The sequence below is a fragment of the Collimonas sp. OK607 genome, assembly GCF_900111995.1.
Lineage (GTDB): Bacteria > Pseudomonadota > Gammaproteobacteria > Burkholderiales > Burkholderiaceae_D > Collimonas.
Genome location: NZ_FOKF01000004.1, coordinates 1 through 210125, shown reverse-complemented (window position 1 = coordinate 210125; position 210125 = coordinate 1). Strand labels below are relative to the sequence as shown.

Genomic DNA, 210125 nt, shown 5'->3' with positions numbered 1-210125 from the left:
CTTCTGCCGATTGCCTGTTTTTTTAGAGGCGCGACCCAATTCAAACCACAAAAAATAAAACCCACCAAAAAATGGTGGGTTCGTCAGCAACCTGACGCCCGGTATAACCGGGCGTTTTTTATTGGGGGAATGGAATGAATGGTGCTTATTGATGAACCGTCACCTCAACCCGGCGCGCATCGGCATCGTTGCCACCCAGAGAGACTTGTGGTTTATCAAAAATCACACGTGCCTCTTCCACGCCGGCAGCAACCAGCACCGCACGCACCGCTTTAGCCCGCTCTTTCGACACTTCGGCGTTCACATCCGCGTTGCCGCTGGCATCGTGATAGCCGGAGACGGCAACCGTGGCAGCCTGGTTGGCTTTCAGGTAAACCACAATCGCCGCGACATCAGTAGCGGCACTGGCGGGCGCTTCCGATTTACCTGTTTCAAAGAAAATCTTCACAACGGCTGGCACGGCTGCAGTTGAGGTGTCAGCAGAAGCGGCGGCAGGAGCTGCGGCAACTTGCCCCGCTCCGGCAGCTGGCGCCGACACGGTGCCAGTTGCCGTATTGCCACCCTTGCCCGCAGTGATCCCGAAATAGCTTGCTACCAGCAATACTGACACCACTACCGCACCAACGATGGCCCATACAATTCCCAATGCTGCCTTTTGTTCGCTATCGTTATTATCCATATGACTGCTCCTGTTGTTGAATTGCAATTAATCGATTGTATCTGAATATGCAAAACCCCAAAATGCACCATAAGCAACGGTACAGCCTCAAATCGGGGCCTAATTCACAGCAATCGTATGAATAAGGTGCATCGAATGTAAAAGTATTGTATTATCTTGTGCTGCGTTGCAATAACGAGCGCAGACAGTGGATTTCGGGATACCGATTGATTTTTGATCATATCGATTTTCGCCTACGCTGTAAAAACAATAAGTAGCTGCGCAAGCCTAAGCGTGTCCTGATCTCTGCGGGACATTGCATTGTAAAAGCCCTCCCGCCTTGTGTGTCGATCCTGACACCGTCCCGGCGCAAAGCTTTTGTGCCGAAATTTCTTTGTATTTGTTTCTTAGTCATTTCGTTGGTTGGCGTTGCTTTTTTGCGTTCGCTGCATTCGTCGCATTCATCGTTATCGATTGTTTGTACGATTTTTTGTGGCTCATGACGCTGCACTTTACGAAAGAAAAAAATGACTTTTGAATCACTAGGCCTCCACACGTCCGTTATCAAAGCACTGACCGAAGCTGGCTACACAAAACCAACAAGCGTTCAAGAACAAGCTGTCCCTGCCGCTATCGAAGGCCGTGACCTGCTGGTTTCCTCGCAAACCGGCTCCGGCAAGACTGCAGCATTCATGCTGCCGGCACTCCACAAATTCGCTTCGGAGCAACAAGCTGCTCCGGATGCAGCTGGCAAGACCCCTAATCAAGAAATGCAAGCCTCCCGTGCACGCGGCGAGCGTCCACGTTTCAAGCCGGCACAACCAAAGATGCTGGTATTGACACCGACCCGCGAACTGGCTTTGCAAGTGACTACCGCTACCGACAAGTACGGTTCGCACATGAAGCGCATCAAGGCGATCTCGATCCTGGGCGGCATGCCTTATCCAAAGCAAATGCAATTGCTGGCCAAGAATCCTGAGATTCTGGTCGCGACTCCCGGCCGTTTGATCGACCATATGGAATCGGGCAAGATCGATTTCTCGCAACTGCAAATCCTGGTGCTGGACGAAGCTGACCGCATGCTCGACATGGGTTTCATCGACGACATCGAAAAAATCGTTGACGCTACTCCTGAGTCGCGTCAAACCATGTTGTTCTCGGCTACGCTGGATGGCGTTGTCGGTAACATGGCAAAACGCATCACCAAGAACCCGATGATCATCCAGATCGCCGGTTCGGCCACCAAGCACGAAAACATTCAACAGAAGGTTCACTTCGTCGACGATCTGTCGCACAAGAATCGCCTGCTGGATCACCTGCTGCGCGACGTCACCATGGACCAAGCGGTTGTATTTACCGCCACCAAGCGTGACGCCGACACTATCGCCGACCGTCTGAACATCGCCGGTTTCGCTGCTGCCGCTTTGCATGGCGACATGCATCAAGGCGCGCGTAACCGTACCCTGGACAGCCTGCGTCGCGGTCAAGTGCGTGTTCTGGTTGCTACCGACGTTGCCGCTCGCGGTATCGACGTACCAGCCATCACCCACGTATTCAACTACGATCTGCCGAAATTCCCGGAAGATTACGTCCATCGTATCGGCCGTACCGGTCGCGCTGGCCGTAACGGTGTTGCAGTATCGCTGGTGAACCACGCTGAAGGCGTCAACGTCAAGCGTATCGAACGTTTCACCAAGCAATTGATCCCGGTCGATGTGGTTGAAGGTTTCGAACCAAAGCGTACTGCTTCCGCTCCACGCTCGAACCACAAACCAGGCGGCTGGAAACCAGGCGACAACCGCGGCGGCCCGGCTAAACCAGGCGGCCGTACTTTCAGCAAGCCAGGCGCACCGCGTAAAGAAGGCGGCGCTGGCGGCGGCTACAAAGGCAATCGTTCGAACGACAGCGGTGCACGTCGCTCGTTTGGCGACCGCTAAGTAAACCGGGCGATCTTGATGATCGCCTCGCAATGCTTGCATTAAATAAAAAGGCTGCTGGAAATTTCCAGCAGCCTTTTTTGTTGGGCGCGTCGTAAGCAATACTTCGGAAGTGTCGTAGGGTGGGCACGCCTTTGTGCCCACGCGCGAACTCACACCACGTATGCACCTATTGAAGCACCGCATGGGCCCGCTCTCCGGATATCACGGTAACGTGTGGGCACAAAGGCGTGCCCACACCCTACACATACCGGTTAAATTGAAGGCATTAATGCTTCAAGTCGACCATCCCAGCATCACCGCGCCCAACGCAATCACCGCGCACGACAATAGTCTGCGCACAGTCAGCGCCTCCCCCAGGAACATGCGGGCGATCAATGCCGCAAACAATACCGAAGTCTCGCGCAAAGCCGAAACCGGCCCCATCGGCGCCAGTGTAATCGCCCAAATCACAATGCCGTAAGCCAGCAGCGACATTGCGCCGCCGCCCAGGGCATTCCAGGTTGCGCGATCACGCAATCCGATTTGCAGACGGCCGTGCATCGACAGGTAAATCACCAGTAGCGGTATGCCGTCCAGCAAAAACATCCAGCCGGCATAGGATGCGGCACTACCGGCCAGGCGTGAACCGAGTCCGTCGACGATGGTATAACCTGCAATGAAAAGGCCGGTGGTAAACGCCGACAACGGCGCATCCCACTGCCGGCTGCCGGCCACGCTGTTCCCTCGTTTGAATTTGATCTGCGCCAGACTGACGATACCGACCGAAATCAAGGCCACGCCAACCAACGTCAAGGTTCCCAGCTGCTCACCGGCAAAAAAGGCCGCGCCAAGCGACACCAGCAACGGCGAAGAGCCGCGTGCAATCGGATAAGACTGGCCGAAATCTCCAACCCGGTAAGCGCGGACTAAAAAAAGGTTGTAGCCGGCATGCAGCGCCACCGACATCAGAATGTACGGCCAACTGGCCGGTGCCGGCATTGGCGCCCAGAGAACAATGGGAACAGCCGCTACCGCTGAACCTATGGTCATCAAGGTGATGGCCCATAAACGATCGCCGCTGCTTTTCAGCATAGCGTTCCAGGAGGCATGCAGCAGTGCCGCGCACAATACCAAAGCAATCACGCCAGCCGTCATGCGCTAGCTCCGGGGGAACACCTTGAATACCTGATCATAGATTTTGAACGACGGCGCCAGAATGATGATGCCTAGTGGCAAAGCCGTACATTGTAAATGGTATGTCAGGTCTTCGCCTGCCGGTCACACGTGGGCGCCCGTGGGCACCCATTGGCACGAACTGGAAATTACATGCCCACCCTGCTCCGCGTGCGGCCGGAACTGAGATAGTCGGCGATCGAATCCTGGGTAACTTCGCCCAGATAGCTATTGTCCTGGTCGATCACCGGCATCCAGCTGGTGCTGTGCTTGTACATCTTGGACAGCACCACGCGCAGATTTTCATCCGGCGCAGCACTGACGGTAAACGGCTTCATTTTGTCGATGCAGGCACCCTGCGCGCCACGCGCATCGCGCCTTGCCACATAACCTAATGCATGATTGTCGGCGTTGGTGACTGTCACATAACGGTAATCGTGTTCATCCATCACGCCGTATGCGGTCGCCATGCTGGCGTCTTCTCGCACCGTCGCAGAGTTGGCGGCGGCATCGCCGGCGCGTACCAGCAACAGGCGCTTCAAGGTAGCATCCTGGCCGACGAAAGAGCCGACGAACTCATCCTTGGGACGTGCCAGCAACGTATCCGGATGATCTACCTGCACCAGTTTGCCGGCGCGGAAAATCGCGATCTTGTCGCCCAGCTTGATCGCCTCGTCAATATCGTGGCTGACCATGATGACGGTCTTGTTGAGCTGGCGTTGCATCTGAAAAAACTCATTCTGGATCGATTCACGATTAATCGGATCTACCGCGCCGAATGGTTCATCCATCAACAGCACCGGCGGATCTGCCGCCAGCGCCCGGATCACGCCGATGCGCTGCTGCTGGCCGCCCGACATTTCACGTGGATAGCGCGTCAGGAAACGCTTGGGATCGAGCGCCACCATCGCCATCAATTCGGTCGCGCGCTCATGACAACGTTTCTTGTCCCAGCCAAGCAGGCGCGGCACCACGGTAATATTTTCTTCAATGGTCATGTTGGGAAACAAACCCACTTGCTGGATTACATAGCCGATTTTGCGGCGCAAGCTGACTTCATCGAGGTCGCTGGTATCTTCGCCATCCAGCTGCACACGCCCGGAAGTCGGTGCAATCAAGCGGTTGATCATTTTCAGCGTGGTGGTTTTACCGCAGCCTGAAGGCCCCAGGAATACACAGATTTCGCCTTCGGCAACCGTCAGGTTAACCTCATCCACGGCTTTGACTTTGCTGCCGTCTTTTTGTGTGAATACTTTACTTAGCTGGTCGAGTTGGATCATGATTTTTGCATTCCTTTCGGTGTAAGCAGCCGCTGCAGGACTTGCAGCAGCAGGTCGGCGACAATCGCCAGCAAGCTGATCAGCACCGCGCCGACTACCAGTTTTTGCATATTGCTTTGGCTGATGGCATGCAGGATCAAGACGCCCAAGCCGCCTGCGCCGATAATCGCTGCCACGGCCATCACGCCTATATTCATTACCACGGCGGTACGGACGCCGCCGAGGATGACCGGTACCGACAAAGGCAAATCGACCAGCCGCAGCCGCTGCCAGAAGGTCATGCCGATGCCGATGCCGGCTTCCTTGATGCCGTGGTCGATGCCATCCAGCGCCAGGTAGGTGTTACGCATGATCGGCAGCAAGGAGTACAGGAACACCGCCGTAATCGCAGGCAGCGGCCCGAGTCCCTGGCCGAAGCGGGAAAAGAACGGGATCATCAAACCGAACAAGGCGATCGACGGCAGCGTCAGGATCACGGTAGCCAGGCCCATCATCGGACTGGCCAGCCAGCGATGGCGGATCATCACAATCCCCAGCGGTACGCCGATCAAAATGGCCAGGCCGACGGCAACCCCCACCAGCATCAGATGCTGGATGGTGAGATGGAGGATTTCAGGCCAGGCGCTGAGCAGATAATTAAAGAATGTCATGCGGCTTCCTTATATCAAGCCTTCGGCGCGCAGGAAATCTGCGGCAACCTGGGCTATCGGCAACTGATCGATATCGACCTTTTTATTCATCTCTGTCATCTTGGCGGTATCGATCCTGGCTGACAGCGCGTTCAGCTGTTCGGCGAGCTGCGGGTTGGCGTCCAGGATTTCCTTGCGCACTATCGGCACCGCACTGTAAAAGGGGAAGAAGCCTTTGTTATCCTGCAGCAGCTTCAGATTAAAGCCCTGGACCCGGCCGTCTGACGAATAGGTCAGGCCGACATTCAACTGGTCGTTATTCAAGGCGGTATACACCAGGCCCGCATCCATCTGCTTGACCTCGCTTCGGTCCAGGTTGAAGCCATACAGCGCTTGCAGCGGCGCCAGGCCGTCGGGGCGCGAAGCAAACTCGAAATCGACGCCCATCAGATATTTTTTATCGGGATCTTGTTGCTGCGCCTGATTGATTTTGTTCGCCAGGTCTTCGATGGTATTCAAACCCTCTTCATCGGCGCGCTTCTGTGGTACCGCCAACGCGTAGGTATTGTTCAATGCAGACGGATTGAGCCAGACCAGGTTCCTGGGTGCGTCCAATGCCTTGACGCGTTGATAGGATTGGTCCTGGTCCAGCTTTTCATCTATCTTGTTGTACACGATCAAGGCAGTGCCGGTGTAGTCCCAGACGATATCGATCTGTCCGCTTTCCAGCGCCTGCCGCATGATGGTGGTGCCGAGGCCGTTCTTCAGATCGGCCGTGTAACCCTTGGCGTTCAGATATTGCTGCGTCATGGACGACAGAATCAGTTGCTCGGTAAAGTTCTTGCCGCCAACCACCAGATTGGCCGCGCTCGCTTGCGCCATGCCGAACAGGCCAAGCGCAAAAACCAGCAACGCATTTATACGTAGATTACTCATGTATGTTCCCTTTTCAGAATAGGCAGGCATCAGCGCAACAGCCCGCGTTTGCTCAGGTAGGCATTGCTGCCCAGCGAGACGATCGCATCCAGCATCAACGCCAGCACTGCGGTGGCGGTGGCGCCCAGCAGCAATTGCCCGTGGTTGTTCAGATAGATACCTGGAAAAATCAGGCCGCCCAGGCTTTCGCCGCCAATCAGGATCGACAACGGCGCGGTGCCGACAATGATCGCCAATGCGGTACGCACGCCGCCGACGATGATCGGCAGCGCATTCGGCAGTTCGACCCGGAACAATACCTGCAGCGGCTTCATGCCGATGCCCTTGGCCGCCTCCTTCATGGATGGCGATACCTGCTTCAAGCCTTCATAGGTATTGCGTACGATAGGCAGCAGCGCTGCCAGCCACAAGGCGATGATGGCCGGCTTGTCGCCGATGCCAAACAAGGCCAGCGCCAGCGCCAGCACGGCCATGGAGGGGATGGTGTTGCCGATATTGAAGATTTGCATCCACTTCTCGGCGTGCCGCGCGAAATATGGCCGGCTCAGCAGGATGCCGGCAGGAATGCCGCACAGCAGCGACAGCGTCAGCGACCATCCAACCAACACCAGATGACGGCCGGTGTAATAAATCAAGTCTCCCTGATACTGATGAATGACCGCAGGGCCGATCGACCAGCCAATGGCAGCCACGACCAAAATAGTGATGGCTGCGCCAACCATGGCGTTGCGATAGCGATTCGTCATGTTTACTCCCTTGCATATGCAGCGGCGGCACGGAACCGCATAGGCATAGCCGGAACCTGTCAGCGCGACATACAACTTCAATTTTTTATGATCTCGTCCGGTCTTCCCGCGGGGAGGACATTGAACAAGCCGACTGCCGCATGGGGCGGCAAAGAATGCGAGAACTTTCTCGACTTTGATGAAACTCCGGCGTTGCCGAAGCGTGAGACAACCCGCTGACGCGAGTCACGAAACCCAAAAATGTGCCGTTGAGGCAGCACCATGTTGTTGAGAGTTTGCCATTATAGCAAATTCCCTTGATGACGTCCAGTAATGGGATTGGCGAAAGCTATTACCGGAATGTCTTAAGATCCGGATAACGCAGGATTTATCCAATAAACGCTGGGAAAATATGATTTTTATAGCAATAAAAACTTGGGGAGATGGGAAGCGAATACAACTTGTCGAGAACCTCGCCATGGTTGACTAACCATGGCGAGGTTCTCGGGAGGGAGATACTTAGAGCGCCTTGCGCAACTTGCTGGCAGCCGCGGCCAGTGCGGTAATGCGCGCCCAGTCGCCAGACTTCAACAGTTCCTTCGGCGTCAGCCAGGAACCACCGACGCACGCAACGTTTTTGCAGGCCAGGAAATCCGGCGCGCTATCCAGCGAAATGCCGCCAGTCGGGCAAAAGGTGACGTCGCCCAAAGGACCGGCAATCGCATTCAACATGCCGATACCGCCCGCCGGCACTGCCGGGAACAGCTTCAACTGGCGAAAACCGGCTTCACGCGCAGCCATTACTTCGGATGGCGTCATCACGCCTGGCAGCAAAGGCAGGCCGCTTGATTTGGCGGCGGCGATCAAAGCTGGCGTCAAACCTGGCGAAACGCCGAACACCGCACCCGCATCGCGGGCCGCCACGAACTCATCCGCCTGGGTCAAGGTGCCGACGCCGACAATCGCACCCGGCACTTGCTCGGCGATGGCCCGGATTGCCGGCAAACCATGTACCGTGCGCAAAGTCACTTCAAGTACGCGAATCCCGCCGGCAACCAAGGCTTTGGCCAGAGGTACCGCATGCTCGATGTCGTCAATCGCAATCACCGGAATCACCGGCGATGCACGCATGATGTCTAACAGTTCGTTGCCGTAAAGGAGATTTGTGGATGTCATATCGTTGCTTTCTGTGGTTGTTCAGAATGATCGGCGGATTCGGTGCTATGCAAAACAGGCGGCAAGCCAAAGCTGGTGGCGCCCTCTTCAGCCGCGCTGACTGTGTTGCGGAACATCGCAAACAGTTCGCGGCCCATGCCAACGTGATTGGCTGACAAGTCGGTCGCCAGTGGCTGGCGCTGCGCCCACTCTTCGGCAGGTACCAAGGCTTCCAGTATACCCTGCTCGGCATCCATGCGGATCATGTCGCCGGTCCGCACCAGGCCCAGCGGACCGCCGGCCAGGACTTCCGGCGTCACGTGGATTGCCGCCGGCACCTTGCCAGAGGCGCCCGACATGCGGCCATCCGTGACCAGGGCCACATGGCGGCCGGCATCCTGCAAAATACCCAGCGCTGGCGTCAGTGCGTGCAATTCCGGCATGCCGTTGGCACGCGGGCCTTGATGACTCAGCACCGCGATAAAATCGCGATCCAGTTCGCCGGCTCGGAACGCCTTCATGAATGCTTCTTGCGAATGGAACACAACCGCCGGCGCCTGCACTACCCAATGCTCTTTCTTCACTGCGGAAATCTTGATGACTGAACGCCCCAGGTTACCGGTCAGCAGGCGCAAGCCGCCGTCGGCAGAAAATGGCGCGGTTGCAGTCCGCAATACCGAGTCATCGCCGCTCAATGCCGGCGCCGGCTTGAACACGACTGACTCACCTTCAAGGAATGGCTCGGCGCAATGCGCGCGCAGGCTGTCGCCGAGGATGGTTTTGACATCTTCATGCATCAGGCCCGCATCCAGCAATTCACGAATTACGAAACCGGTGCCGCCGGCAGCGTGGAAATGATTGACGTCGGCATCGCCATTCGGATAAATCCGGGTAACCAGCGGTACAACAGCGGACAGCGCGTCGAAATCGTTCCAGTCGATGACAATTCCGGCAGCCTTGGCAATCGCCACCAGATGCAGGGTGTGGTTGGTGGAACCGCCGGTCGCCAGCAACGTGACGATGGCGTTGACGATACTCTTCTCGCTGACCACATGGCCAACCGGCAGGTACTGATTGCCGCGGTCGGTGATCTTCAAAGCCTGGCGCGCCGCCTCGGCAGTCAGGGCATCGCGCAGCGGTGTATTCGGGGTGATGAATGCAGAGCCCGGCAGATGCAAGCCGAGCGCCTCCATCAGCATCTGATTGCTGTTGGCCGTGCCGTAGAAAGTGCAGGTGCCGGCGCTGTGATAGGACTGCGATTCGGCTTCCAGCAATTCAGCGCGGCCGATTTTTCCTTCAGCGTAGAGCTGGCGAATCTTCACCTTCTCTTTATTGCTCATGCCGCTGGTCATCGGTCCGCCGGGGATGAACACCGCCGGCAAATGGCCGAAATGCAAGGCGCCGATCAACAGGCCCGGCACGATCTTGTCGCAGATGCCGAGATACACCGCAGCGTCGAACATGTTGTGCGACAGTGCAATCGCCGTCGCCATCGCAATCGCATCGCGCGAGAACAAGGACAACTCCATCCCCGGCTGACCTTGCGTTACACCGTCGCACATCGCTGGCGTACCGCCTGCAAACTGGGCGACACCGCCGGCAGCGTGGACTGCATCCTTGATAATTTGCGGAAAGCGCTCGAACGGTTGATGTGCCGACAACATGTCGTTATACGACGATACGATCGCAATCGATGAACTTTTATCCTGTTTCAGTCTCAACTTGTCATTGGTTGGAAACGCGGCAAAGCCGTGTGCAAGATTGGTACATGACAGCGCTCCACGCTGCACATCCTGACGGCGCGCGTGTTCCAGGCGCGCCAGATAGGCGCTGCGATAGGGCTGGCTGCGGGCAACGATACGTTCGGTGACTTTGGCGACGCTGGCTTGAACAGACATGATTTGATCCTTGAAACAGTAGAGATTTGAAATTTTACTACAAAATAATGCAGCAACGCTAACCCATCGTCCTTTTTATCATCATTACCTGCTCATAACTGTATTTTTGAAGCAGGCAAGCCCTACCCGGGCCATTGCACTATTAGCCATACGACAAATTCTCACGATTGTCTGGAGAAAACGGCCGGCCACGTGGCTGCGAGAAAGTGCCAAACAACTCCAGACAGGTATATTACAAAATAATTTGTAGTGAAATTACCAGCAACGTTGTATAGTCGTATAAATTCCCGACCTACAATAAAGACTCCGGATATGCCACAACCAGCGCTTAATACTACCGCCAGCTTCCAAGCCTTGCATGCACATTACGCAGCAGTCAAAGATTTATCGTTGCGCGAACTGTTTGCCGCTCCGTCTGCCCCACCCGCCTCGTCGCGCTTTGAACAGTTCTCGCTCAAGGCGGCTGGCTTATTCCTGGATTATGCAAAAAACAATGTAACGTCGGAGACCATGGCGCATTTGTTTGCCCTTGCCCGCGAACGCAAAGTCGAAACGCAACGCCAGGCGATGTTTGCCGGCGCAAAAATCAATACCACCGAACACCGTGCCGTACTGCACACAGCCCTGCGGGCGCCACGCCTGCCTGCGCTGGAACTTGACGGCCAAGACATCAGCGCCGACGTCCATGCTGTCCTGCAGAGAATTCAGACATTCACCACCGCACTACGTTCCGGAGCATGGCTCGGCTACAGCGGCAAGCCGATCACGGATATCGTTAATATCGGCATCGGCGGCTCCGATCTCGGCCCCAAGATGGTATGCCAGGCGCTACGTCCCTATCAACGAGCCGACCTGCGTCTGCATTTCGTCTCCAACGTCGACGGCGACGATCTTGATGCCGTGCTGCAGCAAGTCGATCCGCAAACCACGTTATTCGTAATTGCCTCGAAAACCTTCACAACAGCAGAAACCATGATGAACGCGCACTCCGCGCGCAACTGGTTTTTGCAGAATGCGACCGGCGCGCAAGAGTCCGATCTACGCAAGCACTTCGTTGCGGTCTCCACCAATGTCGAGGGTGTCACAGCGTTCGGCATCGATGCCGCCAATATGTTCCCGTTCTGGGATTGGGTCGGCGGCCGTTATTCAGTGTGGTCGTCAATCGGCTTGTCGGTAGCACTGGCGGTCGGCTTCGACCAGTTCAGCGAATTCCTGGCCGGCGCACATGCCATGGACCAGCACTTCCAAAGCGCGCCGCTGGAACAGAACATGCCCGTTATCCTGGCATTGCTGGGCGTCTGGTACCGCAATTTCTTCGATTACCGCTCCGTCTCGATAGCGCCTTACCATCAGGATCTGGGAAATTTCCCGTCCTATCTGCAGCAACTGGAAATGGAAAGCAACGGCAAGCGCGTCACCCTCGACGGCCGTGCGGTTGATGCTGCCACCTGCCCGATTATCTGGGGCAATGTCGGCACTAACGGCCAGCACGCTTACTTTCAATTACTGCATCAGGGCACCGACATTACGCCGGTCGATTTCATTGCAACGTTGAACGCCAGCCATAATTTACCCGGCCATCAAGCCGCACTACTGGCTAACTGCTTCGCCCAGTCGGAAGCGCTGATGCGTGGCAAGCATGCGGACGAAGTACAAGCTGAAATGCAAGCCAAAGGCATGCCGCCGGAACAGATCGCCGCCTTGCTGCCGCATCGCACCTTCCCTGGCAATCGTCCCAGCAACACCATCTTGATGGATGCACTGACTCCCGCCAACCTCGGCGCGTTGATCGCCTTGTACGAGCATAAGGTATTCGTCCAGGGCGTTATCTGGGACGTCAACAGTTTCGATCAATGGGGTGTCGAACTGGGCAAGGTTTTGGCAAGCAATATCTTGAACGAACTAACCGCTGCTCCTGCCCCCCAAGGTCACGACAGTTCGACTAACGGCTTGATTGCGATGGCGCGTACAGCATTATCCTGATCAGGTTATATTTTCCTGGCTGGATGAAAATGTGCGATGCACGTCCATCCGGCCTCTGTCTCTCATCTCACTAGCGGTAGTAATTTATAGGTCTCACTTATCATGGCTCTTGCAGAATTTGATTTGGCAATCTTTGGCGGCACCGGCGACCTGGCAATGCGTAAGCTGCTGCCGGCAATGTATGCGCGCGACCGCGCTAACGATCTTCCTCCGGATGCACGCATCCTGTGCATCGGACGGCATGACAGCAGCGACGAAGATTTCATCAAGCACGTAGAGCGGGATGCCAAGCCGCACGTCAGCAAGGAGAGCTTCGATACCACCGTCTGGCAGCGTTTTTGCAAGCGCATCAAGTACGTTGGCATGGACGCCACCGATGCGGCCTCCTACCAAGCCCTGGTCGAAGCCATGCGGCCTGACCACGCGGTTACCAATGTGTTTTACCTGGCGACGCCGCCTAGCCTGTTCTCGAAAATCTGCAAGAACCTGGCTGCCAGCGGCCTCGCCACTTCCAACTCACGCGTGGTATTGGAAAAACCTTTAGGCCGTGACCTCGCCAGCGCCAAGCAGATCAATGCCGAAGTCGGCCAGGTCTTTGCCGAATCGCAGATTTTCCGTATCGATCACTATCTCGGTAAAGAGACCGTGCAAAACCTGCTGGCGCTACGCTTCGGCAATGTGTTGTTCGAGCCGCTGTGGCGCCGGGAATGGATTTCCGATGTACAGATCACCATCGCCGAACAACTCGGCGTCGGTAACCGCATGGGCTACTACGAAACTTCTGGCGCTTTGCGTGACATGCTGCAAAATCACCTGTTGCAACTGTTATGTATCGTCGCCATGGAGCCGCCGGTATCGATTACTCCGGATGCCGTACGTGATGAAAAGCTCAAAGTACTGCGTTCGCTAAAGCGCTTCACGCCGACTACGCTGGCGCACAACGTGGTGCGTGGACAGTATCGCTCCGGCCATGTTGAAGGCGTCGCCGTACCTGGTTATCGCAAAGAGGCTGACGCTAATCCGCAGTCGCGCACTGAAACCTTTGTGGCACTGAAGGCTGAAGTCGACACCTGGCGCTGGGCCGGCGTACCGTTTTACCTGCGTACCGGCAAACGCATGGCCGATTCGCTGGCGGAAATCGTGATTCGCTTCAAGACTATTCCGCATTCGATTTTTGCCCAACCGAACAGCAGCTTCGAGCCGAACTGCCTGGTCATCCGCTTGCAACCGGATGAAGGCCTGACCCTGAACCTGATGGCCAAGACCCCCGGTGACGGCATGCGTTTGAAACCGGTTGAGCTGGAACTGAATTTCCGCGAGAGCTTCAAATCGCCGCGCATGGAAGCCTACGAACGATTGCTGCTGGACGTCTTGCGCGGCCAGTTGACACTATTCATGCGCAGCGACGAACTGGAAGCGGCATGGGAATGGGTAGAACCGATCCTGGAATTCTGGGATCAGGAAGAAGACGATCCGATTCCTTACACTGCCGGCACCTGGGGCCCGGCAGCGGCCAGCGCCCTGATTGCACGCGACGGCTTGCAATGGCGTGAAGAATCGCTACCAGAACTGTAACCGGGTCAGGATCTCGAATGACGATGCTACTGGATGCGATCAAGACTCAGATCGACTTGCTGTCGAAGTCGGAGAAAAAAGTCGCGTTGACCATTCTCGACAATCCGCAACTGGCGCTGGCGGAAAACATCACCGCCCTGGCAAAGAACGCGCAAGTATCGGAACCGACAGTTGTGCGTTTTTGCCGTGCCATCGGTTACGAGGGCTGGCATGATTTCAAGCTGAAGCTGGCGCAAAGCCTGGCTGTGGCCCTGCCAGGCGCCAACGAAATGCTGGCGCAAGACGATATCGCCGCCGATCTGGTCAACAAGATTTGCAGCCGCTCGATTAACACCCTGCTCGATCTGCGCAACCATTTAAGCGCCGATGCGATCCAGCGAGCGCTCGACGTCTTGCTCAAGGCGAACAAGATCGAGTTCTATGGCCAAGGCACTTCGGGTATCGTCGCCGCGGACGCACAGCACAAGTTTTTCCGCTCCGGTGTCCCTACCGTCGCCTACTCCGATCCGCACATCCACAGCATCGCAGCTTCGTTGTTGCAGCCGGGCGACGCAGTGGTCGCCATCTCGCAGCGCGGCGGCAATGCGGCCTTGTTGCGCAGCGTCCAGCTGGCGAGAAAAGGCGGCGCGGATATCATCGTGCTTGGCCCCAGCGGTACCCCGCTGGCAGAACTGGCCACGGTGCTGGTGCCGATCGACCTGAGTTTCAATACCGATCCCTACACGCCCATCTCGGCGCGCCTGGCGCACCTGGTGGTGATCGATATCCTGGCAGTCGGGCTGGCGCTCAAGCGCGGCCCTGAATTCCGCAAGAAAATGCAGAACGCGCAGAAAGCCTTGCAGCAGTTCGACATGCAGTTCGATTCATTTTTCCGTTGACGTAGTGACATAGCCTCCCTCATTTTTCCTTGGCCGGCACAGACATACCTATAAAAAATACCGACATGAGACCAACTTCTTCCCTCACCAACTATCGTGATCCTGAATTCCTGCGCGACAGGATGCGACGCGACATCGCCTTCTTCCATCCGCGCGCGATTGATCCCACAGGCGGATTTTTCCATTACCTGAGCGACGACGGCAGCGTCTACGATGGCGCCAGCCGGCATCTGGTCAACAGCAGCCGGATGGTGTTTTGCTACGCCCTGGCCTGGCGCCTCGACGGCAAGGAAGAATATCGCGCAGCGGCGCGGCATGGCTTGCGCTTTTTACAGGAACGGCATTGGCAGCCATCTTACGGCGGCTATGCCTGGGTGCTGGAAAACCATGTCGCCGTCGATCGCACCCAGCATTGCTATGGCCTGGCATTCGTACTGCTGGCGCATGCCCACGCGCTGCGCATCGGCATCGACGAAGCAGCCGCCGGTATCGGCGCTACCTTTGAATTGATGGAAAAGCTGTTCTGGTCGGAAGCCGACGGTTTGTACGCCGACGAAGCTACGCCCGATGGCGTTGTATCGTCTTACCGTGGACAGAACGCCAACATGCACAGCTGCGAGGCGCTGATCGCTGCATTTGAAGCAACTGGCGAAAAACGCTATTTGCATCGCGCTGAACTGCTGGCCCACAACATCACAGAGCGCCAGGCGGCGCTGGCCGATGGCTGGATCTGGGAACATTACCACGCCGACTGGAGTGTCGACTGGGAATACAACCGCCACGACAGCAGCAACATGTTCCGCCCGTGGGGCTTCCAGCCCGGCCACATGACCGAGTGGTCGAAGTTGCTATTGCTGCTGGAACGTCATCGCACCCATTTGCAGGGCGGCGCCGACTGGTTGCTGCCGCGCGCCCGGGCACTGTTCGATGTCACCATGCCGGCCGCCTGGGATCAGCAATCCGGTGGGCTGGTGTATGGGCTGGCGCCAGATGGCACGGTCTGTGACGGCGACAAGTATTTCTGGGTACAGGCAGAATCGTTAGCCACCGCAGCGCTGCTGGCAGCATGCAGCGGCGACCAGGCTTATTGGGACAGCTACAACAAATTGTGGGAATACAGCAGCACCCATTTGATCGATCAGGAACGCGGCGGCTGGTATCGCATCCTGCGGCAAGACAACCGACGCTACGGCCCCGAAAAACCGCCGCACGGCAAAACCGATTTCTACCACCCTATGGGCGCGTATCTGGAATCGCTGACGGCTGTCGGCAGCCCGCTTGAATAAGTTACGCTTGAACAAGTCAGGTTTAAATAAGCTACCTTCACATTAAACGTATCAAACACATTGCCTGGATGCTGTCATGTCTGAAACAACCCGATCTGCCCACCCTGTCCGACCGTTCCCTCAATTCATCAGCGCTGGCGAAGCACTCACCGATTTGATACGGGTCGGCGCCGACCAATGGCTGAGCAAGACCGGAGGCTCGACCTGGAATGTGGCCCGCGCCGCTGCCAGCCTGGGCGTTTCCTCGGCTTTCGCGGGGGCTATCAGCCAGGACTGGTTCGGCGATGAGTTGTACGCAGCCAGCCAGGCCGCCGATCTCGATCTGCGCTTCCTGCAGCGCTCCGCGCGCTCACCCCTGCTGGCCGTGGTTTATGAAACCACACCGCCACAATACAATTTCATCGGCGACAACAGTGCCGACCTCTCCTTCGATCCCGCTGCGCTGCCTGGCGGCTGGCAGCAGGCAGCGTCATGGGTGCACTTCGGCGGTATCAGCCTGACCCGTTCGCCGCTGGCGGAACGTCTGATCGAACTGGCCGAGGATCTGCATGGCCGCGGCGTAAAAATCAGCTACGACCCGAATTTCCGCAACGTGATGGACCAGCGTTACGATTCTGTGCTGAAAAAAATGGCGCAGCTGGCGGACGTTATCAAAGTCTCGGATGAAGACCTGGCCGGCCTGTTCCGCACCGACGACACCGAGGCCGCCCTGGCGACGCTACGTGGCTTCAATCCTGATGCCACCGTGTTGCTGACCTTAGGCTCGCAAGGCGCGGCGATCCATGCCGGCGATCAGTATTGGCAAGTGGCGCCGCCGCCAATCACCGTGGTGGACACGGTAGGCGCCGGCGACGCCGGTATCGCCGGCCTGATCTTCTCGCTAATACAAGAGACCGCCTCCGCTGCAACGTCAGCCTCATCCAGCCAGCCTGCGACGCCGGACTGGCTGCAGCATCTGCGATTCTCCGTCGCCTGCGGCTCTGCCGCCTGTCTGAATGCCGGCGCCAAACCACCGCAACTGGCACAAGTACGTGCATTGCTGGAAAAAAACTAGAATTGCGGCATATCCCCTAGGGAGCCATCCTGATTGCAGTCAAATGTATCAAAATTACTTGTAGTAAAAATACAGATTAAAAAATTTCCACAAGAAAACAAATACAAAAAACTGCAATTAGGGACATTCTTAATAGACCTGTCAGCTGCCACAACTATGCGTTACGCGCATGAAAATTCTGCTAGTGCTGTAAATTAGCAACAGAAATATAGTAAAACTACACAAATAAAACAAAAATTTCATAAATCGGTTTACCATCCTTAACAACAAAGCAGTCGGCATTAATTGAACGCAAAGTACTGAACGCTGGTACCCGCAATAACCAAAGTCCGATTCAAGAATTTCGAGCTACAGAAGACTCGGAAAGCAGTGGTCAACGCCACATTTTTACTTAGGAGATGAAATGAGAAAATCCGTTCTGAAAGCCAAGCCACTCGCGATCGCCGCACTTCTGGCTTGCGCATTCGCTGGCCAGGCACAAGCGCAAACCAATGTAATCATCTATGGTCGCGTCGATGCTGGCATCAACTACCAAAGCAATCAAGTGGGCAAAGATGCAAATGGCAATACCGTCCGTGGCGGCCAATGGGGCGTCGGCGGTAATGAATGGGGTACCAGCATGATCGGTTTCAAGGGCACCGAAGATCTGGGTGGCGGCCTGAAAGCGATGTTCACGTTAGAAAGCGGCTTCCAAGCCGACACCGGCCGCTTCAACGGCACCGGCCTGTTTAATCGTCGTTCGACAGTTGGCTTGAACGGTGGCTTCGGTACCGTGAAAATCGGTCGCGATCTGGCTCTGCCAAGCGACAAGGTATGGAGCATCGATCCTACCGGACAACAGAACATGAGTACTTCGACCTTGTTCAAAGGTCGTAACTGGCCACAAACCAGCAACCAGATTCAGTACATCACGCCAGACATGGGCGGTCTCTACGTGCACCTGATGTACGGCGCCGGCGAAGCTGCAGGCTCGACCACACGTGGACCAGCTGGTTCAGGAATCGGTAACAGCACCGGTATCGCAGTTGGTTTTGTACAGCCTACTTACGAATTGCTGGCAATGTACGATACGGCACATGACGAAAACGGCACTTACGACAGCTTGTTCTCGCGTTCCAAGGAAATCACTGTCGGCGGCAACGTAACCTTCGGTGCTGCAAAACTGTACGCCGGCTGGCAAAACCTGTCGGCTCCAGCGCAGGTTCTGACAACTAGCGGCATTGGCGCAGCTAACAAAGCCAATCAGTTCTGGCTCGGCGCCAACTACCAGCTGACCCCTGCTCTGACACTGATCGGCGCGGCTTATCACGTCAAGCTTAACCACGACGTCGGTAGCGCAAATCTGTTCATGCTGGGCACCAACTACAGCCTGTCCAAACGGACTCTGCTGTACGCGAGCATCGGTACTATCCGCAATGGTTCGAACACCGACTTCCAAGTTCAAACCGGCGACAGCACCGGCTTGACTGGACAGAACCAAAACACGTTCTACACTGGTATCAGCCACTCGTTCTAAGACAGCAAGCATCGATGGGCGCGCCGCTTGAGCTCGGCGCGTCGATTGACCTTGCTAGTACTACTGTGGTGCTTGCCGCGTGAGCGGCATTAGTGAAAGACGTCCCTGGGTAACTCCCAGATTTTGCCCATTCGCGTGCGAATGGGCATTTTTTATGGGCGCGGCATTTGCAACACTATTTACAAGCCAGCAACCTGAAGCAGCATTGTTTTTACGCCGCCCCTATGACAGAATCGCCAGACCAGAACCCACCCAAGCAAAAAGCCAATGCAACCACTCTCTCCCCAAGAACGATATTCACGGCCGGCCATCCTGCTGCACTGGGCTATTTTCGTATTGGTGGCCCTGGCCTATCTGGCGATCGAAATACGCGGCCCCAAAGGTAGCGCCTCACGCATTTTCTGGACCGCCACCCACTTCTGGGCTGGCTTTAGCGTGCTGATGCTTTCTATCGTCCGGGTTGCCTGGCGCAGCTATCGCTCGCCACCCCCACATGAGGCAGATCTGCCCATCTTGCAATTGCTGTTAAAAGCATCGCATCTGGTGTTATACATATTCATCATCGCCCAACCCATACTCGGCATCCTGACCGTCAACCTCGGCGGCCATCCGGTCAACCTGCCCGGACTGGGCTCGCTTACGGTGATCGGCCCAGACCATGATCTGGCCAAGACAGTGAAAGACATCCACGAAACCCTAGGCAACGTCTTTTATTGGGTAATCGGTTTGCACGCCCTGGCCGCACTGTGGCATCACTTCGTAAAGCGCGACAATACCTTGCGACGGATTATCTAGAAGGGGAAAGATGCAGTGGCGTTGATGCGTTGCGCTGCTTATTTTTTGAGAAAAAATAAGCAGCTGTGCAAGTAGAAATGCAAGTACAAGTTACTACTTAATTACTTAATTACTTAATTACTTAATTACTTAATTACTTAATTACTTAATTACTTAATTACTTAATTACTTGATTACTTGATATGTGAAATCACATTCGGCGACAAGGTCACCTCCTGATCGGTACGCGCCGATTGTACCGGCTTGCCATCACCCTCGGCAGTCATCTTGTCGCTGGCCGATTCGCCCAACGAAGCGATATGCGTCAGGATGCCGCGCTTGGCTTGCCGCTGCAATTCAGCAAACGGACTGGAACGATTGAGCGATACTCCCACGGCCAGCACGTCGATCAATAACAACAGCAAAATCCGCGAAACCATCGGAATATGCATCATGCTGCTTTCGTCGTGCTCGACCGCCAGAGTGTAATGCGCGCGCTTGGCCAATTGCGAATTGCTTGGGGCCAGGGCGATGATGGTGGCGCCGGAATGCACTGCAACCTCGACTGCCGGCGCCAGATGGCGCAAACGTCCGGAATTGGAAATCACCACTACGACGTCGCTGCTTTTCAGCATGGCGGCAGAAACTTCCTGCAACTGCGGATCGGTATAGGCCGAGGATGGAATCCCCAGGCGGAAGAATTTTTGCTGTGCGTCTTCCGCTACCAGGCCACAGCTGCCGAAGCCGTAGAATTCGATACGGCTGGCCTGGCTCAAGGCTTCGATCACCCGCGACAGGGTATCGGCGTTGAGGTTGTCGCGCACTTCCATCATCGCTGAAATTGTGTTATCGACCACCTTGACGCCGACATCCAGCGACGAATCGCCGACGTGAACCTGACTGTGCGCAACCGGTACCGTGCCAGTGACACCCGAGGCCAGCTTCAGCTTGAAATCAGCCAGGCCCTGGCAACCCATGGTGCGGCAAAAGCGAATCACCGTCGGCTGGCTGACATCGGCACGCCGGGCGATTTCTGAAATCGGTTCGCTCATTACGGCGCGTGGATGGGCCAGGATCAGGCTCGCAACCTTTTGCTCGGCGGGTGAAAACTGATCGCGCGCTTTACGGATTTTTTCCAGGATAGGTACGGCGTTGCCGCCACCGAGATGCTCGGAAAGGATAGCTGCAACCCCAACGAAGGCTGGATAAGGCGCAGTAATGACAAAGGTCGGGACTTTGGCCAGGTAACTACTGAAGCGCCCTTTGCTTTCGAAACGCGCGCGAAACGGTGAACGTGCGAAATAATCGCCCAAGCGCGGCACCACGCCGCCGCCGATATACAAGCCGCCCAGCGTACCCAAAGTCACTGCGACGTCGCCCGCTACCGTGCCCAGCATCGCACAAAAACATTCCACTACTTCCATGCACAAGGGATCCCCGCCTTGCAGTGCGCGCTCGACGATCTGCGCGGTATGCAAGGGCTCAGCCTTGACGATTCCTTGCAAGTCGGCCAAGGCATGGTAAATCATCTCGATACCGGGGCCGGAAACCAGGCGCTCGGCAGAAACGTGCGAATAAGTACGCCAGCAATAGGCCAGCACAGCCGCCTCGCGCGCATCGCCGGGGGCGAATGTGACATGGCCGCCTTCGCTGCCCAATGCAATCCAGCGTCCTTCCGTAGGAATCAAACCGCCTACGCCCAGTCCGGTACCGGCGCCAACCAGGCCGATCACACCGCCACTCAACGCCCGGCCACCGCCAACCTGAATGCAATGCGATTGCTCCAGATGCGGCAACGACATCGACAGCGCGGTGAAATCATTGACCACCAGCAGCGTATCCAGATTCAGGCGGCGGCGCGTATTTTCAATCGAAAATTCCCAATGATGATTGGTCATCTTGATGTCGTCGCCCTGCACCGGGTTGGCTATCGCGATCGCCGCATGCCGCACTTGCAAACGTGCGCTGACAGGCACGTTTGCAGCCAGGTACGCCTCGACCGCCAGCGCAAATTCGGCGTAGTCAGCACAGCGCAAGGTCTGAATCGTATCGATCTGGCCCGGCGCACGCTCTAACCCGAAGCGCGCATTGGTGCCGCCGACATCTGCCAGCAGGCGGGGACCATCCAGATAGCTAGTTGCCGAATTCTCGCTAGCGCTCATGATCGTGGATGAAGACATGGTGTAAAACTTTCACTTAAATGCTAATACTGTTAGTAGGATGTGCGGTAGCGATTTTTTACACGCTTTGTCACGCTTTTCCGCACGTCTCAAATTTTTCAATCAGGCAACTCAACGATCTTCCGGCCACTGGGCCCCTGCACGCGCCATCATCGCAAACGACGCTGTCGGTCCCCAACTGCCTGCCATATAAGGTTTAGGCTGGGATGAACTGCTTTGCCAGTGATGCAGCAGCGGCTCGACCCAGCGCCAGGCTGCCTCTTGTTCGTCGCGCCGCACGAACAAAGACAAATTTCCACGAATTGCATCCAGCAACAAGCGCTCATACGCTTCCGCCCGGCGCTGCTTGAACGCCTGGTCGAACGCCAGGTCAAGCGCTACCGGCTGTACCGTCATGCCATCGCCAGGCTGTTTCGCCAGGCAATGCAGTTGAATCGATTCGTCCGGCTGCAGGCGGATCACCAGGCGGTTGCTGCTGCCCCCGGCCTGCCCGCCTGGCATCGGCAAAATGGCGTGCGGGATAGGCCGGAAGGTGATCACGATTTCTGCCGTGCGCTGCGCCAGACGTTTGCCAGTGCGCAAGAAGAACGGCACCCCGGCCCAACGCCAGTTATTGATCTCTGCATGCAGCGCGACGAAGGTTTCCGTATGCGATTGGGCGGCGACCCCTGGTTCCTGCTGATAACCAGCAACCGATTGTCCGTCGACTGCGCCCGACACATACTGGCCGCGCACCGCTTTAAGCTCCATGTCTTCCTGCGAAAACGGCTTCAATGCGCGCAATACCCGTAATTTTTCATCACGCACTGCATCCGCATCCAGCGACGTCGGCGGCTCCATCGCCACCATGCACAATAATTGCAGTAAATGGTTTTGCACCATGTCGCGCATGGCGCCGGTAGCGTCATAGAACTCACCGCGGCCCTCAACGCCCAACTGCTCGGCAATCGTCAGTTGCACGTGCGCTACCGACTCGCGTCGCCACAGCGGTTCAAACAAAGAGTTAGCAAAACGCAAAGCCAACAGGTTTTGCACCGCCTCCTTGCCCAGGTAATGATCTATACGATAAATCTGGTCTTCGGCAAACACGCGGGCTACCGCATCGTTGATCGCCCGCGAGGACAGCAAATCATGGCCAAGCGGCTTCTCCAGCACCAGCCGCGCCTGCGACAGATCGATATCGCTGGCGGCAAGATTGGCGCAGATCGGCTCGAACAACGACGGCGAAGTCGCCAGATAAAACACCGACACCGCTTTGCTGGCTGCCAGCGTCTTTGCCAGCAACTGATAACCGGCGCGGTCCAGCAGATCCAGCGGCAGATAAGTGATGCGCGCCAGAAAACTCTGCCAGTGCGCCTCGTCCTGCACACCTGCCAGCCCGCTTTTCACATAGGGGATAGCGCTCTTGCTGACCCAGGCCAGGTAATCCTCCTGGCTGAAATCCTGCTTGGCGACACAGATGATGCGGCCGTCTTGATGCAACTTCCCTTCCCGATGGGCAACAAACAACGCGGGAAGAATCTTCCGCATGGATAAGTCGCCGGTCGCTCCGAAAAGCGTAAAAGTAAAAGGAATATGTGGTTGCATCAAAATTTTTGTAATAAATAAAAAACTTATATTGCAATATTAATGTAGCATTACTACAATTACAAGCGACGAAAAGAGTAATTCAGGTATATTTGCAGGAAAATTCAAGATCGCATGTAGTTTTACTAGTTTTTGACATGATACACATGGGCAGCGAATTGCGCAGGATTCAGATGATGTGCAAGGATAGTGTCCTGCAGCAATGAATCGCCAATGTGTGTGTAGAGGTTTGAAGTGAGAGTAAGAAAGTAGTGCCTTTAGTACCATTCAGGTAATTAAGTATTCATCGTAAGCATTCATCGCAAACACAACTGAACCAGGAGACAAGAATGAAACTGAGTCAAATAATAAAATCGGTATTCGCAACTACAGCGCTGCTGTCCAGCGCCGCCGCAGTTCACGCGGCAGAAGTGGAAGTACTTCATTACTGGACTTCAGGCGGCGAAGCCAAATCGGTCGCCGAATTGAAAAAAATCATGGAAGCCAAGGGTGTGACCTGGAAGGATTTTGCGGTTGCCGGCGGCGCTGGTGAAAACGCAACTACCGCACTGAAAGCTCGCGTCATCGCCGGCAGCCCTCCGACAGCGGCGCAGATCAAAGGCCCGTCGATCCAGGAATGGGGTCAAGAAGGCGTGCTGGCCAATATCGATGCTGCAGCTACTGCAGGCAAATGGGATTCGCTGTTGCCTAAGGTCGTCTCCAACACCATGAAGTACCAAGGCCACTATGTAGCAGCACCGGTCAACGTGCATCGCGTCAACTGGCTCTGGATCAATCCTGAAGTCCTGAAAAAAGCCGGCGCCAAAACACCAACTACCTGGCCTGAATTCTTCGATGCCGCAGACAAGATCCAGAAAGCCGGCTTCGTCGCTGTCGCCCACGGCGGCCAGCCTTGGCAAGATGCGACCGTATTTGAAACCGTTGCGCTGGGCGTAGGCGGTGCCGATTTCTATAACAAGGCACTGGTCAAGCTGGATCCGGCAACCCTGACCGGCCCAACCATGATCAAGACCTTCGATACCCTGGGCAAGATCAAGGGCTATATCGACAAGAACGCAGCAGGCCGCGACTGGAACCTGGCGACCGCGATGGTCATCAACGGCAAGGCCGGCATGCAATTCATGGGAGACTGGGCTAAAGGCGAATTCACCGCTGCCGGCAAAGTACCAGGCAAGGATTTCCTGTGCGTAGCGGCACCTGGCACCGACAAGTCGTACACCTACAACATCGATTCGATCGCCATGTTCAAGGTCAAGAATCCTGATTCGCAAAAAGCTCAGCTGACACTGGCAACTGCCATCATGAGTCCTGAGTTCCAGGAAGTCTTCAATTTGAACAAGGGTTCGATCCCTGTGCGTCCTGATGTCCCGCGCACAAAATTCGACAGCTGCGCCATCAAGTCGATGGACGACATGGCTGCGTCCAGCAAAGCCGGCACGCTGGAGCCAAGCATGGCGCATGGCATGGCAGTCAATTCAGCGGTGCAAGGTGCTATTCTTGACGTAGTTTCCAAGTTCATGAATTCGAATATGACCTCGCAAGCTGCGGTACAGGCCCTGGCAAAAGCGGCAAAGACGCAATAAGTGTAATTGCTTGATAGTTGTTGATATATGTTGCTCAAATATCATCTACATATCATTTGTTCAATAGCGTAATAAGAGCAGGGGCCGAAGCGAGTAAGATCGTCTTCGGCGCCCGCCGCGCAGGAAGACATGGCAGCGCCACTGCTGCTATGCCTTGCTTCTCGCGCCGGCTCTGATCCTGCTTCAGGAGACTTGCATGTCCGATCACACCCTCCCCTATACAGCTGCCGCTGTCGGGAGTTCAAGCAACACGCCCAAGCAGCAAGGGCGCATTGCGGCAATCGCCGATGCCTGGTTACCGCGCATCGTATTGTCGCCCACCATCATCCTGTCACTGGTCTTTGTCTATGGCTTCATTGGCGTCACCGCCTGGCTGTCGTTTACCAATTCACGGATGCTGCCGAACTACGAAATTTCCGGCTTCAATCAATATGTCACGCTGTTCGGCCTGGATCGCTGGTGGGTTGCTGCCGCCAACCTGGGCATTTTCGGCGGTTTATTCATTCTGTTCTGCCTGGCCATCGGCCTCATCATGGCGATCTTCCTGGACCAGCAAATCCGCGGCGAAGGTGCATTGCGCGCGATCTACCTGTATCCGATGGCGCTCTCGTTCATCGTTACCGGCGCCGCCTGGAAGTGGATTTTGAATCCGGGCCTGGGCCTGGAAAAAATGATGCACGACTGGGGCTTCGCCAATTTCCATTTCGACTGGCTGGTGAATTCCGATTTTTCGATCTATACGGTAGTGATCGCGGGTGTCTGGCAATCATCCGGATTCGTGATGGCCTTGTTCCTGGCCGGTCTGCGCGGCATCGACGACAGCATCATCAAAGCGGCCATGGTCGACGGCGCCAGCTTGCCGACCATCTATCGGCGCATCGTGATTCCGGCGCTGCGGCCGGTGTTCTTCAGCGTGTTGCTGGTGCTGGCCCATATCGCGATCAAGAGCTTCGACTTGGTCATGGCGCTGACCGCAGGCGGCCCTGGAACCTCTTCCGACCTGCCGGCAATTTTCATGTATCAATTCTCCTTCTCACGCGGTCAGCTTGGCGTAGGTGCAGCCTCGGCCATGATGATGCTGGCAACCGTACTCGCAGTGCTGGTGCCCATGATGTACCTGGAAACCAAAGGAGCGCGCAATGGCCGCTAACAGCACTAGCAACACTATCTATAACGAAAACAGCAAGCTCAGCGCCGGCCGCGTAGTGATTTACGCCCTGCTGGTTTTGGTTGCACTGTACTATCTGGCGCCGCTGTATGTGATGTTGAGTACGTCGGTGAAAACCCTGGACGAAATCCGTTCCGGTAATTTGCTGTCGTTGCCGATGGCGCCGACCGGCGCTGCCTGGAGCAAAGCATGGAGCACCGCGTGTACCGGTGTCGACTGTAACGGCCTGGAGCCGTTCTTCTGGAACTCGATCAAGATATCGGTCCCGGCCGTCTTGATATCGACCCTGCTCGGTTCGCTTAACGGCTACGTGCTGGCGCACTGGCGCTTCCGCGGTTCGGAAATCCTGTTCACGGCCTTGATGGTGGGCTGCTTCATTCCATTCCAGGTAGTGATCCTGCCGATGGCGCGCCTGCTGGGCACCGTCAACCTGGCAAACACCACAACCGGCCTGGTATTTGTCCATATCGTCTACGGTATCGCCTTTACCACCCTGTTCTTCCGCAATTACTACGTGACGGTGCCGGAAGAGCTGGTCAAGGCGGCAAGAATCGATGGTGCGGGCTTCTTCATGACCTATCGCAAAATCATTTTCCCGTTGTCGCTGCCGATTTTCATGGTCTGCTTCATCTGGCAATTCACGCAAATCTGGAACGACTTCCTGTTCGGCGTGGTGTTCGGCGGCTCCGATGCAAAACCGGTCACGGTGGCGTTGAACAACCTGGTGAATACCTCTACCGGCGTCACCGAATACAACGTCAACATGGCGGCGGCAATCATTGCCGCGCTGCCGACCTTGGTGGTGTATCTGCTGGCTGGCAAATACTTTGTGCGCGGCCTGACTGCTGGTGCGGTCAAGGGTTGAGAATAAAATTTAAGGAATGATTTAATAATGGCAAGCTTATCAATTCGCAATGTGCGCAAGGTTTACCCGAACGGTAATGAAGTCCTCAAGGGCATCGACCTGGAAATCGAAGACGGCCAGTTTCTGATCCTGGTCGGCGGCTCCGGCTGCGGCAAATCAACCCTGCTGAACATGATTGCCGGACTGGAAACGGTGTCCGAGGGACAGATCATGATCGGCGACCGCTGCGTCAACGATGTACCGCCGAAAGAGCGCGACATCGCCATGGTGTTCCAGTCCTACGCCCTGTATCCGACCATGACCGTGCGTGAGAACATTTCGTTTGGCCTGGGCATCCGCAAGGTACCGAAAGCAGAACAAAAGCAGATCGTCGACCGCGTCGCCACTACGCTGCAAATCACGCATCTGCTGGATCGCAAGCCGGCGCTGTTGTCCGGTGGACAACGCCAGCGGGTCGCCATGGGCCGTGCGATCGCACGCGATCCATCGCTGTTCCTGTTCGATGAACCACTGTCCAACCTGGATGCCAAGCTGCGGGTCGAGATGCGCGCGGAAATCAAGCTGATGCATCAGCGCCTGGGCAGCACCATCGTGTATGTCACGCATGACCAGATTGAAGCGATGACCCTGGGCGACCGTATCGCCGTGATGAAAGACGGCGTGGTGCAGCAGTTCGGTAGCCCGCAAGAGATCTATGACAACCCTAGCAACCTGTTCGTGGCTGGTTTCATCGGCTCACCGTCGATGAATTTCATGCGCGGCAACCTGGTGGCGAATGGCCATGGTCCGGCATTCGAACTCGAGCATGCAGGGCAAAAAACCCTGTTGCCGCTGGCGCCGGCGCAAGCGCAAGATCCGAAAATCGCTTCCTGGATCGGCCGCGAAATCATCCTCGGCATCCGTCCGGAACACGTCACCGACGCGCAAAGCGCACGCGGCTCGGAATCCCATGACAGCAACGGCAACTATCATCCGACGGAAGTCGGCTGCACGGTTGAGCTGACTGAACCTACCGGCCCGGATACGCTGGTGTTTACCAACTTCAATAACGCCCGCGTAACTTGCCGTACGCATCCACGTGCTGCGGCTAAGCCTAAGGATAAGATGCAGCTGGCGTTCGACCTGTCGAAGGCGGTTCTGTTTGATGCCGAGACTGAGGACCGGATTCGCTGAAGGTGACATAGGCCGGTGACGCAGACCGGCCAGATCAGAATATAAGGTATTGCTGATCTGGCACCTGTTCATCGGTCCATTTGTGTTGTGCAAGCATAAATTGCGTAGAATGGCTGGGAAGTATCCCGCTGTCGTTCCGACTAACAGTTCTGTTTTTCTACGCTGCCATGAACCAACTCGAACAACTCAAGCAATTCACCACCATCGTTGCCGATACCGGCGACTTTCAGTCCATCCAGGCGTTTGCGCCGCGCGACGCCACCACCAATCCGTCGCTGATCCTGAAAGCGGTGCAGAAGCCGGAATACCAGCCGCTGCTGAGCCAGACCGTGAAGGCGCACAGCCAGCAATCGACTACCGACATCATCGATCATTTGCTGATCACATTCGGCAAGGAGATCCTGAAAATCATCCCGGGCCGGGTTTCAACCGAAACCGATGCGCGCCTGTCGTTCAATACCCAAGGTACCATCGACAAAGGGCACGCCCTGATCAAGCTGTACGAAGCCGCCGGCATAGACCGTGAACGCGTGCTGATCAAGGTCGCCTCTACCTGGGAAGGCATACGCGCTGCCGAAGTACTGCAAAAGGCCGGCATCCATTGCAACCTGACCTTGCTGTTTTCATTGCCACAGGCGATTGCCTGTGCCGAAGCTGGCGTGCAGCTGATCTCGCCATTCGTCGGCCGTATCTACGACTGGTACAAGAAATCCAGCGGCCAGGATTACACCGGCGCCGACGATCCAGGCGTGCAGTCGGTCAAACAGATCTACAGCTATTTCCGCAAATACGGCTACGCCACCGAAGTCATGGGCGCCAGCTTCCGCAATACGTCCCAAATCGTCGAACTGGCCGGTTGCGACCTGCTCACCATCAGTCCCGACTTGCTGCAGAAACTGGCGGAAAGAGACGCTCCGGTCAGCCGCAAGCTGAGCCCGGAAGCTGCGCAACTGAGCACTCAGGAAAAAATCGACATGGACGAAATCACTTTCCGCACCATGTTGAACGACGATGCAATGGCGACCGAAAAGCTGGCGGAAGGAATACGCCAGTTCAGCGCCGACGCAGTCAAGCTGGAAAAACTGGTAGACGCTTTGCGTTGATGATCGCCTGCGCAAGCCCGCGCATCGCTCCATTGTCATAAAAAAATGGCCCCAATGTGAATTGGGACCATTTTTTCTTGCATGCTTACTTATTTGCTTACTTATTTGTTTACTTGAACACCACCGTCTTGTGCCCGTTGAGCAAAATCCTGTGTTCGATAAACCACTTCACCGCCCTCGCCAGCACCACGCATTCAACGTCGCGCCCGATGGCGGTCAAGGTCTCAGGCTCCATCGCGTGGTCAACCCGTGCCACGTCCTGTTCGATGATCGGACCTTCATCCAGATCGCCGGTGACGAAATGGGCTGTGGCGCCGATCAGCTTCACGCCGCGATCATGTGCCTGGTAGTAAGGTTTGGCGCCTTTGAAACTAGGTAGGAAGGAATGATGGATATTGATTGCCCGCCCCGTCAGCGCACTGCACATGGCAGGCGACAGGATTTGCATATAACGCGCCAACACCACCAGATCGATATTATTGGCCTCGACGATCTCCATCACACGCGCTTCCTGCGCCTGCTTGGCTGCAGCTGAAGCGCCCGCGGCCAACGGCAGATGGTGGAACGGAATGTTATAGCTGGCGGCCAGTTGATAAAAATCGGTGTGATTCGAAACGATCGCCGAAATTTCTACCGGCAGCAAGCCGCTTTTGTAGCGGAACAGCAGATCATTCAGGCAATGGCCGATTTTCGACACCATCAGCATCATGCGCGGCTTCTTGTGCGCATCATGCAATTGCCAATGCATTTGCATGGTATCGCCGAGAGTGGAAAATTCTGCCCTCAGGCGCTCATCGGTAATCGTTGCATCCTCGGAGGAGAAATGCACACGCATGAAAAACAGTGCGGACTGGGCATCGCCAAACTGGGCTGAATCGATGATATTGCAACCGTGGTCCGCCAGGAAGCCGGAGACGCGATGGACGATTCCGCGCTGATCGAGGCAGGACAAGGTGAGTATGTATTCTGGATAGCTCATGATTTTGTGTGAGGCGGGAAGCGCTGTAGCGGTGAGCCAAAAGCGCTATTGTCGCATGCCTGCCTGCACATGACAAAAAAACCAGGGCGGCTTTGACGCCACTCTGGTTAATTGGGGACAAACAGCTAGGTATAAGCACGCCACGCGCGCCCAGATAGCCCCGGCGGCTATCCACGGCCGGACTGGTTGTTCGCCTTGCGCTGTATAGCCAAGGCCAGCCGGCCCGGAGGCCGACCCGACGCTAACTCGAAGTGAACCTTATGCTACGGCAGTAACCGCAGCTGGCTTGACGCTGGCTGGGCTGCTGGTGCCGACTTGCACTTCACCTGTCAGTTGGCCGCCTTCTTCGATGACAACTTTGCCATAACGAATTTTGCCGGAAACCTTGCCGGTCGAATAAATCACCAGCTTTTCACGAACAGTCAGGTCGCCATCGAATTCGCCGTAGATTTCGGCCAGGTCGATTTCAGCCGAACCCTTGAATGCGCCTTTTTCTGCGATATGGATGACGCGCGAATTCATTGTCGCTTCAACCCGGCCTTCTACCACCAAGGTGTCGCAATCGGTAATTTCAACGCCCTTGAGTTTTATGTTCGGGCCGACGATCAGTTTGCTGCCAACTTCATTGGTGCTCGATGACGAGTGATTGACTGGAGTGCTCACAGGATTGCTAGCCTTTGGAATGTTGGAGGTACCGCCGGAAGTCAGGTTGCTGCTGGCACTGAATGGTGAATTAGGTGTTGGTGTTTCGCGCTTGCCGCCGAAAAATGTATCTGATTTAAGCATGGGATCTCCTGAATGGTGTTGCGTGCACTAATGGGCCAGCGCTGTCACATAAAAATGAAAATAAGATAAGCAAATACCTGGATTAGACAAAGGTATAAGACTGAGGTCTCCAGCTTTCGAGAAGATCGTCCGCAAAAAGTTCATGCTTAAAATCATTAATTTGTAACCGTCGCTCAGATGCTGCAACTGGAAAAATCGATTCCATTAGCTTTTGATTATCAATCATTTATCTTCTTCGCGTACGATAAATAATCACAAGACAAGCATAAGCACACGCTTGATATTTCTATGACAATGCCGGCATGCGCTCAACCGGCAAACCTGTGGCGGCAATGCGTTACAATCTTGGAATCCGTTTCCGTTATCAAGAAAAAAATGCGCCAATACCTAGATCTCATGCGTCATGTGCAACAACATGGCACCGTCAAGACCGACCGCACCGGCACCGGCACCCGCTCGGTATTCGGCTACCAGATGCGTTTCAATCTGCAAGACGGCTTTCCCTTGCTTACCACTAAAAAACTGCATCTGCGATCGATCATCCATGAGCTGATCTGGTTTCTGGCCGGCTCTACCAACATCCAGTATCTAAAAGACAATGATGTAAAAATCTGGGACGAATGGGCCGATGCCGACGGCAACTTGGGGCCGATCTATGGTTATCAATGGCGCTCCTGGCCAACCCCGGGTGGCGAGCATATCGACCAGATCAAGCAAGTGGTTGAGCAAATCAAGAGCAATCCGGATTCGCGGAGGCTGATCGTCTCGGCCTGGAATGTGGCCGATATCCCGCAGATGAAACTGCCGCCCTGCCATGCCTTCTTTCAGTTTTACGTGGCCGACGGCAAGCTGTCTTGCCAGTTGTACCAGCGTAGCGCCGATATTTTCCTTGGGGTGCCGTTTAACATCGCTTCCTATGCTTTGCTGACACATATGATGGCGCAGCAATGCGGGCTTGAAGTGGGAGATTTTATCTGGACCGGCGGCGATTGCCATTTGTATTCCAACCACACAGCGCAAGTCGAAGAGCAGTTGTCACGCACACCCGGCCCGCTGCCGTGTTTGGAAATCAAGCGCCATCCGGAGTCGATTTTCGATTATCGTTTTGAGGATTTTGATATCGTCGATTATCACCCGCAGGCGCACATCAAGGCGCCGGTGGCAGTGTAGGCTTCCGAGATCAGGGGCGCCATTCGGTTGCGAATCGTCGACTTAGTGATCTGGGGTCGGAGTCAACTTTCGCAGGCTTTATCGCGAAACTTGACTCCGACCTCACATCACGGCTACGGAGTAAGGTAGTTCACTTATCGCCGGTTTGGTTCTTTCCGTTTTTACTGCTTCTGCTCCGTGGTCCACTAAGCGGGGTCAGAGTGAAGTTTCGGCGGTAAGGCATGCGAAAGTTCACTCTGACCCCGGTTAGTTCGGGCTGCTTGTCGCGTGGACCGTAAAGCCCCATTCATAAAGCGGACATTTCTATTTTGCTTTTACGCACCCAGCGTATTAGCTGCCTCGCGTTGGCTCGGCAGCAGGTTTGGCGGAAGGCGTATCTTGCCAGCCTCCACCCAAGGCTTTGTATAGCGACACGGTGGCTTTCAGGCGCTTCAGCTTAATCTGGCCGAGTTCGTTCTGTACTTCCGACAACGAGCGCTGGGTATCCAGTACCGTCATCAAATCCTCCGCGCCGACGCGATAGCGAATTTCGGATAGGTCGAAAGCAAAGCGCGCCTGCTCCATTTCCGTGATTTTCAACTGGCGTTGTTCATCCAGGCTGCGGATCTGTCCCAACGCCGTGTCGACTTCTGACAGCGCGGCAATCACGGTCGAACGATAGATCTGCACCAACTCCTGCTTCTGCGCGATCGCCAGGTCACGCTGGCTGTTGAGACGGCCGGCGTCGAAAATAGGTGCGACCAGTCCCGCACCCAGGTTGGCTAGCATATTGGGGCCGTTAAACAGCGACAGCAAAGCATTACTTTGGCCGCCAGCCGAGCCGGTCAGACGGATACTGGGAAACAAGGCGGCGCGCGCCGCAGCAACGTTGGCGTTGGCTGCCGCCAGCTCTGCTTCGGCATGACGGATATCCGGGCGGCGAGAGAGCAATTCCGACGGCAGACCCGGGGTCACCTGCGGCAGCAGAATCTTTGCGAGGCCAGGTTCGTTGACGGTAAACGTCTGGGGCGGCCGCCCCAGCAAAATCGCCAGCGCAGTCTGCGCTTCACGTTCCTGTTGCTTCAGATCGGGAATCACGGCCTTCTGCCCGGCCACCGCCGAGCGCTGCCGCGCCAGATCCAGCGGCGATGCCGAGCCGGCGCGGCTTTGCGCCGCCACCAGTTTCAGCACGCGCTCTGCATTGTCGACGTTTTTCTGGGCAATTTCGATGCGGTCGCGCAGCGACAACACCTGCAGATATGTCGATACGATGCCGCTGGTGACGGTCAGCGCCACCGTTTCCCGGTCATAACGATTCGCTTGCAAAGACGCTTCGGCGGCTGCCAGCCCTGCTCTGTTTTTACCCCAGAAATCAACTTCGTAGCCAATTTCAACCAAACCGCTGGTTGAAGTAACAGCACTGCCGCTGGAGGCCAGCGGCAGTGCGCGATTAACGCTGGTTGAAAAATCTGCGTTCGGCAACAACGGTGCGCCGGCAATCCGCGCTTGCGCCTCGGCCTGCCGCACACGCGATATGGCAGCGGCAATTTCCAGATTGCTGGCCTGCCCTTGTGTCACCAGCAGGCTCAACTCGTCGCTGCCAAACAGCTTCCACCAACTACTGTCGGGCCAGTCCTGCTCACCGTTGTTGGCGGACAGATCCCAGCTCTGGGGAACTTCGACGCTGGGAGTCGCCTCCCGGATCTCAATCTGGCTGGCACATGCTGTCAGCAACAGCAATGCGCTTGCACAAGCGGCAGCGGCGGGCCAGCGGCGACGAGAGAAATAATTCATTTGCAGTTCCCTCAATGCGCTTTAGGTGCCGATGCAGCCGGTGGCGGTGCGGCATTTTTCATCGTCGGCGCGGGCATCGGGGCCGTTGCAGGGATCGGCGCCGCTGCAATCACTGCGGTCGCCGCAGGGACGACCACCTGCTCACCAGGCTCCAGTCCCGTCAAAATTTGCGCTACCTGGTCATTGCGAATACCGATTTTTATCTTGCGCGGACTAGCTTGCGGGTTAGCTTTCGGATTGGCGCCAGCTACATTCACCATGTAGCTGCCATCGACTTCCGGCTTATCCAACAATTTCACCGGCAATATCACGGCATCGTGCGCCTGCGCCAGCACGAAGCGCACTTGCGTGCTCATGCCGCTCATCAGTTCCTCTTGCGGATTATCGACTTCGAACAAGACATTATAAAAAGTCTGCTTGCCTTGTTCGCCTGAGACATCAGCAGGTACCGGGATCACCTGCCGCAATTTGCCCGACCAGCGTTTGCCAGGGTAGCCGGGCGTTGTGAAATACGCCGTCATCCCTTTGCGTAACAGCGGCACGTCGATTTCCGCCACACGGGCCTGCACCGTCAACCGGCTCAAATCAGCAATCCGCATCAGCGGTACATTTGTCTGGCCCGGATTGATCATCTGGCCGGTGCGCGCTGCTACCGACACCACGGTGCCGCTAATCGGCGCCAGCACCTGGGTGTGGCTGCGGGTCTCTTCGTCGTCTTTCAAGGTTGCCTCGATCTGGCGAATCTGGGCATTGATCGCCTCAACCCGGGCCGATGCGGAATACATGCTCATTCGGCTGGATTCGTAGGATTCCTCACGCGTGGCGTTCTCCGCTTTCAACTGTGTCTGGCGTTTGTACTGTAGTTCGGCAAAATCCAGCTGTGCCCGCTGGTCTGCCAGCTCCGCCTGCAATCTGGCCAGTTGGGCGCGATTGCTTTCCAGCCGCGCCGACGGCAAGGTCGGTGTGATCTCGACCACCATCTTGCCGGCTTTGACGTCGTCGCCCACCATCACCAGCACATCCTTGATCTGGCCCGACACCTGGGCCACGACATCGCTGTATTTATGCAATTGCAATTTACCGTTGGCAAACACCGCTTGCTCGATATCACCGCGCCGTACCACCTCAGTCTGCAAAGGGACCGGCACCGGCTTGGGCGCCGGCGGCGGTTTGTGCCAGAACGCTCTCCATACCAGGAATCCCGCTCCCAGTGCAATCAGAAGCGCCAGGATTGCGGTCAGCCAGCGCCGGCCGGAGTGGCCGAGAGTGGATGGCAAAGCAGATTTATCGGTCGGTTCAACAGTCATTGGAGCAAACTCAAAGTACAAACTCAGGATTCATCAAATTTCAGTGGCAACGTACAATTTCTTGTTCGTCTTAAGCTAACACAGCCTGAGTCTCGCCCGGCAACTCATCTTCATCTATCTCTTCCCCCAGGAAGCCGCCGCTCTGGTGCGCCCACAAGCGTGCGTACAGGCCGCCGCGTTCCAGCAAGCTGCGGTGATCGCCCTCTTCCACGATACGGCCCTTGTCGAGCACGACCAGGCGGTCCATGGCGGCAATGGTCGACAGCCGGTGGGCAATCGCCACCACTGTCTTGCCTTCCATCAGCCGGTACAGGCTAGCCTGAATCGCCGCTTCGACTTCCGAATCGAGCGCACTGGTCGCTTCATCCAGCAGCAGGATGGGCGCATCTTTCAACATCACGCGCGCGATCGCAATCCGCTGCCGCTGACCGCCGGACAGCTTGACGCCGCGCTCGCCGACATGGGCATCGTAACCGGTGCGGCCTTTGGGGTCGGTCAGGGTCAGGATAAATTCATGCGCCTCCGCCCGTTGCGCCGCCACCAGCATGTCCGCGTCGGTGGCGTCAGGGCGGCCGTATAGCAGGTTGTCGCGTACCGAACGATGCAGCAGCGAAGTATCCTGCGTCACCATGCCAACCTGCGCCCGCAAGGTGTCTTGCGTGACGTGGGCAATGTCCTGGCCGTCGATCAGTATGCGGCCTTGTTCAACGTCGTAGAAACGCAGCAGCAAGTTGACGATGGTCGATTTGCCGGCGCCGGAACGGCCGACCAGGCCAATTTTTTCGCCGGGACGGATATGCAGGGACAACTGATCGATCACCGGCCGCTGGCCGCCGTAGGCAAAACTGACGCGCTCAAAATCCACCGTACCTTGCTTCACGTGCAGCGGCTTTGCATCGGCTTGATCCTGTACCGCATGCGGGCGCGACAAAGTATTGATACCGTCCTGTACCGTACCGACCTGTTCAAACAACGAGGCAAACTCCCACATGACCCAATGCGAAATCCCGTTCAGGCGCAATGCCATCGCCGTCGCCGCAGCTACCGCGCCGATACCTACCTGGCCCTGGGTCCATAACCAGAGCGCAGCACCGGCAGTGCTCAGGATCAGCAACATGCTCAAGACGTGGTTGACGATTTCAAAACCGGTCACCAGCCGCATCTGGCCGTGCACTGTCTGCAAGAATTCCTGCATCGCCGAACGCGCATAACCGGCTTCGCGGCCTGCATGCGAGAACAGCTTGACGGTAGCGATGTTGGTGTAAGCATCGGTAATCCGGCCGGTCATCAGGGAGCGCGCATCCGCCTGGGCCTTGGCAACCTTGCTCAGGCGAGGCACAAAGTGACGCAAGGCCAGGCCATACAACACCAGCCAGCTCAGGAACGGCACCAGCATCCAGCCGTTAAAGCTGCCTACCACCGCCACCATGGTGAAAAAGTAAATCACAACGAATACCAGGATGTCGCACAGGATCATGCAGACATCGCGCACCGCCAGCGAGGTTTGCATGACTTTGGTCGCAACCCGGCCGGCGAACTCGTCCTGATAAAAATTCATGCTTTGATTCAGCATCAGGCGATGGAATTTCCAGCGCAACAACATCGGGAAGTTACCTGCCAGCGCTTGCTGCTTGAACATGCTTTGCAAGGCGACAACGATCGGACTTGCCAGCAATATCCCGGCCAGCAACAGCAGATTACCACTCTCATGGGCCCACAAAGTCGACGGCTCGACGTGGCCCAGCCAGTCGACAATCCGCCCCATCATGGCGAACAACAAGGCCTCGAACGCACCGGTAACGGCGGTCAGCAAGGTCATGGCAATAATGTAAGGGCGCAAACCCTTGGTGCAGGCCCAGACAAACGCAAAAAAACCGCGCGGCGGCGGTGTCATGACGGCATCCGGATATGGATGCAACAGTCTTTCGAACCATCCAAACATGGAAATACTCCAAAATAGGCAGGGCAAAAAAATGCCCAAGCCCAACAGTATATTGTAAATCTGTCAGGCGCTCGCAGGGTGGGCACGTGTGCCCACGCGTGAACTCACTTCACGCACATACCTATTTCCGTGCAGCGCAAGCCTGCACTCCGGTTATCGCGCAGGGTGGGCGCAAAGACCTGCCCACCCTGCGCGAGGCCTGCTTTAGTATGTACGCTTGGCGGGCGCCGGCGGCGTCCATTGATACAACCAGGTTTCGCTCAGCGGCTGGCCGTCTGCAGCCAGATAGAGCCGTATATCAATCGGTTCGACACTGTCATCGGTCGGCTTCAAATCGAACATGGCGCGATAACCATGAATGGCATCGAGCGGGCGCGCCGAGCTGATTTCCACCTTGCCGCGCGAGGCGACGATCTTCGCCGTCACCTTGGCATCCTTGCCCAGTAAAGCCAGGTCGCCGCCAGAAAAATCGATAGCAAAACGCCGTGAGTAATAAGCACGCTTCTGGCCGATCACGCCACCCATGCCGGTGCGGGTCGCCACAACTTGCGCCAGCGGCGGCGAGAACGGCATCTTGCTGCCCCAATGCAGGCGATATGCGAACAATCGTTCCTGGCCGGCTTGCGGCTTCTCGGCGGGATTCCAGAATGCGACGATGTTGTCGAAGGTTTCATCCGCGGTAGGGATTTCCACCAATTGGATCGCGCCCTTGCCCCAGCCCGATTTCGGCTCTACCCACAAACTTGGGCGGCGATCGTAGAACACGCCGTCATCCTGGTAGTGATCGAAATTACGGTCCCGCTGCAACAAGCCGAAACCGCGCGGACTCTCATCCTGATAAGCGTTGAAACGCAGATGCTCGGGATTGGTCAGCGGCCGCCAGATCCATTCGCCATTGCCACGCTGCATGGCCAAGCCGTCGGAGTCGTGGATTTCCGGACGCCAGTCGTCGCTGGCGCCGATGCGGCGGTCGTTCTCACCGTACTGGAACATGCTGGTCAGCGGCGCCACGCCCATGCGTTCGATGGTCTTGCGCGGATAGAGCGCCACGTCCACATCCATCACCATGGTGGCCGACGGCTGGATTTCGAAGCGATAGGCGCCGGATACGCTAGGCGAATCGAGCAGTGCGTAGACCACCAGCTTGTTGGAATCCTTGGCAGGACGCTCCAGCCAAAAGCTGGTGAAGATTGGAAATTCTTCCGGCTTTTCCATGCCGCAATCGATGGCCAGGCCACGTGCCGACAGGCCGTACTGCCATTCGGCGCCGACCGCGCGGAAATAACTGGCGCCCAGAAACGCCGTGATATCGCGTTCCAGGTCGGTATGGAAATTCACCCGGAACCCGGCAAAGCCGAGGTCTTTCGGCATGTGACCGGCTTTCAGGCCGCTCTTGCCGTAATTGAACATCGCCGGATCGTAAGCCAGTTCTTGCGCCTGGCCGTTCTTCACTTCGTAGATCTGCACCGGGCTTTTGAAGAACAGGCCGAGATGGAAAAACTTGGCCTGGAACCGCAGTTTCTCGTCGCCCCATAAAGCATGGCCGTCACGATAGCTGATCGACTGGTATTGATCCCAGTCGAGCGCCTTGACCTCAGGCGGAATATGGTTTTCCGGTGTTTTATATGGCCGGCCGGCGAGTTGCCTCGCCTGGCCTTTAAGCCAGGCGTAATCGAAGGCTTGCGGCTGCCCCAGAAATTTCAATTGCTCTGGCGCTGTTGCGGCGGCCAGTAGCGAACTTGCCGGGAAGCCGGCGGCAGCGAGTGCCGCCGACGCTTTTAGAAAATCACGTCGTAACATGGTGCTCCTAGATTGATTGAAACGATAGCTTGCTCAAGGTGCGGCAACAACCGGCAGCGATTGCCAGCGCCGGTTAGCCTGCTCCGAATTCCAGATATCGAAATGCAGCTGGGACAGTGTCAAAGGGTCATCCAGCAAAGCATTTTTCTGACGCGGCGACAAACCATCCGGGCCGCCCTTCAATGCTGCCTGAAGCAGTGCTGCACGCGCCGCCAGGGTGGCTGCCGGCACCGCCGGGCGTGCGGTCACCGCCGCACACACCAGGGCATTCATGACCGGATCGATCACTGCGTCATTAAATTTCGCCAATACTTTGCCGTTGTCGTTATAGACCGTCGTGGCTGCCAGTTCGGACGGTAAATCGACCTCTTCCGGAATCACGAACAAACGCGCACGGCGGAAGCTACGGCCGAGCGTGACCCGGCTGGAAAATACCGAAAGTGGAATCGACAGCATCAGCGAGCCGACGATAGGCAGCAACCACCACAGGAATCCCGGTTCCAGCCAATACACGGCGCCGCCCCACACCAGCCCCAGCAGCGTATGGCCGCCATGGCGTCGAACCGCTTCACCCCAACTGGTTTCGGCATCCTCGCGCGGTGGCGATTTCCAGCTGATTGCCCAGCCAAGGAATGCAGCAATCACAAAGCGCGTGTGAAACAGCATGCGCACCGGCGCCAGCAGCATCGAGAACAACAGTTCCATGATCATGCTGGCAGTCAGGCGCAAGGCGCCACCGAATTCGCGCGCTCCCTTGACCCAGATCAGCACCACGCTCAACACTTTAGGCAGGAACAGCAAGGTGGCGGTAGCCGTGAACAAGGCCAAGGCGCGTTCCGGATGCCACTCGGGCCACACCGGGAACAACTGCCCGGGACTCACGAAATATTCCGGCGCCACCAGCGTATGCACCGCCAGCAATACCGTCGACAACATCAGCGACAAGAACCACAGCGGCGCCGACAGATAGGCCATGACGCCGGTCACGAACACCGCGCGATGCACGGCATGCATGCCGCGCGCCAGGAACAAGCGGAAATTCATCAGGTTGCCCTGGCACCAGCGGCGGTCGCGCTTCAGTTCGTCGAGCAGGTTGGGCGGCATTTCCTCATAGCTGCCGGCCAGGTCGTAGGCGATCCAGACCCCCCAGCCGGCACGACGCATCAACGCTGCTTCGACGAAATCGTGCGACAGGATTTCGCCTGCCAACGCACCCTCGCCCGGCAGCGGCGCCAGCGCGCAATGTTCCATGAACGGTTGCAGGCGAATGATGGCGTTGTGCCCCCAGTAGTGCGATTCGCCTAGCTGCCAGTAGTGCAGGCCGGCGGTAAACAAGGGGCCGTATACACGCGTCGAAAACTGTTGAATCCGCGCGTACAAGGTATCGCGGCCGGCGGCGCGCGGCGCGGTCTGGACAATCCCGGCGGTGGGATTGGCTTCCATCAAACGCACCAGCGTAGTCAGGCAGCTGCCGCTCATGACGCTGTCCGCATCAAGCACGATCATGTAGCTGTAGTTGCCGCCCCAACGGCGGCAAAAATCGTCGATATTGCCGCTCTTGCGTTTGACACGACGGCGCCGATGCCGGTAAAAGATCCGGCCAAATCCGCCTAAGGTCTGGCACAGGCTGGCCCAGGCGTCCAGTTCGGCAGTGCAGATATCGCTATCGCCGCTATCGCTCAACACGAAGAAATCGAAACGATCCAGTTCTCCGCTGGCGGCAACCGACTCGTAGGTAGCGCGCAAGCCGGCGAATACCCTGGTCACATCCTCGTTACAGATCGGCATCACGATCGCGGTCCTGGCGCTGGCCGGAATCGGTCCTGGCGCCGCATCTTCGCGTGAAATCACGTAACGATCGGTGCCGCGCATCAGCACCAGGAAGCCTGCCATGGCGGTCCAGAAGCCCGCTGACACCCAGCAAAACAACAAGGCAAACAAACCCAGCGTTACCATTTCCAGCGGCTTGTCGCCGTGATACGGCAACACCGCGCTCATGAAATATGTCGCCAATGCAGTCTGCGCCAACATCAACAGCAACAACACGATGCGTCGCAGATTGCCGCGCGACGTGCTGCGATGCTGATCCTGGCTATCGGCCTCAACCACCGGCAACGGTTCCGGCTTTGGCAATTCGGCCGAACGCGCTGCCTGGGCTGGTTTATGACGCCGCTGTTTGGTGCGCGGACGCAGGTCGAATTTCCTGTTCGCGGTTTCGATCCAGCGCACCAATGGATTCAAGGTTCCCCATGGATGGGCGACGATCGGAGTCCGCTGTAACGGTGGTGCGATGGCGACGCGCGTGCGGCCGTCGGCATCGGTACTAATCTGCGGCGCTTGATGCAATTCGACTGCGCCCGCTTGCCCTGCGGTTTGCGCAAAAGCCAGTTGCAGCCGGGCTGCAACCGATCCGTAAGCCGGATTGACGCTAGCCAACTCAAGTAACGCCTTTGCATCGTGATTTGCATCGCTGGCCAAAACCTGATGCAACGCAGCCATCGACGTCGCCCCATTCACGGCCAGCTGTTCAGACAAATTTGCCCGGCGCTCAGCCGACAACGGCAAGCGATCGAGATAGCGATCATAGATATCCGGCAGGCCCGTCACGGGCGACTGCTCGCGGTCTAGTTGGGCGGTAATATGTAACTCCAGGTTTCAGATAAGGTTGTGCTGCCACCGCGCAGGAATCCCCGCAGTTCGACCGGCTTGTTGTCTTCGTTACGGCGCACGCGCACCGTCATGCGCCAGCCGCCGGTGACGTCGTTGCGGACCACCTTGGTCTCCAGCACCTTGCCATTGTCGTCGGCGCTGACCACGCCTTCAGGCTGCACCTTGTCAGACAATTTCTTGAATACCGGACCGTCAAAATCGACCACCAGGCCGATGCTGTTGTCGTCGTTCTTCTTTTGGAAACCGAAGCCGCGCCGGGTTTGCGTCACCCATGACAAAGGAGGCCGTTTATCAGCGTCCTTCTGCCATGACAAAGTGTATTCCAGATTGAACGGCTGGCCGACCTTGGGCGCATTTTCCGGCACCCAGAACGCCACCACGTTGTCATTGGTTTCATCCGGCGTCGGGAGCTGCACCAGCTCTACCCTGCCGCTGCCCCAGTTACCCTTGGGCTGGACCCAGGCGCTAGGCCGCTTTTCATATCTGGCGTCCAGATCCTGATAATCCGCAAAATTGCGGTCGCGTTGCATCAGACCGAAGCCGGCCGGGTTGCTCAGCGCATAAGAAGTCACCAACAGCCGCTTCGGATTGACGAGTGGCCGCCAGATCCACTCGCCCGTACCGGAGGCCACCGACAAACCGTCGGAGTCGTGCACTTCAGGCCGGTAATCCTCGCCTTGCGGGCGTTGGTTATCGCCGTGCAGATACATGCTGGTCAATGGCGCCAGCCCTAGCTTGCTGACATTTTCGCGCAGATACAACTGGGCTTTGACATCGACCACCGTATCTACGCCCGGCTTAAGCACAAAACGATAAGCGCCAGTGACCCGGCGCGAGTTGAGCAAGGCGTAAATGGTCAGTTCCTTGTCGCTAGCTTTCGGCCGCTCGATCCAGAACTCCGTGAAACGAGGAAATTCTTCGCCCGAACTCAATCCGGTATCGATCGCCAGGCCTCTCGCCGACAATCCGTAGCCTTGATCCTTGCCCAAGGCGCGGAAATAACTGGCGCCAAGAAACGACAGCGCTTCATCTTTATATTTAGGCGTATTCAGCGGGTAATGCACCCGGAATCCGGCAAAACCCAGCGCACGCAGCTTGTTCGTATCGAGTTTGTTGCCGCCGTAATCGAAGTCATCCGGATCGAAACGGATTTCACGCACGCTCTGGCCGTTGATCTCATTGATCTTCACCGGCTGATCGAAAGAGTATCCCTCGTGAAAGAACGCCAGTTCAAACGGCAGTTTCTGGTTGCGCCAGGCAAATTTTTCCGGACGAAAACGAATGTCCTTATATTGCTCATAATCGAGATTGCTGATTTCTTTTGGCAGATTGCTCTCTGGCTTGCTATACGACTTTGCCGCGAGAGCTTTTGCCTGTTTTGCAACGGAATTGAAATCGAAGGCGAATGCGTTACCGCCAACCAGGGGCAGCAGCAAAGCAACCGGCAGCGCAACTGGCAAGAACGCCATGCGTAACCGCGCCTGAACGGATACGGCCGTACGCGATCGCGTCCGCTGAAACAAATTTAAATGCATTGGATTCCCATCTGACACTGCTGAATTGACCTGCTCGTGCGCATCTGTGCTGGCAGCATCGAGAGTAGGCGATAGTTTATCAGTGTTCTATAATTTTTTATGTCCATCGAGAAACTAATTGGCAACACCTTTTGCTCCCGCACGAAAACCATGCAAGGCTTGTGCCATTGCATGGCAGAAATTACCAAACAGGCAAATCAGCAGCAGAACGGCAGCACAAAGTGAAAATGAAGAAAACCCCTGACTTGGTTAACCCGAGCTAATCATAACGAGCTAATCATAAGTTAACTGTCCCAGACATTTAAGAGCAATGACAGGCGTACAAAGTTCCATCTAAGACTTTATAGTAATATCACCCTTTTTTACCCAAGCCTGCGAATGAGCAGGCTCACGCACCAGCGCCCATGACTTCTCGCCTCACCATTATTGTCGCTACCGACGCCCACAACGGCATCGGCATCCGCAACACCCTGCCCTGGCATTTGCCGGAGGATCTGGCGCACTTCAAACGCACTACCTCGGGCCACCCTATCATCATGGGCCGTAAAACCTTTGAATCGATAGGCCGACCCTTGCCGCAACGACGCAATATCGTCATCACCCGCAATCCCGAATGGCGTCACGACGGCGTCGAAAGCGCGCCCTCGCTGGCGGCGGCAGCGGTCATGGTTGGCGATGCCGAAGCCTTCATCATCGGCGGCGCCGAAATCTATGCCGCGGCACAGGAATTGACGCAACGCCTGATCGTTACCGAAATCAAGCAGAGCTTCGATTGCGACGCTTTTTTCCCGGCGCGCGACCCGCAGCAATGGCAGGAAATTTCGCGTGAGACCCATCATTCCGCCACCAACGGTTTCGACTATGCTTTTGTGGTGTATGAGCGCCACGCGCCTGGCCTTAGCGGGCCCAATAGCTAACCCGGCATGATGACGGAATGATATCTGTTGTTTTCTGCAGGAATTCCGTCATCTTTACCCCCTAATTCGCACATATCTGCGAAAATTCGACTTTCTTTTTTTGAGCTTTGCCTCCATCTTTGGCAATGCCTAGAGCAGCAGGCTGCATGCCCTACCCAGGCAATATCCCGGAGCGGTTTTTAACACCGACCGGAACAACGACTTTTTAAGCGCCATCTCGATTGGCAGCCTTGTTATCAACCACCGTCTCTTGGAGACCTTGATGAAATTCCGCTTCCCTATCGTCATTATTGACGAAGACTTCCGTTCCGAAAACACTTCCGGCCTCGGCATCCGCGCACTCGCCGATGCCATGGAGACAGAAGGCATGGAGGTATTGGGTGTAACCAGTTACGGCGACCTGTCGCAGTTCGCCCAGCAGCAATCGCGGGCATCGGCCTTTATCCTGTCGATCGACGACGAAGAATTCGGCGCCGGTTCGTTTGAAGAAACCGACCATGCGCTGAAGTCGTTGCGCGCATTCGTCGAAGAAATTCGCCACAAGAACGCTGACATCCCGATCTACCTGTACGGCGAAACCCGCACTTCGCGCCATATTCCAAACGACATCCTGCGCGAACTGCACGGCTTCATCCACATGTTTGAAGACACGCCGGAATTCGTTGCGCGCCACATCATCCGCGAAGCGAAATCGTATCTGGACGGCCTGTCGCCGCCATTCTTCCGCGCGCTGGTGCATTACGCGCAAGACGGTTCCTACTCCTGGCATTGTCCTGGACATTCGGGCGGCGTCGCCTTCCTGAAATCGCCTATCGGCCAGATGTTCCACCAGTTCTTCGGTGAAAACATGCTGCGCGCCGACGTCTGCAACGCGGTTGAAGAACTCGGCCAGCTGCTCGACCACACCGGCCCGGTAGCCGCTTCAGAGCGCAATGCAGCGCGCATCTTCAACGCAGACCATTGCTATTTCGTCACCAACGGCACCAGCACCAGTAACAAGATGGTGTGGCACTCGACTGTAGCGCCGGGCGATATCGTGGTGGTTGACCGCAACTGCCACAAATCGATCCTGCATTCGATCATCATGACCGGCGCCATCCCGGTGTTCCTGATGCCGACCCGCAACCACCTCGGCATCATCGGCCCGATCCCGCTGGAAGAATTCACGCTGGAAAGCATCCGCAGGAAAATCGAAGCCAATCCGTTTGCACGCGAAGCTGTCAACAAGAAGCCGCGCATCCTGACCATTACGCAGTCGACTTACGACGGCGTGATCTATAACGTCGAAACCCTGAAGAACATGCTCGACGGCGAGATCGACACCTTGCATTTCGACGAAGCCTGGCTGCCGCATGCGACTTTCCATGATTTCTACAAAGACATGCACGCGATCGGCAAGGATCGCCCGCGCGCCAAGAAATCGATGATCTTCTCGACCCAGTCGACCCACAAGTTGCTGGCCGGCCTGTCGCAGGCGTCGCAAATCCTGGTGCGCGAATCCGAGAGCGTGCAACTGGATCAGGATGCATTCAACGAAGCCTACCTGATGCACACCTCGACATCGCCGCAATACTCGATCATCGCCTCTTGCGATGTTGCCGCGGCCATGATGGAAGCGCCTGGCGGCACGGCGCTGGTTGAAGAAAGCATTCTGGAAGCGCTGGATTTCCGCCGCGCCATGAAGAAAATCGACGAAGAATGGGGCAAGGACTGGTGGTTCCAGGTCTGGGGACCGAACAGCTTTTCGGAAGATGGCATCGGCAGCCGTGAAGACTGGGTGATCCGCGCTGAAGACGACTGGCACGGTTTCGGCAACCTGGCGCCGAATTTCAACATGCTCGATCCGATCAAAGCCACCATTGTCACGCCTGGCCTGTCGCTGGAAGGCAAGTTCGGCGAGAGCGGGATTCCGGCCTCCATCGTGACCAAGTATCTGGCCGAGCACGGCGTTATCGTCGAGAAATGCGGCCTGTATTCGTTCTTCATCATGTTCACCATCGGTATCACCAAGGGCCGCTGGAACACGCTGCTGACCGCGCTGCAACAGTTCAAGGACGATTACGACAAGAACCAGCCGATCTGGCGCATCTTGCCAGAATTCGCAGCCGGCAATAGCGGCAAGAATGCGCGCTACGAGCGGCTCGGCTTGCGCGACCTGTGCCAGCAGATCCATGAGACCTACAAGTCCTACGACGTGGCGCGCCTGACCACCGAGATGTATCTGTCCGACATGCAGCCTGCCATGAAGCCATCCGATGCATTTGCAAAAATGGCCCACCGCGAAATCGACCGCGTGCCGATCGACCAGCTCGAGGGCCGTGTCACCTCGATCTTGCTGACGCCTTACCCGCCGGGCATTCCGCTGTTGATTCCGGGCGAACGCTTCAACAAGACCATCGTCGATTACCTGAAGTTTGCGCGGGATTTCAACGAGAAATTCCCCGGCTTCGAGACCGATGTGCATGGTCTGGTGAAGCGTGAAGTGAATGGCAAGCGGGATTATTTTGTGGACTGCGTGCGGCAGTAAATTTTGACTGTTTCTGCTCCGTGGTCCACTAAGCGGGGTCAGAGTGAAGTTTCGGCGATGAACCATACCGAAAGTTCACTCTGACCCCGGTTAGTTCGGGCTGCTGGTCGCATATGCCGTAAAAGCTTTGATATTGCGGTTACAACGGCGCGAAACGCCTTGCGCCATTCTCTAGCAAGCCGTTGAACAGCTCCGCAGGCCGCACCCACAGGCCCGGCGCATGCGGCCACAGGTGTTCGTAGACAACCATGGCTTCTTCGGTTTCCGAATGCCTGGCGACACCGATGTAGCGGTACAGGCCGCCTTTGTAATGCCGGTGGGTGGCAATTTTCTGTGCGTCTTCTTCAGTCACTCAATTCTCCAAAATAGTCAGGGCGCCGCGTAGGGCTGCACTTCGGACGGCTGGCCGTCGGCTTCAAACCGCATTGCGACCGCCAGCGATGTGACACCGATGGTGCGCAGCGCGTCGTAGGTATCGTCGACTTCCACCTGCAGGTCGGCGCCGGCACTCAACGGCTTTTCCGAGGAGGCCAGCAAGGCGCCGTCCTTGCCGTACAAATTCACCCGCAAGACCATTTCGCCGCGCACATCGGCCGGACCGACGACGGCGTTGGCGTCGAAAGAGGCAACGCCGTGCTGATCGAGGCCATGGTTCAACTCAGACATCATCTGCAGCGTAAAGTACTCGGCAATGCCGCGCTCCTTGCCACTGTGGAACAGGTCCTGGTAGAGGAAATGCAGGTCGATCTCGCTACCATCGGTGACCAGGCAACGCTTGAGCAGGGGCGCGACTTGCTCGGTCCAGCCATGAAAACGTTCTTCCCGCGCGCTGAAGTAAGCGTCGGCGCCGGCTTCGTCATCCGGCACCGTATAAAACGCATCGTCGCTCGCCTTGAGGGAAAAGCCCAGCAGGAAACGCAACTCGACCGCGTCGTCGTCCGCCGCGAACTGGTTTTCCGGCCAGCCGCTGATGCTGCGTTCGATGGCATCCGTCGCTCCCAGCTTCTTGTCCGCCATGGCGCCGAATGCATCGCGGTTCATTTCAAACAGATGGCTGTAACGGATGCTGTCGATTTCGTCGAGGTGGTAGGCGTGGCTGACCAGCACTACGGTCGCATCCGGTCCTTCCAGCCGGGCCTGCTTGAAGCTCGCGGACAGCGCATCGAATGCGTCCTGGTCCTGGAAGCACTGCTCACGCTTGAGGCCACCGCCCACGTGCGCGAAGAATGGCACCACGAACGCATTCAGCTCCAGCACCTTGCCTTCGTCGCGCCGCACCAGCAAAATCTCCGAAGCTTCTTCGACCTGCCCTTTCAGGAATTGCCAGGCATCGAGATCGGCGTACTTGGCGCGCTCGATCGCGTCATACAGGATGTCATCCTTTTTTTGCTGCAGGCTCTTCTTGATGATCTTGTGAAAATCAATACCAGCCTGCAGCAAAACGGCGCCGGCAGCAACGCCTTCGGCTTCGTCGTCATCCTGCTCGGCCAGATCGATCGCCAGGTCGCACAACTGCTGCGTGACAGCTTCGTCTTTATCTTCAGGGGAAAGGCTGGATTTCCGTGGCGCGGGGCGCTTGTTCTTTGGCATGTCAGGTCTTTGGCAGAGTCACGCCCTGCTGTCCTTGATATTTGCCGCCGCGGTCCTTGTAGGAGGTCTCGCAGATTTCATCGCTTTCGAAGAACAGCACCTGGGCGCAGCCCTCACCAGCGTATATCTTGGCTGGCAGCGGCGTAGTGTTGGAAAACTCCAGCGTCACATAACCTTCCCACTCTGGTTCGAACGGGGTGACGTTGACGATGATGCCGCAACGCGCGTAGGTCGATTTACCGAGGCAGATGGTGAGTACGCTACGCGGAATACGGAAATATTCCATGGTGCGCGCCAACGCAAAGGAATTAGGCGGGATGATGCAGACATCGCCGCTGAAATCGACGAACGATTTCTCGTCGAAATTCTTGGGATCGACGATGGTGGAATTAATATTCGTGAAAATCTTGAATTCATTGGCGCAGCGGATATCGTAACCGTACGACGAGGTGCCGTAAGAGACGATCTTGTGGCCGTTAGCCTCGCGCACCTGACCAGGCTCGAACGGCTCGATCATGCCGGTTTCCTGCGCCATGCGGCGTATCCATTTATCGGATTTGATGCTCATAGCGTATTTCCTCTTCTGCCTGCAATTGTGTGTAATGAATTTGTAACCTGCATTTGGCGCAATTTTACGCGAAAACCCTTTTAAAACAGCGATTTCACGCTCTACAGGGTGTCTACTGATACTTACTGACGCTAACGTTGCATGGTTTCCCATACTTTCTGCAAACGCTTGACCGAAACCGGCATCGGCGTGCGCAACTCTTGCGCAAACAGCGACACCCGCAGCTCTTCCAGCAACCAGCGGAATTCCGCCTGCTTCGGATCTGTCTTGCCGCTCCGGTCCTTTTGCGCCCGTTGCCACGGCGTCGCCACTTGCGCCCATTCCGCCATCAGTTTGGCATCGCGGCTCGGATCGGCGCGTAATTTCTCCAGCCGTACATTCACCGCCTTGAGATAACGCGGGAAATGGGTCAGGTTGGCGTAGTCGTTATCGGCAATGAATCGCTTGCCGACCAGCGATTGCATTTGCGCCTGGATATCGGCAACCGCCTGCGGATGCCCCTTGGCACCTTGCAGGCGTTTCGGCAAGCCGTGATATTCGCCCAGGATCAGCGCCGCCAGCCGGGCAATTTCATTGCACAGCAAACCCAGCCGCGATTTGCCCTCATCCTTGCGTTGCGTGAATTCTGCGGCAGTCCGTGGGAGTGGCAGTTGCAGGCAGGCACGTTCAAGCCCCGCATGAATAATCTGGTCGCGCAGTTCTTCCTGCGAACCCAACGCCAGGAATTGCATGCCCATTTGCTGCAGGCCAGGGATATTCTTCTCAAGGAATTTCAATTGTTCCTTGAGTTGCAAGGCAAACAACCGGCGCAAGCCCAAATGATGGACCCGTGCCGCCTCGTTCGGATCATCGAATACCTCCAGATCGCAATGCGTCGCCCGGTCCACCAGCGCCGGAAAGCCGATCAAGGTTTGCTTGCCCTGCTGGATTTCCAGCAGTTCGGGCAGTTCGCCAAAGGTCCAGCTGGTCAGATTGCTGAATTGCGCATTCGTACCGTCACCGGTCTTTGCAGCCGGCTGAACGGCAACCCGGGTTGCCGTCGGCGCTGCTGACTTACTTGCTGAATTAGCTGTTTGCGACGGTGCCGCTGCGGCCGGACTGTCGTCGGCGACCGTGACACTTGCCAGCTTCTGGAAACTTTCACGCGCCTGCCCGCCAAACTCGGCTTGCAGTGCGGCCAGGTTGCGCCCCATGTCGAGCTGCCGGCCATGCTCGTCCACCACCTTGAAGTTCATCGAGTGATGGGCAGGCAAGGTTTCCTGCTTGAAATCGGTGCTGCGCGTGGCGACGCTGGTTTCGGTGCGGATATCCGCCATCAAGGCATCCAGCAGATTGCCGTGACCGAACACATGACGTGCCTGTATCCGCTCGCAGAATCCAGCGGCGTAGTCTGGCAGCGGCACGCAATTGCGGCGTATTTTTTGCGGCAGGGATTTCAGCAGCAGATGAATTTTTTCCTTCAGCATGCCGGCCACCAGCCAGTCGCAACGGTCGACGTACACTTGATTCAACGCGTACAACGGCACCGTCAGCGTCACGCCATCGCGCGGCGTACCCGGTTCGAAATGATAGGACAAAGCCATTTCGATGCCGGCCACCCGCATCACTTTTGGGAACAGTTCGGTGGTGATGCCGGCGGCTTCATGCCGCATCAGATCGTCACGGTTCAGGAACAGCAGCTTGGGCGTCTGGACGCTGACATCCTTATGCCATTTTTCAAACGTGATGCCATTACAGATATCCGACGGAATCAGCTTGTCGTAAAACGCTGCGATCAATTCATCGTCGACCAGCACGTCGAGCCGGCGCGACTTGTGCTCCAGATTCTCGATCTCGCGGATCAACTTCTGGTTGTGCGCAAAGAATGGCGCACGGGTATCGAATTCACCGCCTACCAACGCGTCGCGGATGAATATCTCGCGCGCTTCCTGCGGGTTGATCAAACCGAAATTGATGCGGCGCTGGCTATACACCACCAGCCCGTACAAAGTGGCGCGCTCAGATGCGGAGACCTGGGCCGTACGTTTTTCCCAGCGCGGCTCGCCATACGATTTTTTCAACAAGTGGGCGCCGACCCGCTCCAGCCATTCCGGCTGGATCTGCGCGATGCAACGCGCGTACAGGCGGCTAGTATCGACCAGCTCGGCCGCCATCACCCACTTGCCAGCCTTCTTCGACAAATGTGAACCTGGCCACAGATGGAATTTGATCGCGCGTGCGCCGAGATAATGCGAGTCTTCGTCGGCCTTGAAACCGACGTTGCCAAGCAAGCCCGTCAGCAAAGCGCAATGCAGTTGCTCATAAGTAGCCGGCGCTTCGTTCAAACGCCAGCCTTGTTCGCGGACAATCGTCAGCAGCTGCGAATGCACATCGCGCCATTCGCGCAATCTCAATTGCGACAGGAAATTGGCGCGGCAGTTATCCATCAGCTGGCGATTGGTTTTCTTGTGTTCAATCGCGTCTTCAAACCATTTCCAGATTTTCAGGTAACTCAGGAATTCCGATTTTTCATCGGCGAATTTTTTATGCGCCTGATCCGCCGCACCTTGCGCTTCCAATGGCCGGTCACGCGGATCCTGCACTGACAAGGCGGCGGCGATGATCAGCATTTCCGTCAGGCAGACATTGTCCAACGCCGCCAGAATCATGCGGCCGACACGTGGATCGAGCGGCAGCTTGGCCAGCTGGCGACCGGTTTTGGTGAGTTCGTTATTGTCGTCAACCGCGCCCAGTTCCTGCAGCAGTTGATAACCGTCTGCGATAGCGCGGCCCGGCGGCGGCTCGATGAACGGGAAAGTTTCGACATCGGTCAGATGCAGCGACTTCATCCGCAAGATGACGGAAGCCAGCGACGAGCGCAGGATTTCCGGTTCGGTGAATTTCGGCCGCTGCAGATAATCCTGCTCTTCGTACAGCCGGATACAGACACCTGCAGCGACCCGGCCGCAACGGCCGGCGCGCTGGTTGGCAGCCGACTGCGCAATCGGCTCGATCTGCAGCTGTTCGACCTTGTTGCGATAGCTGTAGCGTTTTACCCGCGCCAGGCCGGCATCCACCACATAACGGATACCAGGCACGGTCAGCGAGGTTTCGGCGACGTTGGTCGCCAGCACGATGCGCCGCGCATTGGACGACTTGAACACGCGCTCTTGCTCCTGCGCCGACAGACGGGCAAACAAGGGCAGGATTTCAACATGAGGCGGATGGTGCTTGCGCAGTGCCTCGGCCGTGTCGCGGATTTCGCGCTCGCCCGGCAAGAACACCAGCACGTCGCCGGAGCCGATACGGGCCAGCTCATCGACGGCATCCACCACCGCATCCATAAGATCGCGTTGCTCGCGGTCGCGCTGGGCGGCGCTTTGCGGCGCGTTCGGCTTGGCTGCTGCAGCGGCGGGATTGACGCCGCTGCGGTCGGCATTGTCGACCGGCCGGTAACGCACTTCAACTGCATACAGCCGCCCGGAAACCTCGATCACCGGCGCGGGCTTCTCGTTCGTGCCGAAATGGCGGGCGAAACGATCGGCATCGATCGTCGCCGAGGTGATGATGATTTTCAGGTCCGGACGCTTCGGCAGCAACTGCTTCAGATAGCCCAGCAGGAAGTCGATGTTCAAGCTGCGTTCATGCGCCTCATCGATGATGATGGTGTCGTACTGGCGCAGCAAGGGATCGGTCTGGGTTTCGGCCAGCAGGATACCGTCCGTCATCAGCTTGATCCAGGCGCCCTTGGTCAGGGTGTCGTTGAAACGCACTTTGTAACCGACATGCTCGCCCAGCGGCGAGTTGAGTTCCTGGGCTATGCGTTTGGCAGTCGAGGAAGCAGCAATCCGGCGCGGCTGGGTATGGCCGATCATGCCGGTTTGGCCGCGCCCCAGTTCCAGGCAGATCTTCGGCAACTGGGTGGTTTTACCCGAGCCGGTTTCACCGCAAACGATGATGACCTGGTTTGCTGCCAGCGCCGCCGAAATTTCAGCGCGCTTGCCGGAAACCGGCAACTCCTCGGGAAACACGATAGGTGGCAGCGGATTGCGCTCAGGCGCCGGCCGTGCCGACTCTGGACGCGATGAAGCCGGGCGCGGCTGGGATGGACGGCCAGCAGCACGCTGGGAACTTGGGCGATCTGTTGACCGCGGAGGTTTGTTGGATTCTGATACTGACATGAGGATGGAATTATACAGACCGCCATAGCGGAAGCCGCTGCATATCTCTAACTGTTTTGCCCGTCACTAAATTGCAATAATGGCAATTTCGATGAAATAAGCTCGTGGCGGGTTAATGCCATGATTGCTTTGACAACACTGATTCGCGACATGACATACGTTATAATCGAGGGTTATCGAAACTGCCTATGCCAACATATGGTCAGCCACAACGACTGGCAGGCAGGTTTTCCTTTTTTTCCGCATTCATTATTCTCAAGGCAGGCGGCCGAGATCGCCTGAACCACGCATCATGCAAGAACCGATCTCCGGGCAACCAGACCTGAATGACACGACTGCCGCAACAAACGCTGCCGATGCAGCCGATGCCGCCGAAGTCCTCGCCCACAATGTTTCCGTCGAACAAATCGCCAGCGAAGTGGGGCGCCGCCGCACCTTCGGCATCATTTCCCATCCGGATGCTGGTAAAACCACGCTGACAGAAAAATTGCTGCTGTTTTCGGGCGCGATTCAGCTGGCTGGCACGGTCAAGGGCCGCAAGAGCGGCCGCCATGCGACGTCAGACTGGATGGACATCGAAAAGCAGCGCGGCATTTCCGTCGCCAGCTCGGTCATGCAGTTCGAATACCGCGACCACGTGGTCAACCTGCTCGACACCCCGGGTCACCAGGATTTCTCGGAAGATACCTACCGGGTACTGACAGCGGTCGACTCGGCGCTGATGGTGATCGATGCCGCCAAGGGTGTTGAAACCCAGACCATCAAGCTGCTCAACGTTTGCCGCATGCGCAATACGCCGATCATCACGCTGATGAACAAGATGGACCGCGAAACCCGCGATCCGCTGGAATTGCTGGATGAACTGGAATCGGTGTTGAAGATCCAGTGCGCGCCGGTGACCTGGCCAATCGGCATGGGCAAGACTTTCCGCGGCGTGTATCACCTGCTGCGCGACGAAATCCTGCTATTCGCTGCCGGCAGCGACAAGGCCGACCAGACCTTTGAAGTGATCAAGGGCATCGACAATCCGCGCCTGGACGAAATGTTCCCGCGTGAAATCGAGCAACTGCGAATGGAAGTCGAACTGGTGCACGGCGCTTCGCATCCTTTCGACCAGGAAGCTTTCCTGGCCGGTGTGCAAACCCCGGTATTCTTCGGTTCCGCCATTAACAATTTCGGTATCCGCGAAATCCTGAATGCACTGATCGACTGGGCGCAACCGCCTGGCTCGCGCGATGCCACTGTGCGCACCGTCGAGCCGAAGGAAGCGAGCTTCTCTGGCTTCGTGTTCAAGATTCAGGCCAATATGGACCCGGCGCACCGCGACCGGATTGCTTTCCTGCGCGTCTGCTCCGGCCATTTCCAGCGCGGCATGAAGATCAAGCATCTGCGCCTGAACCGCGAGATCAAGGTATCGAATGTGGTGACCTTCATGGCATCCAGCCGCGAACAGGTCGAAGAAGCTTACGCCGGCGATATCATCGGCCTGCCGAACCACGGCAACATGCAGATCGGCGACAGTTTTTCCGAAGGCGAGCTGTTGCAGTTCACCGGCATCCCCTACTTCGCCCCGGATTTTTTCCGTTCGGTGCGGATTCGCAATCCGCTCAAGATCAAGCAGTTGCATAAAGGTTTGCAGCAGCTAGGTGAAGAAGGCGCGATCCAGGTTTTCAAGCCGGTCACCAGCAGCGATCTGGTATTGGGCGGGGTCGGCGTGCTGCAATTTGAAGTGGTCGCCAGCCGCTTGCTCAACGAGTATGGCGTCGACGCCGTATTCGAAGGCACCAGCATCAGCAGCGCACGCTGGATCACCTGCGACGACAAGAAAATCCTGGCCGACTTTGAGAAATCATCGGCCGGCCATAACGTCGCTTACGATGCGGCCGGCAACATGGCCTATCTGGCGACCTCGGGCGTGAACCTGCGCCTGACGCAGGAGCGTTGGCCGCAAGTGGTGTTCCATGAAACGCGAGAGCATGCAGTCAAGCTGAACTAACGTAATTTTTTATCAAAAGGCCCCGCCCATACCCAGGCGGGGCTTTTTTTTGATTCTTCGCGAATCAACTTGAAAATATGTCGCGGAATATTTCCAGTTTGCATTTCGGAAATCGCGAGAGTAAGCTATACACAGCCTGAATACCACGATTCGCAATTCTAATTCTTATAAGAAAGCGTACATCATGCTACTTCAACGTTCACGTCTGTTCCCTGCCCTGCCTGCTTTCCTGTTATCCACCCTATCCGCCGCCGTTCTGACCTGCGCTCCGGCCGGAGCCGCGCTGGCTCAGGATGTCTTGCTGGGCGCTTCGGTGCAACTGACCGGTCCGGTCGCCAACACCGGACGCTATTATCGCGATGCCTATCAACTCGCGATCGACAAAATCAATGCCGCGGGCGGCGTGAAAATCGGTGGCCAGCAGCATAAACTGGCGCTCCGACTCTACGACAATCAATCTGACGTCAATCTAAGCGTGCGCCAATACACGCGCCTGGTGACAGAGGACAAGGTCAACTTGCTGCTGGGGCCGTTCGCCAGCAATTTTGCACTGGCCGATTCGGCCGTGTCGGAAAAATACAAGATCCCGATGGTCGAGGGCGGTGGCGCTTCGGACCAGATTTTCGCGCGTAAATTCAACTACATTTTCGGCACGCTGGCGCCTGCCAGCAATTACTTTGGCAGCACCGTCGAGATGCTCAAGTCGCTCAAACCGGAGCCGAAATCGGTGGCTCTGCTGTACGCCGATGACGCCTTCGATGTATCGGTGGCGGAAGGTACGCGGCCTAAACTGAAGCAAGCAGGATTGAATGTCGTCATGGATGAGCGCTACAGCACTAACGCCACCGACTTCAACTCGCTGCTATCCCAGATCAAGAGCAAGAACGTCGATGTAGTGCTGGTGGCTGGCCACGAAACCGAGATCTTGAATTTCGTACGGCAGGCCAAAAGCCTGGCAGTGGCGCCGAAGCTGTATTCGTTTACGGTGGGCGTGCCGAGCGAAGACTTCCGCAAAGCCTTGGGTAAGGATGCCGACTACGCGTTTGGCATGACAGCCTGGTTGCCGAGCACCTCCTTGAAAGACCGCTGGTTTGGCGATGCGCAGCAGTTTGCCAAGGAATACAAGGCCAAATTCGGCTATGATCCGGACTATCATGCCGCTTCAGGCGCCGCCGACGTAGAAGCGCTGGTGCAGGCGATGGAAGACGCTGACAGCATCGACCCGCAAAAGGTGCGCGACGCATTGGCGAAGATCAAGTTTGATAGCCTGTATGGTCCGATTGCGTTCAACGCGCAGGGACAAATCAACCTGCCGCAAGTTGTAATCCAGGTACAAGGCAATCAACTGGCGGAAATCTACGGCGCCAAGGGCTTCGTTAAACAACCGAAGTACCCGATGCCCGCCTGGTCCGCACGCTAAACCGGTAGGCCATCGGGATTTCAGGTGGAACTGCTCGCACAGATCCTCGTCAACGGCATTCTGCTCGGCGGGCTGTACGCTGTCATGGCGCTTGGCCTGGCCCTGGTCTGGGGCGTGCTCAATATCGTCAACCTGGCGCATGGCGCCTTCATCATGCTGGGCGCCTACGCGTCGTGGTACCTCTACACCTACGCGCATATTGATCCGTTCCTCGGATTACCCATCACCGCTGCCGTAATGTTCGCCCTCGGCTATGCGCTGCAGCGTGGCTTGCTCAACCTGGTGATCAGGGCGCCGATGTTCAACACGCTGCTGATCACTTTCGGACTGGAAGTGGTGCTGACTTATCTGGCCCAACTGGTATTTTCTGCAGACTTTCGCACCATCAACCCACCTTACGCCGGCAACAGCCTGGCATGGGGGCCGGTGGTATTTCCGGTGGCTCGGCTGGGTGCGTTCGGTGTCGCCATTGTCCTGACAGTCGGCATGTGGCTGTTTTTACTGCACACCCGGCTCGGACGGGCGATTCGCGCCACCGCCCAGAACCTGACTGCCGCCCGCCTCTACGGCGTCGAACCACGTCACCTGTATGCCATGACCTTCGCCTTGGGCATTGCGCTGGCGGGATCAGCCGGCACGCTGTATGGCACGGTGTCGCAAATCAATCCGTACATCGGCGCCACGCTCACCGCCAAATCCTTCGCCATTGCGATTATCGGCGGCCTCGACAATCCGCTGGGCGTCATCGTCGGCGGGCTGTTCCTGGGGATCGTCGAGTCGCTGACCGCCTTGTATATCGGCCAGACCTTCGCCGATGTCGCCAGCTTCGGCATCCTGGTGCTGGTGCTGATCGTGCGTCCCAGCGGCTTACTTGGAAAGACCACATGAGCAACAAGAAGATGTGGCGCACAGGCCTGGTAGTGCTCGCCCTGTTACTGCTGGCCGGCGTTCCCTGGTACGGATCCGACGTGCTGATCCAGTTCGGCATCAACGCGTTGCTGCTGGCGGTGTTGGCGCAAGGCTGGAACATCATCGGCGGCTATACCGGCTATGCTTCGTTCGGCAATTCGGTGTTTTACGGACTGGGCGGCTACGGCGTGGCCATCGCCATGGTGCAGTGGCAATTGCCGTTCGGTGTCGGCCTGGTTTTCGGCGTGCTGCTGGCGATAGTCTTTGCGGTTCTGCTGGGCTTGCCGGTGCTGCGTCTCAAAGGCCACTACTTCGCGATTGCGACGCTGGCCTTGTCGCAGGTCATGACCGCGATCGTCTCCAACGTCGGGCTGGCTGGTCAAAACATCGGCCTGGTGCTGCCGCCGTTAAATAACGACCGGCTGTTCTATGAACTGGCGCTGGGCCTGTTGGTGATCGCTACCCTGACGATCTTCTGGCTGACGCGCAGCCGCTTCGGTTTCGGACTCATCGCGATTCGAGAAAACGAGGAAGCCGCTGCCGTCATGGGTGTCAACACTACTCTGTACAAGGTTCTTGCGTTTACACTTTCAGGCATCTTCAGCGCCCTGGCCGGCGGTATTCATGCTTACTGGATTACCTTCCTCGATCCGGAAAGCGCCTTCGATATCAGCCTTAACGTCAAGATGATCATCATGGCTGTCTTCGGTGGCCCCGGCACCGTGCTGGGGCCCATCGTCGGCGCGCTCTCGCTGTCTGCCGTTTCCGAATTCCTGTCGAGTGAAGTGACCAGCGTCGCCGGCCTGTTTTTTGGTGTCGTCATCGTCGCTGCGGTGGTCATGATGCCCCTCGGCCTGGCCGACATGCTGCGGCGTTTCCGCAAAACCGGCTGGCGTTATTTCATTGAAAACATCCGGATCCACAGGCTATGACTGCCCTGCTCGAAGTCCGTCATGCCACCCGGCGTTTCGCCGGGCTGATCGCGGTTAACGATGTCAGCCTGACGCTGGCGCAGGGCGAAATCCTGGGTCTGATCGGCCCCAACGGCGCGGGCAAGACAACATTGATCAGTCTGATTAGCGGAACCCTGGCGCCGACCGAGGGCGAGTTGCTGTTCCAGGGCGAGTCCATCAACCGCCTGCCCGCATTTCGCCGCGCAAGGCTCGGGATTGGCCGCACGTTCCAGATCATGCGTCCGTTTCCGGGACTGACAGTATTGGATAACGTCGCCGTCGGCGCTCTGTTCGGGCGCGACGGCGGCCAGTCGCGCCTGGCGCAGGCGCGCGAACAGGCGCGTGCCTGCCTTGAATTCGTGGGACTGGATAAACACATCGATCAACGCGCCGATGAACTCGGTGGCCCGGGCCGCAAACGGCTGGAGCTGGCAAAGGCGCTGGCGATGCAGCCCAAGCTGTTACTGTGCGACGAGATCATGGCCGGCCTGAACCATGTCGAGATCGATGAGGTTATCGACCTGCTGCGCAAAGTGCGCGATCAAGGCATCAGCATTCTCGTCATCGAGCACGTGATCAAGGCCATCAAAAGCCTGTCGGATCGCTTGCTGGTGCTACACCATGGAGAAAAGATCGCCGATGGCACGCCCGAGGCGGTGCTGTCGGATCCGGTCGTAGTGCAGGCTTATCTGGGAAAGAAGCGGCCATGAGCGCTCCGGCAGATACGACTCCCCTGCTTAAAGTAAGCAATCTGGGTGCCGGCTACGGTGAATTGCCGGTGTTGCACGGCGTCGACCTGGAAATCTATCCCGCCGAAATGGTGGCGCTGGTCGGCAGCAACGGTGCTGGCAAGACGACTTTGCTGCGGGCTTTATCAGGCATGTTGTCTTGCAGCGGCAGCATTGTCATGAACGGCCGCGAACTGGTTGGGGTAACGCCCGATCGAATCTTCGGCCTGGGCCTGGTGCAGGTGCCCGAAGGACGTCAGTTGTTCGACCGCATGACCGTGCAAGACAACCTGTTGATGGGCAGTTACCGCCGTCACAACGATAAGGCCGCCATCGAGCGCGACCTGGACAAGATGTACGCCATCTTCCCGCGCATGGCAGAGCGGCGGCGCCAGCTGGCCGGCAGCATGTCGGGTGGCGAACAGCAGATGTGCGCCATCGCGCGCGCCTTGATGGCGGCGCCGGTACTGATGATGATCGATGAAATGAGCCTGGGCCTGGCGCCGGTCGTGACGCAGGAGCTGATGGAAGTAATGGCCGCGATCCAGCGGGATGGCGTGACCGTATTGCTGGTCGAGCAGGATGTGCAGCTGGCTTTGTCCGGCGCAGACCGTGCCTACGTGATGGAAACCGGCCGCATCGTGCATAGCGGACTTGCAAAAAACCTGATCAACGATCCGGCCGTTCAGCAAGCCTATCTGGGAATCTAGTATTACTACTGTGCTCTATGCACCGATATTTACCAGATTGGAAGGGTTCATTAAAGTGAACCGATAAGTGCGCGTGCGGCAGAATGCATGTCGTCCAGAATACTTCGCATGGCATCAGCGTCCGAGTTGGTAACCGGAGGGACGGGTTTCCGGTATGTGACGCGATTGCGAGCATCATGGAGACGGATAAGCGCGCTCTGCTTCGCCGGAGCCAAGCCAAGGTCTGCTGCAACGCGACCAATTGCTGTGGACCTGTGGCCGCCGGCATCGCCCGGGCGAACCTCATGGAACTCCAATACCGCCATGACGACATTGAACATGCCTTCGTAGGCAAGCAAAAACTGCGGAGAGGCGCCAAGGCCGACCTTCGAGGCTGCCAGTAGCTCTTGCGCATTCTGCATGAACTGTTTGACGGATTCCTTGCTCGAAGCAGCTTCCTTAAAAGAGCCTACCTTCAGCAGATTCTCATACTCAGATGGTCGTGCCACGTAGCTCCCCCATTAAATCGATGCGAGGGCCAGCCTTAATGGATTGAAGCACCGGGTCGTCGCCAGATGACCATTCGTCCTCGTTGTAGACATTCACATGAATTGGCCGCCCTAGCTCTTGCTCCACTGAGTCCAACAAGGGAGACACGGTAAACAGATCCACGTCGCCAACGACGACCATGTCAATATCGCTGTCATTGGTGTCCTTGCCGGCCGCGACAGAACCGAAGACAAACGCTTCGCGTAGTCGCTCCGAAATGGGGGCAAGGGCGCACGCCAAGGGCTCAGCCAGGCTCACCGTCTTCAAGGCCATTTTCCGCAGTTCGGGGTAGAGGATGAAATCGGGATTGGCGGCCAGGCGGCGCTGATTGCCAACTCTGCGTTCTTTCAGCAATCCTGACTCTACCCATCGCTTTAGCACTACGCTACCCGCACTTCTGCTACTACCCATTTTGCTCAATAGCTCAAGGGTTCCGAAGTCCCGCTCCGGGTGAGTCAGCACCGTCGCGATGAGTCGCTGCTCCGGCGGCGAGAAAAGGATATCAAGAGGTCGCATAATCCAATATTCCTAAATTAGGGATAATTGTACCAGATATAGGAATATAGATTGGATTTACATTTCCAAGATAGCATTTTTCAGCTCTTCTTTAGTCGATTTTGGCCAGCTGCCTATTAACACCTTCCGCAAAAGAGAAACCCGCGAGAGCAGAGCGCCACGCGGGTTCCGAATGAGTTACAGCACGATTTCCAATACGACAACTTAAGCCTGGTGCATAGCAACCGTTTTTTTTCAATGCAGGGGAATCCCCCCGCAGGCAAACTTAGGAATGACTGCGCTGGTCAGCCTCCGCCAGCGCCGCTTCGCGTGCCGCCAGTTCCTGCTCGGAATCGATCGCTTTGCCATCCAGCTGGCGATGCAACTGCTCTTCATCCAGCTCGCCGGTCCATTTCGCCACGACGATAGTCGCCACGCCATTACCGATGGTGTTGGTCAAGGCGCGTGCTTCCGACATGAAACGGTCGATACCCAGGATCAACGCCAGGCCTGCAACCGGCACATGGCCGACCGCCGACAAGGTCGCCGCAAGAACGATGAAGCCGCTGCCGGTAACGCCCGCGGCGCCTTTGGAAGTCAGCAGCAGGACTGCCAGCAAGGTCAGTTGCTGCACCAGCGTCATCGGCGTATCGGTCGCCTGGGCGATAAATACTGCAGCCATGGTCAGGTAGATCGACGTGCCGTCCAGGTTGAACGAGTAGCCGGTTGGAATCACCAGGCCGACCACCGATTTCTTGGCGCCCAGGTTTTCCATCTTGCCCATCAGGCGCGGCAGCACCGATTCCGACGACGAAGTACCGAGTACGATCAGTAATTCTTCCTTGATGTATTTGACGAATTTCCAGACGCTGAAACCGTGCACCCTGGCGACTACTCCCAGTACGCCGAAAATGAACAACAGGCAGGTCAGGTAAAACGCGCCCATCAGCTGGCCCAGCGACAGCAACGAGCCGAGGCCGTATTTACCGATAGTGAAAGCCATCGCGCCAAAAGCGCCGATAGGTGCGACTTTCATGATCAGGCCGACCATGCCGAACAGCACATGCGAGAATTTTTCGACAAAATCAAACACCAGCGTGCCGCGACCGCCGAACTTATGCAGCGCAAAACCGAACAGTATCGCGATCAGCAATACTTGCAGGATCTCGTTCTTGGCAAAAGCATCGACAAAACTGCTTGGAATGATGTGGAACAGGAAGTCGCTGGCTGACTCCATCTTGCCCGGACCGGTATAGGCAGCAATGCTCTTAGTGTCGAGCGCACTCAGGTCGACGTGCATGCCGGTGCCCGGATGCCAGACGTTGACCACCACCAGGCCGAGAATCAAAGCCACGGTACTCATGATTTCAAAATACAGCAAAGCCAGGCCGCCGGTCTTGCCGACTTTCTTCATGTCTTCCATGCCGGCGATGCCGATTACCACGGTGCAGAAAATCACCGGCGCAATGATCATCTTGATCAATTTGATGAAGCCGTCGCCGAGCGGTTTCATTGCCGCCCCGGTTTCCGGGTACAGATGTCCAAGCACGACGCCGATCACGATGGCGGTCAATACCTGTACATAGAGTGATTTGTAAAGCGCTGGTTTTGCCATATGTTCTCTCCGATTAGATTACGCTTTTTTTAGAATATCGCTGCTGGCCGCCTGCAAACATGACACTGCACGGCCTGCGCTGATCCTACTGCTTCCTTTTCCCTACCCATCGATCCGGTAAACCTCCCTGAATACCGAAACAGGAAAAACTGAAAAAAGTGCGCCACTTTAGCTGATAACGCTACCACCACTCAAGTTATTTACATTCACCGACATAAAATTGCATTTTATGCAATCATCATCAAGAAGCATCTGCCGCAATCTTTTGAATTGGCAGATTTGCATACGAATACATTCTGTTCTGTATTTCGCCGCAAGTAAATTCCCGCATGAGATATTTACCCTGCAAGATTTCCTGAGATGCGCTTGTCATAATGCTTGCGTATTCTGAATGGCGTTTCCCAATTTTTTACATTGCTTTATTTGCAATTACACATCTTGTCCGAGAGGCTAAACAACCGTTTTACACAAAACATCGGAAAGCAATGGCAACCTTTCCCCTGTTGTGTTTGTCTCAAACAGGCCAGGCCACCAGCAAGTCTTTTCATAACAAGGAAGATCCATGACTGAAAACGATGTCCGCAACAACGCCTTTGCGATGCCTATCCACAATCCCGCTTTTCCGCCGGGCCCTTATCGTTTCATCAATCGCGAATTCCTGATCATCACCTACCGTACCGATCCGGAAGCGCTCAAGAAAATCATTCCTGCGCCGCTGCAATTCGTCGAGCCGATCGTCAAGTTTGAATTTATCAAAATGCCGGATTCCACCGGCTTTGGGCATTACTGCGAATCGGGGCAAGTCATTCCGGTGACGCTCGATGGCGTGGCTGGCGGTTATGTCCACAGCATGTTTCTGAATGACCATCCGCCGATTGCCGGCGGCCGCGAACTATGGGGTTTTCCGAAAAAACTCGGCAACCCGGAGTTGCGCGTGCATACCGATACCCTGATGGGCACGCTAGATTACAGCGACTTCCGGGTCGCCACCGGCACCATGGGATACAAGCACAAGACGCTCGATAATGCAGCGATCAAGAAATCGCTGGAAACGCCGGCTTTCTTGCTCAAAATCATTCCGCATGTCGACGGCACACCGCGCATCTGCGAACTGGTACAGTACAGCTTGACCGACATCACCGTCAAAGGCGCCTGGAGCGGCCCTGGCGCACTTGACCTGCACGCGCATGCGTTAGCGCCCGTCGCCGATCTGCCGGTGCTGGAAGTATTATCTGCAGTACACATTTTGTCTGACCTGACCTTGCCCCTGGGCACGGTCGCCTATGATTATCTGGCCAAGTAACCCTAAGCCAACCAACGTCACGTAAATCATCACGCAAATAAAGGAATGCCATGTCACTCAAAGATAAAGTTGCACTGATTACCGGTTCCGCCAGCGGCATCGGCAAGGAAATCGCCATCGAATACGCACGCGCCGGCGCCAAGGTCGTGATCGCTGACCTGCAACTCGACGCCGCCACTGCCACCGCCAACGAGATCACCCAGTCCGGCGGCATCGCGATGGCGGTCGCCATGAACGTCACCGACGAAGCCCAGGTCGACAAAGGCATCGCCGATACTGTCGCCGCCTATGGCAGCATCGACGTCCTGATCAGCAACGCCGGGATCCAGATCATCGCCCCGATCGTCGACTCGACCCTGGACAACTGGAAAAAAATGCTGGCGATCCATCTCGATGGCGCTTACCTGACTACCCGTGCAGCGATGCGCGAAATGATCAAGAAAGGCAACGGCGGCTCGATCATTTACATGGGATCGGTACACTCGCATGAAGCCTCGCCGCTGAAAGCGCCGTACGTCACCGCCAAGCACGGCTTGATCGGCCTGGCCAAGGTGGTCGCCAAAGAAGGCGCGAAAAACAAGATTCGCGCCAACGTCATCTGCCCTGGTTTCGTCCGCACTCCGCTGGTGGAAAAGCAGATTCCGGAACAAGCCAAGGAACTCGGCATTACCGAAGACGAAGTAGTCAAGAACGTGATGTTGAAAGACACCGTGGACGGCGAGTTCACCACCACCCACGATGTGGCGCAAACCGCAATTTTCCTCGGCGGCTTCGAATCCAACGCGCTGACCGGGCAATCGATAGTGGTCAGCCATGGTTGGTTCATGCAGTAAGTTCGTGCAATAAGTTAATACAATGAGTTCATGCAGTAAGAGATCGCGGCTGCCGTCCTGTCGACCGCAGCCGCACTCAATTCGAGAAGCCATTTTGAGTACAATTTATTATCCGTCACAGCCAGCCCGGCGTCGTCCGCGTCGATTTCTGCATAGCTTGTCATGCGCGTTACTGCTGTTAGGCAGCGCCAATTTGCTCGCAAAAACCGCGCCGCCCAAACCTGTCGCGGCTGAGGAATCGTCAGCGTTTGCCAGCCGCCAGGCAGCGTTATCCGCTTTGCCGCCGCTGATGCTGTGGGTAGGAGAACGGCCCGACGACGTTCGCACCTGGATCGACGGCAGCGCCAGGCAAGGCAAAGGCGCAGCAGACAGTCCGGCGCCCTCAATCCAGGATCAGCGGATGGGGGTCGCGGTGCTCGACACCACGGTCCTGCTGCGCGATGGCAGCGCCAGCGTCCGGCGCCGTCAGCAATCGTTGAAACTACCGCCGGCGTGGTACGCCCAAAACCGTTTGCAGCAAAAAGCGCCGGTTGTCACTATCGTCCATATCGAGATGGCTCGCGGCGCGCATAAACCGACCCTGAACGAAAGGCAAAAACGGACTATCGTCAACGCCGTGGTCGCCGCAGCGACACGCAGCCCGAGCCAGGTAGTGCAACTTGATTTCGAAGTCATGCATAGCCAGAAGCCGTTCCTGGCCGATGTAGTCAAACGCAGCCGCGACGCCCTGCCCGCCAACGTGGCGTTGTCGATCACAGCGTTAGCGTCATGGTGCGTGGGGGATGCCTGGCTTGCGGATCTGCCGGTCGATGAAGTAGTGCCGACAGCGTTTCACATGGACGGCGAGGCCAAACGCATGCGGGACGTCCTGGATCACGACGGCCGCTTCCCGCGTCCGGAATGCCAGCCCAGCCTGGGCTTGTCGCTCGACGAACAACCGTGGCCGAGCAAGTTGCGCAGCCAGCGGCTCTACCTGTTTAACCGTAATGTCTGGTCCGGCACGCCGATGGCAAGCTGGTCAGTGCGGTTGGGGGCGATTTTCCCTTAAAGTCGGCTGCTAACGGCGGCGTGTATACCAATAGCCGTCGCCAGCAACTACCGGTGTCGCGTCTATTCGGTATCGGCCGCGCGTTGCGCCGGATACACCTTGACCAGCACAATCCGCGGCCCGTTCATTTTCTTGACCACGATATCGAACCCGTCGAATTCGATTTTCTGCCCTTCATGCGGCAGATCGCCGAGCTTGGCCATGATCAGGCCGCCAACCGAGTCGACATCTTCATCGCCGTCAATCACAACGTCGATGCCGAGTATCCGTTCCAGGCTGAAGATGGGCAGGCTACCCTTGCCCAGCAGGGTGCCATCATCCAGGCGACTCCACTCATTGTCGTTGCGCCGGAATTCATCGCGGATCTCCCCCACCATCGCGCCCAGTAAATTATCGAGCGTGATAAACCCCTCCGGCATGCTACCCTTTTTGCCGATGATGGCAAAATGCGGCGCGCCGGTGCGGAAGCGGCGGAACAGTTCCAATGCCGCCATGCGCGGCGAGACATATTCCACCGGTCGTAAATAAGCACTCAGGCTCTCGATCGACTTGCCTTCCTGTTGGGCGATAAACAAATCCTTGAGATGGATCACGCCCAGTACATTGATGCCGCTCTGGTCAAAGTAGGGATAGCGGCTAAAGCGGTGGCGGTAGATGGTTTCCAGGTTTTCCTTCAGGCTGCGCGACTGATGCAAGGCGGTGATCTCATTGATGGGCCGCATCAGGTCGGATACCTCGAGTTCGCTGAAATCGAGTGACTGCGCCAGCACTTTCCATTCTTCACGGTTGAATTTTTCACCGGCGTGACTACCGCGCAAAATCAACTTCAGTTCGTCTGCCGAATACTGCGCATCATGGCCGTGAACGCCACCCAGCCCTGCCATGCGCAAGATCCAGTTGGCGCTGGCGTTGAGCACCCAGATGGCCGGATACATGGCCCAGTAAAAACCGTACAAGGGCAAGGCGCACCACAGCCCTATTACTTCGGGATTGCGTATCGCGACGGTCTTGGGCGCGAGTTCGCCTATCACGATGTGCAGGAATGAAATCAGGAAGAAAGCGAAGAAAAACGAAATACCGTGGATCAGTTCCGGTGAACTGATGCCGACCCAGCCGAACACCGGCTGCAGCAAGCTGGCAAATGCCGGTTCACCGATCCAGCCCAGTCCCAGCGAGGCGAGCGTAATACCGAGTTGGCAGGCGGACAGATAGGCGTCCAGCTGATGGTGCACTGTCGCCAGAATGCGGCCGCGCAGGCCTTGCGTCTTGGCGATGGCGCGAATACGGGTCTGGCGTAATTTGACTAGACCGAATTCGGCAGCAACAAAAAAACCGTTGAGTGCTACCAGAAATAATGCTGCGAAAACCAATAACAGGTTGTTCAATGAATCTCTTTCATGGGTAACGACGGATGACAAGTATAGGGGACGATTGCGTTTTCGACAAAATCACGACGAATCGACCGTCTTCCGGGGTTGCGGAAAACAACACCGTGCAAAAAAAACGGGGCAGAGCTTTACGCCATGAAATTGCGTAAAACTCTGCCCCGTTTCAGGGATTCAGACCGCAACAGCGGAATTTATCGCCTACAGCGCGGTCGCCAGCGCACACTGGCGATAGTGCTCTGCTGCCAATGCTTGCTGGTCAATCGCCTCATGTAATTGCCCCAGTTTCAGATGCGCTTCACGCACCGTGGCTGGCGCCACCGAGTCCGACAAGGCCTGCTCCAGATGACGCTGGGCTTTGCCCCATAATTTTTGCTTGAAGCAGAAGCTGCCCAGGGTCAATGCCAGCTCGGCATCGTTCGGCGCCTTGATTGCCCAACGTTCGCAATGCTCGATTTGCGACAGCAACGCAGGCGTAGCTTCAGCCGCGGCAGCATCGCGGTAGACCGGCAACAAACGCTGGTCCCACTCTGTTGCCAGGGATTTCTCGACGATGGCGCGGGCTTCGGCATGCAAACCGCATTTGTTGAATGCGTTGGCGGCACGCATGGCGATGAACGGCTTGATCCGGTCTTCGCTCGGCACCGTAGCCCACAAGCGGGTAATCGATTCAGCATCGTGGGCATCGTCCGACAGCAAACCGTCGTAAGACAGTTCACGCAAGCGCGTCGACAAGGCTGGATGCAAGGCGTCGTGCTTGTCCAGGTTGCGTACCAGACGCAACACTTCCGGCCAGTTCTTGGCTTGCTGGTTGGCTTTCAAGGCCAGCCGCAAGGCGTGGATATGGCGCGTGCCGCGGGCGTTCAGTTCATTGACGGTTTGCAGCGCCGCCTGCGACTTGTGTTCATCCACCAGCAGATCCAGCGTCGTAATCAGCCGCGCCGTTTTCAGCGGCTCGTCCTCTTCGATGCTGGCCAGCCAGATATCGCGCCGCTCGGGTTGCCCCATGCGATGCGCAGCACGGGCGCCGATCAAAGCTGCCACGCCCAGGTTGTCGGGCAGTTCGGCGGCGCGGGTGGCGGCTTTTTCGGCCTGGCCGAAACGGCCCTCGAACAAGGACTTGAGAGAATCGCGCAAGGCGTTGTTGGCGGTGGTTTCACGTTTATTGCGGCGATAACCGATCACGCGCGCAGGCAATTTCTGGGTGACCCGGATCGCCCGGATCATCACGTATAAGATGATGAATAGAATCGCCAGCGCTACGACGAAAAAATTCAGTGACAGGTCAATCCGGTATGGCGGGAAAAACAGCACCACATTACCGGGGTTGTAACGCGCCACCACAGCCAGGCCGATGGCGACCGCAAACAGAGCAACAAGCCGGAGAAAGAATCGCATAGGACTATGGCTTGCCTTTGTAAGTACGGATCGCCGCTGGACTATCCAGCGCCGGCATGGTGATCGAGAGATTGCTGCTTTGGACTTGCTTCAGCAGCGTCTGTACGGTCTGGGTCTGCTTGGCGCGCGTGTCGAAATACTTGGTGATGGTTTCCTGAGCGGCAATCAGGTCGCTGCGGAATGCCGATTCGTTACGCGACAGCAGGCCAAGGCGGGCGTTAAGCAAACGCAGCTTCAGGTTCTCCCGGGCGTAGTAAGCCTGGGTTGGCGACAACAGCAAGGCCTCAGGCGTATCGACAGTACGGACCCTGATCAGCTGGCTGATTTCAGTCCACATCTCGCTGCTCCAGCTTTGCCATTTATCCTTCAAGCTGTTCTTCCAGTCAGTCACCGCGGCATCGGCCGCAGCTTGCGACTTGGCGACATTGCCGGCATTGCCAACACCGGCGGCTTTTGGCTTGCTGCTGACGACAGCCGGGTTGACAGCCTGATTATTCGGCTTGCTGACGCCGACGATCGGCTTTTCATCGGACAACAGCGGCATGCTGTCGATCTGGCCGATGATGCTGTCAAGCCGTACCGCGATGCCGGTGACATCCAGCGTCGGCAAGGCTTTCAGTTTTTCGATATCGCTGGCGATGGCGCGGCGCACGATGATGAATTGCGGCTTGTCGGAGCGCGACAGATTTTTGTCGGCGTTCTGCAGCGCGATCAGCGCACCCTGGACGTTGCCGGCCAGTTGCAATTGCTGGCTGGCAGTCGACAGCACGTCTTCTACCTGGGCCAGGGTCCAATCGTCGCTATTGCGGGACAAATCCTTGTATAACTGCTCGAGCGCCAGTTGCTGGCTTTGCGCTTCGACTTGCTTGCTTTCCAGCACGCTGACCTTGCCCTGCAATTCCTTCGACTCATCCTGCACCGACTTGACCAGCACCTTGGTCTCGGTATTGGTGCTGTCGCCGACTTGCAGGCGGCGCGCTATTTCCTGGCGCAGCTTGTTGTTCTCGGTGTGCATCACCCACCATTGCGCTGCCAACGCCAAGGCCAGCAACAGCAATATGCCGTAGACCAGGCCAAGGCCCCGCTTTGAGCTCTTGCCCTTGTCGATAACATAAGGTTGCAGCACAGGTTGCGCGGCTGACGATGGCGACGTCGCACTGACGGCAGGACCAGCAGGCTGGTTCGATTCTGGAGTGGGTATCGATTCGTTCATAGCGGGAATTGTAACGCGTCGAGTAGCCGTTCGTCGCCTGAGCCGGTGAGAGTCACATCGGTAAATCCAAGCGCATGTGCTGTTTCGGCAATGCGGGCATGCGGGACAAGGAGTTTCTGCTGTTGGATTTTTGCAACACCGGTGCTGCTTTCAAGCGCTTGCACCAGGTCCATCAGGTGCCTGAGTGCTTCCGAACTGGTCAGTATCCAGTCATTTTCAGTATCCAGCAGTTGTTGCAGACGTGCTTTCAAGGCTTCATCGAGGACTGGCGCCTGGCGCCGATATGCCGCTACGGCCTGCACTTTGATACCAGCCGCAAGCAAGTTGTCGGCAAAGAATTCGCGGCCGCTTTCGCCGCGCACCAGTAACACTTGGCGGCCGCGCAAGGCGTTCAGGTCGAGCGCCAGCAACAATCCCTCGGAATCGGTCTTGGCCGGATCGGGCGGGCTGAAAATGGTGGTGTTATGCGCCGTCAGGCCATGCCGCGCCAACGCCGCCCGGCTACCCTCGCCGACAATCCCGATGGGAACCTGCAGCGGCCAGCTGGCAATATGCTGGAACGCGGCGTCGATCGCATTCGGGCTGACAAACACCACCAATGCGTAGGTATCGAGTTTGCTCAGGACGGCTTGCAAAGGCGCACTGTCGCTCAGCGGCAGGATTTCCAGCAAGGGGAAAATCAGGGGCTGCCGGCCGCGTGCCGCGATCTGCTGCGCCAGCGCCCCGGCTTGCGCCGCCGGCCTGGTGATGACAATCGGATGCAGAAGTGAGGGTGGGCTAGGTTGCATGACAACCATCTACCTGTCGGCAAAAGGAAAAATCGGCAAAATCGCTTCGCTGTAACCGCTGTAACAATAACACTGGCACTAGGCGTCCTTGCACAACGCCAGAATGGCCCCTGCGTCTTGCGCTTCCAGCGCTGCCGCGATCTGTTCTCCCAGCACCTCAGGCGCATCGGCCGCACCGCTGGCGTCGGCAATCGCCACCCGCAGGCCGTCCGGCGTAGCGATCATCGCCCGCAAACGCATCTGGTCGCCGCTGATGGTGGCAAACGCCGCCAGTGGAATCTGGCAACTGCCGCCGAAGGCCCGCGACAAGGTACGCTCTGCAGTCACCGCCAGCTCTGTCGGCAAATGATTCAAGGGTGCGAGTATTTCGTGCAGATCGGCACGGTCGGCGCGGATCTCGATCGCCATTGCGCCCTGCCCTGGCGCCGGCAAACTCTGCTCCGGCTCGATCAGGGCTTTGATGCGCGCTGCCAGGCCGAGCCGCTTGAGGCCGGCGGCGGCCAGGATGATGGCGGCATATTCGCCACGATCCAGCTTGCCCAGGCGGGTATCGAGATTGCCGCGCAAAGGCTTGATCTGCAATAAGGGAAAGCGCGCCGCGATCAAGGCCTGGCGCCGCAGGCTGCTGGTGCCGACGATGGCGCCCGCAGGCAATTGCTCCAGGCTGGCGTAGTCGTTTGAAACGAAAGCGTCGCGCGGATCTTCACGCTCCAGGACAGCGCTTAGCGCAAAGCCGGGCGGCAGTTCCATCGGCATGTCCTTGAGCGAATGCACCGCGAGGTCGGCGCGGCCTTCCTCCATCGCTACTTCCAATTCCTTGACGAACAAGCCCTTGCCACCAACCTTGGATAAGGTCCGATCAAGAATTTGATCGCCGCGGGTGGTCATTCCGAGGATTTCTATATTACATTCTGGATATAATGCAGATAACCGCGCGCGCACGTGTTCCGCTTGCCACATGGCCAGCCGGCTTTCACGCGATGCAATCACTAACTTGGATGGGGAGGATATTTTAGCCACAGGTTCTTTCAAATTTTAGCTATATAGAGCAGATAGCAAATGCAGCAACGCAGTCAGAATAGAGCAGAGTTATCTAATCGCCAATCATTAGCCGCTAGCGCGTGTTATCAAAAACGCGTAACACACGTAATTTTTGCGCCGGATTTTAGCATGCGCTCCCTGCTGTCTCAGTTGTACTCTCTATATCGAATTATATATAGAGCGCGTTTAACCAGTTACAAGCCCTTCGTTCCCACCCCAGAAAAGCTGATTGCACTCGTCCATTATGGCAAAACAATTGAATTCTGCTGTCCAGGTAAAAAAAACCGCCCCCAACAAAGATGCTCCACTCAAAGAAGATATTCGTCTGCTGGGCCGCTTGCTGGGCGATGTGCTGCGCGAACAAGAGGGCGATTCGGTATTTGAAGTAGTAGAAACCATCCGCCAAACCGCGGTGCGCTTCCGCCGCGAATCGGATCCGCAAGCCGGCGCCGATCTCGACAAGCTGCTCAAGAAACTGACGCGCGACCAGACCAATTCGGTGGTGCGCGCGTTTTCTTATTTTTCGCACCTGGCCAATATCGCTGAAGACCAGCATCACAATCGCCGCCGCCGCGCCCATCTGCTGGCCGGATCGGCTGCGCAGCCTGGCAGCGTTGCCCATGCGCTGAGCAAACTGGATGACGCCGGTGTATCGGGCGCTACCGTGCGTAGTTTCTTGAAAGACGCCTTGATTTCGCCGGTCCTGACTGCCCATCCGACCGAAGTGCAACGCAAGAGTATCCTGGATGCAGAGCGTGAGATTGCCCGCCTGCTGGCTGACCGCGACCGTCCGCTGACCGCCAAGGAACTGCGCGACAACACTGAACTGCTGCGCGGCCGTATCGCTACCTTGTGGCAAACCCGCATGCTGCGCTATACCAAACTGACTGTCGCTGATGAAATCGAAAACGCGCTGTCGTACTACCGCATCACCTTCCTGCGCGAGCTGCCGGCGCTGTACGACGACATCGAAGGCGAAATCGCCACCCAGTTCCCGACTCGCGGCCGCCAGAGCAGCGCCGGCGCCAGCGCCGAACTGGCGCCATTCGTGCAGATGGGCAGCTGGATCGGCGGCGACCGCGACGGCAATCCCAACGTCAACGCCAGCACCATGCAGCGCGCGCTGACACGGCAATCGACCACGATTTTCGATTTCTACCTGGAAGAAGTACACGCCTTGGGCGCGGAGTTGTCGGTATCGACCTTGATGGTCAGCGTTAACCAGGAACTGCTGGTTCTGGCGGAAAACTCGCCTGACACCTCGGACCATCGCTCTGACGAGCCTTATCGCCGCGCCCTGATCGGGATCTACGCACGGCTGGCATCGACCGCACGCGAACTGGGCGCCACCAACATCTTGCGCCAGGAAGTCGGCGCCGCTGCCCACTATGCGGCTCCGCAGGAATTTACCCGGGAATTGCAGATCGTCGAAGATTCACTGCGCGCCCATCACGGCAGCGCCTTGATCAAACCGCGTCTGGCAACGCTCAAGCGCGCCTCCGAGATTTTCGGCTTTCACCTGGCCTCGCTCGACATGCGTCAGAGTTCCGATGTCCATGAGCGGGTGCTGACCGAGCTGTTTGCCCAAGCCCAGGTAGAAGGTGCTTACGACAAACTGAGCGAAGAACAGAAGATCGAACTGCTGCTGGCCGAACTGGCTAAACCGCGCCTGCTGTATTCGCCGTATATCGCGTACTCCGACGAGACCGTGTCGGAACTGTCGATCCTGCGCGCCGCCGGCGAAATGCGGCAACGCTACGGCACACGGTCGATCCGCAATTACATCATTTCGCACACGGAGACCGTGTCCGACCTGCTGGAAGTCTTGTTGCTGCAACAGGAAACCGGCCTGCTGCGCCCTGATAGCGGAAAGGGTAAAGCCACCGTATCTGAGGCGCCGGAAGTGATGGTGATTCCGCTGTTCGAAACCATTCCCGACCTGCGCCGCGCTGCCGCGATCATGGAGCAATTCATGGCATTGCCGCCGGTGGCGCGCCTGATCGCCAAACAAGGCCAGCTGCAGGAAGTCATGCTGGGTTATTCCGATTCCAACAAAGATGGCGGCTTCCTGACTTCCAACTGGGAACTGTACAAGGCCGAGATCCAGCTGGTACGCGTGTTCGATCGCGCCAGCGTCAAGCTGCGCCTGTTCCATGGCCGCGGCGGCACCGTCGGCCGTGGCGGCGGTCCGAGCTACCAGGCGATCCTGGCGCAACCGCCGGGCACCGTCAACGGCCAGATCCGCCTGACCGAGCAAGGCGAGATCATCGCCTCCAAGTTTTCCAATCCGGAAATCGGCCGCCGCAATCTGGAGTTGCTGGTAGCAGCAACGCTGGAAGCCAGCCTGATGCCGAATAATGCCGACAGCAAGCAAGCTAAAAAGCTGGGTGAATTCGAGCAATTGATGGATGGCTTGTCCGAGCGCGCTTACCAGTCGTATCGCAACCTGGTTTATGAAACACCCGGTTTCACCGACTACTTCTTTGCAGCGACGCCGATTGCCGAGATCGCCGAACTGAACATCGGTTCGCGCCCTGCCTCACGCAAAGCGACCCGCCGCATCGAAGATTTGCGCGCGATCCCGTGGGGCTTTTCCTGGGGCCAGTGCCGCCTGCTGTTACCGGGCTGGTATGGCTTCGGCAGCGCGATCGAAAGCTGGCTGGAAGAAGGCAAGGACAGCAAGCTCAAAACCCAGAAACTGGCGACGCTGCGCGCCATGTACAAGGAATGGCCGTTCTTCGCTACCCTGCTGTCGAACATGGACATGGTGCTGTCGAAAACCGACCTAGCGGTGGCTTCGCGCTATGCCGGGCTGGTCACCGACCGCAAGCTGCGCAACAGCATCTTCAAGCGCATCGTCGATGAACATGAGCGTACCAGCAGCATCTTGTCGGCGATTACCGGCGCCAAGGACCGCTTGTCTGGCAATCCTCTTCTGGCACGGTCGATCAAGAACCGCTTCGCCTACCTGGACCCGCTGAATCACTTGCAGGTAGAACTGATCAAGCGCCACCGCAGCGTGACCGCGGCGGGGCGGACTACCGAGGAACGGGTGAAACGCGGGATCCATTTGAGTATCAACGGGATTGCTGCGGGTCTGCGCAATACCGGCTGATAGTGATCTGGGGTAAGTCAACTTTCGCAGGCTTTATCGCGAAACTTGACTCTGACCCCACATCACGGCTTCGGAGAGAGGTAATTTACTTATCGCAGGTTTATTTCTTTTTGTTTTACTGCTCTTGCTCCGTGGTCCACTAGGTGGGGTCAGAGTGAAGTTTCGGCGGTAAGGCCTGCCGAAAGTTCACTCTGACCCCAGTTAGTTCGCTTTGCTTGTGGCGTAGAGTGTAAAAAGCCCTTACAGCTTCTTCTGCAACAACATCGCCTTGCCCATTGCCGGATCCAGTTCATAGCCGGCAAACCCGGTTGATTTGTACAGAGCCTTGGCGCGCTGGTTACCTTCCAGCACCTCCAGTGTAATCTTGCAGCAGCCCAGCCCAAGCGCTACCTGTTCAACCTGCGCGATCAATTTCTTCGAGATGCCCTGCCCGCGAAACTTCTCGGCAACCGCCAGATCATGGATATTCAGCAGCGGCTGACAGGCAAAAGTCGAAAATCCTTCGATGCAGATCGCTACGCCTGCGGGCGCATCATCCACAAAAGCCAGCACCACATGGACATCGTTTCTTTTGCTCAGCGCCGCGATCAAATTGCTTTTGACAAAATCGGCGAGCTGCTGCCCACCGCCCATGGCATCCATCGCATAGCCATTCAAGAGTTCCACAATCGCACTGGCATGGCGCGCGTTGGACAAGTCGGCGTTCACTATCTGAGTCATGTTCCTGATCCTGGCTTAAATTGGCGGAGATTGGTTGATGCATCTCCCGCATCGATTTTATATCAACCTCACGTAAAGTTTCCCGCCTGCAAAAAAAGATCAGACACTCCCCTTTTTAGGGACTTTAGTGACAATTCTTGGCAGCACTCGCCAATTTGGTGAACTGATACATCAATCTTGTATATCAGATTGGTGCATCAGCCCGGAATATCACCTGATATCGGCTGGCATGCGACTTGCAGATACCAACGCATGACTGCTACCGCCAAATCGTCAACCCAGATCGCCGAACGGATTACCGAGGCAATGCTGGCGCGTAAACTCGCGCCCGGCACCCGCTTGGGCGAACAGCAACTGGCAGAATTGTTTGGCGTCAGCCGGACCCAGATTCGCGAGGCGCTAACCCGCCTGGTGACGCGCGGCATTGTCACCGTCAGCGCCCGCCGCGGCTGGTACGTGATTGAACCCACGCCGGAGGATGCGCGCGACGCCTTCGAGGCGCGCCGGGTTCTGGAACTGGGACTGCTACGGCATGCGCGGCCGATTGGCGCGGATGCCATCCGCAAGCTGCGCCAGCACGTCGAGCGTGAACAAGCCTCGCTGGAAGGCGAAGATGTCGCCAACCGCAGCTTCCTGCTAGGCGATTTCCATGTCTGCCTGTGTGAATCGTTTGGCAACATTTTGCTGGCCGACACCTTGCGCGATCTCACTACCCGCACCACCCTGACCGCCATGCAGTACCAGTCGTCACACCATGCCCGGCAATCCTGTGCCGAACACGTCGGCATCGTCGCGGCGCTGGAAAGCGGCGACCTGGAGCAGGCAGAACAACTGATGCACACCCATTTATGCAACGTCGAAGCGGGCCTGGATCAATCGCTGCGCAGCGATCCGCTGTCACCGCTACGGCAAGCACTAGCGCCACTTAGAGATAATCTCGACAAGCCGTCATTTGCAATATCACCTCAGCTAAAGGAGTTTTAAGATGAAATTTCCAAAGATTTTGTTTGCCATGGTTGCCGCCACTGCCCTCTTCAGCAGCACCGCACGGGCCGATGCGCTCGACGATATTGTCAAGAGCGGTGTACTGAAAGTCGCCGTGCCGCAAGACTTCCCGCCGTTCGGCTCGGTCACCAGCGATCTCAAGCCGCAGGGCCTGGATATCGATGTCGCTACCTTGATTGCTAAAAAACTAGGCGTCAAGATCGAACTGGTCCCGGTTACCAGCGCCAATCGCGTGCCTTACCTGCAAACCAAGAAAGTCGACCTGATCATTTCCAGCCTCGGCAAAAATCCGGAACGCGAAAAAGTCATCGCCTTCAGCGACGCCTACGCGCCTTTCTATAACGGCGTATTCGGCGGCGCCGATCAAAAGGTCGGCAGTGCAGCCGATTTGGCCGGCAAAACCGTGGGCGTGACCCGTGGCGCCGTGGAAGACCTGGAACTGTCCAAGATCGCTCCTGCCAGCACCACCATCAAACGCTACGAAGACAATAACGGCACCATCAGCGCGTTCTTGTCGGGCCAGGTGCAACTGGTCGCAACCGGCAACGTAGTGGCCGCCGCGATCATCGCCAAGAATCCGCCGAAGAAACCGGAAACAAAATTCCTGATCAAGAACTCGCCTTGCTCGATCGGCCTCAACAAGGACGAACCGAAATTGCTGGCCAAGGTCAATGAGATCCTGGCGCAAACCAAGAAGGATGGCGAATTGAATGCGGTAAGCGTGAAGTGGCTGGGCCTGCCTTTGCCGGCCAATCTGTAAGCGCAACTTGCCACCGTCACCAGCCTTAGGCAAGACATGAGTTATCACTTCGATTTTCTGGCGCCGTTCGACTATCCAGCCGTCCTCATCAAGGGCGTGCTGGTGACAATCGAGCTGATCGCGATCGGCGGCGTGCTCGGAATAGCGGTCGGCATCTTCGGCGCCTGGGCCCGTACCCAGGGGCCGCGCTGGTTGCGGCCGCTGGTCAGTGCCTACGTGGAATTAATCCGCAACACGCCGTTCCTGATCCAGCTGTTTTTCATTTTCTTCGGTTTGCCGGGGATAGGCTTGCAAATCAGCGAGATGGAGGCGGCAATACTGGCCATGGTGATTAATCTGGGCGCCTACAGCTGCGAAATCATCCGCGCCGGCATCGCCGCCGTTGCCCGCGGCCAGATCGAAGCCGGATTGAGCCTGGCAATGACCAGGATGCAGATATTCCGCCATATCATCTTACCGCCGGCCTTGCAAAAAATCTGGCCGGCCCTGTCTAGCCAGGTGGTGATTGTGATGCTGGGTTCGGCCGTGTGTTCGCAAATTGCGGTGGAAGAACTGGCGTATGCGGCCAACTTCATCCAGGGCCGTAACTTCCGTTCGTTTGAATCATATCTGCTGTCGACTGCCATCTATCTGGTACTGGCGATCGGCTTGCGGCAATTGCTGCGATTGATTGGTGACCGGTTGTTTGGCCGGCCTGTAGCCAGGGAGGCCGCATGATTTCCTTTTCGACCTGGGACATCGTCCGCAACCTGTTGCTGGCAATGCGCTGGACCGTATTGCTGTCGCTGGCGTCGTTTGCCTTGGGCGGGCTGCTGGGACTGGTCATCTTGTTCTTGCGAAGCTCGAAGCAGGCCTGGCTGCGCCGTCTCACCAAAATGTATATCGAACTGTTCCAAGGCACACCCTTGCTAATGCAATTGTTCCTCGCCTTTTTCGGCCTGGCTTTGTTTGGCCTGGAAGTGCCCGCCTGGCTTGCCGCCGGCCTGGCGCTGACTTGCTGGAGCAGCGCCTATCTGGCCGAAATCTGGCGCGGCTGCGTTGACGCCGTTCCGCGCGGCCAATGGGAAGCATCGTCTTGCCTGGCCATGAGCTACATGCAGCAAATGCGTCATGTGATTCTGCCCCAGGCCTTGCGTATCGCGATTCCGCCTACCGTTGGTTTCAGCGTACAAATCGTCAAAGGTACAGCGGTCACCTCCATCATCGGCTTCGTTGAACTGTCGAAAGCCGGCACCATGATCACCAACGCTACGTTTCAGCCGTTCACCGTGTATGCCCTGGTGGCGCTGATGTATTTTGCGTTGTGCTGGCCATTGTCCAAATACAGTCAGTCTCTGGAAAGGAAATTCAATGCCACTCATCGCCATTGATAACGTAAAGAAAAGTTTCGGCGATAACCAGGTGCTGAAAGGCATCCGGCTCGATGTCGAAGCCGGTGAAGTGATTGCCATCATCGGCAAAAGCGGCTCCGGCAAGAGTACCCTGCTGCGCTGTATCAACGGCCTGGAAAGTATCGACGAGGGCAATATCAGCGTCGCCGGATCGCATCTGGGCAAGACCGAGCTGGAATTGCGGGCGCTGCGCCTCAAGGTCGGCATGATCTTCCAGCAATTCAATCTGTTTCCGCACCTGACTGTGGGCCGCAATGTGATGCTGTCGCCGATGATCGTCAAGGGAACGTCGGAGAGCGAGGCTCGCAAATCGGCGCAGGAAAATCTGGCGCGGGTCGGCCTTGCTGAAAAATTCGACGCTTATCCCGATCAGTTGTCCGGCGGCCAGCAGCAGCGGGTGGCGATTGCACGTGCGCTGACGATGCAGCCGCAGGCCTTGCTGTGCGATGAGATTACTTCTGCACTTGATCCTGAACTGGTAAACGAAGTATTGGCGGTGGTGCGCGGGCTGGCGGAGGAAGGCATGACGCTGCTGATGGTGACACACGAAATGCGCTTTGCGCGTGAGGTCTGCGATCGCGTAGTCTTCATGCATCAGGGAAAGGTGCATGAAATCGGCGCGCCGGAGGAGATTTTTGCGAACCCGAAAACGGTCGAACTGCAACAGTTCCTGGGCGCCTCGCACTAAGCTTCAATCAACGCTGAAACTGGCAAACCGGGTGAGCTGATCCGCAATTCTGTAAAATTGCGGATTAGCTCCTGATTTGCTACTGTTAACTGTGGAAGTACACATGAATTCAATCAGCACTACCCCGCCACTCGCTGCCGATCTGATCTCCTTCATCGAAGGCTTGCCGAAGGCGGAATTGCACCTGCATATTGAAGGCACGCTGGAACCTGAACTGCTGTTCTCGCTGGCCCAACGCAACAATGTCAAACTGCCGTACGCCTCGGTCGAAGAACTGCGCGCCGCTTACGCCTTCACCGATCTGCAATCGTTTCTCGACCTGTACTATGCTGGCGCTGCCGTATTGCAGACCGAACAGGACTTTTACGATATGACGATGGCATACATCGTCCGTTCGCGCGCCGACAACGTGCGCCATTCGGAAATTTTCTTCGATCCGCAAACCCATACCGAACGCGGTATCGGCATCGATGTAGTATTTGCAGGGATCGCCCGCGCCTTGCGTGAAGCGCGCGATAAGTACGGCTTTAGCAGCGCCATGATCATGTCGTTCCTGCGCCATTTATCGGAAGAAGATGCCTTCGCGACCTTGGACGAAGCTCTGCCCTTGCGTGCGCAATATCGTGACCTGTGGATCGGCATAGGCCTGGATTCCGCAGAACGCGGCAATCCCCCGGAAAAATTTGCACGGGTCTTCGCGCGTTGCCGCGAACTCGGTTTTCACCTGGTTGCCCACGCCGGCGAAGAAGGCCCGCCGCAATACGTTGAGGCCGCACTCGATGTGCTGCATGTGGAACGTATCGATCATGGCGTGCGCAGCGAAGAAGATCCGGCCTTGATGAAACGACTGGCGCAGCAACGCATTCCGCTGACTGTTTGTCCGCTGTCCAACCTCAAGTTATGCGTGGTCGATGACATGCGCAACCACAACCTGGCGCGCATGCTGCATGCCGGCCTGGCGGTTACCGTGAATTCTGACGATCCGGCCTACTTCGGCGGCTACATGAACGCCAATTTCCTGGCAGTGGCGGCCGCGCTGCGCCTGAGCCGCACCGAATTGGTGATGCTGGCGCGGAATGCTTTTGAGGCGACATTTTTGCCTGCTGCAGCAAAGCAGCAACTGTTGCTGGAGCTGGATGGCTACTGCATGGCGCACTAGCCTTACGGCCCATTTCAGCACTGCCCGCAAGCCGCCGCACCACACAGGTCCGGCGGTTTTTTACGCCTGAAACCCGGCAGACAAAAAAAAACCCGCAGACCTTGCGGTTGCGGGCTGAATCCAAACCTAGGAGGTGTTGGAGGAGACAGGCGTAACTATAGCGATGCGACTTCTACTTGTATGCTTTAGAGTTCGAATACCTGATATTCGGCAGGCATATAACGAATCTCACCAAACGCCCTAAAAGCTGTAATGTCCTTGCCAGCCGGACAGTTTCCGTGCAACATGGATAAGCAGCCAGATAGCCTGCCCTATCGATCCCGTCTGACTCTGCGCAACCGTATTATCGTGGAGACCATGATGGACAACGTACTTGCTGCACCTCGCCTGACCAACGCCGGCATTCTGTTTTCGGTGACGGTCGAATTTCAACAGTATCAGTGCCTGGTGCCAGCAACCACACTCTCAGATCTGTCGCATTCGAAAGACCCTAAACTCGACTTGCTCGTCACTTATCGGGCATTCCAGACAAAAATCGAAGGCGTTGCGCGGCGCTTGATCGGCGCCGGCATTATCGGCAAACCGCTGGTTATCGGCAGCGGTTATTTCCAATAATTCCTGGACTGACCTGATTTCACTAATGCATCGTATGCGGCCTGCGCATGCGATGCATTATCACGTGTCGGCAAACGCACGCTTCTTCAACAACGCTGCGCGCAGCTTGTCGTATGCCAGGTTGAAGACGAAGGTGTAAGGCAGGAAAAAGAGCAGCAAACCGATGTCGAGAATCAGTGCATCGAGCAAGCTCATGTTCAGCCACCATGCCACCAGCGGCACGACGATTGCTACCAGGCCGGCTTCAAATGCGGTGGCGTGCACGACTCGCATGGCCATGGTGCGGACCAGTCGCCAATGGCGCTCGATGCGGTCGAACAGGCTGTTGAAAATCATGTTCCAGATCATCGCCACTAGCGAAATCATCAGCGTCAGCAAACCCGCGTGCGCCATCGGTACCTTCAATACCCAGGCTAATACCGGTGCAGTCATTGAGACTGCCAACACTTCAAAAATCAGTGCGTGAGTAGCGCGCTCGGTCCAGGTTTTTTGCGTATTCATATTGCCTCCCATTACTTCAAAATTGGTTGATGAAGTCGATGAGGTTATTTTCTTCGATTTTCCTGATACTATAAAAGTAATAATCATCGGATAAACCGATTGTTTGAGACATACACAGGAACCAGCACGCATGCGCCACTCCCTGGAAACGCTATTCATGTTTGTCGAAGCCGCTACGCAAGGCTCGTTTTCGGCGGCAGCACGCAAACTCGGCAAACAGCAATCCACCGTCAGCGAAGCGATTGCCAACCTGGAAATCGATCTCGGACTGCCCCTGTTCGATCGCAGCACCCGCCGCCCGACGCTGACCGAACAAGGCCGGGCGATGCTCGTACATGCGCAACAGGTGATGGAGGCCACCGACCGGCTTGAACGATCGGCCCACCGGTTGGCCGGCGGACTGGAACCGCAATTGACTTTGGTGTTATCGGATACTTACCAGTCGGACCGCTTCGAGCATATCCTCACCAGTTTCGAACAGCGCTATCCCGAACTGGAGCTGGAATGCATGATTGCGGAGCACAACGATGTGGTCTCTCTGGTGCAGGAAGGACGCGCCAATCTCGGGCTGGTGGCGGCACAGCCGGACTACGCGCCGGATATCGGTTTTGAATCGGTCCCGGATCGTTCGGCAATCGGTTTGTACGTCGGCAAACAGCATCCGCTGGCGCGGGCAAAACATATCTCCACCGAGATGCTGCATGGCGCGCGCGAGCTGCGCCTGAGTACCTACGCCGACGATGTCGTGCAACGCCGGCGCGGCAAATGCTGGACTGCGTCCAGTTATCTGCTGTTGTTGGAAATGACGGAACTGGGCTTCGGCTGGGCCGAGTTGCCACACTGGATGGCCAAGCGCTTTGCCGCCAACAGCTTGCTCGAGTTGAAGGTGCGCGGCTGGCCGAAAAGCATACAGGTCGATGCGGTCTGGTCGCGGCAGCGTGGATTGGGACCGGCCGGCAGCTGGCTGCTGGATACCTTGATGGCGCGATGAGCGGGTGATTTGCAGCGTATGCACGGCATATCGACCACAACAGCGATATCTGGCGCGAATTTTGCTGTTATCCGATATCACTCAAAAAACAGACAAAAAATGTTAATCCTCCTCGCCTCCGTCACCTTTGCCGCTTTGCTTGCTTTTTTCCTGCTGCGTAAAGAGTTTAAAACACGCGGTTTTCTGTCGAGCTATAACCGCAACGCCCGCTCCGATGCCCGATTACAGCGCAGCCGGACGATCAAACCACATCAGTAAATCGGTTGACGGCATAGTAGTCTCGTAGGGTGGGCACATCGTGCCCACGCAGTGCCGCGATATCCGGAGTGCGTGCTCTCGCGACACGAGAGCACGCATCTACGCGTTGTAAATTCACGCGTGGGCACGTTGTGCCCACCCTACGAAGCTGCGCGACCACATGGTTGCCCTCTTTGCCCTCTTTGCCCTCTTCCCACCAGACAAAAAAAAGCCCGCTGGGCCTTGCGGCGCGGGCTGAATCCAAACCGTAGAGGTTTTGGAGGAGACGAATTCACTATAAGATGAAATATGCGGCACTGCAATATAGTAAAAATACGGTATCAAATGCAAAAAAACCTGCGGCCATGAGGCAAGCAGGTTTTTTTAATTCTTCAATACAGGAGAAGATTCCCGAAACCCAGTCCTATCTGGAAAGTGGCTCCGACGTGTAACGAATCTACTCTTGTATTGGCCCGGATCACGTTTTAAGACGCTGTACGCGACAGGCAATTTTCGAATTATACACAGATTTTGCAGTTAATGCAAGAAAAGTGACAAAACTGGGTATTTACCACAAACCTCGCAGATAAAAAAAAGCCCGCTAGACCTTTCGGTGCGGGCTTGAATCCAAACCTTGTGAGGTGTTGGAGGAGACAGCTACAACTATATAGACCCGCCCTCGGCACCGCCAATTTATTTAACGCATATCAGTTATTCATAGGGTTGATAGCGCTACCATCTTTCTGCCATATAGGGTAGGCGCCGACCCTCGTCAGCGCTCCGGCGCGCCAGTTCGAGAATTTCCGCCACACTGACCGCAGCATCGGCCGCAACCGGAAATGGCGCACCATCATGAACCGCAGCCGCCAGCGCGCGATAAAATTCCTCGTAAGCACCATCCAGCGTAGCCAGTTCCCCGCGCAGATCAAGCTCGCCCTCCACTTCCCTGATCAAGCCGGGCGGGTTTTTAGCCCAACCGGGCTGTCCGGGACGCAAACCAGCCTTGAGCTGATCTTCCTGGGTGTCGACCCCTGATTTAAGATAGCTGCCGCGGCGGCCATGCACCGCAAAGCGTGGCGCCTCCAATGCGCTCAGGGCGCTGGCGTGCAACACCACCTGCTTATCCGGATAGCCCAGCTGCAAGTGGACATAGTCGTCGGCCTGGGCATTCTCGCGATAGGTGCCGATGGTCGCATTGACACTCTGCGGAGCGCCAAACAATGTCAGTGCCTGGTCGATCAAATGCGGCCCAAGGTCATACAGCAAACCCCCTCCGGTTAACGCATTCTCGCGCCAGCGCTGCCGCACCTGGGGGCGGAAACGGTCGAAATGCGATTCAAAATGCGTGATATGGCCAAGCCGGCCGCTGGCGATCAGCGATTGCAAAGTACGGAAATCTCCATCCCAGCGCCGATTATGGAACGGCGCCAGCAACAGCTTGCGATCTGCGGCCATACGCGCCAGGACGCGCGCCTCGGCCGCGCTCAGCGTGACCGGTTTATCGACCACCACATGCTTGCCTCCGGTCAATACACGACGGGCAAATTCAAAATGTGTGTCGTTGGGCGTTGCGATCACGATGCATTCGATCGCCGAATCCGCCAGCAAACCATCGAGATCGGCAACAATCCGCGCCTGCGGCCACGCTTTAGCGGCAGCCTCGGTTTGACTGCTGGCAATCGCGCTAACCTCGGTGCGACCCGAGTATCCGATGAGTGGCGCATGAAAAGTGGCGCCGGCAAAACCGTAGCCTAACAGGCCTACTTTCAAGGTGGACATGGTTCTCCTTCAACATTACGGGATAGATTCGGGTGGATTCAGATAAGTCCGGATGGATTCAGCCAAAGCAAATGATGATTGAAAGTTACCCACAGAAATTGTGGACAGTCCTGTGGATAACTATCACTAATTTCAATCAAGCCTTTGATTTATATGATTTTTTACCGAACGCACAAGGTTAGTACTTCGGGCCGGACTTGCAACAACTTGCGCTACGGCTTGATTGCCCCCAAAGGCGACAGCGTAAATAACTGCTTCGGCGGCAACTCCAGCGCGATTCAGGGAGCCGAAGAATCGATATCGGCCAGGGATTCACGCCCTTTTTCGGTGATGTCGTAACCGTCGCCGGCAGACCTGGCGATGACATGTCCCTTTTTCCCCAGGAACAGCGCGACATCAGCCGCAAGCTTGGCGCCAGGATCGCTCGCCACGGCGCGCAAACCATCTATGCAATTCCTGATGAACAAGGTCTGCTGGCCTTTTTCGGTCAAGGACAGGCCACCGTTTTTTTCATACGCAATGTACTTCAGTCCGGCCAGGCGCTTGGTATTTCGTGCCACGCAAGCGCTCACCCTGCCGTGCGCACCCTTGCCGATCTGGCCCAGCGCGTCGTATTCATCTCTTGTCAAACTGTCGTTCATTACTGCTTCCTCTGTAAGTATTTGCCGTGCTGCGACCCTCATGGTACGCGCCGCGATGGATAGCAGCAAGGCATCGAATTTACACTGCTATGTCCGCTCATCGATTGCGACCGTCGATGACGGCCATTGATTACTACAACTGTGAAATAAAATCTGGTATCGTTACCGCAGGTATTCCAACCTCATGCACAAGGAGACATTTATGGATTTAATAGAAAAATTCGACGCCAAAGGCAAAGAAACCGGGGACGCCTATCATGTAGAGTGTTATGAAAACACGATTGAAAGAGCCACCGCAAACGGCGTAATCAGTAGCCTGCCAGTATCGAAAACCTACCAGCTGGCAGATGGGCGTGCGCTGAACCCGTATTCGGAAGGGAAATTTGTGATTGTGCAGACTGGCGAGAAAATCTACCGGATTTAATCTACGTTTCGACCACCCACATGCCAGCCTGCGACCACTAAGGACGCAGGCTTTTTTATTCGGGAAAGAGGATTGTATTGCTGCAGCACCCGCCCTACGCCCGGCCACCCTCGCGCAAAGTCCTGATCAACAGATCTGCCATGATGGTTCCATCGAATTCCCGGAAACCACGCTGATAAACCAACGCCCCCACCGCAATCAGCCGATATAACTCTTCGTCAGTGAGCTTGTATGACAATTTTGCAATCTCGTTGGCAAACATCTGCACGATATCGTCGTCACTGGTGTGCGGTACCTGATGACTCGCCCTGCTCCACATCTCGATGATCTTCGCTGCCTTCATATAAGCCTCCAGGAGACTTTTTATTATAGATGCCGCTCCGCAAATATCCAGTCGTCAAAGCAGGCATAGCGTCGCAACATTATTTGAGAAATAACTATATCGGACACAATACAGGCTGCCTTTCACGCATGACGGCGACAATGTTGTCACCAGCCTTAGCGTGAGGCAGGATTGTTGTTCTTGCAGCTCGCACACCTCGGCATCCAGAAAATCGAAATAGCGTCCGACAAAAGGATAAAGCGCTTTGAACAAGCTTTCCTTAGCCGAGAAAACCAGGCTCAGCCAACGTGCAAGGGGCTGGCCGGCAGCATTGCCGACGGCCAGCTCTGCCGCTGTCATCAAGTGCTCAACCAGCGGTTCTGCTGCTGCATTGGTGAGGATCCGTTCAATATCGATTCCCAACCCGCGCCATGCCTTGGCGGTAGTCACAACGGCAATCGCCAGTCCGTCGCCGTGGCTGATCGAGCCCAGGTAGCCGGCGGGCCAGAGCGGCGCCCGATGCTGGCCGATCGCAAGCGTCGCCCGGCTCTCGCAGCCCAGCTGTTGCAGCGCTTCGCGCGCGCAAAACCTGCCCGCGGCGAATTCGACTTGCCGTTTTAACACCGCATTTTCCAGGCTCTCAGGCAAAACAATGCCGCCGGCTTCCAGGCCAGCCAGTTGTCCCGCATCGACCGTATAACGCAAGGTGGCCTGGCGGATAGACTCGGGCATTTCCGGAAAAATGATTCCGGTCATGTCATTTTCTGGCATTGGCATGTGTTTTTTAGGACTGAACAGTTTTGTACGGATGACAAAACATTATAACGATCAGCGATGGCACTGATGCGCCCGGGCCAAGAAACAAAAATATACAAAAACGCAAAAAAACAAAACCCGCGCACCTTACGGCAGCGGGTTGACTGGAATACAACAAGATACAACGAAACTGGTGCCGGTGATCGAGGCTACCGGCCAACCTGCTGATGGCAAAACACCCTTCGAAAAGCCCCTGCCCGATTGATTGAGTTGGTCTTTATGAGTGAGCACTAAATCAACATGTCGAATCCTACCGGGCTAACATGACAGCGGTATGACGTAAGCATGGCAATGCTCGTCCCTGTCGTCATTCTTGCCACCGGTTTTTGTCTATGGCGGACAGGCAAAAAAAGCCCGTGATACCTTGCGGTCACGGGCAGGATCCACACTCGGGGAGAGTTGAGGAGACGGCTTATTGTAGCTTTACTACGAGATCGGCGCAGCTGTCAGTAATGACAGGGGTGCAAAGCGTCGATAGCTGCCGTAGCGCGGATTCAATCCGGGTTCAATATCCGGCGTAAGGCTTCGAAAAAAAGCGTCGACTGCAAGCGTTCCCCCTGCAATTGTTGCGCAACGCGCTCTGCCAATTCCGCGCGTACTGGCCGCAAAGCGCTGCCGGTAGAGCTAGCCAGGACTTGCGCGGTGCAAGCTCGCTCCAGATAATACAAATCGTCGTAAGCGTAGTCGATCCGCTCGCCGCAGACCACCACGCCATGATTGCCAAGAAAAACGACGTCGGCGCCAGACATTGCATTGGCGATACGCTCGCCTTCGGATCCATCCAGCGCCAATCCATTGTACTGGTCATCGATGGCGATCCGGCCGTGATAACGCATCGCATTCTGCGACAACGTCGTGTCCAGGCCGCGGGCCTCTGTCAGCGTCAGAGCCGTTGCATAAGGCATATGAGTGTGAAGCACGCAATTTTTGCGGGCGATACGGTGAATCGCTGCATGAATGAACATTGCGGTGGGCTCAACTTCGTGCCGGCCGGCGAGTTTGCGGCCGGTCGCGTCAATCATCACGATATCGCCGGCTTGTATCTCGCCCCACATCAGGCCACGCGGATTGAGGAGGAACAGATCGCTGCGATCCGGCAATGCCACGCTGAAATGATTACAAACTCCCTCTCCTAATCCGTGATGCGCTGCAGCACGCAGAGCCAACGCCAGATCGGCTCGCAATGCCGCCACAACGGGTGAGTTGAAAACTGCTTCGATGTCAGAGGAGATCGCGTTCATGAGAGCCTTTAGAAATGTTTTGGACGATAGTATCGAGAAACACAAAACTTCAGTTCGTGGATTCTCCCACTTAATCCTGGATATCTAAAGCCGTCCGCCACTTCCGGCATGTAAGTTTCTGGTAAGTTTCAAGCAAGTCCCGCGTAAGGTTTAGCCTGCACACTCCAGATTAGCTGTACCAAATATAAATAATCAAGGAGACCGGCATGGCCACATTACAACCTACCGCAGGTGGGCTTAAACCTGCTACACGGGGTATTACACCGGAGGAGCGCAAAGTCATTTTTGCATCTTCCCTGGGCACCGTATTCGAATGGTACGACTTCTACCTGTACGGCTCGCTGGCGGCAATCATCGCCAAGCAGTTTTTCTCCGGCACAGATGCCAATACCGGCTTCATTTTTGCATTGCTGGCGTTTGCCGCGGGCTTTATCGTGCGCCCGTTCGGCGCGCTGGTGTTTGGCCGCCTGGGCGACATGATCGGCCGTAAATTCACCTTCCTGGTGACGATCCTGATCATGGGTGCATCGACCTTCATCGTCGGCATCCTGCCGAATTACGCCACCATCGGCATTGCAGCGCCTATCATCCTGATTACCCTGCGCATCTTGCAAGGCCTGGCACTGGGCGGCGAGTATGGCGGTGCCGCTACCTATGTCGCCGAACATGCACCGGACGACAAACGCGGCGCGTTCACTTCCTGGATTCAAACTACCGCGACACTGGGCCTGTTCCTGTCGCTGCTGGTGATCCTGGGTGTACGTAGCGCCGTCGGCGAAGAAGCGTTTTCGGCCTGGGGCTGGCGCATTCCTTTCCTGCTCTCAGTCGTGCTGCTGGCGGTGTCAGTCTGGATCCGTCTGTCGATGAATGAATCGCCGGCCTTTGCCAAGATGAAGGCAGAAGGCAAGACTTCCAAAGCACCTTTGACAGAAGCTTTCGGCCAATGGAAAAACCTGAAACTGGTGATCCTGGCGCTGATCGGCCTGACCGCCGGCCAGGCAGTGGTCTGGTACACAGGTCAGTTCTACGCCCTGTTCTTCCTGACCCAGTCGCTGAAGGTGGACATGTCGACCGCCAACATCCTGATTGCGCTCGCCTTGTTGCTGGGCACGCCGTTCTTCGTGATCTTCGGTACGCTGTCCGACAAGATCGGCCGCAAACCCATCATCATGGCCGGCTGCCTGATTGCAGCGCTGACCTACTTCCCGATCTTTTCCGGCCTGACGCACTATGCAAATCCGGCGCTGGAAGCGGCACTGAAGAATGCACCGGTGATCGTCACTGCCGATCCAGCCACTTGCCAGTTCCAGTTCAACCCTACCGGCACCAAGAAGTTCACATCGTCTTGCGATATTGCCAAAGCCAAGCTGTCGGCCGCTTCGGTGAACTATGAGAACGTCGTCGGTGCTCCGGGTTCGGTTGCCACGATCAAGATCGGCGAAAAGATCCTGACTTCGTATGACGCCAACGGCTTGTCGAAAGAAGATGCTGCCGCCAAGGACAAGGCGTTCTCGGCAGAACTGGCCGGCGACATCAAAGGCGCAGGCTATCCAAGCAAGGCCGATCCGGATCAGATGAACAAGCCGATGGTGCTGTTGCTGCTATTCATCCTGGTGATCTACGTGACCATGGTTTACGGGCCGATCGCAGCAATGCTGGTGGAAATGTTCCCGACCCGCATCCGCTATACCTCGATGTCGATGCCTTACCATATCGGCAACGGCTGGTTCGGCGGTTTGCTGCCAACAACCGCCTTTGCACTGGTGGCGTTCAAGGGCGATATCTACTATGGTTTGTGGTATCCGATCATCATCGCGGCAGCCACGTTTGTCATCGGCATGCTGTTTGTCAAGGAAACCAAAGACTACGATATTTACCAGGCCGAGCGCTAATCAACGATATGGCATATCCTTACGGCTATGCCTGAGCAGCGTAAAAAGAGCCGCCAGATGATTCTGGCGGCTTTTTTCATTCTGCCAACTGTCCATGCGCCTCGATATTTGGTATTGTCGGGCGTTGGCCAACGATAATGCTTAACCTTGCCTAGTTTAGTTAGCGGCCGGACTCTAAAAATACACGCCCTCTTATTTACGAACTGCCATCATCTACTTCACCCATCAACGATTAAACGGCGCGTCATGCGCCGCAGCTCCTTTCCAAAATGAAGACACCAAACAGAATCGGTACCCCGCTCTCCCCTTCCGCCACCAAAGTCATGTTGCTGGGCTCCGGCGAACTCGGCAAAGAAGTCATCATCTCGCTGCAACGACTGGGTGTTGAAGTGATTGCCGTCGACCGCTATCCGAACGCCCCCGGCCATCAGGTCGCGCATCGCTCGCATGTCATCAACATGGCCGACGGCGCGGCGCTGGAAGCGCTGATTGCGCAAGAGAAGCCTGATCTGGTGGTGCCGGAAATCGAAGCGATTGCCACCGAAACGCTGGTCGCGCTGGAAGCGGCCGGAAAGGTCACCGTGATCCCGACGGCGCGTGCCGCCTGGCTGACCATGAACCGCGAAGGCATCCGCCGCCTGGCCGGCGAGACGCTGGGGCTGGCAACTTCGCCTTACCGCTTCGCCAATAACCTGGATGAATTGAAAGCCGCCTGCTCGGCTATCGGTTTTCCGTGCGTGATCAAGCCGGTCATGTCGTCCTCCGGCAAAGGCCAGTCGAAACTCGACAGCGCCAGCGAAATAGAAGCTGCCTGGGCCTATGCCGCAGCCGGCGGCCGGGTTGATTCCGGACGCGTCATCGTTGAAGGTTTTATCGATTTCGATTATGAAATTACGCTGTTGACTGTCAGAGCGCTACAACAGGATGGCAGCATCGCCACCCATTTCTGCGAGCCGATCGGCCACGTCCAGGTGCAAGGCGATTACGTCGAATCCTGGCAGCCGCATCCAATGCATCCCGAAGCGCTGCTCAAGGCGCGCGATATCGCCAAGAAAGTCACCGACAACCTCGGCGGCCTGGGCTTGTTCGGCGTCGAGCTGTTCGTCAAGAACGAGATGGTCTGGTTCTCCGAAGTCAGCCCGCGCCCGCACGACACCGGCATGGTTACCATGGCCAGCCAGCAGCAAAATGAATTCGAGTTGCATGCCAAGGCCATCCTCGGCTTGCCGGTCAACGTTGCCCTGCGCAGTCCGGCGGCTTCGGCGGTTATCTACGGCCAGCACGACGCCAAGGGCATTGCCTTTGAAGGCGTGGCAGACGCGTTGCGGGTTCCAGGCGTGGATATTCGCCTGTTCGGCAAACCGGAGTCGTTCCAGCGCCGTCGCATGGGCGTCGCGCTGGCTACCGGCGACGACGTCGAGACCGCGCGCATACGCGCCAAGCAGGCTGCGGCCAAGGTCAAGCCGGTGATCGTCGATTAATCAGATACAAAGCAGCTGGCAACACAGCGGTACCGCAACAGAAGGTAGTAGAGACATCGCTCCGGACTCCGGTTCGGGGCGATCCAGATTAAAAGAACAAATAACCACACATTCACCATGAAATTCGATGTCGCCATTATCGGTAGCGGGCTGGCAGGCCTGTCGGTCGCGCTGCACCTCGCTGAAACCAACAAAGTTGCAGTCATCTCCAAACGCGCGCTGCTCGACGGCGCCAGCAACTGGGCCCAGGGCGGCATCGCCGCTGTGCTCGATTCCGGCGACAGCCACGAACAGCATATCAACGACACCCTGGTTGCAGGCGCCGGTTTATGCGACGAAAGCGCAACCCGCTTCATTGTTGAAAACGGCCGCGCCGCAATTGAATGGCTGATCGAACAAGGCGTACCCTTCACGCCTGACGCCAGCGCGGAACTGGGCTTTCACCTGACCCGCGAAGGCGGCCACAGCCAGCGGCGCATCATCCATGCCGCCGACGCCACCGGCCATGCGGTGCAAGCCACGTTGGAACAAAAGGTGCGCGCCCATCCCAACATCACGCTGCTGGAAGATCATTACGCAATCGACTTGATCACGTCGAAAAAGGTTGCCACTGGCGATAGCGCTCCCCGCTGCCTCGGCCTGTACGCAAAAAACGTCAAGACCGGCAAAGTGCTGACCCTGGCTGCCAACCATACGGTGCTGGCAACCGGCGGCGCCGGCAAGGTCTACCTGTACACCACCAATCCCGACAGCGCCACCGGCGACGGCATCGCCATGGCCTGGCGCGCCGGTTGCCGGGTAGCGAACATGGAATTCATCCAGTTCCATCCGACCTGCCTGTACCATCCCTATGCCAAGTCGTTCCTGATCACCGAAGCGATACGCGGCGAAGGTGGCGTACTCAAATTGCCGGATACAGAAGGTGCCGATGCCGGCCTGCGCTTCATGCCGGCACACGATGAACGGGCCGAACTCGCGCCGCGCGACGTGGTGGCGCGGGCGATCGACTTCGAGATGAAGAAACGCGGCCTCGACCATGTCGACCTCGACATCACGCACAAGTCGCCGGAATTCCTGAAAGAGCATTTCCCGACCATCTATGCCCGTTGCATGGAACTCGGCATCGACATCACCAAACAGGCGATTCCGGTGGTGCCTGCAGTCCATTTCACTTGTGGCGGCATCGTTACCGACCTCAACGGCCGCACCGACTTGCCTGGTTTGTACGCAGTCGGCGAAACCGCCTATACGGGTCTGCATGGCGCCAACCGCCTTGCCAGCAATTCGCTGCTGGAATGCGTTGTAGTCGGCCGTGCCACCGCTAAATTCATCGCGCAGCAAGAGAAGCCGAAAGCGATACCGCTGCCAGCCTGGGACGAAAGCCGCGTGACCGACGCCGACGAGGAAGTCGTGATTTCCCATAACTGGGATGAATTGCGGCGCTTCATGTGGAATTATGTTGGCATCGTGCGCACCAATAAACGCCTGGAGCGGGCTCAGCATCGGATCCGTTTGCTGAAAGAAGAGATCGACGAGTACTACGCCCACTTCCGCATCAGCCGCGATTTGCTGGAGTTACGCAACCTGGTGCAGGTGGCCTCGCTGATCGTAGAAAGCGCGCTGTCTCGCCATGAAAGTCGCGGGCTCCACTACAGCCAGGATTATCCAGAGACGCTGGCCAAGGCTTTGCCGAGCGTGCTGACACCGCCACAACGGCGTTAGGCGTCAGATGCGTTCACCGGCGCGCACGCGAATTGCGCGCCAAGAAACGGAGTGTTTGCTGCCGGCACCGGCACTACACTCCGTTTTCCAAGAAAAATAAAGAAATTTCATGACTTCAAAACTTTCCCCCGTCCTTCCTCGCTCCCTGGTAGCGCTCACATGGTCTAACCTGGCTGCACAATCGGCTGAGCAATTGAGCCTGGCGGCCGCACCGATCATGGCCGTACTGATGCTAGGCGCAGGGCCTGGCGAAATCGGCATGCTGGCGGCGGTGCAATCGTTGCCGTTTCTTCTGTTGTCGATTCCTTTCGGCTTGCTGGCTGACCGTACCTCGCGCCGCCGCCTGATGGTGGCCGCCGAAGCGCTACGCATGTTGGCCTTGCTTGGCGTGCTGGCCGCGATTCTCCTGAACCATCTGTCGATCGAATTGCTGGCGGTGCTAGGCTTCATCGGCGCCGTCGGCACGGTAGGTTTCAGTGTCGCCGCGCCTGCCCTGGTACCGGCGCTGGTAGAGCGCGAGAACCTTGCGAAAGCCAACGGCCGGCTGGAACTTGCACGCAGCGCCGCTTTTGCCGCCGGTCCGGCATTGGGTGGCGCGCTGACTTCCTGGGCCGGCGCCTCGGCCGCATTCGTGTTGGCTGCCATGCTCTCCGGATCGGCAGTGGTGTTGCTGCTGCAACTGCGTGAACCACAGCGCACGCCAGCGCCAGCCCGTCATCCCTTGCTCGAGTTACGCGATGGTGCACACCTGGTCTGGCGCGATAATTTGCTGCGGCCGATCCTGTTGACCGCCGTGGCCTGGAACATTTCCTGGTTTGTATTGCAGGCTGCCTATGTGCCTTACGCGGTGCGAAAGCTCGGACTCACTGCCGGCGAGGTCGGCATGACGCTTGGGGCATATGGCGTAGGCATGATGGTGGGCGCGCTGCTAACCTCGCACGTAGTAGCGCGGCTGCCGTTTGGGCGCGCGATCCAGCTCGGCCCGGTGATCTCGGTACTGGCTGCGCTCACGACGGTGGCGACACTCGCATTTCCGAGCGGCGTGTTGGCGGCCGTGGCTTTCTTTCTGTTCGGTGTCGGCCCGATTATCTGGGTTATCACCTCAACCACGTTGCGCCAGACGGTTACGCCCGGCGCCATGCTGGGACGGGTATCGGCGATTTTCCTCACCGTGAATACAGGAGCGCGTCCGATTGGCGCAGCGCTTGGCGGCCTGGTCGGCGCACGCTGGGGTGAATCGGCCTGCCTGGTGCTGGCGCTGGCAGGTTTCGTAGTGCAAGCGTGGATCATATTCGACTCCGAGGTGCGCGTGCTGCAACGCCTGCCGGCACCGCTCGCCTGAATGATAAAGATGGACGATAAAGATGGATGACAGACGCATGAGGTAGTGTCGCAATTCACACATCTCGGCTATGCTTGGAAATCAAAACCATAACGAGGAGACAAGATGAGTGCAGCGTCGCAGCAAGTCACATCCATCCCAACCCCGGCACAAAATAGCGCCAGGAAAGTAATCTTCGCCAGCTTCATCGGCACCGCTATTGAATTCTACGATTTCTATGTCTACGCGACTGCGGCGGCGCTGGTCATCGGCCCGATATTTTTCCCGCACGATTCACCGACCGCCCAGGCGCTGTCGGCATTTGTCACCTTTGGCATCGCGTTTATCGCACGGCCGATCGGGGCTTTTCTGTTCGGCCATTTCGGCGACCGGATCGGGCGTAAATCGACGCTGGTGATTTCATTGCTGGTGATGGGTATCTCCACCATGCTGATCGGCTTCTTGCCGGGGTACGACCGCATCGGCACACTGGCCCCTGTCCTGCTGTGCGTACTGCGCTTCGCCCAGGGTATCGGCCTTGGCGGCGAATGGGGTGGCGCGGCGTTACTCGCAACCGAATACGCACCTGCAGGAAAACGCGGCAGGTACGGCATGTTTCCGCAACTCGGCCCCTCGGTCGGTTTCCTGATGGCAAACGGCCTGTTCCTGGCGTTGGCGCTGAGCCTTTCGGATGAACAGTTCAAGAGCTGGGGCTGGCGCGTGCCGTTTATTTTCAGTGCAGCGCTGGTAGTGCTGGGACTGTATGTCCGGATGAAAATCGCAGAAACGCCGGTGTTTGCCGCGGCGCTGGAAAAGCGCGAGCCCGTCAAAGTGCCAGCTATCACCTTGTTCAAACATCACTGGCGGCCTGTAATGCTGGGTGCGGTCGCGATGATCGTCTGCTACACGCTGTTCTATATTGCCACCGTGTTTTCGCTGTCGTATGGCGTCACCACCTTGCATATCCCGCGGCAGGAATTCCTGGCGTTATTGTGCCTGGCAGTGGTGTTCATGGCGCTGGCGACACCGTTGTCGGCCATCGCCAGCGACCGCTTCGGCCGCCGGCCGGTACTGATAGCCGGCACCCTGGCGGCGATCGCGGCGGGCTTTACCATGCAACCGCTGTTTGGCAGCGGCAGTACGGTAGCGATTGCCTTGTTCCTGATCATTTTCCTGTTCTTGATGGGCGTCACATTCGCGCCGATGGGGGCGTTGCTGCCAGAGCTGTTTCCCACCAGCGTGCGCTATACCGGCGCCGGCGTCGCCTATAACATCGGCGGCATCCTCGGCGCATCGGTGGCGCCGTACATCGCACAATTGCTGGCACAACGCGGCGGCCTGGCTTATGTCGGCGCGTATGTATCGGTTGCCGCGACGCTGAGTCTGATTGCGGTGCTATGCATGCGCGAGACACGTCACGCCTATCTTCAGCAGGTGTAGCAGCAAATCCAACAACAGCACGACACATTTTTTAATTTGTATAACGGAGACAAAAATCGATGCAAACATCCATTTCCTTGAAAAAAAGCTTGCTCAATAGCCTGATTTTTCCGGCACTGGCATTGAGTGCCGGCCTGGCGCTGGCGGCGCCGGTGGCGCCGGTATATGAGCTGGCGCAAAAGGAAAAACCGGCAATGATGGATACCATGCGCGATCTGGTGAATATCGAATCGGGCAGCAAGGATCTTGAAGGCCTGGCAAAGATCGCCAGCCTGATTCGCGATCGCCTGACGCAACTGGGCGGCCAGGCTGAGTTGCTGGATGCCCCGGAAATTTATCGGATGGGCGACACACCGGAAAAGATCGGGCAAATCGTCCATGCGGTGTTCAAGGGTACTGGTAAGCGCAAGATCATGCTGATCGCCCACATGGATACGGTGTACCTGCGCGGCATGCTGAAGGATCAGCAATACCGGGTTGATGGCGATAAAGCCTACGGCCTCGGCATTGCCGACGACAAGCAAGGCGTCGCCACAATCTTGCATACCATCGCCATCCTGCAAAAAATCGGCTTCAAGGATTACGACACGTTGACCGTGTTGATTAACGGCGACGAAGAAATAAGCTCACCGGGTGGCCGCAGCTTGCATACCAAATTGGGCGCGGAGCAGGATGCCGTGTTTTCCTATGAAGGCGGTGGCGCCAAAGGCGAGTTGCGCTTGGCGACCAGCGGTATCGCGGCCGCCTATCTGACGGTTGACGGTAAATCTTCACACGCCGGAGCCGCGCCTGAAAAAGGCATCAACGCCTTGTATGAACTGTCGCATCAACTGTTACAGCTGAACTCCTTGTCACAACCTGAACGCGGCCTGAAATTGAACTGGACCGTGGCGCAAGCCGGCACCAACCGCAATGTGATTCCCGCCAGCGCCAGTGCGCAAGCCGATGCCCGCGCCTTGAAGATGAGCGACTTCGAGCAACTGCAAACCCAGTTGCAAGAGCGCATCAAGAATCAACTGATTCCGGATGCCAAAGTCCATCTGAAATTTGAAATGCGCCGGCCACCGCTGGAAACCAATGCTGCGTCGCGCGCGGTGTCGGCCCATGGCAAGGTGATATATCAGGAACTCGGTTTGCCGATGACGATAGTAGACGTGGCTAGCGGAGGCGGTACCGATGCCGCGTTCGCTGCGTTGAAATCGAAAGGTGCTGTGATCGAAGGAATGGGATTGACCGGTTATGGCGCGCATTCGAATGATGCGGAATATGTCCTGCTGAATACCATTGTTCCGCGCCTGTATTTATCGACACGGCTAATTATGGATTTTGCCCAGGGTAAAGCCCGGTAAAACAACGGATGCCCAGAGTCTGCTGCCGAATGACCTGGGCGTCCGAAAGTCTGGTAGGCGTTGCGTACCCAGCCGCAACAATCACGTACAACGCCCGCAACCGCATGCGGTAAATACCTAAATCGATACAAACCACGGACCGGAAACTTGATTCAGGCGCAGACCACGGCTACCATCGGAACATGGAAACCAGAATCACAAAACTTGAAGAATTTGCTGCCGAGGCGCGTGGTCGTATGACGCGAATCGAAACACGCCTGGATCATATGGCCACCAAAGAAGATGTGTCCAAACTTGAGTCCACTCTTCTAAGATGGTTTATCGTCACAGCCGTCTCCCTGACAGCCCTGGCGTTCACCGCAGCAAAACTTATTCACTGAGCTTGTCACTGGACGCATGCACAATCACCGGCATTGCGCACACGTCGAAGTACAACCAAATACAACCAGATACAACCGAGTAAATTTACTCAATAATCCGCAGTGAATAATCGGTGGCCCGGATATCCTTGGTCAGGCTGCCGATAGAAATCCGGTCGACGCCGGTTTCAGCAATCGCCCGCACCGTCTCCATGTTGATGCCACCGGAAGCTTCCAGCAGCGCCCTGCCGGCGGTCAGGTTGACTGCATCACGCATCGCATCGAGGCTGAAGTTATCCAGCAGAATCGATTTCGCGCCTGCGCGCAAAGCTTCATCCAGCTGCACCAGGCTTTCCACTTCAATCTGCACCGTAACGCCTGCATCCAGCTTGTCCGCTGCCTGCATGGCTGCTGCAATGCCGCCGGCCGCCGCGATATGATTTTCCTTGATCAGGATGCCATCGTACAAGGCCAGGCGCTGGTTATGTCCGCCGCCTACCCGTACCGCGTATTTTTGCGCCAGACGCAAGCCAGGCAAGGTTTTGCGCGTATCGAGAATATGTGCCTTGGTGTCGGCGATGGCGTTGACATAAATACGCGTTGCACTGGCCACGCCGGACAACAGCTGCAGGAAATTCAAGGCGCCGCGCTCAGCGGTCAGCAGCGCCCGGGCCGGTGCAGTTATCAGGCAAACCTGGCTGTCGGCGCTCATCAGGTCGCCTTCTGCATAAGACCAGTCGATATGAATGCGTGCATCGAGCTGCCGCATCACGGCTTCGAACCATGGCGCACCGCACAGCACTGCCTGTTCGCGCACGATCACGCGCGCCTTGACCATTTGTTGCTCGGGGACCAGCTTGCCGGTCAGGTCACCGCTACCGACATCTTCGGCAATCGCGGTGCGGATATTGTTATCGAACGCCGTTTGCAGCGCAGCATCAAACGGCGCAAAACGATTCTCTAAAGTGCTGGTGGAAGTACTCATGCGGGACCGATTCCTGAAAACAGTTTTTGTTCTTGCGCCAGATCGCTGGACGGGCGCACATTGGCTTTGCGTTGCGCTGCGAAATCCAGCATGCGATCGATGCAGACCACTGCCTTGCGGCCGATTTCAGCATCGACATGGATTTCATTGCTGCCGGATTCCAGCACGTCGGCCAGATTCTGCAAGCCGTTCATCGCCATCCACGGGCAATGCGCGCAGCTCTTGCAGGTGGCGCTGTTGCCGGCAGTCGGTGCGTCGATAAAGCGTTTGCCCGGAGCCGCCATTCTCATCTTGTGCAAAATGCCGTTGTCGGTGGCGACGATGAATTCGTCGGCGTCCAGGTTCTGGGCGGCGGCGATCAACTGCGTGGTGGAGCCGACTACGTCAGCTTGCGCCACCACCGCTTCCGGCGATTCCGGATGCACCAGGATCTTGGCGTTCGGATGCTGCTGGCGCAGCAATTCCAGCTCAACGCCCTTGAACTCGTCATGCACCAGACAGGAACCCTGCCACAACAACATGTCGGCGCCGGTCTGTTTCTGTATATAGCCGCCCAGATGCTTATCCGGCGCCCACAGGATTTTTTTACCCTGGGCATGCAAATGCGCCACGATGTCGAGCCCGATGGAGGACGTGACCATCCAGTCGGCACGCGCTTTGACGGCGGCGCTGGTATTGGCGTACACCACCACGGTGCGATCAGGATGGGCATCGCAAAAAGCGGAGAACTCATCAGCCGGGCAACCGAGGTCGAGCGAACAGGTCGCATCCAGGTCAGGCATCAGCACGCGCTTGTGCGGGCTCAGGATTTTTGAGGTTTCCCCCATGAACTTGACGCCGGCGACCACCAGTGTCTTAGCCGGATGATCGCGGCCAAAGCGCGCCATTTCCAGCGAATCGGAGACGCAGCCGCCGGTTTCTTCTGCCAGGTCCTGCAAATCGCCATCTACATAATAGTGGGCGACCAGTACCGCCTGCTGTTCTTTCAGCAAGCGTTTTATACGCTCCTTGAGCGCGATTTTCTGGTCTGGCGTGGGGGTATCGGGAACGCGGGCCCAGGCGTGGGCAGTACAGCTGGTACCTGAACTGGAACCTAAGCTGCTGCCTGGGTCCATTTGCGGCCGCTCGAATTCAACGGTTTTGATGGCGTGGGTTTGCATGGCGATGATAGGTAAATGCGTGGGTGAATACGTGGGTGAATGCGTGAGTCAGTGCGGCAATAGCGCAATCATACGACAGAAGGCGCAACAGCATATTTCGCCACAGTATCCGCGGACAGGAATTCTACCGCTATCTGTCAGGCCGCGCCTTAACATTACCGTATTGCAAGCTGGAATGAACTCCCGTACTATGATTTCACAATTATCACAAAAAACTGTGACTGAAAATCTGCCGGATCAAATCCTCACGCATTTTTTTGGATGCAATAAAAGAATACAGGGAGATCATGATTATTTTCGACAAAACCGAGCGCGGCCGTACAGAAATAGCAACACGCGGCCAAACCGTGGCGCCACGTCTGCGTACGCTGTTATTACTGGTCGACGGCAAGACCGGCAATGATGAATTATTAAGGAAAGTAGCGGGTCTGGGGCTGGGCCAGGAACATCTGGACGAGCTGCTGCAAGCCGGTCTGATCCAGGCTAGCGCTGATACCGCCAGCACCAACACCGCCACTGCCAGCAGTCCCGTCGTCAATAACATCGCTGCAGCCGAAGCGCCGGCGTCGAATAACATCCCGCCGCCCGCTATCGCACCCATGTCCGCTGAGCAAGTACTGCCGCCAGGACAAACCCAGTTTGAAGCGATTTATCATTTTTACAACGACACCATCAAGAGCATGATCGGTCTGCGCGGTTACGGCTTGCAGCTGAAAGTCGAACGCGCCGGCAGCGTCCAGGATTTCCGCGAATTGCGGCAGGTCTACCTGGAAGCAGTGCTGAAAGCCAAGGGCGAGGAAATTGCCCGTAGCCTGCGTGGCCGGCTGGATCAGTTGCTGTATCTGGGCGAACGGCAGTAACCATAGACAACGTAATGATTGGATATAAAAAAAGCGTGCCAGATAAATTCTGCCACGCTTTTTTTGGTTCTTCACGGATTCACGGCGCAGCAGTTTCTGCGCGCAACTCCAGCGATTTACTCGATACCCTGACTAGTCAGGTAATCCTCGTAAGAGCCCTGGAAGTCGACTATTTCGTTTTCCTTGACTTCCAAAATCCGGGTCGCCAGCGATGACACGAACTCCCGGTCATGCGACACGAAAATCAGGGTGCCGGCGTATTTCTCCAGCGCGATATTAAGCGATTCGATCGACTCCATGTCCATATGGTTGGTCGGCTCGTCCAGCAGCAGCACGTTATGGCGGCCCAGCATCAGCTTGCCGTACATCATGCGGCCCTTCTCGCCACCGGACAACACCTTGACCGATTTCTTGACGTCGTCGCCGCTGAACAGCAAACGGCCAAGGCTGGAACGCACGGCCTGGTCGTCGTCGCCTTCCTGGGTCCATCGTCCCATCCAGTCGGTGAGTGTCAGGTCGGTCGCGAAATCTTCGGTCGGATCTTGCGGCATGTAGCCGACATTAGCATTTTCCGCCCATTTCACCAGGCCGCTGTCTGCTGCCAGGCCGGCGATCTCGGTGCCGCCAATGCTGCGTAACAGCGTGGTTTTACCCGCGCCGTTGGCGCCGATGATGGCGATTTTCTCGCCAGCTTCAACCATAATGCTGAAATTCTTGAAGATCGGCCGGTCGTAAGTCTTGCTGATGCCCTGCACTTCGACTGCCAGCCGATGCAGCTTCTTCTCGCCGTCGAAACGCACGAACGGATTGGCGCGGCTGGATGGCTTGACATCCTCGACCTTGATTTTTTCAATTTGCTTGGCGCGCGAGGTAGCCTGGCGTGCCTTCGATTTGTTGGCGGCAAAGCGGCGCACGAAATCCTGCAACTCGGCGACCTTGTCCTTGGCCTTCGCATTCACCGACAACTGCTGCGCTCGTGCCTGCGACGATGCCAGCATGTAGTCGTCGTAATTGCCTGGATAAACCTTCAATGTGCCGTAGTCCATATCGGCCATGTGGGTACATACCTGGTTCAGGAAATGGCGATCATGGGAAATGATGATCATGGTTGAATTGCGCTGGTTCAGCACATCTTCCAGCCAGCGGATGGTGTTGATATCGAGGTTATTGGTCGGCTCGTCGAGCAACAGGATATCCGGATTCGAAAACAGTGCCTGCGCCAGCAAGACGCGCAGCTTCCAGCCTGGCGCGACGTTGCTCATCGGGCCTTGATGCTGATCGATCGAGACGCCCACGCCCAACAGCAGTTCGCCAGCGCGCGCTTCGGCGGTGTAGCCATCGTATTCGGCGAACCTGGCTTCCAGGTCGGCGGCCTTCATGTAGTCATCGTCGGTGGCTTCCGGATTGGCATAGATCGCATCGCGCTCGGCCATCGCTGCCCACATTTCAGTGTGGCCCATCATCACCACGTCGAGTACCCGCATTTCTTCAAACGCAAACTGATCCTGACGCAATTTACCCAGGCGCTCGTGCTGATCCAGCATCACGTTGCCGGCCGAAGACTCCAGATCGCCGCCCAGGATCTTCATGAACGTCGACTTGCCGCAGCCGTTCGCGCCGATCAGGCCGTAACGGTTGCCGTCGCCGAATTTGACGGAAATGTTTTCAAACAGCGGCTTAGGGCCGAACTGCATCGTGATATTTGCGGTGGAAAGCATCTTAAACTGGTTCTTTTCTTAATTGAATCATAGGGTTAGACAATGAGGCGGCATTATACAGTATCCGCAATTGTGCACTGTGGACCACCGTAAAAACAACGACTTACCGCTCTGTTTCCCATGAATCCGACACCATACAGGGCCAGGATGATGCGATTTCCAACGTCTGTCAGCACACGCCAATGCCCGTGCGAATTAATTATAGACTTTAGTTCAATATTAAATTAATCTAGACTCAAGTCTATAATTTTAAAACCCTGCACGCGTCATCCGCGCTGCCCGTCCTGCTACGGCACATTTCTTGGTCTACTTGTATCCGGCATGAAACAACAAGCATTATCAAACCAATAAGTCTCTATCTGCATGAGCACTACGGTCGAGGCTTTATCACAATGAAAAGCGCGCAATGGACAATTTCGATTACATCGTGATCGGCGCCGGCTCGGCTGGCTGTGTGTTGGCAGGCCGGTTATCAGAAAACAGCAAGATCAACGTCTTGCTCCTGGAAGCTGGCGCTCGCGACAACAACATACTGATCGACATGCCCGCCGGCTGGGGCAAAACCCAGGAACCCGAACATCCGTTCAACTGGTCATACAACACGCAGGCAGAACCCGGCCTGGGCGGCAGGCACATTGCGCTGCCGCGTGGCAGAGTATTGGGTGGCAGCTCGGCGATCAACGGCTTGCTGTACCTGCGTGGCCAGCGCGAGGATTACGACGACTGGGCAGCTGGCGGCGCAAATGGCTGGGGTTGGGATGAAGTCGAACCTTATTTCCTGCGCGCCGAAAACAACGCGAATATCAGGAATGACTTGCATGGCAGCGACGGTCCGCTCGCGGTATCCAACCTGGTCGACCCGACGCCGCTCAGCAAAATATTGATTACCGCTGCGGAACAGGCGGGCATCCCCCGCAATCCAGACTTCAACGGTACCCGGCAAGAAGGCGTCGGTTTGTATCAGGCCACGCTGTCAGGCGCCAAACGCTGCTCGTCCGCGCACGCCTATCTGAAACCGGCACTGTCGCGCCCCAACCTTTGTATCCGGACCGATTCCAGCGTCTCCCGCATCCTGTTCGAGGGCAGGCGCGCCGTCGGCGTTGAATACTTCGTCGCAGGACAGCCCAAGACCGTACGGGCCGGCACCGAAGTGCTTTTGACGGCTGGCGCGATCGGCAGCCCGCATCTGCTGATGCTGTCCGGCATAGGTCCGGCAGACGAACTGGCGGCGCATGGCATCGCGCCTCTCTGTGATGCGCACGAAGTGGGACGCAACCTGCAAGACCATCTGGTGATACCGCTGATGTGGCAACTAAAAGCCGGGCAAAGTTCGATGAACCAGCGTTTAAGCGGCTTGCGGGCAATCAAGGAAGTGTTTTCCTACCTCGTCAACAAACGCGGCGCGATGACCATGCCGGCGGCCGAAGTCGGCATTTTCTGCAAAAGCAACCCTGCGCTTGCGCGCCCGGACTTGCAGTTCCACGTCTTGCCCTTGTCCGGCGAGCTGGACAGCAAGAAAAAAGCACTGCATCGATTTCCCGGCTTTACGCTGGCGCCCAACGTCTGCCGCCCGACTTCGCGCGGCAGGCTCATGCTCGCCTCCGGTGATCCACGAGACAAGATAAAGATATCTTTCAATTACCTTACCAGCGATTACGACATCGACACCACGCTGAGCGGCATCGCATGGGCACGGCGCATTGCCGCCGCGCCAGCGCTGGCTGCGATTACCGAACGCGAGCTCTATCCCGGCCCCGGCGTTAACCAGCGCGATGAACTCATCTCCTTTGCGCGCCAGGTCGGCACCACCGGGCACCATCCGGTATCCACCTGTCGCATGGGATCAGATGCGCGATCGGTTGTGGATTGCGAACTCCGGGTACGCGGCGTGGAAGGTTTGCGCGTCATCGATGCATCAGTGATGCCATCTTTAATCTCTGCCAATACGAACGCCGCCGCCGTCATGATCGGCGAGCGCGCCGTGGATTTCATCCGCAAAGCAAGAAAATCCGGCATGCCGTCAGTCAGTCTTGCGAACAGTAACGCTTACCAAACATCTTAATAGAGGAAAAAGCTATCGTGGACGCACAAAATATTTCCTCTCGTCTCGCAGCCTGGATCGAGCACCGCTATCCAGGGAGTGACCCGAAACTCATCAACGTAAAGCCACCGTCACAAGGTTATTCCAACGAAACCTGGCTGCTCGATCTGCAGTGGATCAAGCAGGGGCGCGCGGAAACCGTTCCGCTGGTGCTGCGCATCGCGCCGGAAAACAGCGCCATTTTCCAGCACTACGACCTGTCGTTGCAATACCGCGTGATGGACGCATTAGCGAATTCGGACGTGCCGGTGCCGGCATTATTCGGTTACGAGGACGACATCTCAGTGATCGGCAGGCCTTTTTTTCTGATGCTCCGCATTGACGGCCGGGTCCCTGACGAGGACCCGCTTTACCATATGAGCGGCTGGCTGCACGACCTGCATGGAGAGGAGCAAGCGGCACACTGGTTGCGCGGAGTGGAGATGACGGCAACCATCGCAAAACTTGACTGGCGTGCGTCTGAACTGGATTTCCTTGCGCCGCCGGTAGGCACGGCATTGGACGCAAACCTTGCAGAGCTGGCCGATTTTCTTGCATGGACCGAGTCGCTGGCCCGCCCCTATCCACTGCTGCACAGGGCGCTTGAATATCTGCAAACCCATCGCCCCCCGGTGTACGCTGAAGTGCTGGTGTGGGGTGATGCGAAACTCGGAAACTGCTTGTATGCTGCAGGCGACATCGTTGCAGTACTCGACTGGGAATGCGCCCACATCGGTCATCCACTGGAAGATCTGGCATGGTGGATCGTGCTCGACCGCTCGTTGTGCGATGGCTACAACGTAGCACGCCTGGCGAATCTGCCGTCACGCGAGGCCAGCATCGCCCGCTGGCAAGCCGTCAGCGGCATGCCTGTTACCGATTTACCCTATTTTGAGCTGATGGCGGCCTTACGCCTGGCGATTATCATGGCACGGGTGGGCAAACTGTTTACCGAACGCGGCCGGGTTACGGCAGATGCAGAAATGGATATCAACAACGGCGGCGCAGCGATACTTGCATTATTAATGAACGAACAAGACATCACCTGTAACGCTGCATGTTGACACATGCCGGCGACCATCCGATGCCGGCACCCGTCTCACTTTTCATGGTCGCTATTGCTGCGGACTGCCGCGTGGCGTCAAACGGCGAAACAACTCGATCAGCGCCGACCAGAATACTATGCCAACGATCAACGCCAACAGGTGCGCACCGAAGCGTTGCTCCGACTGCACCGCCGGAATACAGCCGATGGTCAGGAACAGGAAGGCCACTTCATTGATGAACGTGCCGAAGCGTCCCATCACCTGCAACAGCACAACCACGAAGATCAATGCCAGAAATACGGAAAAACCGACCATGTTGCCCAGCATCGCCGGCAACCAGATCAGCAGCCCGCTCAGCGCAAAGCCGAACAGCGTTCCGCACACAGTGGGTAGCCAGCTTTCCGGACGGGCTTGTTTGACGGATGCGTAGTACCAGAGAAACAGAAAACAGATCCAGCTGTCGCTGATACCGAATAGCGCCAGGAATAACAGAAACAGACACACCACCGCGAGCAATCCCACGTTAATCAACAGCGCTTTACCTAGTCCCGGGCTTACAGTTTGTTCCATGCGGATTCCTCCTTGTTATATGCCAGACTGTACGCAGCCCTGGCAAGATCTCAATCGTCCAAGCGGACTATTTGCAGGCCATAGCGAGGTTTCGCAGAAAATGGCACAAAACAGCGCAAATAGCGTCCTTTTCCTCCGATGATGTGCCGTGGCAGGCAAGGCCTCTACCAGATCGACGGAAAACTGGTTTACCATTACAACCGGCTCCCCGGATAATGTCGTATATGGACGGCATAGACATCGGCAAGGACACCGAAACACCCCTTGGCGGCGATTATCGTGTACCGTTCGCCTTTACTGGAATGTTTCAAAATTTCAAGGTAATACGTTATGTCAATGGTGCTACATGCATGAAGATCCTCCGGTAATTTCCCGCCGAGAGCGTAACAAGATCAATACCACTACGCGGTTGCTCGATGCCGCGCGTACACTCTTTGCAGAAAAAGGCGTTGCCGGCACCACGATAGAGGACATCGCGGAAACTGCCGACGTCGCACGCGCCACGTTCTTTAATTATTTTCAAAACAAAAGTGCGGTTCTTCAGGCCCTCTGGGCAGACCAGATGGCGCGCTTCAACCTCGTGATCGATCAGCAACTGAGCCAGGACACACCGACAATCGAACGACTCCGGAATATATTCCACGCTTTCGTGCTTGGAACCATACGGCAGCCGAACTATCTCCGGAACGTGATTGGAGAGCTGGAACAGGACTGGGGCACACCTGAGATCAGCAAAGGCCGGCTGGATGCGCTTCACGCGGCGCTGGCCCGGCTGATTGAGGCGGGCGTCGCCCAAGGCGATGTCCGCACGGACTATTCATCAGACTTTCTTGCCCAGATGATTTCTGCCGCCTACCTTTCCGTCCAGCGTAACTGGCGCCTGGATCTAACCTACGATCTGGCAACGAGCTGCGACGAGGCGACGCGATTCCTGGCCGCTGCCATCGCACCGCAAAAACCGACTCGCGCGCCTGCTGCCGCAAAGGCGACGCCAGCGTCGCCAGCAAAAAAGCCGGTAAAAAAACAGTAGGAAAATAGTGGAACACCATAGAAAGCAGGTAGCAGGGGTAACTCACGTTTTACCATTACGCGTATTTACCACGGCCAGCTCCGGCCACTCGCCATGCACCCAGGTTTGGCAATTGCCCCAACCGGTGGCCTCCGTCGCACTATCCTGCACTACGATCATGCAATCGCGGAACTGATTCAGGCGTGTCGTACTTTCAGGAGTGCGGCAATCGGCGAAATATTCACCGTCCAGATGCTGCCTGCCGCACCATTGCCCAACGTATTGGCCGTCAAAGCCGTGATAGAGGCCGCCTCCGAGGTGAAAGCCTGTATCCGAAATGGCGCGCGCCGTGAGAATCCGGCTGCTGCCATCTTCCAGCGTCAGATGAAATTCGCCATGCAGCATGCGCCGGTTGCCGGGATCAAAGACCAGTCGCGGCGAGTTGGATCGCACCGCCTCCCGGCGTCCGTCCTGATATTCGAAATGGCCCTGCATCAGTTCATGGCTGAACCCCGGCCCGGCATAGCGCAGCAGATACTGGTGGAACGCATAACTGCTGCCATCCTTCGCCTGGAACAAAAGTGGATTCCATACTGCGAGCACCCTCATACCCTCGCTGTCCATCAATTCCGGCGCCATGTCCGATAACGGCGCACCGACTCCGGGACGCACTCCCCACGAATGATCCCGCGTCATCACCCAGTCCTGGTGATTAACCTCCCGGCGCTCTCCGTTGACCTCTATCCAGCCGCTGGCGACGCCGATCTGGTGATAGCGGATCTGATCGGCGGTGCGACGGAAGCCATTGTTGCTGCGGCGGTCTTCGCGCGCTTCCGTAAAACATGGCACGACACCCTCTAGCAGAAGATCAAATGCAATCGGTTGCACCGCATTTTTCTCCAGCCTTACGCGGACCTTTTTCAGCGGCGCAATGATCTCGTAGCGAATCGGCCCGGTGCTGACACCTTCCAGGTCGATGTCGAGTGCACGACTGGCCCGTACATTCCATTGCTCGCAACCACGCGATACGCCGGCGTAGGCGTCAACCACATTGCGGTTCACATATTTACCGAAGCCGAATCCGATTTGCAGGGAACCGTCGCGCGCGCCTACCATTCCGCATACTTTTTCCGCCCATGACGGATCGGTATGCAAAACCGATGCGTGTGTTTCGACAATCTGGTGGTTGAAATGCTCGTCTGCGCCAACGAGGGGTCCGATGCTTCCGCCTTGCATATGAATCCTTTCCATTTTAATTACAACATTTACCAAAGCACGCTGTGCGAGTAATGCATACGCGTGTCGGCTATCCCGCATCTCCGATACGATAGCGGATCGGTAACGATTTGTACCCGCCGGTGAAATTCGATTCGATCGGTCTCGCCTCGCCAGCCAGTTCAATGGATTCCAACCGTGGCAACAGCTTGGCAAAAAAAGTGCGGATCTCCGCAAGTGCGATCTGGCGGCCAAGGCACGCGTGCCCTCCCCAACCGAAGCCGACATGCGCCTGGGCTGCGCGCTCGATGTCAAACCGGTAGGCGTCGGCGAACGCCACGTCGTCGCGATTGGCGGATGGAAAGAGCATGGCCAGCGAGTCGCCCGCCTTGATCTCAACACCGCCCAGCACACAGTCCTGCGTTGCCGTACGCATGAAATGCCGGATCGGCGACACCCAGCGCACGATCTCGTCGGCACCGGTCCGCAGCACTCCCGGGCTGCGTTTCACTTTCTCCAGCTCCGCCGGATTTTGAATGAATGCCAGTAAGCCACCAGCAATCGAAGCCGCCGTAGTTTCGTGCCCGGCCGTCGAGATCAGCAAGTAGTAAGAGATCGCCTCAAGCGCACCGATCGCCTCGTCATGCACCATGGCGTTGGCAATCACACTGGTGAGATCCTCACGGGGTGCTGCACGACGCTCCGCCAGAATTCTGCCAAAGTAGGCCGCAACATCAGCCATCACATCCACACCGCCCTGGTCCGAACGCGCCAATTCCGGATCGCCCGTCGACAAAAGTTCCTGTGTCATTTTCAGAATGAACGGAGCATCCTCGTCAGGCATTCCCAGAATCGATAGAATCACCGTCAACGGCAATTGCGAGGCGATTCTGGTCGAAAAATCGATCTCGCCACCGGCATCGATCATTTCCTGGATATAGCGATCTGCCAGCACATCTATGCGCTTTTGCAACTGGATCACGCCCGGCCCCATGAACCAGCGCTGCGTAATACTCCGGTAAGTCTTGTGCTCCGGGCCATCCATATCGAGCAAGATACGCACCGCGTAGCGCCGACCGCCATACTGCTTTTCGGTCAGGGCTTCGATATTTTTTGGCACCATCGTCAAACGCGGCTCGTTGATGAAGAGTTCGTTCTGCTGCATCACCTCTTTAATGTCCGCTATCCGCGTCACCGCCCAAAATGGGCGATAGGGCTCGCGATCGACCCACGATACAGGTGCGTTGACTCGCAAATACCTCAAGTCGTCGTGGACTTGCGCTTCGTTGCGCCATGCCTTGTGGCTTGTGACGTCGATATGGCCCGGCATTACTATGCGCGTCATTCTTTTCTCCTAAACAGGTTGTCGATCAGGCGCTACAGTCTGGCGTTGCGGGTCTCGGCGTCCTTTGTACTCAAAGTTGACCGTAACAGCCACGCACCAGCTTGCCAGGAAGCGCCTCGGTAGGAACGCCATCGCGATAGGTCAGTTGCCCGGACACCAGCGTCGCACGATAGCCCTGTGCGCCCTGCAGGAAGCGCCGCCCTCCCGCCGGCAAGTCGTACGCCATATAGGGACGGTCGATCGCCAGCGCATCGAAATCGATCAAATTCAGATCCGCCTTCATGCCCGGCGCCACCGTCCCGCGATCGGAAAAAGCGTAAAGCGCAGCAGGTCGCTGAGTCAGCATCTGTATCCCCTGCTCCACGGTAAATACTTTGCGTCGACGCACCCATTCCGTCAGTAAAAAGGTGGTGGCGCTGCCATCGCAAATGGTGCTGACATGCGCGCCGCCATCACCCAGAGCGGGTACTGTCCAGCTGTTTTTCAACATGGATTCAATCGCTTCGGCGTTGCCATCGCTATAGTTGGCCAGCGGCAGATAGACGAGGGACGAACCACGATTCTCCAGGAAGAAGTCATATAGCCATGTGAGTGGATCGCATCCCGCTGTCATTGCCATTGCGGCGACAGATGACGACGCATCCGGCAAATAATTCGGTTGATCCGCCACCGGGAACATGCGATTGAACGCATTGCCGTAGTACTGCATGAACAGGTTCGGCCTATAGTCGGCTTGCCCCAGAATCGCGGCACGCACCTCGGGTCGCGCCAGTTCGGCGATACGCTGCGCCAGCGGCAGCGCGGCCACGGCCGCATACGCCGAACGGCTGGAAAATGGATTCATGGAGGTATCAAAACCCAGCAGCACGCCGACCGGCCGGCAAATCACCTGGCCGGTAATGCGCTCACCGGCGGCATTGGCCTCGGCAATCATCTCCAGCAATTCCTCATGGAAACGTGGCTTGTGATCGTGCTGAAGGACCGTCACCGTCCCCGCCTGCCCCGAATCCCGGCAAACTTTGCGAAGAATGTCAAACTCGGCACGCGCATCGTCAAAATCGGAAATCATCTGAAACACGGCCCCTGTCGCCCCTTTCAAGGTGTGGCCGAGTCCGGTCAACTCTGCTGCGGCAGCCTCGAACATCGGGGTATATTCACCGCTTGTGTCGCGATGCGCCAGGGTGCGCGATGTCGACAAGCCGACCGCTCCTGCTCTCAGGCCATTGCGCACGAGAATCTGCATTTGCGCCAGATCGCTCGCATTGGCAGCCTCGCGCCGCACGGCGCGCTGGCCCATGACATACACCCGTAGCGGCCCGTGCGGCAGCAATGCGGCAATATCGATGTCGCGCCGACGTCGTTCCAGCGCATCAAGATATTGAGGAAAACTCTCCCAATCCCAACGCAGGCCTTCGTGCAGCGCGGCGCCCGGAATATCTTCCACTCCTTCCATCAAGCTGATGAGCGTATCGCGATCGGATGGACGGCAGGGCGCGAAACCGACGCCGCAATTGCCTATCACCGCCGTCGTAACCCCTTGCTGGGAAGTCGGCCACATGCGCTCATCCCATGTAGCCTGGCCATCGAAATGGGTATGAACATCAACAAATCCGGGCGTGACGAGCAGGCCGCGCGCATCGATTTCTTCCTTACCGCGGCCCAGATTTTTTTCTACCGCGACAATGCGCGTCCCTTCAATCGCCACGTCGGCCTCGCGCATGGCTTGTCCAGTACCATCAACCACTGTTCCACCGCGAATAACCAGATCATATTTTGGAGACATCATCGTCCTCATTTGCAAGTAGCGGTGCGCAACCATTGCGCATACCGATATTCAAGGAATCGCTGCACCGGTCCGACTGTCAGGTTGCAGCGCAAGGATCGGGGTACATCCCACGCATGCTGCGCGCCCGGCACCTCCGCATATAGAACCTCTTGTGCACTCACTTTGCGCAGCTTTTGGACAAACCAGCGCACTTCCTCAACCGGAATCAAACTATCGTGTGACCCATGCAGCACCATGAATGGCGGAGCATCGGCGTTTATCTGACTGGCCGGGTCCATCGTTTGCCACTGATCAGGCGCGGATTCTCTTGTGGCTTGCATGACTTTGTCCGCAAGAAAGCGGGCGAAAGTCAAATCGGTTGCAGTCTGTCCCATCAGGTCGTACTTGCCATAAAACGGCACAGCGACTTGCACCTGCGTATCCGCCGACTCAAAGCCAGGCTGCCAGTCTGGATTGTTCGGTGTGAGTGCCGCCAAGGCGCAGAGATGGCCGCCAGCCGATCCTCCTGTGATGGCGATGAATCCAGGTTCTCCACCGTATTCCGCAGCATGCTCGCGGGCCCAGGCGATAACGCGCTTGGTATCAATCAAATGTTCGGGCATCCGCACATCAGGACTGAGACGATAATTCGCATCGATCACCAGCCAGCCATTTTGTGCAAGGTGCATTAGCAGCGGCATGCCTTGCGTGCCTTTATCACCGAATATCCAGGCCCCGCCGTGAAAATTGATGAGTATCGGCATCGGTTTGGCCGGCATGGCAACTGGTTTAAGTACGTCTAATTTCTGCAATGCGTGACCATCTTTGACGTAGGCCAGGTTGCGTAACCACTGCACCTCAGGCAAGGCGTAGTGAAATGGCCGCAGCCAGCCCGAGGTGGCAGGTATTGCCCGCAACAGCGCTTTGCGTTCGGCCGCGATGTGCGATGCGTAGTCTGATCCCAAACCTTGCATTAATACTTTTTCAAGTAGCTCACCGGTTCCGCGGGCGCGCCACAGCGCCAGCAGCAGTCCCATTGAAGCAAGCAAATGCAAGCCCAAACCAAACCGCCCAATCATATGGCGGTTCGCGCCAAGTAGCGCCGCGCCAGATGCCAATGCCAGTGCACCGAGAAAAAGCCATGGCGCCAACTCGCTTCCCATCGCAGAAAAGCCGGTATACCACGCAGACCGCCGATCCAGGCTACCGCGCCGCGCGAAGATGGAACAGCAAGCAAAGCACATCCCCAACAGGCCAAAAAGCAGGCTTATCCATGCAACGATCAGATCCATCGACTTGCCTTTCAGTATTTCCCGAGCTTCATTTACTCGACATAAAACCCTAGCTATCCATGGGTGCCAGAGCAGCACGGCCAAGGACCAAATCCGCGCCTTTATCGCCAATCACAACGGTGGTTGCATTGGTATTACCGGAAATAATATTCGGCATCACCGATGCATCAATCACGCGTAGACGTTCGACTCCGCGCACACGCAAATCAGGTGTGACCACGGCGAACGGATCGTCCAAGCGTCCCATGCGGCAGGTGCCCACGGCGTGATGTCCGGTGGTGATCGTGGGCGCTAGCCATTCCAGCAATTCTGCGTCAGTGTGAAGCGCCGGTCCGGGCCGCGTCTCTGCCGCCACCAACTTTGCCAGCGCCGGTTGCTCCACCATGCGACGCAGGAAACGCAGGCTATATAAAAGTGCCTTGCGGTCGCGTTCGTCGTCCAGATAGTTCATGCGCAGCGCAGGATGCACTCTTGCATCAGAAGCTTTAAGCTGAATCGAACCGCGTGACCAGGGACGTATTTGATTTGGCGCCAGGGTAAAGCCTGGGATCGACTCCGGTTTTGGAGATTGCCCCAGGTTCACGGTTTGTTCGGTGGCGCCAGTCACTGGCAGACCGAAGACCTGAATATCGTTGTAATTCAATGCCGGGTCGCTACGAAAGTAACAACCGAACTCCGATGCTGCACTCGTCATCGCCCCGCCACGTGTGAACAGGTAACGCAGCATCGAGCCGGCCAGGCCAATCCCGCGGAACGCCGCGTTCATGCCGGGCACTTCCGGCCGCAGGCGCCAGGTCATGGGAGCAATGACATGGTCTTGCAGGTTTTGCCCGACCCCGGGCAGATCCGCCGCCACCGCAATACCGTGCTCTTGCAGATGTGCCGCCGGTCCGATACCAGACAACATCAATAATTGCGGAGAATGGATGGCGCCGGCACACAGCAATACTTCACGTCGCGCTTTTGCCAGTTGTTCGCTGCCATCCGGCAGGCGGTATTTGACACCGGTTGCCGTGCGTCCGGATAAAGTAATGCACTGCACCGTGGCCTGGGTCAGGACCGTCAGGTTTGTCCGTGACATCGCAGGGTCGATGGCATTGCGGGCGATGGATGAGCGCCGTCCGTCGAGCACGTTAACCTGGTAGATTCCGGCACCTCCGGCATTGCCGTCGTTGAAGTCATCCACCCGCTCCAGCCCTGCCTGCACGGCAGCTTCTATCATGGCATCCGTAATCGGATCGGTGTTTTTCTGATTGGCCGCAATCAACGGGCCGCCGCGGCCATGCAAGTTGTTATCGAGATGTTGCTGGCCCTCGGTGCGAATAAAGTGCGGCAGCAATTCCGGCCAACTCCAGCCGGCGGCGCCGGCACTGACCCAGTCGGCGTAATCCTGGCGGTGGCCGCGCACATACAGCAAACCGTTGATTGAGGACGAGCCACCCAGCATTTTTCCGCGTGGGATCTTCATGCGACGGCCGCCAGCCCAGCGTTCAGGTTCTGTTTCATGCCCCCAGGAATAGCGCTTATCGAAGGCCATCCGTCCCCAGCCGGCAGGCATGTCGACTAACAATTGACGATGAGAGCCACCAGCCTCTATTAACAGTACCGTGTGCTCGCCGCTCGCGCTGAGGCGCGCCGCCAAGGTTCCACCTGCCGATCCGGAGCCAATGACGATGTAATCAAATTCCTGGTTCAAAAGAATATCTCTTTCATTTTTATGTCATTCGTCTGGAGCGGGCTGAACATGAAAAGGCCGCCGTCGCGCTTCTATTGATATTCGACTTGAACCTACCGGAGTCGGCCCTTCACGCTGCCGCCTTGGCACGCACCATACCGCGATCCAGTTCTTCATAAAGGTGGTAACTGTATTCATCACAGTCGATCTGAATGGTATGGCTCTCCGAAGCTATGAACTGTGCCTTGAGCGTTTCCTGGTCGGCCTTCAGTTCGGCTTCCATCCGCGCAACCGATGGCAGTTGGTAGCGCCCGGTGATGTACTGCGCCAGATAGTGCGACTGTAATTCGGCAATCGGCATCATCGAGCACTTTGGTTGAACCAAAGCAAGGAACATCAGATTCCTGTAGCGCGGGTCGAAGATCCGCCGCCATAGCGCAATGTTGTTGCCCGGCGCGCTGATCAGCTTTGTATCCAGGAACGGGAAGCTGATGCGGTAGCCCGAACAATGCACGATCGCATCGACAGCTTCGATGCTGCCGTCTTCAAACCGGACCCGATCACCCATCATCTCGACGATGTTGCCCTTCGGCGTGATATCGCCATGAATCAGGCGCGCGTGAATGTCTTGCGACACCGTGCCATGACGCGCAACGAAACGATCCTTCGGCGGCTTCAGCCCAACGCGCCGCGGATCTCCGGCCACCGAACGCACTATATATTCGGACAAGACGTTAGAGAGCGAAAGGCGCCAGGCACGTGGAATCCAGCGCCTCCGGAAACGCTCCCAGCCGCCGGGGCGCTTCATCGGATGACGGATGAATTTATCCTGGGGCATATTGCCGAGCACTTTCGGGGTAATCCACACCCCCGAGCGCTGCGACAGGAATACCTTGACCGGTCCACTACTGGCGCGGGCTGCCTGGCCCAGTTCACAGGCGATATCCATGGCCGAGTTACCGGAACCAACGACGACCACCCGTTTCCCTCGGAAATCATAGGGCGATGTGGAATCTACATAGTGATGCGCATGCAACTGCGCACCATCGAACTGACCCGGGAACTTGGCCATGCGCACATCCCAGTGGTGCCCGTTCGCCACCACCAGCCAACGATAGTTGCGCTTCTCCTCTCCCGCAGGACCACGCAGATGTATATCCCAACTGCCATCTGCGCAACGCTCGACCTGCAATACCTCGGTATTGAACCGGATATGCGGCCGCACATCGAAGTGATCTGCGTAATCGTCGAAATACCGGACAATCTCGCTGTGGCTAGGAAATTCGGCCATGTGCTCCGGCATCGGATAGTCGGACAATTCCATGACCCGTTTCGAGGTATTGATATGAAGTGAGCGATAGCAACCGCCAACCTCATTATCGTTTTCAAAACGCCATAGCCCACCCAGGCCGCTGCCTTTTTCAAAGCAGTCCACCGCAATCCCTTGCTGCCGGAATACTTTGGTGCAGACAACGCCGCTGGTGCCGGCGCCGATGATCGCGACGCCCTCAGATCGAATCGAATTTTTCATGATGACAAGTCCTGTTCAGGCATGTTGTTTTCCTCCTCGGTGGTCCCTGGAAATCGAAAAGCGGTGAAATAAGCTCAGTCCCTACGCCGGAACGACCGGCCGCCGCAGCATCACTACGTTATTGAAAAAGCTCAGCACAACCTGGTCATGCTGGTTGCGCAATTCGAAGCGCGTAACTATTACACCTCGTTCGGGACGGTGGTCTTCCTTACGCTCCAGATGCGTGACTTGCGCACGCAGAATGTCGCCGACCACGGCAGGACGATGAAAACGGACTTGATCCCAGCCACGCGCGGCAATCGATGAAGTTTCTTCGTGCGGGATGGTATGGCTAAGCCGGATGATGATCGACAGCAGGTGGACGCCGGCGGCAAACAACTGCCCGATGGGAGTGCGGGCGGCAACGGCTTCGTCGATATGCGGCGGAAAAGGATCCCATTGACCCGCGAATTCCTTGATCGCCTGCGCCGTCAACGTGAATGTTTCGGCAGATTCTTCCATCTTGCCGAGTTCCATGTCTTCCCAATATCGGATACTTGTTGTCATGAGCCCTCCTCAGGCACGGGGTAATCGCTATGGCGCGCAACATTACGTCGCCCGGTTGCTGCTTTCAATCTTTCCTACGTCAGCGCGGCAACTGATTGAACGGCACACCTTTATCCATGCGCGGTTCCGACGGCAGACCCAGCACGCGTTCGCCAACGTTATTCTTGACGATTTCATCGGTGCCGCCGGCAATCCGCATGCCCGCCGCACCGAACCACAACTTCTCCACCAACTGCCACGTGTCACCGACTTCTTCGGCCGCGAGTACGCCGCGCTCCCCCTGCAGATCCATCGCAAAATAAGCGAAGTCCTGCAAGGTACGGGCGCCGACGATCTTGGCGATCGACAATTCGGGGCCGGGCTCCTTGCCCTTGCCGAGTGCGGTCAAGCCGCGACACTGCAACAGCCAAAGGCCATGGGCGTTCAGGTACAGATCGGCTAACCGTTCGCGCATGCGGCCGTCGGCCATGGCGCTGCCGCCGTTGAATTCTGCCGAACGCATTATTTGCGCCGCCGTGCGCCACAAATCGGGAGGCATCACGCCGCCGATCGACAGTCTTTCATTCATCAGCGCGGTCAGCGTAACCTTCCAGCCGGCGCCGGCCGCTCCCACGCGCTGGCTATCCGGAATGAAGACGTCATTGAAAAACACTTCGTTGAACTCGGATTCGCCATTGGCTTGCCGTATCGGGCGCACTTCCACACCAGGCGCTTTCATGTCGATGAAGAAACTGGTCAAGCCCTCGAACTTGGGCACAGTCGGATCGGTGCGCGCCAGCACCATGCCGAATTCAGCAAATTGCGCCAGCGTGGTCCAGACTTTTTGTCCATTCAAGATCCAGCCGTCGCGGCCGTCGCTGCAGCACTCGGCGCGCGTGCGCACCATGCCGAGATCGGAGCCGGCGCCCGGTTCGGATAGCAATTGGCACCACAGTTCCTTGCCGTGCAGTGCCGGCCCCAGGTAGCGGGCGCGCACTTCTTCACTGGCATGAGCGAATAGCGAGGGAAGCACCATGCCGAGGCTCACGGCGAAATAGTTCGGCGGCACATTGAAGCGCCCCTCTTCCTGACGGTAAATGACTTCCTGCATCGGCGTGCCGCCGCGCCCGCCGAAGGCAACCGGCCAGGTAATCGCGCCGAAGCCGGCGGCGGCCCGCCGTCCCTGCCATTCGCGGGACGCCTGCAACAATTGTGCGGATGTCAGCCCTTGGCCGGATATTTCGTCAGAACGTTGCTTTTGCGGTGCATTATCCTGTAACCATTGGCGGCATTCCTGGCGGAAGCTGATTTCTTCGGGGGAGTCCTGGAAGTCCATTACGTTCTGTTCCTCGATTTTCCGCTAACGCCGGGCGTTGGCGGTTGTTGGGTAAATTTCCTCGGCTGGCCGTATCAGTCAGGCCGACTCAGGCGACAAGTTGACGTTCAAGGTTTTGCACCAGTTGTTCGCGCCAAACATGCGAACTGCCGAGCATCACCGCGAGCTGTCGCGCACGCCGATAAAACATGTGGCAGTCAAGTTCCCATGTGTAACCCATGCCGCCGTGGGTCTGGATGTTTTCCTGCGCCGCGTATGAAAAGGCTGCGCTGGCAGATGTGCGTGCGCCAGCGGCAGCGAGCGGCAGCTCGGGCGCATCGCTGAGTAAGGCCCAGGCGCCGTAATAACAATGGCTGCGCGCCATCTGATTGCCGGTATAGATATCGGCAAGTTTGTGCTTGATGCCCTGATAGGAGCCGATGGCACGGCCGAAGGCTTTGCGTTCACGGGCATAACCGCAAGCCATCTCGAGCGCGGCATCCGCACCGCCGAGTTGTTCGAACGCCAAAAGGATGGCGGCGCGATTGCGTACCTGTGCCAATACCGCGATGGCGTCGGTGCAGGCGTCTAGCGCTTCGGCCGGGGTGGCTTCGAAACGTAACTCCGCAAACGGACGGGATTTGTCCAGCGTTGCCAGGCGTCGGCGCGCAACGCTGGCGTCGAGATCAGCCACAACCAGCAGCGGCCGATGCGCTTCATCTTGCGCTAACACCACCGCAAAGGCAGCGGCTTCGCCATCCGATACCAGCGGCGCCAAACCGTGCAATGCACGGCCATCGAAGCGCGGCAGCACCATGCCTTGCGCCGCGTCCAGTGGCGCGGCAAGCGTCGCGATGGCGCCGTCCGCAATCCGTGGCAGCCAGCGTTGCTGTTGCGCTTCGCTTGCGCCCAGAAGCAAGGCTTGCAAAGCCAGATACAACGTGGAAGCCAGCGGCACCGGCGCCAACTGTCTGCCGATTTCTTCTGCGACGACGCACAATTCGAGCGCGCCCAGACCGTGGCCACCGCACGATACCGGCAACATCAGCGAAGTCACACCGAGACCGGTGAGGCCACGCCAGACCGGCTGACTATACAATTGCTCTTGTTCCATCACTTGCCGCGCTTCAATCAGCGGCGATTCATTGATCAGGAACTTGCGCACCTCGTCGCGCAACATATTCTGGTCGTCGGAAAAATCGAAATTCATCGTTATCTTCTTTCAAAGTGACATGTCTCAAACACGCGCAGACCATTTCAAATCCGCGCCGGTCACGCTATACCCTGGCGTTACGGCCGTAGAAGGTCTGCCCTTTTTCCGCCATGTCGCGCAACAGCTGCGGCGGCCGCAGATGCTGGCCGAACAGCCCCGCCAGGCGATCCGACTCGGCCACGAATGCGCTCAAGCCGATACCGTCGATGAAACAGAACGGACCGCCGGTATAGGCCGGGTAGCCGACCCCGAGGATGGCGCCGACATCGCCGTCGGCGGGGGCAATCAGTACGCCTTCGGCCATGCAGCGCGCCGCTTCCAGCGCCTGCACATACAGGATGCGTTGTTTGATGTCATGCGGATCGGGCTGTCGCGCCAAGCGCGGGTAGAGTTCGGTCAAGCCAGGCCAGATTTGTTTGCCGCTCTCGTTGTAGTCGTAGAAGCCCTTGCCGACTTTTTTTCCAAGCCGGCCGAGTTCATACAGCTTGGTCAAAATCGCCACGGAACGGCCAGCTTTGTATTCGTCCGGAAATTCCCGCGCTTGCGCCTGACCGGCATGCACCGATAATTCAATCGACAATTCATCGGTGATGGCCAACGGCCCGACGGCCATGCCAGCGTGCTTTGCGCAGTTTTCTATCAGCGCCGGGCTGATCCCTTCCGCCACCATGCCGATCGCATCGTCGATGAAGGCGCCGATGAAGCGGCTGGTGAAAAAACCGCGACTGTCGTTGACCAGGATCGGCGTCTTCTTCAATTGCGCGACGAAGTCCAGTGCCTGCGCCAGTGTGGCGTCGGAAGTTTGCTTGCCGCGTATCACTTCAACCAGCGGCATGCGTTCCGCCGGGGAAAAGAAGTGCAGGCCGATAAACCGTTCCGGACGGCGGCTGGCCGCTGCCAGCACGGTGATCGGCAGTGCCGACGTGTTACTGGCCAGCACACAGTGATCAGGCAGCACGGCGTCGAGTTTTTTGGTTACCTCGGCTTTCAGCGCACGGTCTTCGAACACGGCTTCGACCACCATGTCGGCATCGTGCAAGAGTTCGTAATCGGTCGATGGGGTAATCCGCGCCAGGATCGCATCAGCCTTATCCTGCGTCATGCGGCCTTTGGCAATCAGCCGCCCCAGCGATTTGACCGCATAGGCTTTGCCGCGTTCGGCGCCGGCTTCGTCGCGATCGATTAGCACCACGCTGATGCCACGCTGCGCTGCATTCAGCGCAATCCCGGCGCCCATCATACCCGCCCCTATCACGCCGAGCTTGCTGCATTTGAACGGCGCGAATCCCGCCGGCCGATGCATCAGCTTTTCCGCTTTGGATTTATTCACGAACAAGGTGCGTATCATGCCGCGCGATACCGGACTTAACGTCAGCTGTGCCAGGTATTTACTTTCAACGGCCAACGCTTTGTCCATCGGCAACTGGCCACCCTCAAACAGGCAACTCTGAATCGCGAGCGGAGCCGGCAGATTATGATAAGTATTCGCCTGCAACATGGTGTTGCCGACGACAAAACTCGGCGCCACGCGTGGGTCGAGCGGTCCGCCACCCGGAATCTTATAGCCTTTGACATCCCAAGGCTGCACCGCGTTCGGGGTATCCAGCAACCAGCGCTTGGCCGCCGCCAGCAGTTCGATTTTTGGTACGACAGCGTGAATCATGCCGGTTTCCAGGGCTTTGGCGGCATTCGCTTGCCGGCCTTCCATCAGATAAGGCATCGCACCCAGAATACCCAGCAGCCGCATCATGCGCTGCGTACCACCGGCGCCGGGCAGCAATCCGACCTGCACTTCCGGCAAGCCGACAACCAGGCTGGCGACGTCTGCCGCCACCCGGTAGTGGCAAGCCAGGCCAATTTCAAATCCTCCGCCCAGCGCCACGCCATTGATCGCCGCCGCGAACGGCTTGCCGCAGGTTTCCATGCGGCGTAACAGCCTGGACAGCGACGCGCATTTCTCGAACAGCAATTCGATTGCGTAGCCGGCCATGCTGTCGATCGTTTTCTCCATCTCTATCAGGTCGGCGCCAGCCACGAAGGCCTCTTTGCCGGAGATAACAATCGCGCCCTTGACGTTGGCATCCGCAACCACCCGGTCGATACAGTACGACAGGCTATCCATGAACACCTGATCGATCACGTTCATGGTTTTGTTCGGATAGTCGATAGTCAGCGTGGCAATGCCATCGCTGTCGACGGTGTAGTGAATGACATCTTGCATTTCGAATTCCTGAGAAAAATATCTGACGGAGGATAGGATTAGGAGGGCAGGATCAGATGCGCTCGATGATCATGGCCGATGCCATCCCGGCTGCAACGCACACGGAAATCAACGCCGTGCTGCGGCCGTTTCGCTCGAGTTCATCCAGCACGGTGCCGACGATCATGGCGCCGGTGGCGCCGAGCGGATGGCCCATGGCGATCGCACCGCCGTTGACATTGATGCGGTCATGCGGAATCGACAATGCTTCCATGAAGCACAACACCACGGATGAGAATGCTTCATTGAGTTCCCATAAATCGATATCCGAAGGCGTCATGCCGGCGCGTGCCAGCGCCTTGCGCGCGGCATGGCTAGGACCGTCGAGCATGATCGTCGGTTCGGATCCGACGGCGGCAAACGCGCGTATGCGCGCCCTCGGCTTCCTGCCCAGGCGAACACCCATCTCGGCGTTCCCGACCAGCACCGCCGCGGCGCCGTCGACGATGCCGGAGCTATTGCCGGCATGATGGATGTGATGAATCCGCTCGACTTGCGGATAGCGTTGCATCGCAACGCTATCGTAGCCGTATTTTTCCCCCATCTCGGTAAACGCCGGTTTGAGCGCAGAGAGCGATTCGGCAGATGTTTCGGGACGAATCGTTTCGTCACGGGCAAGCAAGGTCAGCCCGAGAAAGTCCTTGACCGGCACCACCGAATTCGCAAAACGTCCTTCGGCCCAGGCCAGGGCCGCACGGCGATGACTTTCAGCGGCGTAGCTATCGAGGTCGTTGCGGCTATGGCCATGCAAGCTGGCCAGCAGATCGGCAGAGATGCCTTGCATGACAAAGTACGTCTTGAACGCCATTTGCGGGTCTTGTGCCCAGGCCCCGCCATCGGCCCCCATGGCGACGCGCGACATCGACTCGACGCCGCCACCGATGGCCAGATCCGCCTGACCGGCCGACACCTTGGCTGCGGCCATTGCAATCGCTTCCAGTCCGGAACCGCAGTAACGGTTGATCTGGACCGCGGGGACGCTCTGATCGTAATCGGCGTTGAGTACCGCCATGCGCGCAATATTTCCGCCCTGTTCACCCACCGGAACGACACATCCCATGATCACATCGTCGACTAAGCTGGTTTCCAGCTGATTGCGCTCACGCAGCGCCACCAGCGGCCGGCTGGCAAGCCATACGGGCGTTATTTCGTGCAGGCTGCCATCGGGTTTACCTTTGCCGCGCGGAGTGCGGACATGATCGTAAATATAGGCTTCCATGTGTCTGAATGATCCCTTAAAGCAAATCGAGCAAGTTGGGACAGCTCTTGCGCAAGCGAGAGTTGCCATGCTGTTATAGATTGAGATGAACGGAGATTTCTGTACCGTTGGATCTTGATGAAGCAGCTTAAATTAATTTTATACTTAAGTCTAATATTAATATAGACCAAAGTATATATTTTTTCTGTATCAAGCATCGAGTACCAAGGCCGATCGCGTGCCACCGACACACGTCACCCGAAGTCGCCCGACGCGAAACGTTATTCATGATATGCAGCATGCATACGATGTAGTCAAGAATCCGGCCACCCTTGAGCTACCTTTTCGACTTTCTATCCGGGTAGGCGTTTAGTGTTCCCGATGCCGTGCATGTAGGATCTGAGCGCTTCGCGATCATCGGTGCCGACAACAGCGGCGTAATCTGTACCAAGGTATTCCGACAACAAGGGATTGAGATGGAGTGCTTTGAAAAAGGAAGTGGCTTGGGCGGGCTAAGGTGCTTTGAAAACGATAATGACGTTGGCGGTTGCTACCGCTCACTACATATCAATACCTCGAAACGGGTCATGGAATTGTCCGACTATCCAATACCCTCCGGCACACCCGTTAATGAGGATCATCATGTACCCCTCGCCTTCACTGGAACGCCCCATAAAGTGAACGTAACACTTAAAAAATATAGTCGGAAACCTGAGAAAGTCTTCCGCAAGCACAAGCGTCGGTTCCAGCAAAAACCTAACGCCCATTGAATCGCGCTGGCCGTTTCGCCGCCCATGCCGCGGTGCCCTCGCGCAAATCCTCTGAGAATAGGGAGCGCTCAATATCGACACGCAGCTCCGCGATATCGAGTGTGCCGTTCGCGATCCGGTTCAAATGCTTTTTCATGCCGCACAACGCAATCGGCGCCATGCCGGAAAGCGTCTGCGTCAGACTCTCGGCAGTCGTTCTGAACACGTCCGATTCGACCAGATGCGTCAAGAACCCGCATGTTTTCATCTCCGCGGCATCTATCGTTTCAGCCATGAGGAACAACCGCTTGGCAGTATTCAGCCCCAAACGGCTTACATACCGCTCCAGCCCACGCTGATAGAAATGCAGTCCCAGCCGTGCAGCCGGCATAAACATGTTGGCATGTGGCACGCCGAGACGGAAGTCGCATGCAAGCGCAAGATCAGTGGCTCCCCCATAGACGCCGCCCTGAATAAGCGCAATTGTTATGGGCCGCGCATCTTCGAGTGCGTTCACGACTTGATCGAACGCTACGGCCTGCGAGGTTCCGATACGCAATATGTCATAGCCGCTACAAAAATACTTGCCATTCGCCTGCAGGCGCAGCACCAGGACGTCCTCCGCCTTGTTAGCGACGTCAATGTGCTCAATTAATGCAGATAAATCCTCCGAATCGAGCCGGTTTGCCGTTTCCGGCCGTCGCAAAGTAATTGTCGCGACACGTCCACATATGGTGAGTTCAGGGATCATGCGACAGCTCCTTCGTTTTTCAGATCTTGAATTGCGTTCTCGTCATAGCCGAATTCCCGCAGCAGCGCATCCGTGTGTTCGCCGACGTTGGGACCTGCACGCTCAAAACGCTCGGGATGCGGAAAGCCTGACAAATTGATTGGCGAGCGCACAAGTTCAATATCGCCGAGCGTCGGGTGTGGTGCAGGTCGTGTCATGCGAAGGTGGCGGGTCTGGATATCCTCGAATGCCTGGCCAATGTTGTAGATCGGCCCACACGGTACACCTACCGCATTGAGTCGCTCAATTAGTTGAGATGCAGTGAATTGTCTTGTGACAGCATTGATATCTGCGTCAAGCTGGGTTCTGCTGGCCGCACGTCCGGACCGGTCCTTATATGCCTGATTTTGGAACAAAGCATTCGCGCCGAGCGCATCGCAAAGATTGGCCCACATTTTGTCTGTGGTCGCACATATGTTGACCAGTGCATCGCTGGACTCATACGTTCCGATCGGTATCAAAGTCGGATGGGAGTTACCATGCTGCGTCGCGATCTCGTTGTTCATCGTATAGCGTGCTCCTTGAAAATCGAGCTTGCTTAACATCGACTCAATCAAAGAGGTATGCACCCACTGCCCCTCCCCGGTGCGCTCTCGGTGCAAAAGCGCAAGCAATATGCCCTGCCCAAGAAACATTCCAGCAGTCGTGTCCGATATCGCTATTCCGGTACGCATTGGCCCTTGACCTGGCTCACCGGTGATCGACATGAGGCCGCTCATGCCTTGGACGATTTGGTCTACACCCGGGCGATCCCGATATGGCCCGTCTTGTCCGAAGCCGGAAATGCTGGCCAGGATAATTCGGGGATTGACATCCCGCAACTGCTCATATTCCATTCCTAGTCGCCGTTTCACGCTCGATCGGAAGTTCTCGACGACAACGTCGGCCTTTGCCACCAGCTCACGCATGAGTGCTGCGCCTTTCGGATGCTTTAAATCAATGCATAAACTCCGCTTATTTCGATGGAGATTTTGCTCATCTGCGTTTCGACGCACGCCGGTAACGGAAGCGCCATCAGCGCGTGCAGACGGCGCCTCGATGCGAATGATATTCGCGCCCCAATCGGCAAGGAGACGAACCGCGGTCGGTCCGGCCCGAGCAATTGTCAAGTCGATAACCATGAAATTCGATAATGGTAATTTATTCATGATTGCCCTTATGACGTCGTTTGTTGAGTAGCTTCAAAATTGACTATTTAGACACCAAGACCGGCACCGCTCACAGTCACCACAACATCAGCACGTATTGTTCCGGCTTATCCTTAATAGGCTCATCACACGCTTTTAGTATCCGTGCATCGCATAAAGCGGGACCTGCCTGACGTCAGGTTCAGGCATGCCAACGGCGCAGGGATACGATGCGACAGTATCAGGACCTTAAAACCAGACCAGCTACGGGGAGCGGAAAGCCCAAGAACGCTCGCGCTCTAATTGTCCTGCAAGCTGGAACAACAAACCGTCACCCCGACACGGGCAGTAAACATCATGCCGATCGGCAGCCCCGTGTCACTCCAGCCTAAAGAAACCGACATTGACGGCTGTCCTCCTACATTGGCCACCACGGTGGGTTTTAAATCACGCTGCCGTGCTGTGTCACATACTCTTTGGCCCACCGATAATCGGCCTTGCCTGCCGGGCTGCGCATCACCTTATCCGTCAGGAACACTGCGCGCGGCACTTTATAGCCCGACAGATATTGGCGACAGACATACTGGAAGTCGGTGGCTGAAAATTCGGCACCAGGCATCACCTCCACGATGGCGGCCACTTTCTGTCCCCAGCGCTCATCGGCAATGCCGATCACCAGCACATCCTGTACCGTCGGACACCGCCGTGCCGCTTCCTCGACCTCTTCCGTGAATATTTTCTCGCCACCGGAGTTGATGCACTGCGAACCACGCCCGAGCATGACGATCCTGCCCTCTTCGTCGATGCGGGCCCGGTCACCACTGAGTACCCACAGGCGCTCATTGACCGTTACGAACACCTCGGCACTTTTCTCAGGATCGCGGTAGTAGCTGATCGGCGTATAACCGGTGCGGGCCAGAACGCCTTGCGACCCAGGCGCGGTGACGATGCACATCTGCTCATCGATCACCGCCAGTACCTCGCTTGGCTGCAGCACCATGTAACCCTCACCATGTGCCGGCCTGTTGCCGCCGCCGACCACGCCCATCTCGGACGAGCCCATGTTGTTGTTAAACATGATGTGCGGCACCGCCGCCTTCATGCGTTCCTGCAGGTGACCTGACAACACCGCGCCGCCATTGCCGAACAACATCAGAGCGTTCAGATCCCAACGCTGCGGGTGGGCTTCGAGTGCCTGTATCAGCGGCGTCGCCATTGCATCACCGACAACCGACATGCTGTTGACGCCGTCGCGCACCACGACATCCCAGGCGTGTTCAGCATCGAAATTGGTTTGATCGTTGACCACCACGGTGTGGCCGGAGTACAAGCTGATCAACGATGCCCACATGGCCGCTCCATGCATCATCGGCGCACTCGCAAAAAAAACCAGTGGCGACGCTTGCGGCACCAGGCGCTCCAGATCTTCGGGCCGGCCGATTGGCGGGCAGCGCAGGTAAAAGCCACCGCCTCCCAGTGCTCCCATGAACAAGGACTTGTGCGGCCATACGACGCCTTTCGGCATGCCGGTCGTGCCGCCGGTGCATAGCATGTAAAGATCGTTATCGGAACGCTCCGGGTCGTCGAGCGTCGCTTCACCGGTAGTCAGTACCGACTCGTAATTCTCGACACCAGCGACACCCGCTCCCACTTCCACTTCCGCTCCTACGCGTATGGCATTCTTCAATGTAGCCACACGCGGCAGCACCTTACCCACCTCGACGTCAAACTGGGCGCCATAAACCAGCAGCTTCAAATCAAGAGAAGTGAACAGATACGTTAATTCATCGGCTACATAACGGTAATTGACATTGACTGGCGCCGCCCCGATCTTGCAGCAGGCCAGAAAGGTTTCAAGGTATTCGGCCGAGTTATACAGTTGAATCCCGACGTTATCGAGGCGCCCGATGCCGCGTGCGCGCAGTCCGCACGCCAGGCGCGTGGCCCGTTCATCCAGCTGGCGAAAGCTAAGGCGGTGCGCGCCGCAGATAAAGGCTATGCGTTCCGGGACGACGCCGGCCACCACTTCGAACAGGTCGGCCAGGTTAAATGTTCTTGCCATTGATTCATCTCCATTTGATTTTTTACTTTTATCAATTACTAGCAATTCATTAGAAATTACGCGGCCATTGCAAGCGGCGGGGATTCCGCGTGCTGCGCCGCCAGCGCCCGCTTGTAGGGACGCATTGCCGAGACAAACGCAAGTACGGCAAAAAAATAGATACCCACCGCTCCGACCAGCGACCAACGCAACGCTTCAACACCTGCAACGCCGGTCAAGGCATCGCTGAGCACCCCCACCGCGAACGGACCCGATCCGCCCCCGAATATAGAAACGACAAGAGCGTAGACAGCCAATACGGTAGCGCGACGGTCCGAACGGGTAATCGCCGTCAACGCCGCGTAACTGGGCGCGGCCCACCATACCGAAAAGAAAGAAAACATCGCACTGACAATCATCGCCTTGGGCACCATGATGGAACCGATCAGCCAGGGGTTTCCAGCCGGGTACAAGAAATAAACAACTCCCAATGGCAACGCAATCGTCGTGCCCAGAATCGGCACCCCAAGCTGCCAGCGTGGATCGCGCGCAGAGAGCCGGTCGCAAAGCCAGCCGCTGAACAGTCCGCCGGCGACAGCGGTAACGCCGCCGATGACGCCGACGATAATACCCGCATCTTTCAGGTTCAATCCGTGCGAACGAACCAGGAACGTGGTGCTCCATATGCCAATGCCGTAGCCGGAAAATCCCAGCAGAAACCCTGCCAGCGAAATGCGCTTGAATTCCTTGGACTGCCATAAGTCACGCATCACTTTCCCGAACGACTCGGTTCTTCCTGTCGGCCGTCTGGCTGGCACATCCCAGCTACCGCGTATCGGTTCCACAGCGGTAAAGCGCAGCAGCAAAGCCGCAATGACGCCTGGCACGGACATCCATAGAAATGCGCTGCGCCAGCCGTGGTGGTAGGCAATCCAGCCCCCCAGGCTAAGGCCCAGCAATGTGCCCAGACTCGGCCCCAGCATGAACACGCTCATGGCGCGCGCCCGGTGCTGTGGTGGATAATGGTCTGCGATCATCGATATCGACGGCGCCGAGGCGCCAGCCTCGCCCACCGCCACGCCCCCGCGCGCCAACGCCAACTGCATATAGCTGGTTCCCATGCCGCACAATGCCGTCATCAAGCTCCATGCGCCACAACACAAAGCAATAAAATTGCGCCGGTTCGTGCGATCCGCATAACGGCCGAACGGCACCGCTACTACGCTAAAAAACAATGCGAATGTGAGACCGGTCAGCAAACCCATTTCGGTATCTGAAACCCCGAATTCCTTTTTTATCGGCTCGATCAACACCGCCATGATTTGCCGGTCGACCATGCTCATGGCATACACGAACAACAGGATAAGCAAGGTGTAGTGACTGCGGCGATTGGGATTGTCGGGGGCGGTCATTTTCTCTCCGGGATTTCTTATGTTGTAGCAGAACGCTGCCTCGCGTCATGCCAGTAAAAATCGGCTTTTGTCACGACTCTTCTCACGGCTTCAGCTCGCCGGTCAATGCGACTCAACATCACATATTTATATACTAAAGGTTATTTTTATATTTTGGTATACATTTAGGTGTTGCAACACATAAAATTAAATTGCGTTAAATGGCGTGAAATTGCTTTGAGTGGCTTTAAGCGGTTTTACATGCAGTCGGCAATGGCGGTCGTTTGGGCGCTACGGCAAGCGACACTAAGATCAATCTGATTTTCAATCACTCTCTTACTACAAATGAACACTACATCCGCTTCGCCCTCCAGCCACGGCCCTTTGACGGGCATTCGCGTGATCGAATTTGCCGGCATCGGCCCGGGACCGTTTGCCGGCATGATGCTGGCCGACATGGGCGCGGAGGTGATCGTGATCGAGCGCTGCAGCGACATTCGCCCCAACAGTCCCCGGGTGGCGATGAATCGCGGCAAACGCTCGATCGCACTCGATCTGAAGACGGATAGTGGCCGTGATGCGGCCTGGCGTCTGCTTGCAACAGCTGACGTGCTGATAGAAGGCTTTCGCCCCGGCGTCATGGAACGCCTCGGATTTGGCCCCGACGCTGTTCATGCGCGCAATGCCAAGCTTATCTACGGGCGTATGACAGGCTGGGGGCAGACCGGGCCGCTGGCGCAAGCGGCTGGTCATGACATCAATTATGTTGCGTTGACTGGCGTTCTCGATATCTCGGCGCGCCCGGGACAGTTACCGGTTATACCGCCTTCCATCGTCGGCGACATGGGTGGCGGCGCGATGTTTCTCGCCTTCGGCATTGTCTGCGCACTGCTGGAAACGCGGCAATCGGGCAAAGGTCAGGTGATTGATGCTTCGATTGTCGACGGCGTGGCCGCTTTGAGCGCCTTGGTGCATACACTGCGTGGCGTAGAATTCTGGCGGGATGATCCCGAACACAATTTCTTTTTGAATACCTCGCCGTTTTATGAAGTATTTGAATGCGCGGACGGCCTGGCGATCACGCTGGGCGCGATCGAGCCGCAATTTTATGCCGAACTGTTGCAGCGCCTTGGTTTAAGCGACGTTGATCCCATTCATCAATACGACAGTCGCCAATGGCCGCTGCTCAAAGCGCGCGTGGCGGCCCTGATCAAGACCCGCAGCCGGGACGAATGGTGTGCCCTGCTAGAGGGTAGCGATGTATGTTTCGCGCCGGTACTCAGCCTGGAACAAGCGCCGCGACACCCGCACAATGCAGAACGCGGCGTATTCGTCGAAGTCAATGGCAAACAACAGCCGGCTCCGGCGCCACGCTTCTCACGCACGCCGGCCAGGCCACCCGGCGCCGGAACCCACGCTGGCGAAGACACCGATGCCATACTGGCCGAACTGGGTTACGACGCAGAGCACATCGTGCGCCTTCGCAATATGCAATATGCAAGCTTGTAAGTGAAATCAGATCCGGTACACCACCATGCCCTCAGTGCAAGCACCGTCCCCATACCCTCACCTGCTGGCGCCGCTCGACCTCGGATTCATCGTGCTGAAAAACCGGGTGCTGATGGGCTCGATGCACACCGGCCTGGAAGAACTGCCGGATAGTTTCGAACGCATGGCTGTCTTTTATGCAGCACGTGCCCGGGGCGGAGTCGGCTTGATCGTAACCGGTGGTATCGGCATTAACGACAGCGCGCTCGGCGCCGGTCATACAGCTGCGGCATCCACGCTGCAAACACCGCAACAGGCACTGCGTCATCGCATCATCACCGATGCGGTGCACGCTGCCGGCGGCGCCATCCTGCTACAGGCGCTGCACATCGGTCGCTATGACCATGCGGATGGCGGTGTGGCGCCATCACCGCTACGTTCGCCTATCGGCACGAAAGCGCCACGCGAACTGACGGATGCTGAGATAAGGGGCCTGATCGACGACTATGAAAATTGCGTCGGACTGGCGCAATCGGCGGGATATGACGGCGTCGAGATCATGGGTTCAGAAGGCTATCTGATTAACCAGTTCATCGCTTCACGCACCAACCAGCGCCAGGATGACTGGGGCGGCTCATTCAGCAGGCGCATCCGGTTTGCGCTTGAAGTAGTGCGCCGCGTGCGTGCCAGGGCCGGCCCCCGTTTCATCATCATGTTCCGGCTGTCCATGCTCGACCTGGTGGACGGCGGCAGCACCTGGGATGAAGTCGTGGCACTCGCACAAGCGCTGGAAGCCGCGGGCGCGACCATCCTGAACACCGGAATCGGCTGGCACGAGGCGCGCATTCCGACCGTGGCGACCCTGGTGCCGCGCGGCACGTTCTCCTGGGTGACGCGACGCCTCAAAGGCCTGGTCACATTGCCATTGGTGACCAGTAACCGCATCAATACGCCTGAACTGGCCGAGGCGGTGCTGCAACGCGGCGATGCCGACATGGTATCGATGGCGCGCCCGTTCCTGGCTGATGCCGATTTCGTGCTGAAAGCGGCGCAAAACCGCAGCGACGAAATCAACACCTGTATCGCCTGTAATCAAGCGTGTCTCGACCATGTTTTCGAACAGCGCCGGGTAAGCTGCCTGGTCAACCCTTACGCTTGCTACGAAACCGAGCTATCGCTGGCGGCGACCGCCATGCCGCGACAGATTGCGGTGGTGGGCGCAGGCCCGGCCGGCCTGGCTTGCGCAGTAACAGCAGCCCAGCGCGGCCACAACGTCACTTTGTTCGAGGCTGCCGACCGGATTGGCGGCCAGTTCAATCTGGCCCGACGCATCCCTGGCAAGGAGGAATTTGGTGAGACACTGCGCTATTTCAAACGCCAATTGACATTGCATGGTGTACAGGTCCGGCTCGAACAGCGTGCCGATAGCGCCGCCCTGACGAACTTCGACCATGTTGTGTTGGCGACTGGCATCGCAGCAAGACTGCCGGCCATCCCCGGTACCGGACACCCTAAGGTGATGGATTATGCAGACGCCATCATGGGCCGCAGAACGGTGGGCCAACGCGTCGCCATCATCGGCGCCGGCGGCATCGGTTTCGACGTTGCCGAATTGCTCAGCCATGATGAAAGCCCTGAGCTGGATGCCATCGACAGTTTCCGCAACGAGTGGGGTATCGACCCGACCGGCCAGGCATCCGGCGGGTTGAAACCGCCCCGGGCCCGAACTGGTTCGCGCGAGATATGGCTATTGCAACGCAAGCCTGGTAATCCGGGCCAAAATCTGGCCCGATCCACCGGTTGGATCCGTCGCACATTATTGAAACGGCGCGGCGTCCACATGTTCGGCGGCGTCGAATATCTACGCATCGACGACCAGGGCCTGCATGTGCGATTCAACGGACACACGCAATGCCTGCCGGTGGACAACGTCGTCGTATGTGCCGGTCAGGAACCGGAACGCGGATTGCACGCATCCCTGGTGGCGCACGGAAAGCCTGTCACGCTCATCGGCGGCGCCGACGTCGCCAACGAACTGGACGCCAAGCGCGCGATTAGCCAAGGCGTCCGGCTCGCCCTTAATTTATGATATTTACCTGCAACCATTCCTCACCGTGAGAAATCATCCCATGCTTACCACAGCAGATACAATCCGTTCCCGCCGCTCGATTCGAGGTTTCCTGCCTGCAGAAGTACCCGCGGCAACCTTATCCGAAATATTCTCGCTGGCGCAATATGCGCCGTCGAACTGCAACACCCAGCCATGGATAACCCATGTTGCCTCCGCCGCATCCCGCGACAGGCTGCAGCAACATCTAAGCCAGGCAACGCTCGACCCGGCCAGATATGCGCCGGACTTCCCGTATGACGGTAAATACGATGGCATCTACCGTGAGCGTCAGTACGATGCCGCAATTCGACTCTATGGCGCGATGGGAATTGCGCGCGACGACAAGGCTGGACGCGCGCGCAGTTTTCAACGCAACTTTGAATTTTTCGGCGCGCCGCACGTGGCGTTCGTATTTCTGCCTGAGCCCTTCGGTATGCGCGAAGCGGCCGATTGCGGCATGTACACACAAACCCTGATGCTGGCGATGGCTGCGCACGGCATCGCCTCCTGTCCGCAAACATCGCTTAGTTTTCACCCGCAGGTGGTGCGTGAAGTGCTGGATGTCGCTCCTTCGTTCCGACTGTTGTTCGGTATTTCGTTCGGTTACGAAGACACCACGATCGATGCCAACACCTGCCGTACCGATCGCGCGGAGTTAGCCTGCGCAGTACATTTCCACCGTTAAGAAGAATTGGCGCAGCGCCTGTTTTTTCAGGTTGGCGTGCCCGCCTTGGCCACGGGTCGAATCACCTCGGACAAGAAGCGCGTCGTCTCGGTGATACGGGCTGGCAAATCGTCATCCGGATACAGCCGCCAATAGCGCACCACCGACAAATACGCGGAACCGATCATCTGGATCAGAAAATCCGCCGCATAGTCGGTGCGCATGTCGCCCTGGACAATCCCGGCTTCGATAAGCGGGGCCAGCGCAGCATGAAAACGTTCCAGGCGATAGCGGCCGGTGGCTTGCGTATTCCATTCGCGTTCGAGTTCGCCGGTCACGGCTTTCAGATAATCAGGCCACTTCGCCGTCCCCGCTTCGAACGCACGAAACAGATTTTCGATGCGCTTACCAGTCGATAAGCGCAAGGCGAGCTGCTCGTCGACCGTCACGCTGAAATTCGACACTTGCTCGATCCAGAGCGCCTGCAGGACAGCGTCCTTGCTCTGAAAATAATTGAAGAAGGTAGCCCGCCCGACATCGGCGCGATCCGTGATGTCGTCGATGGTAGTTCCGGTGACGCCTTTTTCGGCAAAGAGTTGCCGCGCGGCGTCCAGCAGACGCGCCAGCGTATTCGATTTGTTGCGCTCTCTGCGCGACTGTAGCATGCTATTTTCTTCCATATAGACTGGTTGATGCTATATCTATTTCAGCGTTACCGTGACGGTGTGCAGCGTCCCTGTAAAGGCGAAAGGCACACGATAATCTTCGCTGACCGGAGTACCGGTATCCAACCCGACATTGAGTCCTTCCACGTAAGACATGACCCAAGGCACCGTCTTTTCGATGCGTCCTTCTCCGCCAGGCCTGCCATCGATCAGTAGCGTGACGTTGCCACCCTTGCCGAAACCACCGCCATCCGCCTTGAAATCAATCCCGAGGACGTGCCGCCCGGCAGGCATCTTGTCGGCGGAGACAATCGAAAAGCGCGCCTTGCCGAGCAGGTTGTAATGGTAGACAAGAACGCCATCGAGCAGATACAAAGCATGTCCGCCAAAGCGCCCGCCTTGGCTAAAAAGCATGCCGTTGACGGCGCTGGAAGGCAAGTCGACGTCAGCCGCGACGAGAAACGATCGGTTGGTCAAATTGGGCGAGCTGCCCGGCGGCACCCTGCGCGTGCCGGGATAGTAGACAAACCCGGTGCGGCCGCGCACGGTGCTCGGCTTGGCCGGCCCCGGCATGTTGGCGGTGCCGCGCATGATCGGCAGCACATGGTTGCGCGCCGCTTCGATCCAGAACAGATCCTGCATCTGACGCAATTTTTCCGGCTCCCGATCTGCCAGGTCGATAGCTTCGCTGTAATCGTTGGCGACGTGATACAGCTCCCACTTGATGTCGTCGATCGATTTGATGTCCATCGAAAAGGCCCACGGCATTTCGACCGGGCCGGCAGCCGCAACCCAGCCATCGTGATAGATGGCGCGATTGCCTACCAGTTCGAAATACTGCGTTTTGCGCGCCGAGGGCGCTTTGGGGTCATCGAACGTGTAAGCCATGCTGACCCCGGCCATCGGTTTTTGCGGAACGCCGTTGACGATCGCAGGCGCGCCCAGGCCGAGAATATCCAGGATCGTAGGCGCAATGTCGATCACGTGATGAAACTGTGAGCGGACTTCACCCTGGTTCCGGATCCGCTCCGGCCACGCCATCACCATACCGTTACGGGTGCCGCCAAAATGCGAGGCTACTTGCTTGAACCACTGAAATGGCGTGTCCATCGCGTGCGCCCAGCCCACCGGATAATGGTTGTACGCCATCGGCCCGCCGAATTCGTCGAGATGTTCGAGCAGTACCGAGATATCTTCCGACATGCCGTTCATGAACAGGGTTTCATTCAGCTCACCGTGCGGACCACCTTCGGCACTGGCACCGTTATCGCCCTGGATAAAAACTACCAGGGTATTGTCGAGCTGGCCCATATCGCGCAGAGCGTCGATCACCCGCCCCACCTGATGATCGGAGTACGCCACCGTAGCCGCATAGACTTCGATCATCCGGGCGTAGATTTTTTTTTCGTCGTCGGACAACGAATCCCAGGGTGCGATTTCGTCTGGACGCTCGGTCAACAACGTATTCTCGGGTACCACGCCACAAGCCTTCTGGCGCGCAAGCGTTGCCTCGCGGATGCCGTCCCATCCCTGGTCAAATTGCCCTTTGAATTTTGCAATCCAGTCTTTAGGCGCGTGGTGCGGCGAATGCCCCGAAGCGGTAGCGTAATGCATGAAGAATGGTTTGTCCGGCGCCGCGGACTTTTGCCGCTGAATCCAGGTGATGGCCTGGTCGGCCAGATCGCGTTCGAGAATGTAGGTCGGATCGTCGTGCGGCGGTTCGATCGGTTGCGTGCCCTGAAACAGGCCGGGCGCCCACTGATTCGTGCCGCCGCCCAGGAAACCATAGAAATGCTGAAAACCCATCGAGGTCGGCCAATGGTCGAACGGCCCCGCCGGCCCGCTCTCCCAGTCCGGCACATTATGGTACTTGCCGATCAGCGCGGTGGAATAGCCATGCAGGCGTAGCAACTCCGCAATCGTCGCAGCGCTTTTGGGGATGATGCTGGTGTAACCGTCGTAGGCGGTCGCCGACTCGGTCACACGACCGGCGCCGACTTCATGGTGATTACGCCCGGTCAGCAATGCGGCGCGGGTCGGCGAACACATCGCGGTAGTATGGAATTCGGTATAACGCAGCCCGATCCTGGCGAGCGCATCCAGCGTCGGCGTCGGAATCGGGCCGCCGAAGGTACTACTGGCGCCATAGCCGATATCGTCGGTCAGGATCACCAGGACATTCGGTGCGCCAGCAGGTGGCTGCGGCGCATCCGGCCATTGCGGCAGATCGGATTCTGCGGGAGTGCGGCCAAAGGTGCCGCCGGATGTTTGCTCGGGTCTTGGCAGCACGTCTTGCTGCTGCGCGGTCGCTCTGTTTTCCATCGTTACCCCTGTTGACTACGTGACGCCTCGTGGGCTGGGCACGCCGACGGACCAACCCTCGGCGTCAAATGCAGTCGCAACGCGGGCGCCCTGCTGCCCGCCATGACGGCTATTAGCACTGTAGTCGATTCAGATATATTTGTATACTTTAATATAAAAATACACTCTAGAGTATATTTACATTCAACCAATGTTCGGAGACGAAGTCTCGACAAGGCTGTTACAAAAATCTTCTAAGAGTCAGGGTTGATGCAGGAGAATCTTTGCAGCCAGTGTTGCGGTAATAACGCACTGGATTTGACATACTCGCGGGGGCCGGTTTGAGATAGGACGCCCCCCTCCTTTACTGCCAATTGGACTTTAGCCGATCGTCAACGATTGCTCGTCCTTGACCGCGGCTGCCGACGCCGACTTCTTCTGCTTGCGGTGCACGCCGACATTCAGGCAGCATGCCAGCGCAGGCAACAAGAACACGGCCCCGAGCAGATTAACCAGAAACATGAAGGCCAGCAACATCCCCATGTCGGCCTGGAATTTCAACGAAGAGAAGGCCCAGGTTCCGACCCCGATCGACATTGTGACCGCGGTGAAAACAGCCGCCGTACCGCGCTGCCGCATCGCCTGGTAAAACGCCTCGCGCAGGCTGGCGCCTTCGGCCAATTCGTGCTGCAGCCGCTCGTACAGGTAAATACCGTAATCCACGCCTACTCCCACACCGAGCGCAATCACCGGCAATGTCGACACTTTCAATCCCACATGCAGTATCGCCATGAGTGCATTGCACAGGATGGACACCAGCATCAATGGGATGACGATGCATAAAATGGCTTTCCACGAACGGAAGGCCAGCCAGCACAACAGTGTGATGGCGCCAAAAATAGCGGCCAGCATCTGGACTTCCGCATGTTCGACGGCATCGTTGGTGGCCGCCGCCACGCCGGCATTGCCGCCGGCGAGACGGAATTGAACGTCCGGCGTCTTTTCGGCATCGATGAATTTACGCACTTCGCCGACCACGTGTTTTAACGTCGCCCCTTGATGATCCCTGAGATAAATCGTCAAATTGACGATCTGGCAGCCGTCGGTATTCATGCCGAGTGCAGGGTCGGCGGCGCGGGCGCCGGAGCGCAGGCCGGACTCGCTACGCTGCAACGCTGCCCAGCGGGGATTGCCTTCGTTGCGGCTGGCAGCAGCCAGTTTTGCCAGGGAGGCGACGGTACTGATCGAACGCACGCCGTCGACGCCACGCATCGCCGAATCGAAGCGTTCGAGCGCATTCATCATTGGCCAGTTCAGGCACGCTTCACTCATATTCTTGGTTTCAACGTAAACAGACAGAATATCCATGCCGATCGAATAGTCAGCCACAATCTTGCGATTGTCGGTGTTATAGCGCGAGTCCGCCCTCAACTCCGGCACGCCAGCGCCGATATCGCCAGTTTGCAGATGACGCGAATACGTCGCCCCCACTCCCAGCAGCACCAGGGCGACCGCCAACGCAGCCAGCGCGTAGCCAGGTTGAGTGAAAGCGGAAATCGCCCACCAGCGCCCTTCTCGCTTATTGCTATCTGCCGCCTCATGCAATTTCATACGGTCGGTATGCAGGTGCGACAGTACGATTGGCAACAGCATCTTGTTGGTCGCGATCATCAACAATACGCCGAGGCAGGCAGTGATTCCGAGCTCGTGCACCATCGGTATGTCGATCAGCATGATGACCATGAAACCAAGTGCATTGGTGAGCAGCGCAACGGTGCCAGGCACGGCCAGTTTGCAGAAGGCGCGTTCCGCTGCTTGCGAGGCATCGGCCCCGACCAGCACTTCGTGCTTCCACGCGTTAGTCATTTGCACGGCATGCGACACACCAATGGAAAATACCAGGAAAGGCACCAGGATCGACATCGGATCGATGCCAAGCCCCAGCAGCGGCAAGATGCCAAGCAACCAGACTACAGGGAGCAGCGCCACCAGCAGCGCCAGCAGCGTCAGGCTGGCGGAACGCGAGTACAGCCATAACAGGAAAGCGGTGATGACAAAGGCGATACCAAAAAACGTGACGACGGTCAGTAATCCGTCCACCACATCGCCGATCACCTTGGCAAAGCCGACGATATTGATTTCCACGTCGTCACTGTTAAAGCGGGCGCGAATCTGTTCCAGCTTCTGCGCTACCTGCCCGTAGTCGAGCTTTTTACCTGTCTGCGGATCGGTTTCGAGCAGATCCGCCTGCACCAGCGCCGACTTCAGGTTGTTCGAGACGAGATGCCCGACCTGGCCCGACCTGGCCACATTCGACCGCACTTCAGCCAGCCCGGCCGCATCTGCGACAAAGCGGGACGGTACCACCTCCTCACCGACAAAACCGTCTTCCGTGACCTCGATATACCTGACGTTAGGCGTGAAGATGGACATCACTTGCCCGCGGTTGACGCCTGGCGTGAAAAATACTTCATCGGTCACTGCGTGCAAGGTCTTCAGGAACTCTGCATTGTAGATATCCCCCTTGCCTTTCCAGTGCACGTTGACCAAAATCCGGTTGCTGCCTGAAAAAATCGACCCGTACTTCAGAAACGCCGCCATGTATTCATTTTTTTGCGGTATGAGCTTGTTGAATCCGGGATCGAGATGCGTGCGTAAAGCAGATGCGCCAAGGCCCACGGTCAGCATGAAAAAGACCACCGACAGCCAGCGCCTGTTACTGATCAGTTTTTTGGCGAGCTGCGCTACAACCACGGTGATGCGGGATGGATTAGCTTTCATTTCTTTACTCCGTTGTTGGGCGTGGTCGCCGCGCTGGCAGTGATGCCGGCGATGTTCGCTACAGGCGCTGGCAAGCGCTTCAATCCAAAAGTACTACCCAGCAGCAAGCTGCCATCAGGCATCGGCTCCATGGTAATTACCGCAGCACGCCCGCCAATCTGCAGAGTCTGGAACGACTCGCCATCATTGCTGACCATCACCAGGCCGCCTTCGCCAGACAACAGCAAGCGGCCGTCAGGCAGATGCGCAGCGCCAAACACCGAAACCATGACCGGCAGCCTGGATGCTGTCCAGTTACTGTCGCCGTCGTTGCGGAAGTACACATGGCCACGCATGCCATAAATCACCCAGCGCTTACCGTCGACACCGCCGACTCCGCTGACACGGGCAGCGCCATAAAACGAACCATTGTAAAAAGCCGGAATCAGGTTCCATTGCTGGCCGCCGTCGTGCGATTCCAGCAACAGGCCGCGCTCCCCCAGAATCAGCCAGTCGCTGCCGTCGGCAGAGCCGACGATATTGTTCAAATGCTTGTCATCGACGCCCGGCAATGTCTCCGAACGCCAGGTTTTACCGTCGTCATCGGATTGCAACATGCGGCCGAACGCGCCAACCGCGATCCAGCGACCGGAAGGAAGGCGCGCGGCGCTCATCAGCGGCTCGCCGTCTTTATCGTCGAAATGTTGTTCCTGCCAGGATTGCCCGTCGTCGGTGCTGCGCAAAATCCACCCTTCGTGTCCCACCGCGATGCCGGTCCCGTTACCGGCAAAGACCATTTGCGTAATCAAGGCCTGGCGCTGCGTCGCCATGTGCGCCGGTAGCCAGCTGCGACCGTCGTCGTGCGACAGGAAAATTTTTCCCAGCTCGCCGCCCGCTATCAGGCCGGCCTTGGTGCGGACGATGGCATTGACCTGCATGCGGCTGGCATCATTGACGGTTACCTGGCTGGCGGCAGTCTCCCGTGGGGAATAGGAATACGCTGTCGCAAGCATGACGATTGCCGCGAAAGCGATGCCAATAGAGGTTCGCATAAGAATTTGTCTCCGTCCGATTTGTGCATTGATTGTTATCTATTTATGCAACTGTCACTTTTCCGCATCGGGATTACATCGTCCAAAAGGGGTAGAAATGGAAAAACCCTGGAAAAACCCCTTCAGGTGCGGAGTCGGCCGTGATCGCAATAAGTTGCCAAATTGAAATATTTTAAGATTGTCGCACACGCAATCTCAACATCGTCTGTTCGGACGATGACTGCAAAGGCCAACACTGATCAGATCGCCATAAGGCCACTGCAATGTACAGCGGCCACCCCGGTTATCAATGTGACGGATGATGGAGACTGACATGAAGACAACGACATTGCAAAACAGCAACAGTGGCACAACCCCGAATACCGGCAGCAATTCCGGCGCGACGCCGCCGCACACCAGGCTGTCACCGGCAAAAGCCGGCAAAATGCTATCGGCCATGATCGTTCTCGCGGTGCTGGGTTCGGTGGCCTACGGCGCGTTGAACGGAACCGACTACCTCGGCTCTTTGCAAACGCATCAGCCGACGCAGGTGGCTTACGCGTCCAATTTGAATTTCTGGACCATGATGGCGTCGCAGGGCAAGTAACTTACCACCGGCCTGGGTGCCGCCGCCGTCATGTGACGGCGTCTCCCGGTAACGGTTCCTGATATCCGGCTCCCGATAGCGGCGCCCGGCGCCATCGAACCAGTCAAAAACGGTACTCCGCCACCTCCCCGTTCGGCACACCCGGAAAGTAGTCTCATCAGACGATGGTGCCCCTGCCAATTTTATGCAAAATACGTCCATACTTGGTAATCTGCATCGTGGATTTCCAGCTCGGAAGTACCAACATAAAGACAAAGCAAGCGAGGAGACTATGGGATTGAAAGGACAGGCAGTTGTTGTCGGTGCCGCGCAGTACAAACCGGAAAAATATGCCACCGCACCGCGCATGTTCCACCTGGAGCAAGTCGCCGATCTCGCGCGGCAGGCATTGGATGACGCCGGCATGCACCTGCAAGACGTCGACGGCCTGGTGGTAACGGGTCCGCAATTTCATGAAGCCGGCATGTTCGTGCCGGCGATGGTCGGCGAATATCTCGGCATACCGCTCAACTTCGCCGAAGTCATCGACCTCGGCGGCGCCTGCTCGGTCGGCATGGTGTGGCGCGCTGCCGCCGCCATCGAACTCGGACTGTGCAATACCGTGCTGTGCGTCATTCCGGCGCGCATGGCACCGCTCGGCAGCAATGACGACCACGCCGCAGAAGTCATGAAGGCATCCCGCTTTGGCGGACACAGCACCCGCTTTGGCGCGCCCGAAGCAGAAATGGATCTGCCTTACGGCCACATGGCGCAAAACACCGGTTACGCCATGATTGCCCAGCGCTACGCCGCCGTACACGGCTACGACGCCGCAGCACTCGCGCGCATCGCAGTCGACCAGCGTTTCAATGCGTGCAGCAATCCGCAAGCGATGTTTTACCAGCAGCCGATCAGCATCGACGACGTACTCAATTCGCGCATGGTGGCGGAGCCGCTGCGCATGCTGGAAATTGTCATGCCGGTAGCCGGCGGAAGTGCCGTGATCGTAACCCGCGACGATATAGCACGCGACTGCAAGCACCGCGGCGTGCGTATCATCGGTTGCGGCGAACACGTACAGTCGAAATCGCCGACCTACGCGCGCGACATGCTGAGCACGCCGATCGGCCCGGCCTCACGCAAGGCGTTTGCAATGGCTGGCTTGCAGCCATCCGACATGCATATGGCGCAAATCTACGATTGCTACACCATCACCGTGATGCTGACCCTGGAAGATGCCGGCTTTTGCGAAAAAGGCCAAGGCATGCGTTTCCTGCGCGAACACGATTTCACCTACAAAGGCAATTTCCCAATGAATACGCACGGCGGCCAACTGAGTTTCGGGCAAACCGGCAGCGCCGGCGGCATGACGCAAGTGATTGAAGCGGTACAGCAGATTCAAGGACGCGCCGGCCAACGGCAATTGCAACGCCACGACCTTGCCTACGTCTCAGGCACCGGCGGCGTGATGAGCGAACAAGGCGCACTGATACTGCAGGGAGTATGAATATGATCTGGAATAAACCACTGCCGCAACCGACCACGATTTCAGCGCCGTTCTGGGAAGCACTCAAGGCACAACAGGTAAAAATACAGCAGTGCGACTCCTGCCAGCACTGGATTTTCTTTCCGCGCGCGCACTGTCCGCAATGCGCGTCCGCGGCACTGAGCTGGCGCGATGTGTCCGGCGAAGGAACGCTGTACACCTATACGATAGCCCGGGTGCCGACTCTGCCTGAGTTTTCTGATGAAATGCCGCAACTGCTGGCCGTAGTCGAACTTGATCAGGGGCCGCATCTCAACACCACGTTGGTCGGCATCAATGAAAACGACATCAAGGTCGGCATGCGAGTGCGCCCGGTATTTGACCAGCGCCCCGGCGATACCACGCTGCTGCGCTACACTGCCGTCGACTCTACGCAAGCTGCAGTGATTCCGGCGGAGACCGTCCAGCGAGAATCGCCACCGGCGGCGCCTCCCAAGAACGATGCCGCCACGCCAGTACGCCGCCAGATCGCGGTAACCGACATGCCCGCATTGCAGGCGCTCGTCTCGGAAACATTTTCCGGCTGGTCCAACGCATTCCACGTTACCCAGGAAATCGTCAATCAATTCGCTGCGCTGTCAGGCGACGACTACTGGATCCATACCGATCCGGAAAAGGCGCGTGCGGAAAGCCCGTTCGGCACCACCATCGCCCACGGAGCGCTGGTACAGGTATTGATCAGCCGGCTGCAACTGCCGCTCGACTATGAAGTCGTAGGCTTCAACAACATGGTCAATTACGGTTCGGACCGCCTGCGCTTTGCCGCACCGGTGCCGGTCGGCTGCAAAATCCACGCCCGCTGCCGCGTTAAATCTGTGGATAAAGTCAAGAGCGGGGTGCAGCTGACGATGGAAATCAATATTCATGTGGTCGGCCACGACCGCCCTTCTGTCATCAACGACCTGGTGATCTTGTACATGTAATTGCATTTCCATGATGTCGTCGCGCCGGTGCGGCGTGGACGCCGCCACGTTACTACGCCACTCAACACACCGAACGGACACGCTTCATGCAACCAACTGAACGACATAAGGCCTTGCTTCACCTGATGCTGGCGGCCAGCATCGCATCTACCATCGGCGGCTTACCCTTCAATGCACTGCCGGTCCTGCTTGGCAGCATGGCCGATTCCTTTGCGCTAGGTCCCAAGGCTGTCGGCCTGCTTGGTTCGACCTGCTTTGCCGGCTACCTGGCCGGCACGCTCAGTGCGCCATTCTGGATGAACCGTCTTGACTGGCGCATGCTCACCGTGATCGGCGCCGCCGGCGCCGCAGCCTCGCTGTGCGCCAGCGCCTTCGTCACACGCATCGAATTCCTGTATGCCATCTGGGCCGTGATCGGTTTCTTTTCTTCGACCATGACGTGCCTCGGCATGCGTATCCTGTCCGATTTGCCTAACAAGGTACGCGCGTTCGGCGTGCGGCAAGGTGTCGAGCTTTCGATTACCGCCGCCGTACTGTTCGCGCTGCCACCGCTGCTGATTGCGACCTGGAAGTATCCGGGCGCCGCAGTCGGGCTTGCCGTGCTGGTGGCGGTACTCGGGCTGTCGGCATTTGGCGTTCCGCGCGGCCCGAGCGCCGGCAGCGCCGCGCTTTTGGCAACCAGGACGGCGCTGCCACCGGCAGCCTGGCTTACCCTCTCCACATTTTTGATTTTCCTGACCGGTAATATCGCGCTGTGGGCCTTTCTGGAACGCATCGGTTCGGCGCTTGAAATTGCATCGACCCAAATGGGGCTGGTGTTCGCGGTGCTGAAGCTGCTGGGCGGCGTGGCTGCGTTCTCGGTCGCCGCTTCGGGCGAACGTTTCGATCAGCGGCCGCCCTACCTTTTGATCATCGGCGGCATTTGCCTCGGGTTGTTTCTGCTGGCCGGCGGCAAGACGTTCATTCCATTCGCCAGCGGTGCGTGGATCTGGGAATTCTTTTTTACCTGCGGCTGCGTATTCCAGACCGCCGCCATCGCGCGCAGCGATCCTAGCGGACGCGCCGTGGTGCTGGTCCCGGCGGTGTTTGCATTGGCTTCCATGATCGGTCCCGGCCTCGGAGGGCAGTTGTTCGCCCAGGCCGGACCGGGCGCGTTGCTGGGCCTGGCGCTTTGCTCTTCCCTGGTGCCGCTTATCGTCTACACCGTGTGGAAACCAGTAATCAAAGAAGCACGCGCGACCTAGGGCGCCTGAGATATTATTAATCAACAGCATTATGATCAATCACATTCCCGTCAATCGCCGTTGGCTTCCATTGCAAGCGTGCTGTGGATTGTCGTCGCGAAGGCATTTTTCCCATGCAGGACTTACACCCAAATTAGAAAATCATGATCAATGACTCTACATTCCCGATAGCTGCATCGTCATCCGACTCATCGGATTCAGCCGAATCATATGAAAGCGGCATGCCATCGCACATGCCGCGCCGCCGTTTCCTGAAAGCCGGCGCGGCAGTTGCCGGCGCCAGCTTGCTCGGTCCAATCGCACAATTCGCCCATGCCGCGCCGGCCGGCAGTATCAGCGCCGATGAGTATGCGGCGCTGGATGCTACCGCCATGGCCGATGCCGTGCGGCGCGGCAGCATCAGTGCCGACGCCTTGCTAGCCGGCGCAATCGCCAGATGCGATGCCGTCAACGGCAAAGTCAACGCCGTGGTCATGCGTCACGACGACCATGCCCGTGCGTTGCTGGCCGAGCTTAAAGGACGTGCCCAGGCAAAAGGCGGCGCACTGGCCGGCGTGCCGATGCTGGTCAAGGATTTGAATACTTACATTGCCGGCACTATCACCACCAACAGCTGCCGCCTCTTCAAAGACGGCCCCGCCGCCACTCGCACCAGCACATTGATCGAGCGATACGAAAACGCCGGCGCAATGACATTCGGCAAAACCGCCGCACCCGAATTCGGCCTGACCACCACCACCGAATCGCGCCAATGGGGCATCACCCGCAACCCATGGAATCTGGCAATGAGCGCTGGCGGTTCTTCTGGCGGTGCAGCCGCGGCGGTAGCCGCCGGCATCATACCTGCAGCCCATGCCACCGACGGCGGCGGCTCGATCCGCATTCCCGCCTCCTACTGCGGCGTGTTCGGACTCAAGCCAAGCCGCTATCGGACGCCCAGCGGTCCGGATCATTTCGAGGGATGGTTCGGCGCCAGCGTCGCCCATGTGGTTTCGCGCAGTGTCCGGGATTCGGCATTGCTGCTTGATGTCGGCCAGGGCCATGAAAAGGGCAGCCCATACTGGTGCGGCCCGATGGAACGCCCCTTCGTCGCCGAATTGGGTATCTCACCGGGCAAGCTGCGCGTGGCGCTGGTTGCCGACTCGCTGACCGGCGTCCCGCTTGATCCTGCAGTTCGGAAAACGCTGGATGATACCGTGCGCCTGTTGCTGTCGCTCGGCCATGAAGTCGAGGCTACCCGCTTGCCTGTCGATGCCGGTCAATTGTTCGGCGCACACGGCGCAATCGTCGGCAACGCGATATTGACAGCAGTGCATGACCGCGAAAAATTCCTTGGCCGCAAGGCCACGGACGACGAACTCGCACCAGTGACCCGCCACGTCATGAGCACTGCCGCCGCCACCAGCGGCGAGGCGCTCTACCGCGCGCGCCAGACGTTCGAAACGATTGGCATGTCGATGGACAACATGTTCGACAAGTACGACATCATCCTGTCTCCGGTAACGGCGACAGTCACACCGCTGCTGGGCAAGCTGAGCATGGAACAAGACTTCGCCGACTACGGCCGCGCCGCGATGGGCAGCGCCGCCTTTACCGTGGTCGCCAACGTATCCGGCCAGCCGGCAATGTCGGTGCCGCTGGGCGTGTCCGAGACCGGTATGCCGATCGGCATGATGTTCACCGCCCGCATCCACAACGAAGCGCTGCTGTTCCGCGTGGCCGCGCAATTGGAGCGTGAGCGTCCATGGGCGCAACGCCGTGCAAAGATCGTCTGACCCATCCGCAGCAGGGTAACCCTGCAAAGCTGCAATGCCCTCCATGTCGCAAGATATGGAGGGCATTTTTACGTCTGCGCACAAAAAAATTTCACCATCGGTAATCCGTGAAGAACAAAAAATGGCCCGCACGACAGATATCGTGCGGGCCATTTCAGCTACGACAGAAGAATAACGCTACGCCATCAGAACGAGTACTTCATGTCCACCGATACTTGATTGCGGTCAGTCAGCGCACGATAGTGGACCAGATCCAGGCTAGGCGAACCCAAGTAGGCCAGGTAAGTAAAGGTAATCGCCAGATTGTTGTTGCGGATAAACGAAGCACCGAAGCTGGCGCGCTTGTCCCCCTGGCCGCCGACACCGCCGGTCAGCGTACGCCCCTTCAACTGCTGCGCATAGCTGATCGGCACCGTCAGATCCCAATTTGGCGTAATGCCTGGATATCCGAGAACGATCTGTCCCTGCGCAGCTATGCCGCGATTCGTGAACGTCAATTTATCGCTGCTCGGAAACGCCGCTGCGGCGGCGCCCAATGCATCAACGCCCGGGGCCTGGATCGCCTGTACATGATTGACGCCGATAGCTGAAATTTCACCTAGCAACAGGACAGAGTCCGCTATCGGGCTGCGGCCGAGATTGGCGAACGCATTCAGATTCACCTGCGTGATGTCAGCGCGCGTCGGGTTAGGCACAGTTGCATTGGTAGCTGGATTGACCACCGTGTTGACCAGTACCGGCGCTCCCATCTTGTACGACAACTCGCCGGCAAGGGTCACCGCACCAAAAGTGGTGCTGAAGGTCGAGCCGAGCAATTTCACGTCGTTAAAATAACGTACCTGATAAGAGCCGTTACCGATCTGATTACCCGCAATGTTGAAGAATGCAGGTGTCTTCGTACCGGGCGTAAATGAATTGATCACCGGCAGCGGCGTACGGTCATTGTAATTCAGGAAATACAGGCCGATTTCAGTCTCGCTGGTGACCCGGTAACGGGTACCGATGCCCCATTGACCGAATCTACCCGGCTTGATGTCGTTGCCGCGCACACCGAACGAACACCCGCTGAAACCCTTGAAGAGACCCGGAACCGCTGGAATGGTAACGTCAGGCCCCAGGCAAGTGCCGCCAGGACCGACGCCGTCAGAGGTATTCAGATACGAACCGGAGGAAGGAGCCAGCGTTTCGTGGAAATTGTATTGCAGCTGGGTCAGCAACGACCATTTCGGCGTGACCTGGATCACACTGGAAAGCTGATCTTCCGGCAACAGGACATCCCTGGTTACGGTGCCTGGAATACCTATTTTCGTGCCATCCGCCGGACCTTGCGCGAGCGATATGCTTGGGAAGAACAACCCTTCGCCCCAGGACACTACGTGGCGTCCAAGGCGCACCGTGGCGCGGCTGCTGTCACCGAAATTAAATGACGTGTAGCCGTAGGCATCCAGCAAGCGCGTATAACCGCCTTGATACCGCTGGGTCTGATCTGGAAACTGATTGACCGGCCCCGGGTTATTGATCGGGCCGGGATTATCGTTGTGGCCGTGATACGCCGCGTCGTAAAAAGTACTGCCCGACATGACCAGTCCCGAATCTCCCTTGGATAGCTTGGAGGTAAACAGTGCCCCGATGCGATTGGCGGTAAACGTACCTTTTTTGAAATTATTGTCACCGTCATTGCCGCCGGCGTTGGTAGGGCCGGCCAGCAATGAATTAGGATTGTGCACACGCGAAGCCAGCGTGTAGAAAGTATCCAGGCCCCAATCCAGTGTCATCCCGTTGTCAAACGGAATCGCTGTCCCCGCATGCGCTGCTCCGGCTTCCGATACGGCCAGTAAAGCGATGGCCATCCGGCTAAGTTTCTTATTCATTTTCACAGAGTGTTCTCCCCGATTTTAGTTGTAATTAGTTGCCAATGGCGCGCGCGGCGTCCGGAGTAAACATCGCCGGCGTGATCCCTGCGCGGTTCAGGATCGGTCCGTCCTTCATTTGCTGGGTCATGTTGTAGGCAATGTAACCGCCTGAATTCAAGTCGTAATAGAAACTTGAGCCGGCTTCCCAGGCTTTCATGTCGAACGCGTAATATTGGTGGATCTCTGCGTACTGCCACAATTTTCCACGGGTGTCGTAGTAATCGGACATGACTGCCTGCCAGTTGTCCTCGTCAAGCGCCAGCACGCGTTTGCCGTAGACATGGCGATAACCGTCTTTCAAGGTCGCTTCCAGTATCCACACGCGACGCAACTCGTAACGGGCGTAGTCAGGATTGATATGACCTGGCTTGAGCAGGTCGGCATACTTCACCTGGCCGCCGTTGAGACGATATGTGTCGGCAGGAATATAGAGTTCGCGCTTGCCCAGCAATTTGAAGGTATAGCGTTCCGGCGAGCCGTTGAACAGGCGATCCTGGTCGATGGTCATTTTGCCGCTAGTGCCGCCTAACGGCTGATCGAAACCGAATTCCGGCAATTGACGCACGCGCCGTGTGCCCGGATCGTAACTCCATGCCAGGCGTTTTCCTTTGGCGAAATCGACCGGTTCTGCAGTCACGCTAACCGATCCTTTGTCGCGTTCCGGGAACAATGTCAGACTGCGGTTGTAGGCCTGTACGGGTCCGTACGGTTTCCCCATCAGAGAGGGATCGCCGGTCATGTTCAGGCTGAGGTTATTGGCGCGGCCCCATGAAATGCTGCCGTCCGGTTTTACGTTGCCGATTTCACGGGTGATTTCCTCGGTCCATGCGCGATGCGGGTAGGTCAGATTCATCAATGCTTCATCGCCATTCTTTGGAATCGGGAATGGAATCGCGCCTGCCAGCGCCTTTATGCCCATGCCGTTATCAGTCAATTCGGCGTCGCGTGCATTCTTTTCTGCGATCTGGCACACCTGGTCGTCGTAACGGAAATCACGGTGTCCCGGATACACAGGCATGCGATAGGTTTTCGGATACTTGGCAAACATTGCCTTCTGACCGTCTGACAAATTGGCGGCGTACTTCGCCATGTTTTCGGCAGTGATGGTGAACAAGGGCTTTTCATTAGCATACGGATCGACAGGGTGCTCGCCGACGTTCGGTTTGTAGCTGACGCCCGGCGGCGTGCCCAGCCATTTTCCCGTGTACTCTGGAATCGTGCCGTCCTTGTTGCCGGCTTTCTCTGCGCCGATACAAGTCAGTTCCTTGCCAAGCTTGTCCGCGTCGGCCGTAGCTACCTTGGCCGATGCTTCTGCCGCAAACAACAAAGTCACAGCCGCGACAGCTACTGGGGTCCAGGATATTATCTTTTTCATCATTGTCTCCTTCTTAACCTACAAAATGGGTCGGTAAAAACATGAAGCCGTTCAAACGTCGTAGCGCATACAAACCGTGTAAGCGAAAACCAATATCGACGCTTCTATTTTTGGTTGACATCGATCTTCTCTCATCGTCTGATTGAACTATCCGACACACAATGCTTAAAAATATTAATCTTATTTTCCCCGTACCTAACGCTGCGTCAATACAAGATTGCACGCACGCAAGAACGCCGGGACAACGGATTCCTGTCGTGGTAAAGCAACATCTGCTTCAAGGCCCGGTTTCTTCGACCGGTTCAGGTATCCAGCCTGGGTCAAGTACTTCAGGTTTCGGCTGGTAGACCCGCGCCATCAGGTAAAAATTATTGTTCTCCGGACTCGGCAGCCAATTCGCACGCTTTTCCGGGCCGGGATCGTTCGGCTGTATCCAGATATCAAGGCTGCCGTCGCTATTGTGCCGGAGGTCACCAGTGCGATCGCCGATCGAATAGCGATTAATCGGGTTACGCACCAGATATTGACCACCTGGCACAAATTCGTACAGGCTGATCGACCAGAAAGCTTTTGCCGGCAGCCCGCCCTGCGGCAGGCGAAGCCGGTAGTGCTGCCCGTTCCCCAGCGCCTTCCCGGCGCCATCGACATTCGCGGCAAAATAAGTTGCTTCGGCGGCTTCAACACCGAGGACTCCTCCAGACATCGCTGCAGATGAGGCACGAATGCGGTAGTCGTCACCGAAACTGTGGGGCAAGCGAAAGCTCATCCAACCATTCCTGCGCGGTATCGTATGCTTATCGGCATTCAGCGCCGACTTAAGCTGCGCGACCAGGCCCGGCATCAACTCACGCCAGCGCGCCTGCACCTGCGGCGTCAGCTTCTCCCAGGAACAGTCCGCGCCGCACACGCCGACCGCTTTGAAGCGTTCGATCAACCTGGCATCCCCGGATGACGGCGGGTCGCGCTGCAAGGCCTCGTTGACGACATCAACAAAGCTTGCGGCGTCGCCGTCCGTGGGGACCATTTTCGTTTCACCGACTGCTACCGCCGAGTTCACCGGACGAATGTGAAATCCATCTTGTACGGCATGCGCATGCGCAAGGTCGTCAGGACCATCGACCAGCACCCGCATATTCAGATAAACGTCGGGGCTGTTCGCCCGAATCACCTGGTCTGCCGGCGGAATCTGAGCATGCCAGTCGGGGGCGACGACGGCAACCGTGCGCGCCTTGGTACCGGTCTTGCGTCGGCCAAGATACTCGAAAGTATTCAGGTCGGCGCCAATCAGCGCAATGACGTAATAGCGATCCGCCGTATCGGGTAACGACAGGACCACCGGCGACCTGCGCACATCGAGCCACGCGGTGGAATACAGGGTGTCGGTGATCGGACCGTTGGCCCAGTGGTCATCCGGAGTTGCAAGCTGACGTGCATGCCGGAAAGCATTCAACGTCGTGTAGGTCGGCGCAGTACTGTCATGCATTGCGATGTATCGCAACCTCATGAACTCGTGATACGGATAGGAATACAAAAATGCGGCACGAATCTCTGCATCCAGGCCGTCATTGCTGGCCGGCACCGCCTGCGCACCCGCCAGGCTGGACCAAGTCATGAGCAAGGCCGGTGCGGCGCGGTGGCAAGATATCGTCTTCAACCGCGCCAACGCCATCATCACGACATGGTTCAACTGCCTCCATCGAAACAAAATACAAGAACCCATTTCTATTCCTCGATAATGGTTTGGAAAGAACGCTGTAACAGCGCACCAGAGCGTGCTTTCATTTCAAGTCGATAGCAACTTTGTCGATCTTCCCGTTGAACGTATAGTCCCGCGGATAGTCGCCAACGGGTGACTTGGTATCGGTACCCACGTCGAACGTCTCATTAAAGGAAAAAGTATTGGGAACGGTCCTGTCGATCCGCGCCTCGCCAACCGCCTGGCCGTCAACCAAAAGCTTGCCGGCGCCGCCCTTGCCGCGCCCTCCGCCGTCGTAACTGAATTCGAAACGAATCGCCCCTTTGCCCGCCTGCAGGCGTTGAGGCCCGGTAATGGTGGTGCGCTTATTGTCGAACACGTAGGTGTATGCCGGCGCGCCATCCTTATTCACATACAACGACCACCCGGTGGTTGCACTGCCTTCAGCTACCAGCACACCTTCCGCGCCCGCCTTGGGAATGTCGACATTCACGGTAATGGCATACGAACGATTCTTTATGTTCGGCGCATTAACTTCATTAATCGAAACCGCCCCCTGGTAATAAGCAAAGCTGCTGCGGCCGGCAGTCAGACTCGGACGCACGGACTGGCCGGCGTCATTGGTCAGCGACAGGCGTTCGATAAAACGGTCATCCAGCGGCAAGACTTTATTTTTTTCAGCCTCGGTCCAAAACAGATTCTGCAGTTCCTGCAGTTTTTCGGGATTCTGCGTTGCCAGATCATGCGCCTGGGTGAAATCCTTATCTACGTGATAGAGCTCCCATTTCTCCTTGCCCAGTGCGCTAGGGCCCCATCCCAGGATGTTCCATGGCATCCGGCTTGGCGTGGTCGAAGCCATCCAGCCATCGCGATACATGCCGCGATTGCCGAGCATCTCGAAATACTGGACCCGGTCCCGGCTGGCGGCCTTGCTGTCATTCAGGCTGTACAGCAAGCTGTGGCCGTCGACCGGCTGCTGGACGACGCCGTTCACCATCGCTGGCGCCGGTATATGGGCGGCCTCTAGAATCGTCGGCATCAGGTCGCTGATATTCGAAAACTGCGACCGCAATCCACCTGGCTCGCGTATGTACTTCGGCCAGGTGACGACCATCGGGTTGCGGGTACCGCCAAAATGCGACGCCACCTGCTTCATCCACTGGAACGGCGTATCCATGGCCCAGGCCCAGCCTGCAGGATAGTGAGAGTACGAGCCGGGGCCGCCGATTTCATCCAATCGCTTGACGATCGCTGCAGGATCTTCCGGCACGCCGTTGAAGCCGTCAGTTTCGTTGAAGTGCCCGTGCAAGCCGCCCTCGCCGCTTGCGCCGTTATCGCCCACCACATAAATGAACAAGGTGTTATCGAATTGCCTCATCTGCTGCAATGTCTCGACCAGGCGTCCGACCTGGGCATCGGTATGCGCAAGGAATCCGGCATAGGTTTCCATCAGCCGCGCCGAGATTTTCTTTTGATCCGCAGTCTGGCTATCCCACGCCGGCAATTCCTTGGGACGCGGCGTCAGGACTGCATCGGCAGGAATCACGCCCAGTTGCTTCTGGCGTGCAAAGATTTGCTTGCGGACTTCATCCCAGCCTTGATCGAACTGTCCTTTGAAACGTTCGATCCAGGGCTTGGGCACCTGCAATGGCGAGTGGGTTCCTCCCGGCGCAAAATACACAAGGAAAGGCTTGTCCGGAGATACCGATTTTTGCAACTGCATCCAGGCGATGGCATGGTCCGCTAGATCTTCGGTGAGATGGTAGCCAGGTTTGGCTGGACGCCGTACCGGTGTAGTGTTGTCGTATAGATCGGGTTCGTACTGATCCATCGCACCACCGAGAAAGCCGTAGAATTTCTCGAAGCCCTCTCCGGTCGGCCAATGGTCGAAAGGCCCGGTCGCCGAGGTTTCCCATATCGGCGTGTTATGCCACTTGCCCCATGCCGAGGTGCTGTATCCATGTTGACGCAAGACCTCGGCGAGCGTGGCGGCACTCTTCGGTATCATCCCGACATAGCCGTCGTAGCTGGTACTGAGCTCACCCACCACACCCGAGCCGACCGCATGCGGATTACGCCCGGTGAGCAGTGACGCCCGCGAAGGAGAGCACATCGCGGTGGTATGGAAACGATTGTAGCGAAGACCCTGGTGCGCCAGCTGGTCGAGTGTCGGCGTAGGAATCAATCCGCCAAAGGTGCCCGCTGCGCCGAAACCGACGTCATCAAGCAGTACCACCACCACATTGGGAGCACCTGCCGGGGGCCGCGTGATTTGAATCTTGGGCGGTACCGAATCTTTAAAGGTACGGCCAATTACTGCAGTCGATTTTGGTGCTGGCATGGGCAGGACAAGACCGGTTTCCGGCAATCCCTGATTCTGCTGCCCCTCTGCGTGCGCGGGCGCTGCAAGTATGGCCAGTTCCAGAATTCCCGCTGCCAAAGTGGTCAGCATCAAACGTCGTTTCATCCGCAGTCTCCTTTATTGGCGAAAAACCACACTGTTTTCCACCTGATTTTTTATTCAGCATTGCATTTCAAGGCACACAGGACATCGTCCAAACGGGTGATCCCGATCCTGCTCTATCGTCCGCCAAGACGATGCGACGGTATCCTGGACATACCAAAATCATGAGATCACAATCCTCCAGACAGGTATGGACAACATGAAAAGTACGGTCGACCGATTCTCTGGCAGGAGAAAATTCGCGATTGCAGCCGCAATCGTCACAACCGCCTTGGTTATCGGTGTCGGTATTGGTTCGTCCCGCGAGTCCGGAAAGACGTATGCGCCGGAGGCGCCTCGCATCGTCGCCGGTGATGGGGTCATCGGCCCCAAGGGCACGATGTGGGTGCCGGCCGGCGAATTCCTGATGGGCAGCGACAGCAAGCTCGCGCAACCCAACGAACGGCCCGCACACAAAATACGGGTCCACGGCTTCTGGATGGATCAGCATCACGTCACCAATGCGCAATTCCGCAAATTTGCGGAGGCCACCGGCTACGTCACGACGGCCGAGAAGAAGCCTGACTGGGAAACCCTGAAAGTGCAGTTACCGCCCGGCACACCACGGCCGTCCGCCGACATGCTGGTAGCCGGCGGCATGGTGTTCGCCGGCACAGACCGCCCGGTATCCCTGGATGACTACGCCCGGTGGTGGCGCTTTACGCCCGGCGCCGACTGGCGCCATCCGAACGGGCCGGGCAGCAGTATCGACGGCAAGGATGATCACCCGGTGGTGCAAGTGTCTTATGAAGACGCGCAGGCTTATGCCAAATGGGCCGGCAAGCGGCTGCCGACCGAAGCCGAATGGGAGTTCGCAGCACGTGGCGGACTTGAGCAAGCGACTTACGCCTGGGGCAACGATTTTGCGCCGGATGGCAAGCAGATGGCCAATGTATGGCAAGGCCAACAACAGCAAGCTTTTCCCGTGGTCAATCCGAAAGCGGGTGGCGCACTCGGCACCAGCCCCGTCGGCACGTTCCCGCCCAACGGCTACGGCCTTTCCGATATGACCGGCAACGCCTGGCAATGGGTGGCTGACTGGTATCGCGAGGATGCTTTTGCGATGGAAGCAAAAGCGGGAGAGCCGACCGACCCGCCCGGCCCGGCCGACAGTTTCGACTCATCCGATCCGGGTACTCCGGCCAACGCTCCCAAGCACGTAACGCGTGGCGGATCATTCTTGTGCAACGAAGACTATTGCCTGAGCTATCGCCCAAGCGCCAGGCGCGGCACCGATCCTTATACGAGCATGTCCCACCTGGGCTTCCGTCTTGTGGCGGATGCAGACGGCGGAAATAGCAAATAGCGTCGGCTACCCGTCAGGGTAGCCGACGCGCCTGTCTCGCCTATCTCATTTTGCCAGCGCACTCAAAGGATAGTCGCTGTAGCCCGCTGCACCGGCGGTATACAGTGTCTTGCGGTCAAAGCGCGCGAGCGGAATGCCGCGTCGCATTCTATGCACCAGATCAGGATTGCCAATGAAATGGCGCGCGAACGATACCGCATCACCGGTACGGTCATGCAAGGCCTGCGCCGCGCTGACGTCGCCGAAGCCGTCGTTGATAATCAGGTTGCCGTCGAAATTCTCACGCGCCAGCTTGAATGCATCAATCTCGGCAAGCGGCGCCCGCATCACGTGCAGATAGGCTAACCCCAGAGACGATACCTGGCGCATCAGTTCAGCATGCGTGGCGGCCGAATCTTCATCACTGGTATCGTTATAGGTATTGCCCGGATTGACACGCAAACCGACCCGGCCAACCCCGATCACCTCAGCCATCGCCTGCAGGCATTCACGGGGAAAGCGCGCGCGGGAACTGGCATCGCCGCCATACTCATCGGTACGCTGATTGCTGCCGGAACTGAGGAACTGCATCGGCAGGTAGCCGCTGGTGCAGTGCAGTTCGACGCCATCGAAGCCGGCGGCGCGGGCATTGAGCGCTGCCTTCGCATGCTCCTGCACTACGGCACGCACTTCTTCGGTGGTCAATGCGCGTGGCTCGTCGTAGCATTGCATGCCGGCGTTGTCGGTAAATACCTCCCCCGCCGCGCGGATCGCCGACGGCGCCACGGTATCGACGCCTTCCGGCTTGATATGCCGGCTGCCGATGCGGCCGCCATGCATGATTTGCAATACGATCAAGCCGCCGCGCGCATGCACGGCATCCGTCACCTTGCGCCAGCCTGCGATATGCGCCACCGTGGCAATTCCCGGCTGACGGCAATATGCCTGGCCGACCGCACTGGTCCAGGTACCCTCGGCGACGATCAGGCCGGCATCGCTGCGATCCGAATAGTACTGTGCCATGATGTCGCTCGGCGTGCCGTCAGGCAGCGCGCGGTTGCGCGTCATCGGCGCCATCACGATACGGTTAGCCAGTTTCAGTTCGCCGAAGCGCGCCGGTACAAACAGAGATTTCAATGCAGACATGCTTACCTCACCCGGATCTTCGGCGCTGACGTGCCGCGCCGCATGGTATCCAGAAACTTTTCCAATGGGGCCGGCGCTGCGACTTCCGGCAAACTGTCCTTGTCCGGGCGCTCAGCCCAGAATTCCTTCCAGGAAGGAAATAAATCCTGGAACGTGCCGGGGTAAGGCGCACGCCCCGGCCAACGCATTTTCAAGTCGCCGATCGGCGGCTTGTTAAGATCGGTTGCGTACCAGTAGCAAGGCAGGCGGCGGCGAAAATTCCAGCGACCGTCGATCCGTTCGTAATCGTCCCAGTACAGCATTTGCATGATTACCCACTCGCCGCCGCACTCATGCTCGTTCTTCGAATATACGACGCCGGTGGCGTGATCGGCATCCTTGAACTCAATGATGTGCTGCCCGAGGTGATGTGATGTGCCGGTGAATTGCTCGCGCAGCGTATCGGTCTGCCATGCCTTGAAATGCGCACGCCCTACCTTGTCCTTGCCGACGCGTACGTCCGCCGCGAACAGGTTGACGTGTGCATCCATGTCGCGCATGTCCAGCGACAGGGAATATTTCGCTGCCAGCTGCCGGATTTCATCAATGGATTCCAGGCGATCCAGGCGCGCTGCCAGTGTTTCAAGATTCATGTTTACGTCCATTTACATTGCATTCCATTACCGCTACAGCGCAGTGACCAGCACAGCGGAACGGCCGCCGTCCACAGGCAGCGCCGCACCGGTGATATACGACGCTTCATCGCTGGCCAGGAACAGGATGGCGTTGGCCAGTTCTTCCGGCTGACCCACGCGTCCCATCGGGATTAATTTTTCGGTACCTTTACGCGTAGCATCGTCGGACAGCATGCCCGCCGTTGCCGGTGTTTCAACCACGGCTGGAATCACCGAATTGACGCGAATACCGTGCGCGGCGCCTTCTGCCGCGGCGGCGCGTGAAAAATTGATGATCGCCGCCTTCGCTGCCGAATAGCCAGCCATTCCCGGCGTGCCGAGCGTGCCGCAAATCGACGACAGGTTGATGATGGAACCGCCATTTTTCTGCATCAACTTCATCGCTGCGCGGGTTCCCCAAAAAGTGCCGTCCACCGATGTCGCGAAATTGGCATGCCATTGTTCCGTCGATGTCTCGGTGATGCCGCCCCAGGTGTAAGCCATCGCATTGTTGACCAGGATGTCCAGCTTGCCATGGCGCTGCGCTGCAGCTTCAATCGCGCCGCTGTACTGCGCCTCGTTGCTGACATCCGCCTGGACTGCCTCCGCGCGGCCGCCGTTGCCGATAATCTGCGCCACCACTTGTTCGAGCGGCTCGCTGCGGCGTCCGCACAACACCACGATCGCGCCTTCTTCCGCAAACCGCAGTGCGGTAGCCGCGCCGATACCGGTGCCGCCGCCGGAAATGAATGCAACCTTGCCCTTCAATCGCGTAGTCATCGCCGCCTCCTTAAATGAATGCCATGCCGCCGTTGACGGCGATGTTCTGGCCGGTCACGAACGAACTGTCGCCGCATGCCAGGAACAGCGCGACGCTGGCGATTTCTTCCGGCATCGCCATGCGCCCCATCGGCACACCCTTGATGATGGCTTCGGTCCATTCATCGGGAATACCTTTCATCATCGGAGTATTTGTCGGGCCTGGAACAATCGTGTTGATACGGATGCCGAGCGCAGCCACCTCGCGCGCCGCGCTGCGTGTCAGTCCCATCACTGCCGCCTTGGAAGCACAATAGTGCGCCGGCCCTTCGCCGGTCAGCGCCGCGGTGCTGGAGATATTGATGACAGAACCGGGAGTCGTAGTCGCCTTCATGCTGCGCACCGCTTCCCGCAGACAATAAAACGTGCCGGTCAGGTTGACGCCGGTCACGCGTGCCCAGCTCTCATCCGACGTGTCCACCAGTGCGTCTACCGAGCCGATACCGGCGCTGTTGACGACAACATCGACACGTCCGTATTTCAGGACCGCCTCGTCGAACAGGCACTTCACGTCTTCGCTATTCGTTACATCTAGGCTGCGCGCCAGGCATTTTTCATCGATTCCCGAAAACGTCTCTTCCACGCTTTCCCGCTTCAGGTCGACACCGATCACGATGGCGCCCTCCTGGGCAAACAGGCGGGCGATGGCGCGCCCCATGCCCTGGCCTGCGCCAGTGACCACAGCTACTTTTCCGACAAGTTTCATAATTGGCTTTCCCGATGTCATGGTGCGATTTCATGTTGATCTTCTGGCGTCGCAATGGCAACGCCAGGGTGATGACATAGAGTAGCGAGGTGCCGCGCGCTTACCATCGTCCGATAAGACTAACGACGGTACGGATATCGCCAACCGGCCTCAGCCAGGCGCGCCGGATGGTTGCTGCGCTTCAGAAACGCGCAGCGCAGCGGTCTCCGCCAATTGTCGTTTCAACACTTTATTTGAAGCATTGACAGGAAATACGTCAACGCTCAGTACGTAGCGCGGCACCTTGTAATTCGCCATGCGTTCGCGTGACCATGCGCGCAGGTCGTCGGCCGAAACCGTCATTCCCGACCTTGGAATCACGCAGGCGCAACCAACCTCGCCCATACGCTCGTCCGGCACCCCCACTACGGCAACCTGGGCAATCGCCGGGTGGGCAGCAAGGATGCGTTCCACTTCAGCCGGGTAGCAATTGAAGCCGCCGACGATAAACATGTCTTTCAGGCGGTCGGTAATGCGCAAATACCCGCGCTCGTCCATCACGCCGATATCGCCGGTGTGCAGCCAGCCATCGCTGTCTATGGTTTCCCTGGTGGCTTCTTCATCGTTGAAATAGCCCTGCATCACGTGATATCCCCGCAACAAAACCTCGCCCGGTTGGCCTGTCGGCACGGTCTTGCCTTGCTCGTCGGCGCAACGCACCTCGGTCCCGGGCAAGGCCTTGCCGCAGGTGCCGGCGATGGTCTCCACGCTATCCGTCGGATCGCACAAGGTTGCGCAGCCACCGCATTCGGTCAGGCCGTACGCAGTGGTAACGACATCGAAACCCAGTTCTTCGCGCATGCGCGTAATCAGTATCGGCGGCACCGTGGCGGCACCGGTGCAAGCCACTCTGAGCGAAGCGAGATCAAATTGCTTCAGTTCGGGATGCGCCAGCATGCTGAGGAACAAAGCCGGCGGTCCGGGTAAAAAGCTGATGCGATCCGTGGCGATGCGTTGCAGGACGACATCGGCATCGAACACCTGATGCGGGTAAACAGTTGCACCCTGAATAAATGCTGCAACCCAGCCGGCTTTGTAGCCGAATGTATGGAAAAATGGATTAATGATCAGATAACGGTCGCCAGCGGTCAGTCCAGTCACTTTCGACCATTCGCTGAAAGCGCGGATCATGGCGCCGTGCGCTGCCACCACACCTTTGGGACGACCGGTCGTGCCAGAGGTAAACATCAGGTCGGCGACACTGTTTTCATGCAACGCGGCTTCACGCTCCTGCACGCGTGCCACTGGCACCCGGGACGCCAGCGCCTGAAAATCCCGCAAACTTATTTCGTTCCGTTCTGCGCGAACCTGGCCGGTGCCTATGACGACGATATGCTGCAATGTCGCCGGGCGTACAGCATCAAGCAGGGATGGATAATATTGCCCCAGAAAATCGCCGATGCAAAACAGCACCTTAGCCTCGCTGCGCTCCAGGATATCGGCAGCTTCATCGCCTTTCATCCGGGTGTTGATCGGCACCATGACCGCGCCGGCGCAATGCGTGGCGCAGGCCGCCACGATCCATTCGAGCATGTTCGGCGCCCAGATCGCCACTCGGTCGCCTTCGCCTACACCCAGTGCAAGCAGCGCCCGTGCGGCCTCTTCCGCAGCCTGCATCAGGCCGCCGTAGCTCAGGGTGACAGCGCCGTCTACAATCGCCGGCTGCGTCGAATACCTGCCAGCAGCGTCTCGCAACAGTTGCGGCAAGGTCATCGGCAAGGCGTTTGGTGAATTCGGCGACACGGACGCGTCAGGCTCGACAAGATACTTCTGCTTCATATTCACTCTCTCACTCCGGAAATTTGATACGTACGCGCTTACCCAGCGGAACCGCCTGGCAGGAAAGAGTCCAGGCCTTGGCCAGGTCCCTTTCATCCAGCACATCGTTATGACGTAAATCGACCGCACCTTCCACCACCTGGCACATGCAGGACGCGCACATCCCGGCACGGCAGGAATGCGGCGCCTGGATGCCTGCGCGCAGGACAGCGTCGAGCATGGTTTCATTACTACCGCAGGAAATCGTGTGCATGGCGCCGTCCAGCAGCACTTCGAGTTCCACCGTGCCGGTGTGGTCTGCAGCACTGTCCGCAGGGCTGGCTGAGCCGGGCTCTGCCGGGAGCGTGCCATCGACCTCATCCGGTAACGACATGAAGCGCTCCACATGAATCTGCTCGCGCTCCAGCCCGCCTTGCTCCAGTGCCGCTACCGCGGCATCCATGAACGGGCCCGGGCCGCAAATGAAGGCTTGCGCATGGCGCCATGGCATGGCCAGCTGCGCCAACTGGGCGTGAGTTGGCACACCTTGCACCGAATCAAGCCAGTGGATGATCTGCAAACGTTCCGGATGCGCGCGCGCCAGGTCATTCAGCGTCTCCCGGAAGATGATCGAGCGCTCATCGCGGTTGGCATATACCAGGCACACCCGGGCATTGCCGCGGGCCAGTGCCGCACGCAAAATCGAAAATACCGGTGTGATCCCGCTACCGCCCGCCAACAGCAGGAAATCCTGATCCAGGCTATGCGGCGTAAAAACGCCTGACGGCGGCAACACTTCCACCGTATCGCCGGCGCGGATGCTGTCGCATAGCCAGTTCGAACCGAGGCCGCCGGCAACCCGTTTGATGGTCACGCGCAAGGCATCGTCGCAACCGGGAGTGCTGGACATAGAATAGCAACGGCGCGCACGCCGGCCGTCGCCACGAATACGCAGCGTCAGGAACTGTCCTGGCCGGTAGTGAAACTGTGCCGCAAGTTGTTCGGGAACGTCGAAAACCAGTGATTTTGCATCATGGGTTTCATCGATTACCGCACGTACGGCGAGAGCATGATATGCGTCGGCAGACATGATTAAAGCCCCATTCCCAAAATAGCATTGTCGACCTTGATTTCGGCGCCGCTGACATAACTGGCGTCATCCGACGCCAAAAACAGCACCACATTGGCCACCTGCTCCGGCTTGCAAGCCCTGCCGCCCCGATTGCTGTCGCTATTGAACAGCAGATACTTCGGATCGACGCCGGGCGCGGACGCCTGCATCATCGGCGTGTAGACGCCATCGGGATGCACCGAGTTGACCCGGATGCGGTAGCCGCTCTTGCGGCAATGCAGCGCGGTCGACCGCGTCAGCGCCGCCACAGCCGCCTTCGATGCGCTGTAGGCGGGATAGTTATTGATCGGTAGCCAGGAACTGACCGACGCGACATTGACGATCGCGCCGCCGCTTTCCTTCATCGCCCCAACGCCGTATTTACAGCCGAGGAAGCACGAATCTGCATTGATCTGCATGATCTTGCGCCACTGCTCCAGCGAGGCATCTTCAATCGAACCCGGTATCAGGATTCCGGCGTTGTTGACCAGGATATCCAGGCTGCCAAAATGGCGATGCGTGGCCTCCAGCACGGTCGCCCAGCTGGACTCGTCCGCAACATCGTGCCTGACAAACAAGGCGCCTTCGCCAATCTCGTTCGCCACTGCCTGGCCTGCGTCTTCGTTAATATCAGTCACTACTACACGCGCGCCTTCCCGCGCCAGCAGCAAGGCCGTTTCGCGCCCGAGTCCGCTGGCGCCGCCGGTAACCATTGCCAGCTTGCCCTCGACTCGCTTGCCCTCGACTCGATTCACGCGCTCTTTCATATCGTCTCCCTGCTTTCATCTGGTACTGTGCGCGCAACTGCAGCGCCTGTGGATTCCGCTGCTGCAGCCGCCCCCGCCCGTCGTCCCGAAAAGACGCAATCGGCCAGCGAACTGCCGCTTATGTATGCTGACGATGGAATCCCTATTGCGGTACGACCGGCGGCAAACAAGCCCGGGATATCGGCGCCATCTGAGGCAAGTACATGACCATTGTCTTCATTGACCTTGAGTCCGCCCAGCGTGATAGTCGCCAGCGGAAACAAGGCGGCGCCGATCGAGATATCGATCGCGTAGTACGGTGCGGTTTCCAATGGACGGCAGGTCTCGGCAGACTTCCCGAACAGATCCGGCGCCCGGCCATGGGCGGCCGCATTGTAGGCATCCAGGTTGTGCTGGAGCGTATCGGCATCGGCGCTGATGCGTTTTGCCAGCTCCGCCACCGTGCTTGCCTTGTGCGCGCCAAACAACATCGCGCCGATTGCCGGCAACGCCTGGAACGCCCATAGCTTGCCGAACAGGCACTCCTTGAGGGACTGCCGACGCAGACGGCTGTCAAGGATCATCCAGGCTTTACCACCCTGCCCTTCCACCATGGCGTGGCCCAGCGTGGCGCCATACACTTCCTCATTGCAAAACCGCGCGCCGTCGCTATTCACGACGATCGACCCCGGCCACGAATACGGCGGCGTTATAAATCGCCACGCAGATACCGAGGACAGGCGATCAGTCTCGCCGCCGACGCTGGCGCCGAGGCGTATGCCGCTGCCATCGCATCCTGCATGGCCGTTTTTCCAGCCGCGTGCGTAGCGTGGCGCGTGCGTCTTGATCATCTCGCGGTTGAAGACAAAACCGCCGGCGCTCAAAACCACACCGCCATGCGCCCGTATAAATCGCGGGCGGGCGCATTCGCGCTCGATTGCCGCCGCTTCCCGGCGCCATGCCTCTGCCTTGGCGCTGCGGTAATTACGCCACTTGTTGGCTTGCCGGTTCAAGGCCGCGTGACGCTCCTGACGCGCATCACCGGCCGGCAATTCCCATACCTCGACCCCCAGCACGCGACCGGTAATCCGGTCTTGCACCAGCCGCCGCACCGTTGCCTGTGTCACGGCGCGCGCGCCATATTCCAATGTCGCTTTGCGCAGCCCTGCGTACAGCGTTGCGCCGGCCTGGCCACGCGCAACCGTGCGGTGCCCGCGCGGCGCCGGCGCATGCGTACCGCGCATGGCTGGCACGGTTTCATTGCCGGAGTAATATAAAAATGCATGTTGCGGCGGATAGGAAGTCTTCTTTTCCGGCATGGTCGCGTCATAACGCAGACCCAGGCTTTCCAGCCATTCCAGATTGCTTACGCTGTTGCGGCAAAACCGCATCAAGGTGTCTTCCCGCACTGCATCGCCCACTTCATGCCGCAAATAGTCGAACATGGCCTGCGGCGTGTCGTCAAATCCAGCTTCCCGCTGCTGTCGCGTGCCGCCTCCGGCATAAACGACACCGCCGGACAGTGCGCTGGCGCCGCCGCCTTCGAAGCGATCGATCACAATCACTGAAGCACCACCGTCGCGGGCCTCGATGGCGGCACAGGCGCCGGCCGCACCCCAACCCACTACCACGACGTCAGCGCTGTCGCTCCAGTCGAGTTGCGCCGCATCGTCCAGCAGCAGCGGTGGCGCGATTTCGGTAGTCGTGCCCGGGCGAGCCTGAACACCTTGGGCAGAGTTGGCGGCGGCTTGCGTCATGCTACCGTTTCCCTGGCCTCACGGCGCTGCAGCAAATCGACACGTTGCAGCGCAATCGGCTTGCCGGCAATGTGAGCCACGGCCTTGAAGCCGAATGTCATGGCCGGTCCCAGCGTCGATCCGGCGCCGGGATATGCCGGCCCCATCACCGAGGCGGAAGAATTACCGATGCAATACAAACCTTCGATCGGCTTGCCGGCAGCGGTCAATACGCGCGCATGCTGGTCCGTCAGCAATCCGCCTTTTGTTCCTATATCGCCCGGAAAGAGCTTCATGGCGTAGAACGGTCCCTTGGCGATCGGCGCAAGATTCGGGTTCGGCTTGACGCTGACGTCACCGTAATAGCGATCGAATACATTGCCGCCGCGATCGAATTCGAGGTCTTTACCCGATGCCGCATAGGCATTCATGCGCGCCACGCTTTCCTGCAGTCCGGCGCCATCGACGCCGATGCGTGCAGCCAGGCCTTCCAGCGTATCGTCCTTCCAGTAGACTGTCTCCAGCCAGCTTTTGCGCATGCGATGATCCGGCATGGCCGAACCTGGCATGAGCGGGCCCATTGGATACTTGTGACGGAAATCCGCATCGAAAATGATCCAGGCCGGAATCGCACCTCCGGTACGCGCATGATCCGCATACATCGCCTGCTGGAATTCCGGATAAGGACCGGATTCGTTGACGAAGCGCCGTCCCTGCGCGTTAACCACCAGGCAACCCGGCAGCGAACGTTCGACGAATAAGGCGCGGAATTTTTCTTCCTTCGGCACCGACAAGGTCGGCGCGCCCCAGGTGTGCGCCATCAGATGCAGCGCTGCACCAACCTGTTCACCGGCGCGGATCGCGTCGCCGCTGTTGCAAACAGGAGGGGTGGCGGTCCATGCCTGGTCGGTAGGTTGTGGCAGGTATTGCTCGCGCATGGCTTGGTTCCGTTCGAAGCCGCCGGCTGCCAGCACCACGCCTTTACGCGCCAGTACCGTGACCGGTACGCCGTCGCGCTGCACCACGATGCCCGTCACGCGGCCATATTCCATTTGCAATTCCTGCAACGGCGTATTGAGCCAGACCTGCCCTCCGCGCTTGCGCAAGGCGGCGAACAAACCGCCGACCAGCGCCTGCCCGCCAGTCATGCGGCGATCGCGCCGGGTCTTGTTACGCCAAGGGTAATCGAGCATGTAGCGCAGCATGATCCGGGCAATGATCCATTTGCCTTTGCGTTCGCGCGCCAGAATCGAACGCGCCTCGAACGCATCGATGGTCATGCGGCCGAACATGAGCTGGCCCGGATTGGTGTTGCGCATCAGGTTCAGGCCTTCGATGCCGAGGCGTGCCGCATTGAACTTGACCGGATCCATGGTGCGGCCGCCCGGCATGGCGCCTTCCATGGCCGGATAATAGTCGGCGTATTTATCCATGCAGCGATAAGAAACGCCGATCTGCTCAAGGTACATGGCCATTTCGCGCGCGGTTTCTACATATGCCAGAATCCGCTCATCGCTGGCCTGCCCCTTGGCACAGGCTTTCACATAGGTAAATGCGGCGCCGACGCTGTCGCGAATGCCGCGTCGTCGCATATCGTGATTGTCTGGAATCCAGATGCCTCCGCCGGAAGTGGCAGATGTACCGCCGACCAGATCCGCTTTTTCGACCACCAGCACCGTCATTCCCTCGTCCGCGGCCTTTACCGCGCTCAGCAGAGCGCCTGCGCCCGAGCCGACTACCACGACATCAAACCTGGTCTCCATTTTTTCCTCTTGTTATTGGCGTTTCAATACAGCGGCAATTGCAACAGCAAGCGCAAGCGTGCTTACACGAACGGATCGGTGTTGGGCAAGCCCAGCATGACCCCGCCGTGCGAACGCGCGTAGGCGTCGGTATTGTTGGCAATATGTCCACGCGCCTGATAGATGTCGCGCAATACCCGCTCCACCGGATTGGTCTTGTAAGTGCCCGATGCCGCACTGGCCCGCATCAGGTCGTTGACGCGATCCGCGCATTGCTTCGGAACCTGCGCCGACTGCGCGCGCTGCAACAGGCGCTCTTCGACCGGCATTCTTTCTCCGCTCACGGCGCACTCGACCACCCGAGCGTAGTTGCGGTAAAGCACCAACTTGAGGGTATCGACGGTCATCATCGCTTCCGACACCGCCTGCTGCGCATTGACGTCTTCTGCGGTCTTGCCGCCGTGCTTGCCTACGTGTGCGGCGGCGCGCTTACGGAAATCGTCGATCGCACCTTGCAAGGCGCCGATGCAAGCGCTGGATACGGCGCGCTGGAAAACCTGTGTAAACGGGATCCGGTACAGCGAGCTCGCATTCTGTGCGCGGCCCGGGCAACCGGCGTCGCTGTGATCATTGGTGCGTTGCGTGCGATGCTCGGGAACAAAAACGTTTTCAACCACGATGTCGTGGCTTCCGGTACCGCGCAAACCCAGCACATCCCAGTTATGGACAATTTGATAATCTGATTTCGGCAGCAGGAATGTGGTGTGCTCCAGCCCACCGGAGCCATCTCTTTTCGGCAGCAGTCCGCCCAGGAAAATCCATTTGCAATGCTCTACGCCGCTGGAAAACGACCAGCGTCCGGAAAACCGGTAGCCGCCATCCACTTTCTCAGCCTTGCCGGTCGGCATATAGGTCGAAGCAATCAAGGTGGACGACTGTTCCGCCCAGACATCCCGCTGCGCCTGCTCCGGGAACAACGGCAATTGCCAGTTATGCACCCCGATCACGCCGTAGATCCAGGCGGTCGACATGCAGCCCTCGGCCAAGGTCATCTGGATGGTGTAGAAAACGCGTGGATCTTGCTCGAATCCACCCCAGCGCCGCGGCTGCAGCACGCGGAACAGCCCGGCGGCGTGAATATCCTCAATCGTCTCGACCGGCACCATGCCGGCCCGCTCTGCATCTGCCGCCCGCGCCGCGAGTACAGGCACGAGCGCACGTGCGCTTTCGATCAACCTGATCGCATCAGGTGTCATATAGTCTTCATTCTGCTTGCTCATCCTGCACTCCTCTTTTTTATCCGTGGCTTTGGTCTTGCATCCGTATTTTTCATACCGCGCCGTATTGCCCGGGCGACGCTACAGATGCTCCCACCGGCCCGTTTCGCATTCATCGTCTATATGGACTAACGCCTGAAAATGGGCTCGCCACGCCATTCCGGGATCAATTTCCCGGAATAGTCCGAGTGGAGGATTCCGTCGCCACCCAAGCCGTGCACGCTACGGTTATCAACAGACAAGGAGTCATCGTGGCCAATCCCAGCGAGTTCGATCCCAAGGATTTTCGCAATGCCTTGAGCATGTTTGCGACCGGCGTAACGATCGTCACCACCCGTGCCGAGGATGGCGCTGCCGTAGGCATGACGGCTAACAGTTTCAATTCGGTATCATTGCAACCACCCATGGTGCTGTGGAGCCTTGCCAAAAATGCCCGCAGCTTGCCGGTATTCGCCAATGCGCCGTTCTGGAATGTGCATATCCTGTCAAACGATCAAGATGCATTGTCCAACCGCTTTGCCCGGGCGGGCGAAGACAAGTTTGCCGGTCTTGAACTAGACGAATGCCCCAGCAACATGCCGCTGATCCGAGGTTGCAGCGCACGCTTCCAATGCCGGACGGCATTTCAGTACGAAGGCGGCGATCACATCATTTTTGTCGGCGAAGTCATCGGTTACGACCGTACCGACACACCGCCGCTGTTGTACGTCACCGGCCAATATGCGGTAGCGGCGCACAAATCGGGGTTGATAGCGACTGCGCCAGCCGAAACTGGCGTCAGGCCGGAAGCCGCATCGGGACCGGATCCCTATTCGGAAGACATGCTCGGCTACCTTCTCGGCAGAGCGCATTACCAATTCATGGCACGCTTCCGTCCCGCGCTGAAGCGACTGCACATCTCCGACGCCGAGTTTTTCCTGCTGTCGTTATTGAGCGTGCGCCAGCCGTTGTCGGCCGCGGACGTCGCCAGCCATATGGCTTACACCGGTTGCGAGTTCGACCTGCCTGCATTGCAGGCAGCGTGCGCCAGGGATTTGCTGGTGTCCCACGGGGAAAGTCAGGATATGTTTTCGCTCAGTCCAGCCGGCACCGAAACCATTCTCCACATCCTCGCTGCCGCCAAAGCGGTAGAAGCCGACCTGATCGGCAACATGGGGCAGCTGCAGTCGATCGCTTTGCGTAATCTGCTCAAGACCATGTTGACCGCGAGCGATCCCGGATTACCGAAGCTATGGACGGCGCCGGCACCGTAAGCCTCATCAAAACAGGCCACCAACACTAGACGCGACTGCACCGCAATTTCACTCTACAGAAAGAAAACATGGAAACCAAGTCTCCTATTCCAGTCGGTCATTTTGCCGACATCGGCAACGATCTGAAAATTCATTATCACGAGTGCGGCAGCGACAGCAGCGGCGACACCGTGATTTTTCTGCATGGCGCGGGAGGCGGCGCCAGCGGCTACAGCAATTTCAAAGGTAATTTTCCGGCATTCGGCGAAGCTGGTTTCCGCGCCATCGTTCCGGACATGCTCGGTTTCGGCTTGTCCAGCAAGCCCGATGTCCCTCAGTACGATCTCGATTTTTTCATCGCCGGCATCAAGGGCCTGGTCGACAAGCTGAAGCTTGGCCGCGTAACGCTGCTGGGCAATTCGCTCGGCGGCGCGGTGGCCCTGGGTTATGCGCTGGCCTATCCTGAAGACGTAAGCCGCCTGATTCTCATGGCGCCGGGCGGCGTGGAAGACCTGGATACCTATCTCGCCATGCCGGGCATCGTCAACATGTTCGATATCTACAAGTCGGGCCAGACCGGCATCGACGCCATGCGCGCTGTCATGCGCATGCAGCTGTTCGACCCGGCCCTGCTGACAGAAGACATCCTCAATGAACGGGCACCGATCGCCGCCACCCAGACAGCGGCAGCGCGTTCGGTAATGAAGGTTCCCAACATGACCGAACGCCTGCATGAACTGCGTTGCCCGGTATTGGGATTCTGGGGCATGAACGATCAATTCAATCCGGTCAGCGGCAACGCCAAGCTGATGGATAACTGCCCCGACGTCAGAAGCATCCTGGTCAATCGCTGTGGGCACTGGGTGCAGGTCGAACATCAAAACATGTTCAACCGCATGTGCCTGGATTTCCTGAAGAACGGATGATAGCGATGAACCGCGAACTTATCGAAGCGCTGGGCGACGAATTGTTCCAGGCAATGCGCGAACGCAGCACGCGCGATCCGCTGACGGCGCGTTATGCCGACATGACGATCGACGATGCCTACCAGATTTCGCTGCACACGCTGCAACTGCGCCAGGCAGCCGGAGAAACCGTGGTCGGCAAGAAAATCGGGGTTACCTCCAAGCCGGTGCAAGAAATGCTCAATGTGCATCAGCCGGATTTCGGCTTCCTTACCGATGCCATGCATTTCCCTGACGGCGCCACCATCAGCATGCAGCAGGTTGGCCTGATCCAGCCTCGCGCTGAAGGCGAAATCGCCTTCATGCTGAAACAGGATTTGCACGGCACCAATCTGACCCGTGAAGATGTGCTTGATGCCACCGACTGGCTTGCCCCGTGCTTTGAAATCGTCGATTCGCGGATTCGCAACTGGGAAATCCGCATCCAGGACACCGTGGCCGACAACGCTTCGTGCGGCGTATTCGTGATTGGCGCGCAACGCACCGACCCGCGCGGCCTGGACCTGGCGGCATTGCACATGGACCTGTATTGCAACGAGAAACTGGCATGCAGCGGAAAAGGCGCTGCCGTACAGGGCCATCCTGCCGAGGCAGTGGCGTGGCTGGCCAATACGCTGGGCCGTTTCGGCATTCCATTCCGCAAGGGCGAACTGATACTTTCCGGCTCGCTTGCGGCACTGATTCCGGTCAAGGCCGGCGATCATTTCACGATGCAAATTGGCGGCTTGGGCGGATGCGCCATCAAGTTTGCCGACTAAATTTGTCAAAAACAGAAACCCAGGAAAATCCATGGATAAAATTAAATGTGCCTTGATCGGCCCCGGCAATATCGGCACCGATCTCCTTTACAAACTGAAGCGTAGCCCGTTGCTGGAACCGGTGTGGATGGTCGGTATCGACGCCACCTCGGAAGGCTTGCAGCGTGCCGCGCAAATGGGATTGAAAACCACCTCGGATGGCGTCGACGGCTTGCTGCCGCATGTCGCCGCCGACGGTATCCGGATTGCGTTCGACGCCACTAGCGCCTACGTGCATGCGGAAAATTCGGCCAAGCTGAATGCACTGGGAGTCTTGATGATCGACCTCACTCCCGCTGCCATCGGCCCGTTCTGCGTACCCCCGGTCAACCTGCAATCGCTGCTCGACACCAAGGCGCTGAACGTCAACATGGTCACCTGTGGCGGTCAGGCTACGATTCCTATGGTGGCCGCGGTCTCGCGGGTTCAGCCAGTGGCGTATGGAGAAATCGTCGCCACCGTATCCAGCCGTTCGGTCGGCCCCGGCACCCGCAAGAATATCGATGAATTCACCCGCACCACTGCCGGCGCAGTCGAACGGGTCGGCGGCGCCAAAAAGGGCAAGGCCATCATCGTCATCAATCCGGCCGAGCCACCGCTCATCATGCGCGACACAATCCACTGCCTCACCGAAGATACGCCGGATGAAGCAGCGATCACTGCCTCGGTGCACGCCATGATTGCTGAAGTACAAAAATATGTTCCCGGCTATCGCCTGGTCAATGGTCCGGTATTCGATGGCAAACGTGTGTCGATTTATCTCGAAGTCGCGGGCCTCGGCGATTACCTGCCGACCTACGCCGGCAACCTGGACATCATGACCGCCTCCGCGGCCCGCACGGCGGAACTGTTCGCCGAACGCATGCTCGCCTACTAAGCAAGGAAAAATATGAATCTGACTGGTAAAAAAATCACCGTCCACGACATGACGCTGCGTGATGGCATGCATCCCAAACGCCATCAAATGACATTGGAGCAAATGAAGGCGGTAGCGTGCGGGCTGGACAATGCAGGCGTGCCGCTGATCGAAGTGACCCACGGCGACGGTTTAGGCGGTTCTTCGGTAAATTACGGCTTCCCGGCGCATAGCGACGAAGAGTATCTGTCGGCAGTGGTGCCTCTGATGAAGCAGGCCAAGGTCTCGGCGCTGCTGATTCCGGGCATCGGCACGGTAGATCACCTGCGCATGGCGATGGACCTGGGGGTGTCGACGATACGGGTCGCCACGCACTGCACCGAAGCGGACGTCTCCGAACAGCATATCGGCCTGGCGCGCAAGCTCGGCCTGGATACGGTCGGTTTCCTGATGATGGCGCACATGCAATCGCCGCAAGGCCTGGCGAAACAGGCCAAGCTGATGGAAAGCTACGGCGCCAATTGCATTTATGTCACCGATTCGGCCGGCTACATGCTGCCTGACGACGTGCGTGAGCGCTTGAGCGCGGTGCGCGAAGTGCTGGATCCGGCAACCGAACTGGGCTTCCACGGCCATCACAACCTGGCCATGGGCATCGCCAATTCCATCGTTGCGGTGGAAGCCGGCGCGACCCGCATCGACGCCGCAGCTGCCGGCCTCGGCGCTGGCGCAGGCAATACGCCGATGGAAGTGTTTATTGCGGTATGCAACCGGATGGGGATTGAGACCGGCGTCGACGTGTTCCGCATTTCCGACGTCGCCGAAGATATCGTGGTGCCGCTGATGGATCATCCGATCCGGATCGACCGCGATTCGCTCACGCTGGGCTACGCCGGCGTGTATTCCAGCTTCCTGCTGTTTGCCAAACGCGCAGAAAAGAAGTACGGCGTTCCTGCACGCGACATCTTGCTTGAGCTCGGCAGACGCGGCATGGTTGGCGGCCAGGAAGACATGATCGAAGATACCGCCATCACCATGGCTCGCGCCAGGGGATAACAAACCCGTGTAGCAAAAAAAATGCCGTTCAGTGCAATACTGAACGGCATTTCTTGTTCTAGTCATTTGTTCAACTTACTTCCCCGTGTACATCGTCCTCAATACCGGCTTCAATAATTTCCCCACCGGATTACGCGGCAACACTTCGCTTCTGACGTAGATCTGTGCCGGCACCTTGTAAGCCGCCAAACGCGCTGCCACGTGCGCCTGGACATCCTCCGTCGTGAGCATCGCCCCGGGCTTCGCCACCACTACCGCCACCACCTTTTCCCCTGTCATGTCGTCGGGCGCTGCGAACACCGCCGCTTCCATGACATGCGCATGCGATAGCAGGCAGGATTCAATTTCAGCGGAAGATATTTTTTCGCCGTTGCGGTTGATCACATCCTTGATGCGGTCGACCACGCACAAAAAGCCTTCCTGATCCAGATAGCCGACGTCGCCGGTACGGAACCAGCCGTCTTGCATCGCGTCTTCAGTGGCTTGCGGATTGTGCAAATAGCCTTGCATCAGGGTCACGCCGCGCAGGCAGATCTCGCCGGTTTGTCCGGCCGGCGCAGGATTGTCTGTTTCGTCGAGGATCATGGCTTCGACGATCGGCGACAACAGCCCGGCGCTGCGTGGCTTGTAATGAAACAGTTCGCCGGAAGAGGCGGCGCCGACGCCGTTGGTTTCAGTCAGGCCAAAACCGATTCCTGCCATGACGTTGGTACGGTATTTCAGCAAATCGTCGATCAGGCGTTGCGGCAATCCGGCACCGCCGAAGCCGATCCCGCCCAGGCTACTGGAGGCGTCCGCATCGCCGGCCATCACCCCCGCCATCAGCTGCATCACCATCGACGGCGCACCGTTAAACTGGGTAATGCGTTCCGCGCGGATCATTTCCAGCGCTTCCGACACATTCCAGCGATGCGTAAACACCAGCCGCCGGCCATTGATCAGCGAACTCAGGAACTGTGCATGCAAGCCGCTCACGTGGAACAAAGGCACTGCGGTGAGCGTAGTCGGCGGATGTCCGCGCTGCATGATCTTTGCCACCGTATCAGGCGAGCTCATCGCCGCCAGCATGCCGATGTAATTAATGTTTTGCAATGCCTGGCACACTGCACGCTGCGTCGACAGTACCGCCTTGGCGTGGCTGGTGGCGCCAGAAGTAAACAGGATCAGGGCCGGATCGCCAGCCGTCACACCGGGTGACGCAAGCGGCGCACCGCCAGCGGCCAGCATGTCGTCGAACGCCAGCACCGCGCTATTGAGCACGGCCGGATCCGCCGCCACCACCACGGCAGTGCAACCCAACGCCGCGAGATCCTGGCCCACGTGGGCGAAACGCTCGGCGTCGCACAATAAAACCTTCGGCGTTACCAAAGTCAGCGCCTGCAGCAGTTCGTCGCGCAAACCGAGGCTGTTCAGGGGTGCAGGAACAGCACCGAGCATGGTTGCGGCGACGAAGGCTACACCCCATTCAGGACGATTGCGCATGGCGATCGCCACGGTGTCGCCGGCGCGGACGCCCAGACGCCGCTGCATTTGCGTCGCGAGTGCATCGGCGGCGGCGAAGAAACGATCGAACGTCCAGCGATCGCCGCGATACACCATGAATTCCTTGTTGCCGTGGCTGCGTGCGCCGGCGATCATGTCCGCCAGAATATCGGGGGCATGGCGATAATAAGAAACACCGGCATCCTGTGCCAGTTCGAATGGCGCACCGGGCGCGGTCAGCTGCGCCTGGTTCAATGCTACTCTTTCGGAAATGCTGATCATGGTTGCCACATCGTTTGCCATAAGTTATGCCTGCTCTCTACGATTTTCGCCTAAAAACCCTTGAGCCGCGCGTAGCGCTCACGGTGAAATATACCGTCGCCCAGCGTTTGCTGGATGGTGCGGACACGCTTAAGAAACAGTCCTATATCAAGTTCATCGGTGACGCCTATGCCGCCATGCAACTGCACCGCTTCATTCAGCATTTTCTCGCCCAGATCGGCTGACTTCGCCTTAGCCAGGCTCGCCAGAACAGCCACATCGCTGCTTTCGCTATTGCTATCAATAGCGTCCAGCGCCGCAGCAACACAGCTGCGCAGCATTTCTATTTCAGAATACAGACGCGCGGCCCGATGTTGCAGCGCCTGGAATGAACCGATCGCCACATCGAACTGAACCCGTTCTTTCAGGTACGCTAGCGTGCGCTCAAAACTTTCATCGATGATGCCCAGCGCTTCCGCCGCCAGGCAGATTCGGGCGCGGTCCAATGCTGCATCCAGCACCGGGAAAGCGTTATCCACGCTACCCAGCAGCGCTTGTGAATCCAGCTTGACCTGGTTCAAGCGCAGCTGCGCCGCATTACGGCTATCCACCATATAGGTGCGCAACACTTCCACACCGGGAAGTTCCGGATCGACCAGGAACAGCCCCATCCGCTCTGGCTGGTTCTGTTGGTCCGCTATACGCGCCACCACGATCAGCGCGTCGGCAATATGGCCGTCCAGCACAAAGCTCTTGGCGCCGTCGATGACCCAGCCGTCGCCACTGTCATTGCGGCGTGCCGTGGTGGTCACCGAAGCAGGATCGTGACGACCGCCCTCCTCCAGCGCCAGCGCCATGAAAGCCTCGCCCGCCGCAATCCGCGGCAACCACGACTGGCGTTGCGCTTCATTACCCGCACGCATCAGAATTTCGCCGCATAACACTACCGACGGCAGCAAAGGCAACGCTGCCAAGGTGCGGCCCGCTTGTTCAAATACAGCCCCCAAGCCTTTGTAACCGAAGTCCAGTCCATCGTACTGCTCAGGGAAAATCATTGCCGGCCAGCCCATCTCCACCACCTGCAGCCACAACGCCGGGTCATAACCACGAGGGAATCCGGCCGGACCGGCATCGCGCACATGACGCAAGGCACCCACAGGCGCCTGTTCCGACAGAAAGTCGCGCGCGCTGTCGCGCAGCTGACGCTGCTCATCGTTTAATAACATGCTCATTTTTTTCCTTATGCAGGTAGACCCAGGACGCGCTTGGCGATGATATTGAGCTGGACCTCGCTGGAACCGCCCGCGATCGCGTAAGTTTTCGAGAGCAGCCAGGTACGGCAGATATCATGTTCCAGCGCAGTGAATCCTTGCTCTTCCCAACCTAACGCGCGGTGCCCCATGATCTGCATCAGCAATTCATATTTGGCAGCTTCCTGTTCCGTCATCACCAGCTTCATGATCGATACCGGTCCGCTGACATCCATGCGCGCCAGCGCCTCTTCCTTGACCCGCTGATGGGTCAGGGCAAACGCATGGCTATCCATCAACACGCCGGCCATACGATCACGCAGCACCGGCTCGGTGCAACGTCCCTGATCGTCGAACAGATAGCCGCTTGCGACTTGCAGGATGTCATGCGAAGGCGCGCTGCCCTCGCTGAATTTCGACATCGCGGCGCGTTCGTGCTGCAGCAATTTTTTCGCAACACTCCAGCCGCCGTTCCATGGCCCCACGACATTCCCTGCCGGCACCCGGACATCGTCGAAAAAAACTTCGCAAAAACTGGATTTCCCGCTGATCAATTCAATCGGCTTGACGGTGACGCCGGGCGCGTGCATGTCGATCAGCACGAAACTGATGCCCTGTTGCTTGATTGCGGCAGCGGGATCGGTGCGTACCAAGGCATACATCCAGTCGGATTTTTCACCGTAGGATGTCCATATCTTGGAACCGTTGATGATCAGTTCATCGCCTTCGCGGCGCGCCGAGGTTCTCAGGCTGGCCAAGTCGGAGCCGGCGTTCGGCTCGCTGAAACCCTGGCACCAGCGTGCCGTACCGCGCATCATCGGCTTCAGATGCGTTTGTTTTTGTTCTTCGCTGCCATATTCCAGGAGCACCGGCCCCAGCATCCAGATGCCGAGATTGTATTGCGGCTGACGACAGCCGAGACGCAGCATTTCCTGCTCCAGCACGCGTGCATGCCTGGGCGACAAACCGCCGCCGCCGTAGGCTGTCGGCCAGTCCGGGGCAAACCAGCCGCGGTCGCGCATGCGCTCGAACCAGACGCGCTGGTCGGCGCTGCCGAACTCCACCTGGCTGCCGCCCCAGACCATGTCATCTGGCACGATCGGCAACCGCATCGACGCCGGACAATTCTGTTCCAGCCACGCGCGCACTTCCTCGCGCCAGGACTCTATTTCATTCATTTATCTTGTCTCCTGCTGCTCTTGTTCTATGTTGCTTATGTCGCGTACGTTGCTAATGTTGCCTATGTCGCTTTATGAAACCGGTACAGGCCATCCTTACCCAACTCTCTGCGCAGTTCTCCGTTCTCGCACAGCCATGACAAATGCGCAATAGCCTCGCCCAACGCCAGAATATAATCCGTGGCATGACGCAACTTTGGAAACATCTTTTGCATGGCATCGAACGCCGTATAGGTATTGTCGCCTACAAACATCTCACGCAACATATCGAATTGCTGCTCGTGATGCGCGTGCAACTCCCGCACCCGCGGATGCAAGCCGCGAAACACCTGTTGATGAGATGGCAATACCAGCGTGTCCGGTGCCAGTGCAGCCAGGCGGTCGAGCGATGCCAGCCACAGTTTCAATGGATTCGCTTCAGGTTCGATGCAAGATACCGACACATTGGAACTGATTCCTGGCAGCAATTGATCGCCTGAAATCAGAATCTTGTCTTCCGCACTATACAAGCAGGCATGTTCGGGTGAATGTCCTTCTCCCACTACAACCCGCCAGCGGCGCGCGCCGATACGAAGCTGGTCGCCATCCCGGATCCGGCGGAATGCCTTGACCGGCGGCGCCAGCATGGGGTGGCTGCGAATTCCCTTGAGCATCTGCTCTTGCGCATCGGCTGGCATGCCGGAGCGAGTATAGAACTCTTGTTGCACCGGCGGCAACGGATCCGGCATCGGCGATGCCGCAAACTGCAGCATCATGAATTCGCCCAGGCTCATGCACAACGGCACATTGCAGCGCTCGGTCAACCAATGCGCCACGCCCGCATGGTCCAGGTGGAAATGTGTACACAACACCATCTTCACCGGCAGGCCATCCAGGTGCCGGCTGAAAATCACTTCCCACAACTCACGCACGGCATCGCTGTTGAGGCCGGTATCCACCAGCACCCAGCCATCGACATCGCGTAACAGATAGACATTGATGTGGTCGAGCCGCATCGGCATCGGCATGCGCGCCCACAAGATTCCAGGCGCAACCGCGACCACCGAGCCATCCGCCAGTGGCGGCGAAAACGGAAATTCAAGCTTTGCCCGGATCCGGCCGGTGGCCGGTATGGCTGCTGCACCCTGTTCATCGTTCGCGGCCTTGGCCTGGACTCCAGAGCCAAGTGCGCGCGCCACCGCATCCGGCGTCAGCGGGACATAGGTTTTCGCGTGGTCATCCCGCACATACAGCGGATCGCCGATCACGGTTGCGTCATACCCTTCGCGCTGCAAATCCACCTTGCGCAGCTTGAACGTCGTGGTCATGTCGGCGCTGGCGTTCACCCGTACGAACAGCGGCGCGGCATAGCGAGGCAGGCGCTCCGCGCTGAGCGCATAAAATGCCTGCGGATCGAAACTCTGGCCGGCGCCCATGACGATGGCGGCCATGCCAGCGCGTCCTTCGTGGCCGGGTACCTGCACACCGTAAATGGTGAGCGTATCCATGCCGGGGAAATCACTGAGGTTGTCCGTGACTTCAACCGTTGATACATTTTCGCTGTTCCAACGGTAAGTGTCGCCGATACGGTCGATAAAATAACAGTAGCCTTCAGGGTCGCAGCGCAACAGATCGCCGGATGCCCACCAGGCGTCGCCTGGCGCAAACACATTGCGCAAGATTTTCTTGTCGGTCGCTTCGGCAGAGGTATAGCCTTCGAAACGCCCGGCCACGATATCCGGCATATCGACCACCATGCCGATCGCTTCGCCGACTTCATCCGCATCGCAAGGCAGATAAAAACCGTTGGCATCGCGTGGATAAGTTTCGTTTTCGACGTCGTAGCGGACAATCCGCAAATTCGTCTTTTCCCAGAACGGCACCCGGCCGCATGAACCCAGTTCATTGTCGACGTTGATGGTATTGGTGTTGGCTTCCGTCGCGCCCCAGCCTTCGTAGATGTCAAGGTCGCCGAAACGCTGCACGAATTTTTGCCATACTTCCGCCGACAGCCCCGCGCCCACCATTTTCCGCAAGCTGTGCGAGCGGTCATCGACGCGCTCCGGTTCGATCAGCAGAAAGCGGCAGATTTCTCCGACATACTGGCAAATGCTGACCTGATAGCGACGTACGTCGTTCCAGAATTCCCGCCGGCTGAACTTTCGCCGCAATGCCAGGCTAGCGCCGGCAGCAAACGCCGTGGCCACCGCCGACAACGACGCCGCGCCATGATAAAGCGGCAGGAAACAATAGAAACAATCGGCCGGCGTCGCGCCCATCGTGACTTGCATGACGTCGGCGGTAATCAGCCAGCGCGCGTGGCTGACAATCGCTGCCTTCGGCAAACCCGTTGTGCCGGATGTAAAAATGTAGACCGCAGGATTCTCAGCCACCAAACCGTCACGCCAGTGTGCGGGTGGATTCGAAACCGGGCATTCGCGCGCCCGTTCGCTGAGATCAAAGTCGCAGATCGATTTCAATTTCTTGTCGGCCGGACGCTCTGTATCGGCCCACAGCCAGTACGACGCCTTGCCGCGCAGTTCCGCGCAATCGAAATTCTGCAGGCATTCCTCACCGACCACCACCTTGTCCGCGTTGGCCGCCGCCAGCGCGTGCGCCAGGGTTTTACCGGTCACATTGGTATTGAGGAAAGCAACCGTCGCGCCCACCTTCGCCAGGCCGAGCCAGACAAAAATAAAGCCAGGCCGGTTTTCCAGGCAAAGACCGACCACGTCGCCGCGCCGCACGCCATTGGCATGCGCGGCATGCGCGATGCGATTGGCTTCTTCGTTCATTTGCGCGTAGGTATAAGTCTGGTCGCCGTAATACAGGCACGGTCGCAACGCAAAGCGCTGCGCGCTCTCTTCCACCCGCTCTGCAGTGCAGTAGATTTGCGAACCCTTGTGGCGCGCCGACTGCGCGTTGCGCAAATCGAGTTTCGCCTGCGTCTCTTCGCGGGTCACGCGTACACGCGACGCCATGGTTGTCATGAAGTGCTCTCCCGGTTTCATTTTTATAATTAACCTCAACGTACCGGACGCGGCATGTTCAACCCGAACTGCGCTATCAGTTCGCGCTGGAGTTCATTGGTGCCGCCGCCGAATGTCAACAGCGTTGCCGCCCGCGTTTCGTATTCCAGTTCACCCATCAGCAGGGCCGCTGCGGAACCCGAGCGCACCAGCCCGCCGCCACCCACCACTTCGGTCAGCTTGCGCAAGATTTCTATGGCGCTTTCGGAGCCGTAGACTTTGGTGGTTGACGCCAGAGCGACATCCATCGATCCGGCTTCCAGATCCGCGGCAATGCGGAAATTGATCAGACGCATCGCTTCCAGCCGCGCATAACACTCGGCAAGCGCACGCCTGACCCATGGCTGATCCGCTGCGCGCTGGCCGTGCTCGTCGCGGACCCGCGCCCAGATCAGCACGCGCCGGAACTGCGCCACCACCTTGTCCGACCAGGAGCCAAGCCCGAGTCGTTCATGATTGAGCTGCGCCGTGATCAAACGCCAGCCGCCGTTCAGTTCGCCGACCAGCATATCCAGCGGCACCTCGACATTGTCGTAATAAGTGGCAGCAGTAGAGTTGCCCACCGTATCGATTGGCGTATGCGAAAAACCAGCTGCCTTGGTATCGACTATCAGCAGCGATACGCCCTTGTGCCGCGCCAGTTCAGTACTGGTGCGAGCGGCCAGCCACACGTAGTCGGCCGCTTCCACGCCGGAAGTCCACAACTTGTTGCCGTTGACGATGAAACGCTCGCCGTCAAGGCGTGCCTGGGTGCTCAACGTTGCCAGGTCGGATCCGGCATTCGGCTCGGAATAGCCGATCGCGAAAATGATCTCGCCGGCGGCCATGCCCGGCAAGAATTTCTTTTGCTGCTGCGCCGATCCGTGCTGCATCAGGGCCGGTCCTACCGTGCTGATCGTCACGAAAGGTAACGGCGCGCCGGCAATATTGGCTTCCTGGAAAAAAATCATTTGCTCGGTGGCCGCATAACCCTGGCCGCCGTGTTCCTTGGGCCAGCCGACCGCCAGCCAGCCGTCGCGGCCCATCTGCCGGATCAGGTCGCGAAACAGATCGCCGCTTTCGGCGCCGCGCAACTGCATCCGCAGTTCGGGCGTCATCATGGTGTTGAAATAGTCGCGCACCTTGATGCGCAACTTGTGCTGTTCCGGCGTGAGGTCTACAAACATGTGAAGTCTCCCCTGCTCACGCGTTGCCAAGAATCAAACCGCTGGTGGGCACGCCCGTGCCTGCAGTCACCAGCACGTTATGCACATCCGGCACCTGGTTGACGGCGCTGCCGCGCACCTGGCGTACGCCTTCTGCGATGCCGTTCATGCCGTGGATGTAGGCTTCGCCCAACTGTCCGCCGTGAGTATTGATCGGCAACAGGCCGCCACGCGCGTGATGGCCGGCGCGCACGAAATCCTTCGCTTCTCCGCGTTTCACAAAGCCGAACTCTTCCAGTTGCGGCAAGACGAAAGGCGTGAAATGGTCATAGATGACAGCGGTCTGGATATCGCTCGGCGTCAATCTGCTTTGCTCCCATAACTGACGGGCTACCAGCCCCATCTCAGGCAGGCCGGCGATATCGTTGCGATAAAAGGAGGTCATGATCTGCTGGCCGTCGGCGAGGCCTTGGGCCGCGGCCTTGATGATTACCGGCTTTTGTTTGAGATCGCGGGCCCGTTCGACCGAGGTGATGATCATGGCAACCGCACCGTCGGATTCCTGGCAGCAATCGAGCAAGCGCAACGGTTCGCAAATCCAGCGCGAGGCTTGATGCTCTTCCAGCGTGATCGGTTTGCCATAGAAAAACGCATTCGGATTGGTGGCGGCAAAATCGCGCACGGCAACCGAGACGCGGCCGAAGTCTTCACTGGTGGCGCCATACTCATGCATGTAACGGCGGGCAAACATGCCGACCCAGGCGGCCGGCGTATGCAAGCCGTGCGGCATATACCAGCCGTAATTGACGTTTTCGAAAAACGGTGTGGCGCCGAAACCGTAGCTGCCGCTGCCGAAGCGATACCAGGAACGCTCGTTCATTGCCCGATACACCACCACCGTCTTGGCAATCCCGGTGGCAACCGCCATCGCGGCATGCATGACCGGCGCGCAGGCAGCGCCGCCGCCATGCGGAATCTGCGAAAAGAACTTGATATCCGGCGCACCCAGCAAACGCGCGATTTCATATTCCGGCACCTTGTCGACCGAATAGGAACAAAAACCGTCCACTTCGCTAGGATCGATGCCGGCATCGCGCAAGGCTTGCAGCGTGGCTTCCATCGCCAGTTTCAGTTCGGTGCGTCCGGAATTCTTGGAAAACTCGGTAGCGCCCAGGCCGACAATGGCAGCGCGCCCCGATATCGAATTGGACTGAGTATGTGATTGATTAGACATGGGGTGGTAATCCTTCCTGGTCAGACGTGAGGGAACTGCACGGTGACCGTGCCGGTAACGTGATTTCCCATGGAATTTTTGCCCTTCAGGCTGACTTCGACGGTGCGGCTTTCACTTTCCTTGCTGCTGATTTGTCCGCTGAAGGTCATGGTGTCACCCGGATAATTGGGTGCCCCCAGCTTTATCTTGAGCGACTTCAGCACGCCCGCGCTGCCTGCCCAATCCTCGACGAAACGCTGCACCAGGCCGTTGGTAGTCAGGATATTCATGAAAATATGCGGCGAACCCAGTGCACGTGCGGCTTCCAGGTCGTGATGTCCGGGAAAATAATCGCGCGTGGCAATCGCGCCACCGGCAATCAGCGGTACCGTAATCGGGATCGACAGTGACGGCAATTCGTCGCCGACCGCGATTTCTTCAAAATGTTTTGTCTTCTGCAAGGTCATATTTCCACCCCAATAAATCGTGATCGGCAAGCCAGTCGCCCAGCTTGGCAAGATTGCACTCCGTGCCGCCGAGTGCGACGCCCAAGGCGCGACTCCAGAACAGGAAGCGATGAATAGGAAAACTGGTATCGACTCCGATACCGCCGTGCACGTGCTGCGCCATGTGTCCGATGCGATGCGCCGCCTCGCACGCCAGGTAGCGCGTGGCATAGGCTTGCGGCATGGCGCCGACACCGGCATCGAGCCGGTAAGTCAATTGCCAAAGCGACGTGCGCAACGCTTCCAGGGCGATATGGCCGTCCGCCATTTGTCCGGCTACCAGCTGGAACGTGCCGATCGGGCGGCCGAACTGCTTGCGCTCGCTCACGTATTGCACGGTGCGCGTCAATTGCTGCACCGAGACACCCACTTGCAAAGCGGCCAGGCAGGCAATCGCCCGGCTTTCCAGCCAGCGCAAGGCCGACTCAGCCAGCAGCACATCAGTGCCGATCAGTGCATTGTCGAAAAACACGTCGGCAATCTGTTCATGACGCTGGCTGACGCCGGTAATCCGACGCACCCCGGCGACACTTAAGTCCGCCAGGAAAATACGCGCGGCGCCTTCTACTTCAGCTACCACCAGCGCATGTGTGGCAGAACCGCCAAACGGCACGGCTGTAGCGTGCCCGTTCAAGACCCAGCCGCTGTCGTTTGTTTCAGCCCGCAACGTGTGACCTTGAGGCGAAGCGACGGATGCCAATGCCACCGTCAGTAGCGCGGTGCCGGCGACCGCCGCTGCCAATACATCCCGACGCAAGCCGGGTGTGCCGAAATCCGCCAGGGCAGCGGCAGCAAGCTGATGCTCCCACAGCGGCACCAGCGCCAATGCCTGGCCTTGCTCTTCCAGCACGTTGATCAGTTCCGCCATGCCCAGGCCAAGACCGTCTTCGACTTCCGGCACGATCATGGTGTGCAAGCCGGTGGCGATGCACTGTTGCCATAAATCCTGCTGGAACGGCAATCCCGATTTATCGAAACGCTGCATTTGCTCGTCGCTGCAATAATCGGCAAATACATCGTGTGCCGTTGCCGCGTAGGCACGTTGATCTTCTGTTAATTGAAAATCCATGACGGCCCCTTACCGTGGCACCGGCCGGAACAGCGGCAGCGTCATGTCATCGTCGAAATTGTGGAACTCGACCTGCAAAGACTGGCCGATTTCCAGCTCTTCTGACTTGACGCCAACCAGTTGCGCCACCAGCCGGGTGCCCTCTTCCAGCTCGATCAATCCAATCGGATTGGGATGATCGAATGGCGCCACTTCGGGGTAATGCATGACAACAAAGGAATACAGCTTGCCGCGGCCGGATGCCTGTTGCGCATCCCATTCGAAGGAATGGCAGCTCGGGCATACCGGACCGGGCGGATGACGCAAGGTCTTGCAGGCAGTGCAACGCTGTATCAGCAACTTGCCCTGCCTGGTGCCTTCCCAGAAAAAGCGGGTATCGTCGCTGACACCTGGCACCGGACGCTTCGGCTTGGCTTTTTGCGGGACTTCAGCTGGAGCTGGAGCAGCAACGGCAGCGGCCGGACGGAATTTAAAGACACGGAATAAAAGCTGCCCGACCTTTTCATCGGCCTCCGCCCGCGACTTGGTGCCTTCGGCAAAGAAGGTCATGATCAGCGTGACGAAATAGCCGGTTCCGAGTCCCGTTGCCTTTTCCTCACCGATCGCATCGAGCCGGGTGGTGTAATACACTTTTTCACCGGCCGTCAGATAGCGGTCGAACTCAAGTTCGGAGTTCACCGCGACCACGGCCGGATAGCCATGCGCTTCGATCAGTTTCAACGCTTCATACGGATTTTCAGTCGTTGAACCGGGAGGGTAGTTATTCATGTGCAAGCCCTCCATGCACCATACCTGCAGCATGGCCGGCGGCACCACGGTCTTGCCGTGGATAGTAGTTGCCAGAGTTGCATCGGCATACACAGGATTGCTAATTCCCATTACTTCGCACCACTGGCGCGCCATCGGCGCATTGACCGGATCCCAGCCGTACACGCGGCCGTATTCCTTGCCCACCAGGTTGCGGATCTCTTTCATCCACTCATGTTCAGCCACAGCTTTGCTCCTTTAGATGACGGGGTTATCAGGCGCCGGCGTTTGCCGCAACAAGGAAGGCAGGCTTTTCGCCGCCGCCGTGCAACAACAGATTGGCACCGCTCATATAAGCCGCCTGCGGTGAGGCGACAAACAGACAGGCATTGGCAATATCGGCCGGCACCGCCATGCGGCCGGCCGGGATGGTGGCGCCGACGGCGGCAATTCCGGCTTCGTTGCCGTAGTGCAGATGCGATTGTTCGGTCTGGACCAGCCCCGGGCTGACCGCCACCACGCGCACCTTGGGCGCCCATTCAACCGCCAACGAGGTCACCAGGCTGAGTACGCCGGCCTTGGCGGCGCCATAGGCTGCCGTGCCAGGCGATGGCCTTAAGCCGCTGATGCTGCCGACGAAGACGATCACGCCGCCGTCCGGCTGTTGCTGCATCAGCGCATTCGCCGCTTGGGCCAGGTTCAGCGGCGCCAGCAGGTTCAGCTTGATCACGCTTTCATGAAAGCGCGGCGATGCCGTGGCGGCGTCGGCCGATGGACTGCCGCCGGCGTTATTGATTAGCACGTCGAGTCGGCCGTAGCGTTCACCTATAGTAGTAATCAAGGCTTTGACCGCTTCGGGATCTTTGACGTCGCAGGCGATGAAGCTGGCTGTGCGGCCACCTGCGGCCGGCAAAGTATCGGGACTAGTGCGTGCACAAACGATCACGTTGTCATGCATGGCCAGGAACGCTTCTGCGATGCCGCGGCCAATGCCTTTTGTGCCGCCGGTGATCAGTACCAGGCGCTGTTTGTATTTATCGGTGTCAGCCATATTCGTTTCGCGGTTGTATCGTGGGTTGTATCGTGTATGGCTACTATAGGAGAACGAAGCAACCCTTAATACGTCCGAAAGGACGATGTTCCGGAACTCCCTGAATACGATGATTTGCCTGTAGTGCACAAAGCTGCAATTGAATATCGTTATGGGAGAAATACGTGTCCGATCCAGGCGCATCTGAATTGATTGTCGAACGCCCCGAAGCAGGTGTGGCGGTGGTCTTGCTGAACCGGCCCGATGCCACGAACGCCCTCAGCCTGAGTTTGCAGGCGCGGCTCTCGGAAGCCTTTACCGAACTGTCGGCCGATGCGTCGGTGCGGGTTATCGTCCTCACCGGGGGTGAGAAAGTGTTCGCCGCAGGCGGCGATATCAAGAGCATGGCGGATGCCGGCGCCATAGATATCTTGCAGCGCCATACGGAACGGGTGTGGGCGCCCATCGAGCGTTGCCCCAAACCGGTCATCGCGGCGGTATGCGGGTATGCATTTGGCGGCGGCAACGAATTGGCGATGCATTGTGACATTGTCATCGCCGGCGAAAGCGCCAGCTTCGCCCAGCCGGAAATCCGCATCGGCATCATGCCCGGCATCGGTGGCACGCAGCGCCTGGTGCGCGCAGTCGGCAAATTCAACGCCATGCGCATCTTATTGACCGGCAAGCCGGTCACCGCGCGGGAAGCACAAGTCATGGGCCTGGTCAGCAATGTCGTTGCCGACGACCAGGTTTTACCCGAAGCATTAGCAATGGCGCGCACGATTGCCGCCATGCCACCGCTGGCGGCAATGCAGATCAAGGAAGTGGTTCTCGCCGGCATGGATGCGCCACTGGATGTCGCACTGATGCTGGAACGCAAAGCCAACCAGCTGTTGTTTGCCAGCCGGGATCAGAAGGAAGGCATGCAAGCCTTCATCGAAAAGCGCAAACCCAGATACGAAGGGCGATAAGCGGGAGACAAGCGCCACCGACGACATCGTTCAAACAGAGTATGCGGCAGGGCCGCATGTGGACAACAATGGCATAAAACCTGTCTGATTCCAGATTACTGAATCCAGGTCCCAGAACCAAGAATACCCAGGAGAATCCATGGCTACATCGAAAGACTACCGGCTGGGGGATTTCACTTTCCCTCGTGGCTGGTTCATGATCGCCGACAGCGAAGAGTTGAATACCCACAAACCGCTCGCGGTCCGTTTCTTCGGCAAAGACTTTGCCCTGTATCGCGGGCGCGCTACCGGCAAGGTCGTGCTGCTCGATGCTTACTGCCCACACATGAAGACCCACCTGGCGGCGCCCAACACGACTTCCTATGTGGTGCTCGACGGTGGCGGCAGCAATGTCGAAGGCGACGGCATCCGCTGCCCTTACCACGCGTGGCGCTTCGGTCCGGACGGCAAATGCGATGACATTCCTTACCACCAGGGACCGATCCCGGCCACTGCCTGCGTCAAATCATGGCAAGTGACTGAAAGCATGGGTGCGGTCTGGGTCTGGCACGATCCGGAAGGCGGCGATCCGGAATGGGAACATCCTTCGTTGCCGCAGTGGAATGATACCTCCTGGGTACGCTGGAAATTCGACCATCTCGGCATGCTGCAGCAGCATCCCCAGGAAATCATCGACAACATTTGCGACTATGGCCATCTGACGCCGATTCACGGCTCCACCGTGGAACGCTATGAAAACGAATTCCGCGCGCATACCGCCACGCAGCGGCAATGCGGCCCGCATCGGACGCTGGTTGCGGCTGACGGCGCCAGCCCGATCTTGCATACGGATACCACTTACCACGGCCCTGGCGTCCTGATCTCTTATCTCACCGGCATGTTCGAATCGATCCTGCTGATCACCCATACCCCGGTCGACGACGGTTCGGTCAAGGTCTGGCATGCATTGATGGTGAAGCCGGCGAGCGGCAATGCACAAGTGACAACGGCGGATACGATTGCAGCACGGCAATTCCAGGAATCCAGCCGGCTGGCGTTCATGCAGGATTTTGAAGTGTGGACCAACAAGGGACCTTGCCTGAACGGCTTGTTCCTGCCATCCGACGGCCCGTTCATGAAAGCACGCATCTGGTACAAGCAGTTCTTCAATCCGCGCGCGAAGAAACAGGAGTATCTGGAGCAATGCGAAGGCGTCTACATTCCCCGCGGCGCGCAGCCTTATACGCAAGCGGCGTAAGGCAGTTGTAGGGTGCGCACATCATGCCCACCCTACGTCCTTTTTATTTATACCGTTCGGCGCTTGCCTTGGCCGCAGGATAAGCTTTCAGCGCGAAATAAAACGCCAGCAAAGCAGCACTCAGCAAACTCATCGCCATTGCCATCGCGTACCGCAACGAATCGGCTCCGGCCATCGGCGCCAGCAAATCGCTCACCCATCCCGTCAATGCAGGGCTGACGCCGCTGCCCAGCACCGACCCGGCAAGCAGCAGCATCGCATTCGCGGTAGCGCGACGGTTCGAGGCAACGACAAAGCTGAGCGCGGCATAGGTAGGCGCTACCCACCACGACACAAAAAAGGCAAACGCTGCGACCAGCGCCGTTACCCAGGCGATCCCGCCTGATGGCACCAGAAAATACAGCAAACCCAGCGGCAGTGCGCACGAGATACCTGCCAGCGGAACCCCGATCTGCCAGCGCGCATCGCGGCGCGCCAAATGATCGGCCAACGCTCCTGCCGTCAGGCCGCCCAATACCGAACCGATCGCTGCCACGCCCGAGACCAGCCCCGCCTGTGATAGCGACAAGTGGTGATAGCGCACCAGATACGTGAAATTCCAGGCGCCAAAGGCGTACGCGGAAATCAAGACGAAAGCCGCGGCTACAATCAAGGCGCGAGCGACCGGGATACGCCAGATCTGCCGTACGGCATCTTGTCCGACCGCCTCCCTGGCCGGCGCCATGGCAACCATGCCGCGCCCGGGCTCACGCACGGAAATCCGGAACAACAGCGCCAATGCCATCGAAGCGCAACAGATGCCGGCCAGCGTCACGCGCCACCCGAATTTCTGCGCCAGCCAGCCACCGCCCACCAATGCCAGCAAAGCACCGACATTAGCCCCGAGTCCGAATACGCTGATAGCGCGCGAACGGTGGCGCGGCGCGTAGAGATCGGTAATCAATGACATCGATGCAGGCGCGCCGCCGGCCTCGCTCAAAGCGCCGCCGGTGCGGGTGAAAGCCAGCTGCCAGAAGCCGGCGGCGCCGGCGCCGAGCATCGTGATCGCCGCGCCGAGTGTGCGGCACACCGCAATCAGGTTGCGGCGGCTATGGCTGTCTGCCACACGCCCAAGTGGAATGCCAAGGATGCTGAAAGTGAGTGCAAAGCCCAGGCCGGTGACGATCCCGACTTGCAAATCCGACAAATTGAATTCCAGCTTGACTTGCGGACTAAGCACCGCAAAGACTTGCCGGTCCATGAAGGAAACCGCTGACATCACAGTCAGCATCCACAGGATGTAATGGGGATTGGTTCCGTTGCTTTCCTGAACGTAGGCAATATCCTGCGGCACGGCACTCTGAAGATCGGGCATGGACGCAATCGCTTTACGGGTTCACGCCGGCACGCAGCATTTGTTCGAATTGCTCGCTATACGGCGGCAACATGCCCCATTCGCGGCGCGGATCTTGCTGGCCTGCTTTGTACACGCTACGCGCATGGCTGAACTCCAGAAAACCTTCATGACCGTGATAATGACCGATGCCCGAAGCGCCGACGCCGCCAAACGGTGCATCGTGCAACGCCGGGTGCATCGTGACGTCGTTGATGGAGACGCCGCCCGACAATGTTTGATCCAGAACACGCTGCTCCTCGGCCGCATCATCGCCGAAGTAATACAGGGCCAGCGGGCGCTCACCCGCATTGACGGCAGCGATCGCATCGTCGATTTTCGCGTAGGTATTGATCACCAGCGCCGGACCGAATATCTCATGGGTGGCAATCAGGCTGTCGGCGGGCGGATTGACGACCAGCTGCAGAGGCATGCGGCGCTCTGTCGAATGCGGCTCCCCGCTGCCGGCAGTCTCTACCCGGGCACCCCGTGAACGGGCATCGTCGATATAGCCGGCGACCCGCTTGAAATGGCGCTCGTTGACAATGGCCACGACATCGGGGTTGGCGCCGATCCGGGGGAACAAACCTTCATAAAACTCGCGCACGGCAGCGATAAACGGTTCCAGCTGATCCTGCGCCACCCACACCACATCGGGGGAAACGCAAAGCTGCCCGGAATTTGCACCCTTGCCTACGGTAATCCGCTCGGCGGCATTGCGGATGTCGGCACTACGTCCGATCAATACCGGAGATTTGCCGCCCAGCTCCAGCGTCACCGGCACCAGATTGGCCGACGCCGCTTGCATGACCGCCTTGCCGACGCCGGTTGATCCGGTAAATACCAGGTGATTCCAGGCTTGTTCGCTAAAGGCGGCGGCAATCTGGCTATCGCCGTTGACCACCGTCAGCACCTCCGGCGCAAAAAACTCTGCTACCGCCGTCGCCATGACTTCGGCCGTCGCCGGGGCGATTTCGGACGGTTTTAAAATTGCCCGGTTACCCGCCGCAAATACGCTGGCCAGCGGCGACAGCAAGGTGAATACCGGCGCATTCCAGGTACCGATGATGCCGACGACGCCCTTCGGCTGATAGCGGACCCAGGCGGTGGCGCCGAAATTATCGAATGGGGCGACGCTGGGACGCGCTTGCTGCGGCATCCAATCCGCCAAGTGCTCGCGCGCATGCTTGAGCGACGCCAACGCGCCCAGGATGTCGTTCATCATTGAAAAGACGGCGGAACGCCCGCCAAAATCCTTGTCCATCGCAGCGCACAGCAAATCGTTGTACTTCACCAGCATATCGATGGCGCTTTGCAAACGCGCCTTGCGCTCGTCGGCACTGACGGCGCCGGCGGCGACGAAAGCCTGGCGCTGGGCATCCAGTAGTGCGCGAATCGTTACGTTTGCCGCAGTGACGCTATGCTCATTTGACAACATTTCAGGTCTCCAGATTTATTTGTTTTATGATGCTACCAAGACTAATGCGACGCGACCCTGCGCTCGTCGTCCAAAGAGACGATGCCGTCACCGATCAGTGCGGCCACGATAAGCATTCCTACTGCCACTCCGCCAATCATCATGCCCACCACTACCAACAGTTCCACCAGCTGGCGCAGCCATCTTAGCCTCATCATCCTGGCGCTGGTCTATATTTTCTCCTATATCGACCGCCAGGCGATCGCCATCGTGATCGAACCGATCAAGCTGGAATTCGGTGTTTCCGACACGGTGATGGGGCTGCTTACCGGACTGGCGTTCGGCCTGTTTTATGCCGGCCTGGGTGTACCGATCGGCAAGATGGCGGATCGCGGCAATCGCCGCAATATCATCGCCGTGTGCTGCACCTTGTGGAGCTTCGCCACCATGGGCTGCGGCATGGCCAGTCAATTCGGACTGCTGCTTCTGGCGCGTATGGGGGTCGCGGTGGGAGAGGCAGGCGGCATGGCGCCGTCGATTTCCCTGGTGTCGGATCTTTATCCAAAAGAACGCCGCTCGCTGGTGATCAGCCTTTTCATGATGGGGCCGAACATCGGCGTTCTGGTCGGCCTGGCACTGGGCGGCTGGGTTGCGCAAACCTATGGCTGGCGGACCATGTTCATCTGGTTCGGCGCACCCGGCATCCTGCTGGGCTTGCTGGTTTTTCTGCTGGTGCGGGAACCGCGCCGCGAGCAGCCTGTTGTCTCCGATATTTCCGCAGCAACCGTGGATGCAGCTGAGAAGCCGCGCCTGCTCAATCTGCTGGCGACACCCGCATTCCGCAACCTGGCACTGGCCTGCGGCATATGCGGATTGACGGGATATAGCTACGGTATCTGGATCCCGACCTTCCTGGTACGGACGCACCATATGTCGCTGGCACACGCCGGCATCATCTTCGGTGTCGCCAGCGGCGTCAGCGCTGTCGGCGGCGCAATGTTCAGCGGTTTCTTGTGCGACCGCCTGGTACAGCGCGATACCCGCTGGCAATTGCGATTGCCGATGCTGGGCGTGCTGATCAGCATCCCGATGGCATTGATCTTGCTGATGTGGCCGGCCGGCGGCCATTGGACGCTCGGCAGTATCAGTATTCCCTATCCTATCGCGTTCGCTGTCTTGTTCAGCTTCTTCGCCAGCTGGTGGCCGGCGCTGTCTTATGCTGCCAGCAGCCATATGGTGAAGGCCAATGAACGCAGCATGGCTGCGGCAACGCTGAATCTGTTCATCACGCTGTTCGGCGTCGGCCTCGGCCCGCTGGCAACCGGCTTTGTCAGCGACCTGTTGACACCGCTCTACGGTGCGGAAGCCTTGCGTCACTCTTTGATGATCATGATGTCGCTGTCCGCATTTGCGGTCGTCTTGTATGCCCTCGCGCTCAAGCCTTATCGGTCACGCCTGGCTGCCATTGACGATGCTGCAAAAGCCGCGGCCTGATTACAAGAAAAAGGAATCAACATGAGTATGACTTCTTCACCGGCTCAAGCGAAGCCGGTGGTTCTGGTCACCGGCGCCAGCCGGGGTATCGGCGCTGCAACTGCGCTGGCCTTCGGCCGTGCCGGCTGGCGGGTCGCCATCACTGCCCGCACTCAATCTGAAGGCCAGCAACTGGCGCATCAATTGCGTCGCCCCGACGGTGCGATGCTGGCCGGCAGCCTAGCCACCACAACCGCAGCACTCAAGGAAATCGGCGCCGAGGTATTCGCCCATCCCATGGACCTGCTCGACCGGCAATCGCTGGATGCGGCAGCCGACGCCGTGCTGGACGCCTATGGCCGGGTCGACGTCTTGATCAACAACGCCGTTTATCAAGACCGTGAAATGAATTCCACCCTGCTGGCGTTAGACGACGCCGCGCTGGAACGCACGCTGTTCGGCAATGTGGTGGCGCCGTTTCATTTGATGCGCCGCCTGCTGCCGCGCATGGTCGAACAAGGCAGCGGTCAAATCGTCAATGTCTGTTCGGGCGCCGGCAAGAACGATCCGCCGTTCCCGGCCGACAAAGGCGGTTGGGGCTTCGCTTACGGCGCCTCCAAGGCTGCCATGGCGCGCATGTCCGGCTGCATCAACCTGGAACACGGCGCGCAAGGCATCACCGCGTACAGCGTCAATCCAGGGGTGGTCACCACAGAGGCCGTCACCGCAACGCTCGGCAACAATGGCGCTCTGCAAAAGCGGCTGGGTGCATTGACGCCGGAAACCATCGCTGCGGCGCTGCTGTTCATGTGTACCGATGCACGCGCCAAAGAATTGGCGCGCTCGCCGAACATGCTGGATTTGAAAGATATCGTGCAGCAATTCGGCGTGACGTCGGCTTGATGTCAGCGGCCTGACGTCTCAGAAGGTGGCAGGCACTTCGGAACCGCCATCCACGCCGAGGACTTTCCCGGTAATCCAGCGTGATGCCGGCGATGCCAGGAATACAACCGCGGCGGCAATATCCTCAGGCTGGCCGAGCGAACCCATCGGTGTCACGCGCAGCATGACCTCCTCGCGTTCCGGTGTCAGATAACGTGCCAGCGCATCGGTCTTGATGGCGCCCGGCTCGATCGCGTTGATGCGGACATGCGGCGCGAAATCCTGTGCCAGATTGCGAGTCATTTGATTGAGAGCTGCCTTTGCCGCACCATAAGCACTGAAATGTTTCTGCGCCAGCCGCGCCGCCATGGATGAAATATTGATCACCGCACCGCCGCCGGCATCGCGCATCGGACCGACCACTTTTTGAATCAGCAAGTAAGCCGGTGCCACGTTCCAGGTCAACACTTTGGAAAAATCATCCGCACTCATCTTGCGTGGATCGTTGGGACCGGCGCCGCCCGCGTTATTCACCAGTACCGTGATCTTGCCCAACTCCGCCAGCGTTCGTTGCACCAGCAATTCCAGTGCCTGCTCGTTATTGACATCGCAGGGTACGACGATCGCCTTCCGGCCCAGCGCGTGAATTTCCGCCGCCACGCTTTCCAGATCCGCCTGGGTACGCGCCGCCAGCGCCACATCGGCGCCAGCCTGCGCCAGCCCCAGGGCGCAAGCACGGCCAATGCCCTTGCCTGCGCCGGTGACGATGGCAACCTGCCCTTCCATTGAAAACATCGATGGTACGTGCTGCATAAAACGTCTCCTTTTTTTATTTTTTCAGCGACCCGTGAAAGTACATGTTCTTGCCTGCTACACCAGGCGTCCGATCCGGTTTCCCTCATGCATCGCCTGCTCGATGTAGCCGATGCCATTGCAATCGCCGACGGCATGCAGGGGCACGCCGCAATCGCGCAGCAAATTCATCACGCTGTCATCTGCCTCGGCTCCGGTCGCCAGCACGACGGAGTCGGCCGCGGTACGCTGTACCACGCCGTCGCCATCCAGCCATACGACGTCGCGCGCAGTAATTTCCTGCACTTTCGCCTTGCGCTGCAAAACGCCATGCTGTTCCACCGCTTCAATCACGCGCCAACGACGGACGATAGACAACTCGCGCCCGGCCTTGTCGCTTTCTTCCAGCACAGTCACTTGCCGCCCGCGCGCCAGCAGGAATTCCGCCAGTTCCAGGCCGACCAGCCCGCCACCTATGACGACCACCTTTTTACCGAGCGGCATCCACAGTTTCGACAAGCCTTGCAAGGCGCGGGCGCTATCGGTCACACCCATCATGCCGCCCGCCTTGAACATCGCGCGCTCGGCGAGGCTGAGTTTCGCCTTGGCGATTTCGTCCGCATCATCGTTAGTCATCAAGCGACGCAGTTCGTCGCCGCTCCAGACGTGCTTTTGCAGCGCCCCCGATATCGGCGGCATCGCGCGGCGCGCACCGGTGGCGACCACCACCACATCCGGCCGCAACTGCGCAACCAATGCCGGTGTCGCCGCGGTAGAAAGCCGCACCTCGATGGCGGCATGTTTCATCTGCGCTACCAGGTAATCGAGCAGGCGGCCGTTTTCCGGGTAAGCAAGGCCGGCAAAGAACAGCGTTCCGCCCAGTCTGCCGCCGCGTTCGATCAACGTCACCCGATGGCCTCGCTGGGCCGCCACACGTGCCGCTTCCATGCCGCCGGGGCCGCCGCCGATCACCATCACGTGGCGCTGTACCGGCGCCGCCGTGACAGCCGCTTCGTACTCGTGGCCGGTCAGGGCGTTGACAGCGCACTTCACGCGCTCATTGATGAAAATCTGGCTGACGCAGGCATAGCAATAAATGCACGGACGAATATCCTGCGGCCGGTTTTGCGCAAGCTTGATCGGGATTTCCGGATCGGCAAGCATCTTGCGCGCCATCGCCACAAAATCGAAGTCACCGGCGGCAATCTGCCTGGCTGCGTATTCCGGTTCGATCCGCCCCACCGCTATTACCGGAACCTTGACTGCCTTGCGCACCGTTTTGGCATATTCGACAAAGGCATTTTCCGCCTGTGGCAGAGGCGCTTCGGTGAACGCGGTGCCGGTGGTAATCGTTGCATAGGCCGACATGCTGACAGCATCGGCGCCGGCATCGACCGCCATGCGCGCTGTCGCCACGGCATCTTCCAGCGTGATGCCTCCCTGCGTGCGCAACTCCTCGCCATCGAGCCGCAGCCACACCGGAAAATCGCCTCCGGTGCGGGCCTTTACGGCTTGCAGTACCTCGATCAGCAGGCGTGCGCGATTTTCCAGCGGGCCACCGTATTCATCTTCGCGCCGGTTGTAATAAGGTGAGAGAAAGCCAGCCAGTATGTAGGTATGCGCGGCATGCAATTCGACGCCATCGAATCCCGCTTGTTTGGCGCGAGCGGCAGCGGCGGCGAAATACTCCACCATCTGCGCTATGTCAGCCTTGTCCATGACGCGTATGCGCGGCTTCTGGTTTCCCAGGCCGCCGACGAAATTGGCCAGTTCTTCCTGGGTCAACGCTTGCATCATGCTGGTTTTTGTGGCCGGCGGCAGCGACGGCACCCACATTTCCCGGCCGGCAGCGAGATCGCGCGTGGCTGTCTTGCCGGCATGCTGCAATTGCATCGCAATTTTCGCGCCGTGTTTATGTACGCGCTCCGCGATACCCGCGAGCCCTGGAATGAAGTCATCGCGCGACACGCCGACCTGGAACGGTTCTGCCGTCCCGTGCGGAAACGCCACCGAACACACGCCCATAATCAGCAAACCGGCGCCGCCTTTGGCGCGCTCTTCGTAATAGGCTTGTATGCGCTCGCCGCAGCTGCCGTCGGCTTCCGCAAAATTGGAGCCCATCGGCGCCATGACGATGCGATTGCGTAACACCATCGAGCCGATGCGGCCCGGTTCCAGTAATGCCTGATATGGATTGACCATGCCTTTGCTACTCCACCTGAGTGCCTGCGATTTCAGTATCTGCTACATAAATCGCCGGTAGCGGCAACTTATGGATGTCAGTCTATTATTCTTTATAGCCGGCGCGGGCAAATCGTCCGTTCAGACGCATTTCCCGGCGCTGAAAAATCATTCCCAATCGTATTGACGATACTTCCACACAACATCGTCCGTTTGCATGACGCAGGCAAGTTGTAAACCTAGGATAGTTGGGGAACAATGTGCAAGCCATAAGTAATCGATAAGCAACGATAATAAGCCGAATCATGTTTGCCCAACAACGAAAAGGAAACTACATGCCCACTACTGTCATCAGCGGCTCAGCCTCTGGTATCGGCGCAGCCACGCGCGAAGCAATGCTGGCTGCCGGCCACCGCGTTATCGGCGTCGACTTGCGCAATGCCGAGGTTGAAGCGGACTTGTCTACGGCAGCCGGTCGCGCTGCGGCGGTCCGGGGCGTACTGGAAAAATGCGGTGGGACGCTTGACGGCCTGATTCTTTGCGCCGGACTGGGATCGCATGTCAGCCCGCCCTCACTAGCGGTATCGGTTAATTACTTCGGCGTGGTCGATCTCCTTGATGGCTTGCTCCCGGCCTTGCAAAAAGGACAAAATCCGGCAGCGGTGGTGGTATCGTCGGTCGCGTCGTCGCAACTGTCATGGGATAAAAATCCACTTGCGGCAACGCTGGAAAAAGGGGACGAAACCGGCGCCGGCATCATCGTCGACAATGCAGGAGAAAAAGGCGGCAGCCTGGCTTATGCCGGTTCCAAGAATGCCGTTACGGTCGCGGTGCGCCGCCGGGTGGTTGAATGGGGCGGGGTCGATGTCCGTCTCAACACGGTAGCACCAGGCGCCGTATCCACACCGCTGCTCGACGCCGGACTGAACGATGCGCGCTATGCCAAGGCCATCAAGGATTTTGTGGCGCCAATCGCGCGCCACGCCCGTCCGGAAGAAATTGCTTCGATGATTGCTTACCTGATGGGTCCGCAAGCCGGCTTTATCCACGGCGCGCAATTTTATGTCGATGGCGGCATCGACGCCATGATGCGGCCGACACAGTTCTGACAGAACATATGACAAAAGCCGTCCCGGATCGATCCGGGACGGCTTTCGGTTGATCCGCAGGTTTTCCTGCGTACTCGTCTATTCCTTGCTATTCCTTGTTACCTAACAACGCCACGCTGTTCAGGAAAATCCGGACCAGCTCGGTCTGGCGCCGTACGCCGGTTTTGGAAAAAATCGAGCGCAGATGCGCACGGGCGGTATTGCGGCGGATATTCAGCAATTCCGAAGCCTCATCCAGGGACAAGCCGTTGGCGAGTTGAATTGCCAGTGAAGTTTCTGCCGGCGTCAGCTGGAACAATTGCTGCGCCAGGCGCATCGGCGGTTCCGATTTTCCTTCGGCATCGCGTACGAACACAGCCACGCAAGGACGATGCCGGCCTTCGGTCCACTCGGTGGAATTGATCGCCTGCGCCACGAGTCCCCATGCGGCCCGGCCGGAAGGACGGCTGACCGACATTGCCTCCGCCATGACCACGTTTGCCGGTTCGCGCTGGTCCAATACCTTTTGCACCAATTGCTGCAGCTTGCGGTTGTCAGCAGGATAAGTCGCACCCAATTTTTTCGACGATATCGAAATACCGTCGCCGAGCTGGGCGATGGCGGTCGCCATTGCATTGCTTTCCAGGATCAGCCCATGCTCGTCGAGCACGAACACGCCCACCATAAGTTGCCCCATGGCATGCCGGTACAGCGAGAAAACCTGGCGATCATGATTGACCGATGCATGCAGTCCGAGCGCGCGCTTGAGATGCGGCACCAGCTTTTCGCACAGTAGCCGGTCGGCGGCTGAAAACGGTGGATCTTCCGGCGGACGCGTCATGCGCAGGCCGTAACTGCCGACATCAGGGATATCGATGTCGACTGCCATTACATGAAACACGTTGTGCGGCTTGCACCAGTCCTGATAGTACTGCGACGCCCGCCATTCCTCGGGCGACAGGATGTCGTTGGTGGTGACGATCTTTTCCGGCCGCAGGCAGGAAAACGGGCTCATCGTGATGTAGGGATTGTCGACCCTCACTTCGCGCCGGATGCCCGATGCCGAAATGATATAGCCGAGATCATGCGCCGAAGCGCGACGCACAATCAGGGAGGTGTAATTTGCAGCGAATTCACAGCGGATCTGGTCCAGGCAGGCAGACCAGTTTTCGGTATCCTTTGCGGTATCGTAAATGGCGCCCATCAATTGACTGAAACGGTCAATCGTAATCGGCGCTAGCGGCGCGGGCCGGTCGCTTCCTGGCGGTTCGGATGATGCAGACATTGTCTCGTCATTTGTTATCATATTGCTGCCGAGTATAGCATCGGATCCACGGTTGGAGCAGTCCGAAAACACGCCGGAAATCTGAAAAAATCGCGGCCAACTTCGATCAGCAAACTTCGAATAATGCAGCCGCTCCCATGCCACCGCCGATGCACATGCTGACCACCACGTAGCGCACCCCGCGACGGCGCCCTTCCAGCAGCGCATGTCCCACCAGGCGCGCGCCTGTCATACCAAACGGATGTCCGATAGAAATCGCGCCGCCGTTGACATTGAGGCGTTCGTTCGGGATGGAAAGCACATTTTTACTATATACCACCTGACAGGCGAACGCTTCATTGATTTCCCACAGGCCAATATCGTCGACGGTCAGGCCGTGGCGCTTCAACAGTTTCGGAATCGCTACAACCGGACCGATCCCCATCTCGTCGGCGCGGCAGCCGGCAACGGCAAGGCCGCGATACGCCCCCAACGGCTGCAAACCACGGCGCTGAGCCTCGGTTCTGCTCATCAGCACCGCCGCAGACGCGCCATCGGAAAGCTGGGATGAATTCCCTGCCGTGACAAAACGCCCTTCGGCTACCCACTTCCCATCCTTCCAGACCGGCTTAAGCTTGGACAGGCTCTCGATCGACGTATCGGCGCGGTTTCCTTCATCCTGCTGCAGCGTCACATTTTCCGTGCCGGTGACGTTGCCTTCCTTGTCAAATAGATTACGAACTGTGCTCAGTGGCACGATTTCATCGGCGAACAATCCGGCTTGCTGCGCGGCTGCAGTCCGCTGCTGGCTTTGCAAGGAATACTCATCCTGCTCCGCACGGGAAATGCCATAACGCTCGGAGACGATTTCTGCCGTTTCTATCATCTGGATATAAGCCGTCGGGGCGGCTTCCAGCACTGCCTTGGACTGGGCGCGATACGTGTTCTTGTACTTGTTTTGAACCAGGGAAATGGATTCCAGGCCGCCACCGACCACGATCCCGTATTCTCCGGTCATGATGCCCTTGGCGCCGGTAGCGATGCTGACCAGGCCGGATGCGCACATCCGGTCGATCGCCATCCCCCCCACCGATTCCGGCAAGCCGGCGGTGTAGCTGCACAAGCGGCCCAGGTTATAGCCTTGCGTTCCTTGCTGCGCAGCAATCCCGAGGATGAGATCATCGACTTCTTCATTGGCAACGCCGGCCTTATCCAGCGCAGCGCGGATCACATGCCCACCCAGCACAGGCGCTTCGGTATCGTTGAACGCCCCGCGAAATGCTTTGCCTATCGGGGTGCGGGCGGTGGAAACGATGACGGCTTCATTCATGGCGAAATCCTTTGTGAAAAATTGGTGCTATTCGAAAAACAGGCGGCTGACGGTATCCACCACACAGGCAGGACGGTCCGAGCCTTCGATCTCGACCGTCACGCGGATGGTGACCTGCACACCGGCGCCGGCCGGTTCAGCCTGCAAGATTTCTCCGTGCCCGCGCAAATTTGCGCCGACCTTGGCCGGCGCCGGAAAGCGCACTTTGTCGCAACCGTAGTTGACGCCCATTTTCAGCCGGTCGTACTGCACCAGCTGCGGCAAAAAACAATTGGCAAGCGAGAGCGTCAGGTAGCCATGCGCAATACATACGCCAAACGGCCCGTCTTTGGCACGCGCCGGATCGACATGGATCCATTGATGATCGCCGGTAGCATCGGCAAACTGATTGATACGCTCTTGCGTCAGCGTCATCCAGCCGGTTGCGCCGAGATCCAGCCCCGCTGCAGCCAGTACCGAATCGACCGAATCGAAGCGCTTGCTCATGACAGCCTCATTCATGACGGCCTCATGCGTGCTGGGAACTGACCGAAACCACTTCGCCGGTCATGTAAGAGGAATAGTCGCTGGCCAGGAATACCATGACGTTAGCGATCTCCCATGGCTCTGCGCCGCGGCCAAAGGCTTCACGGCTGGCCAATTGGTCCAGCAGTTCTTCCGATGCCGATTTCTTCAGGAAGGCGTGAATCGCGATCGATGGCGCTACCGCATTGATGCGGATGCCGTATTTGGCGGCTTCCAGCGCACTGCACCGGGTCAACGCCATCACGCCAGCCTTGGCAGCTGCATAATGCGCCTGCTCGACCTGGGCGCGCCAGCCCAGCACCGATGCATTATTGATGATGACGCCCTTGCCGCGCGGCTGCATCAGCCGTAGCGCGCCACGCGTCATGCGGAAGGTGCCGGTCAACGTGATATCGATGACCTTGTGCCAGTCTTCGTCGCTCATGTCGGCCACCCGGCTACTGGTGCCCAGGCCGGCATTGTTGACCAGGACATCGATACCGTCCAGCCTGGCGTCGGCGTCGTTCAGCAACGCCTGCACTTGTTCTTCCTTGCTGACGTCGCAAAGCTTGCCGTAGACCTGCTCCAGGCCGGTCTCTTTTTTAATGGTTTCGACAGCTTCCTGCAGCCGGCGCTCGTGCACATCTGAAAGATACAGTGCACGGCACCCTTCTTCGGCACAACGGCGGGCTGCGGCAAAGCCGATACCAGCGCCGGCAGCTGCAGTAACCAGAACGGATTTACCCTTCAACAGGCCATGCGGAGGAACATAAGACGGAGCGGGTTTCATAGAAGTTTCAACCGGGAATATTGGAGATTCGATTATGGTCAGGCAGCGGCGGCGCGACATCGTCTTGATGGACGATGGTCGCTAGCCATCAGGTGCCGTAGACCTTTTGAGGCGGGCTGACTGCGGCGATCAGGCCCTCGATGACTTCGCCAAGTTCCGCAGCGTCCCAACGGGCGCCCTTGTCGCGGATTTGTCCAGTGCGCCAGCCGTCGGCCAGCGAAATCTCGCCGCCCTTGATTTCAAAGCAGCGGCCGGTGACGCCTCGCGCCAGCGAACTGCCAAGCCAGACTACCAGCGGCGCCACATTCATCGGATCCCAGGCGTCGAAACCGGATTCCGGCTTTTTAACCATGTCGGGCATCGCACTTTCTGTCATCGAGGTGCGGGCTGCCGGCGCCAGGCAATTGACGGTGATGTCGTAGCGCCCCAGTTCGGCCGCCTGCACCAGCGTCAGCGTCGCGATACCGGCCTTGGCCGCGGCGTAATTGGATTGCCCGATCGAGCCTTGCAGGCCCGCACCCGAACTGGTGTTGATGATCGCGGCCTGCGGCTTGCGCCCGCTCTTCGCAGCATCGCGCCAGCGCCGGCCGAGTATATTGGCCAGGCAAAAGTGTCCTTTCAGATGCACTTGCATGACTTGATCCCAATCTTCTTCGGTCAGGGAAATGAACATGCGGTCGCGCAGCACGCCGGCGTTGTTGACCAGCACATGCACCTCGCCAAAGGCAGCCAGTGCGGCATCGACAATCCCTTGCGCACCTTGCATGCTGGTGATGTCGCCGCCGTCGGCGATCGCGCTGCCGCCTGCCGCAAGGATTTCGTCCACCACCGCTTGCGCGGCCTCGCGACGCACGTCATTGACGACCACGCTGGCGCCCTCTGCCGCAAAACTCAACGCGTAGGCGCGGCCAAGGCCACCGCCCGCTCCCGTGATAATGACGACTCTCTGATCGCAAATGCCCATGTTTGTCTCGATTCTATGTAATGATTTTTGGAATATTCGAATACGGCGCCAGCTTTACAGACGTTCGATGATGGTGACGTTGGCAAGACCGCCGCCTTCGCACATCGTCTGCAAACCATACTTGCCGTCGCGGCGTTCCAGCTCGTGCAGCAGCGTCGTCATCAGCTTCACGCCGGAAGCACCAAGCGGATGGCCAAGCGCTATGGCGCCGCCGTTCACATTGGTTTTTTCATGCGGATAACCGGTTTCCTTGAGCCATGCCATCACGACTGAAGCAAAAGCTTCATTGATTTCTACCAGGTCAATATCTTCCAGCTTCATGCCGGCCCGCTTCAGCGCGTGGCGGGTAGCCGCGATCGGCGCCGTCAGATGCCAGATAGGATCGTCGCCCAGCACGCTCAAATGATGGATGCGCGCACGCGGCGTCAAGCCGTAGCGTTTGAGGGCAGCCTCGGAGACCACCAGCACCGCGCCGGAGGCGTCGCAGGTGGAGCTGGATACGGCAGCGGTGATTTTCGGGAACTCAGGATCTACCGGTAGCAGCGTCGCCATCTTTTCCAGCGAAGGCTGGCGGGCGGTTTCGTCCATCGCCAGCAGCCCGGGAAACGCCACCACTTCGCGATCGAAATAACCTTCCTTCATGGCACGCAGCGCACGCAGGTGGCTTTCCTGTGCAAAGACTTCCATGTCTTCGCGCGAAATATTCCAATGGTCGGCAATCCGCTGCGCAGCATAGAACTGGTTGACAGGCGCATCGCCGAAGCGCTCGCGCCATCCCTTGCTTTCGGCAAACGGGGTGGAGTATCCCAGTGGACGGCCGGCTAGCATCGCCGATGAAATAGGGATCCGCGACATGGTCTGGACGCCGCCGGCAAGAATCACGTCTTGCGTACCGCTCATGACCGCTTGTGCGGCGAAATGCACCGCCTGCTGCGACGAGCCGCATTGACGGTCAACCGTCGTGCCTGGCACACCGAACGGTAGCCCGGCTGCCAGCCAAGAGGTACGCGCAATGTTGCCTGCCAGCGCGCCGATAGTATCGACGCAGCCGAAAATCACATCGTCGTAATCCTCCGCAGGGATCGGATTGCGCTCCACAATCGCTCGTATCGCGTGCGCGCCCAGATCGGCGCCATGCACTTCGGCCAATGCGCCGTTGCGTTTGCCGGTGGGCGAGCGCAGGGCATCAACAATATAGGCTTCAGCCATTTTCTGTCATCCGTTTCAATTAAAAAAACTGGCGGCGGGGCCGGTCGGTACCTGCCCCGACAACAATGCATCCGCCATACGCGCCTTGTGATAGCCACGATCGCCCCAGGCGGCATCCATTACCCACGCCCGTTTCATGAACATTTGCAGATCTACTTCCCAGGTATAACCCATCGCTCCGTGCACCTGGATCGACTTGCGAGCGGCGGTCCAGGCAGCATCGGCGCAGACCAGCTTGGCGTGGGATGTCAGCAGGCCGCGATGCGGCTCATTGTTGGCCAGGGCAACTACTGCGCGGTACAGCACCGGCTTGGCGAATTCGATCTTGGTCACGACGTCCGCCAGATGGTGCTTGACCGCCTGGAAGGCACCGATCGGCTTGCCGAACTGCTTGCGCTGCGCGGCATAATCGACGGCCAGGTCGAGCATTCGTTGCGCCAGTCCGATCAATTGACCGCTAACATTCAATGCGCCGCGGTCCAGCGTTTCGGCCCAAATCAGCGCACCGGCGGCGGCATCCGCGGCGAGTGTTGCTGCCGCCGGCTTCCATGACACACTTGCCAGGCGGCGCGAAGCGTCGATGCTTTCCACGGAGGTGATGTCGACATCCTTGCGCGGTACGGCGTGCAATTCAATGCCGCCCTCAACCACGTTTGGCAGCAACAGCAGATCGGCAAGCTTGGCGTCGGCGACCCAGGGATTGACCGGATGGCCGATGGCGATGCGGCAACTGCCATCTGCAACGCGCGGCAACCACTCCGCCCGCATTGGATGCCCTTCTGGCAGCGCCGCCAGCATGGCGGCAGCCAGGTAGCCGGTATCGGCGGTGGAATCGGGAATCGCGTAGTATCCGAGTTCCTGGGTCAGCAACGCCCAATCGATGTCGCCCAGTCCCATGCCGCCTTCGGCTTCCGGGACAGACAAGCTGAACAAACCTTGTTCGACAATTTTTGCGCGCAGATCAGGCGAGCGCCCTTGATCGGTTTCCCATACCTCGCGCAATAATTCCGGCGCCGCTTCTCTCATGAGAAAACGGCTGATGGAATCGCGAAATGCGATCTGCTCTTCAGTGAAAGTGAAGTCCATTCTGTTTTCTCCCGCTTATCTCTTATTAACTCTTAGGAAGGCCGAGCATGCGTTCGGCGATGATGTTGCGTTGAATTTCATTGGTGCCGGCGTAGATCGGCCCGGCTTGCGCAAACAGGAAGCCTTCCAGCCATTCACCGCCGTCGGGAGCACCGTCGCCGCTCAGTTCTGCACCGGCGGCAAGAATCCGCATCGCCGTTTCATGCATATCCAGATCCAGTTCCGACCAGAAAATCTTGTTGGTGCTGGATTCAGCGCCAATCACGGCGCCACGCTGCAGGCGGCTGACCGTGTGGTAGGACGACAGGCTGTAGGCCTCAGCGCCCATCCAGGCACGCACCACGGCTTCGCGTATCGACGGATCGCGGTCGGCCGACGCGCGGTTGGCCAGGTACAGTTGCATCAGCTTCTGGGCGGTACGCTGGAAGCGCGCCGGTGAGCGCAATAACAAACCACGCTCAAACCCAGCGGTCGCCATCGCCACCTGCCAACCCAAACCTTCATCGCCGAGGCGGTTCTCTACCGGCACCCGCACGTCATCGAAGAAAACCTCGGCGAATGCCTGCTTGCCATTCAGCGCCTTGATCGGACGCACCGTGATGCCGGGGGAATCCAGCGGCACCAGCAGATAGCTCAGGCCGTGATGGCGTTGCGACTGCGGGTCGCTGCGAAACAGTCCAAACAGCCAGTTTGCAAACAGCGCACGGGTCGACCAGGTCTTTTGTCCGTTCAGCACATAGTGGTCGCCGTCGCGCACCGCGCGGCTGCTGATCGCCGCCATGTCCGACCCGGCATTCGGCTCGGACCAGCCCTGCGCCCACATGTCGTCACAACGCGCCATGCGCGGCAGGAAGCGTTTCTTTTGCTCCGGCGTGCCGAATTCCATCAGCGTCGGCCCAAGCAGCAGAATGCCATTTTGATTCACCCGCATCGGCGCATCGGCAGCCCAATACTCTTCTTCGAAAATCAGCCATTCGATCAGATCACAGCCGCGTCCGCCCAATTCTTTCGGCCAGGTCACGCTGCTCCATCCGCCGTCGGCCATGATCGCTTCCCACTTGCGGTGCTGTTCGAACCCTTCCTGGGTTTCGTAGCTCGCGAACGGCGTGGCTGGCTGGTTCTCCTGCAGCCATTGCCGCACTTCTTTGCGGAAGGCTTGCTGTGCGGGTGTGTAGTTCAGATTCATGTCAGTCCTCGCAATTAAAACTTAGCGTCACGCTTGTCGACGAATGCCTTCCGGGTCTCCGCGGAATCCGGACTCATGTAGGCTTGCAGGGTAAAACCCTGCTCCCAGCGATACTTGTCTTCCAGATTGCCATCTTCGATGCCATTCAATGCTTCCTTCGCGATACGGATCATGGCGGGACTCTTGGCCGCGATCTTTGCTGCAATATCGAGCGCAGCCGCACGCAACTCCGCGCGTGGCACAACCCGTTCCACTGCCCCCAGCCTGTAAGCCTCTTCCGCCGGAATCATTTCGCCGGTAAAGAACGCATGACGGGTCTTTTGCACGCCAAACAGGCGTTGCAGATGCGCTGCTCCGCCCATTGCGCCGCGATCAACTTCCGGCAAGCCGAACGATGCATCGTCGGCTGCGATGACAATATCCGCCGCGCCGCAAATGCCGATACCGCCGCCCAGCACAAAACCATGCACCGCGGCGATGACCGGCACGCGATTTCTATGCACAGCTTCGAATGTCGCGTAGTTGCCGGCATTGACAGAAACGATCAGGCCCGGATCGGTATTCAATTCCTTGATATCGACGCCGGCGCAGAAACCACGGCCCTCGGCGCGGATGACGATCACGCGCACCTCCGGATTTTCTCCCAGTGTCTTGATTTCCACTGCCAGGCCGCGCCAGCCGGCATCGTTGAGCGCATTCACCGGTGGCCGGTCGAGCACCAGTTCGGCCACGCCGTTATCATGAATCGTCGATGCGTATTGCTTTATCATTTTCATTCCCTTAAATATGGATATCGCCATAACCATTGATCACAGCGCGACGATAGTTAGCTTCTGCAACGATGCCCTCCACCACTTGCTGGCAAGATTGCAGCTGGTCGATCAGCGCCGCCACCTGTCCCGACGACATCACGCCTTGTTCCGGTTTGCCGTCCACCATCGATTTTTGCAACAGCATCGGCGCATTGGCGGCCATCACCGTCTGTGCCACGGATGAAGCATCCTCCCGCAACGCCTGCATCAATATTTTCAAGGCATGGCCGGTCGTCATGCCGGTCTGGCTTTTCCATTGGCGCGCGCATTGCAGCGCGATCCAGACGCGCCGCAATGGCGAGGATTTTTCCAGCGCGTCCAGGTATTCGTTGGCGATCATCCGTTGCGGCATGCCGTCGACCAGATGCGAGATGCGTATTTTGTCCGCGTCCTTGACCTTCAGATAACGCTGCAAGGTATTTTCCGGAACGCCGCTGTCTGTCGTCATGAGAAAACGGGTTCCCATGGCGACGCCCTGCGCACCGAAGGCCAGTGCGGCCAGCAAGCCGCGGCCGTCATAGAATCCGCCGGCGGCAATTACTGGAACATCGACCGCATCGACCACTTGCGGCAGCAAGACCGTGGTTGGCACCGATCCAGTGTGGCCACCACCTTCGCCGCCCTGGATCGTGATCGCATTGGCGCCCATTTCGATGGCCTTTTGCGCATGCTTCAACGCACCGACCGTGGGCATGCACACAATATCGGCTTGCCGCAGGCGTGCGATGGTTTTCTTGTCAGGACCGCGGCCGTAACTGACTGCCCGCACCCGGTATTTGACGGCAAGATCCAGCAATTGCTGTGCATTCGGCTGGAACATGTGGAAGTTGATGCCGAACGGCTTGTCGCCGGTCAATTGCTTCACGCGCAGTATTTCTGCCTCGATCTTGTCGGCTGCAATCGTCGCGCCGGCCAGGAAACCGAAGGCGCCGGCGTTACAAGTCGCCGCCACAAGTTCGGCGCCGGCAACCCAGCCCATCGCGGTTTGCACGATGGGATAGCGGCACCCGAGCAAATCGCAGAGCGGCGTATGCAGCGTTGATTTTTGCGTTGCCCCGACTGCAGGTGCTGGCGTCATCGCTGCGCTCATTGCTTTACTCCCGGAGTTGCCGCTTGTTTGTTGGCAGAGACCATGGAGCGCGCATCGTGGCCGCCCAGATGTCCGTTGCCCAGCACTTGTCCGTGTGCGTGTGCAAGCTGATGGTAGCCGTAGGCCATGTCGATGGTGGCGCGCAACCCCTGCAAATCCTCGGCCCGGTTGAGTACCTGCTTGGTGAGCGCCAGCCCCAAGCGCGGTTGCTGGGCGATGCGCGCCGCGATTTCATAGGTCTGCTGCTCCAGTTCGCCGGCAGGAACTACACGGTTGAGCATCCCCATCATGTAGGCGCGATCGGCTTTCATGCGTTCTCCCAGGAACAGGAATTCTTTGGCGATGCGGGGATTGAGTTCTTGCGCGTGAGCGAAATACTCGACGCCGGGAATGCCCATGCGTACTACCGGATCCTGGAAAAATGCGTCCTCGGAAGCGATGATCAGGTCGCAGATCCAGGCCAGCATCAAGCCGCCGGCAACGCATGCACCCTGAACCATGGCAATGGTCGGTTTTGGAATATCATGCCAGCGGCGGCACATGCCGACATAGACTTCCTGTTCGCGAGCGTAGTTGAATTCAGCACCCGGCTTGTTGGCATGGTCCCACCACAGGTGTGCGCGATCAAACGATTTGTTGACGTCGCGTCCCGGCGTGCCGATGTCATGGCCGGCGCTGAAATGCTTGCCGTTGCCGCGCAATACGATGACGCGCACCGCATCGTCATCCACCGCGTGCCGGAATGCGTCATCCAGCGCGTACGTCATTTGCGAATTCTGGGCGTTGTTGAACTGCGGCCGGTTCATGGTGATGCTGGCAATGCCATCCCTTGCCTCATACAGCACCGGAGTTTCGGTTTCGTAGGAGGACGCATCCTCCCGTTTCATAAATTCGCTGCCGGGCTGTTCGGGTGTCATGGTGTTCTCGTAAACTGGGTGAGGACTGGTCTGGTATCTGTTTTAAGAGTCTGCTTTTCAAGCGCCGAGTACGGAGCCACGCAAATTATGCGGATCCAGCTTGTCCAGCAAAGCAAGCTGGGCAGCGGTCGGTGCAGGTGTTTCCGGAATTGCGTCCGGAATGTGCAAGGGGAAGCCGGTCGCTTCCTGCACCTGCGCGGCCTGGACACCCGGATGCAACGATACGATCCGCACCTGCCGGTTTGGTCCGCCGAAATCCATCACGCAAAGATTGGTGACGATCAGGCGGATGGCGATATCGTCAAAACTGTAACCGCGCGGCAGACGTTCCGGGTTGTAGCCGATCGACGCCACCATATCGACTTCGCCCGCCACGAACACCTTGGTGCTGTGATTGGGAACAAAGAAGGAATTGGCGTGGCTGATCGAATTGCCGGGAAATCCGCGCACTCCCAGCATTTGCGATTTAGGCCGGCGATAATCGCCGCCCACCATGGAAATATTGGCTTGCCCGAAGCGGTCGATCTGGGTCGGGCCGACCATGGCGTGGCGCCTACCGCTCCAGACGTTGTCGAATATGCGCGCAAAGCCCATCCAGGTTTCGCGCTGCAAGACATAGTCGCCGCGCGGACCCAGCGGCACCGGTTCACGCACCAGCCAGGCTTCGGAATCGGTCATCATCAGATCGGCATTCTCTGACGACATGCATAGGGATGCAGCCAGGCGCGGCACGACGCCGATGCCGGTGGCCAGCACTTCACCGTCATCGTTCCAGGCGCGTGCGGCGGCGCAGACGATGCGGTCGATCATGGAAAATTCAGTCACAGGCTAGTCCTCTCAATATACCGGTAGCGCGAGTTTGCGAATCGCATCGATTCCACCTACGCGTTTGATGTACTCATCTTCGCCGCATGCGACGTAGCGCTCGACGTATTGTTCCCAACCGCCGTCTTCCTTGGCGCTAGCTGCATATTCCTTGAAATGGCGGGCATCGAAACCATGCAGCGGGGCGCACGAAGTGGGATGCGCGCCGCCCGGCAGATGCACCACACCGGTCGTCATCGAGCGTTCCCAAAAGACGTAGCGCGCTTCGTCGCCGTCGGCGAAGAATGCGTCGTCGACCAATTCATCGCAGGACACGTAAGTAGCTTTGGCAGCCCGCGCAAACAGGTCATCCATGTAGATGTCGGGTCCCTTGACCTGGCAAACCCCGCGTGCGCTGGCGCGATCCACGTGCAGCAGTGCCGCATCCAGATGCAGGGCCGGCATGGCTACCCAGTCCTTGTCGTCGTAAGGCGAAGCTATGACCTTGATGTCGGGATTGTGCCGGATCACGTCAGTGCCGAGACCGATGCGGGTGGGGATATAGGGAACGCCCATCGCCGCGGCTTTCAGACCCAGCATGAACATGCCTTCGTCGATCTCCATGACGTCGATTGCCGCAGCCTGGCGGGCCTTGCGGAAGTATGGCTCGAGCGGAATGAAATCCAGCGATACGAATGCAAAAATGAGTTTTTTCACTTTGCCTGCCGCGCACAGCATGCCGACATCAGCGCCGCCGTAGGCGACCACGGTCAGGTCCTTCAGCGGCGAGCGCAAGATTTCGCGCACCAGCGCCATCGGCTTGCGGCGCGGTCCCCAGCCGCCGATGCCGATAGTCATCCCATCGCGCAATTGTGCGACTGCATCCGCCGCCGTCATGTTCTTGTTTGTCATCACTTTGTATTCCCTACCGAAAAATCATGTCCCCACAGACTGACGTGGGTGAATTCGTGTGCGATATGTTCTTTCCAGTCGACTACCGCGCCGCCGTAGCCGAATTCGATATCGAAACCGGACGGCGATTTCATGTAAAACGAAATCATCCGGTCATTGGTGTGCTGGCCGAGGGTCGAGGTTTGCAACACGTCGTGCGCTTTCATCCGGTCCATGGCCCGCCCGACCTCAGGCATCGACTCAACTTCCACCATCACATGCACACAGCCGCTTTCTACCGGGAATGCGGCCAGCGCCAGGCTGTGATGGCGGTCGTTGTTGCAGTGGAGGAAGTAAATCGGCAAGCTCGGCCCATCTCCGCCTGGCTGGAAATTGAACATGTCGGACAGGCCGAAGCCGAGCACATCGCGGAAAAAACGCAATGTTTCTTCGAACTTGACCGCCGGCAGCACAGCGTGGCCCATACCGATATTGCCCGTAATAAATCGGGAAACGCCCACCGGAGACGCAAAGCGCGCGAAGTCCGATTTGAATCCCCATACGATTTCGTGACGATTACCGGACGGATCGTTGAAGCCGATGAGCTGCTGCACGCAACGCTGCTTGCATTGCGCGGCATCGCCCACCTGGATTTCAATCTCGGATTTCCGTAATGTGGCGACCGCGTCGTTGAACTCTGCCTCCCCCTGCACTTCCCAGCCCGTGGCGACATAGGCATCGCGCGTTCCAGGCTGTACCGCAATGCGGAAGCAACGCTCATCCATCTTGACGTACAGGCCGCCATCGGGCGCAGCGGATGTCATCATGCCAAGTACATTCTCGGCATAATTTTTCCACTTGGGGAGATCGGTCGATTCGGCCACGATGTACGACAGGCCACGGATATCAATCATGATTCGGGTGCTCCTTCCATTACTGAGAACATAGCTACGATTATTGGGCTGATACCCGGCAGAATCATCGTCCGTTGAGACTAACTGTAAAAATGGGCTGGAATCGCGTCCCCATGCGGCTTTCCGGCGTACGGAGATCGTTTCGGCATCACTCGCGACGGATAATTCTTCGGTCGAAATGGCGCGCCGCACCAATCGGCTCCGGGTCGACGTTGGCGGCCGGCGCCGACACCTTCTGCCAGGCCGCAAGCAGGCGTGCGAATGCCGTTTCGGTACGCTCGATGCTGCGCGGGTTGCGCATCAGGCGGGTATCGTGATGCAGCACCAATATCAACCCCACCATTTCGTACACCACCTGCTGCACGTCCTGGCTGTGCTCCAGATGTCCGGCATCAATCGCCTGTTGCACGCACAGCTCCAGATGCGCACGCCAGGCCAGGACGTCGTTAAGCAAGGCATCTCTTATCGGCCCGGGACGGTCGTCGTACTCAGAGGCACAGCTGATGTAGAAGCAGCCGCTGCCCTGTTCGGCGGCGACATGCCAGCCCCAATGCCCAAACAAGGCGCGCATGCGCGGCAGACCTTCCGGCGCTTCCATGCCCGGCAGCCAGACGTTTTCCAGGAAGCGGACACGATATTGTTTCAGCACGTCCAGTTGCAGCGCCTGTATCGATCCAAAGCGCGCGAACACCCCGGTCTTGCTCATTTTCATTTGCTCGGCGACGCCGCCCAGCGTCAACGCTTCCAGGCCATCGCGCACAGCCATGTCGAGCGCCCGCTCAACGATTGCCATGCGCGTCATTTCGCTTTTTCGTAGCGATGCCACGCCCGATAGCCCAGACCGCGATGCATTCGCCGTTATCTTTGTGCTCGTGTCCATGGTAAAACCCCCAGCCTCACAAATTGGCAAAATTCGGCCCTGCGCCGACTTTCACTACGCCACATCCGATCACGACGCACGCGACCTCATCCCACTGATCCGAAGTCACGATCAGCTACTGTTTTTTGATACGTTGATTAAAATCGGACGCGAAAAAAAATCACCGCGACTTCAAGCAGCCGCACTAAGCAGGCCGTTGAACCGTGACTGATTATGTTTTCCGGGAAGGGATGAAATCATCGTCCGACAAGACTAACGATTTTGGTGAGCGCTTGCGCACCCGTCGAACTGAAGAACGGCCTGGCTACGGCATCCGCGTAGCCAGCCCCAAAAACAATTGGGGTCAGAGTCGAATGGCACTTACTTAAGCGCTAAGTGCCTGAATTAGTGAGGAAAAACAGGCTGGCAAGATGATAAGCTTAAGTCGCCAAACCATCGCCACCATCCAAGAGCCAGCCCTCATGCATAGTAATCGTTCTGTGTTATCTCGGCAACGTCGGGTTCGACATCACGCTGCCACCAACGACGCATTTCGTTTTTTCGATCTACTTACTTCGCCGGAACTATTTGACACACTGGAGGCGTCGTTGCCGGTTCACCGTGAACGGCTCTTCGCGCCAACGGAGACGCTGTCGATGTTTATGGCTCAGGCGATGAAACCGGA

170 protein-coding genes and 1 pseudogene are annotated in these 210125 nt (G+C 57.9%); 68 read left to right on the top strand and 103 right to left on the bottom strand.

Translation table 11 applies throughout. The annotated features are described in order from the left end of the window. Positions 1-145: 145 nt before the first annotated feature. Entirely contained in the window at positions 146-679 is a 534-nt protein-coding gene (locus BM029_RS05120; RefSeq protein ID WP_092433236.1) for an OmpA family protein, read from the bottom strand. Between the two features lie 506 nt (positions 680-1185). On the opposite strand from BM029_RS05120, the gene BM029_RS05115 reads away from it, so the two are divergent. Beyond that, the gene (locus BM029_RS05115; protein ID WP_092433234.1) at positions 1186-2595 is read left to right on the top strand and encodes a DEAD/DEAH box helicase; all 1410 of its coding nucleotides are present in this window, start codon (positions 1186-1188) and stop codon (positions 2593-2595) included. A 276-nt stretch (positions 2596-2871) separates the two neighbouring features. Here the strand turns inward: BM029_RS05115 and BM029_RS05110 are convergent, their stop codons facing one another. The 7 genes from BM029_RS05110 to edd all read right to left on the bottom strand — a co-directional run bounded on the left by BM029_RS05110 (position 2872) and on the right by edd (position 10373). Continuing rightward, positions 2872-3732 carry a DMT family transporter gene (locus tag BM029_RS05110; protein WP_092433233.1) on the bottom strand — a complete coding sequence of 287 codons (861 nt, stop codon included), beginning with the start codon at positions 3730-3732 and terminating at the stop codon, positions 2872-2874. Between the two features lie 167 nt (positions 3733-3899). Then, a complete protein-coding gene (locus BM029_RS05105) occupies positions 3900-5030 on the bottom strand; it encodes an osmoprotectant ABC transporter ATP-binding protein OsmV (RefSeq protein WP_092433232.1) in 1131 nt (376 codons plus the stop codon). Further along, on the bottom strand, positions 5027-5680 hold the full coding sequence (locus BM029_RS05100) for an ABC transporter permease (RefSeq protein ID WP_092433231.1): 654 nt from the start codon (positions 5678-5680) through the stop codon (positions 5027-5029). Before BM029_RS05100 ends, BM029_RS05105 begins: the two co-directional genes overlap by 4 nt. A 9-nt stretch (positions 5681-5689) precedes the next feature. Then, positions 5690-6595 (bottom strand): glycine betaine ABC transporter substrate-binding protein, encoded by a 906-nt coding sequence (locus BM029_RS05095; RefSeq protein ID WP_092433271.1) that lies wholly within the window; start codon positions 6593-6595, stop codon positions 5690-5692. Positions 6596-6624: 29 nt separating this feature from the next. Further along, positions 6625-7317, bottom strand: coding sequence for an ABC transporter permease (locus tag BM029_RS05090; protein WP_092433270.1), 693 nt, complete (start codon positions 7315-7317; stop codon positions 6625-6627). Positions 7318-7839: 522 nt separating this feature from the next. Then, positions 7840-8496, bottom strand: a complete 657-nt coding sequence (locus BM029_RS05085) for a bifunctional 4-hydroxy-2-oxoglutarate aldolase/2-dehydro-3-deoxy-phosphogluconate aldolase (RefSeq protein WP_092415851.1) — start codon at positions 8494-8496, stop codon at positions 7840-7842. Further along, entirely contained in the window at positions 8493-10373 is a 1881-nt protein-coding gene (edd, locus tag BM029_RS05080) for a phosphogluconate dehydratase (protein WP_092433229.1), read from the bottom strand. Before edd ends, BM029_RS05085 begins: the two co-directional genes overlap by 4 nt. A 312-nt stretch (positions 10374-10685) precedes the next feature. Here edd and pgi point away from each other — a divergent pair, with 312 nt between their 5' ends. From pgi to BM029_RS05045, 7 genes are all read left to right on the top strand, one after another. Beyond that, the gene (pgi, locus tag BM029_RS05075; RefSeq protein WP_092433228.1) at positions 10686-12356 is read left to right on the top strand and encodes a glucose-6-phosphate isomerase; all 1671 of its coding nucleotides are present in this window, start codon (positions 10686-10688) and stop codon (positions 12354-12356) included. Between the two features lie 102 nt (positions 12357-12458). After that, on the top strand, positions 12459-13931 hold the full coding sequence (gene zwf / locus BM029_RS05070) for a glucose-6-phosphate dehydrogenase (RefSeq protein ID WP_092433224.1): 1473 nt from the start codon (positions 12459-12461) through the stop codon (positions 13929-13931). Between the two features lie 23 nt (positions 13932-13954). Then, positions 13955-14809 carry an SIS domain-containing protein gene (locus tag BM029_RS05065; protein ID WP_092352881.1) on the top strand — a complete coding sequence of 285 codons (855 nt, stop codon included), beginning with the start codon at positions 13955-13957 and terminating at the stop codon, positions 14807-14809. Positions 14810-14874: 65 nt separating this feature from the next. Beyond that, on the top strand, positions 14875-16095 hold the full coding sequence (locus tag BM029_RS05060; protein ID WP_092433219.1) for an AGE family epimerase/isomerase: 1221 nt from the start codon (positions 14875-14877) through the stop codon (positions 16093-16095). A 76-nt stretch (positions 16096-16171) separates the two neighbouring features. Then, complete coding sequence (locus BM029_RS05055; protein ID WP_092433217.1) at positions 16172-17149, top strand: carbohydrate kinase family protein; 978 nt, start codon at positions 16172-16174, stop codon at positions 17147-17149. 403 nt (positions 17150-17552) lie between these two features. After that, positions 17553-18665: a porin gene (locus BM029_RS05050; RefSeq protein WP_092433215.1), complete on the top strand. Its 1113-nt coding sequence runs from the start codon at positions 17553-17555 to the stop codon at positions 18663-18665. A 267-nt stretch (positions 18666-18932) separates the two neighbouring features. Further along, on the top strand, positions 18933-19460 hold the full coding sequence (locus tag BM029_RS05045) for a cytochrome b (protein WP_092433212.1): 528 nt from the start codon (positions 18933-18935) through the stop codon (positions 19458-19460). Between the two features lie 173 nt (positions 19461-19633). Here BM029_RS05045 and BM029_RS05040 read toward each other — a convergent pair whose 3' ends face one another. Both BM029_RS05040 and zwf (BM029_RS05035) read right to left on the bottom strand, forming a co-directional pair. Further along, on the bottom strand, positions 19634-21619 hold the full coding sequence (locus BM029_RS05040; protein ID WP_092433211.1) for a glucokinase: 1986 nt from the start codon (positions 21617-21619) through the stop codon (positions 19634-19636). A 111-nt stretch (positions 21620-21730) separates the two neighbouring features. Next, entirely contained in the window at positions 21731-23206 is a 1476-nt protein-coding gene (gene zwf, locus BM029_RS05035) for a glucose-6-phosphate dehydrogenase (protein WP_092433210.1), read from the bottom strand. A gap of 329 nt (positions 23207-23535) precedes the next feature. Here zwf (BM029_RS05035) and BM029_RS05030 point away from each other — a divergent pair, with 329 nt between their 5' ends. From BM029_RS05030 to tal, 5 genes are all read left to right on the top strand, one after another. After that, positions 23536-24789, top strand: a complete 1254-nt coding sequence (locus BM029_RS05030) for an ABC transporter substrate-binding protein (protein WP_092433208.1) — start codon at positions 23536-23538, stop codon at positions 24787-24789. 196 nt (positions 24790-24985) lie between these two features. After that, positions 24986-25939, top strand: a complete 954-nt coding sequence (locus BM029_RS05025) for a carbohydrate ABC transporter permease (protein ID WP_244544911.1) — start codon at positions 24986-24988, stop codon at positions 25937-25939. Beyond that, entirely contained in the window at positions 25929-26822 is an 894-nt protein-coding gene (locus tag BM029_RS05020; protein WP_092433207.1) for a carbohydrate ABC transporter permease, read from the top strand. Before BM029_RS05025 ends, BM029_RS05020 begins: the two co-directional genes overlap by 11 nt. A gap of 27 nt (positions 26823-26849) precedes the next feature. After that, a complete protein-coding gene (locus BM029_RS05015) occupies positions 26850-27995 on the top strand; it encodes an ABC transporter ATP-binding protein (RefSeq protein ID WP_092433206.1) in 1146 nt (381 codons plus the stop codon). Positions 27996-28162: 167 nt separating this feature from the next. Then, complete coding sequence (tal, locus tag BM029_RS05010; protein ID WP_092433205.1) at positions 28163-29098, top strand: transaldolase; 936 nt, start codon at positions 28163-28165, stop codon at positions 29096-29098. Positions 29099-29207: 109 nt separating this feature from the next. On the opposite strand, the gene purU is transcribed toward tal, so the two are convergent. Then, positions 29208-30077 (bottom strand): formyltetrahydrofolate deformylase, encoded by an 870-nt coding sequence (gene purU / locus BM029_RS05005; RefSeq protein WP_092433203.1) that lies wholly within the window; start codon positions 30075-30077, stop codon positions 29208-29210. Between the two features lie 258 nt (positions 30078-30335). Beyond that, positions 30336-30863: a bactofilin family protein gene (locus BM029_RS05000; RefSeq protein ID WP_092433200.1), complete on the bottom strand. Its 528-nt coding sequence runs from the start codon at positions 30861-30863 to the stop codon at positions 30336-30338. A 375-nt stretch (positions 30864-31238) separates the two neighbouring features. On the opposite strand from BM029_RS05000, the gene BM029_RS04995 reads away from it, so the two are divergent. Continuing rightward, positions 31239-32033 carry a thymidylate synthase gene (locus tag BM029_RS04995; protein ID WP_092433267.1) on the top strand — a complete coding sequence of 265 codons (795 nt, stop codon included), beginning with the start codon at positions 31239-31241 and terminating at the stop codon, positions 32031-32033. Positions 32034-32363: 330 nt separating this feature from the next. On the opposite strand, the gene BM029_RS04990 is transcribed toward BM029_RS04995, so the two are convergent. The 6 genes from BM029_RS04990 to BM029_RS04965 form a co-directional block, all read right to left on the bottom strand. Further along, on the bottom strand, positions 32364-33806 hold the full coding sequence (locus BM029_RS04990; RefSeq protein ID WP_092433198.1) for an efflux transporter outer membrane subunit: 1443 nt from the start codon (positions 33804-33806) through the stop codon (positions 32364-32366). 11 nt (positions 33807-33817) lie between these two features. Continuing rightward, a complete protein-coding gene (locus BM029_RS04985; protein WP_092433196.1) occupies positions 33818-35113 on the bottom strand; it encodes an efflux RND transporter periplasmic adaptor subunit in 1296 nt (431 codons plus the stop codon). Positions 35114-35183: 70 nt separating this feature from the next. Further along, entirely contained in the window at positions 35184-37055 is a 1872-nt protein-coding gene (locus BM029_RS04980; RefSeq protein WP_092433193.1) for an ABC transporter ATP-binding protein, read from the bottom strand. Positions 37056-37259: 204 nt separating this feature from the next. Continuing rightward, positions 37260-38855, bottom strand: coding sequence for an OpgD/OpgG family glucan biosynthesis protein (locus BM029_RS04975; RefSeq protein ID WP_092433191.1), 1596 nt, complete (start codon positions 38853-38855; stop codon positions 37260-37262). 33 nt (positions 38856-38888) lie between these two features. Further along, positions 38889-41507 (bottom strand): glucans biosynthesis glucosyltransferase MdoH, encoded by a 2619-nt coding sequence (gene mdoH, locus BM029_RS04970; RefSeq protein ID WP_371329082.1) that lies wholly within the window; start codon positions 41505-41507, stop codon positions 38889-38891. Further along, on the bottom strand, positions 41480-42994 hold the full coding sequence (locus tag BM029_RS04965) for a glucan biosynthesis protein G (RefSeq protein ID WP_170850982.1): 1515 nt from the start codon (positions 42992-42994) through the stop codon (positions 41480-41482). The genes mdoH and BM029_RS04965 overlap by 28 nt, the downstream gene beginning before the upstream one ends. Before the next feature lie 470 nt (positions 42995-43464). Here BM029_RS04965 and BM029_RS04960 point away from each other — a divergent pair, with 470 nt between their 5' ends. Together BM029_RS04960 and BM029_RS04955 are read left to right on the top strand one after the other, a co-directional pair. Next, the gene (locus tag BM029_RS04960) at positions 43465-43977 is read left to right on the top strand and encodes a dihydrofolate reductase (RefSeq protein WP_092433185.1); all 513 of its coding nucleotides are present in this window, start codon (positions 43465-43467) and stop codon (positions 43975-43977) included. 262 nt (positions 43978-44239) lie between these two features. Then, complete coding sequence (locus BM029_RS04955; protein WP_092433184.1) at positions 44240-46504, top strand: arginine/lysine/ornithine decarboxylase; 2265 nt, start codon at positions 44240-44242, stop codon at positions 46502-46504. A gap of 139 nt (positions 46505-46643) precedes the next feature. Here the strand turns inward: BM029_RS04955 and BM029_RS04950 are convergent, their stop codons facing one another. The 4 genes from BM029_RS04950 to hrpA form a co-directional block, all read right to left on the bottom strand. Beyond that, entirely contained in the window at positions 46644-46856 is a 213-nt protein-coding gene (locus tag BM029_RS04950; protein ID WP_092433182.1) for a DUF1653 domain-containing protein, read from the bottom strand. 17 nt (positions 46857-46873) lie between these two features. Further along, on the bottom strand, positions 46874-48094 hold the full coding sequence (locus BM029_RS04945; RefSeq protein ID WP_092433180.1) for a DUF2863 family protein: 1221 nt from the start codon (positions 48092-48094) through the stop codon (positions 46874-46876). 1 nt (position 48095) lies between these two features. Continuing rightward, a complete protein-coding gene (gene dcd / locus BM029_RS04940) occupies positions 48096-48662 on the bottom strand; it encodes a dCTP deaminase (RefSeq protein WP_092352496.1) in 567 nt (188 codons plus the stop codon). Positions 48663-48793: 131 nt separating this feature from the next. Continuing rightward, positions 48794-52822: an ATP-dependent RNA helicase HrpA gene (gene hrpA, locus BM029_RS04935; protein ID WP_092433177.1), complete on the bottom strand. Its 4029-nt coding sequence runs from the start codon at positions 52820-52822 to the stop codon at positions 48794-48796. A gap of 292 nt (positions 52823-53114) precedes the next feature. Between hrpA and BM029_RS04930 the strand changes: the two genes are divergently transcribed. From BM029_RS04930 to BM029_RS04905, 6 genes are all read left to right on the top strand, one after another. Beyond that, entirely contained in the window at positions 53115-54818 is a 1704-nt protein-coding gene (locus BM029_RS04930; protein WP_092433173.1) for a peptide chain release factor 3, read from the top strand. Between the two features lie 184 nt (positions 54819-55002). Next, entirely contained in the window at positions 55003-56238 is a 1236-nt protein-coding gene (locus tag BM029_RS04925; RefSeq protein WP_092433172.1) for an amino acid ABC transporter substrate-binding protein, read from the top strand. Positions 56239-56262: 24 nt separating this feature from the next. Then, entirely contained in the window at positions 56263-57126 is an 864-nt protein-coding gene (locus BM029_RS04920; protein ID WP_092433170.1) for a branched-chain amino acid ABC transporter permease, read from the top strand. Beyond that, positions 57123-58079 (top strand): branched-chain amino acid ABC transporter permease, encoded by a 957-nt coding sequence (locus BM029_RS04915; protein WP_244544910.1) that lies wholly within the window; start codon positions 57123-57125, stop codon positions 58077-58079. Before BM029_RS04920 ends, BM029_RS04915 begins: the two co-directional genes overlap by 4 nt. Further along, positions 58076-58810: an ABC transporter ATP-binding protein gene (locus BM029_RS04910; protein WP_092433168.1), complete on the top strand. Its 735-nt coding sequence runs from the start codon at positions 58076-58078 to the stop codon at positions 58808-58810. The genes BM029_RS04915 and BM029_RS04910 overlap by 4 nt, the downstream gene beginning before the upstream one ends. Further along, entirely contained in the window at positions 58807-59538 is a 732-nt protein-coding gene (locus tag BM029_RS04905) for an ABC transporter ATP-binding protein (RefSeq protein ID WP_092433163.1), read from the top strand. The genes BM029_RS04910 and BM029_RS04905 overlap by 4 nt, the downstream gene beginning before the upstream one ends. Before the next feature lie 50 nt (positions 59539-59588). Here the strand turns inward: BM029_RS04905 and BM029_RS04900 are convergent, their stop codons facing one another. The 3 genes from BM029_RS04900 to BM029_RS04890 all read right to left on the bottom strand — a co-directional run bounded on the left by BM029_RS04900 (position 59589) and on the right by BM029_RS04890 (position 62176). Then, the gene (locus BM029_RS04900) at positions 59589-60026 is read right to left on the bottom strand and encodes a hypothetical protein (protein WP_092433161.1); all 438 of its coding nucleotides are present in this window, start codon (positions 60024-60026) and stop codon (positions 59589-59591) included. Continuing rightward, a complete protein-coding gene (locus BM029_RS04895) occupies positions 60010-60582 on the bottom strand; it encodes a nucleotidyltransferase domain-containing protein (protein ID WP_092433158.1) in 573 nt (190 codons plus the stop codon). The genes BM029_RS04900 and BM029_RS04895 overlap by 17 nt, the downstream gene beginning before the upstream one ends. Positions 60583-60847: 265 nt before the next feature. Then, the gene (locus BM029_RS04890) at positions 60848-62176 is read right to left on the bottom strand and encodes a dicarboxylate/amino acid:cation symporter (protein ID WP_092433155.1); all 1329 of its coding nucleotides are present in this window, start codon (positions 62174-62176) and stop codon (positions 60848-60850) included. Between the two features lie 562 nt (positions 62177-62738). Here BM029_RS04890 and BM029_RS04885 point away from each other — a divergent pair. From BM029_RS04885 to BM029_RS04875, 3 genes are all read left to right on the top strand, one after another. Then, positions 62739-63479: an acetoacetate decarboxylase gene (locus tag BM029_RS04885; protein WP_092433153.1), complete on the top strand. Its 741-nt coding sequence runs from the start codon at positions 62739-62741 to the stop codon at positions 63477-63479. A gap of 50 nt (positions 63480-63529) precedes the next feature. Then, positions 63530-64312 (top strand): 3-hydroxybutyrate dehydrogenase, encoded by a 783-nt coding sequence (locus BM029_RS04880; protein WP_092433151.1) that lies wholly within the window; start codon positions 63530-63532, stop codon positions 64310-64312. 193 nt (positions 64313-64505) lie between these two features. Continuing rightward, positions 64506-65360 (top strand): hypothetical protein, encoded by an 855-nt coding sequence (locus BM029_RS04875; RefSeq protein ID WP_092433149.1) that lies wholly within the window; start codon positions 64506-64508, stop codon positions 65358-65360. Positions 65361-65422: 62 nt separating this feature from the next. Here the strand turns inward: BM029_RS04875 and BM029_RS04870 are convergent, their stop codons facing one another. From BM029_RS04870 to hemC, 5 genes are all read right to left on the bottom strand, one after another. Beyond that, positions 65423-66745, bottom strand: coding sequence for a hemolysin family protein (locus BM029_RS04870; protein ID WP_092433147.1), 1323 nt, complete (start codon positions 66743-66745; stop codon positions 65423-65425). 201 nt (positions 66746-66946) lie between these two features. Further along, positions 66947-68143 (bottom strand): heme biosynthesis protein HemY, encoded by a 1197-nt coding sequence (locus tag BM029_RS04865; protein WP_092433145.1) that lies wholly within the window; start codon positions 68141-68143, stop codon positions 66947-66949. A gap of 4 nt (positions 68144-68147) precedes the next feature. Next, the gene (locus tag BM029_RS04860) at positions 68148-69356 is read right to left on the bottom strand and encodes a uroporphyrinogen-III C-methyltransferase (RefSeq protein ID WP_092433142.1); all 1209 of its coding nucleotides are present in this window, start codon (positions 69354-69356) and stop codon (positions 68148-68150) included. Continuing rightward, positions 69353-70144: a uroporphyrinogen-III synthase gene (locus BM029_RS04855; protein WP_170850981.1), complete on the bottom strand. Its 792-nt coding sequence runs from the start codon at positions 70142-70144 to the stop codon at positions 69353-69355. The genes BM029_RS04860 and BM029_RS04855 overlap by 4 nt, the downstream gene beginning before the upstream one ends. Positions 70145-70222: 78 nt before the next feature. Beyond that, a complete protein-coding gene (gene hemC / locus BM029_RS04850; RefSeq protein ID WP_092433138.1) occupies positions 70223-71164 on the bottom strand; it encodes a hydroxymethylbilane synthase in 942 nt (313 codons plus the stop codon). 265 nt (positions 71165-71429) lie between these two features. Here hemC and ppc point away from each other — a divergent pair, with 265 nt between their 5' ends. Next, positions 71430-74300 carry a phosphoenolpyruvate carboxylase gene (gene ppc / locus BM029_RS04845; protein WP_092433137.1) on the top strand — a complete coding sequence of 957 codons (2871 nt, stop codon included), beginning with the start codon at positions 71430-71432 and terminating at the stop codon, positions 74298-74300. Between the two features lie 240 nt (positions 74301-74540). Here the strand turns inward: ppc and BM029_RS04840 are convergent, their stop codons facing one another. Further along, entirely contained in the window at positions 74541-75020 is a 480-nt protein-coding gene (locus BM029_RS04840) for a GNAT family N-acetyltransferase (RefSeq protein WP_092433135.1), read from the bottom strand. 252 nt (positions 75021-75272) lie between these two features. Between BM029_RS04840 and BM029_RS04835 the strand changes: the two genes are divergently transcribed. From BM029_RS04835 to BM029_RS04805, 7 genes are all read left to right on the top strand, one after another. Then, positions 75273-76004, top strand: coding sequence for a GntR family transcriptional regulator (locus BM029_RS04835; RefSeq protein ID WP_092433134.1), 732 nt, complete (start codon positions 75273-75275; stop codon positions 76002-76004). A 1-nt stretch (position 76005) separates the two neighbouring features. Next, entirely contained in the window at positions 76006-76785 is a 780-nt protein-coding gene (locus BM029_RS04830) for a transporter substrate-binding domain-containing protein (protein WP_092433132.1), read from the top strand. 36 nt (positions 76786-76821) lie between these two features. Further along, the gene (locus tag BM029_RS04825; RefSeq protein ID WP_092433131.1) at positions 76822-77502 is read left to right on the top strand and encodes an amino acid ABC transporter permease; all 681 of its coding nucleotides are present in this window, start codon (positions 76822-76824) and stop codon (positions 77500-77502) included. Further along, entirely contained in the window at positions 77499-78155 is a 657-nt protein-coding gene (locus BM029_RS04820; protein WP_092433129.1) for an amino acid ABC transporter permease, read from the top strand. Before BM029_RS04825 ends, BM029_RS04820 begins: the two co-directional genes overlap by 4 nt. Beyond that, positions 78136-78864: an amino acid ABC transporter ATP-binding protein gene (locus BM029_RS04815; protein ID WP_092433127.1), complete on the top strand. Its 729-nt coding sequence runs from the start codon at positions 78136-78138 to the stop codon at positions 78862-78864. The genes BM029_RS04820 and BM029_RS04815 overlap by 20 nt, the downstream gene beginning before the upstream one ends. A 103-nt stretch (positions 78865-78967) precedes the next feature. Then, positions 78968-80023 carry an adenosine deaminase gene (locus BM029_RS04810; protein ID WP_092433126.1) on the top strand — a complete coding sequence of 352 codons (1056 nt, stop codon included), beginning with the start codon at positions 78968-78970 and terminating at the stop codon, positions 80021-80023. A 357-nt stretch (positions 80024-80380) separates the two neighbouring features. Beyond that, a complete protein-coding gene (locus tag BM029_RS04805) occupies positions 80381-80638 on the top strand; it encodes a DUF1488 family protein (RefSeq protein WP_170850980.1) in 258 nt (85 codons plus the stop codon). 60 nt (positions 80639-80698) lie between these two features. On the opposite strand, the gene BM029_RS04800 is transcribed toward BM029_RS04805, so the two are convergent. Next, the gene (locus BM029_RS04800; protein ID WP_092433123.1) at positions 80699-81139 is read right to left on the bottom strand and encodes a multidrug/biocide efflux PACE transporter; all 441 of its coding nucleotides are present in this window, start codon (positions 81137-81139) and stop codon (positions 80699-80701) included. Positions 81140-81269: 130 nt separating this feature from the next. Here BM029_RS04800 and BM029_RS04795 point away from each other — a divergent pair, with 130 nt between their 5' ends. Continuing rightward, positions 81270-82130, top strand: coding sequence for a LysR family transcriptional regulator (locus tag BM029_RS04795; RefSeq protein WP_092433122.1), 861 nt, complete (start codon positions 81270-81272; stop codon positions 82128-82130). A gap of 99 nt (positions 82131-82229) precedes the next feature. Then, complete coding sequence (locus BM029_RS25845; protein WP_170850979.1) at positions 82230-82388, top strand: hypothetical protein; 159 nt, start codon at positions 82230-82232, stop codon at positions 82386-82388. A gap of 711 nt (positions 82389-83099) precedes the next feature. On the opposite strand, the gene BM029_RS04790 is transcribed toward BM029_RS25845, so the two are convergent. Together BM029_RS04790 and BM029_RS04785 are read right to left on the bottom strand one after the other, a co-directional pair. Continuing rightward, positions 83100-84146: an oxidoreductase gene (locus BM029_RS04790; protein ID WP_092433120.1), complete on the bottom strand. Its 1047-nt coding sequence runs from the start codon at positions 84144-84146 to the stop codon at positions 83100-83102. Positions 84147-84424: 278 nt separating this feature from the next. Then, positions 84425-84787 carry a hypothetical protein gene (locus BM029_RS04785; protein WP_092433119.1) on the bottom strand — a complete coding sequence of 121 codons (363 nt, stop codon included), beginning with the start codon at positions 84785-84787 and terminating at the stop codon, positions 84425-84427. Positions 84788-84989: 202 nt separating this feature from the next. On the opposite strand from BM029_RS04785, the gene BM029_RS04780 reads away from it, so the two are divergent. After that, positions 84990-85211 carry a hypothetical protein gene (locus BM029_RS04780; protein ID WP_092352557.1) on the top strand — a complete coding sequence of 74 codons (222 nt, stop codon included), beginning with the start codon at positions 84990-84992 and terminating at the stop codon, positions 85209-85211. Positions 85212-85305: 94 nt separating this feature from the next. Here BM029_RS04780 and BM029_RS04775 read toward each other — a convergent pair whose 3' ends face one another. From BM029_RS04775 to BM029_RS04765, 3 genes are all read right to left on the bottom strand, one after another. Further along, positions 85306-85554: a hypothetical protein gene (locus tag BM029_RS04775; protein ID WP_092415915.1), complete on the bottom strand. Its 249-nt coding sequence runs from the start codon at positions 85552-85554 to the stop codon at positions 85306-85308. Positions 85555-85608: 54 nt separating this feature from the next. Continuing rightward, positions 85609-86289 (bottom strand): 4'-phosphopantetheinyl transferase family protein, encoded by a 681-nt coding sequence (locus BM029_RS04770; RefSeq protein ID WP_170850978.1) that lies wholly within the window; start codon positions 86287-86289, stop codon positions 85609-85611. A gap of 554 nt (positions 86290-86843) precedes the next feature. Further along, positions 86844-87590 carry an aldolase gene (locus BM029_RS04765; RefSeq protein ID WP_092433115.1) on the bottom strand — a complete coding sequence of 249 codons (747 nt, stop codon included), beginning with the start codon at positions 87588-87590 and terminating at the stop codon, positions 86844-86846. 206 nt (positions 87591-87796) lie between these two features. Between BM029_RS04765 and BM029_RS04760 the strand changes: the two genes are divergently transcribed. The 7 genes from BM029_RS04760 to BM029_RS04730 all read left to right on the top strand — a co-directional run bounded on the left by BM029_RS04760 (position 87797) and on the right by BM029_RS04730 (position 97175). Next, on the top strand, positions 87797-89482 hold the full coding sequence (locus BM029_RS04760) for an MFS transporter (protein ID WP_092433111.1): 1686 nt from the start codon (positions 87797-87799) through the stop codon (positions 89480-89482). A gap of 269 nt (positions 89483-89751) precedes the next feature. Further along, positions 89752-90963: a formate-dependent phosphoribosylglycinamide formyltransferase gene (gene purT / locus BM029_RS04755; protein ID WP_092433109.1), complete on the top strand. Its 1212-nt coding sequence runs from the start codon at positions 89752-89754 to the stop codon at positions 90961-90963. Between the two features lie 117 nt (positions 90964-91080). After that, positions 91081-92685: an L-aspartate oxidase gene (gene nadB / locus BM029_RS04750; RefSeq protein ID WP_092433105.1), complete on the top strand. Its 1605-nt coding sequence runs from the start codon at positions 91081-91083 to the stop codon at positions 92683-92685. 109 nt (positions 92686-92794) lie between these two features. Further along, complete coding sequence (locus BM029_RS04745) at positions 92795-94027, top strand: MFS transporter (RefSeq protein WP_092433102.1); 1233 nt, start codon at positions 92795-92797, stop codon at positions 94025-94027. 105 nt (positions 94028-94132) lie between these two features. Next, positions 94133-95446: an MFS transporter gene (locus BM029_RS04740; RefSeq protein WP_092433101.1), complete on the top strand. Its 1314-nt coding sequence runs from the start codon at positions 94133-94135 to the stop codon at positions 95444-95446. A 59-nt stretch (positions 95447-95505) separates the two neighbouring features. Continuing rightward, positions 95506-96795 (top strand): M20/M25/M40 family metallo-hydrolase, encoded by a 1290-nt coding sequence (locus BM029_RS04735; RefSeq protein WP_092433099.1) that lies wholly within the window; start codon positions 95506-95508, stop codon positions 96793-96795. A 182-nt stretch (positions 96796-96977) separates the two neighbouring features. Beyond that, complete coding sequence (locus BM029_RS04730; protein ID WP_092433097.1) at positions 96978-97175, top strand: hypothetical protein; 198 nt, start codon at positions 96978-96980, stop codon at positions 97173-97175. An 85-nt stretch (positions 97176-97260) separates the two neighbouring features. Here BM029_RS04730 and nadC read toward each other — a convergent pair whose 3' ends face one another. Further along, on the bottom strand, positions 97261-98139 hold the full coding sequence (gene nadC / locus BM029_RS04725; RefSeq protein WP_092433096.1) for a carboxylating nicotinate-nucleotide diphosphorylase: 879 nt from the start codon (positions 98137-98139) through the stop codon (positions 97261-97263). Beyond that, complete coding sequence (gene nadA, locus BM029_RS04720) at positions 98136-99299, bottom strand: quinolinate synthase NadA (RefSeq protein WP_092433094.1); 1164 nt, start codon at positions 99297-99299, stop codon at positions 98136-98138. The genes nadC and nadA overlap by 4 nt, the downstream gene beginning before the upstream one ends. Positions 99300-99586: 287 nt before the next feature. Here nadA and BM029_RS04715 point away from each other — a divergent pair, with 287 nt between their 5' ends. Next, on the top strand, positions 99587-100159 hold the full coding sequence (locus BM029_RS04715) for a hypothetical protein (RefSeq protein ID WP_092433093.1): 573 nt from the start codon (positions 99587-99589) through the stop codon (positions 100157-100159). Positions 100160-100275: 116 nt separating this feature from the next. On the opposite strand, the gene BM029_RS04710 is transcribed toward BM029_RS04715, so the two are convergent. Beyond that, the gene (locus BM029_RS04710) at positions 100276-101877 is read right to left on the bottom strand and encodes an ABC-F family ATPase (RefSeq protein WP_092433091.1); all 1602 of its coding nucleotides are present in this window, start codon (positions 101875-101877) and stop codon (positions 100276-100278) included. Between the two features lie 406 nt (positions 101878-102283). Between BM029_RS04710 and BM029_RS04705 the strand changes: the two genes are divergently transcribed. Both BM029_RS04705 and BM029_RS04700 read left to right on the top strand, forming a co-directional pair. After that, positions 102284-103939 carry a GMC family oxidoreductase gene (locus BM029_RS04705; protein ID WP_092433090.1) on the top strand — a complete coding sequence of 552 codons (1656 nt, stop codon included), beginning with the start codon at positions 102284-102286 and terminating at the stop codon, positions 103937-103939. Positions 103940-103956: 17 nt separating this feature from the next. After that, positions 103957-105021, top strand: a complete 1065-nt coding sequence (locus BM029_RS04700; RefSeq protein ID WP_211482437.1) for a phosphotransferase family protein — start codon at positions 103957-103959, stop codon at positions 105019-105021. 51 nt (positions 105022-105072) lie between these two features. Here BM029_RS04700 and BM029_RS04695 read toward each other — a convergent pair whose 3' ends face one another. Then, complete coding sequence (locus tag BM029_RS04695; RefSeq protein WP_092433087.1) at positions 105073-105573, bottom strand: hypothetical protein; 501 nt, start codon at positions 105571-105573, stop codon at positions 105073-105075. A 346-nt stretch (positions 105574-105919) separates the two neighbouring features. Here BM029_RS04695 and BM029_RS04690 point away from each other — a divergent pair, with 346 nt between their 5' ends. Then, positions 105920-106603 (top strand): TetR/AcrR family transcriptional regulator, encoded by a 684-nt coding sequence (locus BM029_RS04690; RefSeq protein ID WP_092433085.1) that lies wholly within the window; start codon positions 105920-105922, stop codon positions 106601-106603. 42 nt (positions 106604-106645) lie between these two features. On the opposite strand, the gene BM029_RS04685 is transcribed toward BM029_RS04690, so the two are convergent. From BM029_RS04685 to BM029_RS04635, 11 genes are all read right to left on the bottom strand, one after another. Then, on the bottom strand, positions 106646-107818 hold the full coding sequence (locus tag BM029_RS04685) for an Rv3169 family protein (protein WP_092433084.1): 1173 nt from the start codon (positions 107816-107818) through the stop codon (positions 106646-106648). Positions 107819-107888: 70 nt separating this feature from the next. Then, on the bottom strand, positions 107889-109142 hold the full coding sequence (locus BM029_RS04680; RefSeq protein WP_092433083.1) for a cytochrome P450: 1254 nt from the start codon (positions 109140-109142) through the stop codon (positions 107889-107891). Between the two features lie 70 nt (positions 109143-109212). Continuing rightward, positions 109213-110928: an N-acyl-D-amino-acid deacylase family protein gene (locus tag BM029_RS04675; protein WP_244544909.1), complete on the bottom strand. Its 1716-nt coding sequence runs from the start codon at positions 110926-110928 to the stop codon at positions 109213-109215. 5 nt (positions 110929-110933) lie between these two features. Then, positions 110934-112277, bottom strand: a complete 1344-nt coding sequence (locus BM029_RS04670; protein ID WP_244544912.1) for an alpha/beta hydrolase — start codon at positions 112275-112277, stop codon at positions 110934-110936. After that, positions 112249-113895 (bottom strand): GMC family oxidoreductase, encoded by a 1647-nt coding sequence (locus BM029_RS04665; protein WP_211482436.1) that lies wholly within the window; start codon positions 113893-113895, stop codon positions 112249-112251. Before BM029_RS04665 ends, BM029_RS04670 begins: the two co-directional genes overlap by 29 nt. A gap of 109 nt (positions 113896-114004) precedes the next feature. Continuing rightward, positions 114005-115405, bottom strand: a complete 1401-nt coding sequence (locus BM029_RS04660) for a flavin-containing monooxygenase (RefSeq protein WP_092433078.1) — start codon at positions 115403-115405, stop codon at positions 114005-114007. 81 nt (positions 115406-115486) lie between these two features. After that, positions 115487-115951, bottom strand: coding sequence for a MaoC/PaaZ C-terminal domain-containing protein (locus BM029_RS04655; RefSeq protein ID WP_211482435.1), 465 nt, complete (start codon positions 115949-115951; stop codon positions 115487-115489). 79 nt (positions 115952-116030) lie between these two features. Then, complete coding sequence (locus tag BM029_RS26220) at positions 116031-117266, bottom strand: acyl-CoA dehydrogenase family protein (RefSeq protein ID WP_092433076.1); 1236 nt, start codon at positions 117264-117266, stop codon at positions 116031-116033. A gap of 88 nt (positions 117267-117354) precedes the next feature. Further along, positions 117355-118455 carry an acyl-CoA dehydrogenase family protein gene (locus tag BM029_RS26215; RefSeq protein WP_092433074.1) on the bottom strand — a complete coding sequence of 367 codons (1101 nt, stop codon included), beginning with the start codon at positions 118453-118455 and terminating at the stop codon, positions 117355-117357. Positions 118456-118522: 67 nt separating this feature from the next. Further along, positions 118523-120679 carry an FAD-dependent oxidoreductase gene (locus BM029_RS04640; protein WP_092433073.1) on the bottom strand — a complete coding sequence of 719 codons (2157 nt, stop codon included), beginning with the start codon at positions 120677-120679 and terminating at the stop codon, positions 118523-118525. A 52-nt stretch (positions 120680-120731) separates the two neighbouring features. Further along, on the bottom strand, positions 120732-121937 hold the full coding sequence (locus BM029_RS04635; protein ID WP_092433069.1) for an acetyl-CoA C-acetyltransferase: 1206 nt from the start codon (positions 121935-121937) through the stop codon (positions 120732-120734). Positions 121938-122302: 365 nt separating this feature from the next. On the opposite strand from BM029_RS04635, the gene BM029_RS26545 reads away from it, so the two are divergent. Beyond that, positions 122303-122686 (top strand): hypothetical protein, encoded by a 384-nt coding sequence (locus BM029_RS26545; RefSeq protein WP_092433067.1) that lies wholly within the window; start codon positions 122303-122305, stop codon positions 122684-122686. Here the strand turns inward: BM029_RS26545 and BM029_RS04625 are convergent. From BM029_RS04625 to BM029_RS04610, 4 genes are all read right to left on the bottom strand, one after another. Continuing rightward, positions 122673-123416 (bottom strand): enoyl-CoA hydratase/isomerase family protein, encoded by a 744-nt coding sequence (locus BM029_RS04625; RefSeq protein WP_092433065.1) that lies wholly within the window; start codon positions 123414-123416, stop codon positions 122673-122675. The genes BM029_RS26545 and BM029_RS04625 overlap by 14 nt on opposite strands. Next, entirely contained in the window at positions 123413-124603 is a 1191-nt protein-coding gene (locus BM029_RS04620; protein ID WP_092433064.1) for a CaiB/BaiF CoA transferase family protein, read from the bottom strand. Before BM029_RS04620 ends, BM029_RS04625 begins: the two co-directional genes overlap by 4 nt. Positions 124604-125024: 421 nt before the next feature. Next, positions 125025-126644 carry an AMP-binding protein gene (locus tag BM029_RS04615; RefSeq protein WP_092433063.1) on the bottom strand — a complete coding sequence of 540 codons (1620 nt, stop codon included), beginning with the start codon at positions 126642-126644 and terminating at the stop codon, positions 125025-125027. A gap of 56 nt (positions 126645-126700) precedes the next feature. Continuing rightward, entirely contained in the window at positions 126701-128035 is a 1335-nt protein-coding gene (locus BM029_RS04610; protein ID WP_092433061.1) for a spinster family MFS transporter, read from the bottom strand. 324 nt (positions 128036-128359) lie between these two features. Between BM029_RS04610 and BM029_RS04605 the strand changes: the two genes are divergently transcribed. From BM029_RS04605 to BM029_RS04595, 3 genes are read left to right on the top strand one after another with little or no spacing between them, the layout of a single operon-like run. Then, entirely contained in the window at positions 128360-129523 is a 1164-nt protein-coding gene (locus BM029_RS04605; protein WP_170850977.1) for a CaiB/BaiF CoA transferase family protein, read from the top strand. 25 nt (positions 129524-129548) lie between these two features. Then, the gene (locus BM029_RS04600) at positions 129549-131591 is read left to right on the top strand and encodes an NADPH-dependent 2,4-dienoyl-CoA reductase (RefSeq protein ID WP_092433059.1); all 2043 of its coding nucleotides are present in this window, start codon (positions 129549-129551) and stop codon (positions 131589-131591) included. Between the two features lie 40 nt (positions 131592-131631). Continuing rightward, positions 131632-132297, top strand: coding sequence for a nitroreductase (locus BM029_RS04595; RefSeq protein WP_092433057.1), 666 nt, complete (start codon positions 131632-131634; stop codon positions 132295-132297). Positions 132298-132323: 26 nt separating this feature from the next. Here the strand turns inward: BM029_RS04595 and BM029_RS04590 are convergent, their stop codons facing one another. The 4 genes from BM029_RS04590 to BM029_RS04575 all read right to left on the bottom strand — a co-directional run bounded on the left by BM029_RS04590 (position 132324) and on the right by BM029_RS04575 (position 139054). Beyond that, the gene (locus BM029_RS04590; RefSeq protein WP_170850976.1) at positions 132324-132941 is read right to left on the bottom strand and encodes a TetR/AcrR family transcriptional regulator; all 618 of its coding nucleotides are present in this window, start codon (positions 132939-132941) and stop codon (positions 132324-132326) included. 36 nt (positions 132942-132977) lie between these two features. Further along, positions 132978-135263: an arylsulfatase gene (locus tag BM029_RS04585; RefSeq protein WP_092433053.1), complete on the bottom strand. Its 2286-nt coding sequence runs from the start codon at positions 135261-135263 to the stop codon at positions 132978-132980. A gap of 360 nt (positions 135264-135623) precedes the next feature. Further along, the gene (locus BM029_RS04580; RefSeq protein WP_092433052.1) at positions 135624-138023 is read right to left on the bottom strand and encodes an efflux RND transporter permease subunit; all 2400 of its coding nucleotides are present in this window, start codon (positions 138021-138023) and stop codon (positions 135624-135626) included. Next, positions 138020-139054 (bottom strand): YCF48-related protein, encoded by a 1035-nt coding sequence (locus tag BM029_RS04575; protein ID WP_092433050.1) that lies wholly within the window; start codon positions 139052-139054, stop codon positions 138020-138022. Before BM029_RS04575 ends, BM029_RS04580 begins: the two co-directional genes overlap by 4 nt. 313 nt (positions 139055-139367) lie before the next feature. On the opposite strand from BM029_RS04575, the gene BM029_RS04570 reads away from it, so the two are divergent. The 5 genes from BM029_RS04570 to BM029_RS04550 all read left to right on the top strand — a co-directional run bounded on the left by BM029_RS04570 (position 139368) and on the right by BM029_RS04550 (position 145107). After that, complete coding sequence (locus BM029_RS04570; RefSeq protein WP_092433049.1) at positions 139368-139640, top strand: hypothetical protein; 273 nt, start codon at positions 139368-139370, stop codon at positions 139638-139640. Between the two features lie 271 nt (positions 139641-139911). Next, entirely contained in the window at positions 139912-141126 is a 1215-nt protein-coding gene (locus tag BM029_RS04565) for a thiolase family protein (protein ID WP_092433048.1), read from the top strand. Positions 141127-141128: 2 nt separating this feature from the next. Next, positions 141129-142088, top strand: a complete 960-nt coding sequence (locus BM029_RS04560) for a bifunctional OB-fold nucleic acid binding domain-containing protein/MaoC family dehydratase (RefSeq protein WP_092433257.1) — start codon at positions 141129-141131, stop codon at positions 142086-142088. Positions 142089-142174: 86 nt separating this feature from the next. Next, entirely contained in the window at positions 142175-143332 is a 1158-nt protein-coding gene (locus BM029_RS04555; protein ID WP_092433046.1) for an MFS transporter, read from the top strand. Positions 143333-143553: 221 nt separating this feature from the next. Continuing rightward, entirely contained in the window at positions 143554-145107 is a 1554-nt protein-coding gene (locus BM029_RS04550) for an amidase (protein ID WP_092433044.1), read from the top strand. Positions 145108-145292: 185 nt separating this feature from the next. Here BM029_RS04550 and BM029_RS04545 read toward each other — a convergent pair whose 3' ends face one another. From BM029_RS04545 to BM029_RS04530, 4 genes are all read right to left on the bottom strand, one after another. Further along, positions 145293-146978 carry a DUF1302 domain-containing protein gene (locus BM029_RS04545; RefSeq protein ID WP_244544906.1) on the bottom strand — a complete coding sequence of 562 codons (1686 nt, stop codon included), beginning with the start codon at positions 146976-146978 and terminating at the stop codon, positions 145293-145295. 34 nt (positions 146979-147012) lie between these two features. After that, complete coding sequence (locus tag BM029_RS04540; protein WP_092433040.1) at positions 147013-148395, bottom strand: DUF1329 domain-containing protein; 1383 nt, start codon at positions 148393-148395, stop codon at positions 147013-147015. 277 nt (positions 148396-148672) lie between these two features. Beyond that, positions 148673-150115 (bottom strand): DUF1254 domain-containing protein, encoded by a 1443-nt coding sequence (locus BM029_RS04535; RefSeq protein ID WP_244544905.1) that lies wholly within the window; start codon positions 150113-150115, stop codon positions 148673-148675. A 58-nt stretch (positions 150116-150173) separates the two neighbouring features. Further along, the gene (locus BM029_RS04530; protein ID WP_092433038.1) at positions 150174-152558 is read right to left on the bottom strand and encodes an arylsulfatase; all 2385 of its coding nucleotides are present in this window, start codon (positions 152556-152558) and stop codon (positions 150174-150176) included. A 196-nt stretch (positions 152559-152754) separates the two neighbouring features. Here BM029_RS04530 and BM029_RS04525 point away from each other — a divergent pair, with 196 nt between their 5' ends. Further along, positions 152755-153900: a formylglycine-generating enzyme family protein gene (locus BM029_RS04525; RefSeq protein ID WP_092433255.1), complete on the top strand. Its 1146-nt coding sequence runs from the start codon at positions 152755-152757 to the stop codon at positions 153898-153900. A 45-nt stretch (positions 153901-153945) separates the two neighbouring features. Here BM029_RS04525 and BM029_RS04520 read toward each other — a convergent pair whose 3' ends face one another. The 10 genes from BM029_RS04520 to BM029_RS04475 form a co-directional block, all read right to left on the bottom strand. Beyond that, positions 153946-155025, bottom strand: coding sequence for an alkene reductase (locus BM029_RS04520; protein WP_092433036.1), 1080 nt, complete (start codon positions 155023-155025; stop codon positions 153946-153948). Positions 155026-155027: 2 nt separating this feature from the next. Continuing rightward, a complete protein-coding gene (locus BM029_RS04515; protein WP_092433253.1) occupies positions 155028-155657 on the bottom strand; it encodes a nuclear transport factor 2 family protein in 630 nt (209 codons plus the stop codon). Between the two features lie 33 nt (positions 155658-155690). Next, positions 155691-156458, bottom strand: a complete 768-nt coding sequence (locus BM029_RS04510) for an SDR family NAD(P)-dependent oxidoreductase (protein WP_092433034.1) — start codon at positions 156456-156458, stop codon at positions 155691-155693. A gap of 10 nt (positions 156459-156468) precedes the next feature. Then, complete coding sequence (locus tag BM029_RS04505; RefSeq protein ID WP_092433032.1) at positions 156469-157203, bottom strand: SDR family NAD(P)-dependent oxidoreductase; 735 nt, start codon at positions 157201-157203, stop codon at positions 156469-156471. 150 nt (positions 157204-157353) lie between these two features. Next, on the bottom strand, positions 157354-159021 hold the full coding sequence (locus BM029_RS04500; RefSeq protein WP_170850985.1) for a FadD3 family acyl-CoA ligase: 1668 nt from the start codon (positions 159019-159021) through the stop codon (positions 157354-157356). A 10-nt stretch (positions 159022-159031) separates the two neighbouring features. Then, on the bottom strand, positions 159032-160090 hold the full coding sequence (locus BM029_RS04495) for a ferredoxin--NADP reductase (RefSeq protein ID WP_092433030.1): 1059 nt from the start codon (positions 160088-160090) through the stop codon (positions 159032-159034). Between the two features lie 2 nt (positions 160091-160092). Beyond that, a complete protein-coding gene (locus tag BM029_RS04490; RefSeq protein ID WP_092433026.1) occupies positions 160093-160878 on the bottom strand; it encodes a glucose 1-dehydrogenase in 786 nt (261 codons plus the stop codon). Further along, complete coding sequence (locus BM029_RS04485; RefSeq protein WP_092433023.1) at positions 160875-162614, bottom strand: FAD-binding protein; 1740 nt, start codon at positions 162612-162614, stop codon at positions 160875-160877. The genes BM029_RS04490 and BM029_RS04485 overlap by 4 nt, the downstream gene beginning before the upstream one ends. After that, entirely contained in the window at positions 162611-164356 is a 1746-nt protein-coding gene (locus BM029_RS04480; RefSeq protein ID WP_092433021.1) for an FAD-binding protein, read from the bottom strand. Before BM029_RS04480 ends, BM029_RS04485 begins: the two co-directional genes overlap by 4 nt. 62 nt (positions 164357-164418) lie before the next feature. Further along, positions 164419-165615, bottom strand: a complete 1197-nt coding sequence (locus tag BM029_RS04475; protein ID WP_092433019.1) for an acyl-CoA dehydrogenase family protein — start codon at positions 165613-165615, stop codon at positions 164419-164421. Positions 165616-165863: 248 nt separating this feature from the next. Between BM029_RS04475 and BM029_RS04470 the strand changes: the two genes are divergently transcribed. From BM029_RS04470 to dmpG, 5 genes are all read left to right on the top strand, one after another. Further along, a complete protein-coding gene (locus BM029_RS04470; protein ID WP_244544904.1) occupies positions 165864-166865 on the top strand; it encodes a flavin reductase family protein in 1002 nt (333 codons plus the stop codon). A 68-nt stretch (positions 166866-166933) separates the two neighbouring features. Beyond that, positions 166934-167770 (top strand): alpha/beta fold hydrolase, encoded by an 837-nt coding sequence (locus tag BM029_RS04465; protein WP_092433017.1) that lies wholly within the window; start codon positions 166934-166936, stop codon positions 167768-167770. Positions 167771-167775: 5 nt separating this feature from the next. After that, positions 167776-168567: a fumarylacetoacetate hydrolase family protein gene (locus BM029_RS04460; RefSeq protein WP_092433248.1), complete on the top strand. Its 792-nt coding sequence runs from the start codon at positions 167776-167778 to the stop codon at positions 168565-168567. Positions 168568-168598: 31 nt separating this feature from the next. Next, a complete protein-coding gene (locus BM029_RS04455) occupies positions 168599-169483 on the top strand; it encodes an acetaldehyde dehydrogenase (acetylating) (RefSeq protein ID WP_092433016.1) in 885 nt (294 codons plus the stop codon). A 12-nt stretch (positions 169484-169495) separates the two neighbouring features. Continuing rightward, on the top strand, positions 169496-170518 hold the full coding sequence (gene dmpG, locus BM029_RS04450) for a 4-hydroxy-2-oxovalerate aldolase (RefSeq protein ID WP_092433014.1): 1023 nt from the start codon (positions 169496-169498) through the stop codon (positions 170516-170518). A 75-nt stretch (positions 170519-170593) separates the two neighbouring features. Here dmpG and BM029_RS04445 read toward each other — a convergent pair whose 3' ends face one another. The 10 genes from BM029_RS04445 to BM029_RS04395 form a co-directional block, all read right to left on the bottom strand. Further along, positions 170594-172303: a class I adenylate-forming enzyme family protein gene (locus BM029_RS04445; protein WP_244544903.1), complete on the bottom strand. Its 1710-nt coding sequence runs from the start codon at positions 172301-172303 to the stop codon at positions 170594-170596. Positions 172304-172332: 29 nt separating this feature from the next. Next, on the bottom strand, positions 172333-173493 hold the full coding sequence (locus BM029_RS04440; RefSeq protein ID WP_092433013.1) for an acyl-CoA dehydrogenase family protein: 1161 nt from the start codon (positions 173491-173493) through the stop codon (positions 172333-172335). An 8-nt stretch (positions 173494-173501) separates the two neighbouring features. Beyond that, positions 173502-174689: an acyl-CoA dehydrogenase family protein gene (locus BM029_RS04435; protein WP_092433011.1), complete on the bottom strand. Its 1188-nt coding sequence runs from the start codon at positions 174687-174689 to the stop codon at positions 173502-173504. 62 nt (positions 174690-174751) lie between these two features. After that, a complete protein-coding gene (locus tag BM029_RS26210; protein ID WP_244544902.1) occupies positions 174752-177658 on the bottom strand; it encodes a long-chain-acyl-CoA synthetase in 2907 nt (968 codons plus the stop codon). A 35-nt stretch (positions 177659-177693) separates the two neighbouring features. Beyond that, complete coding sequence (locus BM029_RS04420; RefSeq protein ID WP_092433009.1) at positions 177694-178863, bottom strand: acyl-CoA dehydrogenase family protein; 1170 nt, start codon at positions 178861-178863, stop codon at positions 177694-177696. 16 nt (positions 178864-178879) lie between these two features. Further along, positions 178880-180076, bottom strand: coding sequence for a lipid-transfer protein (locus tag BM029_RS04415; protein ID WP_092433008.1), 1197 nt, complete (start codon positions 180074-180076; stop codon positions 178880-178882). A 20-nt stretch (positions 180077-180096) separates the two neighbouring features. Then, positions 180097-180522: a MaoC family dehydratase gene (locus BM029_RS04410; RefSeq protein ID WP_092433006.1), complete on the bottom strand. Its 426-nt coding sequence runs from the start codon at positions 180520-180522 to the stop codon at positions 180097-180099. Beyond that, positions 180494-181630, bottom strand: a complete 1137-nt coding sequence (locus BM029_RS04405; protein ID WP_092433005.1) for an acyl-CoA dehydrogenase family protein — start codon at positions 181628-181630, stop codon at positions 180494-180496. Before BM029_RS04405 ends, BM029_RS04410 begins: the two co-directional genes overlap by 29 nt. A 9-nt stretch (positions 181631-181639) precedes the next feature. Beyond that, positions 181640-182623 (bottom strand): bifunctional MaoC family dehydratase N-terminal/OB-fold nucleic acid binding domain-containing protein, encoded by a 984-nt coding sequence (locus tag BM029_RS04400; protein ID WP_211482434.1) that lies wholly within the window; start codon positions 182621-182623, stop codon positions 181640-181642. A gap of 28 nt (positions 182624-182651) precedes the next feature. Beyond that, a complete protein-coding gene (locus tag BM029_RS04395; protein ID WP_092433003.1) occupies positions 182652-183428 on the bottom strand; it encodes an SDR family oxidoreductase in 777 nt (258 codons plus the stop codon). A 164-nt stretch (positions 183429-183592) separates the two neighbouring features. Between BM029_RS04395 and BM029_RS04390 the strand changes: the two genes are divergently transcribed. Then, positions 183593-184378, top strand: coding sequence for an enoyl-CoA hydratase (locus BM029_RS04390; protein ID WP_092433002.1), 786 nt, complete (start codon positions 183593-183595; stop codon positions 184376-184378). A gap of 139 nt (positions 184379-184517) precedes the next feature. Then, positions 184518-185615, top strand: coding sequence for a Rieske 2Fe-2S domain-containing protein (locus tag BM029_RS04385; protein ID WP_092433000.1), 1098 nt, complete (start codon positions 184518-184520; stop codon positions 185613-185615). Positions 185616-185658: 43 nt separating this feature from the next. Here BM029_RS04385 and BM029_RS04380 read toward each other — a convergent pair whose 3' ends face one another. Both BM029_RS04380 and BM029_RS04375 read right to left on the bottom strand, forming a co-directional pair. Further along, positions 185659-186969, bottom strand: a complete 1311-nt coding sequence (locus tag BM029_RS04380; protein WP_092432999.1) for a spinster family MFS transporter — start codon at positions 186967-186969, stop codon at positions 185659-185661. Between the two features lie 13 nt (positions 186970-186982). Continuing rightward, on the bottom strand, positions 186983-188425 hold the full coding sequence (locus tag BM029_RS04375; protein ID WP_092432998.1) for a coniferyl aldehyde dehydrogenase: 1443 nt from the start codon (positions 188423-188425) through the stop codon (positions 186983-186985). Positions 188426-188566: 141 nt separating this feature from the next. Between BM029_RS04375 and BM029_RS04370 the strand changes: the two genes are divergently transcribed. Together BM029_RS04370 and BM029_RS04365 are read left to right on the top strand one after the other, a co-directional pair. After that, positions 188567-189898 (top strand): spinster family MFS transporter, encoded by a 1332-nt coding sequence (locus BM029_RS04370; protein ID WP_092432995.1) that lies wholly within the window; start codon positions 188567-188569, stop codon positions 189896-189898. 21 nt (positions 189899-189919) lie between these two features. Next, complete coding sequence (locus BM029_RS04365; protein WP_244544901.1) at positions 189920-190780, top strand: SDR family NAD(P)-dependent oxidoreductase; 861 nt, start codon at positions 189920-189922, stop codon at positions 190778-190780. A gap of 18 nt (positions 190781-190798) precedes the next feature. Here BM029_RS04365 and BM029_RS04360 read toward each other — a convergent pair whose 3' ends face one another. Together BM029_RS04360 and BM029_RS04355 are read right to left on the bottom strand one after the other, a co-directional pair. Continuing rightward, positions 190799-191572 carry an SDR family NAD(P)-dependent oxidoreductase gene (locus BM029_RS04360; RefSeq protein WP_092432993.1) on the bottom strand — a complete coding sequence of 258 codons (774 nt, stop codon included), beginning with the start codon at positions 191570-191572 and terminating at the stop codon, positions 190799-190801. 57 nt (positions 191573-191629) lie between these two features. Next, on the bottom strand, positions 191630-193753 hold the full coding sequence (locus BM029_RS04355) for an oxidoreductase (protein WP_092432991.1): 2124 nt from the start codon (positions 193751-193753) through the stop codon (positions 191630-191632). 314 nt (positions 193754-194067) lie between these two features. Here BM029_RS04355 and BM029_RS04350 point away from each other — a divergent pair, with 314 nt between their 5' ends. Beyond that, the gene (locus BM029_RS04350; protein ID WP_092432989.1) at positions 194068-194841 is read left to right on the top strand and encodes an SDR family oxidoreductase; all 774 of its coding nucleotides are present in this window, start codon (positions 194068-194070) and stop codon (positions 194839-194841) included. 88 nt (positions 194842-194929) lie between these two features. Here BM029_RS04350 and BM029_RS04345 read toward each other — a convergent pair whose 3' ends face one another. The 15 genes from BM029_RS04345 to BM029_RS04275 form a co-directional block, all read right to left on the bottom strand. Further along, the gene (locus tag BM029_RS04345) at positions 194930-196105 is read right to left on the bottom strand and encodes a helix-turn-helix transcriptional regulator (protein WP_092432987.1); all 1176 of its coding nucleotides are present in this window, start codon (positions 196103-196105) and stop codon (positions 194930-194932) included. Positions 196106-196211: 106 nt separating this feature from the next. Continuing rightward, the gene (locus BM029_RS04340) at positions 196212-197414 is read right to left on the bottom strand and encodes an acetyl-CoA C-acyltransferase (protein ID WP_092432986.1); all 1203 of its coding nucleotides are present in this window, start codon (positions 197412-197414) and stop codon (positions 196212-196214) included. Positions 197415-197441: 27 nt separating this feature from the next. Then, the gene (locus BM029_RS04335) at positions 197442-197915 is read right to left on the bottom strand and encodes a MaoC family dehydratase (protein WP_371329081.1); all 474 of its coding nucleotides are present in this window, start codon (positions 197913-197915) and stop codon (positions 197442-197444) included. 7 nt (positions 197916-197922) lie between these two features. Further along, positions 197923-198708 (bottom strand): SDR family oxidoreductase, encoded by a 786-nt coding sequence (locus tag BM029_RS04330; RefSeq protein ID WP_092432983.1) that lies wholly within the window; start codon positions 198706-198708, stop codon positions 197923-197925. A gap of 88 nt (positions 198709-198796) precedes the next feature. Beyond that, positions 198797-199672 (bottom strand): SDR family oxidoreductase, encoded by an 876-nt coding sequence (locus BM029_RS04325; RefSeq protein WP_092432979.1) that lies wholly within the window; start codon positions 199670-199672, stop codon positions 198797-198799. A 54-nt stretch (positions 199673-199726) separates the two neighbouring features. Next, positions 199727-200881, bottom strand: a complete 1155-nt coding sequence (locus tag BM029_RS04320; protein ID WP_092432977.1) for an acetyl-CoA C-acetyltransferase — start codon at positions 200879-200881, stop codon at positions 199727-199729. 15 nt (positions 200882-200896) lie between these two features. Further along, positions 200897-201967, bottom strand: coding sequence for an acyl-CoA dehydrogenase family protein (locus BM029_RS04315; protein ID WP_092432975.1), 1071 nt, complete (start codon positions 201965-201967; stop codon positions 200897-200899). Between the two features lie 25 nt (positions 201968-201992). Then, positions 201993-203153 carry an acyl-CoA dehydrogenase family protein gene (locus BM029_RS04310; RefSeq protein ID WP_092432973.1) on the bottom strand — a complete coding sequence of 387 codons (1161 nt, stop codon included), beginning with the start codon at positions 203151-203153 and terminating at the stop codon, positions 201993-201995. A 14-nt stretch (positions 203154-203167) separates the two neighbouring features. Continuing rightward, complete coding sequence (locus BM029_RS04305) at positions 203168-203923, bottom strand: enoyl-CoA hydratase family protein (RefSeq protein WP_092433239.1); 756 nt, start codon at positions 203921-203923, stop codon at positions 203168-203170. A gap of 10 nt (positions 203924-203933) precedes the next feature. Further along, entirely contained in the window at positions 203934-205055 is a 1122-nt protein-coding gene (locus BM029_RS04300; protein WP_244544900.1) for an NAD(P)H-dependent flavin oxidoreductase, read from the bottom strand. Further along, a complete protein-coding gene (locus BM029_RS04295; RefSeq protein WP_211482438.1) occupies positions 205052-205942 on the bottom strand; it encodes an enoyl-CoA hydratase in 891 nt (296 codons plus the stop codon). Before BM029_RS04295 ends, BM029_RS04300 begins: the two co-directional genes overlap by 4 nt. An 87-nt stretch (positions 205943-206029) precedes the next feature. Continuing rightward, positions 206030-206782, bottom strand: a complete 753-nt coding sequence (locus BM029_RS04290; RefSeq protein WP_170850984.1) for a CoA-transferase subunit beta — start codon at positions 206780-206782, stop codon at positions 206030-206032. A 27-nt stretch (positions 206783-206809) separates the two neighbouring features. After that, positions 206810-207688: a CoA transferase subunit A gene (locus BM029_RS04285; RefSeq protein WP_092432964.1), complete on the bottom strand. Its 879-nt coding sequence runs from the start codon at positions 207686-207688 to the stop codon at positions 206810-206812. Next, entirely contained in the window at positions 207688-208581 is an 894-nt protein-coding gene (locus BM029_RS04280) for a VOC family protein (protein WP_092432962.1), read from the bottom strand. Before BM029_RS04280 ends, BM029_RS04285 begins: the two co-directional genes overlap by 1 nt. Positions 208582-208729: 148 nt before the next feature. Further along, positions 208730-209383 (bottom strand): TetR/AcrR family transcriptional regulator, encoded by a 654-nt coding sequence (locus tag BM029_RS04275; protein ID WP_211482433.1) that lies wholly within the window; start codon positions 209381-209383, stop codon positions 208730-208732. A 539-nt stretch (positions 209384-209922) separates the two neighbouring features. On the opposite strand from BM029_RS04275, the pseudogene BM029_RS04265 reads away from it, so the two are divergent. Further along, positions 209923-210125: pseudogene (locus BM029_RS04265) on the top strand (IS4 family transposase); the annotation flags it as partial.

Coding starts and splice junctions, on each gene's coding strand:
- BM029_RS04395 (WP_092433003.1), bottom strand. CDS start 183,428: ATGGCTGACACCGATAAATACAAACAGCGCCTGGTACTGATCACCGGC.
- BM029_RS04405 (WP_092433005.1), bottom strand. CDS start 181,630: ATGGATTTTCAATTAACAGAAGATCAACGTGCCTACGCGGCAACGGCA.
- BM029_RS04795 (WP_092433122.1), top strand. CDS start 81,270: ATGCGCCACTCCCTGGAAACGCTATTCATGTTTGTCGAAGCCGCTACG.
- BM029_RS04555 (WP_092433046.1), top strand. CDS start 142,175: ATGCAACCAACTGAACGACATAAGGCCTTGCTTCACCTGATGCTGGCG.
- BM029_RS04510 (WP_092433034.1), bottom strand. CDS start 156,458: ATGACTACGCGATTGAAGGGCAAGGTTGCATTCATTTCCGGCGGCGGC.
- BM029_RS04790 (WP_092433120.1), bottom strand. CDS start 84,146: ATGTCCACCTTGAAAGTAGGCCTGTTAGGCTACGGTTTTGCCGGCGCC.
- BM029_RS04360 (WP_092432993.1), bottom strand. CDS start 191,572: ATGCAGCACGTACCATCGATGTTTTCAATGGAAGGGCAGGTTGCCATC.
- BM029_RS05055 (WP_092433217.1), top strand. CDS start 16,172: ATGTCTGAAACAACCCGATCTGCCCACCCTGTCCGACCGTTCCCTCAA.
- nadA (WP_092433094.1), bottom strand. CDS start 99,299: ATGCAAACCCACGCCATCAAAACCGTTGAATTCGAGCGGCCGCAAATG.
- BM029_RS04365 (WP_244544901.1), top strand. CDS start 189,920: ATGAGTATGACTTCTTCACCGGCTCAAGCGAAGCCGGTGGTTCTGGTC.
- BM029_RS05105 (WP_092433232.1), bottom strand. CDS start 5,030: ATGATCCAACTCGACCAGCTAAGTAAAGTATTCACACAAAAAGACGGC.
- BM029_RS04675 (WP_244544909.1), bottom strand. CDS start 110,928: ATGATGTCTCCAAAATATGATCTGGTTATTCGCGGTGGAACAGTGGTT.
- BM029_RS04825 (WP_092433131.1), top strand. CDS start 76,822: ATGAGTTATCACTTCGATTTTCTGGCGCCGTTCGACTATCCAGCCGTC.
- tal (WP_092433205.1), top strand. CDS start 28,163: ATGAACCAACTCGAACAACTCAAGCAATTCACCACCATCGTTGCCGAT.
- BM029_RS04885 (WP_092433153.1), top strand. CDS start 62,739: ATGACTGAAAACGATGTCCGCAACAACGCCTTTGCGATGCCTATCCAC.
- nadB (WP_092433105.1), top strand. CDS start 91,081: ATGAAATTCGATGTCGCCATTATCGGTAGCGGGCTGGCAGGCCTGTCG.
- BM029_RS04780 (WP_092352557.1), top strand. CDS start 84,990: ATGGATTTAATAGAAAAATTCGACGCCAAAGGCAAAGAAACCGGGGAC.
- BM029_RS04740 (WP_092433101.1), top strand. CDS start 94,133: ATGAGTGCAGCGTCGCAGCAAGTCACATCCATCCCAACCCCGGCACAA.
- BM029_RS04660 (WP_092433078.1), bottom strand. CDS start 115,405: ATGAAAAATTCGATTCGATCTGAGGGCGTCGCGATCATCGGCGCCGGC.
- BM029_RS04760 (WP_092433111.1), top strand. CDS start 87,797: ATGGCCACATTACAACCTACCGCAGGTGGGCTTAAACCTGCTACACGG.
- pgi (WP_092433228.1), top strand. CDS start 10,686: ATGCCACAACCAGCGCTTAATACTACCGCCAGCTTCCAAGCCTTGCAT.
- BM029_RS26220 (WP_092433076.1), bottom strand. CDS start 117,266: ATGGACTTCCAGGACTCCCCCGAAGAAATCAGCTTCCGCCAGGAATGC.
- BM029_RS04585 (WP_092433053.1), bottom strand. CDS start 135,263: ATGGAAAACAGAGCGACCGCGCAGCAGCAAGACGTGCTGCCAAGACCC.
- BM029_RS04335 (WP_371329081.1), bottom strand. CDS start 197,915: ATGAATGAGGCTGTCATGAGCAAGCGCTTCGATTCGGTCGATTCGGTA.
- BM029_RS04410 (WP_092433006.1), bottom strand. CDS start 180,522: ATGACCTTGCAGAAGACAAAACATTTTGAAGAAATCGCGGTCGGCGAC.
- BM029_RS04705 (WP_092433090.1), top strand. CDS start 102,284: ATGGACAATTTCGATTACATCGTGATCGGCGCCGGCTCGGCTGGCTGT.
- BM029_RS04485 (WP_092433023.1), bottom strand. CDS start 162,614: ATGACGCAAGCCGCCGCCAACTCTGCCCAAGGTGTTCAGGCTCGCCCG.
- BM029_RS04520 (WP_092433036.1), bottom strand. CDS start 155,025: ATGTCTGCATTGAAATCTCTGTTTGTACCGGCGCGCTTCGGCGAACTG.
- BM029_RS04355 (WP_092432991.1), bottom strand. CDS start 193,753: ATGGTCAATCCATATCAGGCATTACTGGAACCGGGCCGCATCGGCTCG.
- BM029_RS26210 (WP_244544902.1), bottom strand. CDS start 177,658: ATGACAACCATGGCGTCGCGTGTACGCGTGACCCGCGAAGAGACGCAG.
- BM029_RS04680 (WP_092433083.1), bottom strand. CDS start 109,142: ATGACGCGCATAGTAATGCCGGGCCATATCGACGTCACAAGCCACAAG.
- BM029_RS04290 (WP_170850984.1), bottom strand. CDS start 206,782: ATGATCGACCGCATCGTCTGCGCCGCCGCACGCGCCTGGAACGATGAC.
- BM029_RS05015 (WP_092433206.1), top strand. CDS start 26,850: ATGGCAAGCTTATCAATTCGCAATGTGCGCAAGGTTTACCCGAACGGT.
- BM029_RS05065 (WP_092352881.1), top strand. CDS start 13,955: ATGCTACTGGATGCGATCAAGACTCAGATCGACTTGCTGTCGAAGTCG.
- BM029_RS04440 (WP_092433013.1), bottom strand. CDS start 173,493: ATGAGCATGTTATTAAACGATGAGCAGCGTCAGCTGCGCGACAGCGCG.
- BM029_RS04735 (WP_092433099.1), top strand. CDS start 95,506: ATGCAAACATCCATTTCCTTGAAAAAAAGCTTGCTCAATAGCCTGATT.
- BM029_RS04600 (WP_092433059.1), top strand. CDS start 129,549: ATGCCCTCAGTGCAAGCACCGTCCCCATACCCTCACCTGCTGGCGCCG.
- BM029_RS04480 (WP_092433021.1), bottom strand. CDS start 164,356: ATGGAGACCAGGTTTGATGTCGTGGTAGTCGGCTCGGGCGCAGGCGCT.
- BM029_RS04545 (WP_244544906.1), bottom strand. CDS start 146,978: ATGAATAAGAAACTTAGCCGGATGGCCATCGCTTTACTGGCCGTATCG.
- BM029_RS04445 (WP_244544903.1), bottom strand. CDS start 172,303: ATGGCAAACGATGTGGCAACCATGATCAGCATTTCCGAAAGAGTAGCA.
- BM029_RS04540 (WP_092433040.1), bottom strand. CDS start 148,395: ATGAAAAAGATAATATCCTGGACCCCAGTAGCTGTCGCGGCTGTGACT.
- edd (WP_092433229.1), bottom strand. CDS start 10,373: ATGTCTGTTCAAGCCAGCGTCGCCAAAGTCACCGAACGTATCGTTGCC.
- BM029_RS04745 (WP_092433102.1), top strand. CDS start 92,795: ATGACTTCAAAACTTTCCCCCGTCCTTCCTCGCTCCCTGGTAGCGCTC.
- BM029_RS04375 (WP_092432998.1), bottom strand. CDS start 188,425: ATGTTGTCAAATGAGCATAGCGTCACTGCGGCAAACGTAACGATTCGC.
- BM029_RS04775 (WP_092415915.1), bottom strand. CDS start 85,554: ATGAAGGCAGCGAAGATCATCGAGATGTGGAGCAGGGCGAGTCATCAG.
- BM029_RS04525 (WP_092433255.1), top strand. CDS start 152,755: ATGAAAAGTACGGTCGACCGATTCTCTGGCAGGAGAAAATTCGCGATT.
- BM029_RS04610 (WP_092433061.1), bottom strand. CDS start 128,035: ATGACCGCCCCCGACAATCCCAATCGCCGCAGTCACTACACCTTGCTT.
- BM029_RS04325 (WP_092432979.1), bottom strand. CDS start 199,672: ATGGGCATTTGCGATCAGAGAGTCGTCATTATCACGGGAGCGGGCGGT.
- BM029_RS04580 (WP_092433052.1), bottom strand. CDS start 138,023: ATGAAAGCTAATCCATCCCGCATCACCGTGGTTGTAGCGCAGCTCGCC.
- BM029_RS04380 (WP_092432999.1), bottom strand. CDS start 186,969: ATGCCCGATCTTCAGAGTGCCGTGCCGCAGGATATTGCCTACGTTCAG.
- BM029_RS04560 (WP_092433257.1), top strand. CDS start 141,129: ATGATCTGGAATAAACCACTGCCGCAACCGACCACGATTTCAGCGCCG.
- BM029_RS04345 (WP_092432987.1), bottom strand. CDS start 196,105: ATGTCTGCATCATCCGAACCGCCAGGAAGCGACCGGCCCGCGCCGCTA.
- BM029_RS04370 (WP_092432995.1), top strand. CDS start 188,567: ATGCCCACCACTACCAACAGTTCCACCAGCTGGCGCAGCCATCTTAGC.
- zwf (WP_092433224.1), top strand. CDS start 12,459: ATGGCTCTTGCAGAATTTGATTTGGCAATCTTTGGCGGCACCGGCGAC.
- BM029_RS04285 (WP_092432964.1), bottom strand. CDS start 207,688: ATGACAAACAAGAACATGACGGCGGCGGATGCAGTCGCACAATTGCGC.
- BM029_RS04820 (WP_092433129.1), top strand. CDS start 77,499: ATGATTTCCTTTTCGACCTGGGACATCGTCCGCAACCTGTTGCTGGCA.
- BM029_RS04340 (WP_092432986.1), bottom strand. CDS start 197,414: ATGAATGAAGCCGTCATCGTTTCCACCGCCCGCACCCCGATAGGCAAA.
- BM029_RS04420 (WP_092433009.1), bottom strand. CDS start 178,863: ATGTTTGTAGACCTCACGCCGGAACAGCACAAGTTGCGCATCAAGGTG.
- BM029_RS04985 (WP_092433196.1), bottom strand. CDS start 35,113: ATGACTGTTGAACCGACCGATAAATCTGCTTTGCCATCCACTCTCGGC.
- BM029_RS04310 (WP_092432973.1), bottom strand. CDS start 203,153: ATGAATCTGAACTACACACCCGCACAGCAAGCCTTCCGCAAAGAAGTG.
- BM029_RS05030 (WP_092433208.1), top strand. CDS start 23,536: ATGAAACTGAGTCAAATAATAAAATCGGTATTCGCAACTACAGCGCTG.
- BM029_RS04830 (WP_092433132.1), top strand. CDS start 76,006: ATGAAATTTCCAAAGATTTTGTTTGCCATGGTTGCCGCCACTGCCCTC.
- BM029_RS04315 (WP_092432975.1), bottom strand. CDS start 201,967: ATGGACTTCACTTTCACTGAAGAGCAGATCGCATTTCGCGATTCCATC.
- BM029_RS04605 (WP_170850977.1), top strand. CDS start 128,360: ATGAACACTACATCCGCTTCGCCCTCCAGCCACGGCCCTTTGACGGGC.
- BM029_RS04305 (WP_092433239.1), bottom strand. CDS start 203,923: ATGATAAAGCAATACGCATCGACGATTCATGATAACGGCGTGGCCGAA.
- BM029_RS04715 (WP_092433093.1), top strand. CDS start 99,587: ATGATTATTTTCGACAAAACCGAGCGCGGCCGTACAGAAATAGCAACA.
- BM029_RS04835 (WP_092433134.1), top strand. CDS start 75,273: ATGACTGCTACCGCCAAATCGTCAACCCAGATCGCCGAACGGATTACC.
- BM029_RS04495 (WP_092433030.1), bottom strand. CDS start 160,090: ATGTCTGCCGACGCATATCATGCTCTCGCCGTACGTGCGGTAATCGAT.
- BM029_RS04595 (WP_092433057.1), top strand. CDS start 131,632: ATGCTTACCACAGCAGATACAATCCGTTCCCGCCGCTCGATTCGAGGT.
- BM029_RS05115 (WP_092433234.1), top strand. CDS start 1,186: ATGACTTTTGAATCACTAGGCCTCCACACGTCCGTTATCAAAGCACTG.
- BM029_RS04330 (WP_092432983.1), bottom strand. CDS start 198,708: ATGAAACCCGCTCCGTCTTATGTTCCTCCGCATGGCCTGTTGAAGGGT.
- BM029_RS04500 (WP_170850985.1), bottom strand. CDS start 159,021: ATGAAGCAGAAGTATCTTGTCGAGCCTGACGCGTCCGTGTCGCCGAAT.
- BM029_RS04800 (WP_092433123.1), bottom strand. CDS start 81,139: ATGAATACGCAAAAAACCTGGACCGAGCGCGCTACTCACGCACTGATT.
- BM029_RS04840 (WP_092433135.1), bottom strand. CDS start 75,020: ATGACTCAGATAGTGAACGCCGACTTGTCCAACGCGCGCCATGCCAGT.
- BM029_RS04505 (WP_092433032.1), bottom strand. CDS start 157,203: ATGAAACTTGTCGGAAAAGTAGCTGTGGTCACTGGCGCAGGCCAGGGC.
- BM029_RS26215 (WP_092433074.1), bottom strand. CDS start 118,455: ATGAATTTCGATTTTTCCGACGACCAGAATATGTTGCGCGACGAGGTG.
- BM029_RS04515 (WP_092433253.1), bottom strand. CDS start 155,657: ATGAATCTTGAAACACTGGCAGCGCGCCTGGATCGCCTGGAATCCATT.
- dmpG (WP_092433014.1), top strand. CDS start 169,496: ATGAATCTGACTGGTAAAAAAATCACCGTCCACGACATGACGCTGCGT.
- BM029_RS04620 (WP_092433064.1), bottom strand. CDS start 124,603: ATGAATAAATTACCATTATCGAATTTCATGGTTATCGACTTGACAATT.
- BM029_RS04565 (WP_092433048.1), top strand. CDS start 139,912: ATGGGATTGAAAGGACAGGCAGTTGTTGTCGGTGCCGCGCAGTACAAA.
- BM029_RS05020 (WP_092433207.1), top strand. CDS start 25,929: ATGGCCGCTAACAGCACTAGCAACACTATCTATAACGAAAACAGCAAG.
- BM029_RS05120 (WP_092433236.1), bottom strand. CDS start 679: ATGGATAATAACGATAGCGAACAAAAGGCAGCATTGGGAATTGTATGG.
- BM029_RS04385 (WP_092433000.1), top strand. CDS start 184,518: ATGGCTACATCGAAAGACTACCGGCTGGGGGATTTCACTTTCCCTCGT.
- BM029_RS04615 (WP_092433063.1), bottom strand. CDS start 126,644: ATGGCAAGAACATTTAACCTGGCCGACCTGTTCGAAGTGGTGGCCGGC.
- BM029_RS04765 (WP_092433115.1), bottom strand. CDS start 87,590: ATGAACGCGATCTCCTCTGACATCGAAGCAGTTTTCAACTCACCCGTT.
- BM029_RS05060 (WP_092433219.1), top strand. CDS start 14,875: ATGAGACCAACTTCTTCCCTCACCAACTATCGTGATCCTGAATTCCTG.
- BM029_RS04465 (WP_092433017.1), top strand. CDS start 166,934: ATGGAAACCAAGTCTCCTATTCCAGTCGGTCATTTTGCCGACATCGGC.
- BM029_RS05085 (WP_092415851.1), bottom strand. CDS start 8,496: ATGACATCCACAAATCTCCTTTACGGCAACGAACTGTTAGACATCATG.
- BM029_RS04975 (WP_092433191.1), bottom strand. CDS start 38,855: ATGTTACGACGTGATTTTCTAAAAGCGTCGGCGGCACTCGCTGCCGCC.
- BM029_RS05040 (WP_092433211.1), bottom strand. CDS start 21,619: ATGTCTTCATCCACGATCATGAGCGCTAGCGAGAATTCGGCAACTAGC.
- BM029_RS04925 (WP_092433172.1), top strand. CDS start 55,003: ATGCTACTTCAACGTTCACGTCTGTTCCCTGCCCTGCCTGCTTTCCTG.
- BM029_RS04995 (WP_092433267.1), top strand. CDS start 31,239: ATGCGCCAATACCTAGATCTCATGCGTCATGTGCAACAACATGGCACC.
- BM029_RS04695 (WP_092433087.1), bottom strand. CDS start 105,573: ATGGAACAAACTGTAAGCCCGGGACTAGGTAAAGCGCTGTTGATTAAC.
- BM029_RS04855 (WP_170850981.1), bottom strand. CDS start 70,144: ATGCAACCTAGCCCACCCTCACTTCTGCATCCGATTGTCATCACCAGG.
- BM029_RS04890 (WP_092433155.1), bottom strand. CDS start 62,176: ATGGCAAAACCAGCGCTTTACAAATCACTCTATGTACAGGTATTGACC.
- ppc (WP_092433137.1), top strand. CDS start 71,430: ATGGCAAAACAATTGAATTCTGCTGTCCAGGTAAAAAAAACCGCCCCC.
- BM029_RS04550 (WP_092433044.1), top strand. CDS start 143,554: ATGCCATCGCACATGCCGCGCCGCCGTTTCCTGAAAGCCGGCGCGGCA.
- BM029_RS05100 (WP_092433231.1), bottom strand. CDS start 5,680: ATGACATTCTTTAATTATCTGCTCAGCGCCTGGCCTGAAATCCTCCAT.
- BM029_RS04320 (WP_092432977.1), bottom strand. CDS start 200,881: ATGGCTGAAGCCTATATTGTTGATGCCCTGCGCTCGCCCACCGGCAAA.
- BM029_RS04860 (WP_092433142.1), bottom strand. CDS start 69,356: ATGAACGAATCGATACCCACTCCAGAATCGAACCAGCCTGCTGGTCCT.
- nadC (WP_092433096.1), bottom strand. CDS start 98,139: ATGAGTACTTCCACCAGCACTTTAGAGAATCGTTTTGCGCCGTTTGAT.
- purU (WP_092433203.1), bottom strand. CDS start 30,077: ATGAGCTATCCAGAATACATACTCACCTTGTCCTGCCTCGATCAGCGC.
- BM029_RS04415 (WP_092433008.1), bottom strand. CDS start 180,076: ATGTCTAATCAATCACATACTCAGTCCAATTCGATATCGGGGCGCGCT.
- BM029_RS04280 (WP_092432962.1), bottom strand. CDS start 208,581: ATGATTGATATCCGTGGCCTGTCGTACATCGTGGCCGAATCGACCGAT.
- BM029_RS04965 (WP_170850982.1), bottom strand. CDS start 42,994: ATGGCGTTCTTGCCAGTTGCGCTGCCGGTTGCTTTGCTGCTGCCCCTG.
- BM029_RS05050 (WP_092433215.1), top strand. CDS start 17,553: ATGAGAAAATCCGTTCTGAAAGCCAAGCCACTCGCGATCGCCGCACTT.
- BM029_RS04590 (WP_170850976.1), bottom strand. CDS start 132,941: ATGCTACAGTCGCGCAGAGAGCGCAACAAATCGAATACGCTGGCGCGT.
- BM029_RS04815 (WP_092433127.1), top strand. CDS start 78,136: ATGCCACTCATCGCCATTGATAACGTAAAGAAAAGTTTCGGCGATAAC.
- BM029_RS04460 (WP_092433248.1), top strand. CDS start 167,776: ATGAACCGCGAACTTATCGAAGCGCTGGGCGACGAATTGTTCCAGGCA.
- BM029_RS04955 (WP_092433184.1), top strand. CDS start 44,240: ATGAAATTCCGCTTCCCTATCGTCATTATTGACGAAGACTTCCGTTCC.
- BM029_RS04990 (WP_092433198.1), bottom strand. CDS start 33,806: ATGAATTATTTCTCTCGTCGCCGCTGGCCCGCCGCTGCCGCTTGTGCA.
- BM029_RS04880 (WP_092433151.1), top strand. CDS start 63,530: ATGTCACTCAAAGATAAAGTTGCACTGATTACCGGTTCCGCCAGCGGC.
- BM029_RS25845 (WP_170850979.1), top strand. CDS start 82,230: ATGTTAATCCTCCTCGCCTCCGTCACCTTTGCCGCTTTGCTTGCTTTT.
- BM029_RS04535 (WP_244544905.1), bottom strand. CDS start 150,115: ATGGGTTCTTGTATTTTGTTTCGATGGAGGCAGTTGAACCATGTCGTG.
- BM029_RS04770 (WP_170850978.1), bottom strand. CDS start 86,289: ATGACCGGAATCATTTTTCCGGAAATGCCCGAGTCTATCCGCCAGGCC.
- BM029_RS04945 (WP_092433180.1), bottom strand. CDS start 48,094: ATGCCAAAGAACAAGCGCCCCGCGCCACGGAAATCCAGCCTTTCCCCT.
- dcd (WP_092352496.1), bottom strand. CDS start 48,662: ATGAGCATCAAATCCGATAAATGGATACGCCGCATGGCGCAGGAAACC.
- BM029_RS05090 (WP_092433270.1), bottom strand. CDS start 7,317: ATGGTTGGCGCAGCCATCACTATTTTGGTCGTGGCTGCCATTGGCTGG.
- BM029_RS04530 (WP_092433038.1), bottom strand. CDS start 152,558: ATGAAACGACGTTTGATGCTGACCACTTTGGCAGCGGGAATTCTGGAA.
- BM029_RS05045 (WP_092433212.1), top strand. CDS start 18,933: ATGCAACCACTCTCTCCCCAAGAACGATATTCACGGCCGGCCATCCTG.
- BM029_RS04960 (WP_092433185.1), top strand. CDS start 43,465: ATGACTTCTCGCCTCACCATTATTGTCGCTACCGACGCCCACAACGGC.
- BM029_RS04295 (WP_211482438.1), bottom strand. CDS start 205,942: ATGAAACGGGAGGATGCGTCCTCCTACGAAACCGAAACTCCGGTGCTG.
- BM029_RS04435 (WP_092433011.1), bottom strand. CDS start 174,689: ATGAATGAAATAGAGTCCTGGCGCGAGGAAGTGCGCGCGTGGCTGGAA.
- BM029_RS04805 (WP_170850980.1), top strand. CDS start 80,381: ATGATGGACAACGTACTTGCTGCACCTCGCCTGACCAACGCCGGCATT.
- BM029_RS04895 (WP_092433158.1), bottom strand. CDS start 60,582: ATGCGACCTCTTGATATCCTTTTCTCGCCGCCGGAGCAGCGACTCATC.
- BM029_RS04635 (WP_092433069.1), bottom strand. CDS start 121,937: ATGGAAGCCTATATTTACGATCATGTCCGCACTCCGCGCGGCAAAGGT.
- BM029_RS04730 (WP_092433097.1), top strand. CDS start 96,978: ATGGAAACCAGAATCACAAAACTTGAAGAATTTGCTGCCGAGGCGCGT.
- BM029_RS04625 (WP_092433065.1), bottom strand. CDS start 123,416: ATGATCCCTGAACTCACCATATGTGGACGTGTCGCGACAATTACTTTG.
- BM029_RS05025 (WP_244544911.1), top strand. CDS start 24,986: ATGTCCGATCACACCCTCCCCTATACAGCTGCCGCTGTCGGGAGTTCA.
- BM029_RS04915 (WP_244544910.1), top strand. CDS start 57,123: ATGAGCAACAAGAAGATGTGGCGCACAGGCCTGGTAGTGCTCGCCCTG.
- BM029_RS04710 (WP_092433091.1), bottom strand. CDS start 101,877: ATGCTTTCCACCGCAAATATCACGATGCAGTTCGGCCCTAAGCCGCTG.
- BM029_RS04350 (WP_092432989.1), top strand. CDS start 194,068: ATGCCCACTACTGTCATCAGCGGCTCAGCCTCTGGTATCGGCGCAGCC.
- BM029_RS04685 (WP_092433084.1), bottom strand. CDS start 107,818: ATGCAAGGCGGAAGCATCGGACCCCTCGTTGGCGCAGACGAGCATTTC.
- BM029_RS04810 (WP_092433126.1), top strand. CDS start 78,968: ATGAATTCAATCAGCACTACCCCGCCACTCGCTGCCGATCTGATCTCC.
- BM029_RS04690 (WP_092433085.1), top strand. CDS start 105,920: ATGCATGAAGATCCTCCGGTAATTTCCCGCCGAGAGCGTAACAAGATC.
- BM029_RS04930 (WP_092433173.1), top strand. CDS start 53,115: ATGCAAGAACCGATCTCCGGGCAACCAGACCTGAATGACACGACTGCC.
- BM029_RS04490 (WP_092433026.1), bottom strand. CDS start 160,878: ATGAAAGAGCGCGTGAATCGAGTCGAGGGCAAGCGAGTCGAGGGCAAG.
- BM029_RS04910 (WP_092433168.1), top strand. CDS start 58,076: ATGACTGCCCTGCTCGAAGTCCGTCATGCCACCCGGCGTTTCGCCGGG.
- BM029_RS04275 (WP_211482433.1), bottom strand. CDS start 209,383: ATGACGCGCATGGCAATCGTTGAGCGGGCGCTCGACATGGCTGTGCGC.
- BM029_RS05000 (WP_092433200.1), bottom strand. CDS start 30,863: ATGCTTAAATCAGATACATTTTTCGGCGGCAAGCGCGAAACACCAACA.
- BM029_RS04575 (WP_092433050.1), bottom strand. CDS start 139,054: ATGCGAACCTCTATTGGCATCGCTTTCGCGGCAATCGTCATGCTTGCG.
- zwf (WP_092433210.1), bottom strand. CDS start 23,206: ATGCAACCACATATTCCTTTTACTTTTACGCTTTTCGGAGCGACCGGC.
- purT (WP_092433109.1), top strand. CDS start 89,752: ATGAAGACACCAAACAGAATCGGTACCCCGCTCTCCCCTTCCGCCACC.
- BM029_RS04475 (WP_092433019.1), bottom strand. CDS start 165,615: ATGAGCAAGCAGAATGAAGACTATATGACACCTGATGCGATCAGGTTG.
- BM029_RS04300 (WP_244544900.1), bottom strand. CDS start 205,055: ATGAGCGCAGCGATGACGCCAGCACCTGCAGTCGGGGCAACGCAAAAA.
- hrpA (WP_092433177.1), bottom strand. CDS start 52,822: ATGTCAGTATCAGAATCCAACAAACCTCCGCGGTCAACAGATCGCCCA.
- BM029_RS04865 (WP_092433145.1), bottom strand. CDS start 68,143: ATGCGATTCTTTCTCCGGCTTGTTGCTCTGTTTGCGGTCGCCATCGGC.
- BM029_RS04570 (WP_092433049.1), top strand. CDS start 139,368: ATGAAGACAACGACATTGCAAAACAGCAACAGTGGCACAACCCCGAAT.
- BM029_RS05110 (WP_092433233.1), bottom strand. CDS start 3,732: ATGACGGCTGGCGTGATTGCTTTGGTATTGTGCGCGGCACTGCTGCAT.
- BM029_RS04905 (WP_092433163.1), top strand. CDS start 58,807: ATGAGCGCTCCGGCAGATACGACTCCCCTGCTTAAAGTAAGCAATCTG.
- BM029_RS04980 (WP_092433193.1), bottom strand. CDS start 37,055: ATGTTTGGATGGTTCGAAAGACTGTTGCATCCATATCCGGATGCCGTC.
- BM029_RS04655 (WP_211482435.1), bottom strand. CDS start 115,951: ATGACAACAAGTATCCGATATTGGGAAGACATGGAACTCGGCAAGATG.
- BM029_RS04785 (WP_092433119.1), bottom strand. CDS start 84,787: ATGAACGACAGTTTGACAAGAGATGAATACGACGCGCTGGGCCAGATC.
- BM029_RS04455 (WP_092433016.1), top strand. CDS start 168,599: ATGGATAAAATTAAATGTGCCTTGATCGGCCCCGGCAATATCGGCACC.
- BM029_RS04640 (WP_092433073.1), bottom strand. CDS start 120,679: ATGCAAGATGTCATTCACTACACCGTCGACAGCGATGGCATTGCCACG.
- BM029_RS05095 (WP_092433271.1), bottom strand. CDS start 6,595: ATGAGTAATCTACGTATAAATGCGTTGCTGGTTTTTGCGCTTGGCCTG.